This window comes from Brevibacterium spongiae, from assembly GCF_026168515.1.
In the GTDB taxonomy this organism is placed as follows: domain Bacteria; phylum Actinomycetota; class Actinomycetes; order Actinomycetales; family Brevibacteriaceae; genus Brevibacterium; species Brevibacterium spongiae.
This window is the reverse complement of sequence record NZ_CP093443.1, coordinates 1,152,769-1,380,905: the sequence shown is the minus strand read 5'-3', so window position 1 is coordinate 1,380,905 and position 228,137 is coordinate 1,152,769. Positions and strand designations below refer to the sequence as shown.

212 protein-coding genes, 6 tRNA genes, 1 pseudogene and 1 riboswitch (2 of these 220 only partly in view) are annotated in these 228,137 nt (G+C 65.0%); of the genes and pseudogenes, 59 read left to right on the top strand and 160 right to left on the bottom strand.

Features of this window, described 5'->3' with window-relative positions; genetic code table 11:
• A protein-coding gene (locus tag L1F31_RS06185; RefSeq protein ID WP_265419775.1) for an exodeoxyribonuclease III crosses the window boundary here: on the bottom strand, positions 1–375 show its start. It extends 441 nt beyond the left edge of the window; only the first 375 of its 816 coding nucleotides appear in the window; its start codon is at positions 373–375; its stop codon lies beyond the left edge, outside the window.
• Between the two features lie 86 nt (positions 376–461).
• Here L1F31_RS06185 and L1F31_RS06180 point away from each other — a divergent pair, with 86 nt between their 5' ends.
• Positions 462–950 carry a GNAT family N-acetyltransferase gene (locus tag L1F31_RS06180; protein ID WP_265419774.1) on the top strand — a complete coding sequence of 163 codons (489 nt, stop codon included), beginning with the start codon at positions 462–464 and terminating at the stop codon, positions 948–950.
• 95 nt (positions 951–1,045) lie between these two features.
• Here the strand turns inward: L1F31_RS06180 and L1F31_RS06175 are convergent, their stop codons facing one another.
• Positions 1,046–1,936, bottom strand: coding sequence for a bifunctional methylenetetrahydrofolate dehydrogenase/methenyltetrahydrofolate cyclohydrolase (locus tag L1F31_RS06175; RefSeq protein WP_265419772.1), 891 nt, complete (start codon positions 1,934–1,936; stop codon positions 1,046–1,048).
• Positions 1,936–3,210, bottom strand: coding sequence for a serine hydroxymethyltransferase (glyA, locus tag L1F31_RS06170; RefSeq protein WP_265419771.1), 1,275 nt, complete (start codon positions 3,208–3,210; stop codon positions 1,936–1,938). The genes L1F31_RS06175 and glyA overlap by 1 nt, the downstream gene beginning before the upstream one ends.
• Before the next feature lie 316 nt (positions 3,211–3,526).
• On the opposite strand from glyA, the gene purU reads away from it, so the two are divergent.
• From purU to putP, 6 genes are all read left to right on the top strand, one after another.
• Positions 3,527–4,378, top strand: coding sequence for a formyltetrahydrofolate deformylase (gene purU / locus L1F31_RS06165; protein ID WP_265419770.1), 852 nt, complete (start codon positions 3,527–3,529; stop codon positions 4,376–4,378).
• 167 nt (positions 4,379–4,545) lie between these two features.
• Positions 4,546–6,168: a phenylacetate--CoA ligase family protein gene (locus L1F31_RS06160; RefSeq protein ID WP_265419768.1), complete on the top strand. Its 1,623-nt coding sequence runs from the start codon at positions 4,546–4,548 to the stop codon at positions 6,166–6,168.
• The gene (locus L1F31_RS06155) at positions 6,155–6,577 is read left to right on the top strand and encodes a hypothetical protein (protein ID WP_265419767.1); all 423 of its coding nucleotides are present in this window, start codon (positions 6,155–6,157) and stop codon (positions 6,575–6,577) included. The genes L1F31_RS06160 and L1F31_RS06155 overlap by 14 nt, the downstream gene beginning before the upstream one ends.
• The gene (locus tag L1F31_RS06150; RefSeq protein WP_265419766.1) at positions 6,574–7,746 is read left to right on the top strand and encodes a hypothetical protein; all 1,173 of its coding nucleotides are present in this window, start codon (positions 6,574–6,576) and stop codon (positions 7,744–7,746) included. Before L1F31_RS06155 ends, L1F31_RS06150 begins: the two co-directional genes overlap by 4 nt.
• Positions 7,743–9,005 (top strand): hypothetical protein, encoded by a 1,263-nt coding sequence (locus L1F31_RS06145; RefSeq protein ID WP_265419765.1) that lies wholly within the window; start codon positions 7,743–7,745, stop codon positions 9,003–9,005. Before L1F31_RS06150 ends, L1F31_RS06145 begins: the two co-directional genes overlap by 4 nt.
• Positions 9,006–9,238: 233 nt before the next feature.
• Positions 9,239–10,759 (top strand): sodium/proline symporter PutP, encoded by a 1,521-nt coding sequence (gene putP, locus L1F31_RS06140; protein ID WP_265419764.1) that lies wholly within the window; start codon positions 9,239–9,241, stop codon positions 10,757–10,759.
• A 366-nt stretch (positions 10,760–11,125) separates the two neighbouring features.
• Here putP and rplQ read toward each other — a convergent pair whose 3' ends face one another.
• The 6 genes from rplQ to infA form a co-directional block, all read right to left on the bottom strand.
• Complete coding sequence (gene rplQ, locus L1F31_RS06135) at positions 11,126–11,662, bottom strand: 50S ribosomal protein L17 (protein WP_265419763.1); 537 nt, start codon at positions 11,660–11,662, stop codon at positions 11,126–11,128.
• A 23-nt stretch (positions 11,663–11,685) separates the two neighbouring features.
• Positions 11,686–12,684: a DNA-directed RNA polymerase subunit alpha gene (locus L1F31_RS06130; RefSeq protein ID WP_212127438.1), complete on the bottom strand. Its 999-nt coding sequence runs from the start codon at positions 12,682–12,684 to the stop codon at positions 11,686–11,688.
• A gap of 150 nt (positions 12,685–12,834) precedes the next feature.
• Positions 12,835–13,239 carry a 30S ribosomal protein S11 gene (gene rpsK / locus L1F31_RS06125; RefSeq protein ID WP_135537105.1) on the bottom strand — a complete coding sequence of 135 codons (405 nt, stop codon included), beginning with the start codon at positions 13,237–13,239 and terminating at the stop codon, positions 12,835–12,837.
• Between the two features lie 54 nt (positions 13,240–13,293).
• Positions 13,294–13,662 (bottom strand): 30S ribosomal protein S13, encoded by a 369-nt coding sequence (gene rpsM, locus L1F31_RS06120; protein ID WP_025777905.1) that lies wholly within the window; start codon positions 13,660–13,662, stop codon positions 13,294–13,296.
• A 211-nt stretch (positions 13,663–13,873) separates the two neighbouring features.
• Positions 13,874–13,987: a 50S ribosomal protein L36 gene (gene rpmJ, locus L1F31_RS06115; RefSeq protein ID WP_009884960.1), complete on the bottom strand. Its 114-nt coding sequence runs from the start codon at positions 13,985–13,987 to the stop codon at positions 13,874–13,876.
• 61 nt (positions 13,988–14,048) lie between these two features.
• A complete protein-coding gene (infA, locus tag L1F31_RS06110; protein ID WP_009379245.1) occupies positions 14,049–14,270 on the bottom strand; it encodes a translation initiation factor IF-1 in 222 nt (73 codons plus the stop codon).
• A 490-nt stretch (positions 14,271–14,760) separates the two neighbouring features.
• Between infA and L1F31_RS06105 the strand changes: the two genes are divergently transcribed.
• Positions 14,761–15,906 carry a MalY/PatB family protein gene (locus L1F31_RS06105; protein ID WP_265419762.1) on the top strand — a complete coding sequence of 382 codons (1,146 nt, stop codon included), beginning with the start codon at positions 14,761–14,763 and terminating at the stop codon, positions 15,904–15,906.
• 69 nt (positions 15,907–15,975) lie between these two features.
• On the opposite strand, the gene L1F31_RS06100 is transcribed toward L1F31_RS06105, so the two are convergent.
• Positions 15,976–16,860 carry a PaaX family transcriptional regulator gene (locus tag L1F31_RS06100; RefSeq protein ID WP_265419761.1) on the bottom strand — a complete coding sequence of 295 codons (885 nt, stop codon included), beginning with the start codon at positions 16,858–16,860 and terminating at the stop codon, positions 15,976–15,978.
• 78 nt (positions 16,861–16,938) lie between these two features.
• Between L1F31_RS06100 and L1F31_RS06095 the strand changes: the two genes are divergently transcribed.
• Entirely contained in the window at positions 16,939–17,178 is a 240-nt protein-coding gene (locus L1F31_RS06095; protein ID WP_265419760.1) for a hypothetical protein, read from the top strand.
• A 9-nt stretch (positions 17,179–17,187) separates the two neighbouring features.
• Here the strand turns inward: L1F31_RS06095 and map (L1F31_RS06090) are convergent, their stop codons facing one another.
• From map (L1F31_RS06090) to rpsL, 27 genes are all read right to left on the bottom strand, one after another.
• Entirely contained in the window at positions 17,188–18,024 is an 837-nt protein-coding gene (gene map, locus L1F31_RS06090; RefSeq protein WP_265419759.1) for a type I methionyl aminopeptidase, read from the bottom strand.
• The gene (locus L1F31_RS06085) at positions 18,021–18,587 is read right to left on the bottom strand and encodes an adenylate kinase (RefSeq protein WP_265419758.1); all 567 of its coding nucleotides are present in this window, start codon (positions 18,585–18,587) and stop codon (positions 18,021–18,023) included. The genes map (L1F31_RS06090) and L1F31_RS06085 overlap by 4 nt, the downstream gene beginning before the upstream one ends.
• A 48-nt stretch (positions 18,588–18,635) precedes the next feature.
• Positions 18,636–19,937, bottom strand: coding sequence for a preprotein translocase subunit SecY (gene secY / locus L1F31_RS06080; RefSeq protein WP_265419757.1), 1,302 nt, complete (start codon positions 19,935–19,937; stop codon positions 18,636–18,638).
• A 237-nt stretch (positions 19,938–20,174) separates the two neighbouring features.
• Positions 20,175–20,627 (bottom strand): 50S ribosomal protein L15, encoded by a 453-nt coding sequence (rplO, locus tag L1F31_RS06075; protein ID WP_265419756.1) that lies wholly within the window; start codon positions 20,625–20,627, stop codon positions 20,175–20,177.
• 1 nt (position 20,628) lies between these two features.
• Positions 20,629–20,811 carry a 50S ribosomal protein L30 gene (rpmD, locus tag L1F31_RS06070; RefSeq protein WP_025777914.1) on the bottom strand — a complete coding sequence of 61 codons (183 nt, stop codon included), beginning with the start codon at positions 20,809–20,811 and terminating at the stop codon, positions 20,629–20,631.
• A complete protein-coding gene (gene rpsE / locus L1F31_RS06065) occupies positions 20,811–21,503 on the bottom strand; it encodes a 30S ribosomal protein S5 (protein WP_265419755.1) in 693 nt (230 codons plus the stop codon). Before rpsE ends, rpmD begins: the two co-directional genes overlap by 1 nt.
• Positions 21,500–21,880: a 50S ribosomal protein L18 gene (rplR, locus tag L1F31_RS06060; protein ID WP_135537115.1), complete on the bottom strand. Its 381-nt coding sequence runs from the start codon at positions 21,878–21,880 to the stop codon at positions 21,500–21,502. The genes rpsE and rplR overlap by 4 nt, the downstream gene beginning before the upstream one ends.
• A 2-nt stretch (positions 21,881–21,882) precedes the next feature.
• Entirely contained in the window at positions 21,883–22,419 is a 537-nt protein-coding gene (gene rplF / locus L1F31_RS06055) for a 50S ribosomal protein L6 (protein ID WP_265419754.1), read from the bottom strand.
• 16 nt (positions 22,420–22,435) lie between these two features.
• Complete coding sequence (gene rpsH / locus L1F31_RS06050; protein WP_265419753.1) at positions 22,436–22,834, bottom strand: 30S ribosomal protein S8; 399 nt, start codon at positions 22,832–22,834, stop codon at positions 22,436–22,438.
• Positions 22,835–22,901: 67 nt separating this feature from the next.
• Positions 22,902–23,471, bottom strand: a complete 570-nt coding sequence (rplE, locus tag L1F31_RS06045; RefSeq protein WP_265419752.1) for a 50S ribosomal protein L5 — start codon at positions 23,469–23,471, stop codon at positions 22,902–22,904.
• Positions 23,471–23,839, bottom strand: coding sequence for a 50S ribosomal protein L24 (gene rplX / locus L1F31_RS06040; protein ID WP_166970657.1), 369 nt, complete (start codon positions 23,837–23,839; stop codon positions 23,471–23,473). Before rplX ends, rplE begins: the two co-directional genes overlap by 1 nt.
• Positions 23,840–23,841: 2 nt before the next feature.
• Positions 23,842–24,210 (bottom strand): 50S ribosomal protein L14, encoded by a 369-nt coding sequence (rplN, locus tag L1F31_RS06035; RefSeq protein ID WP_025777921.1) that lies wholly within the window; start codon positions 24,208–24,210, stop codon positions 23,842–23,844.
• Positions 24,211–24,354: 144 nt separating this feature from the next.
• Complete coding sequence (gene rpsQ / locus L1F31_RS06030) at positions 24,355–24,642, bottom strand: 30S ribosomal protein S17 (protein ID WP_265419751.1); 288 nt, start codon at positions 24,640–24,642, stop codon at positions 24,355–24,357.
• Complete coding sequence (rpmC, locus tag L1F31_RS06025) at positions 24,642–24,893, bottom strand: 50S ribosomal protein L29 (RefSeq protein WP_135537474.1); 252 nt, start codon at positions 24,891–24,893, stop codon at positions 24,642–24,644. Before rpmC ends, rpsQ begins: the two co-directional genes overlap by 1 nt.
• Before the next feature lie 2 nt (positions 24,894–24,895).
• Positions 24,896–25,312 carry a 50S ribosomal protein L16 gene (rplP, locus tag L1F31_RS06020; protein ID WP_135537122.1) on the bottom strand — a complete coding sequence of 139 codons (417 nt, stop codon included), beginning with the start codon at positions 25,310–25,312 and terminating at the stop codon, positions 24,896–24,898.
• A gap of 3 nt (positions 25,313–25,315) precedes the next feature.
• Positions 25,316–26,131 (bottom strand): 30S ribosomal protein S3, encoded by an 816-nt coding sequence (rpsC, locus tag L1F31_RS06015; protein ID WP_265419750.1) that lies wholly within the window; start codon positions 26,129–26,131, stop codon positions 25,316–25,318.
• Positions 26,131–26,517, bottom strand: coding sequence for a 50S ribosomal protein L22 (rplV, locus tag L1F31_RS06010; protein ID WP_025777926.1), 387 nt, complete (start codon positions 26,515–26,517; stop codon positions 26,131–26,133). The genes rpsC and rplV overlap by 1 nt, the downstream gene beginning before the upstream one ends.
• Before the next feature lie 42 nt (positions 26,518–26,559).
• A complete protein-coding gene (gene rpsS / locus L1F31_RS06005) occupies positions 26,560–26,841 on the bottom strand; it encodes a 30S ribosomal protein S19 (RefSeq protein ID WP_135537125.1) in 282 nt (93 codons plus the stop codon).
• Between the two features lie 15 nt (positions 26,842–26,856).
• Positions 26,857–27,693, bottom strand: coding sequence for a 50S ribosomal protein L2 (gene rplB, locus L1F31_RS06000; RefSeq protein ID WP_039206335.1), 837 nt, complete (start codon positions 27,691–27,693; stop codon positions 26,857–26,859).
• Positions 27,694–27,723: 30 nt separating this feature from the next.
• Positions 27,724–28,023, bottom strand: coding sequence for a 50S ribosomal protein L23 (gene rplW / locus L1F31_RS05995; RefSeq protein ID WP_209325769.1), 300 nt, complete (start codon positions 28,021–28,023; stop codon positions 27,724–27,726).
• On the bottom strand, positions 28,020–28,673 hold the full coding sequence (gene rplD / locus L1F31_RS05990; protein WP_265419749.1) for a 50S ribosomal protein L4: 654 nt from the start codon (positions 28,671–28,673) through the stop codon (positions 28,020–28,022). The genes rplW and rplD overlap by 4 nt, the downstream gene beginning before the upstream one ends.
• A gap of 5 nt (positions 28,674–28,678) precedes the next feature.
• On the bottom strand, positions 28,679–29,353 hold the full coding sequence (gene rplC, locus L1F31_RS05985) for a 50S ribosomal protein L3 (protein ID WP_265419748.1): 675 nt from the start codon (positions 29,351–29,353) through the stop codon (positions 28,679–28,681).
• Between the two features lie 11 nt (positions 29,354–29,364).
• Positions 29,365–29,673 carry a 30S ribosomal protein S10 gene (gene rpsJ / locus L1F31_RS05980; protein WP_009379191.1) on the bottom strand — a complete coding sequence of 103 codons (309 nt, stop codon included), beginning with the start codon at positions 29,671–29,673 and terminating at the stop codon, positions 29,365–29,367.
• A gap of 556 nt (positions 29,674–30,229) precedes the next feature.
• Entirely contained in the window at positions 30,230–31,423 is a 1,194-nt protein-coding gene (gene tuf, locus L1F31_RS05975; RefSeq protein WP_265419747.1) for an elongation factor Tu, read from the bottom strand.
• 116 nt (positions 31,424–31,539) lie between these two features.
• Positions 31,540–33,645, bottom strand: a complete 2,106-nt coding sequence (gene fusA, locus L1F31_RS05970) for an elongation factor G (RefSeq protein ID WP_265419746.1) — start codon at positions 33,643–33,645, stop codon at positions 31,540–31,542.
• Between the two features lie 99 nt (positions 33,646–33,744).
• Positions 33,745–34,215 (bottom strand): 30S ribosomal protein S7, encoded by a 471-nt coding sequence (rpsG, locus tag L1F31_RS05965; protein ID WP_209325774.1) that lies wholly within the window; start codon positions 34,213–34,215, stop codon positions 33,745–33,747.
• The gene (gene rpsL, locus L1F31_RS05960; RefSeq protein WP_025777935.1) at positions 34,215–34,589 is read right to left on the bottom strand and encodes a 30S ribosomal protein S12; all 375 of its coding nucleotides are present in this window, start codon (positions 34,587–34,589) and stop codon (positions 34,215–34,217) included. Before rpsL ends, rpsG begins: the two co-directional genes overlap by 1 nt.
• Before the next feature lie 443 nt (positions 34,590–35,032).
• Here rpsL and L1F31_RS05955 point away from each other — a divergent pair, with 443 nt between their 5' ends.
• Together L1F31_RS05955 and katG are read left to right on the top strand one after the other, a co-directional pair.
• Positions 35,033–35,500 (top strand): Fur family transcriptional regulator, encoded by a 468-nt coding sequence (locus tag L1F31_RS05955; RefSeq protein WP_265419745.1) that lies wholly within the window; start codon positions 35,033–35,035, stop codon positions 35,498–35,500.
• Between the two features lie 130 nt (positions 35,501–35,630).
• Positions 35,631–37,838 carry a catalase/peroxidase HPI gene (gene katG / locus L1F31_RS05950; RefSeq protein ID WP_265419744.1) on the top strand — a complete coding sequence of 736 codons (2,208 nt, stop codon included), beginning with the start codon at positions 35,631–35,633 and terminating at the stop codon, positions 37,836–37,838.
• A 135-nt stretch (positions 37,839–37,973) separates the two neighbouring features.
• Here the strand turns inward: katG and L1F31_RS05945 are convergent, their stop codons facing one another.
• The 5 genes from L1F31_RS05945 to L1F31_RS05925 form a co-directional block, all read right to left on the bottom strand.
• On the bottom strand, positions 37,974–38,636 hold the full coding sequence (locus tag L1F31_RS05945; RefSeq protein WP_265419742.1) for a hypothetical protein: 663 nt from the start codon (positions 38,634–38,636) through the stop codon (positions 37,974–37,976).
• Between the two features lie 119 nt (positions 38,637–38,755).
• On the bottom strand, positions 38,756–40,336 hold the full coding sequence (locus L1F31_RS05940) for a sensor histidine kinase (protein WP_265419741.1): 1,581 nt from the start codon (positions 40,334–40,336) through the stop codon (positions 38,756–38,758).
• Positions 40,333–41,049, bottom strand: coding sequence for a response regulator transcription factor (locus L1F31_RS05935; RefSeq protein ID WP_265419740.1), 717 nt, complete (start codon positions 41,047–41,049; stop codon positions 40,333–40,335). Before L1F31_RS05935 ends, L1F31_RS05940 begins: the two co-directional genes overlap by 4 nt.
• Before the next feature lie 16 nt (positions 41,050–41,065).
• The gene (locus L1F31_RS05930) at positions 41,066–43,240 is read right to left on the bottom strand and encodes an ArnT family glycosyltransferase (protein ID WP_265419739.1); all 2,175 of its coding nucleotides are present in this window, start codon (positions 43,238–43,240) and stop codon (positions 41,066–41,068) included.
• Positions 43,233–44,531, bottom strand: coding sequence for a glycosyltransferase (locus L1F31_RS05925; protein WP_265419738.1), 1,299 nt, complete (start codon positions 44,529–44,531; stop codon positions 43,233–43,235). Before L1F31_RS05925 ends, L1F31_RS05930 begins: the two co-directional genes overlap by 8 nt.
• 121 nt (positions 44,532–44,652) lie before the next feature.
• Between L1F31_RS05925 and L1F31_RS05920 the strand changes: the two genes are divergently transcribed.
• Both L1F31_RS05920 and L1F31_RS05915 read left to right on the top strand, forming a co-directional pair.
• Entirely contained in the window at positions 44,653–45,348 is a 696-nt protein-coding gene (locus L1F31_RS05920) for a DUF1707 SHOCT-like domain-containing protein (RefSeq protein WP_265419737.1), read from the top strand.
• The gene (locus L1F31_RS05915; protein ID WP_265419736.1) at positions 45,345–46,370 is read left to right on the top strand and encodes a 6-phosphofructokinase; all 1,026 of its coding nucleotides are present in this window, start codon (positions 45,345–45,347) and stop codon (positions 46,368–46,370) included. Before L1F31_RS05920 ends, L1F31_RS05915 begins: the two co-directional genes overlap by 4 nt.
• 95 nt (positions 46,371–46,465) lie before the next feature.
• Here the strand turns inward: L1F31_RS05915 and L1F31_RS05910 are convergent, their stop codons facing one another.
• The 3 genes from L1F31_RS05910 to L1F31_RS05900 form a co-directional block, all read right to left on the bottom strand.
• Positions 46,466–50,338, bottom strand: coding sequence for a DNA-directed RNA polymerase subunit beta' (locus L1F31_RS05910; RefSeq protein ID WP_283255788.1), 3,873 nt, complete (start codon positions 50,336–50,338; stop codon positions 46,466–46,468).
• A gap of 68 nt (positions 50,339–50,406) precedes the next feature.
• Positions 50,407–53,886, bottom strand: a complete 3,480-nt coding sequence (gene rpoB, locus L1F31_RS05905; RefSeq protein ID WP_265419735.1) for a DNA-directed RNA polymerase subunit beta — start codon at positions 53,884–53,886, stop codon at positions 50,407–50,409.
• A gap of 179 nt (positions 53,887–54,065) precedes the next feature.
• On the bottom strand, positions 54,066–55,157 hold the full coding sequence (locus L1F31_RS05900) for a GNAT family N-acetyltransferase (RefSeq protein WP_265419734.1): 1,092 nt from the start codon (positions 55,155–55,157) through the stop codon (positions 54,066–54,068).
• Positions 55,158–55,181: 24 nt separating this feature from the next.
• On the opposite strand from L1F31_RS05900, the gene L1F31_RS05895 reads away from it, so the two are divergent.
• Positions 55,182–55,979 (top strand): MBL fold metallo-hydrolase, encoded by a 798-nt coding sequence (locus tag L1F31_RS05895; protein WP_265419733.1) that lies wholly within the window; start codon positions 55,182–55,184, stop codon positions 55,977–55,979.
• 28 nt (positions 55,980–56,007) lie between these two features.
• On the opposite strand, the gene L1F31_RS05890 is transcribed toward L1F31_RS05895, so the two are convergent.
• The 17 genes from L1F31_RS05890 to L1F31_RS05810 form a co-directional block, all read right to left on the bottom strand.
• The gene (locus tag L1F31_RS05890) at positions 56,008–57,228 is read right to left on the bottom strand and encodes a hypothetical protein (RefSeq protein WP_265419732.1); all 1,221 of its coding nucleotides are present in this window, start codon (positions 57,226–57,228) and stop codon (positions 56,008–56,010) included.
• Positions 57,225–58,034, bottom strand: coding sequence for a hypothetical protein (locus tag L1F31_RS05885; protein WP_265419731.1), 810 nt, complete (start codon positions 58,032–58,034; stop codon positions 57,225–57,227). The genes L1F31_RS05890 and L1F31_RS05885 overlap by 4 nt, the downstream gene beginning before the upstream one ends.
• Positions 58,034–59,266, bottom strand: a complete 1,233-nt coding sequence (locus tag L1F31_RS05880) for a hypothetical protein (RefSeq protein WP_265419730.1) — start codon at positions 59,264–59,266, stop codon at positions 58,034–58,036. Before L1F31_RS05880 ends, L1F31_RS05885 begins: the two co-directional genes overlap by 1 nt.
• Positions 59,267–59,500: 234 nt before the next feature.
• Positions 59,501–59,887: a 50S ribosomal protein L7/L12 gene (gene rplL, locus L1F31_RS05875; RefSeq protein WP_039206363.1), complete on the bottom strand. Its 387-nt coding sequence runs from the start codon at positions 59,885–59,887 to the stop codon at positions 59,501–59,503.
• Between the two features lie 59 nt (positions 59,888–59,946).
• Complete coding sequence (gene rplJ, locus L1F31_RS05870) at positions 59,947–60,480, bottom strand: 50S ribosomal protein L10 (RefSeq protein ID WP_039206365.1); 534 nt, start codon at positions 60,478–60,480, stop codon at positions 59,947–59,949.
• Between the two features lie 351 nt (positions 60,481–60,831).
• On the bottom strand, positions 60,832–61,851 hold the full coding sequence (gene adhP, locus L1F31_RS05865) for an alcohol dehydrogenase AdhP (RefSeq protein ID WP_265420400.1): 1,020 nt from the start codon (positions 61,849–61,851) through the stop codon (positions 60,832–60,834).
• 126 nt (positions 61,852–61,977) lie between these two features.
• Positions 61,978–63,501 (bottom strand): acetaldehyde dehydrogenase ExaC, encoded by a 1,524-nt coding sequence (gene exaC / locus L1F31_RS05860; protein ID WP_265419729.1) that lies wholly within the window; start codon positions 63,499–63,501, stop codon positions 61,978–61,980.
• Between the two features lie 187 nt (positions 63,502–63,688).
• Positions 63,689–64,984, bottom strand: coding sequence for a helix-turn-helix domain-containing protein (locus L1F31_RS05855; RefSeq protein WP_265419728.1), 1,296 nt, complete (start codon positions 64,982–64,984; stop codon positions 63,689–63,691).
• A 230-nt stretch (positions 64,985–65,214) separates the two neighbouring features.
• Positions 65,215–65,910, bottom strand: a complete 696-nt coding sequence (gene rplA, locus L1F31_RS05850; RefSeq protein ID WP_265419727.1) for a 50S ribosomal protein L1 — start codon at positions 65,908–65,910, stop codon at positions 65,215–65,217.
• A gap of 64 nt (positions 65,911–65,974) precedes the next feature.
• Complete coding sequence (gene rplK / locus L1F31_RS05845; RefSeq protein ID WP_166970592.1) at positions 65,975–66,412, bottom strand: 50S ribosomal protein L11; 438 nt, start codon at positions 66,410–66,412, stop codon at positions 65,975–65,977.
• 327 nt (positions 66,413–66,739) lie between these two features.
• On the bottom strand, positions 66,740–67,630 hold the full coding sequence (gene nusG / locus L1F31_RS05840; RefSeq protein ID WP_265419726.1) for a transcription termination/antitermination protein NusG: 891 nt from the start codon (positions 67,628–67,630) through the stop codon (positions 66,740–66,742).
• Between the two features lie 82 nt (positions 67,631–67,712).
• The gene (gene secE, locus L1F31_RS05835; RefSeq protein ID WP_265419725.1) at positions 67,713–67,991 is read right to left on the bottom strand and encodes a preprotein translocase subunit SecE; all 279 of its coding nucleotides are present in this window, start codon (positions 67,989–67,991) and stop codon (positions 67,713–67,715) included.
• Between the two features lie 96 nt (positions 67,992–68,087).
• Positions 68,088–68,160, bottom strand: a tRNA-Trp gene (locus L1F31_RS05830).
• Positions 68,161–68,286: 126 nt separating this feature from the next.
• Positions 68,287–69,936, bottom strand: a complete 1,650-nt coding sequence (locus tag L1F31_RS05825) for a metallophosphoesterase family protein (protein ID WP_265419724.1) — start codon at positions 69,934–69,936, stop codon at positions 68,287–68,289.
• Positions 69,937–69,978: 42 nt separating this feature from the next.
• Positions 69,979–71,076 (bottom strand): UDP-N-acetylmuramate dehydrogenase, encoded by a 1,098-nt coding sequence (locus tag L1F31_RS05820; RefSeq protein ID WP_265419723.1) that lies wholly within the window; start codon positions 71,074–71,076, stop codon positions 69,979–69,981.
• Positions 71,073–71,516, bottom strand: a complete 444-nt coding sequence (locus tag L1F31_RS05815) for a MaoC/PaaZ C-terminal domain-containing protein (RefSeq protein ID WP_265419722.1) — start codon at positions 71,514–71,516, stop codon at positions 71,073–71,075. The genes L1F31_RS05820 and L1F31_RS05815 overlap by 4 nt, the downstream gene beginning before the upstream one ends.
• On the bottom strand, positions 71,513–71,962 hold the full coding sequence (locus L1F31_RS05810) for an FAS1-like dehydratase domain-containing protein (protein WP_265419721.1): 450 nt from the start codon (positions 71,960–71,962) through the stop codon (positions 71,513–71,515). The genes L1F31_RS05815 and L1F31_RS05810 overlap by 4 nt, the downstream gene beginning before the upstream one ends.
• A 184-nt stretch (positions 71,963–72,146) precedes the next feature.
• Here L1F31_RS05810 and L1F31_RS05805 point away from each other — a divergent pair, with 184 nt between their 5' ends.
• From L1F31_RS05805 to L1F31_RS05795, 3 genes are all read left to right on the top strand, one after another.
• Positions 72,147–73,898 (top strand): biotin carboxylase, encoded by a 1,752-nt coding sequence (locus tag L1F31_RS05805; RefSeq protein WP_265419720.1) that lies wholly within the window; start codon positions 72,147–72,149, stop codon positions 73,896–73,898.
• 97 nt (positions 73,899–73,995) lie between these two features.
• On the top strand, positions 73,996–75,258 hold the full coding sequence (locus L1F31_RS05800) for a serine hydrolase domain-containing protein (protein WP_346732498.1): 1,263 nt from the start codon (positions 73,996–73,998) through the stop codon (positions 75,256–75,258).
• A 421-nt stretch (positions 75,259–75,679) separates the two neighbouring features.
• Positions 75,680–76,282: a hypothetical protein gene (locus tag L1F31_RS05795; RefSeq protein WP_265419719.1), complete on the top strand. Its 603-nt coding sequence runs from the start codon at positions 75,680–75,682 to the stop codon at positions 76,280–76,282.
• Positions 76,283–76,351: 69 nt separating this feature from the next.
• On the opposite strand, the gene L1F31_RS05790 is transcribed toward L1F31_RS05795, so the two are convergent.
• The 5 genes from L1F31_RS05790 to L1F31_RS05770 all read right to left on the bottom strand — a co-directional run bounded on the left by L1F31_RS05790 (position 76,352) and on the right by L1F31_RS05770 (position 80,002).
• Entirely contained in the window at positions 76,352–76,735 is a 384-nt protein-coding gene (locus L1F31_RS05790; RefSeq protein WP_265419718.1) for a twin-arginine translocase TatA/TatE family subunit, read from the bottom strand.
• On the bottom strand, positions 76,723–77,550 hold the full coding sequence (gene tatC, locus L1F31_RS05785; protein WP_265419717.1) for a twin-arginine translocase subunit TatC: 828 nt from the start codon (positions 77,548–77,550) through the stop codon (positions 76,723–76,725). The genes L1F31_RS05790 and tatC overlap by 13 nt, the downstream gene beginning before the upstream one ends.
• Positions 77,547–77,834, bottom strand: coding sequence for a twin-arginine translocase TatA/TatE family subunit (locus L1F31_RS05780; protein ID WP_265419716.1), 288 nt, complete (start codon positions 77,832–77,834; stop codon positions 77,547–77,549). The genes tatC and L1F31_RS05780 overlap by 4 nt, the downstream gene beginning before the upstream one ends.
• Positions 77,835–77,954: 120 nt before the next feature.
• Positions 77,955–78,950 carry an intradiol ring-cleavage dioxygenase gene (locus tag L1F31_RS05775; protein WP_265419715.1) on the bottom strand — a complete coding sequence of 332 codons (996 nt, stop codon included), beginning with the start codon at positions 78,948–78,950 and terminating at the stop codon, positions 77,955–77,957.
• A 92-nt stretch (positions 78,951–79,042) separates the two neighbouring features.
• Positions 79,043–80,002: a squalene cyclase gene (locus L1F31_RS05770; protein ID WP_265419714.1), complete on the bottom strand. Its 960-nt coding sequence runs from the start codon at positions 80,000–80,002 to the stop codon at positions 79,043–79,045.
• Between the two features lie 179 nt (positions 80,003–80,181).
• On the opposite strand from L1F31_RS05770, the gene L1F31_RS05765 reads away from it, so the two are divergent.
• Positions 80,182–81,102, top strand: a complete 921-nt coding sequence (locus L1F31_RS05765; RefSeq protein WP_265419713.1) for a CPBP family intramembrane glutamic endopeptidase — start codon at positions 80,182–80,184, stop codon at positions 81,100–81,102.
• 85 nt (positions 81,103–81,187) lie between these two features.
• Here L1F31_RS05765 and L1F31_RS05760 read toward each other — a convergent pair.
• The 3 genes from L1F31_RS05760 to L1F31_RS05750 form a co-directional block, all read right to left on the bottom strand.
• Positions 81,188–81,261 (bottom strand) — tRNA-Met (locus L1F31_RS05760).
• A gap of 27 nt (positions 81,262–81,288) precedes the next feature.
• Positions 81,289–81,361 (bottom strand) — tRNA-Thr (locus L1F31_RS05755).
• A gap of 145 nt (positions 81,362–81,506) precedes the next feature.
• Complete coding sequence (locus tag L1F31_RS05750; protein ID WP_265419712.1) at positions 81,507–82,307, bottom strand: glycerophosphodiester phosphodiesterase; 801 nt, start codon at positions 82,305–82,307, stop codon at positions 81,507–81,509.
• A 133-nt stretch (positions 82,308–82,440) separates the two neighbouring features.
• Between L1F31_RS05750 and L1F31_RS05745 the strand changes: the two genes are divergently transcribed.
• The gene (locus L1F31_RS05745; RefSeq protein ID WP_265419711.1) at positions 82,441–83,781 is read left to right on the top strand and encodes an acyltransferase family protein; all 1,341 of its coding nucleotides are present in this window, start codon (positions 82,441–82,443) and stop codon (positions 83,779–83,781) included.
• On the opposite strand, the gene L1F31_RS05740 is transcribed toward L1F31_RS05745, so the two are convergent.
• Together L1F31_RS05740 and L1F31_RS05735 are read right to left on the bottom strand one after the other, a co-directional pair.
• Positions 83,767–84,303, bottom strand: coding sequence for a DnaJ family domain-containing protein (locus tag L1F31_RS05740; RefSeq protein ID WP_265419710.1), 537 nt, complete (start codon positions 84,301–84,303; stop codon positions 83,767–83,769). The two genes, L1F31_RS05745 and L1F31_RS05740, sit on opposite strands and share 15 nt — an antisense overlap.
• A gap of 351 nt (positions 84,304–84,654) precedes the next feature.
• Positions 84,655–84,736: transfer RNA gene (locus tag L1F31_RS05735), tRNA-Tyr, on the bottom strand.
• A 160-nt stretch (positions 84,737–84,896) separates the two neighbouring features.
• Here L1F31_RS05735 and L1F31_RS05730 point away from each other — a divergent pair.
• The 3 genes from L1F31_RS05730 to metE all read left to right on the top strand — a co-directional run bounded on the left by L1F31_RS05730 (position 84,897) and on the right by metE (position 88,934).
• Positions 84,897–85,388, top strand: a complete 492-nt coding sequence (locus tag L1F31_RS05730) for a YajQ family cyclic di-GMP-binding protein (RefSeq protein ID WP_265419709.1) — start codon at positions 84,897–84,899, stop codon at positions 85,386–85,388.
• Positions 85,389–85,578: 190 nt separating this feature from the next.
• Complete coding sequence (locus L1F31_RS05725; RefSeq protein WP_265419708.1) at positions 85,579–86,619, top strand: methylenetetrahydrofolate reductase; 1,041 nt, start codon at positions 85,579–85,581, stop codon at positions 86,617–86,619.
• Complete coding sequence (metE, locus tag L1F31_RS05720; RefSeq protein ID WP_265419707.1) at positions 86,616–88,934, top strand: 5-methyltetrahydropteroyltriglutamate--homocysteine S-methyltransferase; 2,319 nt, start codon at positions 86,616–86,618, stop codon at positions 88,932–88,934. The genes L1F31_RS05725 and metE overlap by 4 nt, the downstream gene beginning before the upstream one ends.
• 95 nt (positions 88,935–89,029) lie before the next feature.
• Here metE and L1F31_RS05715 read toward each other — a convergent pair whose 3' ends face one another.
• Positions 89,030–89,956, bottom strand: a complete 927-nt coding sequence (locus tag L1F31_RS05715) for a GTP pyrophosphokinase (RefSeq protein ID WP_265419706.1) — start codon at positions 89,954–89,956, stop codon at positions 89,030–89,032.
• Positions 89,957–90,228: 272 nt separating this feature from the next.
• Positions 90,229–91,647: an FAD-dependent oxidoreductase gene (locus L1F31_RS05710; protein WP_265419705.1), complete on the bottom strand. Its 1,419-nt coding sequence runs from the start codon at positions 91,645–91,647 to the stop codon at positions 90,229–90,231.
• Between the two features lie 200 nt (positions 91,648–91,847).
• Between L1F31_RS05710 and rarD the strand changes: the two genes are divergently transcribed.
• The 4 genes from rarD (at position 91,848) to L1F31_RS05690 (ending at position 95,014) form a co-directional block, all read left to right on the top strand.
• Positions 91,848–92,783 (top strand): EamA family transporter RarD, encoded by a 936-nt coding sequence (gene rarD / locus L1F31_RS05705; protein ID WP_265419704.1) that lies wholly within the window; start codon positions 91,848–91,850, stop codon positions 92,781–92,783.
• A 168-nt stretch (positions 92,784–92,951) separates the two neighbouring features.
• Complete coding sequence (locus L1F31_RS05700; RefSeq protein WP_265419703.1) at positions 92,952–93,353, top strand: GntR family transcriptional regulator; 402 nt, start codon at positions 92,952–92,954, stop codon at positions 93,351–93,353.
• Between the two features lie 3 nt (positions 93,354–93,356).
• On the top strand, positions 93,357–94,274 hold the full coding sequence (locus L1F31_RS05695; protein ID WP_265419702.1) for an ABC transporter ATP-binding protein: 918 nt from the start codon (positions 93,357–93,359) through the stop codon (positions 94,272–94,274).
• The gene (locus L1F31_RS05690; protein ID WP_265419701.1) at positions 94,271–95,014 is read left to right on the top strand and encodes a hypothetical protein; all 744 of its coding nucleotides are present in this window, start codon (positions 94,271–94,273) and stop codon (positions 95,012–95,014) included. The genes L1F31_RS05695 and L1F31_RS05690 overlap by 4 nt, the downstream gene beginning before the upstream one ends.
• A 42-nt stretch (positions 95,015–95,056) precedes the next feature.
• Here L1F31_RS05690 and L1F31_RS05685 read toward each other — a convergent pair whose 3' ends face one another.
• The 4 genes from L1F31_RS05685 to L1F31_RS05670 form a co-directional block, all read right to left on the bottom strand.
• Positions 95,057–96,124: a permease gene (locus tag L1F31_RS05685; protein WP_265419700.1), complete on the bottom strand. Its 1,068-nt coding sequence runs from the start codon at positions 96,122–96,124 to the stop codon at positions 95,057–95,059.
• A 69-nt stretch (positions 96,125–96,193) separates the two neighbouring features.
• On the bottom strand, positions 96,194–97,237 hold the full coding sequence (locus L1F31_RS05680; RefSeq protein ID WP_429860947.1) for a polyprenyl synthetase family protein: 1,044 nt from the start codon (positions 97,235–97,237) through the stop codon (positions 96,194–96,196).
• Positions 97,238–97,280: 43 nt separating this feature from the next.
• A complete protein-coding gene (locus L1F31_RS05675; protein WP_265419699.1) occupies positions 97,281–98,582 on the bottom strand; it encodes a geranylgeranyl reductase family protein in 1,302 nt (433 codons plus the stop codon).
• Between the two features lie 2 nt (positions 98,583–98,584).
• A complete protein-coding gene (locus L1F31_RS05670) occupies positions 98,585–99,343 on the bottom strand; it encodes a demethylmenaquinone methyltransferase (RefSeq protein ID WP_265419698.1) in 759 nt (252 codons plus the stop codon).
• Between the two features lie 82 nt (positions 99,344–99,425).
• On the opposite strand from L1F31_RS05670, the gene L1F31_RS05665 reads away from it, so the two are divergent.
• On the top strand, positions 99,426–100,790 hold the full coding sequence (locus L1F31_RS05665; RefSeq protein ID WP_265419697.1) for an isochorismate synthase: 1,365 nt from the start codon (positions 99,426–99,428) through the stop codon (positions 100,788–100,790).
• A gap of 35 nt (positions 100,791–100,825) precedes the next feature.
• Here the strand turns inward: L1F31_RS05665 and menD are convergent, their stop codons facing one another.
• Positions 100,826–102,580: a 2-succinyl-5-enolpyruvyl-6-hydroxy-3-cyclohexene-1-carboxylic-acid synthase gene (gene menD, locus L1F31_RS05660; protein WP_265419696.1), complete on the bottom strand. Its 1,755-nt coding sequence runs from the start codon at positions 102,578–102,580 to the stop codon at positions 100,826–100,828.
• 59 nt (positions 102,581–102,639) lie between these two features.
• Here menD and L1F31_RS05655 point away from each other — a divergent pair, with 59 nt between their 5' ends.
• Together L1F31_RS05655 and L1F31_RS05650 are read left to right on the top strand one after the other, a co-directional pair.
• Positions 102,640–104,217, top strand: a complete 1,578-nt coding sequence (locus L1F31_RS05655; RefSeq protein WP_265419695.1) for an alpha/beta hydrolase — start codon at positions 102,640–102,642, stop codon at positions 104,215–104,217.
• A 15-nt stretch (positions 104,218–104,232) separates the two neighbouring features.
• Complete coding sequence (locus tag L1F31_RS05650; RefSeq protein WP_265419694.1) at positions 104,233–104,940, top strand: hypothetical protein; 708 nt, start codon at positions 104,233–104,235, stop codon at positions 104,938–104,940.
• Here the strand turns inward: L1F31_RS05650 and L1F31_RS05645 are convergent.
• A complete protein-coding gene (locus tag L1F31_RS05645) occupies positions 104,933–106,108 on the bottom strand; it encodes an o-succinylbenzoate synthase (RefSeq protein ID WP_265419693.1) in 1,176 nt (391 codons plus the stop codon). The genes L1F31_RS05650 and L1F31_RS05645 overlap by 8 nt on opposite strands.
• 64 nt (positions 106,109–106,172) lie before the next feature.
• Between L1F31_RS05645 and L1F31_RS05640 the strand changes: the two genes are divergently transcribed.
• The 3 genes from L1F31_RS05640 (at position 106,173) to L1F31_RS05630 (ending at position 109,334) form a co-directional block, all read left to right on the top strand.
• Positions 106,173–107,093: a 1,4-dihydroxy-2-naphthoyl-CoA synthase gene (locus L1F31_RS05640; protein ID WP_265419692.1), complete on the top strand. Its 921-nt coding sequence runs from the start codon at positions 106,173–106,175 to the stop codon at positions 107,091–107,093.
• Positions 107,094–108,323, top strand: coding sequence for an AMP-binding protein (locus L1F31_RS05635; protein ID WP_265419691.1), 1,230 nt, complete (start codon positions 107,094–107,096; stop codon positions 108,321–108,323).
• A gap of 78 nt (positions 108,324–108,401) precedes the next feature.
• On the top strand, positions 108,402–109,334 hold the full coding sequence (locus L1F31_RS05630) for a 1,4-dihydroxy-2-naphthoate polyprenyltransferase (RefSeq protein WP_265419690.1): 933 nt from the start codon (positions 108,402–108,404) through the stop codon (positions 109,332–109,334).
• Positions 109,335–109,430: 96 nt separating this feature from the next.
• Here the strand turns inward: L1F31_RS05630 and L1F31_RS05625 are convergent, their stop codons facing one another.
• On the bottom strand, positions 109,431–109,739 hold the full coding sequence (locus L1F31_RS05625) for a DUF4229 domain-containing protein (protein ID WP_265419689.1): 309 nt from the start codon (positions 109,737–109,739) through the stop codon (positions 109,431–109,433).
• Positions 109,740–109,823: 84 nt separating this feature from the next.
• On the opposite strand from L1F31_RS05625, the gene L1F31_RS05620 reads away from it, so the two are divergent.
• A complete protein-coding gene (locus L1F31_RS05620; protein WP_265419688.1) occupies positions 109,824–110,279 on the top strand; it encodes a PLD nuclease N-terminal domain-containing protein in 456 nt (151 codons plus the stop codon).
• 310 nt (positions 110,280–110,589) lie between these two features.
• Here L1F31_RS05620 and ccsB read toward each other — a convergent pair whose 3' ends face one another.
• The 14 genes from ccsB to L1F31_RS05550 form a co-directional block, all read right to left on the bottom strand.
• Complete coding sequence (ccsB, locus tag L1F31_RS05615; protein ID WP_265419687.1) at positions 110,590–111,606, bottom strand: c-type cytochrome biogenesis protein CcsB; 1,017 nt, start codon at positions 111,604–111,606, stop codon at positions 110,590–110,592.
• Positions 111,607–111,712: 106 nt separating this feature from the next.
• Entirely contained in the window at positions 111,713–113,272 is a 1,560-nt protein-coding gene (gene resB / locus L1F31_RS05610) for a cytochrome c biogenesis protein ResB (RefSeq protein WP_265419686.1), read from the bottom strand.
• A 113-nt stretch (positions 113,273–113,385) separates the two neighbouring features.
• Complete coding sequence (locus tag L1F31_RS05605; protein WP_265419685.1) at positions 113,386–114,150, bottom strand: cytochrome c biogenesis CcdA family protein; 765 nt, start codon at positions 114,148–114,150, stop codon at positions 113,386–113,388.
• Positions 114,147–114,743 (bottom strand): TlpA family protein disulfide reductase, encoded by a 597-nt coding sequence (locus tag L1F31_RS05600; RefSeq protein WP_265419684.1) that lies wholly within the window; start codon positions 114,741–114,743, stop codon positions 114,147–114,149. Before L1F31_RS05600 ends, L1F31_RS05605 begins: the two co-directional genes overlap by 4 nt.
• The gene (locus L1F31_RS05595) at positions 114,740–115,381 is read right to left on the bottom strand and encodes a histidine phosphatase family protein (RefSeq protein WP_265419683.1); all 642 of its coding nucleotides are present in this window, start codon (positions 115,379–115,381) and stop codon (positions 114,740–114,742) included. Before L1F31_RS05595 ends, L1F31_RS05600 begins: the two co-directional genes overlap by 4 nt.
• Positions 115,378–116,739 (bottom strand): glutamate-1-semialdehyde 2,1-aminomutase, encoded by a 1,362-nt coding sequence (gene hemL / locus L1F31_RS05590; RefSeq protein WP_265419682.1) that lies wholly within the window; start codon positions 116,737–116,739, stop codon positions 115,378–115,380. The genes L1F31_RS05595 and hemL overlap by 4 nt, the downstream gene beginning before the upstream one ends.
• An 88-nt stretch (positions 116,740–116,827) precedes the next feature.
• The gene (locus tag L1F31_RS05585; RefSeq protein WP_265419681.1) at positions 116,828–117,292 is read right to left on the bottom strand and encodes a MarR family winged helix-turn-helix transcriptional regulator; all 465 of its coding nucleotides are present in this window, start codon (positions 117,290–117,292) and stop codon (positions 116,828–116,830) included.
• Positions 117,289–118,329, bottom strand: coding sequence for a porphobilinogen synthase (gene hemB / locus L1F31_RS05580; RefSeq protein WP_265419680.1), 1,041 nt, complete (start codon positions 118,327–118,329; stop codon positions 117,289–117,291). Before hemB ends, L1F31_RS05585 begins: the two co-directional genes overlap by 4 nt.
• 1 nt (position 118,330) lies before the next feature.
• Positions 118,331–119,935, bottom strand: coding sequence for a bifunctional uroporphyrinogen-III C-methyltransferase/uroporphyrinogen-III synthase (locus tag L1F31_RS05575; RefSeq protein ID WP_265419679.1), 1,605 nt, complete (start codon positions 119,933–119,935; stop codon positions 118,331–118,333).
• A complete protein-coding gene (gene hemA / locus L1F31_RS05570; protein WP_265419678.1) occupies positions 119,932–122,409 on the bottom strand; it encodes a glutamyl-tRNA reductase in 2,478 nt (825 codons plus the stop codon). Before hemA ends, L1F31_RS05575 begins: the two co-directional genes overlap by 4 nt.
• A complete protein-coding gene (locus tag L1F31_RS05565) occupies positions 122,406–123,101 on the bottom strand; it encodes a redox-sensing transcriptional repressor Rex (protein WP_265419677.1) in 696 nt (231 codons plus the stop codon). Before L1F31_RS05565 ends, hemA begins: the two co-directional genes overlap by 4 nt.
• Before the next feature lie 27 nt (positions 123,102–123,128).
• Positions 123,129–123,374 (bottom strand): glutaredoxin family protein, encoded by a 246-nt coding sequence (locus L1F31_RS05560; protein WP_265419676.1) that lies wholly within the window; start codon positions 123,372–123,374, stop codon positions 123,129–123,131.
• A gap of 72 nt (positions 123,375–123,446) precedes the next feature.
• The gene (locus tag L1F31_RS05555; protein ID WP_009882927.1) at positions 123,447–123,545 is read right to left on the bottom strand and encodes a 30S ribosomal protein bS22; all 99 of its coding nucleotides are present in this window, start codon (positions 123,543–123,545) and stop codon (positions 123,447–123,449) included.
• A gap of 253 nt (positions 123,546–123,798) precedes the next feature.
• Complete coding sequence (locus tag L1F31_RS05550) at positions 123,799–124,995, bottom strand: acetoin utilization protein AcuC (RefSeq protein ID WP_265419675.1); 1,197 nt, start codon at positions 124,993–124,995, stop codon at positions 123,799–123,801.
• 59 nt (positions 124,996–125,054) lie between these two features.
• Here L1F31_RS05550 and L1F31_RS05545 point away from each other — a divergent pair, with 59 nt between their 5' ends.
• Entirely contained in the window at positions 125,055–126,473 is a 1,419-nt protein-coding gene (locus tag L1F31_RS05545; protein ID WP_265419674.1) for a TrkH family potassium uptake protein, read from the top strand.
• On the top strand, positions 126,466–127,128 hold the full coding sequence (locus L1F31_RS05540; protein WP_265419673.1) for a potassium channel family protein: 663 nt from the start codon (positions 126,466–126,468) through the stop codon (positions 127,126–127,128). The genes L1F31_RS05545 and L1F31_RS05540 overlap by 8 nt, the downstream gene beginning before the upstream one ends.
• A 153-nt stretch (positions 127,129–127,281) precedes the next feature.
• Here the strand turns inward: L1F31_RS05540 and L1F31_RS05535 are convergent, their stop codons facing one another.
• The 5 genes from L1F31_RS05535 to L1F31_RS05515 form a co-directional block, all read right to left on the bottom strand.
• The gene (locus L1F31_RS05535; RefSeq protein ID WP_265419672.1) at positions 127,282–127,866 is read right to left on the bottom strand and encodes a hypothetical protein; all 585 of its coding nucleotides are present in this window, start codon (positions 127,864–127,866) and stop codon (positions 127,282–127,284) included.
• Between the two features lie 420 nt (positions 127,867–128,286).
• A tRNA-Gly gene (locus L1F31_RS05530) sits at positions 128,287–128,357 on the bottom strand.
• A 233-nt stretch (positions 128,358–128,590) separates the two neighbouring features.
• The gene (locus tag L1F31_RS05525; RefSeq protein WP_265419671.1) at positions 128,591–129,670 is read right to left on the bottom strand and encodes a PDDEXK family nuclease; all 1,080 of its coding nucleotides are present in this window, start codon (positions 129,668–129,670) and stop codon (positions 128,591–128,593) included.
• A 390-nt stretch (positions 129,671–130,060) separates the two neighbouring features.
• Positions 130,061–131,674, bottom strand: coding sequence for a solute symporter family protein (locus tag L1F31_RS05520; protein ID WP_265420397.1), 1,614 nt, complete (start codon positions 131,672–131,674; stop codon positions 130,061–130,063).
• A 35-nt stretch (positions 131,675–131,709) separates the two neighbouring features.
• Positions 131,710–132,051: a DUF485 domain-containing protein gene (locus tag L1F31_RS05515; protein WP_265419670.1), complete on the bottom strand. Its 342-nt coding sequence runs from the start codon at positions 132,049–132,051 to the stop codon at positions 131,710–131,712.
• A gap of 107 nt (positions 132,052–132,158) precedes the next feature.
• Between L1F31_RS05515 and L1F31_RS05510 the strand changes: the two genes are divergently transcribed.
• The gene (locus L1F31_RS05510) at positions 132,159–133,040 is read left to right on the top strand and encodes a helix-turn-helix transcriptional regulator (protein WP_265419669.1); all 882 of its coding nucleotides are present in this window, start codon (positions 132,159–132,161) and stop codon (positions 133,038–133,040) included.
• Between the two features lie 27 nt (positions 133,041–133,067).
• Here L1F31_RS05510 and proC read toward each other — a convergent pair whose 3' ends face one another.
• From proC to L1F31_RS05460, 10 genes are all read right to left on the bottom strand, one after another.
• Entirely contained in the window at positions 133,068–133,904 is an 837-nt protein-coding gene (gene proC / locus L1F31_RS05505; RefSeq protein ID WP_265419668.1) for a pyrroline-5-carboxylate reductase, read from the bottom strand.
• A 111-nt stretch (positions 133,905–134,015) separates the two neighbouring features.
• Positions 134,016–135,002 (bottom strand): sugar phosphate isomerase/epimerase family protein, encoded by a 987-nt coding sequence (locus tag L1F31_RS05500; RefSeq protein ID WP_265419667.1) that lies wholly within the window; start codon positions 135,000–135,002, stop codon positions 134,016–134,018.
• Between the two features lie 110 nt (positions 135,003–135,112).
• A complete protein-coding gene (gene glpK / locus L1F31_RS05495) occupies positions 135,113–136,645 on the bottom strand; it encodes a glycerol kinase GlpK (RefSeq protein ID WP_265419666.1) in 1,533 nt (510 codons plus the stop codon).
• A gap of 58 nt (positions 136,646–136,703) precedes the next feature.
• Complete coding sequence (locus tag L1F31_RS05490) at positions 136,704–137,426, bottom strand: MIP/aquaporin family protein (protein ID WP_265419665.1); 723 nt, start codon at positions 137,424–137,426, stop codon at positions 136,704–136,706.
• A 171-nt stretch (positions 137,427–137,597) separates the two neighbouring features.
• Entirely contained in the window at positions 137,598–139,316 is a 1,719-nt protein-coding gene (locus L1F31_RS05485) for a glycerol-3-phosphate dehydrogenase/oxidase (RefSeq protein ID WP_265419664.1), read from the bottom strand.
• A gap of 216 nt (positions 139,317–139,532) precedes the next feature.
• Positions 139,533–140,510 (bottom strand): Ppx/GppA phosphatase family protein, encoded by a 978-nt coding sequence (locus tag L1F31_RS05480; RefSeq protein WP_265419663.1) that lies wholly within the window; start codon positions 140,508–140,510, stop codon positions 139,533–139,535.
• Positions 140,511–140,527: 17 nt separating this feature from the next.
• Positions 140,528–141,334 (bottom strand): enoyl-CoA hydratase/isomerase family protein, encoded by an 807-nt coding sequence (locus L1F31_RS05475; RefSeq protein WP_265419662.1) that lies wholly within the window; start codon positions 141,332–141,334, stop codon positions 140,528–140,530.
• Between the two features lie 27 nt (positions 141,335–141,361).
• Positions 141,362–142,483 (bottom strand): bifunctional 2-methylcitrate synthase/citrate synthase, encoded by a 1,122-nt coding sequence (locus L1F31_RS05470; protein ID WP_265419661.1) that lies wholly within the window; start codon positions 142,481–142,483, stop codon positions 141,362–141,364.
• Positions 142,480–143,385: a methylisocitrate lyase gene (prpB, locus tag L1F31_RS05465; protein WP_265419660.1), complete on the bottom strand. Its 906-nt coding sequence runs from the start codon at positions 143,383–143,385 to the stop codon at positions 142,480–142,482. Before prpB ends, L1F31_RS05470 begins: the two co-directional genes overlap by 4 nt.
• Positions 143,385–144,881 (bottom strand): MmgE/PrpD family protein, encoded by a 1,497-nt coding sequence (locus tag L1F31_RS05460; RefSeq protein ID WP_265419659.1) that lies wholly within the window; start codon positions 144,879–144,881, stop codon positions 143,385–143,387. The genes prpB and L1F31_RS05460 overlap by 1 nt, the downstream gene beginning before the upstream one ends.
• 216 nt (positions 144,882–145,097) lie before the next feature.
• On the opposite strand from L1F31_RS05460, the gene L1F31_RS05455 reads away from it, so the two are divergent.
• Together L1F31_RS05455 and L1F31_RS05450 are read left to right on the top strand one after the other, a co-directional pair.
• Positions 145,098–145,637, top strand: coding sequence for a DUF4916 domain-containing protein (locus L1F31_RS05455; protein ID WP_265419658.1), 540 nt, complete (start codon positions 145,098–145,100; stop codon positions 145,635–145,637).
• A 137-nt stretch (positions 145,638–145,774) separates the two neighbouring features.
• Positions 145,775–146,734: a universal stress protein gene (locus L1F31_RS05450; RefSeq protein WP_265419657.1), complete on the top strand. Its 960-nt coding sequence runs from the start codon at positions 145,775–145,777 to the stop codon at positions 146,732–146,734.
• Positions 146,735–146,758: 24 nt separating this feature from the next.
• On the opposite strand, the gene L1F31_RS05445 is transcribed toward L1F31_RS05450, so the two are convergent.
• The gene (locus L1F31_RS05445) at positions 146,759–148,618 is read right to left on the bottom strand and encodes a purple acid phosphatase family protein (RefSeq protein WP_265419656.1); all 1,860 of its coding nucleotides are present in this window, start codon (positions 148,616–148,618) and stop codon (positions 146,759–146,761) included.
• 123 nt (positions 148,619–148,741) lie between these two features.
• Positions 148,742–148,849: riboswitch (TPP riboswitch) on the top strand.
• A gap of 23 nt (positions 148,850–148,872) precedes the next feature.
• On the opposite strand from L1F31_RS05445, the gene L1F31_RS05440 reads away from it, so the two are divergent.
• From L1F31_RS05440 to L1F31_RS05430, 3 genes are read left to right on the top strand one after another with little or no spacing between them, the layout of a single operon-like run.
• Positions 148,873–149,502 (top strand): ECF transporter S component, encoded by a 630-nt coding sequence (locus L1F31_RS05440; RefSeq protein WP_265419655.1) that lies wholly within the window; start codon positions 148,873–148,875, stop codon positions 149,500–149,502.
• Positions 149,502–151,049, top strand: coding sequence for an ABC transporter ATP-binding protein (locus L1F31_RS05435; protein ID WP_265419654.1), 1,548 nt, complete (start codon positions 149,502–149,504; stop codon positions 151,047–151,049). The genes L1F31_RS05440 and L1F31_RS05435 overlap by 1 nt, the downstream gene beginning before the upstream one ends.
• The gene (locus tag L1F31_RS05430; RefSeq protein ID WP_265419653.1) at positions 151,042–151,893 is read left to right on the top strand and encodes an energy-coupling factor transporter transmembrane component T family protein; all 852 of its coding nucleotides are present in this window, start codon (positions 151,042–151,044) and stop codon (positions 151,891–151,893) included. Before L1F31_RS05435 ends, L1F31_RS05430 begins: the two co-directional genes overlap by 8 nt.
• A gap of 49 nt (positions 151,894–151,942) precedes the next feature.
• Here L1F31_RS05430 and L1F31_RS05425 read toward each other — a convergent pair whose 3' ends face one another.
• The 4 genes from L1F31_RS05425 to L1F31_RS05410 all read right to left on the bottom strand — a co-directional run bounded on the left by L1F31_RS05425 (position 151,943) and on the right by L1F31_RS05410 (position 154,560).
• A complete protein-coding gene (locus L1F31_RS05425) occupies positions 151,943–152,485 on the bottom strand; it encodes a hypothetical protein (protein WP_265419652.1) in 543 nt (180 codons plus the stop codon).
• 48 nt (positions 152,486–152,533) lie between these two features.
• Positions 152,534–152,854, bottom strand: coding sequence for a putative quinol monooxygenase (locus L1F31_RS05420; protein ID WP_265419651.1), 321 nt, complete (start codon positions 152,852–152,854; stop codon positions 152,534–152,536).
• 88 nt (positions 152,855–152,942) lie between these two features.
• Positions 152,943–153,545, bottom strand: a complete 603-nt coding sequence (locus tag L1F31_RS05415; protein ID WP_265419650.1) for a class I SAM-dependent methyltransferase — start codon at positions 153,543–153,545, stop codon at positions 152,943–152,945.
• Positions 153,546–153,684: 139 nt separating this feature from the next.
• Positions 153,685–154,560, bottom strand: a complete 876-nt coding sequence (locus L1F31_RS05410) for a LysR family transcriptional regulator (RefSeq protein ID WP_265419649.1) — start codon at positions 154,558–154,560, stop codon at positions 153,685–153,687.
• A gap of 172 nt (positions 154,561–154,732) precedes the next feature.
• On the opposite strand from L1F31_RS05410, the gene L1F31_RS05405 reads away from it, so the two are divergent.
• From L1F31_RS05405 to L1F31_RS05380, 6 genes are all read left to right on the top strand, one after another.
• Positions 154,733–155,950 carry an NAD(P)/FAD-dependent oxidoreductase gene (locus tag L1F31_RS05405; RefSeq protein ID WP_265419648.1) on the top strand — a complete coding sequence of 406 codons (1,218 nt, stop codon included), beginning with the start codon at positions 154,733–154,735 and terminating at the stop codon, positions 155,948–155,950.
• A gap of 86 nt (positions 155,951–156,036) precedes the next feature.
• The gene (amaB, locus tag L1F31_RS05400) at positions 156,037–157,572 is read left to right on the top strand and encodes an L-piperidine-6-carboxylate dehydrogenase (RefSeq protein ID WP_265419647.1); all 1,536 of its coding nucleotides are present in this window, start codon (positions 156,037–156,039) and stop codon (positions 157,570–157,572) included.
• Positions 157,573–157,757: 185 nt separating this feature from the next.
• A complete protein-coding gene (locus tag L1F31_RS05395; RefSeq protein ID WP_265419646.1) occupies positions 157,758–157,982 on the top strand; it encodes a PLD nuclease N-terminal domain-containing protein in 225 nt (74 codons plus the stop codon).
• Positions 157,983–158,506: 524 nt separating this feature from the next.
• Complete coding sequence (gene map / locus L1F31_RS05390; RefSeq protein WP_265419645.1) at positions 158,507–159,274, top strand: type I methionyl aminopeptidase; 768 nt, start codon at positions 158,507–158,509, stop codon at positions 159,272–159,274.
• 123 nt (positions 159,275–159,397) lie between these two features.
• Positions 159,398–160,747, top strand: a complete 1,350-nt coding sequence (gene radA / locus L1F31_RS05385) for a DNA repair protein RadA (protein ID WP_265419644.1) — start codon at positions 159,398–159,400, stop codon at positions 160,745–160,747.
• A gap of 68 nt (positions 160,748–160,815) precedes the next feature.
• The gene (locus L1F31_RS05380) at positions 160,816–161,208 is read left to right on the top strand and encodes a VOC family protein (protein ID WP_265419643.1); all 393 of its coding nucleotides are present in this window, start codon (positions 160,816–160,818) and stop codon (positions 161,206–161,208) included.
• 75 nt (positions 161,209–161,283) lie between these two features.
• On the opposite strand, the gene L1F31_RS05375 is transcribed toward L1F31_RS05380, so the two are convergent.
• Positions 161,284–161,982 (bottom strand): hypothetical protein, encoded by a 699-nt coding sequence (locus tag L1F31_RS05375; RefSeq protein ID WP_265419642.1) that lies wholly within the window; start codon positions 161,980–161,982, stop codon positions 161,284–161,286.
• A gap of 117 nt (positions 161,983–162,099) precedes the next feature.
• Between L1F31_RS05375 and L1F31_RS05370 the strand changes: the two genes are divergently transcribed.
• Positions 162,100–163,119, top strand: coding sequence for an HhH-GPD family protein (locus tag L1F31_RS05370; RefSeq protein ID WP_265419641.1), 1,020 nt, complete (start codon positions 162,100–162,102; stop codon positions 163,117–163,119).
• A gap of 54 nt (positions 163,120–163,173) precedes the next feature.
• On the opposite strand, the gene L1F31_RS05365 is transcribed toward L1F31_RS05370, so the two are convergent.
• Complete coding sequence (locus L1F31_RS05365; protein WP_429860958.1) at positions 163,174–163,692, bottom strand: amino-acid N-acetyltransferase; 519 nt, start codon at positions 163,690–163,692, stop codon at positions 163,174–163,176.
• A 196-nt stretch (positions 163,693–163,888) separates the two neighbouring features.
• Positions 163,889–166,426 (bottom strand): ATP-dependent Clp protease ATP-binding subunit, encoded by a 2,538-nt coding sequence (locus L1F31_RS05360; RefSeq protein WP_265419639.1) that lies wholly within the window; start codon positions 166,424–166,426, stop codon positions 163,889–163,891.
• 149 nt (positions 166,427–166,575) lie between these two features.
• Here L1F31_RS05360 and L1F31_RS05355 point away from each other — a divergent pair, with 149 nt between their 5' ends.
• The gene (locus tag L1F31_RS05355) at positions 166,576–167,466 is read left to right on the top strand and encodes a macrolide 2'-phosphotransferase (protein ID WP_265419638.1); all 891 of its coding nucleotides are present in this window, start codon (positions 166,576–166,578) and stop codon (positions 167,464–167,466) included.
• Positions 167,467–167,760: 294 nt separating this feature from the next.
• Here L1F31_RS05355 and L1F31_RS05350 read toward each other — a convergent pair whose 3' ends face one another.
• The 13 genes from L1F31_RS05350 to L1F31_RS05290 all read right to left on the bottom strand — a co-directional run bounded on the left by L1F31_RS05350 (position 167,761) and on the right by L1F31_RS05290 (position 180,512).
• Positions 167,761–168,093, bottom strand: coding sequence for a histone-like nucleoid-structuring protein Lsr2 (locus tag L1F31_RS05350; protein WP_265419637.1), 333 nt, complete (start codon positions 168,091–168,093; stop codon positions 167,761–167,763).
• Complete coding sequence (locus L1F31_RS05345) at positions 168,059–168,304, bottom strand: hypothetical protein (protein WP_265419636.1); 246 nt, start codon at positions 168,302–168,304, stop codon at positions 168,059–168,061. Before L1F31_RS05345 ends, L1F31_RS05350 begins: the two co-directional genes overlap by 35 nt.
• Before the next feature lie 5 nt (positions 168,305–168,309).
• Positions 168,310–169,869, bottom strand: a complete 1,560-nt coding sequence (gene lysS / locus L1F31_RS05340; protein WP_265419635.1) for a lysine--tRNA ligase — start codon at positions 169,867–169,869, stop codon at positions 168,310–168,312.
• A gap of 44 nt (positions 169,870–169,913) precedes the next feature.
• A complete protein-coding gene (locus L1F31_RS05335) occupies positions 169,914–170,804 on the bottom strand; it encodes a Rossmann-like and DUF2520 domain-containing protein (protein WP_265419634.1) in 891 nt (296 codons plus the stop codon).
• A 2-nt stretch (positions 170,805–170,806) separates the two neighbouring features.
• Positions 170,807–172,663, bottom strand: a complete 1,857-nt coding sequence (locus L1F31_RS05330) for a PH domain-containing protein (RefSeq protein ID WP_265419633.1) — start codon at positions 172,661–172,663, stop codon at positions 170,807–170,809.
• 2 nt (positions 172,664–172,665) lie between these two features.
• The gene (locus tag L1F31_RS05325; RefSeq protein ID WP_265419632.1) at positions 172,666–173,166 is read right to left on the bottom strand and encodes a PH domain-containing protein; all 501 of its coding nucleotides are present in this window, start codon (positions 173,164–173,166) and stop codon (positions 172,666–172,668) included.
• Positions 173,163–173,624: a DUF3180 domain-containing protein gene (locus L1F31_RS05320; RefSeq protein ID WP_265419631.1), complete on the bottom strand. Its 462-nt coding sequence runs from the start codon at positions 173,622–173,624 to the stop codon at positions 173,163–173,165. The genes L1F31_RS05325 and L1F31_RS05320 overlap by 4 nt, the downstream gene beginning before the upstream one ends.
• Before the next feature lie 28 nt (positions 173,625–173,652).
• A complete protein-coding gene (gene folK, locus L1F31_RS05315) occupies positions 173,653–174,630 on the bottom strand; it encodes a 2-amino-4-hydroxy-6-hydroxymethyldihydropteridine diphosphokinase (RefSeq protein ID WP_265419630.1) in 978 nt (325 codons plus the stop codon).
• On the bottom strand, positions 174,627–175,490 hold the full coding sequence (gene folP / locus L1F31_RS05310; protein WP_265419629.1) for a dihydropteroate synthase: 864 nt from the start codon (positions 175,488–175,490) through the stop codon (positions 174,627–174,629). The genes folK and folP overlap by 4 nt, the downstream gene beginning before the upstream one ends.
• A gap of 26 nt (positions 175,491–175,516) precedes the next feature.
• Complete coding sequence (gene folE / locus L1F31_RS05305; protein WP_265419628.1) at positions 175,517–176,140, bottom strand: GTP cyclohydrolase I FolE; 624 nt, start codon at positions 176,138–176,140, stop codon at positions 175,517–175,519.
• On the bottom strand, positions 176,140–178,320 hold the full coding sequence (ftsH, locus tag L1F31_RS05300; protein WP_265419627.1) for an ATP-dependent zinc metalloprotease FtsH: 2,181 nt from the start codon (positions 178,318–178,320) through the stop codon (positions 176,140–176,142). Before ftsH ends, folE begins: the two co-directional genes overlap by 1 nt.
• Before the next feature lie 235 nt (positions 178,321–178,555).
• Positions 178,556–179,107 (bottom strand): hypoxanthine phosphoribosyltransferase, encoded by a 552-nt coding sequence (hpt, locus tag L1F31_RS05295; protein WP_025778026.1) that lies wholly within the window; start codon positions 179,105–179,107, stop codon positions 178,556–178,558.
• 46 nt (positions 179,108–179,153) lie between these two features.
• Complete coding sequence (locus L1F31_RS05290; RefSeq protein ID WP_265419626.1) at positions 179,154–180,512, bottom strand: MFS transporter; 1,359 nt, start codon at positions 180,510–180,512, stop codon at positions 179,154–179,156.
• A 74-nt stretch (positions 180,513–180,586) separates the two neighbouring features.
• Here L1F31_RS05290 and L1F31_RS05285 point away from each other — a divergent pair, with 74 nt between their 5' ends.
• Entirely contained in the window at positions 180,587–181,891 is a 1,305-nt protein-coding gene (locus tag L1F31_RS05285; protein WP_265419625.1) for an amidohydrolase family protein, read from the top strand.
• A 63-nt stretch (positions 181,892–181,954) separates the two neighbouring features.
• Here L1F31_RS05285 and tilS read toward each other — a convergent pair whose 3' ends face one another.
• The 3 genes from tilS to dacB are packed head-to-tail and all read right to left on the bottom strand — an operon-like array spanning position 181,955 to position 185,617.
• Positions 181,955–183,082, bottom strand: a complete 1,128-nt coding sequence (tilS, locus tag L1F31_RS05280) for a tRNA lysidine(34) synthetase TilS (RefSeq protein WP_265419624.1) — start codon at positions 183,080–183,082, stop codon at positions 181,955–181,957.
• Positions 183,075–184,091 carry a zinc-dependent metalloprotease gene (locus L1F31_RS05275; RefSeq protein ID WP_265419623.1) on the bottom strand — a complete coding sequence of 339 codons (1,017 nt, stop codon included), beginning with the start codon at positions 184,089–184,091 and terminating at the stop codon, positions 183,075–183,077. Before L1F31_RS05275 ends, tilS begins: the two co-directional genes overlap by 8 nt.
• Complete coding sequence (gene dacB, locus L1F31_RS05270; protein ID WP_265419622.1) at positions 184,088–185,617, bottom strand: D-alanyl-D-alanine carboxypeptidase/D-alanyl-D-alanine endopeptidase; 1,530 nt, start codon at positions 185,615–185,617, stop codon at positions 184,088–184,090. Before dacB ends, L1F31_RS05275 begins: the two co-directional genes overlap by 4 nt.
• Before the next feature lie 106 nt (positions 185,618–185,723).
• Here dacB and L1F31_RS05265 point away from each other — a divergent pair, with 106 nt between their 5' ends.
• Together L1F31_RS05265 and L1F31_RS05260 are read left to right on the top strand one after the other, a co-directional pair.
• Complete coding sequence (locus L1F31_RS05265; RefSeq protein WP_265419621.1) at positions 185,724–186,212, top strand: inorganic diphosphatase; 489 nt, start codon at positions 185,724–185,726, stop codon at positions 186,210–186,212.
• 163 nt (positions 186,213–186,375) lie between these two features.
• The gene (locus L1F31_RS05260; protein ID WP_265419620.1) at positions 186,376–187,017 is read left to right on the top strand and encodes a VOC family protein; all 642 of its coding nucleotides are present in this window, start codon (positions 186,376–186,378) and stop codon (positions 187,015–187,017) included.
• Positions 187,018–187,911: 894 nt separating this feature from the next.
• Here the strand turns inward: L1F31_RS05260 and L1F31_RS05255 are convergent.
• The 12 genes and pseudogenes from L1F31_RS05255 to L1F31_RS05200 all read right to left on the bottom strand — a co-directional run.
• Positions 187,912–189,927, bottom strand: a pseudogene (locus L1F31_RS05255) (PhoX family protein); the annotation flags it as partial.
• A gap of 165 nt (positions 189,928–190,092) precedes the next feature.
• The gene (locus L1F31_RS05250) at positions 190,093–190,854 is read right to left on the bottom strand and encodes a CPBP family intramembrane glutamic endopeptidase (protein WP_265419619.1); all 762 of its coding nucleotides are present in this window, start codon (positions 190,852–190,854) and stop codon (positions 190,093–190,095) included.
• Between the two features lie 25 nt (positions 190,855–190,879).
• Positions 190,880–194,863: an efflux RND transporter permease subunit gene (locus L1F31_RS05245; protein ID WP_265419618.1), complete on the bottom strand. Its 3,984-nt coding sequence runs from the start codon at positions 194,861–194,863 to the stop codon at positions 190,880–190,882.
• Between the two features lie 101 nt (positions 194,864–194,964).
• Positions 194,965–196,227, bottom strand: coding sequence for an MFS transporter (locus tag L1F31_RS05240; protein WP_265419617.1), 1,263 nt, complete (start codon positions 196,225–196,227; stop codon positions 194,965–194,967).
• Positions 196,224–197,126 carry a nitroreductase family protein gene (locus tag L1F31_RS05235; protein WP_265419616.1) on the bottom strand — a complete coding sequence of 301 codons (903 nt, stop codon included), beginning with the start codon at positions 197,124–197,126 and terminating at the stop codon, positions 196,224–196,226. Before L1F31_RS05235 ends, L1F31_RS05240 begins: the two co-directional genes overlap by 4 nt.
• Entirely contained in the window at positions 197,114–197,644 is a 531-nt protein-coding gene (gene msrA, locus L1F31_RS05230; protein ID WP_265419615.1) for a peptide-methionine (S)-S-oxide reductase MsrA, read from the bottom strand. Before msrA ends, L1F31_RS05235 begins: the two co-directional genes overlap by 13 nt.
• 52 nt (positions 197,645–197,696) lie before the next feature.
• Positions 197,697–198,833 carry a hypothetical protein gene (locus L1F31_RS05225; RefSeq protein ID WP_265419614.1) on the bottom strand — a complete coding sequence of 379 codons (1,137 nt, stop codon included), beginning with the start codon at positions 198,831–198,833 and terminating at the stop codon, positions 197,697–197,699.
• A gap of 4 nt (positions 198,834–198,837) precedes the next feature.
• Entirely contained in the window at positions 198,838–199,503 is a 666-nt protein-coding gene (locus L1F31_RS05220; RefSeq protein WP_265419613.1) for a peptide deformylase, read from the bottom strand.
• Between the two features lie 13 nt (positions 199,504–199,516).
• Positions 199,517–200,320 (bottom strand): HpcH/HpaI aldolase/citrate lyase family protein, encoded by an 804-nt coding sequence (locus tag L1F31_RS05215; RefSeq protein ID WP_265419612.1) that lies wholly within the window; start codon positions 200,318–200,320, stop codon positions 199,517–199,519.
• A gap of 8 nt (positions 200,321–200,328) precedes the next feature.
• Positions 200,329–200,859, bottom strand: coding sequence for a MaoC family dehydratase (locus L1F31_RS05210; protein ID WP_265419611.1), 531 nt, complete (start codon positions 200,857–200,859; stop codon positions 200,329–200,331).
• Between the two features lie 71 nt (positions 200,860–200,930).
• Entirely contained in the window at positions 200,931–201,437 is a 507-nt protein-coding gene (locus L1F31_RS05205) for an SRPBCC family protein (protein WP_265419610.1), read from the bottom strand.
• A 109-nt stretch (positions 201,438–201,546) separates the two neighbouring features.
• Entirely contained in the window at positions 201,547–201,879 is a 333-nt protein-coding gene (locus L1F31_RS05200; protein ID WP_265419609.1) for an ArsR/SmtB family transcription factor, read from the bottom strand.
• A gap of 173 nt (positions 201,880–202,052) precedes the next feature.
• Here L1F31_RS05200 and L1F31_RS05195 point away from each other — a divergent pair, with 173 nt between their 5' ends.
• Entirely contained in the window at positions 202,053–202,874 is an 822-nt protein-coding gene (locus L1F31_RS05195) for an HAD-IIA family hydrolase (RefSeq protein WP_265419608.1), read from the top strand.
• A gap of 192 nt (positions 202,875–203,066) precedes the next feature.
• Here the strand turns inward: L1F31_RS05195 and cls are convergent, their stop codons facing one another.
• From cls to L1F31_RS05175, 4 genes are all read right to left on the bottom strand, one after another.
• On the bottom strand, positions 203,067–204,557 hold the full coding sequence (gene cls / locus L1F31_RS05190) for a cardiolipin synthase (RefSeq protein ID WP_265419607.1): 1,491 nt from the start codon (positions 204,555–204,557) through the stop codon (positions 203,067–203,069).
• Between the two features lie 265 nt (positions 204,558–204,822).
• On the bottom strand, positions 204,823–205,995 hold the full coding sequence (locus L1F31_RS05185) for an acyl-CoA dehydrogenase family protein (protein WP_265419606.1): 1,173 nt from the start codon (positions 205,993–205,995) through the stop codon (positions 204,823–204,825).
• Between the two features lie 47 nt (positions 205,996–206,042).
• Complete coding sequence (locus L1F31_RS05180; protein WP_265419605.1) at positions 206,043–208,061, bottom strand: acetyl/propionyl/methylcrotonyl-CoA carboxylase subunit alpha; 2,019 nt, start codon at positions 208,059–208,061, stop codon at positions 206,043–206,045.
• A 23-nt stretch (positions 208,062–208,084) separates the two neighbouring features.
• Positions 208,085–209,698, bottom strand: a complete 1,614-nt coding sequence (locus L1F31_RS05175; RefSeq protein WP_265419604.1) for a carboxyl transferase domain-containing protein — start codon at positions 209,696–209,698, stop codon at positions 208,085–208,087.
• A 71-nt stretch (positions 209,699–209,769) separates the two neighbouring features.
• Here L1F31_RS05175 and L1F31_RS05170 point away from each other — a divergent pair, with 71 nt between their 5' ends.
• Positions 209,770–210,447, top strand: a complete 678-nt coding sequence (locus tag L1F31_RS05170; RefSeq protein ID WP_283255787.1) for a TetR/AcrR family transcriptional regulator — start codon at positions 209,770–209,772, stop codon at positions 210,445–210,447.
• Between the two features lie 33 nt (positions 210,448–210,480).
• On the opposite strand, the gene L1F31_RS05165 is transcribed toward L1F31_RS05170, so the two are convergent.
• The 3 genes from L1F31_RS05165 to L1F31_RS05155 form a co-directional block, all read right to left on the bottom strand.
• Positions 210,481–211,401: an NADP-dependent oxidoreductase gene (locus tag L1F31_RS05165; protein ID WP_265419603.1), complete on the bottom strand. Its 921-nt coding sequence runs from the start codon at positions 211,399–211,401 to the stop codon at positions 210,481–210,483.
• Positions 211,402–211,540: 139 nt separating this feature from the next.
• The gene (locus tag L1F31_RS05160) at positions 211,541–213,718 is read right to left on the bottom strand and encodes a 3-hydroxyacyl-CoA dehydrogenase NAD-binding domain-containing protein (RefSeq protein WP_265419602.1); all 2,178 of its coding nucleotides are present in this window, start codon (positions 213,716–213,718) and stop codon (positions 211,541–211,543) included.
• Between the two features lies 1 nt (position 213,719).
• The gene (locus L1F31_RS05155; RefSeq protein WP_265419601.1) at positions 213,720–214,928 is read right to left on the bottom strand and encodes an acetyl-CoA C-acetyltransferase; all 1,209 of its coding nucleotides are present in this window, start codon (positions 214,926–214,928) and stop codon (positions 213,720–213,722) included.
• Positions 214,929–215,217: 289 nt separating this feature from the next.
• Between L1F31_RS05155 and L1F31_RS05150 the strand changes: the two genes are divergently transcribed.
• Positions 215,218–215,979 (top strand): hypothetical protein, encoded by a 762-nt coding sequence (locus tag L1F31_RS05150; RefSeq protein ID WP_265419600.1) that lies wholly within the window; start codon positions 215,218–215,220, stop codon positions 215,977–215,979.
• 95 nt (positions 215,980–216,074) lie between these two features.
• On the top strand, positions 216,075–216,488 hold the full coding sequence (locus L1F31_RS05145; protein WP_265419599.1) for a hypothetical protein: 414 nt from the start codon (positions 216,075–216,077) through the stop codon (positions 216,486–216,488).
• A gap of 124 nt (positions 216,489–216,612) precedes the next feature.
• On the opposite strand, the gene L1F31_RS05140 is transcribed toward L1F31_RS05145, so the two are convergent.
• Together L1F31_RS05140 and L1F31_RS05135 are read right to left on the bottom strand one after the other, a co-directional pair.
• A complete protein-coding gene (locus L1F31_RS05140) occupies positions 216,613–216,933 on the bottom strand; it encodes a hypothetical protein (protein WP_265419598.1) in 321 nt (106 codons plus the stop codon).
• An 11-nt stretch (positions 216,934–216,944) separates the two neighbouring features.
• Complete coding sequence (locus L1F31_RS05135; protein WP_265419597.1) at positions 216,945–217,577, bottom strand: hypothetical protein; 633 nt, start codon at positions 217,575–217,577, stop codon at positions 216,945–216,947.
• Between the two features lie 182 nt (positions 217,578–217,759).
• Here L1F31_RS05135 and L1F31_RS05130 point away from each other — a divergent pair, with 182 nt between their 5' ends.
• A complete protein-coding gene (locus L1F31_RS05130) occupies positions 217,760–218,596 on the top strand; it encodes a tyrosine-type recombinase/integrase (RefSeq protein ID WP_429860946.1) in 837 nt (278 codons plus the stop codon).
• Positions 218,597–218,673: 77 nt separating this feature from the next.
• Here L1F31_RS05130 and L1F31_RS05125 read toward each other — a convergent pair.
• A tRNA-Thr gene (locus L1F31_RS05125) sits at positions 218,674–218,746 on the bottom strand.
• 242 nt (positions 218,747–218,988) lie between these two features.
• Here L1F31_RS05125 and L1F31_RS05120 point away from each other — a divergent pair.
• On the top strand, positions 218,989–220,107 hold the full coding sequence (locus L1F31_RS05120) for a M20/M25/M40 family metallo-hydrolase (protein ID WP_265419595.1): 1,119 nt from the start codon (positions 218,989–218,991) through the stop codon (positions 220,105–220,107).
• A gap of 6 nt (positions 220,108–220,113) precedes the next feature.
• Here L1F31_RS05120 and L1F31_RS05115 read toward each other — a convergent pair whose 3' ends face one another.
• A complete protein-coding gene (locus tag L1F31_RS05115; RefSeq protein WP_265419594.1) occupies positions 220,114–221,271 on the bottom strand; it encodes a DNA polymerase III subunit delta' in 1,158 nt (385 codons plus the stop codon).
• Position 221,272: 1 nt separating this feature from the next.
• Positions 221,273–224,236 (bottom strand): dTMP kinase, encoded by a 2,964-nt coding sequence (gene tmk / locus L1F31_RS05110; protein WP_265420395.1) that lies wholly within the window; start codon positions 224,234–224,236, stop codon positions 221,273–221,275.
• Between the two features lie 109 nt (positions 224,237–224,345).
• Here tmk and L1F31_RS05105 point away from each other — a divergent pair, with 109 nt between their 5' ends.
• Positions 224,346–225,101 carry a lipoate--protein ligase family protein gene (locus L1F31_RS05105; RefSeq protein ID WP_265419593.1) on the top strand — a complete coding sequence of 252 codons (756 nt, stop codon included), beginning with the start codon at positions 224,346–224,348 and terminating at the stop codon, positions 225,099–225,101.
• A gap of 31 nt (positions 225,102–225,132) precedes the next feature.
• Here L1F31_RS05105 and topA read toward each other — a convergent pair whose 3' ends face one another.
• Together topA and L1F31_RS05095 are read right to left on the bottom strand one after the other, a co-directional pair.
• Positions 225,133–227,967 (bottom strand): type I DNA topoisomerase, encoded by a 2,835-nt coding sequence (topA, locus tag L1F31_RS05100; RefSeq protein ID WP_265419592.1) that lies wholly within the window; start codon positions 227,965–227,967, stop codon positions 225,133–225,135.
• Between the two features lie 157 nt (positions 227,968–228,124).
• Positions 228,125–228,137 carry the 3' portion of a class I SAM-dependent methyltransferase gene (locus L1F31_RS05095; RefSeq protein WP_265419591.1) on the bottom strand. It continues 1,583 nt past the right edge of the window, so the window shows 13 of its 1,596 coding nt (coding positions 1,584–1,596); its start codon lies off the right edge, out of view; its stop codon occupies positions 228,125–228,127.

The following is a 228,137-nucleotide window of genomic DNA, read 5'->3' as shown; positions in this document are numbered from 1 at the left end:
CTGCTTCGGGGTGTCGACCTCCCCGGAATGGACATAGGCGGAGACCAGGGTGAGCAGCGAACCGTCGCCCAGTCGGTAGTCGGTCTCCACCCACCGTCCGGCACGGTCGAAGTAGCCGTCGTCGCCGAGTCCTTCGCGAACAGCTTCGGGCTGCGTACGGGCCATCACGGCCACTCCCGCACGGCCTTTGGCTTCGGCATCATGGCTGATCGTGGTGTATCCGGTGTCGGCCAGGACACCGTGGGCGATATCGTTTGCGGCCCGCACTTCCTGCAGGGTGATGAAGTCGGGTTTCGCTGTATCGACCCAGGTGGGCATCCCCTTTCGCCATGCTGCGCGGACTCCGTTGACGTTGACTGAAGCAATCCGAATCATGTGATCTATGATGACATGGAGCGCACTACTCTTCCGGGACAGGGCGTTATAGAGTGAGGGAAAGAACGAATACTTCAGGAGGCGCAATGGCCGTTGACGAAACCATCGAGACCGAGCAGCTGAGCATCAGTCCGCTCGACGAAGTCGACGCCCGTGAGATGCGAGAATTCCTCCTCGGCGCTCAGAAGAACTTCTGGGGAGACCGCGACCTCAGCGGTGACCATGACGCGTACTGGTTCCGCCAGTTCGTCACATCCGGCTTGGTGGCCCGCTACCGTTCGGAGATCGTCGGCTATCTGCTCGGCGTCATTCCGCACGACGGCCCGGCCTACATCCACCTGGTCGCTGCGCGCACCGACTTCCGCCATCAGGGCATCGGTCGTCACCTCTACCAGCACTTCATCGATCATGCCCGCAATCTCGGAGTGTCGTCGATCCAGGCGACGACGATGCCCGAGTCCTCGGGTGCGATCTCATTCCACTCGTCATTGGGCTTCAGCGGTGAGCTCATCGAAGACTATGCCGGTGCCGGCAACCCGCGGGTCTTCTTCGAACTCAAGCTCGGCGAGGACTGACCTCCTCCCCCCACACCCGCAAAAACTACCTGACGGCGCCCCAGCAACCTCTCGAGAGGTTGCTGGGGCGCCGTCAGGTAGTAATAGGGGGAATTTCAGTTGGGGGTTGCCGCGGCGCGCTGGGCGGTGTCGACGACGTTCTTGAGCAGCAGGGCCCTCGTCATCGGCCCCACACCTCCCGGATTCGGCGACACCCAAGACGCCACGTCGGCGACTCCCGGATCCACATCCCCGACGATCTTCGACTTCCCCGTCTCCGGGTCTTCCTCCCGTGAGACCCCGACGTCGAGGACGATCGCCCCGCGCTTGACCGCCTCGGCCTTGACGATGCGCGCGGCACCTGCGGCCGCGACGATGACATCGGCCTGAGCCAGCAGCTCGTCGAGGTTGCGTGTGCCGGTGTGCGTCAGCGTCACCGTCGCATTGTGCTCACGCCTGGTCAGCAGGGACCCGATCGAACGGCCGACGGTCACCCCACGGCCGATGACGACGACGTGTTTGCCGGCCAACTCGATGCCGTTGCGGCTGATCAGCTCGATGACACCGCGCGGAGTGCACGGCAGCGGGGTCGTGATCTCCGAGTTGACGTTGAGCATGAGCCGGCCGAGGTTCGTCGGATGCAGTCCGTCGGCATCCTTGGCCGGGTCGATCGCCTCGAGGATCGTATCGGTGTCGATATGTGCAGGAAGCGGCAGCTGGACGATGTAGCCGGTGCAGTCATCATCGTGGTTGAGCTCATCGATGACGGCCAGCAGCTCCTCCTGGCTCACGGTCTCGGGCAGGTCGCGACGGATCGAGTGGATTCCGACCTCGGCGCAGTCCCGGTGCTTACCGGCGACGTACCACTTCGAACCGGGGTCCTCCCCGACCAGTACGGTGCCGAGTCCGGGGACGATGCCGGACTTCGCCAGTTCTGCCACGGCTTCGGTGAGTTCGTCCTTGATCTGCTTCGCGCAGGCCCTGCCGTCGAGGATCTGAGCGCCCATCAGTACTGTTCCAGTCCTTCATAGAGGGGGAACTCATCGCTGAGCTTCTTCACGCGGGCGGCCAGCGTCTCGACGTCGGCTCCGGGCTTGAGCGCCTCGGCGATGACATCGGCGACCTCGGTGAATTCCTTGTCTCCGAATCCACGGGTAGCCAGGGCCGGGGTGCCGATGCGCAGACCCGAGGTCACCATCGGTGGGCGGGGGTCGAACGGCACGGCGTTGCGGTTGACGGTGATGCCGACCTCGTGGAGGACGTCTTCGGCCTGCTGCCCGTCGAGGGCGGAGTTGCGCAGGTCGACGAGCACCAGGTGCACATCGGTGCCGCCGGTGAGCACTGTCGCTCCGGCCTTCGCGACGTCATCGGCGAGCAGACGCTCGGCGAGGATCTGTGCTCCACGCACTGTGCGTTCCTGACGCTCCTTGAACTCGGCCGAGGCGGCGAGTTTGAAGGCCACTGCCTTTGCGGCGATGACGTGCATGAGCGGTCCGCCCTGCTGGCCGGGGAACACGGCGGAATTGAGCTTCTTGCCGAACTCCTCCTTGCCGAGGATGAAACCGGAACGGGGACCGCCGATCGTCTTGTGCACGGTCGAGGACACCACATCGGCGAACGGCACAGGGTTCGGATGCAGATCAGCGGCGACGAGTCCGGCGAAGTGCGCCATGTCGACCCACAGCTTCGCGTCGACTTCATCGGCGATCTCGCGGAAGGCCTGGAAGTCGAGCTGACGCGGGTAGGCGGACCAACCGGCGACGATGACCTGCGGCCGGTGCTCGAGGGCCTTCTCCCGCACCTTGTCCATATCGATGCGGTAGGTGTCGGGGTCGACCTCGTAGGAGGCGACATCGTAGAGCCGACCGGAGAAGTTGATCTTCATGCCGTGGGTGAGGTGACCGCCGTGGGCCAGAGACAGTCCGAGCATCTTGTCGCCCTGACGGGCCAGAGCGTGCATCACCGCAGCATTGGCCGAGGCTCCCGAGTGGGGCTGGACGTTGGCGTATTCCGCGCCGAAGAGGCTCTTGGCCCGATCGATGGCGAGGTTCTCGGCGACATCGACGAATTCGCAGCCGCCGTAGTAGCGCTTTCCGGGATACCCCTCAGCGTACTTGTTCGTCAGCACCGAACCCTGTGCTTCGAGCACAGCGCGGGGGACGAAATTCTCCGAGGCGATCATCTCGAGAGTCGAACGCTGGCGTCCCAGCTCGAGGTCGAGAACCTCAGCGATCTGCGGATCGATGTCTGCAAGCGAGGCCTGCATCGAGTTTTCGGTCATGAGTACTCTCCTGTGGCATCCGATATGAGGGGCAGAACAGGGCGAGGAGCCGCCGCAGTCCCCGCAGACCATGCTAACAGCGAGCCCCACGCCGCCACTTGCCGCGACCGACATCCGAACACCGGCCTCCGACAGTCGCGAACACCGAAACCTCACGGTCGCGAACGCCGAAGCCTGACGGTCCCTTTCGAGTGCCCCTGACGGTCCCGAACGCCGGCCCCGGACGGTCCCGAATCATCGCCGCGCACGCCCGCGCATTCACGCTCTGCCGACGCCGATTCCCTGCGCAGCCGTCCTGCAGTTTAGGATCGAGACCATGAACCGCGAATGGATCCTGAGAGTCACCTGCCCAGATGCGACCGGCGTCGTCCACGCCGTGACTGGAGTGCTCGCAGGGCGCGGGGGAAACATCACCGAATCGCAGCAGTTCTCCTCCCCCGATTCCCGGCAGTTCTTCCTGCGCCTGCAGTTCTCCACCTCCGCCGAGGTCACCGCCGGTGACCTCGAATCCGACCTCGCCGAGGTGGCCGACCGGTTCGCGATGACCGTGACCCTGCAGCCGGCGGAGAAGAGAACCAGAACCCTCATCCTCGTCTCGAAGGCCGCGCACTGCCTCAACACTCTGCTGTTCCAGCATTCGTCGGGACAGCTGCCGATCGACATCGCAGGAGTCGTCGGCAACCATGATGATCTGCGCTCCCTGGCGGAGTTCCATGGCCACACCTTCCATCATGTTCCGATCACCAAGGACACGAAGCCCGAAGCCGAGGCACGGCTGACCGCCCTCGTCGATGAGCTCGACGTCGAACTCATCGTGCTGGCTCGGTACATGCAGATCCTCTCCCCCGATCTCTGCGACCGCCTCGAAGGCCGCGTCATCAACATCCACCACTCGTTCCTGCCCAGTTTCAAGGGTGCGAAGCCCTATCACCAGGCGCATGCGCGCGGAGTGAAGATCATCGGTGCCACCGCCCACTACGTCACCAGCGATCTCGACGAGGGCCCGATCATCGAACAGGACGTCGCCCGCGTCGACCACTCTCGTGCGATCGCCGACTTCGTCCAGCGCGGGCAGGACGTCGAAGCCTCGGTGCTCGCTCGCGCGGTCGCCTGGCACGCCCAGGGACGGGTCCTCATGGACGGACACCGCACTGTCGTCTTCAACTGAAGACCCACCTCGGTGACGGTCTCATCGGTCCGTCGACGCCCCGCCTCGGCGGGATCCGGTCGGCCCCGGCGCGGGTCTGCGGTCATCTGCGTTCGCTGATGATGCGGTTCTGACACAACTGCCCTCGTTCCTCCCAACGGGTCGGACTGCTGAGTTAGTCTCGGAGCATGAGAGAGACCCCGCTCACACCTGAACCCGATCTCCGCCGCCTGCCCATCCCCCGCGGGTCGATCAATCTGGCCAGACAGGCCGTGCTGCGTCTGGCGAATTTCGGCCTCACCGCCGCATACGGCGCCTACCGGGCGCATCCGGCGATCTGGCGTTTCACCGCACGGCACTACAGCCCGGGCCTCGAACCCTTCGCGAAGCTCAACGCGTGGATGATCTGCCAGCAGGCCTCCCTCGACGTCCCCGCGTACCAGGACTACCTCGCACGGACCGGATTCGAATTCCGGTGGTGGGACCTCGAGGCCTACACACCGACGTCGAAGGACGATTTCGTCCGGCGCTACAGCGAAGAGCACCGGTGCTGGGGCGGACAGATCGAGCGGATCGGCACCGTCGTCGACGAATCCTCGGGATCGTCTGGCACCCCGTTCAACTGGATGCGGTCGAAGAAGGAACTCGACACCGTCCACCGCAACGTCGCCGGCTATGTGACGATGCTCTTCGACGACAGGGATCTGTTCTGCATCAACGCCTTCTCGATGGGGGCGTGGGCGACGGGGACGAACACCGGGCTGGCGATGGCCAAGGTCGCGATGGTGAAGAACACGGGCCCGGATCTCGAGAAGATCCTTGACACGATGCGTCACTTCGGTCCCGGGCACACCTACCTCATCAGCGCCTATCCGCCGTTCCTCAAACATCTCGTCGACCGCATGGACACCGAGCCCGAGGTCTGGGCCGACTACCGGATCAACGGCTTCGTCGGCGGGGAGGCGATGACCGAAGGGCTGCGCGACTACCTCGAAGCGCGGTTCGGCAAGGTGTACTCCGGCTACGGCGCCAGCGACCTGACGATCGGCATGGCAGGGGAATCCGACCTCTCCGTCGTCATTCGCCGAGCCCTGGCCCACGACCTCGACTTCCGGGCCGATGTGCTCGGCCCCGACGAGTCCCGGGTGCCGATGGTCTTCCAATACAACCCCTTGGAGACCTACCTTGAGACCACGTCGGAAGGGGAGCTGGTCGTCACGATCAATTCGGCCTCCGTGATGAGTCCCCGGCTGCGCTACAACATCGGCGACGAAGCCACCCTCATCGACTTCCCCACCATGGTCGAGCTCACCCGCGCCCACCCCGACCTCGCCCGAGCCTGCTCGGCGGCGTTCGCCGGGAACGGGATGAAGCTGCCGTTCGTGCTGCTGTTCGGGCGGTCGGATTCGACGATCTCGTACATGGGCGCCAACATCTACCCCCTCGACATCGAGAACGGGCTCTACCGCGACAACCCGCAGGCGCATCTCATCGAGTCCTTCCGCATCGAACTGCGCGAAGTCTCCGGTCACGAACAGCGTCCCGCACTGCACATCCAGCTGCGTGACCGGGCCCCGGATATGGGCGTCACCGCGCGGGCGGAGCTGGCGGCCACCATCCAGAAAGGCGTGCTGGAGCATCTGGCCTCGGTCTCCCGCGACTTCGCACAGAGCATGGAGGAGGACCCCACCACCGCCGAGATCCAGATCGAGATCCACGACTTCTCCACCGGTCCCTTCGCAGCGACGCATACGAAGATCAAGAACGTCTACGTCGAGAAGACTCAGGAGGACGACGATGCGATCGAATGATTTCTCACTGGCTCCGCCGCAGGGGCGCGCGGAGGTGTTCTTCCTCGGTGCGAACCGGTATCGCAATCCATTGGCCATGATCGGACAGCTGCGGCGGTGGCCGCGCGTGGCTGCCGGGCTCAAACGCTCCACCGGATATCTGTGGCACCGCAGCTATTATGAGTTCCCCGACCGGATCGGCCTCATCGTCGCCTTCGCCACCCGCGACGATCTCATGCGGTATGCGCGCACCCCCGAACACCGCGAGATCATGACATGGCTCGTCGGCTCCGGCGAGGACTCACCGGCCCGAGGAGGGTTCATCCGCATCCTCACTGCCGAAGAATGGGGATACACGAACGGTGAGTACCGGGCCGAGGACGGCAGGTTGGGAATGATCGACGCTTTCACGAAGCTCAGCACGGAATGAGGCCTCGTCGCGTCGGCAGCCGCGCCGAACTCACAGAGTTCATCGAGCTGGCACCCCGGCTGGCACGTCGGCGCGGGGAGGACGAGCACTACGTCCCGCTCTTCGCCTCGGACATCCGGCAGTGGTTCACCGGGCGCGGCTGGTTCGACCAACCAGTGGAGCTGTGGCTGTTCGACGATGCCGCCGGGCGCACCGCAGCCCGCGTCATGTGCCACCGCTCCCCTGCCCTTGCGAAGCGACTCGGTGACACCCGCGATGGTCCGCCGCCGCTGTTCTTCGGTGCGCTCGAAGCCTCTGACGCCACTGCGCTCGAGACCGTGATCGACTTCCTCATCGAGCGTGCCGAGCGGCTGGAGGCACCACGGATATTCGGACCGGTCTCACCCCTGCCCAATGTCACGGGCGGGCTGCTCACTGACGCCGACCCGTCGCCCGGTTTCTTCGACACCGCCTGGAATCCGGGGTTCCACTGGCCGGCATTCGCCGCTGCCGGCTTCGCCCCGTGGGGTCCTGCGCATACCTGGGAAGTGCCGGTCGGCACTATCCCCGCAGCGCGGGCAACGGCGGTCACCGACGCAGAGTGGCACCGGCATGGTCTGCGTCGACGACGCGTCTCCCGGTTCGGCCTGCGCGGATTCGCTGATCGGCTGCTGCCGACGCTCAATGCCGCGTTCGCCGACCTGCCCTACTACACACAGATCAGCGCTGAACAGCTGCGCGCCCAGATGCAGGGGCTCTCAGCCCTGATGGATCCCGACCTCATCATCGACATCGTGGGAGCCGACGATCCCGACGATGCGCCGCCTCGGTGCTTCGTCCTCGTCATCCCGGACCCCGCTCCGGTGCTGCGCCGCCACGGCGGGCGACTCGGACCGGCGGCGATCACCGAACTGCTGCTGACACGCCCCAGGCTCCGCGACGCCGTGCTCATCATCCAGGGCACCGACCCGGTCCACCAGGGCTCGGGCCTGCTGAGTCTGGCCATCCGCGCACTGAACTCAGCGCTCATCGCCGGCAGCTATCGTCGGCTGCGCGTGACCTTCATCGCTGAGGACAATCCCGCCTCGGCGGCCGTGTTCGAACGCTCCGGCGGAAGGCGACTGCACAGGCTGATCTTCGTCGACCGAGGAATGCCGATCGCGGCACAGCCCACGGAGGAGGCCCGATGAGCGTCGACCGTGCCCTCATCGAGTCCCTGATCGTGACCGCCGGATCCGCCCCGTCGGCACACAATGCGCAGCCCTGGCTGCCCGAGATCCTCAGCTGTGCTGCCACCGCCGCCGAGGTGCTCGTGGCCGTCGACCCTGCCCGCACCCTGCCGCACGGGGATCCGCGCAGCGAAGACCTCCACCTGAGCATGGGATGCTGGGTGGAGTCGCTGTCCATCGCCGCCGCCGAGGCGGGGGTGGCCGTCGAATCCCTCACCGTCCGCGGTCGTGGTCCGGCGTTGACGATCCGTCTGCGCCTGCGTCCGATCGACGCGGCGGCTGCTGGGTCCGGCTCGGAGACTGCGGAACCCGATTCGGAGGCGTCGGCGGCCCTTGGACGGAGCACGCCGGAACGCACGGGTGCTTGGCCCCGGTTCACCGTCGCCGACCTCCGTCACCGACAGGTCGACCGCGGTCGGCTGGATCCGGCGGACACGGAGTTCACCGAGGCGCTCACGTGCTGTCGCGAAGCACTGTCCGGGGCACCCGTGAGGCTGGTGGAGGTGCCCGATCAGCTGTGGCGAGGTTGGGCACGGCGAGCAGGTCTCCATTCCTACGGCGACTCGGCCGTCTTCGCTGAGACCCTGCACTGGCTGCGGTTCGACGAATCGGATCCGCGCTATCGCCGAGACGGCCTCAACGCCGAGTGCCTGCGGATACCACGGCTCGCAGCTCGCGCAGCAGCGCTTCTCGATCGGCCGAAGCTGCACCCGTGGATCACCGCCGCAACGGCCGCGGTCCTGGCACCGGCTGCGCTGCTGGGCCGATTGCGTGCCCCAGACGTGCCGGTCGGGGGCCGCAGCGGTGAGAGACCAGCAGGGCAGCAGTCGGCCGCACGTGAGGAAGCCTCCCCGCGACGCCGCCCTCACCATGTGCTCCTCGCTGTCGCCGGTGATCGAGGGCTCACACCCGCCGACGAAGTCACGCTCGGCAGGCTGCTCCTGCGGATCTGGCTGGTTCTCGACCGATTCGGTCTGCGCGTCGATGTGCATTCGGAGATCAAGGACAGCCCGGACACCCGCAGCAGGGCTCGAGCCTATCTGCGTGAGCGAACACCCCGTTCGGCAGAGGCCGGTGCAGAAGAGGCCGGTGCAGAAGACGGGACCGAGCCCGTCATCGATCGCCCGATCGCCGCGTTCACCGTCGGACGATCAGCGACCGCGGTGCCGCGCTCTGCGCGCCTGTCCCCCGATTCGGGTCCGCACACGCCCCTCCGCTGATCCCAGCGTTGGGGTTTGACGCTTCCCGGAGGTTGGTGCAGTGATTCCCTGCGATCGAATCCGACGATCACCCCGCCTCGGCGAGGGTCACCAAAGCATTGCGATTCGGCCGGATCGTATCGGTGCGCCGTACCGAGGGTGTAGTCTCGCGCCAAGCGGATCCCCAGCGAATTCACACCACGCACCACTTGTGTTGTAAGGTCGCTCCGGCCTATTAAAGGAGCTGAGCTCAAATGACGGAAACCACTTTCCGTACGATCGCAATCGTCCTCTACTTCGTCGGGATGCTGGCGATCGGGTGGTTCGCCTATCGCCGGACCAAGAACAACCTCGGTGACTACATGCTCGCCGGACGCGGGCTGCGCCCCAGTGTCGCGGCACTGAGCGCCGGCGCATCCGATATGTCCGGATGGCTGCTCATGGGACTGCCCGGGGCGATCTACGTCTCCGGTCTCATCGAAGCCTGGATCGCCATCGGTCTGACGATCGGTGCCTGGGTCAACTGGAAGCTCGTGGCCCCGCGCTTGCGCGCCTTCACCGAGAAGGCCGGCGATTCGATCACCATCCCCAGCTTCTTCGAACAGAGGCTGAAGGACCGCACCCGTCTGCTGCGGATCGTCTGCGGCGTCATCATCCTCGTGTTCTTCACCTTCTACGTCTCCTCGGGCATGGTCGCCGCCGGCAAGTTCTTCGAATCGAGCTTCGGTCTCAACTACCTCGGCGGGATGCTACTCGTCGCCGCGATAACCATGCTCTACACGCTCTTCGGCGGGTTCCTCGGCGCGACGCTGACGGACGTGGCTCAGGGCCTGCTCATGTTCGCGGCCCTCGTCGCCGTGCCGATCGTCGCAGTCATCAACGCGGGCGGGCCCGCGACGGTGATCCGCAACGTCTCGGAGATCGACCCGGGCCTGCTCAGCCTGCTGGGGTCGGATGGCTTCTGGACCTTCGCCACGATCACCTCCATCGTCTCCGCCCTCGCTTGGGGGTTGGGCTACTTCGGCCAGCCGCACATCATCGTGCGCTTCATGGCACTGCGCGCCCCCGCTGACGCCACCGTCGCACGCCGCATCGGAGTCGGCTGGATGGGCATCTCGGCGCTCGGTGCCGTGGCCACCGCCATCGTCGGCATCTCCTACTTCTCCCAGCACGCGGGAATGGAGCCGGCCGATCCCGAGACCGTGTTCCTCGATCTTGCGCAGATCCTCTTCCACCCCTTCATCGCCGGGCTCGTGCTGGCCGCAGTGTTGGCCGCGATCATGTCGACGATCTCCTCGCAGCTCGTCGTCACATCCTCGGCGCTCATCGAGGACCTGTTCAAGATCGTCGCTCTGCGCGCCGGGTCGACGCGCACGCTGCACGACAAGACCTATGTGCTCCTCGGCCGACTCGGCGTCCTCGTCGTCGCGATCATCGCCGTGGTGCTCGCGATCTCTCCGTCGAACAGCATCCTCGACCTGGTCGCCTTCGCGTGGGCGGGCTTCGGAGCCTCGTTCGGACCGATCGTGCTCCTCACCCTGTTCTGGAAGCGCCTGAGCAATTGGGGCGCCCTGTTCGGGCTGCTGTCCGGCGCGATCGTCGCCTTCGTATGGGGACAGGTGAGCACACCGCTGACCGACGCGATCTACGAGATCATCCCCGGCTTCGCCATCAACCTCATCGTCGCTGTCGTCGTCAGCAAGCTCACCTACAAGCACGATGAGGAATCCGACCGGGAGTTCGACGAGTCGGTGGAACTGTCGCGAGTGAAGTGAGCGCAGGCGCAGTGACCGCAATGCGCCGTTGTCCCTGCTGACGCCAGCAGTTGAACACGGTCTCGAAGGCCGGAGCACAATGATGCTCCGGCCTTCGCTGTGTCGGTCGGTGAATCGTCATCAGGTTTCGTCGTCCTCATCAGGTTTCGTCCGCGCAGACATCACTCTGCGTACTGATCATCGGGTTCGAAACCGATGAATAGTTCGCAATGCGATGATCGGCGCCGAGGCGGCCGGCTACGCCCGCGGACCAGCGTCGCATCGGCATGCCGTGAATACACTTCAGGCGGGCACCCATATCGGGTGCCCGCCTGAAATGTTCGACCGGGGCTCCGTCTGCACGGAGCCGCCGGACGGAAGAGGAGCTTACTTGTCCTCGGCAGCCTCGGCGTCAGCCTCGACAGCTGCTTCCTCGGAAGCCTCAGCCGGAGCTTCGTCGACGACCTCTTCAGTCTCGACGACCTCTGCCGGAGCCTCTTCCTCGGCAGGAGCAGCAGCGGCGGTCGCCTGTTCGGCTTCCTTCACTGTTGCCTGCTTCGGCGAGTAGGGCTCGAGGACCAGTTCGATGACGGCCATCGGGGCGTTGTCGCCGGGACGGGGACCGATCTTCGTGATGCGGGTGTAGCCACCGGGACGCTCGGCCATGGCCTCGGCGATCGAGGTGAAGAGCTCGTGCACGACCGACTTGTCGGTGATCTGGCCGAGCACGCGACGACGTGCGGCAAGGTCACCCTTCTTGGCGTTCGTGATCATCCGCTCGGCAACCGGACGCAGGCGCTTGGCCTTGGTCACGGTGGTGGTGATCTGCTTGTGCTCGAACAGCTGGGCGGCCATGTTGTTGAGCATCAGGCGCTCGTGTGTGGGCGATCCGCCGAGGCGGGGACCCTTGGTTGGGGTTGGCATTGTGAGTTACTCCTAGGTCTTAATCAGTACTGTTCGTCTTCGACGTAGGACTGGTCCTCATCAACGAGACCGGAATCGAATCCGGCAGGACTGTCCTTGAGGCTCAGGCCGAGCTCGTTGAGCTTCGCCTTGACCTCGTCGATCGACTTCGAACCAAAGTTGCGGATATCCATGAGGTCGGCTTCGCTGCGTGCAACGAGCTCACCGACGGTGTGGATGCCTTCGCGCTTGAGGCAGTTGTAGGAGCGCACGGTCAGGTCGAGGTCTTCGATGGCCAGCGCCAGGTCAGCAGCCAGTGCTGCGTCCACAGGCGAGGGTCCGATCTCGATGCCTTCGGCTTCGACGTTGAGCTCTCGAGCGAGGCCGAAGAGTTCGACCAGCGTCTTGCCCGCAGACGCGATTGCGTCGCGCGGGGTCATCGAGGGCTTGGTTTCGACGTCGAGGACCAGACGGTCGAAGTCAGTGCGCTGTTCGACACGCGTGGCTTCGACCTTGTAGGTGACCTTGAGAACCGGGGAGTAGATCGAATCGACCGGGATCCGGCCGATCTCTGCATCCGCGTTCTTGTTCTGAGCGCTCGAAACGTATCCGCGTCCGCGTTCGATGGTCAGTTCCATATCCAGACGACCCTCACCATTCAGCGTGGCGATGTGCAGGTCCGGATTGTGGATCTCGACCCCGGCAGGAGCAGAGACATCGGCAGCGGTCACAGTGCCAGGGCCCTGCTTGCGCAGGTAGGCGACGACCGGTTCGTCGAATTCCGACGACACGACCAGGGACTTCAAGTTGAGGATGAACTCAGTGACATCCTCCTTGACTCCCGGAACGGTGCTGAACTCGTGGAGAACTCCGTCGATCCGGATGGAGGTGACGGCGGCACCGGGAATCGACGACAGCAGGGTCCGACGAAGCGAGTTGCCGAGGGTGTAGCCGAATCCGGGCTCGAGCGGTTCGATGGCGAACCGTGAGCGGTTATCGGAGACGACTTCTTCCGTGAGCGTTGGGCGCTGTGCAATGAGCACGTGGGCTTCCTTTCAGCGAACATCCGCTATATGACGTTCGCACTGCACGTCATGGCATGAGCCATGAAGAACGGTTCGGGTTATCTGGGAATCCGTTCTGCGACCGATGGCGGGCTCTCACCCGTCATCCGTTGCAGTTCCACGGAAGGATCAGCCGCGGCGGCGCTTCGGGGGACGGCAGCCATTGAACGGAACCGGGGTGACATCCTGAATGGTGCCCAGTTCCAGGCCTGCAGCCTGCAGCGAACGGATCGCGGTCTCGCGGCCCGAGCCGGGTCCCTTGACGAACACGTCGACCTTCTTCAGGCCGTGTTCCTGCGCGCGACGAGCAGCCGATTCGGCAGCCATCTGTGCGGCGTACGGGGTCGACTTGCGCGAACCCTTGAAGCCGACCTCACCTGAGGAGGCCCAGGAGATGACAGCACCGCTCGGATCGGTGATCGAGACGATGGTGTTGTTGAAGGTTGATTTGATGTGAGCCTGGCCGGCAACGATATTCTTCTTCAGCTTGCGGCGAGGCTTGCGCACTGTAGCGGCGCGTGACTTGGGAGGCATAGATTCCTACTCCTGATCGAGGTGGTCGGCTAGAGCCGACCGGAGGTGAGCGAGTTACTTCTTCTTACCGGCCACGGTGCGCTTGGGGCCCTTGCGGGTACGCGCATTCGTCTTGGTCCGCTGTCCGCGAACCGGGAGACCGCGGCGGTGACGCAGGCCTTCATAGCTTCCGATTTCGACCTTGCGGCGGATATCGGCGGCCACCTCACGACGGAGGTCACCCTCAACCTGGAATGTGCCCTCGATGTAGTCACGCAGCTGGACGAGCTCCGCGTCGCTCAAGTCCTTCACACGGGTATCAGGGCTGATTCCCGTTTCGGTCAGGGTCTGGCGCGCACGGGTGCGGCCCACACCATAGATGTAAGTCAAGGCGACTTCCACGCGCTTTTCACGCGGGATGTCGACTCCGGCAAGTCGTGCCATAGGTACTGTCTCCTGTTGTTGTTTCGGAGGTGCTGATGCAAACCTGTCCCTGGTTCCCCAGGGTCTCCGGCCCCCGACCGGAGGTATCGTCCTGCGCCTCGTCCCTCGAGAAGCTCTCACTTCCGGGTCCGGGCGCAGATGGCGAGGTTTGCGCGGGTGTGGTGCTGCTGAAGCTCCTCAGCGGAGCTTCGATCTGCTCAGAACGAGCTGCTCAACCCTGGCGCTGCTTGTGGCGCGGGTTGGAGCAGATGACGATGACCCGGCCGTGACGGCGGGTAATCTGGCAGTTCTCGCAGATCTTCTTGACGCTGGGCTTAACCTTCATCGTTATTCCTTCTTTCGGTCCTTGCTCTGCTCGAGGGCAAGACGCGAATGATCGAAGATCCTTACTTGTAGCGGTAAACGATTCGTCCGCGCGAGAGATCGTATGGAGACAGCTCCACGATGACCCGGTCCTCGGGAAGAATGCGGATATAGTGCTGACGCATCTTTCCGGAGATGTGTGCCAGCACCTTGTGGCCATTGCTCAGCTCAACCCGAAACGATGCGTTCGGCAGAGCCTCGACAACAGTCCCTTCGATCTCAATGACCCCTTCTTTTTTGGCCATATCGCTCGCTAACCTCGTATTCCCGCGAAACCATCGCGTTCGACGTAATCGTGTATCACCGACTCAATGCCGATGACCCCTCGGTCCGTCGCTCTCATCGCCACAGAAAAGACGTGGATGGCAGAAGCCGTCCACATCTGAAAATGGGTGAGTTGAGTGAGAACAGACCAATCCACAACCCTACACTACGAGCGAAGATTCTTCCACATGGTGTTCGCTTCTGCGCGTGAAGTCCCTTACAATTCCGTTCGCGATCCAGGAATCCGCGCTTCGATCGGTCGCCTCGGTCGCATCTGTGTCGTGCTGCGCGGGCCGCAGGACCCTCTGAAGTCCGGCTGTTCCTGCTGGGAGGACGCCTTATGACCGTCCGCGTCGGGCCGCTCCCCGCATATCTGATGCTCCTGCTAGCGTGAGAAGCCCAGCCGAGGCGAGCACCTGCAGGTGCTCGCCTGTCCGGCACCACCGAATCGTCCAGCAGAGGAGAACGACGTTGACCGAGTTCGACGCCATCACGCAGGAATCCCTCATCACGAAGGGCGGACGCAAATGGTCGTCCTTCCCCGGTTCGATCGGCGCCTTCATCGCTGAGATGGACTTCGGCGTGGCCCCCGCGGTGCGCCAGGCCCTGCAGACGATCGACGAGCGCGACCTCTATGGCTACGCCCCTGCCGATCTCGTCTCCGACCTCAAGACGGCGACCTCCGAATTCTGCGCTGACCGCTACGGATGGCAGATCCCCGTCGACCACATCGAACCGGCCAGCGACGTCCTCGCCGCCTTTCTCGGGGTGCTCACCCATCTCACCCCCGCCGACACTCCGATCGTGCTGCCGACTCCGGCGTACATGCCGTTCTTCGACGTCGCACGGGTGACCGGCCGCCGGCTCATCGAGGTGCCGATGCTGCGGTCGGAGACCGGCTGGTCCCTCGACCTCGACGCCGTCGCCGCCGCCCTCACTCCCGGCGCGACCTTCGTCCTGTGCAATCCGCACAACCCCATCGGCAAGGTCTACACCGAAGACGAACTGCTGGCACTCGCCGAGGTGGTCGAGGCGGCAGGTGCGCGCGTGTTCTCCGATGAGATCCACGCCCCGGTCGTCTACGACCCCGCCCGGCACGTTCCCTACGCCACCCTCACCGAGGCGACCGCCGCCCACACCGCGACAGCGACCGCCGCATCGAAGGCCTTCAACATCCCCGGGCTCAAGTGCGCTCAGCTGCTGCTGACCTCCCCCGCAGACCGAAAAGTGTGGAAGCAGAAGGGCCAGTTCGTATCCGGCGCGGCATCGAACCCGGGGATTCTGGCGACCACCGCCGCATATTCCCAGTCCCGCGATTGGCTCGACGAGGTCAACGGCTACCTCAAAGGCAACCGCGACCAGTTCACCGATCTCGTCACCTCCCTGCTGCCCAATGCCGCTTACCTCCAACCGGAGGGCACCTACCTGGCATGGCTGGATCTGCGCGGATACGGCCTCGAGTCAGGGCTGGCCGACACGATCAATTCCCGCGCCGAGGTGGCCGTCACCGAGGGCCGGCTGTGCGGTGAGGTCGGGGCTGGGCACATCCGGTTCAACTTCGCCCTCCCCCGCCCGCTCCTCATCGAGGCGGTTGAGAGGATCGCTCGGATACTCTGAGGCTCTCAAGCTCTGCGGCCGGTGACTCCTCGGGACGGGGACCACTTCAGCGTGGGACCCTGGCACAGGTCACCGCTGCGGCAGCCATTCGATGAGGTCGTAGGACGAGCTCGATCCCGCGCATTCGAGGATCAGCTGATCGAACCTGAGGTAGTACTCGAGGTTGCACTGATTCATGAGCTCTCGAAACCGCACTGCCGGCTGTGTGCCCTCGACGAGGACTTCGGGCAGCAGTGGGTGGGCCATCACTTCCCGGGCGACGTCGAAGTACAGATCGAAGAAGCTGCTCAGGCTCAGTCCCACGCATCCGGTGCCCGGTGCCGATCCGTTCGCGCTCAGTGCATTCATCCGCTCGTCCAACGGCGGCAGCTGTGCCAGCGCGGTGCCAAGCTCGAAGGCCCGGAATGTCATCCTGCGCGCCGCCTCGACCGATGCTGGGGTCAGGGCGGCAGTCTCATACCAGCTGGGATCGGCGACCTCGGGCAGACGCGCATTCAGCTGCGCTGTATGGTCGGCGAAGCCCACGAGGATTCCCGGGCGCAGCTGCCCGTAGCCGAGACTCCGCGCGATGTACTGCAGGCGGTCCCGCAGTCCCCGTGAGGCCTCAGGCACCGAATAGACGATCGTATGGAGGCGACCTTCGTAGTCGGGGAAGACGTGATCGCCCGCGATGTCGGTGAAGCCTGCGAGGATGTGTTCGCTCAGCCGGTACATGGACACACGACCGACCCGCTCGCTGCGCAGGATCCCTCGGTGGACCATCCGCACGAGCTGGTTGTGCACGCTCGAGGGCGAATAGCCGTGTTCGCTCAAGATGCTGACGATGACCGGGCCGGGAAGCCCGCTGGCCTGCAGACAGCCGAACGCGGAGATCACGTCGAAGGAGACCCGTGTCATCCTATAGCGATCGCCCACATCTGTGCGACGTTTCGGGACATCGTAGACACTCGTCATGGCCAGATCCTACCGTGAAGGCACAAGGATCGGTGCCGACAGGACCGAGATCGCAACGATGCGTCTAGGAGCCACGACATGGATGACGAAAAGTTCACACTCGAACAGCGCGCCTACCAGATGTCCCGCACATCGGGTCTGCTGGCCGGCGCCATCACCGCCTTCATCGCGTTCTGCGCATTCCAATTGGCCGGGTTCACCATCGCCGAGACGGCGACGTGGATGTTCGCTCTCGCACTCATGGCGACGTCGGGAACCTTTGCCGCCGTCTACTTCGTCGGGAAGGCCGCATTGAAGAAGCAGACGCTGATGGCCTGACCTCTCCCCTCAGGCGCCTTTCGGTGGCACGGGAGTGATTCCGAAGGGCGCCAACCCGGTCGCTCCCCCATCCTCGGCGGTCAGCACCCAGACGCCGTCGTCGTGGCGGGCCACGCTGTGCTCCCAGTGGCTCGCGCGAGAGCCGTCCGCTGTCACGACGGTCCAGTCATCGGCGAGGGTGCGGGTGTCCGCACCGCCGGTGGTGAGCATCGGTTCGATCGCCAGGCACATCCCCGGTTTGATCTTCGGACCGTTCGAGCGTGCCCGGTAGTTGAGCACCTCGGGCGCCATGTGCATGGACGTGCCGATGCCGTGGCCGGTGAATTCTTCGACCAGGCCCAGCTGCGGGTAGTTCTCGGTGACGAAGTCATCGATGGCGTCGCCGATGTCACTGACCTTCGTGCCCGTGGCGAATGCTGCGATGCCTGCCCACATGGCCGCCTCGGTGCCGGTCGACAGTGTGCGATCCGCCTCGGTGCCGGCTTCGTCACCGCCGACGATCATCGTCAGCGCGGAATCTCCGTGGAAGCCCTCGACGATCGCCCCGCCGTCGATCGAGACGATATCGCCGGACTCGAGGACGCGGCTGCCGGGGATGCCGTGGACGATCTCCTCGTTCACGGAGATGCACACGACCGCGGGGAATCCTTGGTAGCCCTTGAAATTCGAGCGGGCGCCCGCGGAGTCGATGACGGCTTCGGCGGCGGCGTCCACCTCGGCGGTGGTGGCTCCGGGAACTGCCGCGGACCGGGCCGCTGAGAGCACTCGGCGTGTCAGCTGCCCGGCCCGGTGCATGAGCTGAAGCTCGGCGGGAGTCTTCAGCTCGATCCGAGGTCCGAAGATCATCGAATGGCTGAGAGGATGCGGTCGGTGATTTCGGTGACCTCGCCGAGACCATCGACCTGGCGCAGCAGTCCGCGGCTGCGGTAGATGTCGGTCAGCGGCTGGGTCTGCTCTTCGTAGACGTCGAGACGGTGGCGGATGACGTCTTCGCTGTCATCGCTGCGGCCTTCGGTCTGTGCACGAGCCAGCAGGCGGGCAACGACTTCGTCGGTGTCGGCTGTGAGCTCGACGACGTGCTCGATCGCCTTGTCCTCGGCAGCGAGCATCCGGTCGAGTTCGTCCACCTGGGCGCTGGTGCGCGGGTAGCCGTCGAGCAGGAAGCCGTCCGAGGCATCGGCCTGAGACAGTCGGTCGGAGACCATGGAGTTCGTGACTTCGTCGGGAACATATTCGCCGGCGTCCATATAGCGTTTGGCGAGCTTCCCGAGTTCGGTCTCACCCTTCACGTTCGCCCGGAAGATGTCTCCGGTGGAGATGGCCGGGACACCGAGTGCCTCGGACAGACGTGCGGCCTGGGTGCCTTTGCCGGCGCCGGGAGGGCCGATCAGGATGATGCGTGAACTCATAAGGTGTCCTTCCAATGGTAGTCCGCTGAGGATCAGCGTCAGGTCAAATCAGCGCAGCAGACCCTCGTAATGGCGCTGCTGCATTTGTGCGTCGATCTGCTTGACCGTCTCGAGGCCGACGCCCACGACGATGAGCAGCGAGGTTCCGCCGAACGGGAAGTTCTGGTTCGCATTGATGAGCACCAGCGCAATGAGCGGGATCAGTGCGACGAAGGCCAGGTAGAGCGAGCCGGGGAAGTTGATCCGGCTGAGCACGTAGCTCAGGTAGTCGGCGGTCGGTCGACCTGCGCGGATGCCGGGGATGAAGCCGCCGTACTTCTTCATATTGTCTGCGACCTCTTCGGGGTTGAAGGTGATCGCGACGTAGAAGTAGGCGAAGAAGATCGTCAGCAGCGCATACACGGTGATGTAGATCGGGTGATCGCCGCGGGTGAGGTAGGTGTTGATCCATTCGACCGTCTTGGACTCGGGATCGAAGAACTGCGAGATCAGGCTCGGGAGGTAGAGCACCGAGGAGGCGAAGATGACGGGGATGACGCCTGCCATGTTCACCTTGATCGGAATGTAGGTCGAGGTGCCTCCGAACATCCGCCGGCCCACCATCCGCTTGGCGTACTGCACGGGGATGCGTCGCTGCGACTGTTCGACGAAGACGACGAGTGCCACGAGGACGAGACCGACGGCGAGGACGATGAGGAAGATGTCGACGCCCTGCTCGCGGAAGATCGCACCGAGCGATGAGGGGAACGCCGAGGCGACGGACGTGAAGATCAGCAGCGACATGCCGTTGCCGACGCCGTGCTCGGTGATCTGTTCGCCCAGCCACATGATGAGGCCGGTGCCGGCGGTGAGCGTGATCACGAGAACCGCGATCCCCCACCAGGTGTCGTTGGCGATGAGGTCGGTGCATCCCTCGACGCTGCCGAAGAGAGCTCCCGAGCGCACAGTCGCCACGAGTGTGGTCGCGTTGAGGACGGCGAGGCCGATGGTGAGGTAACGGGTGTACTGGGTCAGCTTGGCCTGACCGGAGGCACCTTCCTTATGCAGCGATTCGAAGCGCGGAATGACCACGCGCAGCAGCTGGACGATGATGCTCGCGGTGATATAGGGCATGATGCCCAGCGCGAAGATCGACAACTGCAGCAGGGCGCCGCCGCTGAAGAGGTTGATCATCGCAAAGCCGCCCTCGTTGAGCTGGGGCGAAGCCACACATTCCTGCACCTTCGTGTAGTCGATGCCTGGTGAGGGAATGAACGAGCCGAGTCGGAAGATGACAAGAATGCCCAGGGTGAAGAGGAGTTTGTTCCTCAAGTCGGGCGTTCTGAAAGCCCTCCGGATTGCGCCGATCAAGCGTCCTCCTCGTTGGGGGATGAAAAAGTCAGAGTCGTAGTCGCGACCTGGCGAATGAGACAAATACCTGCAAAAGACTATCAGGGTATGGCCTTGAGGCCGAAACCGGTGAGTGCTGATGGAGGCGGGTTTCCATCCGAGTGCGGGTATGCGTTCGGGCACGCAGAAGGGGCGGCCACCGAAGTGACCGCCCCTCCTTTCAGCATTGAAGCCTCAGATCCGGATGACCGGATCCGATCAGGCCTCGCTGGTGCTTCCGCCTGCAGCCTTGATCTTCTCGGCCGCGGAGCCGGAGAACTTCTCTGCAGTGATGTTCAGGGCCACGGTGATCTCACCGGTGCCGAGAACCTTGACGGGCTGATTCGGACGCACAGCACCCTTTGCCACGAGATCGGCGACGGTGACGTCTCCTCCCTCGGGGAACAGAGCGGACAGCTTGTCGAGGTTGACAACCTGGAACGTCACCTTCGCGGGGTTCTTGAACCCACGCAGCTTCGGCAGACGCATGTGCATCGGTGTCTGGCCGCCCTCGAAGCCGTGCGGAACCTGGTAACGGGCCTTTGTGCCCTTGGTTCCGCGACCGGCGGTCTTGCCCTTCGAAGCCTCACCACGACCGACACGGGTCTTGGAGGTCTTGGCTCCCGGGGCCGGGCGCAGATCGTGCAGCTTCAGCGAGTCGTTGTTTGCCATATCAATCGACCTCTTCCACAGTCACGATGTGGCGGACAGCGTTGATCATTCCCCGGATCTCGGGGCGATCTTCCTGCACCACAACGTCGTTGGTCCGCTTGAGACCGAGCGAACGCAGCGTGTCACGCTGGCTCTGACGGTAACCGATTGCGGACTTGCGCTGAGTAATCTTGAGCTTTGCCATCAGGACTTCGCCCCACTTTCAGCAGCGGCTCGCAGCAATGCGTGCGGAGCAACCTCGTCGACGGGAAGGCCACGGCGAGCCGCAACCTCTTCCGGACGCTCGAGGCCCTTCAGCGCGGTGATCGCAGCGTGCACGATGTTGATCGCGTTCGACGAACCCAGCGACTTCGACAGTACGTCCTGGACACCAGCGGCGTCGAGGACGGCGCGAACGGGTCCGCCGGCGATGACACCGGTACCGGGAGCGGCCGGACGCAGCAGGACGACGCCTGCGGCTTCCTCACCCTGGATCGGGTGCGGAATGGTCTTCTGGATGCGGGGAACGCGGAAGAAGTTCTTCTTCGCTTCCTCGACACCCTTGGCGATGGCGGCAGGAACTTCCTTCGCCTTGCCGTAGCCCATGCCGACCATGCCGTCGCCGTCTCCGACCACGACGAGAGCCGTGAAGGAGAACCGACGTCCACCCTTGACGACCTTCGACACGCGGTTGATCGTGATGACGTGCTCGATGAACTGGTTCTTGTCGTCACGGTCGTTGCGACCGCCGCGTCCACGGCCTTCGCCGCGTCCACGACCCTGGCCGCCCTGACCGCCCTGTCCACCCTGGCCGCGGCCACGGGAGGAACGGTCACCGCTGTTGTCGGTGCGGGTCTCAGCAGATGCCTGCTGTTCCTTGTTCTCTTCAGTGCTCATAGGGCCAATCCTCCTTCACGGGCACCTTCGGCGATTGCCTGCACACGGCCGTGGTAGGCATTGCCTCCACGGTCGAATACGACGGCTTCGATACCGGCGTCCTTGGCGCGCTGGGCAACCAGTTCGCCCACCTTGCGGGCCTTGCCGGTCTTGTCGCCTTCGAATGTCCGCAGATCGGCTTCCATGGTGGAGGCCGAGACCAGGGTCTTGCCGACGGTGTCGTCGATGACCTGGACGAAGACATGGCGCGTGGAACGAGTCACTGAGAGACGCGGGCGTTCGGCCGTACCGCTCACGTGCTTGCGCAGACGAGCGTGACGACGCTTGCGAGCAGCTGCCCTGCCCTTGCCGTAGCTTTCCTTCTTGCCAAAGGCCATCTTTACTTACCAGCCTTTCCGACCTTGCGACGGACGATTTCGCCGGCGTAGCGCACGCCCTTGCCCTTATAGGGTTCAGGCTTGCGCAGCTTCCGGATGTTCGCAGCGGTCTCACCGACCAGCTGCTTGTCGATTCCGTGAACGGCGACCTTCGTCTGACCGTCGACGCTGAAGGAGATTCCCTCAGGCGGCTCGACGACGATGGGGTGGCTGTAGCCAAGGGCGAACTCGAGGTTCGATCCCTTGGCCAGGACACGGTAACCGGTTCCGACGATCTCGAGGCCCTTGGAGTAGCCCTCGGTCACACCGACGATCATGTTGTTGATGAGCGTGCGGGACAGTCCGTGGAGCGAACGCGATTCGCGCTCCTCGTCCGGACGGGCCACTGTGATGACACCCTCTTCGAGCGATACGGTGATCGGCTCGGCGATGGTGACGGACAGTTCGCCCTTGGGTCCCTTGACGGCGACATCCTGGCCGTCGACCTTGACCTCGACGCCGCTGGGAACGGAGATCGGGTTCTTGCCAATACGTGACATTGTCTTCTCTCCTTCCTTACCAGACGTAGGCGAGGACTTCCCCACCCACACCCTTCTTGGCGGCCTGACGGTCTGTCAGGAGTCCTGACGAGGTCGACAGGATGGCGATGCCGAGTCCGCCGAGAACCTTGGGCAGGTTCGTTGACTTCGCGTAGACGCGCAGTCCCGGCTTCGACACACGACGCAGTCCGGCGATGGAACGTTCCCGGTTGGGTCCGAACTTGAGGTCCAGGAGCAGGGTCTTTCCGACCTCGGCGTCTTCGACGCTCCAGTCGGTGATGTAGCCCTCGCTCTTGAGGATCTCGGCGATATTCGACTTGAGCTTCGAGAACGGCATGCTGACGTCCTCGTGGTAAGCCGAGTTGGCGTTGCGCAGACGCGTAAGCATGTCTGCGACTGGATCAGTCATTGTCATTTGGGCACTTGCCCTTCCTCGTTACGGTTTCCGCCCACATGTTGTGCTTGGACCTGCAACGTAGCGATTATTTGGTCTTGAACGGGAACCCGAGGTGACGCAGAAGTGCACGTCCCTCATCGTCCGTCGTGGCAGTGGTCACGACGGTGATATCCATACCGCGGACACGGTCGATCCGGTCCTGGTCGATCTCGTGGAACATCGACTGCTCCGTGAGACCGAAGGTGTAGTTTCCGTTTCCGTCGAACTGACGATCCGAGAGTCCGCGGAAGTCGCGGATACGCGGCAGTGCCAGAGTGATGACGCGGTCGATGAACTCCCACATCCGTGCTCCACGCATGGTGACGTGGACACCGATGGGCTGGCCCTCGCGCAGCTTGAACTGTGCGATGGACTTGCGAGCCCGAGTGACGACCGGCTTCTGACCGGTGATCAGAGTCAGATCGTTGATGGCGCCTTCGATCAGCTTGGAATCGCGTGCTGCGTCACCCACACCCATGTTCACGACGACCTTGGTCAGACCGGGAACCTGCATGGGGTTGGCGTAGCTGAACTCTTCCTGCATCTTCGCCACGATCTCATTGCGGTAAATCTGCTTGAGACGCGGTGCGGGACGGCTGGTGGTTGTTTCCGTCATCAGATCTCCTCCCCGGTGCGACGCGAGTAGCGAACCCGAACGGTCTTGGTGCGACCGTCGCGCTCGACGCTCTCTTCGCGGTATCCGACGCGGGTGGGCTTGTTGTCCTTGGGATCAACGAGCGCCACGTTGGACACGTGGATGGGGGCTTCGTGAGTCTCACGGCCACCAGCGGTGCCGCCGGCCTGAGTCTGCGTAGCCTTCTTGTGCTTGATCACGCGGTTGACGCCCTCGACGAGGACGCGGTTGCGTTCGGGGTAGACGGCAAGAACCTTGCCCTGCTTCCCGCGATCTCCGCCGCGTGAGGCGCGTGCGCCTGCGATCACCTGGACGAGGTCGCCCTTCTTGATCTTGAGCTTGTTCGCCATGCTCACAACACCTCCGGTGCCAGGGAGACGATCTTCATGAACTTCTTGTCGCGGAGTTCGCGTCCCACGGGTCCGAAGATACGGGTTCCGCGCGGCTCCTCATCGTTCTTGAGGATGACTGCTGCATTCTCGTCGAACTTGATGTACGAGCCGTCGGGACGACGGCGTTCCTTGGCGGTGCGAACGATGACGGCCTTGACGACGTCACCCTTCTTCACGTTTCCGCCGGGGATTGCGTCCTTGACGGTTGCCACGATGGTGTCACCGATCGAGGCGTAGCGCCGACCCGAGCCACCCAGGATCCTGATGGCCAGGATCTGCTTGGCGCCAGTGTTGTCGGCGACTTTGAGTCGCGACTCTTGCTGAATCACTATTTTCTCCTGTCGTCGCGCTGGTTCTCACGCATACACATGAGCCTTGCGGAACGGATTCATTGACATTTCACCCCGTTCCCGGTAGCCGCCCGCAGTCTGCAGGAGACCGCGGGCGGGACCAGGTGGGTGGGGTGGCGTTGGTTACTTGGCGCGTTCGATGATCTCGACGAGCCGCCAACGCTTCGCGGCCGAAAGCGGCCGCGTCTCGGCCACGAGGACGAAGTCGCCGATACCGGCGGTGTTTTCCTCATCGTGAACCTTGTACTTGACCGACTTGCGCAGGACCTTGCCGTAGAGGCGGTGCTTCATGCGCTCCTCGACCTCAACGACGATGGTCTTGTCCATCTTGTCGGATACGACATAGCCACGTACTGACTTGCGGGAGTTCCGCTCCGCAGCATTGGCCTCAGTGTTCGCGGTCTCCGCCATCACTTGCCCTCTTCCTTAGCATCAGCGGGGTTCGGACGGATGTCCAGCTCCCGTTCGTTGAGCACGGTGTAGATACGAGCGATGTCGCGACGCACGGCCTTGAGGCGACCGTGGCTCTCCAGCTGGCCGGTGGCCGACTGGAAACGCAGGTTGAACAGCTCGGCCTTGGCCTTCTTGAGCTCCTCGAGCAGACGCTCGTTGTCGAAACCGTCCAGTGCGTCGATGGAAAGGTTCTTCGAACCGATTGCCATTCTCACTCACCACCTTCGCGGGCCACGATACGGGCCTTCAGCGGAAGCTTGTGGATCGCGAGGCGCAGGGCCTCACGAGCAACTTCCTCGGACACACCGGCGAGTTCGAACATGACCCGACCCGGCTTGACATTGGCGATCCACCATTCAGGCGATCCCTTACCGGAACCCATGCGGGTCTCGGCAGGCTTCTTCGTCAGCGGGTGGTCGGGGTAGATGTTGATCCACACCTTGCCGCCGCGCTTGATGTAGCGCGTCATGGCAATACGTGCGGCCTCGATCTGCCGGTTGGTGACGTAGGCGGGCTCGAGAGCCTGGATGCCGTAGTCACCGAAGGACACCGTCGTGCCTCCCTTGGCGGCGCCGCCCCGACGGGGGTGGTGCTGCTTGCGGAATTTCACTCGACGAGGGATCAACATATCTCAGCCCTCCGATCCGGCCTCAGCCGCGGGGGCTTCGGCGCTGTTCTCAGTGTTACGGGCCTGGTCGCCTCGGCGCGGTGCGCCTTCCTGACCACGTCCGCGGCCTCCACGACCACGCCCACGGCCACGCGGACCACGAGCTGCAGGAGCCTTGGCCTGCTCGGCGGCAAGCTCCTTGTCGGTCATGTCGCCCTTGTAGATCCACACCTTGACGCCGATGCGTCCGAATGTGGTGTGTGCTTCGTGGAGACCGAAATCGATGTTCGCGCGCAGGGTGTGCAGCGGCACACGGCCTTCGCGGTAGAACTCGGAACGGCTCATCTCAGCACCGCCGAGGCGGCCGGAGCACTGCACGCGGATGCCCTTGGCACCGGCACGCTGTGCGCTCTGGATCGCCTTGCGCATCGCGCGGCGGAAGGCCACGCGGCTGGCGAGCTGTTCGGCAACGCCCTGCGCGACGAGCTGAGCGTCGATCTCAGGGTTCTTCACCTCAAGGATGTTGAGCTGAATCTGCTTGCCGGTGAGCTTTTCGAGCTGACCGCGGATGCGGTCTGCTTCGGCTCCACGACGTCCGATGACGATGCCCGGACGTGCAGTGTGGATATCGACGCGGACACGGTCACGCGTGCGTTCGATGTTGACCTTCGAGATGCCGGCTCGTTCGAGTCCGGTGTTCATCATCTCGCGGATCTTGACATCTTCGAGCACGTAGTCCTTGTAGCGCTGCCCCGGCTTGGTCGAGTCAGCGAACCACTTCGACTTGTGATCCGTGGTGATTCCGAGTCGGAATCCGTTCGGATTGATCTTCTGGCCCATTAGCGGTTCCCCTTCCGGCTCTTGCGCTGAGGCAGGTCGTCGCCGCTGGCCAGAACCACGGTCACGTGGCTGGTGCGCTTCTCAATGCGAAAAGCGCGACCCTGGGCACGCGGACGGAACCGCTTCATGGTCGGTCCCTCGTCCACGAATGCTTCGGAGATGACCAGTTCGTTCTCGTCGAACGCAACGCCTTCCTCGTCGGCCCGGACACGCGCATTGGCGATGCCGGAGGCCACGAGCTTGTAAATCGGATCTGATGCCGACTGTTCTGCAAACTTCAACACTGCAAGTGCTTCGGTCGCCTGCTGACCACGAATGAGGTCGATGACGCGCCGAGCCTTGCGAGGCGTGACGCGCAGGTAACGCGCCTTAGCCTTGGCTTCCATCGCTTCCTTCTCTCTTATCTAGGATCGAAAGAGTGCCCCGCCTCAGCGGCGGCGACCCTTGCGATCGTCCTTTTCGTGGCCACGGAACGTCCGTGTCGGTGCGAACTCGCCGAGCTTGTGTCCGACCATCGACTCAGTGATGAAGACGGGGACATGCTTGCGTCCGTCATGTACCGCGATGGTGTGTCCCAGGAAGTCCGGGATGATCATCGAGCGACGAGACCATGTTTTGATGACATTTTTGGTGTTCTTCTCGTTCTGGCGAGCAACCTTCTGGTAGAGGTGCTCGTCGACGAAAGGACCCTTTTTGAGGCTACGAGGCATAAGTCAGTACTCCAATCAGCGCTTCTTGCCGGTCCGGCGACGGCGCACGATGTACTTGTCGCTCTCTTTGTTCGGCCGGCGTGTGCGGCCCTCCAACTGACCCCACGGGCTGACTGGGTGACGACCACCCGAAGTACGGCCCTCGCCACCACCATGCGGGTGATCGATCGGGTTCATCACGACACCGCGGACGGATGGGCGCTTGCCCTTCCAACGCATGCGGCCTGCCTTGCCCCAGCTGATGTTCGACTGCTCGGCATTGCCGACCTCGCCGACGGTGGCACGGCAGCGCGCATCGACGTTGCGGATTTCGCCCGAAGGCATCCGCAGCTGTGCGAAACGGCCGTACTTCGCCACGAGCTGCACGGATGAACCGGCAGAACGGGCGATCTTGGCACCGCCACCGGGACGCATTTCAACTGCGTGCACCACGGTGCCGACTGGGATGTTGCGCAGGGCAAGGTTGTTGCCCGGCTTGATGTCTGCACCCGGACCGGCTTCCACCTGTGCACCCTGCTTGAGGTTCTGCGGGGCGATGATGTAGCGCTTCTCTCCGTCTGCGTAGTGCAGCAGAGCGATGCGAGCCGTACGGTTCGGGTCATATTCGATGTGTGCGACCTTCGCCGGAACGCCATCTTTGTCATGGCGGCGGAAGTCGATGACACGGTACTGACGCTTGTGACCGCCGCCCTGATGGCGAGTGGTCACGCGTCCCTGGCTGTTGCGTCCGCCGCGCTTGGGCAGCGGGCGCAGAAGCGACTTCTCCGGTGTAGACCGGGTCACTTCGACGAAGTCGGCGACCGACGAGCCACGGCGGCCCGGGGTCGTCGGCTTGTGCTTACGGATTCCCATGAGTCTTGTCCTTCTTTGACGAAGGATCGCTTAGAGCGATCCACCGAAGATGTCGATCGATCCGTCCTTGAGGGCGACAATGGCACGCTTGGTGTCCTTGCGCTTTCCCCAACCGGTGCGAGTGCGGCGGCGCTTGCCCTGACGATTCAGGGTGTTCACCTTGGCGACCTGCACATCGAAGATCGATTCAATGGCTTGCTTGATCTCGGTCTTGTTCGAGTCCTGGTCGACGAGGAAGGTGTACTTTCCCTCGTCCATCAGGCTGTACGTCTTCTCCGAGACGACCGGTGCGACGATGATGTCGCGCGGGTCCTTGAAGTTCAGACTCATGATGCGTCCTCCGATTTGCGGTTGCCGCTCAGGAACGACTGCAGCGCTGCCTCGGTGAACACGATGTCATCGGAGATCAGCACATCGTAGGTGTTGAGCTGATCGAAGGTGAGCACGTGGACATGCGGCAGGTTGCGCACGCTCAGGTAGGTGAGCTCGTCGTCGCGATCGAGCACCACGAGGGTGTTCTTACGGTCGGACAGGCCGGCCAGTGCGGCCTTCGCCTGCTTGGTCGACGGTGCGTCGCCGGTGACCAGATTCTTCATCACGAAGACCTGATCGAGGCGTGCACGGTCAGACAGGGCACCGCGCAGAGCGGCGGCCTTCATCTTCTTGGGCGTCCGCTGCGAGTAGTCGCGCGGAACCGGTCCGTGCACGATGCCGCCGCCGTTGTACTGAGGAGCACGGATCGAACCCTGGCGGGCGTTACCGGTTCCCTTCTGACGGTACGGCTTGCGACCGCCGCCGCGGACCTCGGAGCGGGTCTTCGTCTTGTGCGTACCCTGACGGGCCGCAGCAAGCTGCGCCACGACGACCTGGTGGATCAGCGGCACGTTGGCGTCCACGCCGAAGACCTCGGCGGGCAGTTCAACGGAACCGGACTTGGCACCAGCGGCATCGATGACGTCGACTGTCTTGACATCAGTCATTACGTTCAGGCCTCCTTCACGGCCGAGCGAACGAGGACGACTCCACCCTTGGGGCCGGGGACGGCACCCTTGATGAGCAGGAAGTTGTTCTCGCTGTCCACGGCGTGGATCGTGAGGTTCTGGGTGGTGTGCTTGACAGCGCCCATACGGCCGGCCATGCGCATACCCTTGAACACGCGACCAGGTGTAGCGGCTCCGCCGATCGAACCTGGCTTGCGGTGGTTGCGGTGCTGACCGTGGGAGGCACCGACACCGGCGAAGCCGTGACGCTTCATGACACCGGCGGTTCCCTTGCCCTTGGTCTTCGCGGTCACATCGACCTTGACTCCGGCTTCGAACGAATCGACGCCGAGTTCCTGGCCGAGTGCGTAGTCAGCAGCGTCTGCAGTGCGCAGCTCGACGAGGTGACGACGTGGGGTCACGCCGGCCTTCTCGAAGTGGCCTGCAGTCGGCTTGTTGACCTTGCGAGGATCGATCTCGCCGAACGCGATCTGCAATGCGGGGTAACCATCGGTTTCCTCATTGCGGATCTGGGTCACGACGTTGTTTCCGGTGGCCACGACGGTCACCGGAACGAGGTTGTTCTGCTCATCCCAGACCTGGGTCATACCCAGCTTGGTTCCCAGAAGGCCCTTGACCTTGCGGGTAGTCGGGAGAGCCGATGAACGAGTGTTCGCCATTGCTGCCTCCCTTAGAGCTTGATCTCGATGTTGACGTCGTCAGCGAGGTCGAGTCGCATGAGCGAATCGACGGCCTTCGGCGTCGGGTCGACGATGTCGATCAGACGCTTGTGCGTGCGCATTTCGAAATGCTCACGGCTGTCCTTGTACTTGTGCGGCGAACGGATGACGCAGTACACGTTCTTCTCCGTCGGCAACGGCACGGGGCCCACAACAGTCGCACCTGCGCGAGTGACGGTGTCCACGATCTTGCGTGCGGCACTGTCAATCACAGCGTGGTCGTACGACTTGAGCCGAATGCGGATCTTCTGTCCCGCCATGGCGTCGTCTCTTTCTTTAGTTGCTTCCGGCCATCAACTCGCAGCACCCGAAGGCGACTGCCGTCTGTGCCGGCTGACCATGACCGACCCCCGAGGTCGGGCGTGTCGGCTGTTCCTGACGGAGAAAATCTCACAACTCCGACCCGGACGCCGACGGCGCTTCTACTCATTGGCTGCTCGGTCCGAACCCGCATGGTGCAGATTCATCGATCCGATAGTGTTTCAGGCTGTTCGCGGTATCTCTACCGCAGTGCAGGGGTCAACGCCCAAAACGCAACCTCACTATCTTGTCATATAGCACTTCACGCGCGCAATTCCCGGAACGGTGCCTGTGAGGGATCTCTCAAGGACACGACGGACTTCGAACTGAATCTCCGAGCCGCGGTCGTGCCCTCACCAACTCCCCCGCCTGCACTGCCGCTGGGGTGACGACCTTCTCCAGAGGCATACCGAAATCAAAACACCATGCGATTCACGTGACGCTGGCTGGTGAATGAGGAAAGGGCCGCAGTCCCGAAGGACTGCGACCCCAACCTGTGGTGCTCAGTGAGTCAGATCAGGCGGTGATCTTGGTGACTCGACCGGCGCCGACGGTGCGGCCGCCTTCGCGGATTGCGAAGCGGAGGCCGTCCTCCATGGCGATCGGCTGGATGAGCTCGACCGACATATCGGTGTTGTCGCCGGGCATGACCATCTCGGTGCCCTCGGGCAGCGTGATGACGCCGGTGACGTCCGTGGTCCGGAAGTAGAACTGCGGACGGTAGTTCGAGTAGAACGGGTTGTGACGTCCGCCCTCGTCCTTGCTCAGGATGTAGACCTGAGCCTCGAACTTGGTGTGCGGAGTGATCGAACCCGGCTTCACGATGACCTGACCGCGCTCAACATCCTCGCGCTTGGTGCCGCGGAGGAGCAGACCGACGTTCTCACCTGCGCGGGCATCCGGCAGAGTCTTGCGGAACATCTCGATAGCGGTGACGGTCGTCTTGGACGACTTCTCCTTGATGCCGACGATTTCGATTTCGTCGTTCGGCAGGAGCACGCCGCGCTCGACACGACCGGTGACGACGGTTCCACGACCGGTGATCGTGAAGACGTCCTCGACGGGCATGAGGAACGGCTTGTCGACATCGCGCTCCGGCTCCGGAACGTTGTCATCGACGGCAGCCATGAGATCCTGAACGCTCTTGACCCACTTCTCGTCGCCTTCCAGCGCCTTGAGAGCGGACACCTGGATGACAGGAGCGTTGTCTCCGTCGAATTCCTGGCTGGAGAGCAGATCGCGAACCTCGAATTCGACGAGCTCGAGGAGCTCTTCGTCTTCGACCATGTCCGACTTGTTCAGCGCCACGACGATGTAGGGGACGCCGACCTGACGAGCGAGCAGGACGTGCTCACGGGTCTGGGGCATCGGACCGTCGGTAGCGGCGACAACGAGGATCGCACCGTCCATCTGGGCAGCACCGGTGATCATGTTCTTCACGTAGTCAGCGTGACCCGGGGCATCGACGTGAGCGTAGTGACGCTTCTCCGTCTGGTACTCAACGTGCGAGACGTTGATGGTGATGCCGCGCTCCTTCTCCTCAGGTGCGTTGTCGACCTGGTCGAAGGCGCGTGCCTCATTGAGATCCGGGTACTGATCCGCCAGGACCTTGGTGATCGCGGCGGTCAGGGTGGTCTTTCCGTGGTCAACGTGGCCGATGGTGCCGATGTTGACGTGCGGCTTAGTCCGTTCGAAACTAGCCTTTGCCACTGGGTTCCTCCTCGTGGTTGTCATAAGATATGCGGTTCATATCTTAGACCTTTTGTTGGTTATCTTTCATTCCGATGATCATGTTCTTGATCACCGGGGCGACCGGATTCCGGAGATTACTCTCCGCCGCGCACCTTCTGGATGATCTCCTCGGCAACAGCCTTCGGGACCTCCGCATAGCTGGAGAAAGTCATCGAGTACACCGCACGGCCCTGGGTCTTCGACCGCAGATCACCGATGTAACCGAACATCTCCGACAGCGGGACCACAGCCTTGACGACCTTCACGCCGGAAGCGTCGTCCATCGACTGAATCTGTCCACGCCGGGAATTCAGGTCGCCGATGACGTCACCCATGTATTCCTCAGGGGTACGCACCTCGACGTCCATGACCGGCTCGAGAAGAACCGGGTTCGCCCGCTGGACGGCCTCCTTGAAGACCATCGAACCGGCGATCTTGAATGCCATCTCCGAAGAGTCGACATCGTGGTAGGCGCCGTCGACCAGAGTGGCCTTGACGCCGACCATCGGGTAACCGGCGAGGGCACCGAGCTGCATGGCGTCCTGGATGCCGGCGTCGACGCTCGGAATGTACTCGCGCGGAACGCGTCCGCCCGTGATGGCATTCTCGAACTCGTAAATCGTATCGCCTTCGACCTCGAGAGGCTCGAAGGTGACCTGGACCTTCGCGAACTGTCCCGATCCACCCGTCTGCTTCTTGTGGGTGTAATCGTACTTTTCGACAGTGCGGCGGATGGTCTCACGGTAGGCGACCTGCGGCTTGCCGACGTTCGCCTCGACCTTGAACTCACGACGCATACGGTCGACGAGGATGTCGAGGTGGAGTTCGCCCATTCCGCGGATGACCGTCTGACCGGTCTCCTCGTCGAGCTCGACCTGGTAGGTCGGGTCTTCCTTGACGAACTTCTGGATCGCCGACGACAGCTTCTCCTGGTCGCTCTTCGTCTTCGGCTCGATGGCCACGGAGATCACAGGCTCCGGGAAAGTCATCGACTCGAGGGCGATCGGGTTCGCCGGATCGCTGAGAGTGTCACCCGTCGTGGTCTCCTTGAGACCGATGAAGGCGTAGATATGGCCGGCGAAGGCCTCTTCCACAGGGTTCTCCTTGTTGGAGTGCATCTGGAAGAGCTTGCCGACGCGTTCCTTCTTGCCCGAGGTGGTGTTGAGCACCTGCTCGCCGGACTTCACGTGACCGGAGTACACGCGGACATAGGTCAGCGAACCGAAGAACGGGTGCGAAGCCACCTTGAAGGCCAGAGCCGAGAAGGGCTCGTCCTGCGAAGGCTTGCGGGTGAGTTCCTCTTCGTCGTTGCTCGGGTTGTGCCCGATCATCGGGGGCACATCGAGCGGCGAAGGCAGGTAGTCGATGACCGCGTCGAGCATGGGCTGGACGCCCTTGTTCTTGTACGCGGAACCGCACATGACCGGGAAGGCCTCGGACTTGATGACGAGTTCGCGGATACCGGCCTTGACGTCGGCAGTCGTGAGCTCTTCGCCCTCGAGGTACTTGTCCATGAGCTCTTCCGAGCTCTCGGCGACGTCCTCGACGAGCTGCGCGCGGTACTCGACGGCCTTTTCCTTGAGATCCTCGGGGATCTCGATCTCGGTCATGTCCTGACCCATCTTGGACTCGTCCGGCCAGGTGTAGGCCTTCATCTCAAGCAGGTCGACGACACCGGCGAATTCACTCTCAGCACCGATCGGCAGCTGGATGACCAGCGGCTTGGCACCGAGGCGATCCTTGATCGTCTGCACTGTGAAGTAGAAGTCGGCACCGAGCTTGTCCATCTTGTTGACGAAGCAGACGCGCGGGACATCGTACTTGTCAGCCTGACGCCACACGGTCTCCGACTGCGGCTCGACACCTTCCTTGCCGTCGAACACTGCGACGGCACCGTCGAGGACGCGAAGTGAGCGCTCAACCTCGACCGTGAAGTCGACGTGGCCCGGCGTATCGATGATGTTGATCTGGTTTTCGTCCCAGTAGCAGGTCGTCGCGGCCGACGTGATCGTGATGCCGCGTTCCTTCTCCTGGTCCATCCAGTCCATCGTGCCGGCGCCGTCGTGGGTCTCGCCCATCTTGTAGTTCACGCCGGTGTAGAAGAGGATGCGTTCGGTCGTAGTTGTCTTACCGGCATCGATGTGCGCCATGATGCCGATATTGCGGACCTTGTTCAGGTCGGTGAGCACGTCAAGTGCCACGGTATCTCTCTCTCAATCGATGATTTGCTCGACTCCCCCTGCTGCCCGGTCGACAGCTCTCGCGGACGAGGTCCGCCGACCAGGCAGCCGGAAAGGCGATTACCAGCGGTAGTGGGCGAAGGCCTTGTTGGACTCGGCCATCTTGTGAGTGTCCTCGCGGCGCTTGACTGCAGCACCGAGGCCGTTGGCGGCATCGAGGATCTCGTTCATGAGTCGTTCGGTCATGGTCTTCTCACGACGCTGGCGGGCGTAGCCCACCAGCCACCGCAGAGCCAGGGTGGTCGAACGAGTCGGGCGAACATCCACCGGCACCTGGTAGGTCGCACCGCCGACGCGGCGGGAGCGGACCTCGAGGGACGGACGGATGTTGTCGAGAGCCTTCTTCAGGTTGACAACGGGATCGTTGCCGTTCTTCTCGCGGGTGCCTTCGAGGGCACCGTAGACGATGCGTTCCGCGGTCGAACGCTTGCCGTCGAGCAGGATCTTGTTGATCAGCTGCGTGACGAGCGGTGAGCTGAAGACCGGGTCAACGACGATCGGTCGCTTGGGTGCAGGACCTTTACGTGGCATTACTTCTTCTCCCTCTTCGCACCGTACTTGCTGCGGGCCTGCTGGCGGCCCTTGACGCCCTGGGTGTCGAGCGAACCGCGGACGATCCGGTAGCGAACACCGGGCAGATCCTTGACGCGGCCACCGCGCACGAGCACGATCGAGTGCTCCTGCAGGTTGTGTCCCTCGCCCGGGATGTAGGCGGTCACTTCGATCTGGCTCGAAAGCTTGACACGAGCGACCTTGCGAAGAGCCGAGTTCGGCTTCTTGGGGGTAGTGGTGTACACACGGGTGCACACTCCACGACGCTGCGGGCTGCCCTTGAGGGCAGGAGCGTCGGATCCTGCTGTATTGACATGCCGTCCCTTGCGGACGAGCTGCTGGATTGTCGGCACTAAGCGTTCTCCATTTGCTTCTCGATAGACCTAATTCCCAATACCGGCCATGAGCGCACTCATGTCTGTGAACCGTGGGACATATCCGACTGAACACCGGGTGAAGCTTGGCTCCCGATGCCAGTAACCACGCGAGCTGTCGACCCCTGCACTCGGGTGTGTCGCAAGGACGCTGCGGCGCAGATTCGACATCTCGGCGGCCTGCATCGACGAATTCTCACATGGGATCCGAGGCTCACAGAATGCCCGGCAGGAGCGTTCGACGACGCAGATAACACAATCAGTCACGTACCAGAATATCTCGCACCTCGGTATCTGGTCAAAATCGCGGTCCCCCAGCCTAACGCGCGACCGCACGGAATTCCTCAAGGCGCGCCCGCCGCCTCGGTGCCGGCGCTCCGCCTTTCCTTGACTCGTTCAAAAGAAGAGGGCATTCTGGTCATGTGAACGGAACGAATCATGGGCACGTCGAAGAGGCGACCGCAGCACTGCGGCAGTCGTCTCTGCGCGTGACGAAACAGCGGGTCGCAGTGCTCGAGGCCGTGCGGGATCATCCGCATGCGGACACCGACACCGTCATCCGCTCCGTACGTGAGTCGTTGCCCGCGGTCTCTCACCAGGCCGTCTACGACTCGCTCCACACCCTCACCGAGGTCGGACTCGTCCGGTGCATCCAGCCTTCCGGGTCGGTTGCACGGTACGAACGGCGAATCGGGGATAACCACCATCACTTGGTATGTCGATCATGCAGCCTCATCGTCGATGTCGACTGCACGATCGGTCAGGCTCCGTGCCTGACCCCCTCCCACGATGCGGGGTTCCTCATCGAACAGGCCGAAGTCACCTTCTGGGGCCTGTGCCCCGACTGCGCGGTTTCTGGTGCTGCAGAGATCGAGGCCAGCCGCCTCTGAGGCCGTGTGAGTCCACGATCCGTTCATTTCCATCCGTCTTCTTCCGAGGACACACCTATGCCCTCTTTCCGAGGTCAGCCTTTATCGTCAACCGAGTCGCCCGAGTCGACTCGACTGTGAAAGGAACACGATGACCCAGACGACCACCGGCGGCTGCCCGGTCGCCCACACTTCCACGGAGCCGGCGACGGCGCCGGATTCCGATCAGCTGGTCAACCCCGTCCAGGGCGACGCCAACGCACAGTGGTGGCCCAACCGCCTCAACCTCAAGATCCTGGCAAAGGGACAGCCGGCACGCGACCCGATGGATCCCGACTTCGACTACGAGGCCGAGTTCAACAGCCTCGACTACTTCGCGCTCAAGGCCGATATCGAAGCGCTGCAGAAGTCGAATGAAGCCTGGTGGTCCGCCGACTTCGGCCACTACGGTCCGTTCATGATCCGCATGGCCTGGCACTCGGCAGGCACGTACCGTGTCCAGGACGGTCGCGGCGGCGGCGGCGAGGGCCAGCAGCGCTTCGCTCCCCTGAACTCCTGGCCGGACAATGTCTCGCTCGACAAGGCCCGCCGACTGCTCTGGCCGATCAAGAAGAAGTACGGCAAGAAGATCTCCTGGGCCGACCTCTTCATCCTCGCCGGAAACGTCGCACTCGAGTCGATGGGCTTCAAGCCCTTCGGATTCGCAGGCGGACGCGAAGACGTCTGGGAACCCGACAACGATGTGTACTGGGGCTCGGAGTCGGAGTGGCTGGGCACCGACAAGCGCTACGTCGGCAACCGCGAGCTGCAGAAGCCGCTGGCCGCGACCACCATGGGCCTCATCTACGTCAACCCCGAAGGCCCCGAGGGCAAGCCAGATCCCATCGCCGCAGCTCACGACATCCGTGAGACCTTCGCACGGATGGCGATGAACGACGAGGAGACCGTCGCTCTCATCGCAGGCGGACACACCTTCGGCAAGACCCACGGCGCCGGCCCCGAATCGCATAAGGCCGCCGACCCCGAGGCTGCTCCGCTCGAGGAGCAGGGCCTGGGCTGGAAGTCGGACTTCGGCTCCGGCCAGGGCAACGACTCGATCGGCTCCGGAATCGAGGTCACCTGGACCTACCACCCGACCCGCTGGGACAACGAGTTCTTCCACATCCTCTTCGCCTACGAATGGGAGGTCTTCGAGAACGAAGGCGGTCACCTGCAGTGGCGGCCCATCGACGGCGGCGGAGACGACATGGTTCCGATGGCACAGGGTGACGGTCGCCGTGAGCCCCGCATGCTGACCACCGACCTGTCGCTGCGCTTCGATCCTGCTTACGAGAAGATCTCGCGTCGCTTCAAAGACGATCAGAAGGCCTTCGAAGACGCCTTCGCCCGCGCCTGGTTCAAGCTCACTCACCGTGACATGGGGCCGGCCACCCGCTACCTCGGCCCTGAAGTCCCCACCGAGGAGCTCATCTGGCAGGACCCGGTTCCCGCCGGCACCCCGCTCGACGAGGCGCAGCTGGAGGCGGTCAAGACCGCCGTCCGCAACTCCGGGCTCACCGTCTCCCAGCTCGTCTCGGCGACCTGGGCCGCGGCATCGTCGCATCGTGTCTCGGACATGCGCGGCGGCATCAACGGCGGACGTCTCCGCCTCGAACCGCAGCGCAGCTGGGAGGCCAACGAACCGACCAAGCTCGCCGAGGTGCTGCCGGTCCTCGAAGGCATCTCCGCCGAGACCGGTGCCTCTTTCGCCGACGTCGTGGCCATCGCCGGAGCCGTGGGCATCGAGACTGCGGCCGAGGCCGCCGGAATCGAGGTCACTGTTCCCGTGTCCACCGGTCGTGGGGATGCCAGCCAGGAGCAGACCGATGTCGATTCCTTCGGGTACCTCGAGCCGACCCACGACGGGTTCCGCAACTACCTCACTGACGGTCTGCCGCTCAAGGCCGAGTACCTGCTGCTCGATAAGGCGAGCCTGCTCGGACTGACTCCGCCGGAGCTCACCGTGCTCATCGGCGGACTGCGAGTCCTCGGTGCCAATTTCGAAGGCTCCGAGCTCGGCGTCTTCACCGACCGCCCCGGCGAGCTGACGAATGACTTCTTCGTCAACCTGCTCGAACTCGGCAACGTGTGGAAGCCGATCGGTCCGTCCGAATCTGCCAACGTCTACGAGTGCTACTCCCCCGAAGGCGAGAAGCTGTGGACCGGCAGCCGGGTCGATCTGCTCTTCGGTGCGAACTCGGAGCTCCGGGCCATCGCCGAGGTCTACGGCTCCGATGATGCGCAGGAGAAGTTCGTGGCCGACTTCGTCGCCGCCTGGACCAAGCTCGTCGAGGCTGATCGCTACGACCTCAAGCGCTGATCCGGTTGGTCATCTCGCCGAGCTGACGCTCGGATGAGGTGCTGACGACGATGCCCCCATCGAATTCGATGGGGGCATCGTCGTACCCGGGCGCTCAGACTCCGCTCGTCCTCGGTGATCACTCGTCCTTGGTGATCACTCGTCCTTGGTGAGAACGGCGAAACCGGTGAAGATCCGGTCGAAGTGAGTCACCGCCGCGTTCTCGATCGCGCCGTCAGCCGAGGTCGCCGAGGTGGTGCCGTCGCTCGTATCCGCACTGCCGGAGCCGTCAGTTCCGGAAGCCGATCCGTCCTGAGCGCTGCCGCCCTGTCCGCCTGGCGCCCCGTTCGATTGCCCTGCGCCGTTCGACTGTCCGGTCCCGTTCGACTGTCCGCCGGGCATCCCACCGCCGTTCGACTGCGCGCCGTTCTGTCCACCGGGCATCCCATCGCCGTCCTGCCCGCCGTTCTGTCCGCCTCCCATTCCTCCTGGACCGTTCTGTCCGCCCGGTCCTTGGCTCGTACCGGAGTCATTCGAGACCATGACGGCAGATGCCCCGACAGCTCCGCCGGCCAGTCCTCCGACGACGAACAGTGCCGTACCGGCGAGGACAGCGGGGACCAGCGGCACTCGTCGCTTCGGCTTTCGCTGCCCCGCCGCCTTCGCCGTCTGAGTGCTCTGCATCGTCTCGGCGTTCTGTGCGGATTGTGCAGCACGTGCGGGCGGCGCGGGCTGTGCAGCTTGTGCACCCTGTGCGGGCTGTGACTGTGCGGGCTGTGACTGGGCGGGGTTCTGGTTGGGGTCGCGGTTCTCGGTCATGGAATCTCCTCTGGTTGTCAGTGATTCCACTCTCGGGCCCGGGACTGTAGCCCGTCCCAGCCGAGGCTGTGTCCAGGCTGTGCCTTGTGCAGTACCCTGCCACGGACCCGCAGCCTGTGTCAGGCGGCGGGCAGACGCAGCTCGAAGACCGTTCCCTCATCCGAACTCGACATCGTGATGCTCCCGTGCATGAGCTCGACGAGGCCCGCGGCGATCGCGAGTCCCAGACCCGAGGAACCGCCTTGGGCGCCGTCCTGCCGTGTTCGCGAAGGGTCGCCGCGGACGAACCGGTCGAAGGCCCTGTCCCGGATCTTCTCCGGGATTCCCGGACCGTCGTCGCTGATGCGCACCGCCACGACGTCGCTGGGCATCTGTCCTGCCACAGGCTTCCGCACTGCAGCTGCGTCGACGTGCACCCGTGTCCCCGGCGGTGTGTGCACGCAGGCATTCGTGAGCACGATCGACATCGCACGTCGCACATGCTCGACGGCCCCTCGCACCTCGAGCGCCTGTGGCGGAACGTCGAGGACGATCGAATGGTCAGGATTGACCACATGGGCGTCGTCGACAAGCTCGATCAGCAGCGAGGAGACGTCGACGGTGTCCTCCATCGTCGGCTGACGCCCGGCCTCGAGCCTGGCCAGGAGGAGGAGATCGTCGACCAAGGATGACATCCGCATCGCCCCGGAATCGATCTTCGACAGGGAGGTGGTCACCTCGGCGGGCAGATCGTCGCGGTACGGGCGGGTGAGATCGGCCCAACCGCGGATCGTCGCGATCGGTGTGCGCAGCTCATGGGAGGCATCGGCGACGAAGCGTCGCATCTGCTCCGTGCCCCGATAGCGCTCTTCGAGGGCGGATCCGACATGGTCGAGCATCCTGTTGACCGAGGCGCCGACGTCGCCGACCTCCGTGCCCGGCACTGCGAGCTCGGCGGGGACTCTGAGCGCGAGCTCGGGTTCGCCGGCGCTGAGCTCGAGGTCGGTGACTTCCCTCGCGGTGCGGGCAACCTCCCGCAGGTCACGCAGCTGACGGTGGATGATCACGGCCATGAGCGCGGCCGTGGCGATGACGCCGATGAGGACGACGAACGCGGTCGTCCACGCGGTGCGTTCGAGAGCACCGTCGACGCTGCCCTGCGGAACCCCGTACACGGTGGTCGTTCCACCGTCGTCGAAGGCTACGACACGGTAGGCACCGAACCCGGGTACACGCACGGACTCGTGGGCGGCGGCACGGCCGCCGGATTCGTCGGCGCCGGGCCTGCCGGTGCCGGGCTCACCCCCGCCCGGTTCGACGTCGAGGAGCACATCGATCGCTGCAGCGGACAGTGCCCGCGGTCGGGACAGCCCCGCCTCGGCGATGAGCCCCTCTCCCCCGTCGCCGGAGTCGACGACGACGAGAGCCCCATCACCGACCCCCGGCTGGAAGAGATAGCGCAGAGCCGAATCGACCGCCGCCGACGATTCGTCACCCCCACCCGAGGTACCCGGATTCCCAGTCGACCCGGGACCCGCGCCGGGTCCGTCGCCCGAACGCGCATGCGACGTCATCGACGTCAGCTGCGCATCGAGGTCTGACATCAGCGAGCCGCGCACGCTCAGCCAGGAGGCGGTTCCGATTCCCGCGCCGACGAGCAGAAGGACGAGGCCGGCGAGGACGATGAGCCTCGTCTGCAGCCTCCACCGTCGCAGTCTCACTGCGGCGCCCGCATGATGTAGCCGGCTCCGCGCTTGGTGTGGAAGAGGTTCGGCAGGTCCGGGAACGGGGTGTCGATCTTCTTCCGCAGGTAGGACACGTAGAGTTCGACGATGTTGCCGTTGCCGCCGAAGTCGTAGTCCCACACTCGATCGAGGATCTGCGCCTTCGACAGGACCACCCGCGGATTGCGCATGAACAGCAGCAGCACCTCATATTCTCGGGCCGTGAGTTCGATCGGGTGACCGGCACGGGTGACCTCGTGGGAGCGTTCGTCGAGTTCGAGGTCGCCCACCCGCAGCACATCCTCGTCATCGACCGGACCGGCCGGTGCGCTGCGACGCAGGCGCGCCTCGATCCTGGCGATGACCTCGTCGAGGTTGAACGGCTTCGTCACATAGTCATCCCCGCCGAGGCGCAGCCCCGTGAGCCTGTCATCGACCTCGTCGCGGGCGGAGAGGAAGACGACCGGAGTGTCGATGCTCTCACCCCTGATCTTCTCGATCACAGCGAATCCGTCGAGGTCGGGCAGCATGACGTCGAGGACGATGGCGTCGAAGTGCTCGCTCCGGGCAAGTGCCACCGCCTCACGGCCGGTGCCGACGCCCACGGCTTCCCAGCCCCGCACGTGGCAGGCCATGACGAGGAGTTCGGAGAGATTGGCCTCGTCGTCGACGATGAGGATGCGTGCCGGCGGAGTATCGGTCGGTGTCATACGACGATTATCCCCCTCAACCGGCGCTGAGATCATAGAGTGCGACGGAGTCGACGGAGTCGACGGTGGTCGCTTCGAAGTTCGCCTCGACCCAGGCCGCGATCTGTGCCGAGGAGGAGCCCGAGTCCGCACCGCCGGGACTCTGTCCGCTGGAGCCCGATCCGATGTAATAGTGGATCTTGCCCTCAGCTACGAGCTGTTTGAACTGCGCGAGCGTCGGTGACGGATCGGTGCCGTTGAACCCGCCGATCGCCATCACCGGCTCGTCGAGCGCAAGCTGGTATCCGGCAGCCTGGTTCGCTCCGGTGGCTGCGGCCGCCCACGTGTAGTCCGAGGCGTCCTGTTCGAGCAGCTGAGTGAGCTCGGCGGAGGGCTCGGATCCGTTGAGCAGGCCTCCCATACCCCCTCCGCCGGCGGGCCGACCGGTGCTGTTCTCCGAGTTCCCTGTCCCGGCTGAGTTGCTTGCCCCACCGGGCATGCCGTCGGGACCGCCGGTGCCGCCGGGACCGCCTCCCTGGCCGGGCATTCCCCCACCGCGACCGCCGCCCATACCTGAGCTCGTACCGGCGATCGTGACGATCGATCCCTGCGTCGTACCGGCGATCGTGCGCACAGCCAGCTGCGCCGGAATCGCGGCACTGGCGAGGATGGCGAGAGCCACAAGCACCGAGGCGAGCGCCTTTCCCGGTCTCCGGTGCGCCGTGGCGATGAGGGTCAGCGCACCGAGGATCGAGACGATGAGCACGCTCCATCGCAGGACGCCCGGGACCCCGGTCATCGTGGAGCTGAGAATGAACTGCCATGCCCCTGTCAGGGCCCAGGCCACCGCCAGCAGAAGTCGCTGGAGGAATCCCGGGCGAGCGAGCAGAACGGCGCTGCCGAGCCCGATGACGACGGCGATCGCTGGAGTGAGCGCGACCGTGTAGTACTCGTGGACGATTCCGTTCATATTCGACAGCACGAGCCAGGTGACGAGGAGCCAGGCACCCCACATGAGCAGTCCCGCGCCGAGGCTGCCCGTGCCGGAGGATCCGTGACCGCGGACCGCACGGCCGCCGTCCGTGACGGCGTCCGTCGTCCGACCATCCGCCGCGACGGACCTCGTGGTGACGATCTCGTCCGGGACGGCGGGGACACGGCGACGACGGGCCGCCTCGGCGAGGATGAGGAGGACGATCGTGACGATGAGGAGGAACAGGGCGGTGGGCAGGAACCACGACACCTGCTGGCCGAAGCTGCCGGTGAACAGGCGGGTGATGCCCGTGTCACCCCATCCGCCGCCCTGGCCGCCGCCTCCCCCGCCGACGGATCCGGTCTCGTTGCCGGTGAGGCGACCGAACCCGTTGTAGCCGAAGGTGAGTTCGAGGAACGAGTTCGATTGGGAACCGCCGATGTAGGGCCTCGAGCCGGCGGGGGTGAGTTCGACGAGGGCGATCCACCACCCGGCGCTGACGATCATCGAGACGAGCGGAACGAGCAGCCACAGCAGACGACGCGGCCAGGAGGTGCGGGCGAAGAGCACCCAGGCCAGGGCGAGGCCGGGGACGATGAGGAGGACCTGGAACTGTTTGGTCAGGAACCCCAGGCCGAGGCAGACACCCGCGAGGGCGAGCCAGCCGGCGAGGCGGAGTGCGGCCCGCCGCCGCGGCCCGGAGAGGACGCGCAGGGCGTGTTGGGTCGCGACGACTGCCGCGATCATCAGGGTCACGAGCAGCGCATCCGGATTGTTGAACCGGAACATCAGCGCCACGACCGGAGACACGGCGAAGATCGCGCCGGCCCCCAACGCGGCAGCCTTCTCGAGGCCCGTTCCGACGTGGGAACGCAGACTCAACCGAACCGAATGGACGATGAGCAGCACACTCACCCCGGCCAGGAGGACCTCCGGCAGGAGCATCGAGAATGAGGAGAACCCGAAGACGCGGGCGCTCAGTGCCATCAGCCACAGAGCGGCCGGGGGTTTGTCGACGGTGATCGCGTTCGCCGAGTCGAGAGAGCCGAAGAGGAAGGCCTCCCAATTCTCCGAACCGGCTTGCACGGCCGCCGCATAGAAGGAGTTCGCCCAGCTGTTGGCGCTGAGATTGATGAGGAAGGCCGCGACCGTGCCGAGGGTGAGCACTGTCAGCGCTGCGGGATACCAGTGCCGCAGCAGGCCGCGGGTGCGTGTGGGTGCGGTGCGGGTCTCAGACATGGTCGATGCCCTTCTCGTCGATATGCGCCGATTCGACTGCTGTCGTGGAGATGCTGTGGGTGCCGCGGTGCGCGGCACGATGGGTGGCGCGGTCGGCGGCATTCTGGGTACCGCGGGCGAAGACCCAGGTGCGCATGAGCACGAATCGGACCACGGTGGCGGCGAGGTTCGCGACGGTGAGCACGGCGAGCGTGCCGGCGGTCGCCCAGGGGCCGGTGAACCCGTCGGCGATGGCCAGTCCCGCCGAGGTGAAGGCCAGGCACAGCCCGAATGCCGCGAGACCTTTCACCTGGGCCGTCAGCCGACGGTGCGGGGACCGCACCCCGAAGGTGTGGCTGCGGTTGAGCGCCGTGTTCGCGATCGTGGACAAGAGCAGCGCGATGATGTTCGCCGCGGTGTCCGAGACGAACTGGAGGCCGAGGAGGAACAGCACCGCGTAGAGCACGGTGCTGATGATTCCCACGTCGATGAAGTGAAGGATCTGCGCCCCGGTGTTCGGCGCCGGCACGTCCCTGCCGAGCCATGACCGTGCGCCGGTGCGCAGCCGGACGATGCCTCTGAGGTCCTTCCATGCGGTGCTGATCACGTCGACGGAGGATTCCGGGTCGTCCGTCCAATCCGTGCCGAACTCGTGGATCCGGTACCCAGCCCACTCTGCGCGGGCGAGCAGCTCCGTGTCGAAGAACCATTCGCTGTCCTCGACCTGCGGCAGCAGTTCCTTCGCCGCCTGTGCCGACAGGGCTTTGAACCCGCACTGGGCGTCGCTGAACCCGACGCCGAGGCTGACCTTGAGCAGACGGTTGTAGCAGCGGGAGATGATCTCGCGTCTGATGCCCCTCTCGACCGCGAGTCCGGGCTGCAGGCGTGAGGCGATGGCGACGTCGGCCAGTCCCGAACGGATGACCTCGACCATCGGTTCGAGGACGCGGATGTCCGTGGCCAGATCCACATCCGTATAGGCCACCACGTCGGCCGACGAGGCCCGCCACACCTGGCTCAGCGCGCGACCACGCCCCTTCTGCTCGAGGCGGACGTATTCGACCTGCGGATGCGTCGCCGCGAGAGCAGCAGCGATGTCGGGGGTCGCATCGGTGCTCGCATTGTCGGCGATGATGATCGTGACCTCGGTGCCGTGGGCTGGCCCCGCGGAGAGGAGGGTCTCGATCGAGGCGGTCAGCGACGCCTCCTCGTTGTAGACCGGGACGACGAGGTCGACGGTGGTGGTCGGTCGGGTGGCCGTGTCTGCTGTCTGCGTCTCCGGCTGCTGCCAGGCGCTGCTCTCATGTCTCATGCCCTCCACATTCGCGGCGCCGGATAGGCCCAGCATTGGTCGAACCTGTGGCCCTGCTGTGGAGTCCTCATCACGGCAGTCCACCCAGCTCTCAGGTGTGAAGACCGCTACACTGGGCACCATGGCCGACGACGACTCCCCGCCTCCTCAGCGGCGCATCCGCGCCTCCGACCAGGACCGCGACGATGTGCTCTCCGTGATCACCGAGGCGGTCACGCACGGACGACTCGACCCCGAGGAGACAGCGGAGCGCCAAGACGATGCGATCGGTGCGAAGTTCATCGACGAACTCATCCCGCTCCTCGAAGACCTGCCCGAGGGCGAACAGCTGCACCGGCGGTTCGCCCGCCAGACCGGACACGGTTCTCCTGCCGGTTCGACAGGCCCGGGTTCGGCCCTCCAGCATCGCGGGGCAGCCGAACTCTCACCCGCTGCCGAACCGGGTTCGGCACCACCGGCGAACTCCGTGGCCATCATGTCCGGCCGCGAGATCGATGTTCCGGCCGGTACCGCACAGGTCACCACGTATGCACTTATGGGCGGTGACAGCATTGATCTGTGCGCCGTCATGGGTCCCGGTGTGACGGTCGAATTGGTCTCCTATGCGATGTGGGCGGGCAACGACATCTACGTTCCGCCGGGCGTGCACGTCCGCGACGAAACCATCAACATCATGGCGGGCAATGAGGTCCGTCAGTCCGCGCGAGGCGACGGGTCGAACGGCACCGTCGTGCTCAAGGGCGTCTCACTCATGGCCGGACACGATGTCCGGCTCGCCAAAGGCTACCGAACAAAGGATCAGGGTCAGCTGGAATGAAGATCGGTGTACTCACCTCGGGCGGCGACTGCCCGGGCCTCAACGCTGTCATCCGCGGCATCGTCCGCAAGGGCATCCGCACTCATGGAGCATCGTTCGTCGGAATCCGCGACGGGTGGCGGGGCCTGCTCGAAGACGACATGTTCGATATGACGATGCTCGATGTGCGCGGCCTGTCCGGTCGCGGCGGAACGATCCTCGGCACCTCCCGCACCCACCCGTACGAGAGCGGTGGACCTGAGCGCATGCGTGAGGTCATGTCCGCTCACGGCATCGATTCGCTCATCGCCATCGGCGGTGAAGGAACCCTGGCCGGCGCCTCCCGTCTCGTCCGCGAAGAGGGACTCCACATCGTCGGGGTCCCGAAGACCATTGACAACGACCTCGGCAACACCGACTACACCTTCGGCTTCGACACGGCCCAGTCCATCGCCACCGAGGCGATCGATCGGCTGCGCACCACAGCAGAGTCCCACCACCGCTGCATGGTCATCGAGGTCATGGGCCGCAACGTCGGATGGATCGCTCTGCACGCCGGCATGGCCGGTGGCGCACATGCGATCCTCATGCCCGAATTCCCTGTCTCCTTCGATCAGATCGCCGAATGGGTGACATCGGCGAGGAACCGCGGCCGCGCCCCCATCGTCGTCGTCGCCGAAGGCTTCATCCCCGAGGGCTTCGACTCCCAGGTCGCCGATCAGGGCCGGGACAACAAGGGACGGGTCCGCCTCGGCGGGATTGCGAACTATCTGGCGCCGAAGATCGAAGAGATCACCGGCATCGAATCCCGGGCCACGATCTTAGGACACCTGCAGCGAGGCGGCTCCCCCACCGCGTACGACCGTGTGCTGTCCACGCGGTTGGGAATGGCGGCCGCTGATCTCGCTCAACACGGTCACTGGGGCAAGATGGCCAGCCTCAAGGGCACCGACATCGTCTCGGTCGAGATGTCCTCGGCCGTCGACAGTCTCAAGTCGGTGCCTCTGCACCGCTGGGAGGAGGCTCAAGTCCTCTTCGGCTGAATCTGCCGACGCGACTGGAGCGTCGCAACATGACAGAAGGGGCACCCACCGATCGGTAGGTGCCCCTCTGCTGTCAGCTCTTCAGCTCTTCAGCCTCAGCTGAACGCGCCGTAGTCGTAGTCCTCCAGCGGAATGGCGGATCCGGAGTCGGATCCAATGCCCGCGTAGAAGTCTCCGTAGCTGTTGGTGAACATCTCGGCCTTGGCCTCTTCGGTCGGCTCCACCACGAGGTTGCGGTGCTTCTGCAGGCCGGTGCCTGCAGGGATGAGCTTACCGAGGATGACGTTCTCCTTCAGACCCATGAGCGTATCGGACTTGCCTTCCATGGCCGCCTCGGTGAGGACGCGGGTGGTCTCCTGGAAGGACGCGGCCGACAGCCACGATTCGGTGGCCAGCGAAGCCTTCGTGATGCCCATCAGCTCGTCACGAGCCGATGCGGGCTGGCCGCCTTCGGCGACGACACGACGGTTCTCCGCCTGGTAGCGTCCACGGTCCACGAGCTCGCCGGGCAGCAGGTTGGTGTCGCCCGATTCGATCACGGTCACACGACGCAGCATCTGCCGCACGATGACCTCGATGTGCTTGTCGTGGATGCCCACACCCTGCGAACGGTAGACCTTCTGGACCTCCTCGACGAGGAAGCGCTCGGCCTCGCGACGACCGCGGATGCGCAGCACCTGCTTCGGATCGACTGCACCGACGATGAGCTGCTCGCCGGCCTTGACGTGCTGTCCGTCCTCAACGAGGAGGCGGGCACGCTTGGACACTGCATGCTCGATCTCTTCGCTGCCGTCATCGGGGGTGATGATGACGAAGCGGGTCTTGCGGCTGTCGTCGATCTTCGCCCGTCCGGTCGCCTCGGCGATGGGGGCGAAGCCCTTCGGCGTACGAGCTTCGAAGAGCTCGGTCACACGCGGCAGACCCTGGGTGATGTCACCCGTCGACGCTGCGGCACCACCGGTGTGGAAGGTACGCATCGTCAGCTGGGTGCCGGGCTCACCGATCGACTGAGCCGCGACGGTGCCGATGGCCTCGCCGATGTCGACGAGCTTGCCGGTCGCCATCGAGCGACCGTAGTGCTCGGCGGAGATCTGCGTATCGGAATCCGCAGTGAGCACCGAGTGGACCTTGAGCTCCTCGATGCCGGCAGCCACGAGGGTATCGACGGTTGCCGCGGTGACATCGGACTTCGCCGGGACGATGACATTGCCATCGGCGTCGGTGACGTCGTTGACGGTGAGTCGGCCGTAGACACTGGTCTCGGCGTATTCGTGGGCAACGAGGTTGCCTTCGTGATCGCGTTCGGCCACCGGCAGGGTGATGCCCTTGTTCGAATCAGCTTCCGCAGTGCGGATGATGACATCCTGCGACACGTCGACGAGACGACGGGTCAGGTAACCGGAGTCAGCGGTACGCAGAGCGGTATCGGCCAGACCCTTACGAGCACCGTGCGAGGCGATGAAGTACTCGAGCACCGCCAGGCCCTCACGGTAGTTCGACACGATCGGACGCGGGATGATCTCACCCTTCGGGTTCGTCACCAGGCCGCGCATACCGGCCAGCTGACGCACCTGCATCCAGTTACCGGAGGCACCGGACTCGACCAGACGCAGCACCGAGTTCTCCTCGGGGAAGTTCGTGCGCATGACCTGGTCGACCTTCTCGGTCGTCTCGGTCCACAGCTTGACGAGCTCATTGCGACGCTCGTCGTCGGTGAGTGCACCGAGTTCGTACTGCTGCTGCACCTTCGTGTCGATGGCCTCGGCCTCGTCGAGGATCTCGGCCTTCGCCTCGGGCGAGACGACATCCGACATCGCGATGGTGATGCCCGAACGGGTGGCCCAGTGGAAGCCGCCGGCCTTGAAGTTGTCCAGCGTGTGGGCAACCTCGACCTTCGGGTACTCCTCGGCCAGGTGGTTGACGATCCGGCTCAGTGCCTTCTTGTCGATCGTCGAGTTGACGAAGGAGTAGTCGGCAGGCAGGTACTCGTTGAACGTCGCGCGACCCAGGGTCGTCTGCACGTCCAGCGGGTCCCCGACCTCCCAGCCTTCGGGCACCTCGATGTCCGCACCGGGAACGACGTCCTCCAGGCGGATGGTGATCGGCGAACCGAGGTCGAGCTCTCCGCGGTCGAAGGCCATGATCGCTTCGCCCATGCCGGAGAACGACCGTCCCTCGCCGGCCAGTCCCTTGCGCTCTGAGGTGAGGTGGAACAGGCCGATGATCATATCCTGCGAAGGCATCGTCACGGGCTTGCCGTCCGAAGGCTTGAGGATGTTGTTGGCCGAGAGCATGAGGATGCGGGCCTCGGCCTGCGCCTCGGGGCTCAGCGGCAGGTGCACAGCCATCTGGTCACCGTCGAAGTCAGCGTTGAACGCCGAGCACACGAGCGGGTGCAGCTGGATCGCCTTACCCTCGATGAGCTGGGGTTCGAACGCCTGGATGCCCAGACGGTGCAGGGTCGGTGCGCGGTTGAGCAGCACCGGGTGTTCGGTGATGACCTCTTCGAGGACGTCCCACACCTGCGGGTGCTGACGCTCGACCATGCGCTTGGCCGACTTGATGTTCTGTGCGTGGTTGAGGTCGACCAGGCGCTTCATCACGAACGGCTTGAACAGTTCGAGCGCCATGGTCTTCGGCAGACCGCACTGGTGCAGGTGCAGCTGCGGACCGACGACGATGACCGAACGGCCCGAGTAGTCCACACGCTTACCGAGCAGGTTCTGACGGAAACGTCCCTGCTTGCCCTTGAGCATGTCCGACAGCGACTTCAGCGGACGGTTGCCCGGTCCGGTCACCGGACGTCCGCGACGACCGTTGTCGAACAGCGAGTCCACGGCTTCCTGCAGCATCCGCTTCTCGTTGTTGACGATGATCTCGGGAGCACCGAGATCGAGCAGACGCTTGAGGCGGTTGTTGCGGTTGATGACACGACGGTAGAGGTCGTTGAGGTCCGAGGTCGCGAACCGACCGCCGTCGAGCTGCACCATCGGGCGCAGCTCCGGCGGGATCACCGGCACGACATCGAGGACCATGCCCTCGGGGTTGTTGTCGGTGGTCAGGAACGCGTTGACGACCTTGAGGCGCTTGAGCGCACGGGTCTTGCGCTGTCCCTTGCCGGTGGCGATGAGCTCACGCAGCTTCTCGGCTTCGGCGTCGAGGTCGAAGTCGATGAGACGCTTCTGGATCGCCTCGGCGCCCATGGCACCGGAGAAGTACAGGCCGAAGCGGTGGAACATCTCGCGGTACAGGCTCTCGTCGCCTTCGAGGTCATTGACCTTGAGGTTCTTGAACCGGTCCCACACCTGCTCGATACGGTCGACCTCACGGTCGGCGTTCTTGCGCAGCTTGTCCATTTCCTTCTCGGCGGTGTCGCGCAGCTTCTTCTTGGCTGCGGCAGTGCCGCCGTCTGCCTCGAGCGCTGCGAGATCCTCTTCGAGCTTCTTGGCACGACGGTCGATGTCCGCGTCACGGCGGGTGCCGATCTGCTGCTTCTCGACGTCGATCTTGTTCTGCAGGCTGGGCAGATCACGGTGACGGGAATCCTCGTCGACGGAGGTGATCATGTAGGCAGCGAAGTAGATGACCTTCTCGAGGTCCTTCGGAGCCAGGTCCAGCAGGTATCCCAGACGGGAGGGAACACCCTTGAAGTACCAGATGTGGGTCACGGGAGCAGCGAGCTCGATGTGGCCCATGCGCTCACGGCGCACCTTGGCACGGGTCACCTCGACGCCGCAGCGTTCGCAGATGATGCCCTTGAAGCGGACGCGCTTGTACTTTCCGCAGGCGCACTCCCAGTCGCGGGTGGGTCCGAAGATCTTCTCGCAGAAGAGTCCGTCCTTCTCCGGCTTCAGGGTGCGGTAGTTGATGGTCTCAGGCTTTTTCACCTCACCGTGTGACCAGCCGCGGATGTTTTCCGCGGTGGCAAGACCGATGCGCAGTTCATCAAAGAAATTGACGTCAGGCACGTAAATCCTCTTTCCTGGCGATGAACGAGTCGTTCATCAAAAAGTTGTGTCGGTTGAAGTGGAAGTCCTCAGACTTCTTCTACGGTCTGTGCTTCGCGGCGGGAGAGGTCGATGCCGAGCTCTTCGGCTGCACGGTAGACCTCGTCCTCCGATTCGCCCATCTCGACATGTCCTCCGTCGGAAGAGAGAACTTCGACGTTGAGGCACAGGGACTGCATCTCCTTGATGAGGACCTTGAACGACTCGGGGATTCCCGGGTCGGGCAGGTTCTCACCCTTGACGATGGCTTCGTAGACCTTCACACGGCCTGGGATGTCATCGGACTTGATCGTCAGAAGCTCCTGCAGGGTGTAAGCGGCGCCGTAGGCCTCGAGGGCCCAGACTTCCATCTCACCGAAGCGCTGACCACCGAACTGCGCCTTACCACCGAGCGGCTGCTGGGTGATCATCGAGTACGGTCCGGTCGAACGCGCGTGGATCTTGTCGTCGACGAGGTGGTGGAGCTTGAGCATGTACATGTAGCCGACCGAGATCGGGTACGGGAACGGCTCGCCGGAGCGGCCGTCGAACAGCTGTGCCTTGCCCGAAGAATCGATGAGGCGGTCCCCATCGCGGTTCGGGGTGGTCGAATCCAGCAGTCCGCGCAGCTCCTGCTCGTGCGCACCGTCGAAGACGGGAGTGGCCAGGTTCGTGCCGGCCTCGGCCTCGCGGGCTGCGTCCGGCAGTTCGGCTGCCCACTCGGGGTTGCCCTCGATCTTCCAACCCTGCTTCGAAATCCATCCGAGGTGGACTTCGAAGACCTGTCCGATGTTCATACGACGGGGAACACCGTGGGGGTTGAGGATGACGTCGACGGGGGTGCCGTCGGCGAGGAACGGCATGTCCTCGACCGGCAGGATCGTCGAGATGACGCCCTTGTTGCCGTGACGGCCGGCCATCTTGTCACCGATGGTGATCTTGCGGCGCTGGGCGACATAGACGCGAACCATCTGGTTGACACCCGGCGAGAGCTCGTCGTCGTCCTCGCGATCGAAGACGCGGACACCGATGACGGTGCCGATCTCGCCGTGGGGAACGCGCAGCGAGGTGTCGCGGACCTCACGGGACTTCTCACCGAAGATCGCACGCAGCAGACGCTCTTCCGGAGTCAGCTCGGTCTCACCCTTCGGGGTGACCTTGCCGACGAGGATGTCGCCGTCGGTGACCTCGGCGCCGATGCGGATGATGCCGCGATCGTCGAGGTCGGCCAGAGCATCGGGCGAGATGTTCGGGATGTCCCGGGTGATCTCCTCGGCACCGAGCTTGGTGTCACGAGCATCGACCTCGTGCTCCTCGATGTGGATCGAGGACAGCACATCGTCCTGGACGAGGCGCTGGGAGAGGATGATCGCATCCTCGTAGTTGTAGCCTTCCCAGGACATGAACGCCACGAGGAGGTTCTTGCCCAGAGCCATCTCACCGTTCTCGGTGGACGGTCCGTCGGCGAGGACGGTGCCGGCCTCGACACGGTCGCCTTCGTCGACGAGGATGCGCTGGTTGTACGAGGTGCCGTGGTTCGAGCGCTTGAACTTCGAGGCCTTGTAGGTCAGCTGGGTTCCGTCGTCGGCGAGCACCGTGACGTAGTCGGCCGAGACCTCGGTGATGACACCGGACTTCTCAGCGGTGATGACGTCGCCGGCGTCGACGGCGGCACGGTATTCCATCCCGGTGCCCACGACAGGCGATTCGGCCATCACCAGCGGCACGGCCTGACGCTGCATGTTCGCACCCATGAGGGCGCGGTTGGCGTCGTCGTGCTCGAGGAACGGGATCAGGGCCGAAGCCACGGACACCATCTGGCGTGCGGAGACGTCCATGAAGTCGATCTGGTCGTACTGGACCAGCTCGGCCTCACCGCCGCCGCCCTTCGGACGGGCCAGGACCTCGACCTCGGCGAAGCGGTGCTCTTCGGTCAGCGGCGCGTTGGCCTGCGCGATGTTGAACTCGAGCTCGTCATCAGCGGTAAGGTACTGCGTCTCATCGGTGACGACACCGTCGATGACCTTGCGGTACGGGGTCTCGATGAAGCCGAACGGATTGATGCGGGCGTAGGACGCCAGCGAACCGATGAGGCCGATGTTCGGACCTTCGGGAGTCTCGATCGGGCACATGCGGCCGTAGTGCGAGGGGTGCACGTCACGGACTTCCATGGCGGCGCGGTCACGGGAGAGACCGCCGGGTCCCAGCGCGGAGAGGCGACGCTTGTGGGTCAGACCCGCGAGCGGGTTGTTCTGATCCATGAACTGCGAGAGCTGCGAAGTGCCGAAGAACTCCTTGATCGCAGCCACCACGGGGCGGATGTTGATCAGGGTCTGCGGGGTGATCGCCTCGACGTCCTGGGTCGTCATGCGCTCACGCACGACGCGCTCCATACGGGACAGACCGGTGCGGATCTGGTTCTCGATGAGCTCACCGACGGCGCGGATGCGGCGGTTGCCGAAGTGGTCGATGTCGTCGAGCTTGACGCTCAGCTCGACCTCTTCGCCGTCGCGGGTGCCCTTGGCGGTGTCCACTCCGGCGTGCAGGGACACGAGGTAGCGGATGGTGGCCACGATGTCGTCGGTCGACAGGACCGAGTCGGACAGCGGTGCTTCGACGCCGAGCTTGCGGTTGACCTTGTAGCGGCCGACCTTGGCCAGGTCGTAGCGCTTCGGGTTGAAGTACAGGTTGTTGAGCAGGTTGCGGGCGGCTTCAGCCGTCGCGGGCTCAGCGGGGCGCAGCTTCTTGTAGATGTCGAGCAGCGCTTCGTCCTGCGTGTTGACGGTGTCCTTGGCCATCGTCTCGCGGATGGACTCGAACTCGCCGAACTCTTCGAGGATCTTCGCCTCGGTCCAGCCGAGGGCCTTGAGCAGAACGGTCACCGACTGCTTGCGCTTGCGGTCGAGGCGCACACCGACCTGGTCGCGCTTGTCGACCTCGAACTCCAACCAGGCACCGCGGGAGGGGATGATCTTCGCGGTGAAGATGTCCTTGTCCGTGGTCTTGTCGACGCTGGATTCGAAGTACGCACCGGGCGAACGGACGAGCTGCGAGACGACGACGCGCTCGGTGCCGTTGACGATGAACGTGCCTTTGTCGGTCATGAGGGGGAAGTCACCCATGAACACGGTCTGGCTCTTGATCTCGCCCGTGTTGTTGTTCATGAACTCGGCGGTGACGTACAGCGGCGCCGAGTAGGTCATGTCGCGTTCCTTGCACTCGTCGATCGAGTACTTGGGCGCCTCGAACCGGTGCTCGCGGAACGACAGCGACATGGATCCGCCGAAGTCTTCGATCGGCGAGATCTCTTCGAAGATGTCCTCGAGGCCCGAGGTGGTTGCGACGGAGTCATCTCCGATCTCAATGGCCTCGGCGACGCGGTCCTGCCACGCCTCCGATCCGATCAGCCAGTCGAAGCTGTCCGTCTGCAGACCGAGCAGATCGGGAACCTCGAGAGGTTCGCGAATCTTCGCGAAGGAAATTCTCTTGGGGGGATTAGCGGTCCTGGTGTTGTCGTTGGCGGCGGCCAATTGGTTCCTTCCGAGTGCTTCACCATCTGATACGTCGTCTGCCCACTCGACTTCCCTGCGCAAGCCTCCGGGTGTGTCAGATTTCGACTCCCGGCGCCGACGTGGTTCACTTGAGTGGAAATGAGGTGCCCACCGCTATATGAAGGCACACCACAGGCAGAACGATGCAAATATCAAGCTTATAGCATTCGGTCAAGTCTGGCAAGACGTTCCCAGTGCAGAGATTTCGTCCACAGGCCGACCCACGCCCAGGTGGCGAATCCCGCCCGATCGTTGATCGCCAGCATCCATCTGTTCTCCACCGCATTCCACGTGTAGACGCGCTCCACTCCCGAGCTCTCGGTCAATGACCGGTGATTGGCGATCTTCAGAGCCGCTCCGAGTCCGTGTCCGCGATGGTCGGCCGCGACGAGGGTTGCGCCCTGCCAGCCGATCTCCGGGCGATCGTCGAAGTGGGCGATCTCGGTGAATCCGGCGGCGGACTCACCCCGCAGGGCCAGCGCCGTGTGCATCCGTTCGCCCTTCGCCGCCCGCTGCTCGTCGAGTGCTCGCACTCTTGCCGCATCCCACGCCTCCTCCGTCCCGAACTCTGCGGAGCCGGGAGCATCGGTCGACATCCTCTGGTGCAGCAGTGCGATCTGCTTCCGGCGGTCGGACGGAGTGGGACCGTGCCAGGTCTCGATCGAATAGCCCGGGGCGAGCTCGCCCGCGATCATTGAGGCGGCGGTTCCGGTCTGTGCGACCGAGCAGCGTTCGAGCTGTTTGAAGGCGAATCCGTGGGAAGTCAGGAACGACACTTCCGGCAGATCGGTCGGCAGGCTCCCGGATCCGGAGTCAGCGGCGATGTGCCCACCGCGCGGCTCGGCGTCGCGCGCAGAGGGCGGAATGTCGCAGAAGCTCGTCAGTCGCGTGCGTCCTCGGTCACGCAGACTGTCCTCCATGTGCTCGAGCAGTCTGCTCCCCAGTCCGCGGCGCCGGTGCCGCGGGTCGACGGCGCACCAGATCTCAGCGACGTCGAGGTTGTCGCGCAGGCTGAGCCAGGCGATTCCTTTGGCCACAATCGTCCCGCCGCGGCGAGCGATCCAGGTCTCGGTGGTCGTGTACTCCCCTGGGTCCAGCAGCTGCCCGCGCACCTCGGCCGGCAGCGGGTCGAAATCCGAGCCCAGCCCTGAGGCTCGGTTGATGAGCGCATCGAAGTCGATCACCTCGGCGAGGATCTCATCGATGTCGGCGGCGCCGCGAGATCCGGCCGGGATGTGTGTGATCTCCATGGGTCGACATTCTAGACTGCACGCATGGTGAAAGTGAGTGTTCTCAGTCAGAATCCGGCCGCGGTGAACAGCGGAATCGTCGTGGGCGACGAGCGTGTCCTCATCATCGACTCGGGTCCCGGTCCGAGTGCCGCCGCCCACCTCCTCGACCGGGCGAAGACGCTGAGCGTCGAGGTCGGGGGCGGCCCGGTTCCGATCGAGGTCGCCATCACCCACGACCATTGGGATCATTTCTTCGGCAACGGCACGCTCGCGGCCGCGGGGGTCGACGTCTTCCACGCCTCATCGTCGTTCGCCGCCGATCAGGAGGCCACCTCGTGGATCGCCCTCGACGGAGTCCGGACTGCGCCCGAGACCAGCGGGTTCGCCGAGGAGCTGCCCGAGGATCCGAGCGCGCTCGTCGTCGAGGTCTCCCCCGTCGACGCCTCACCGGGTGACGTGGGCGAGATCGACCTGGGCGGATGCCGGGTCGAATTCCACGTTCTGGGCGGGCATTCGACGGCCGACCTCGTCGTGCGGCTGCCGGAACTGGGCGTCGTCTTCACCGGCGACCTCGTCGAAGAGGGAGCACCGCCTCAGGCCGGCAGCGACGCGTCGCTGAGTGAGTGGGTGTCCAGTCTGCGCACGATCCTGTCGTTCCCGGAGGCCAGGATCTTCGTCCCCGGCCATGGGGTGCCGGTGGATCATGAGTTCGTCGAATGTCAGCTCGCCGACATCGACGGCCTGCGGATGGATCAGTCCGACGCCGAGGTGGCTCTGCCGTCCCGTGCCATGCCCGGTGACCACGACCGGAGTCTTCCTCGGGAGCTCCGCCTGGTCTGAGCGGGTGCGGCGGGAAGCCTGCCCAGGGCTAGGATCTCTGCCGGTGCAGGGCGGTGACGAGGTCGCCGCCGATGGCACCGAACAGCGTCTGCGCCCAGGCGCTGCGCCCCTCGACGTAGGGGCGGTCACCGTCGTAGATCCACTGCAGTTCGTGACCGGAGTGCAGGTCCGACAGGCAGCTGCCGCAGACGGGGACGCGGACGCTCCTGCCCGCCAGGTGGCCCTTGCGCTCGGTGCTCACCAGCTGGTTGGATCGTGCTTCCCCGTGCAGAGGGTTGACCGTGCACAGACTCTGCGGGAGTCCTTGAGTCCTTGCTGACCGCGTCGAGCCGGAGGTCCGTGCGGCACCGGACTTCCGTGCCTTCGCCCCGCGCTTGGCCGATCGGTGCAGCTTCACCTCGGCGATCTCACGTCCGGCCTGCCGCAGCAGCACCATGGCCCCGGCCAGGTCGATCCGCTCGGCCTCGGAATCATCGACGATGGTTCTGGCCATCTGGTAGGCGTCGAGCGCCCGTTCCACTCCCTCGGCGTCAGAGGTGCTGAGGTTCTGGGTCTGCAGCTGTGTGATCTCGTCTGCCAGCTCCGTTGTGTCCTCGCTCAGCCCTTCCCGCAGAGTCTTCCGCTGCAGGTCATCGACCCGGTCGAGCAGGCGTGCGGGCAGTTCGAACTGGCGGCGAGTGCGGGCAGCTTGCTTCCGTTCCCGCCGAGACCGAGCGAACCAGATAATGGCGATGACCAGCGCCAGAACCAGAACCGCTCCCCCGAGGAACAGGGTGGCCGTCGAGCCCGCACCTTCGACAGTCTGCACTTCGCTGCCCGGCGCTTCTTCCTGCCCGGTCTCCCATTCGGGGGCCTCCTGCGGGTCGGCGTAGAGGTCGAGGAGCATGTTCAGCTTCGTCACCGACGGAGTGCTGTAGCTCCATTGGTCGCGTCCGACGGAAAGCTGGTCCATCACCTGCATCTGCAGGTCGTGCTGGTCGTCGAAGGCGTAGTCGACGGCGAGGTCGGTGTTCGTGTCGATCATGATGAACACACCCTCGCCTCCGTTGAAGACCTTGACCTGCTCGAGCAGGTTCCGGTCGACTCCTTCGCCTCCGGTGACGATGACAAAGGCGTCGAAGTCGAGGCCGTCGATCTTCGTCTCCGCTTTCTGCAGCAGGGTTTCATTCATCTCGCCCTGCGCGGCATTCGTCACGTAGACGGGGTCCGTATTGAGCGCCTCGGCGATCGTCTGGGCCTGTTGAGTCACTGCTTCGCTGTCCGTTTCTTCAGTGCGCGGCGGATGAAGTGGATTCCGATTCCGGCTCCCCCGCCGCCGAGGATGCCGAAGACCGCTCCGGCCACGGCGCCGCCGGTGCTGTACTCGAGGTCGTGGGGGTCGGTCGCGGTATCCCGCTCGACCAGCAGCGGGTTGCCGTGATCATCGTGCTTGTAGGAATGACTCGAGGCGAGGTCTTCGGTGTCCTCGGAGCTGAGCACTTCGACGCCCTTCAGTGCGCTGCGGGAATCGGAGTCCTTGAAATCACCGCTCAGGTAGGCCATCCGGGGTCGGTACACCCCTTTCTCGCCAACGCCCATGAGCCCGGAGGCATCGACGGTCAGCACAGCCGCCTCGGCGTCGTCCATCTCATTGACGATTCGGGCCGCGAGCAGATCGAGGTCGCCATCGGCATCGTCGAGGTCGGAGGCATTGAGGAACGCAACGTAGATGGGGCTGTCGGCATCGGCGATGGCGGCTCTGATCGCCGCAATCTCTTTGTTCTTGATCTCGAATTCCGGGTAGCCGTCGAAGTAGACAGGGTCAGCGGTGAAGGACTTCGCGATCGCCCGGTAGCGGGACGGGTCGTAGTCGGGATCGAGGCTGCCCTTGATGCGGTCGGTGAAGATCGATTCGACGTCGATTCGGCCGCTGTCGGCAGTCTCTATGCGTTCGGCCTTCGTCTGGTCGAAGAAGTGTCCGCTGAGCAGGGTGGCGCCGATCGACACTGCAACGACAGCGGCAACAGCGATGATCCAGTCGAGTGGGTTGAGCGGATGCCCCGTTCCCGCGGTCATCAGCGGCCCCTTCCGACGGCGGAGCGCTGTGGACTCATCTCGTCCAGCACCGCCTCGTCGAGAGGTTGGAAACTTCCGAATCCGGAGAGTGCGTAGGCATCGGAGCGCTGGAAGTACGGGACTGCTTTCGTCGAGGCCGGACGTTTGGGCACCATCAGTCGTTTCGGTTCGTGACCGGCCGCCAGCTCCTCGCCGCAGTCGGCGCACAGACCCACGGTGAGGCTGCGGCCGGACTGTTTGAGCACATGGTCGTCGACGCCTCGGCGATGGTGCGGGAAGAGGAAGCAGAAGCGCGGTTCATCTTCGACTCTGTCGGAGCGTCTGCGCAGCTGTCGGCGCACCCAGCGGTCGAGGGTGACGAGGACGAACACACCGTTGCGGTGGGCGAAGTCGACGGATTCGGCCCAGTCGGGGTGCTCTGCGGTCAGGGCGGCCAGGGAATCCTGGATTCGTCTGGCTCGGTCATACAGGGCCCACGTTTCGTCATCGGGATGCTCGGGTTCGCGGACCGGGGCGGCCGCCTCGGTGACGGCCTTCTTCAGGTTGTGTGACTTGACCAGTTCCGGTGTCGTGGTCAGCTCCGCCCGCCAGGAATAGCGGTGGCGGCGGCCAAGCAGCCACAGGGTCGCGCCGAGGGCGGCGACGGTCGTGGCACCGAAGACGAGTGCGTCCGGGTCGGAGTTCGCGAGACCGAAGCGTTCGATGTAGTCCTCGCTGCGGGTGCCGACCTCGCGGGTGTCGAAATCGGGCGCCTGGGGAGGTTCGGTGCCGTTCGCGGCGGCGACGAGGACCTGCAGATAGTAGGGGACGGCGAGTTCGACAGGGATGAAGTCATCGCTGCGGGATTTCATCAGCTCGGGTGCGTCGGCGGGGACGATGGGCCCGTTGTCCGTGACGAGGTAGGCGAACGAGCGGGCGGAGGTCTCGCCCTCGGTGAAGAGGACAAGCGTCTGCTTCTCTCCTGACTCCTCGTGCATGTCGAATGCGAAGTCGGAGGTGAACTTCGCCCAGTCTCCGTAGCCCATGGTCTGGAGGCCGGGGGTGACCGCGAGGTAATGGGTGAAACCGGTGTCCTCGGTCTGCTTCGAGGCGTGTCGGATGGCGTTGAGCTGATTTTCGGTCAGGCCGGGCCTGATGATCTCATCGACATAGAGGGAATGCTGCGCCCAGGCGCCGCGGATGCGGTCTCGCAACCGCTGCTGTGCGCGGGCGTAGCTCGTCGTCTCAGTCACCAGTCAAGGATAATTCAGGGTTCGCGCAGACTCCGCCTTCTCGTGTTCCGGATCGGGCACACTGCGGCGGGACGGGTCACCTTGGTGACGGGGTGAGTGGGGACCGCCTCGGTGACGGGGTGAGTGGGGACCGCCTCGGTGACGGGGTGAGGATCGAACTGGGATGCAAAGAACCCCCACGGCGGACCGTGGGGGTTCGAAGCCTATGCAGCAGTCAGGCTGCTGCGCAGAAGATCACTTGAGGGTGACGGTGGCGCCGGCAGCCTCGAGGGTCTCCTTGGCCTTCTCGGCGTCTTCCTTCGAAGCGCCTTCGAGGACGGCCTTGGGGGCTCCGTCGACGAGGTCCTTGGCTTCCTTGAGTCCGAGGGAGGTGAGTCCACGAACTTCCTTGATGACGGGAACCTTCTTCTCGCCGGCCGATTCGAGGATGACGTCGAATTCGGTCTGCTCTTCAGCAGCAGCGGCCTCTCCGCCACCGGCGGCAGGGGCAGCGGCGACGGCGGCCGGAGCGGCAGCCTCGACGTCGAACTCTTCTTCGAACTTCTTGACGAACTCGGACAGTTCGACGAGGGTGAGCTCCTTGAAAGCTTCGAGGAGCTCGTCGGTGGTGAGCTTAGCCATGGTGGCTAGTCCTTCCTGTTTTGGTCACGATCAGCGACCGGTTCGGTTTGGGGTGATGCTCAGGCGTCGGAAGCAGGCGCGTCGTCCTGCTTCTCGCGGAGGGCATCGACAGTGCGCACGGCCTTGACCAGCGGAGCGGTGAAGAGGTAAGCCGCCTGGTGGAGGCTTGCCTTCATGGCACCGGCTGCCTTTGCAAGCAGCACTTCGCGGGATTCGAGGTCGGCGAGCTGGTTGACCTGCTCGGAGCTGAGTGCGGTTCCATCGAAGTAACCGCCCTTCACCACGAGCTTGTCGTTCGCCTTGGCAAAGTTACGCAGAGCCTTGGCAGCCTCAGGGGGTTCGCCGGTGACGAACGCGATCGCGGTGGGCCCATTGAGGTGCTCATCGAGACCGGTGATCCCGGCTTCCTTGGCTGCAATCTTGGTCAGCGTGTTCTTTACCACGGCGTAGCTGACGTTCTCACCGAGAGAGACGCGCAGTTCTTTCATCTGCGCGACGGTGAGACCGCGGTACTCGGTCAGCAACACAGCGTCGGAGTTCTCAAACTGCTGTTTGAGCTCCTCAACTGCGGCTGCCTTGTCTGGCCTCGCCATGGTGTTCCTTTCATAAGTCGTCCGGCCTGTCCCGACAACAGAAAAAGCGCTCCACGCAGGAAGGCGTGAAACGCTTGGACGCAGAATTCCATGCGGAATCGAACGCTAAGTATCTCGAGCTCACCTGCGTGGGTCACTCTCTGGGAGTCTTCGTCTGCGGGCACCGAGATTCGATGGCGAATCCTGATGGTTCCACAGAGACCGACGGTCTTGGGTGCATTCAGTCTAACGAAGACTCTCCCGACAAGTCCAATCGCCCCTCAGAGATCCCCCTCACACTACCTGACGGCGCCCCAGCAACCTGGCGCGAGGTTGCTGGGGCGCCGTCACGTAGCTCTGGGCGCGGACTCGTCAGTATTCGATGACGACTCGTCCGTCGATCTTGCCGTGGATCATCTCGTCGAAGATCGCATTGATGTCACCCAACGGGCGCTTCGTGAACGTCGGATGGATCTTTCCGGCGGCGTAGAACTCGAGAGCTTCGACCATGTCCTGGCGCGTGCCGACGATCGATCCGCGAATCGTCAGACCCTTGAGCACGATGTCGAAGATCGGTGCGGGGAAGTCTCCGGGCGGCAGACCGTTGAAGACGATGGTGCCGCCTCGGCGGGTCATTCCGATCGCCTGACCGAACGCAGCGGGATGGACCGCGGTGACGAGGACTCCGTGGGACCCTCCGATCTTCTCTTGAATGATCTCGGCCGGATCCTCGGCGAAGGCATTGACGGTGATCTCGGCTCCGTGCTTCTTCGCCAGCGCCAGTTTGTCGTCGGCGACGTCGACTGCGACGACGCGCATACCCATGGCCACGGCGTACTGGACGGCGATGTGGCCGAGTCCGCCGATGCCGGAGATGACGACCCATTGTCCGGGTTTGACCTCGGTGCGCTTGAGTCCCTTGTACACGGTGACTCCGGCGCACAGGACAGGGGCGATCTCATAAGGATCGGCACCATCGGGAATGGTCGCGGCGAACTTCGTGTCGACGAGCATGTACTCGCCGAAGGATCCGTCGATGCCGTATCCGCCGTTGACCTGAGACTCGCAGAGCGTCTCCCATCCCTGACGGCAGTGCTCGCAGGTTCCGCAGGCTGACCACAGCCAGGCGTTGCCGATCATCTGGCCGACCTCGACATCGGTGACGCCTTCGCCGATTTTTTCGACGATGCCGACACCTTCGTGACCGGGAATGAGTGGAACCTTCGGCTTGACCGGCCAATCGCCATGTGCGGCGTGCAGGTCGGTGTGGCAGACGCCTGAGGCGATGAGCTTGACCAATGCCTGACCGGGACCGGGCTCGGGAATAGGGTTGTCACCGACGACCAGTTCCTGGCCGAAGCCCTCTACGACTGCTGCTTTCATTGCGGACATCATTCGCTCCTTTGTGATGATGAGGATTCACTTGGCAAACGGGGCTTGAGTCTGTGGTGGAACTACCCGACGGCGCCCCAGCACCGTGGCGCCAGGTTGCTGGGGCGCCGTCGGGTAGCAAATGGGTCAGAAGAAGCCTTGGGCGTTCTCTGAGTAGCTGACGAGCAGGTTCTTCGTCTGCTGGTAGTGGTCGAGCATCATCTTGTGGTTCTCGCGTCCGATGCCCGATGCCTTGTAGCCGCCGAAGGCCGCGTGTGCCGGGTACGCATGGTAGTTGTTCACCCATACACGGCCGGCCTGGATGTCCCGACCGGCCCGGTACGCGGTGTTTCCATCACGGGACCACACTCCGGCGCCGAGGCCGTAGAGGGTGTCGTTGGCCGTGGCCAGCGCATCGTCGTAGCCGGAGAAGGTCGCGACCGAGACGACGGGTCCGAAGATCTCCTCCTGGAAGATGCGCATCTTGTTCGTGCCCTTGAAGATCGTCGGCTGCACGTAGAAGCCGCCCGCCAGATCTCCATCGAGCTCGGCCTTGGCACCGCCGGTGAGCACCTCGGCACCTTCCTGCCGACCGATGTCCAGGTACGACATGATCTTTTCGAACTGGTCGTTCGAGGCCTGCGCACCCATCATCGTGTCCGTGTCGAGCGGGTTGCCCTGAACGATCTTCTTCGTCCGAGCCACGACGGCCTCGAGGAAGGGATCGGCGATCGATTCCTGGATCAGTGCGCGCGACGGGCAGGTGCAGACCTCGCCCTGGTTGAGCGCGAACATGGTGAAGCCCTCTTGGGCCTTGTCCGCGAACGCGTCGTCCTTGGCCAGGACGTCCTCGAAGAAGATGTTCGGCGACTTGCCGCCGAGTTCCAGAGTCACCGGGATGATGTTCTGCGAGGCATACTGCATGATCAGGCGACCGGTGGTCGTCTCACCGGTGAAGGCGATCTTCGAGATCCGCTTGTTCGAGGCCAAGGGCTTTCCGGCCTCGAGGCCGAATCCGTTGACCACGTTGAGCACACCCTCGGGCAGCAGATCGGCAATGAGTTCGACGAGCACGAGGATTGACGCCGGGGTCTGCTCGGCCGGTTTGAGGACGATGGCGTTGCCGGCAGCCAGCGCCGGGGCGATCTTCCACACCCCCATGAGGATCGGGAAGTTCCAGGGGATGATCTGCCCGACGACGCCGAGCGGCTCATGGAAGTGATAGGCGACGGTGTCGTCGTCGATCTGCGAGAGCCCGCCTTCTTGAGCGCGGATGGCCCCGGCGAAGTAGCGGAAGTGGTCGACGGCCAGCGGCAGGTCGGCATTGAGGCATTCGCGGATGGCCTTGCCGTTGTCCCAGGTCTCTGCCACGGCGATCTTCTCGAGATTCTCCTCGATCCGGTCGGCGATCTTGTTGAGGATGTTCGCGCGCTCGGCCACAGAGGTCTTCCCCCAGGCCGGAGCCGCTTTGTGCGCGGCGTCGAGTGCGACTTCGATGTCTTCGGCGGTGCTGGCCGGAACCTCGCAGAAGGTCTTGCCGTTGACCGGGCTGGGATTCTCGAAGTAGTTTCCGTTGACCGGCGGCACCCACTGGCCACCGATGAAGTTCTCGTAGCGAGACTTGAACGTGACGAGCGATCCGTCCTGACCGGGCTGTGCATAGACAGTCATTGCAACTCCTTTGATGCGTCTGCTTTCACCGGAAGTTCTCCGTGTGAACACGACGCTACTGAAGGCAACGTTGCACGTGGGTTGCATCACATTCCGCAGAGAGAAGAAAGGACCGCCGGCTCCCCCGTACCCTGCGGCAGCACACTGATCGGCCCGCGCATCGTAAGAGCCGGAGCCCCGAAGGCTCTCAGCGCCCGAGTGCCTCCAAACGCACGACAGCCATATTGCGTTCGACGGCATCGGGAGGCGCGAGTCTGAGAACGGCCATGAGGATCTCGCTGTCATCACGGAAGTCCGGGAGTTCGGCATAGCGCCACAGCTGCTGCCAGGTGCCGTCCTGCAGGAGGGACTCGCGCATCAGCGCATCCACCTCGGCTCCGATCTCCCTCACACCCGGAGCGTCCGAGTCCGGTAGCACACGCCCCCGATACAGCTCGAGCGCGGAGTCGATGTCGCCCTGCGCCAGTGCCTGGAGGGTCCGATCCAGATCAGAGTGCAGATGCCCACGGAGACGATAGGGGCGAGCTTCGATGCTCAGGTCCTCGAAACCGCCGATGGCTCTGCGCAGCCGGGTGATCTCCGCGCGCACGGTGACTTCGCTGCCGCCGATCGGCCACAGTCGTTCGACGAGACCGGAACCGGTGATTCCGTCGGGACTGCGGTGAAGCAGAAGCAGAATCTCGGCGTGTCGCCTGGTCAGCGATATGGTCGGCCGGTCGGGAGAGCTCAGGGCGGGACCGGAGCCGAGCACGGTGAGTTCCGTTTCGGCCACCTCGGCGCCGTCCCATCGTCCCTGGTGCGGCGTATAGAGCTCGGACAAGCGGGCACCGGCGGCCTTCGCCGTCGACGAGAGCAGCGGCAAAACGATTGAGGACACCGCGTCGTCGCCGCCGGTGATGTCCATGATGCCGATGACCTGCCCGGTCAGCGGGTGCGTCACGGGCACTGCGCTGCAGCTCCACGAGTGGACGTCGGGGGCGAAATGCTCGGCCCGGCTGATCTGCACGGCAGATCCCGACTGCAGGGCCAGGCCGGGCGCCGAGGTGCCCATGATCTCCTCTGACCAGTCGGCTCCGGGCACGAAGCCCATGGACTCTGCCCGATTGCGCACGCTCCGCTCGCCTTCCACCCACAAAAGGCGTCCGTGCTCATCACCGAGCGCCGCCAACAGGCCGGCATCCTTCGCGGGTTCGATCAGATGCGATCGCAGCAGCGGCATGATCGTGTGAAAAGGGTGTCGACGTCTCACCTCGGACAGCTGCTGGGATTCATACGCCACATGCACCCGAGCACCCGCAGGGTCCCGCAGACGATCGAGCGATCGATTCCAGGATTCCAGCACCGAGGCGCGCACACCGTGAAGATGAGTATGTTCCCGGGCCGCTTCGATCGATGACAGACCAGGCGACTGCGGATGCAGGTTCTCATGCGCCCGGCGCACGGCGCGCTGATAAGCGTCTTCAAGCAGCAGCGTCGAATCCATGGCCGACGAGTCACCTCCATTGGCGAGTATCTGAGAAGAGCCTCGAACTCTCCCAAGCTTACCGTCGTCCCGCGTTCGGGCAAGACCTCACCCGACCACAGGAGCAGCCCTCCGCACTACCTGACGGGTCCCCAGCACCCTGGCGCCAGGGTGCTGGGGACCCGTCAGGTAGCAAGAGGGCGGGAAGCGAATGTTCGCTTCCCGCCCTCTCGTCTGGCCTGATCAGTCGATCAGATGCGCAGACCCGAGTGGTCGACCGGAACGGCGGGGCCGTTCGAGGTCGTGATCGTGGCCTTGCTGATGTAGCGGCCCTTCGAGGAGGACGGCTTCAGACGCAGGATCTCGTCGATGGCGGCCTCGAAGTTCGCCTGCAGAGCTTCCTCGGAGAAGGAGACCTTTCCGATGATGAAGTGCAGGTTCGAGTGCTTGTCGACGCGGAATTCGATCTTTCCGCCCTTGATGTCGGTGACGGCCTTGGCGACATCCATGGTCACGGTACCGGTCTTCGGGTTCGGCATCAGGCCGCGGGGACCGAGCACCTTACCGAGACGACCGACCTTGCCCATCATGTCCGGGGTCGCAACAGCGGCATCGAAGTCGGTGAACCCTCCGGCCACCTTCTCCAGCAGGTCATCGGAGCCGACGTAGTCAGCACCTGCTTCACGGGCAGCTTCTGCACGGTCGCCGGCAGCGAACACCAGGACCCGGGCGGTCTTACCGGTACCATGCGGAAGGTTGACGGTGCCGCGCACCATCTGATCCGCCTTGCGGGGGTCAACACCCAGGCGGAGGGCGACCTCGACAGTGGCGTCGTACTTTGCCACCGTGGTCTCTTTGGCCAGGGCGATTGCCTGAGCCGGTTCGTAGTTCACATCTGCGGCGATCTTCTCAGCCGCGGCCTGGTAGGCCTTAGAACGCTTTGCCATCTGCTTTGCTCCTTGCAGTCGTGGTGTGGGCTGCGTGGGCCCTGCCACTGTGTGGGGTAAGGTCTCAGACCTCGATGTCGGTGGTGATGCCCATGGAACGCGCGGTTCCGGCAACGATGCGGTCGGCCTGATCCAGGGTGTTGGCGTTCAGGTCGGGCATCTTCGTGGTGGCGATCTCACGCACCTGGTCGGCGCTCAGGTGAGCGACCTTGACGGTGTGAGGAGTAGCCGAACCCGACTTCACTCCAGCGGCCTTCTTGATGAGTTCAGCGGCCGGCGGGGTCTTGAGAACGAAGGTGAACGAACGATCTTCGTACACGGTGATCTCGACGGGGACGATGTTTCCACGCTGGGATTCTGTGGCGGCGTTGTAGGCCTTGCAGAATTCCATGATGTTGACGCCGTGCTGGGCAAGCGCCGGACCGATCGGCGGAGCCGGGTTAGCGGCACCTGCCTGAATCTGGAGCTTGACGAGGCCGGCTACCTTTTTCTTGGGAGGCATGTACGGTCCTTAATCTTGAAGTTTCGATGTGCCAGACATATACAGCACATCGTTCGATGGCGGCCTCCGATAAGGGCCGCAATCAAACCACACCAGTATTCCATGCGCGCGGGCCCGGGAGCAAATGTCCGTGAGGCGGATCACCGGATCCCCCATCGCCGAGGCGGCCGCCCCTCCCCCGCGGATCCGACGCAGCCGTTCTCGCCTCCGCCCACGTGAATCCGACGCGGTCGATGTGGCCCCGCACATGACGAGGGGCCCGGAATGATCCGGGCCCCTCGTCTTGGAGAGCCGCCGCAGCGCGGCGGCGTGCTCATCAGTGCGGTGTCAGAGCTTGCTGACCTGGTCGAAGCCGAGCTCGACGGGCACATCGCGTTCGAAGATCGACAGGAGCACGGTGAGCTTCTGCGATTCGGGACGGATCTCCTGGATGGTGGCGGGGTGGCCCTCGAAGGAGCCTTCCTTGACGAGCACGGACTCGCCGACCTCGAACTCCACCTCGGTGATCGGGGCGGACTTCGCAGCAGCCTCGGCGGCCGGGCCTTCGGCAGCGGCGGCTTCGGCTTGGCGCTCTTCGAAGACCGGGGCGAGCATCGAGAAGACCTCGTCGATCGACAGCGGGGTCGGGTCGTAGGCGTTGCCGACGAATCCGGTGACGCCCGGTGTGTGGCGCACGGCGCCCCACGATTCGTCGGTCAGTTCCATGCGGACGAGCACGTAGCCGGGGATGCGGACGCGACGAACCTGCTTGCGCTGGCCGTTCTTGATCTCGACGACGTCTTCCATCGGCACCTGCGATTCGAAGATGTACTCTTCGAGGTTGAGGCTGATGGTGCGGTTCTCGAGATTCTGCTTCACGCGGTTCTCGTAGCCGGCGTAGGAGTGGATGACGTACCAGTCACCCTCCTGCATGCGCAGCTCGGACTTGAACTCCTCGGCCGGGTCGACTTCGTCGGCACCGGCTTCCTCGGCATCGCCGTCTGCAGAGTCGCCGTCGCCGGCATCCGCGGCAGCATCTGAATCATCGGACTCAGCAACGTCCGCATCAGCGGTGGGCTCGGCCGCCTCGGTGTCGGCCTCTTCGGCGGTCACGTCGTCGGCATCGACTGCGTCGACGTCCGCGGCTTCGGTTTCGGGCACCACAGCGGCACCCGACTCCTCGGGAGTGACGTCCTGGGTCTCAGGGGTCTCCTGCTCAGGTGAGTTGGTATCCGACACCGATCAATTCCTCGCTTCGCGTGTTGTGATTCCCGGATGGGAGTGAAGATTCAGCATAAGGTGCATCGCTGGATTCAGCGTGTCACCACAAAGGCCACAGCGGCGTTCCGCCGAAGACGAATCCGACGAGTTTGCCGAACACCAGGTCGAGGCCGGTGACGAGAAGCATCATGAACAGAATGAAGCCCAGCACGACCAGCGTGTAATTGACCAGCTGCTTCCGCGTCGGGGTGACGACCTTCTCGAGTTCTGCCACAACCTCGCGGAAGAACTGCAGGATTCGTCCGAAGAACCCGAGCTTCTTGGGACCGGAGGCACTGCTGGGTGCGCTGCCAGTCTTCTTTGCCGGTGTGTCGCTCACACATCCTCAATCGGTCGGTTTCGTTGGGGCTTCACAATTGTTCTTGCCGGTCGAGGACGGCGCCTGGCCGATGGGACTTCGGCAGAGTCAACTGCGCAGGGGTGACAGGACTCGAACCTGCAACCTACGGTTTTGGAGACCGTTGCGCTACCAATTGCGCCACACCCCTTCGGTCGGACGGTGAGAGCCTTGCGGATCTCCGTGGTGCCCGACCACGAAAAACGAGCATACCGTGCCCGACCGCAGTTCGTCGAACCGACGTCCCGAAGGGCTGTCTGAGCGTGTCGACGCTCACTCATCCGCTCGTCTCCTCGGTGGGCGGCTGGGCTGCGAGCGGCAGGGGCCGCGGGAACCTCACCCATGGGTCGATTCGGACTTCCCGCTCGGGGTTGACCGTGATCAGCTGCATGTCGATGGGGCGCTTCGTCCGGTTGTCCACGCGGATGATGCTCAGCTCCGCATCCATCCGCAGCGGTCCCGGGGTGAGCGCATTCGGCAGCGCCCCGCCCGTCGTCGAACTCACGTAGCGAACTCCCGATCCGAACGTCTCCGGCCCCACGCGCCGGTGCCAGTGTCCGCTGAGAGCGTAGTCGGCACACCCCGAGCGCAGCGCAGGGGCGCCGACCGCCGGATCGTGGATGAGCATGATGTCGAAGTCGGCTGCGCAGGCTTCGTCGCGCAGTCGCTGCGCGTATTGGTCGGCGGTGAGTTCCGTCTCCAGCTGCGGTCCGGAGCCGAAGACGGTGCGTCGGGGGTCTGCGGCACCGAAGAACGTGACTCCGCCGAGTTCGGCCGTCGAATCCTCGAGCACCTTCCATCCCGCGCTCTTCGCGTGCCGGGTCGTCTCCATGGAGTCGTGATTGCCCTTGACGATCATCCGCGGCAGCGTGTCCGGCAGCTCATCGTCGAGCACGTCGAGGCAGTAGTTCTCCGCCGAGGTGCCGGTCATGGAGATGTCGCCGCCGTCGATGTACGCATCGGCGCGGCTCATCGCCGCGACCTCTCCGACGACGCGGGCCATTCCGACGTTGCAGTGGATATCGGAGGCGAAGACGAATGTCGTGACTCCCCTGTCCTCCCCCGAGGCGGCCCCGCCGTCTCCCCCGGAGTCTCCCGCACCGGCGGGCGGGACCAGGCCCTGATCGGTCCAGTTCCCGGAGATCGGCCGGTCGTTCCATTCAGCGCGCAGCGTGTGAAGCACCTGGTCGTAGAACGCATCGTTGTCGTCGGCGAAGTCCTGCACCGCGGTGAACGCGGTGTCGATGATCCCGCCGAGGCGGCCCGTGACCTGGGATCCGGCCAGGGGCGTTCCGTCGAAGGCCGGATCGGCTGAGATCGGCTTCGGCCGGTTGAGTACGACGGTGCCGAGGCCGGTGAGGACGAACACGACGACCAGTCCGATGCCGAGGAGCTCCTTGCCGACGAAGGCACGGGATACGGCGCTCATGCGCTGCGGGCCGAGAAACACGGCGAATCCGACCAGGCCCCCGGTGATCACGCAGATCGCGAGCGCCCAACGGGTGAGGATCTCCTGGCTCAGCCCCTGGATGACCTGGTCGATCTGAGCCTGCGGGGCCGAGAACAGCGTCGCATACGAGGCGATGTCTCCCCCGAGGGTGTCGACGGCTCCCCCGCCGGGGTCCTCGACGTCGCCGGGATCAGCCGCGGGCCGCTGCTCATCACTGGCATCCCCGGAGACCGGGATCTCACCGATGGAGACCTGCAGCCCGAGGCCGAGCGGAATGAAGTCCTCAGCGGGAACCAGCAGCTTTCCCAGCGGACCGAAGTCGACGGTCAGCCGGGAGTCCGCTGTGATCTGGTACTGCGCTTCGTGCGGACCGAAGGTGAGATCGGCTCGCGAGGTGAACAGCGCCCACGGCAGGGTCAGGAGACCGACCACTGCCAGGGTGATGATCAGGGTGATGGTTCTGCGACGTGGAGACACGCCCACCAGTCTAAAGAAGACCCTGCTTCGCCACGGCGGTCCTCACCGGTTCAGTGCGCAGCCGATGAACGTCGGTTCCGGTTCGAGGGTGATGCCGAAGGCGTCCTCGACGCCGTCGACGACGGCGCGTGCGAGTTCGACCACATCGGCCGTCTTCGCGTGTCCGCGATTCGTCAGCGCCAGAGTGTGTCGGTTCGACAGGGCCGCACGCCCCTCACCGATGCTGAACCCCTTGGCGAACCCGGCGTGCTCGATCAGCCAGGCCGCTGAGGTCTTCGTCTTCCCTTCGATCTTCGCCCCGCTGAGCGGATCGGTCACCGGATACCTCGGGGCCTCCGCCGGCAGCTTCTCGGGATCGTCGACGATGGGGTTGGTGAAGAACGACCCGGCCGACCAGGAATCATAGTCGGTCGCATCGAGGACCATGCCCTTGGAGCGACGCAGAGCGATGACGTTGTCCCGCACGAGTGCCGCCGGGACTCGGGTGCCGATCTCGACGTCCAGGGTCGATGCCAGCTGGGCGTAGCGCACAGGCAGGGAGAGTTCGCTGCGCTGGAGGTCGAAGGTCACCGACAACACGACGAACTGCGGGGTGCCGGCCGCGATCTGCGCCCGTTTGAGCGCCGAGGTGCGGTAGCCGAATTCGAGTTCGACGGCGCTGAGGTGGCGGATCTGCCCGGCAACACGGTCGAAGACCTCGACGGAGGTGATGAGCTCACCGACCTCGGTGCCGTAGGCGCCCACATTCTGGATCGGGGTCGCCCCGACCGAGCCGGGAATGCCGGAGAGCGCTTCGAGCCCGGACAGACCGAGGTCGAGGGTGTGGGCGACGAACGCATCCCAGTCCTCCCCCGCCTCGGCGGTGACCTGTGTGTCGACCGTGCTGGTCTCGGTCGTGTTCACGCCCGTCGTGCGTACGACGCACACCGCACCGTCGAAGCCGTCATCGGAGATGAGCAGGTTCGAACCGCCCCCGATGAAGAGGACGTCCGAGCGGTCTGCACCGCTCAGCTCCATCGGGTGAGCGCGGCAGAAGTCCAGCAGCTCCTCGCGGGTCTCGGCGATGGTCACGTGCCGTGCCGGACCGCCGAGGCGGAAGGTGGTGAATGTCGAGAGATCCTCATTCACGGCTGTGGTCACCGTGAGATCCGAACCTGGGTGCGGCTGAGGACGTCGGCCGCACCGGACTTCACGGCGATGTCGATGCGCGCGGTGCCCACTGCGGCGTCGACCGCGCCGACGGTGGCCGTCATCGTCAGCGAGGTCGTCGGGGTCGCCGGAGACCCCGACTCGGCATCGGGCACGGGCACGGGTGCGGAGAAGCGGGTCCGGTAGTCCACGATCGCGCCGGGGTCGCCGAGCCATTCGACGAGCGGGGCGATGACGACGGCCATGGAGAGCATTCCGTGGGCGATGACGCCGTCGAGACCCACCTCGCGGGCGAAGCGTTCGTTCCAGTGGATCGGGTTGTGATCGCCCGAGGCCGCGGCGTAGTCGACGAGCGAGGCCCGCGACAGCGGAATCTCGGACTCCACGACGGTGTCTCCGATGGTCAGCGCGGAGAAGTCGATGGGGTTCATTCTCCGTCTCCTCTCACGACGATGGTCGAGGTCACGGTGACGACGGGCTGCTCGGCGGCATCGGTGATCTCGGTGCGGGTGGTGATCATGGCGTTGTCGCCTGCGGCGCGGACTCCGTCGACGTGGGTGACGGCCGAGAGCACGTCACCGGCGACGATGGGGCGGGTGAACGAGAACTGCTCGGAACCGTGGACGACCTTTGAGAAGTCGATGCCCGAATCGGGATCGGAGATGTACGCGGCCTCGGACTTCTGCGCGATGATCACGGCGAAGGTCGTCGGGGCGACGACGTCACGGTAGCCCAGCGCGGCGGCCGCCTCGGCGTCGAAATGGTAATCGGCCTTGGCTCCGGTGGCGAGCGCGAATTCCGCGACCGCCTCCCGTGAGACCTCATAGGGCTGCGGCAGGGTGAACGAGGCCCCCTGCTTCTCGGTATTCACCGGCATATGCGCTCTCTTTTCCACTGTGGACAGTATCGGCACCAGCCTAAAGCACGGCCGTGGCTCGATGCCCACCGGCGAAGATTTGACCGCCCGTTCGTGTCTCATTCACACATTTGATGCACCATCGGGCCCATGACTGTGAAACTGGTATATGTTGTCCACATCACGTTTGCAAAGGAGTAGAGCGATGACAGACGAATCCCCTGACGCTGGCCCTGCGGGACCCGACGTGCAGACAGCGAAACCCGGTGCTCGAGTCAAAGACGCAGTCGCCGTTCCCTCTCCGCACTCGCCTGGACCGAGCGCGCCTGCCGTCTCCGCTCCGACCGCAGCGAAGTCGACCGCCGCACCCGCCGTCGCGCAGACCCCTGCGGCGGGGGCCGTGCGCGATGATTCCGAACCGCAGGTCGAGGTCGCCGTCGCCACCGACGCCGCCTATGCGGGCAAGGAGGCCGACCGCGTCCAGATCCGTCGGCCGCTGCGCAACATCTCCGAGGTGCGGCACTTCTTCCGGACGAATCAGACTCCGATCTACTTCGTCGGCGCCACCCCGTTCAATCTCCTCGGCCTGGATCGCTGGGTGCGCAACTTCTCCTATGTCACCTACTACGACGGGTGGGACGGGGCGCACCCCCGGGTGTTCTCACCGCGCTACAAGCCCTATGTCGAGTTCGAATCGGGTGAGGCGATCAACAACTGGCTGCTGCTCAACGCCGAGGTGCGTGCGCACATGACGCGCAACGTCCCCCACGGCGAGCGGGTCAAGGTGGCGATGGTCTTCTTCGACGAGGAGACCGAGCGGATCTGCCGGGAACTCGGCTACGACCTCATCCTGCCTTCGGCGACTCTGCGCAATCAGCTCGATTCGAAGATCGAGACGACGAAGCTCGGCAATGAAGCCGGTGCGTATTCGGTCCCGAACGTCCTCACCACTGCCGACACCTACGAAGAGCTCAATGAGAAGGCCGCCGAGGCGGAGCTGGGCACGGATCTGGTCGTGCAGACCCCCTACGGCGATTCGGGGAAGACGACGTTCTTCATCTCCAAGGCCGCCGATTGGGAGACGCACAAGGATGACATCATCGGCGAGCAGCTGAAGGTGATGAAGCGGATCAACAACACCCCGGTCGCCGTCGAGGCGGTCATCACTTCCAGCGGTGTGGTCGTCGGCCCGTATCTGACCGAGCTCGCAGGCTTCGCGGAGCTCACCCCGTACAAGGGCGGCTGGTGCGGAAATGAGATGAAACCCGACGTCCTCAACGCCGAGCAGCGGGCGCAGACTCGCGACCTCGTGCGCCGGATGGGTGAGGGTCTGCGCAAGCGCGGCTACCGCGGGTTCTTCGAGGTCGATGTCCTCGTCGATCTCGACAACGACGTGTGCTACCTCGGTGAGCTCAATCCGCGCATCTCCGGCGCCTCAGCGATCACGAACGTCACGGCCGGCGCGTATGCTGATGTGCCGCTGTTCCTGTTCCATCTCCTCGAGTACCTCGAGGTCGAATTCGACCTCGACGTCGACGAGATCAATGAGCGGTGGGAGGAGCTGTCCGGCGCGGACGAGTGGAGTCAGATGATCATCAAGGAGACGGCTCCGATCACCGAGTACATCACCCATTCGCCCCTGACGGGTCAGTACTACCTCGACCAGTACGGGACCCTGACCTATAAGCGGGCGGCACTGGACTGGCACCCGCTGCAGAACGGCAATGAGGTGTTCTTCCTGCGCATCTTCGGCGCCGGCGACTACCGGTGGAAGGGCGCCGACCTCGGGGTGCTGGTGACGAAGAACCCGCTGCAGACGAACGTCGGCGGACCCGATGCGCTGAGCATCAGGGCCAAGCACTTCATCGATTCGATCCGTGCCATGTATGCCGGCGTCCCGGTCGCCCCGGAGGATCCGTCACCGGCCCTCGGCGGACCCGGAGCGAAGGGCGACTGAGCCTCAGATCCCCGGTGGTAGCCTCGTCACAGATGCTGTGGCGGGGCTGCACCCGCCGCGGAAGTGCACAATTCCCGACCCGATCGAAAGGGACGCCGTGACCGAACCGTCACCGGACAATGCCATGCCCACCCCCACCTCGGCGGGGGTCGATGATCCGCTCGTCGCCGATCCTGCGGTGGGCGTCGATCGGGACAACTGGCAGGACCCCGACATTGTCCGGTGGTCGTTCCAGAACGTCGAACGGGTGCTGCCGACGACGCCGATCTCGCGTGGCACCGGACCGGTGGCCGAGCTTCCGGCCGATCTGCAGGACCTCGGCGAGGTGGAGGTCCCTGCCACCGAATTCTCCGCAACACGCACCGTTCGCAGCGTCATCGAGGACTCGGACACGGACGCGTGGATGCTCATGCACAACGGCACGGTGCTCACCGAGGAGTACTTCGGTGAGATGACACCCGGGACCGAACATCTGCTCATGTCGGTGTCGAAGTCGCTGGTCGGAACGGTCGCCGGCGTGCTCGTCGGTGCAGGGGACCTCGATCCGAACCGTCTCATCACCGACTATGTTCCCGAGCTCGCCGAGTCCGGCTATGCCGGGGCCACGGTGCGACACGTCCTCGACATGCGCTCGGGCATCCGCTTCTCCGAGAACTACCTCGACCCGAAGTCCGAAGTCAGGCAGATCGAGGAGCAGATCGGCTGGTCCGAGGCCAAACGGGAGAACCCGGGCATCGGAATGTACGAGTTCCTCGCCACTCTGGAGGCCAAGTCCGAGCACGGCGGGGTCTTCGAATACCGGTCGTGCGAGACCGATGTGCTCGGCTGGGTGTGCGAGAAGATCGCCGGCGAGTCCATGCAGACGCTGATGTCGCGGGTGCTGTGGTCACGCATCGGTGCGGAGCAGGATGCGCTCATCGCCACCGACCAGTACGGGGTCGGGATGTTCGACGGCGGCATCAACACCACTCTGCGTGACCTCGCCCGCTTCGGCTACGTCTACGCCAACCGCGGCCAGTCGCTGACCGACCAGCAGGTCGCACCGACGACATGGATCGGCGACACCCTGACGACGTCGGAAGATGTGCGGCAGGCCTTCGCCGAGGGCCCTGGCGACAATCGGATGCCCGGCGGGGCCTATCACAATCAGTTCTGGTTCCCCTTCCCCGATTCCCACGCCTTCCTGGCCCTGGGCATCCACGGGCAGATGATCTACATGAACCCGGGCGCGAACGTCGTCGGCGTCAAGCTCTCCAGCTGGGGGCTGCCGCAGGACGCGGGGAAGCTGTTCCCGACGATCCGCGCCTTCGAAGCACTGGCCAAGGCCGTCAACACCACAGCCCCCGCCGCCGCGAAGTAGTCCCGGCGGGGGTGGGGCCGGCATACCCTCCTGTTGCCGCGCACGTGCCGCTGCAGCATCCCTCACCGTCAGCGGCACCTCCTCCTGTTGCCGAGCACGTGCCGCCGCCGCATCCCTCACCGTGCCCGGCATACCCTCCTGTTGCCGCGCACGTCCCGCCGCAGCATCCCTCACCGGCAGCGGCACCTCCTCCCGGTACCTCGGCATCCCTCACCGGCAGCGGCATATCCACCTGGTGCACCGGGTGGTTGTGCTGCCAACGGTGCGGGGTGGCCCTGCCGCCGATCCTGAGCGTGTGTCCGAATCGCCACATCTGTCGCCGGATTCGCACACGATGCGACGCCTGACGGCATATGGCCATGGCAGAATCGATCACGTATTGACAACTTCTGTGATCGCGAATGTGCGAGGGAGAGAGACTATGACATCGATTCGCCGGTCCACCTGGATGCCCCGCCTGCTGACCGCCGCCGCAGGAACGGCTCTCGCGCTGTCCTTGGCCGCCTGCGGAGGTTCCGGTGGCGACAAGCCAGCCGACGACCAGAAGTCCGAGGCTGCGCAGTCCACCGAGGACGAATCCTCATCAGGTGGCGGTTTCGGCGGAGGCGCTGCGACCACACCGGCAGCTTCCGAACCCGCCGAGTCGGAGCCGACCGATACGAAGTCGACCGACCCGTACGCCGATGCTGCGAAGACGACGAACTGGGCAAGTGACGACGGGATGAAGATCGACAAGAAGGGCAACGGCACAGTGCCCGCTTCCTCGATCGAAGCCGACCTCGTCGACCTGTTCGAGAACAAACTCGAGATGAAGGTCAAAAAGGCCGAATGCGCCGGTGACATGGAACTGCAGGAATGGTACGGGTTCAAAACCTGCAACGTCACGGTCGAAGACAAAGACCGCACCAAGGGCGAATGGACCTACTACGGGACGGTGAAGATCGTCGACCACAAGGAGAAGATGGTCAAGTACGAACTCAAGTTCCCCGGCATCGACAAGGAAGACTTCGACTTCAAGGACTGATCACCGAGGCGGCGTCCTGGCTACCGACGTCACCGAGGTGGCCATCTGATCACCGAGGCGGCCCTCGCGTCACCGCTCGGTCGCTGAGTTCCCGCCAGCATTCCCCTCGTCGCCCGCACGGCCTTCGCCCGTGCGGGCGACGAACCGTTTCCGGGGATGCCCGGACGAACCGGTGACGACGTAACGTCCGGCCGCCTCGGCGGGAGCTGGACTCGGTTCGTCCAGGGCCTCGCGGATGATCCGCCGCGGATCGTACTGTCGGGGGTCGAGCGTCTGCCAATCCTCGGTGCCCATCGATTCGGCAGCCCGGTTCCGCGCCGAGTCGACCTGGGCACGGAACAGGCTGGCGAACTCGCGAAGCTTCTGCGCGTAGTGCGGCAGCCTCTGCGGTCCGATGACGATCGCGGCGATGATGCCGACGATGATCAGCTTCTCGAAACTCAGGCCGAACATGGTCGATTCCTTTCCGTGGACGCCGCCTGCGGACGGCCGGTCGGCCACTCATCGGCGTCTGATTCGACGGTGGCGCCCCCGTACCCGCGGGCCCGGTCGTGGATCGACGCGATGGCGAGCGCTGTGAGGAAGAGCAGCGCCATAGGGGCGGCGACGAAGAGCATGGAGAGCACATCGGCGGCCGGGGTGACCAGGGCGGCGAAGACGACGATTCCGACGATGCTCACCCGCCAGGCCTTCGCGATCGTTCGCGCCGAGAGGAGGCCGATGACGTTGAGGACGACGAGGAAGACCGGGAGGACGAAGGCGATGCCGGTGGCGATGACGATCTTGAACACGAAGTCGAAGTAGTAGGAGGCCTGCAGGATGGTGCTGTCCTCGCTCGAAGCGAAGGAGGTGAGCACTTCGACCATCCGTGGGAAGACGTAGAGCCCGGTGAGGCAGCCGGTGATGAAGAGGGGAAGTGCGGCACCGAGGAAGCCGAACGTCACCTTCTTCTCCTTCGTCGTCAGTCCCGGCGTGAGGAATCCGAAGATCTCGCTCAGCCACACCGGACTGGAGAGGATGATTCCCGAGTACACGGCGATGCGCAGGCGAAGATCGAATGCGCCGGTCACGCTGTCGTAGTTGAGCGAGGCGCTGCGGGATGCGGCGAGCTCGGTGATCGGGGCACGGAGGACGTCCATGACGAGGTCCGAGGTGAGATAGCCGATGACCGTGCCGATGAGCAGCGCCACCGCCGCGCGCACCGCCCGTGTCCGCGCCTCCCGCAGGTGCGCGGACAGCGGCATCTTCTCCGCGGCGGCAGTGCTCATGATCGCGGGCGCGTGTCGTCGGCTGTGGAGTTCACGGAGGTGTAATCGACTCTCGCCGAGGCGGTGGTGGAGTTCGGGTCAGTGACGATCGGGTCGGTCGCCGCTTCGTGGTGGTGCGGCGCGGGCGCCGAATCATCCGACCGCTTGTCGGTCGTTTCGTCCTTGAGGATGCGGACGGACTGTCCGAGGCTCTTAGCGAGCGCGGGCAGCTTCGCCGCGCCGAAGACGAGGATGATGATGGCGAGGATGACGAGGGCGTGCCAGCCCGTGAGGTTGTGCAGCATGATCATGGCCTTTCGAATGTGTGGTCTGTTAGTGCGCGATCCCCGGCTTGACGAGGTCGCTGGGTGGTCTGATGTGATGGTCGGCTTTCGGGGTGATCAGCTGTCGTCGTCTGCCGACGATCAGCTTTCCGTCCCGCTTCCGCCCTCAGGCTCGGCCCCGCCCTCAGGCGGAGTTCCGCCCTCGGGAGGCGTTCCGCCCTGACCGCCGCCCTGGCCACCGCCGGGAGCTGCGCCCCCGGTCGGTTCGGTGTCGGTGTCGACGGGGACGTCGAGGGAGGCGGTGTACCCGGAGTCGGTGTCGCCGCTGATTGTGGCGAGCTGGTGCTCTCCGCCGTCGTCGCCGAAGACGTTGTCGTCATCGAGGCTGATGGCCGAGAGGTTCTTCGCTGATCCGTCATAGGCGTCGAGGGCGAACACTGCGTTGCAGGCGTCTTCGGGCAGAGCCATCTGCGAGGTGGCGATGGCGTTTTCGGCATCGGTGATGGAGTCGACATCGGGGTAGACCTCGAAGTGGATGTGTGTCCACCGGCCCGTGTAGCAGCCGGGGAAGACCGAGGTGAAGGTGACTTCGCCGGCGGCATCGGCGACCTGCACACCGCGCAGCCAGGTCGCATCCTCGACGCCGTCGGAGTACATCGAATAGCGGCCCTGAGCGTCGCAGTGCCAGGCGTAGACGGCGACGCCTTCGAACGGAGCGTTATCACCGGCCATATCGGTGACCTTGAGGGTGAAGGTCAGGGGCACACCGTCGACGGTATCGGTGCCGTCGATGTTCGACCGGATGTCTGAGCGCACGATGCCGGATTCTTCGAGGATGTCCGGGCCGTTCGATCCGTCTGCGGGATACGGTCCGGCCGTCTCATCGGGGATCTCGGTGACCGATCCGCTGCTGCTCGAGGCGGAGTCCGTCGAGCCGGAGGCCCCGGAGGTGCAGGCGGCCAGGGCCATGGTGCCGACGCCGGCGCCGACGAGGCCGAGGACTCCGCGGCGGCTGAAGAGGGTGCGGATGTCGAAGGAGGCGCCTTGGTCGACGACCTCCTCGTCGGGGCGGTCGAGGAGCCGTCCTTCGTATGCGGGTCCGTTCGGGGTCTGGTCCGGTTCGGGTACGCGAGCCATGAGCTGTCCTTCCTTCGATGATGTGATGACACCATCGTGGTGACCGGCTCTGGCGTGGGACTGTGGCGTTCCTGGGCCGCAGCTGAGGATACTCAGGCGGGCTGTGTTTCGTCCCACCAATCGAGGACGCGTTGGGCCTGCAGCGTCACCCATTTCGTGGGTTCGCCGACAGGAACGTCGACGTGGAACCAGACGTCGCCGTCGAGGCGGTGATCTTGATTCCAGCGTCCGTCCGCGGTTCTGCGCGAACGGATCATCTCGACCGCCCCTTCCATTCGCGGATCCGGATCGGCTCCGTCAAGAGTCCGCGCCTCGCGGAAGTAGTCAAGAGCCGGCAAGACTCCGTAGAACCACCGCCTGGGGTGGAACAATGCGAGGGCACGATCGTCGAAGGGCTCACCGGTGCCTCGGCGACGGAACAGATCCCTGGAGAGGAGGTATTCCTCCCCCCTGGCCCTGGCCAGCTGCACGCGTGTTCCGTCACCGGTGGCTATCTGATAGTCGAGCAGCGCGACGAGTGCGTTGAGGGTGGAGTGGTAGGACGAAACCCTTGAGCCTTCGACCCATTCGCAGTTCCACCCGCCGTCGGGCAGCTGGTGGTCGAGGAACCAATCGACGAGGCCTTCGACGTCGGCTCCCAGCCACAGGCCGTTCGACACCGTCCATGAATTGATGCACACGTCGACCTCACCGCCCCAATAGGGCAGATCCTCGTATTCCCATCGTGCGGACGTGAGCTTTTCCGCTGTCCCCTCCAGCGCCGAGGCGGGCGCTCCCCATTCGCGCAGGTCCTTTAGCGCCCATGTCGTCGCCGTCCACGGTTGGGGTCGATCATCATCGAAGGTGAAATCGGACGGGAAGTAGGCTCCACCGGCCCATTGCCCGTCCGCATCCTGGCGGCTCAGCAGATCGGCGCCGAACCCCTCATGGACGACCTTCGCTCGGGTTGCCTGCCAGGTCGCCTCCTCGGCGCCGAGCAGGTCGCGTTCGACCTGCCAACGCAGCGCCGGATCGGAATCGAGCAGCCAGTCGGACAGTTGTGTGCTGATCATCGTTGATCTCCCACCTCGGTCGAACAGTCTCTTCGAGAGTAAGCGCCCAACCGTGCGATGACCATACCCCCGCAGCGGAAAACGAGGATGATTCATCGCCGAGGCGGCACTTGACCCTGTTCCGAGCACAGGGTCTTTCATGGCAAGCAGACAGAGACCAGCTGCGAAAGGAAAAGACAATGACTGCTGCGATTCGTCCCGACACCGCTGCCCGCCCGTTCGGCGCACATCTTTCGATGCGCTGGTGGGTGCCCGTTCTGCTCACCGTCGTCGTGGTCGGAGCCACGTATGCACTGCAGAGGCTGTTCCTGGCTGCCGCGGCGATCGTCGAGGTCGGCCTGTGGGACAAGGATCCCCATGATCTCACTCTGACTCCACTGACCTACCTGGCAACGAATCTCGCGATCATCCTCTTGGCTCCGCTGACACTCGTGGTCCTGCGACTGGTGGCGAAGACCCCGTGGCGCAGCGTCATAACGCCGGTGCTCCGGTTCTCCTGGCGCCGCCTGGGCAGCTATACGGTGCTGTTCGCGGGGCTGATGATCGTTCTCAATCTCGTCCTCGCCGTCGTGCAGCCATCACCCGGTTCGGCCTTCCAGATCACGGGAACGACGATCGCGCTGCTCGCCGTGGTCCTGCTGACCACTCCCCTTCAAGCTGCCGCCGAGGAGGTCGTCTTCCGCGGAGCGCTCACTGCGGCGTACGCGTCGTGGATCCGTGCCGCGCGCCCGGCGCTCATCATCGGAATCAGCCTCTCGACCCTGCTGTTCGCGTTCCTGCACTCGAGTTCGGATCCGTGGATGTTGCTCAATTACCTCGGTCTCGGTGCGAGCACGGCACTCATGGCCATGCTCGGACGCGGGTTGGAAGCCTCCATTGCGTTCCACGCGATGAACAACGTCTTCGCCATGGTGATCGGTTCGCTCTTCGCCTTCGGCGGAGGAATCAGTCAGGATCGTTCAGCCGGAGCCGCCGGCCCGTACATGCTGCTGTCCATCCTTGCCCAGGCGGTCGCCGTGGTGTTGGTCTGGAGGATCGAGCGCAAGCGGAATCGTGCCGATGATTCGGAGAAGCCGGTCCTCCGCTCAACCGCGCAGTGACCGCTCCCAGGCTCACTCCTATCGGAGTCCGTGCGGACAAAAACTCCCCCATCGGACTCTTCGTCGCGATGAGGGAGTTGAACGGTAGCGGGAGGGGGACTCGATCCCCCGACCTCACGATTATGAGTCGTGCGCTCTAACCAGCTGAGCTACCCCGCCCCAGCGCCGCATTCCAGGCGGCACGAGAGCCCCGAAAGGGAATCGAACCCTTGACCTTCTCCTTACCATGGAGATGCTCTGCCGACTGAGCTATCGGGGCAACAGGTAAGAATTTACACGGGTTCGCATTGCCAGGGCAAATCGGGGCGAAGTGACGTCACTCACAAGCGATTGTCTCGCTGCCGAAACACTCAGCACACCTCGCTGAACCAGCGCCGCAGCCTGCGGAGGCTCCTAGAAGCTCCCTATTTCACGGGATCGAATCGCCCCGCCAGGAAGCCCTGCAGACGACCGGGATGGTTGGTGATGATCCCGTCGACCTCCGCGTTGAGGAGCTCCCGCCATTCGTTCATCTCATTCGCGGTCCAGACGAACACCCCGAGATCGTTGTCCCTGATCTCGGTGACGACGGACTTCCGCATGGAGAAGCCCTTATAGGACGGGTTGATGGCCACCGCCCCGAGGTCGCGGGCGATCTCGATGTCCTCCGGCTTGGGCACCATGCGCAGCAGGAACCGCGCGACCATGGGCAGGAGGTCTCTGCAGGTCTCGAGCGTCTCGAGGTTGAAGGACTGGACGATCATGCGGTCGGCGATGCCGGTCTCGACGACGAGTTCGGAGATCCGCGCCACCGCACCGGAGGACCACTCCCCCTTGAGCTCGAGCAGGAGTTCACCGCCTCGGTGCTGGATGTCGCGCATCACGGCGGCCAGGGTGGGGATCCGCACTCCGTGGAATCCCGGCCCCATCCAGGACCCGGCGTCGACGAACGACAGCTCTTCGGCCGTGAGGTTGGCGACAGGCCCCTTCCGGTTCGTGGTCCGGTCCAGATCAGGGTCATGAAGGATCACGGGCACGCCGTCGGCACTCGTCGAGGTGTCGACCTCGATGAAGTCCACCCCGAGCGCGCGCGCCGCGTCGACCGCGGCCAGACTGTTCTCGGGCACGACTGCCGAATACCCTCGATGCGCGATGACCAGCGGTCGGCTTCCGGACCCGGGGCGCTCAATGATGCCCCGTTCGTTGAGGAACTGCAGAAAGCTCATGGGTTCACCCTATGCCCTGACAGCGCGAAGTCGCATGACGGATACCCTTCCTACCCTGGGCGTCTCCGGCCTGCAACGAATCTGGAACAACTTCTCGCACTCTTCGACGCAGTCCCTGCCTACGCTGACTGCTGTGACCACTTCGATACCGCGCCATCGCGACCTCACCCTCGACCTCGCCCGCGTCGTCTGTGTCCTCGTCGTCGTCTTCGTCCACCTCGTCCTCGTGGGAGCCGGACGCAATCCTGACGGCTCGCCCTTCATCATCAACCCGGTCTCCGGGCAGCGCTGGTTCGCTCCGGCGACCTGGATCGCCGAGATCATGCCGATGTTCTTCGTCGTCGGCGGCTTCGCGGCCCGGGTCGGCTGGGACTCGGCGCAGCGCCGCGGCGAATCGGCCTCGACCTTCGTGCGCACTCGTCTGCGTCGACTCGCGCTGCCGGCCCTGCCGCTGTTCGTCGTCCTCACACTCGCCCTCGTCTCAATCCGCTTCCTCGGAGTCGATCCCGAATTGGCCGACGCGGTGGCCGTCCCTGTCGGGTCCGTGCTGTGGTTCCTCGCCGCGTATGCCCTCGTCCAGTCGCTGGCACCATGGATGATCCGCTGGCATGAGCACAACCCATGGTTGGCTCTCGTCGTCCTCTTCGCCGGCGCGTTCTTCGTCGACGTGGTCCGACTCGTCGTCGGCATCCAAGGGCTCGGACTCGACCGCATCTCCGCCGATGGCTACGGCATCGGGGATGAACTCTTCGGTCTGCCCAATGTCGCCTTCGTCTGGCTCTTCGCCCAGCAGATCGGCTTCTGCCTGCGCGATGGCTGGTTCTCCCGTGTCCGATGGTGGAATCTGGTCCTCATCGTCGCCGGCTTCGCCTGCCTGGGACTGCTGGTCATCCTCGGCGAATATTCGGCGAGCATGCTCACCAACCAGTGGCCGCCAACCCTCCCCTTGGCCGTTCTCGCGATCATCCAGGCCGCACTGCTGGCACTGCTCCACCGCCCGCTGACAGCGATCATGGACCGCCGCTGGGCGCAGGGCATCGTATTCTTCCTCGGCTCTCGACTGATGTCGATGTACCTGTGGCATGTGCCGGCGATCGTCGTCCTCACCGGGATCCAGCTGCTGTGGCTGCCGATGCCCGACCCCGGCACCGCAGCGTGGTGGCTGAGCCGCCCGCTCTTCGTCATCGCCGTGCTGCTCGTCGTGTGGGCGATCTCGACGGGCACGAAGCGCTGGGAGAGCCCGCCGCCGGTTCTCTCACCGAGGCTGCCCTCCGCCGCCGCGACGTTCGCTGCGGTCTGCGTATTCATCGTCCAATCGCTGGCGATCTCCACGTACGGACTCGACCTTCCGCTGGCCGTTCTCGGCCTTGTATGCACCGCGGTCGCGGTTTGGCTCACCGGCCCATCGGCGACCACTTCGAGACGGTCCGCTCCTGTGCCACCTGCGGAGGCGATGCCATCATCGCCGAGGTGAGCGTGCCGGTTCCCGATCGCTGCCCGGTCCCGTGTCATTGCTCAGTTCCGAACCGTCGCCCGGTTCCGCCTCGGTGCTGGTGGCTGCCTTCCTCTGCACTCGTCGTTCGCGCCATGCTGCGACCTCGTCGTCGACATTGCGCGGCGGGGTGAAGACCGGAGGACCCTCCCGCAAGTCCATGACGGCTTCTCGCACGCGGGCATTGAACCCGGACAGGTAGTCGCGGACCTCGGCTTCGGTGGTGAATGCATCGACCGTGTCCTCGAGGACGGCGTTCTCCTTCTTCAGCTGGAACGCGGCAGGAGCAACGCCGCCGATGCCTTCGGAATCCATCTTCTGTTTGATCCACCAGTCGGGATCAGAGGAGCTGTGCAGGCCGCTCAGCGGTTTGCCCAACCCGGGCAGGTCGTCGAAATCCCCGCGACTGATGGCCTTGTCGAGGGCAGATTCGACCACAGCGTTGCGGTCCTCAAGGGAATTCAGGCGCCGAGACGGCCCGCCTTCGGTCGGATCATCGCTCATCGTATCGCCTCTCCTGGGGCGCATCTGGTCGGGCGCGTCTCTTCGTCACTTTAGATGTGACGTCATCACCACTGATGCGGCGCTTCTGCCCGATGTCCTCCTACGGTAGGTGCGGCGGATAGGTGCACGCAAGGCTTCACGGACCCAATCGGCGGCGTGCATGAGCGGCTTCGAGATTCATATGTGGTGATCTTGATCAGTGCGTATGAATTTCGAGGCCGCGAGTGCCGACAGGCCGTACCCATACACACATTTTGATCATTAACCCCATAATCCCTGGTTGCATCGGGGATCATGAAAACGACCCCGCGTCCTGTGTTTCCACAAGTCGCGGGGCCGTTCACTTCTGCGTGGCAGATGAAGGATTCGAACCTTCGAAGGCAATGCCGGCTGATTTACAGTCAGCTCCCTTTGGCCGCTCGGGCAATCTGCCGCAGTCGGCGCTCGATGAGCACCTGAAAAGAATACAAGGCCCGGGGCCGATTCACCAACTCGATTGACGCAGGTCACAATTTCCGTCCTCGACTAGACTCGGAGGCAGAATCCACGCCCGCTGCCGGCGGGCACGAACCCACGCATACGAAGGAGCATCCATGGCCAGCGAATCCTCATTCGACATCGTCAGCAAGGTCGACCGCCAGGAAGCGGACAACGCCCTCAACCAGGCTGCGAAGGAGATCAACTCCCGCTACGACTTCCGCGGCACCGACGCCTCCATCGCCTGGAGCGGGGAAGCCGTGCAGATGAAAGCCACCAGCGAAGACCGCGTCAAGGCCATCCTCGACGTCTTCCAGTCGAAGTTGGTCAAGCGCGGAATCTCGCTGAAGTCCCTCGAGGACGGTGAGCCCTACCCCTCCGGCAAGGAGTACCGCATCGATGCCTCGATCAAGGAGGGCATCGACAAGGACAATGCGAAGAAGATCTCGAAGATCATCCGCGACGAGGGCCCCAAGGGCGTCAAGGCCCAGATCCAGGGCGATGAGCTGCGGGTCAGCTCGAAGAAGCGCGATGACCTCCAGGAGGTCATCGCCCTGCTCAAGAGCCAGGACCTCGAGGTCGACCTGCAATTCACCAACTACCGCTGATCCCACCCGACGTTCGCAGCACTCCCCCACTCATCCCCACATACCCCACTCAGCCGGCGGCCGCGAGACCATGACGAACTGCGTCCTCATCTGACGAAACCGGACGTTCCTTGACCCGCACGTGACGGCAGATGACCCCGATGTGCGCCGCCGTCGCTGTGAAAAGCTGACTGTCTGCCACTCTGACAGCATGTCCACCACCCTCACCACACCGCGGTTCTCAGCCTCGGCACCGGCCACCGCTGTCGAACCGCAGCCGACCGCCCGGCACCGACTGCGCCGAGCACTGTCCTTCGAGGTCATCCCTCCCCGGTCCGAGAAGCAGGCCGCACGGCTGCCCGGACTGCTGAAGTTCCTTGACTCGCTGAGCCCCGATTACCTCGCCGTGACATCCTCGGCGAACAGCGGCTGGCTGCAGGGCACCGCCGACTTCATCGCCGACATCACCGCCACCACTTCCCTGCGACCGCTGGCGCACCTGACGTGCACAGCCGGCACCGAGGCGGAGCTGCTGCCCTGGATCGACCACCTCCTCGGCGTCGGGGTGCGTGGGTTCCTCGCCGTCCGCGGCGACTTTCCCGCCGGAGAATCGAACCTGCCACCCGAGCACCTCCGCCACGCCGATGCGCTCGTGCAGCTGCTGCGCCGCGTCGAGACCGACAACGTCGCCTGCCTGGCTGCCGGACGCCTGGGCATCGGCGTCGCCGCCTACCCCTCGGGACATCCCGAGTCCACGGGACCCGAAGAGGACCTCGACGTGCTCGCTGCCAAACAGCGCAACGGCGCCGACTTCGCGATCACGCAGCTCTTCTTCGACCCGAACGCCTATGCGCGGCTGCGCCGTCGCGCCGAACACGCAGGCATCACGATTCCGCTCATCCCCGGTATCCTGCCGATCACCGACGTCAGACGCCTGCACACGATGGGCCGCCTCTCCGGACTGGCCGTCCCCGACCACCTCATCGCACGTTTCGACCATGCCGGCGATGCCGCCGCCGCTCGACGCATCGGGCTCGAGATCACTGCCGAACACACAGCCGCGATCCTCGACCAAGGAGCCGACGGCCTCCACTTCTATACGTTCAACGACCTGTCCACCACCGAAGAGCTGCTCACCGCACTCGATGACAAAGGAGTATCCGTGTCCTCATTCCCACCCCCACCACCACCTCGGCGGTGGCCGCCATCGACCGACAACACATCCACAACACAGAAGGAAGCACGTTCATGACCAGCTCATTCCCCCAGGCCACGATCACCGGCTACCCGCGCATCGGGCCCCGACGCGAGCAGAAGAAGGCCCTCGAATCCTATTGGGCCGGGCGCATCGACGCCGATGAGTTCGCCCAGGCCGTGCACACCCTGCGCATCGACACCTACCACCGGCTGCGCGAGCTCGGGCTCACCGAGGACTACGCGATCCCCGCGTCGTACAGCCACTACGACCACGTCCTCGACACCGCACTGAGCGTCGGTCTCATCCCCTCAGCGACAACGGGCACCGACTTCGACCTCGACGAATACTTCGCCCTCGCCCGCGGGACCGCGCAGCGCTCTCCGCTCGAGATGACGAAGTGGTTCGACACGAACTACCACTACCTCGTGCCCGAACTCGAGGACTCGACGCACTTCAAAGCTCACCCGCAGCATCTGCTCTCCCTCGTCTCCGAAGCCCGCGCCGCCGGCCACCTCGTCCGCCCCGTCCTCGTCGGACCGGTCACCCTGCTGACCCTGGCCAAAACCGCACCGGGCACCACCACCTCGCCGCTGGATCGCCTCGAGGAGCTCACCGCCGTCTACCTCGACGTCATCTCCATCCTCGCCGCCGCCGGCGTCGACTGGGTCCAGCTCGACGAACCGGCGCTCGTCACCGACGTCCCCGGCTTCACCGATGAGCAGCTCGCCGAGGCGGCCGGACGCGCCTATGCGACGCTTGCCGGGGCGAGCACGCACCCGAAGATCTTCGTCACCGCCCCTTATGGGACCCTGCGGTCCGGCCTCTCGGCACTGTCGAGCTCGGGTATCGACGCTCTCGGCGTCGACATCTCCGCCGCCACCCGCGCCATCGACCCCGGCTACCTCGATCGTCTGGCTGCCGAGGTGCCCGAGTCGACACACCTCGTCGCCGGCATCATCGACGGACGCAATGTGTGGGCCGCTGACCTGCAAGAGAGCCTCGATGTACTCACCGGACTGGGCCGCGAAGCGCTGAGCGTCTCGACCTCGACCTCCCTGCTCCATGTGCCTTATACAGTGGCCAACGAGTCCGCGCTCCCGGTTGATGTCGCCTCGTGGCTGTCCTTCGCCGAGGAGAAGGTGACCGAGGTCGAGGCCCTGACGACCGCCCTGACCGCCGGTCCTGATGCCCGCGCCGAGGCGTTCAACCGTTCGGATCGTGCCCGCCGCACCCGTGCCGAGTCCGCGCGGGTCCACAGCGCCGAGGTGGCCGCCCGGACCGCCTCCCTGGCCGATGACGACGGCTTCCGCACTGACTATGCGACGAGGCGGCAGGCTCAGTCTGCCCTCGAGATTCCGTCTCTGCCGACGACGACCATCGGGTCGTTCCCGCAGACGGCCGAGGTCCGCCGGGCCCGTGCCGACCATCGGGCCTCTCGCATCGATGATGCCGCGTACGAGTCGGCGATGAAGGCGGAGATCGATCGGGTCGTGTCCCTGCAGGAGGACCTCGGGCTCGACGTCATCGTCCACGGCGAACCCGAACGCAATGACATGGTCCAGTACTTCGCGGAGAACCTCGACGGGTTTGCGACCACGGACAACGGCTGGGTCCAGTCCTATGGTTCGCGCTGCACCCGTCCGCCGATCCTCTTCGGCGACGTCTCCCGACCGGCACCGATCACCGTCGAGTGGTCGACCTACACGGCGACTCGGACCCAACGGCTCGTCAAGGGCATGCTCACCGGTCCGGTGACGATTCTCGCGTGGTCGTTCGTCCGTGATGACGTTGCCCTGGCCGAATCGGCTGATCAGATCGCTCTGGCCCTCTCGGACGAAGTCGCCGACCTCGAGGCGGCCGGCATCGGCATCGTCCAGGTCGATGAGCCGGCCCTGCGAGAGCTGCTGCCGCTGCGGGAGACCGACCGTCAGGCCTACCTCGACTGGTCGGTGCGCTCCTTCCGGCTCGTCAATTCCCGTGTCGCGCCCGGAACGCAGATCCACACTCATCTGTGCTATTCGGAGTTCGGGGAGATCATCGATGCGATCAACGCCCTCGACGCCGATGTCACGAGCATCGAGGCGGCCCGATCACGGATGGAGGTGCTCGACGACATCGCCGACTTCGACTTCGTGCGCGGGATCGGGCCCGGCGTCTACGACATCCATTCGCCGCGGGTGCCCTCGGTGCCCGAGCTCACCGAGCTCATCGATGCCGCGTTGGCGAAGGTCCCGGCCGAGCGACTGTGGATCAACCCGGACTGCGGGCTGAAGACCCGCGGCTATTCCGAGGTCCGTGCCTCGCTTGCCAACCTCGTCGCCGCCCGTGATGCCGTTCTCGCCAGAGACGCGGAAACTGTGACGGTCTGACCCGGAACGGTCTGATCCGGCACGGTCTGATCAGTTCGGGAGGGAGGGCGCGCCTCGGTGCTGGGCCGAGGCGCGCCTCCCACCTGTCTGTCGCCTCAGCCCCGGGGCAGTTCGAGGGGAATGTAGTACAGGCCCTTGGAGTCCTCCTCCACGCTGACCCGCAGCCTGTCGTCGACGGCGATGAAGTCGCTGACCTTGATGGTGCCCTTCGTCTCGCTGAGTTTGCGCACGGCGAAGGCCGGGATGAGACCCTGGCGTCCCGAACCGTCGACGGCCAGGGCGTATTTCGGCCCGGTGGCCCGCACCCGAACGTCGATGGCGGACCTCTGTTCGCGCATCGCCACCGGATCGAGTTCATGCTCGGGATCGGTCAGCGCGGTGAGCTCGACCGCCAGAGTGTCGGCCATGTCATCGACCGTGGCGAGCATGTTCGCCATGGCACGGGCGAACTCGCCATGCAGCTTGCTCGGCTTCATCGCCGCACCCGGCTTGTACATGTCCTCATGGGTCAGCTCGCTCCAGGCGTCCTGAAGGCGGGTCTTGACCTGAATTTCTGCGAATACCGGTTTCCCCTGGTCAGAGGGGATGCGGAGGATGACGTGACAGGCTCGGTAGCCGCTGGCCTTCGGTGGATTCGTATAGTCCCTCGACTCGATGAGTTCGAAGGAGCCGAGCTGTTCGGGGTCGCGCAGTGCTGCGAACATCATGCTCTGGTCACGCGGTGACTTGCACAGCACCTTGATGCCGACGATATCGCGGATCTGATCCTCGACATCGTCGGTGTCGCGGACCTCGAGCTGCGGATCCTCATCGAACTTCTCGGTCAGCTTGGCCAGAGTCCTCGCGGCGTCCTTGATCCGATGCCCGTCGACGTCGAGGCGGGAGATGTCCTTGTCCTTGAGCAGGCCCTTCTGCTGCTCTTTGAGCCAGTGCTTGATCCGCACGGCCGCAGTCTGCCAGGCATCGAGCCGTTCGACGTAGGCTCGCTCGACGATCGTTCTCAGCAGCGATTCGTTGCTCACGAGACCTCCCTGCCAGCTGGTGGCGCGCAATCCGACTCATTGAGTGCGGTCGGGTGTGATCTGGACGTCTCCGACTCTACGCGCCGGAACCATCCCACACCGTCAGCGACTCGTCACCCCGGTGCACCGGGTGGAAATGAAGCTGCCGGTGCGGGATGGCGTGCGGAGTGGAGGAGGTGCCGCCAACGGGAGGGTGTGTCGCCAAGGGTGCGGGATGCCGCGGCAGGCTCAGTGCCCCTGAGCTGCCGGAAGCCCCGGCAGCTCCGGTGGCCTCAGTGACCGCCGGAAGGCTGTCCCACGGATTCGGCAGTGACGTGGCCGCGCGCCTCGGAGAGCATCGCCTCACGGGTGGCGAGCTTGACCCGCTCACGCCCTTCGGCCTCACCGGCGGCCTTCTCTGCCGATTCGACCCGGTGGTAGCCCTCCCAGTCGACGAAGTCGGTGCCCTTGGACTCGAGGAGTTCGACGATCGCCGTTTCGTCCGGGTAGACGGGGTCGGTGAGGACGCCTGCGGCCCGGTCGTCGAGGATATGCCCGATGGTCTCGAGCGCATCGCCCTTCGTATGCCCGATGAGTCCGACGGGACCGCGCTTGATCCAACCGGTCGTGTAGACGCCCTGAACGACGTCGGCCTCGGCGGCCTTCGACTGATCATCGGCGTCGACGACGCGACCCTCATGGTTGGGGATCACACGCTTGCGCTCATCGAAGGGCAGCTGCGGCAGCTGCGTGCCGGCGTAGCCGACCGCGCGGTAGACGGCGTCGAACTCCCAATCGTGGAAGCTCCCGGTTCCGTTGACGCCTCCGGAGCCGTCGAGTTCCATCCGTTCGGTCCGCAGCCCGCTCACCCGATCCTCGCCGAGGATGGCGACCGGTGCGTGGAGGAAGTGCAGGTGGAGACGACGCTTCGCTCCCGTGGGTTCACGCATCGTGAAGTCCGTGAGCGTCTTCGCAACCTGTTTGGTCTGATTGCTCGATTCGATGGCAGCCATGGAGCCGTCATCGAATTCGAAGTCTTCGGGATAGACGATGACGTCGACGTCCTTGACCTGACCGAGTTCGCGCAGCTCCAGCGGAGTGAACTTCGCCTGTGCCGGTCCGCGACGGCCGAAGATATGGACGTCGGTGACCTGCGAGGCTTTGAGCCCCTCGTAGACGTGGTCGGGAATCTCCGTGGTGTGCAGATCGTCGGCCTGCTTGGCCAGAACGCGAGCGACGTCGAGGGCGACGTTGCCGTTGCCGATGACGGCGACGCGCTGCGCATCAAGCGGCCAGGACTGCGAGACGTCGGGATGGGAGTCGTACCAGTTGACGAAGTCCGCGGCCCCGTACGATCCGGGCAGATCGATGCCGGGCAGATCGAGGGCGGCATCGACGAAGCAGCCGGTGGAGAAGATCACGGCATCGTAGCGATCGGTGAGCTCCTCGAGGTGGAGGTCGACACCGTATTCGACGTTGGAGAACAGGCGGATGTCACCGCGATCGAGGACCTTGATCAGCGCATTGATGATGCCCTTGATCCGTGGGTGGTCGGGAGCGACACCGTAGCGGACGAGCCCGAACGGGGTCGGCAGGCGGTCGAAGAGATCGATGCTCAGATCGAAATCGCGTTCCGCCTTCGTCATGAGATCGGCCGCGTAGATCCCAGCAGGACCGGCGCCGACGATGGCCACCCGGAAGGGTCGAGTCATTCTCACACCTCTCTTTTCAGTCTCATCGAGTCTATCGTCAATGTAGGTGATCCTTACAATGACGTGAGCAAACTCGCACGTCTGCCCATCGCTCAGCCTCGACGAATCGGACCGCCTCGGCGAACGGCACCCCCCGCAGCACACGCGACTGCCGTGGACACCGTCCGCCTCGGCACCCCCTCATCATTAGACTGAAGTCCGTGAGTACGAACCCTGCCCCCGATGAGAGCGCCATCCGGCGCGCCGGCCTGATCAACGGATTCTCCGCCTACCTGCTGTGGGGCGTCATGCCGCTGCTCTTCGCGGCCGCCGCTCCCACCGGCGCCCTCGAACTCGTCTCACACCGCGTCATCTGGTCGTTGGGCTTCTGCGCGATCCTCCTCGTCTTCACCGGCGGGTTCATCCGGACCTGGCGGGTTCTGCGCTCACCGCGCCTCTTCGGCCTCCTGCTCCTGGCCTCGGTGCTCATCGCGATCAACTGGACGACGTTCATCTACGGGGTCGAGACCAACCAGCTCGTCGAGATATCCCTCGGCTACTACCTCAATCCGCTCATCTCCATCGGATTGGGCGTGATCTTCCTCGGTGAGAAGCTGCGGCCTCTGCAGTGGACCGCGGTGGGCTTCGGCCTGCTGGCCGTCATCATCGTCGGCATCGGTCTCGGTCGGGTCCCCTACCTGGCGTTCACGGTCGCACTGTCGTTCGGTCTCTACGGACTCGTGAAGAACAAGGTCGGCAGCCGTGTGGGCGCGCTCGAGGGCATGGCGGTCGAAAGCCTCGTCCTCTCAGTGCCGTCGGCGATCTACCTCTTCGTCCTCGGATCGATGGGGCTGCAGACCTTCACTGGGTTCGGCGGCTGGCACGTCTTCGTCATCATCATCACCGGCCCGGCCACCGCCATCCCGCTCATCCTCTTCAGCGCCGCCGCCCGCCGCATTCCCCTGTCCTGGGTGGGCATGCTCCAATACCTCACCCCGACGATCCAGTTCATCCTCGGCGTCACGGTCCTCGGCGAGATGATGTCGACGACCCGGTGGATCGGCTTCTTCATCATCTGGATCGCCGTCGTCCTACTCTGCACCGACCTCGTGCGCACGAGCCGGCGCCGCCGCCCAGGACCAACGGCTCAGGCTTAGACCCTGCCCGAGCGCGGAACCATCCGGTTCCGCATACAGTCACCCTCGCCGAGGCGGCCGAACCGTGCCGCACGCATCAAACCAGAAATCTTCGCACGATCTCTTGACACCCTCCCTGGCACCATGGTTCATTAGTTAGGTAACTAACCGATACACGTGGAGCAGCAGATGATCGACGATGCCAAACCCCTCTTCACCCAGATCGCCGAGAAGGTCGAGGACTCGATCCTCAACGGAACCCTGCCCGAGCTCTCCCGGGCACCGTCGACGAACGAACTCGCCGGCTTCTACTCCATCAACCCGGCCACCGCGGCCAAGGGCATCAACCAGCTCGTGAGCAAAGGGGTGCTGGAGAAGCGGCGCGGGATCGGCATGTTCGTCACAGAAGGCGCCCGTGCACTGCTCATCAACGAACACCGCACCACCTTCTCCGACAACTTCATCACTCCCCTGCTGGCCGAGGCCAACCGGCTCGGCCTGGGCTCGAGGGACGTGATCGCGCTCATCGAAGAGCGCTCCCAAGAACTCCACCTGACCACAGCACTCGATCCGACCGCAGCGAAGGGATGACCCATGAACTCCGTCGTCGAGGTCCGCCACCTCACCAAGATGTACAAGAACACCACCGCACTCAACGACGTCAGTCTGACCATCGACGAGGATTCGATCTACGGCCTGCTCGGTCGCAACGGCGCCGGCAAGACGACGCTCATGTCGATCCTCACGGCCCAGAACTTCGCCACCAGCGGCGACGTCGAAGTCTTCGGAGAAGACCCGTACGAGAACGCCCGCGTGCTCAACCGCATGTGCTTCGTCCGCGAGAGCCAGAAGTATCCGGACGACTCGAATGCCCGACATGCCCTGGCCAACTCCCGCCTCTTCTTCCCGCACTGGGATCAGGAGTTCGCCGACCAACTCGTCGACGACTTTGACCTGCCGCTGAAGACACCGATCAAGAAGCTCTCCCGCGGCCAGCAGTCGGCCGTCGGGGTCATCATCGGACTCGCGTCCAGGGCCGAGATCACCTTCTTCGATGAGCCTTATCTCGGCTTCGACGCCGTTGCCCGGCAGACCTTCTACGACCGCCTCATCGCCGACTACGCCGAATTTCCGCGCACCATCGTGCTCTCGAGCCACCTCATCGACGAGGTCGCCGATCTCATCGAGAAGGTCATCGTCATCGACCGCGGCCGGATCATCATGGATGAGACCACCGAGGAGGTCCGCGGTCGTGCCGCCAACGTCGTCGGGGATGCCGATGCGATCAATCGGCTCGTCGCCGGTCGGGAAGTCATCCACCGCGAATCACTCGGCCGAGTCGCCTCGGTGACGATGCTCGGTCACCTCAGCCGCACCGACCGCGAGTTCATCAACGACGCCAACCTCGACCTCACTCCCGTCTCCCTGCAGCAGCTCGTCGTCCGCAGCACTCAGGCGGACCTCGCCGAGACATCGGCAGCGGAGACCGACTCAAGGAGCCTGCAATCATGACTGCCGTCATCGACCACCCGTCCGGAACCCACACGTCGCGACCGAAGAACCGGATCCTCGGTGTCGTCCGCCTGCAGTTCACGAACACGCAGACCTTCGTCTGGATGCCCCTGCTCATCCTTGTCGCCGCCTGGCTCATCACGCTCATCATCCACTGGATCATCGCCTCCGCAGGCGTGGACTCCCCGAAGTACAGCGGAGGCTCACAAGCGCCGCTGTGGTACTTCGCCGTCGTCGGTGCACAGGCGGTCAATCGCACGTTTTATTTCTCCCAGGCGATGAGCCTCACCCGGCGGGAGTTCTGCCTCGGCTCCCTCACCGCCGCGACGATCAGCGCCGCGGGCATCTCCGCCGTATTCGTCGTCCTGGGACTCATCGAGCAGGCCACCGACGGCTATGGCATCAACGGCTACTTCGCCTACCTGTCATGGGTGTGGGAACACGGACCGCTCGGCGCAGGATTCGTCTACTTCGTGCTCACGATGCTGTGCTTCGTCCTTGGCTTCTGGTTTGCGATCGTCTATAAACGCGTCGGCGCCCTCATCCTCACGATCTCCCTCACCGGCCTCGCCTTGGCACTGTTGGCCGGAGCCGCGTGGTTCAACGTCAATCGGGCGTGGTCCGAAGTGTGGGCGGCGCTCGTGGGCGCACAGGCGGTCGGCCTGGCGCTGTGGGCGCTGGGGCTGACAGTGGTCTTCGCGCTCGGCTCGTACCTCACCCTGCGTCGCCTGACGACGTGATCTGCTGACACCATCGCCGAGGCGGCCGGACCGTGCCGGTGATCAGCTGAGCACCGCAAGCGCTCCCCCGGCGAGCACCGCTGAGGCGGCGACGGCCGCACCCATGGCTGCGGTCGTCTTCCACCCTATCGCCTTGCCGACCATGACCATCGACGGGATGCTCAGCGCCGGCAGCGCGATGAGCAGCGCACCGGTGACGCCGGCTCCGACGCCGAGGGGCACGAGTGTGAGGATGATCGGGATCTCACCGCCGGTGGGGATGACGAGCAGGGTGGCGATGATCGCGACGACGATGACAGCGCCGACACCCAGCTGCGCTTCGAGTCCGTAGACCCCGGTCAGCCAGGGCGCGACGAGCCCGATGACGAAGACGAGCGCGAGGTGTTCGGGCACGAGGATGAGCGTGAACCGGCTCAAGGAGCGCAGGTAGCGCACGGGCAGGGATGACATCGTCGCCGAGGCGGGGCTCGGGTCGGGCACCGTATCGCTGCGTCCCGACACCCACCGCCCGATCAGGGCGCTGGCACCCACAGCGATGAGGACTGCGAAGACGATGCGCACGGCCGTGTACTGCCACGGCAGGACCAAGGCGAGGAAGATGAGCACCGCAGGGTTGAGCAGCGGATTGCCCACCCAGTACGCCAATGCCGCGGAGCGTCTCACCCCCGAATCACGCAGACTCGCGGCCACCGGAGCGGCGCAGCAGGTGCACATCATCGACGGCATCGACAGTGCTGCGCCGACGAGTGACTGGCCCGCATGGCTGCGGCGATTGAGCAGCCGCAGAAGCCAGTCGCGAGGCACCAGAGCGTCGATGGCGGCAGCGACGAGCAGCGCGACGAGCAGGGCCTTCCACACAGCGGTGAAGTACACCAGTGTGAAGTCCCACGCCCCGGACAGTGACACCGTCTGCCCCGCGGCGTCGAAGAGAGGAGCACCATCCCACAGGGAGGTCTCGCTCAGCGTCCACGCCTTGTCCCAGTACGGCAGCCATTTCGACCAGCTCAGACCCACCACGAGCAGCAGTGCGAGCACAGCCAACCCGATCCAATCGGCGGCGCCGAGCCTCCGCGGAGTCCTCATCGGCGCCGAAGCCTGGGTATGCGTCATCGCGGTATGTCCTTTGCGCTCATGCCGAAACGGCGGTGATTCAGGAGAGAGAAGGAAGAGGGAACGAAATCAGGAGCTGCGGGAGACGACGGAATCGGCGAAGCCGAACAGCGCTTCCTTCACCCGCCCGTCGGGCAGCGGTGCCAAAGCAGCTTTGGCCTCCTCGGCCCAGCGGGCCGCCTCGGTGCGGGCCCGCTCGGTCACAGGATGGGCGGCCAATGCTGCACGCGCAGCTTCCAGAGCCTCATCGGAATCGAGGTCGGCGTCGAGGAGTCGGACCACCTCGGCGGCGGACTCATCACCCTCAGCCGCAGCGGCACGCACATAGAGCACGGGCAGGGTCGGGACGCGTTCGCGCAGATCCGTGCCCGGGGTCTTACCCGACTCCGAGGATGTCGTGGTCAGATCGATGATGTCGTCGGCGAGCTGGAAGGCCACACCGACGCGTTCGCCGAAGACCCGCACGGGTTCGGCCAGGTTCGCATCGGCCCCGGAGAACATGATCCCGAACCGTGCCGAGGTGGCGATGAGCGATCCGGTCTTGTCAGCGAGCACCTGAATGTAGTGCTCGATCTCGTCGGCACCCTCGGGCGGGCCGGCGAATTCGTTGAGCTGCCCGAGGACGAGGCGCTCGAAGGTCTCGGCCTGGATGCGCACGGCCTCGGGGCCGAGCTTCGCGGTGACCCCTGAGGCCTTGGAGAAGAGCAGGTCGCCGGTGAGGATCGCCACCGAATTGCCCCACACCTCGTGGGCGGCCTTCGCACCGCGTCGCACGGGGGCGTCGTCCATGACGTCATCGTGGTACAGCGATGCCAGGTGGATGAGTTCGACGGCGACGGCAGCGTCGACGATGTCCTCATTCTCCGCATCGCCGAGGCGGGCGGTGAGCAGGACGAGATTCGGACGTGCCCGCTTTCCACCGGCGGCCAGCAGGTGCTTCGAGGTTTCGTCGGGCAGTCGACGGGTCTGCTCGGTGACTTCGTAGAGACGAGCCTCCACGGTTTCCAACTGAGTCGAGATCTCCGCCGCAAGCTGGGCGTCGTCACCGGTGAAGGTGGCCGGAGAGGCTAGGTGGCTCATGTCCTCGTCATTCGTCGTAGTCGTTCTCGGCATGCCGTTGTCCTCGCCCTGGTACTCAGAGTCTTCGCCCATATGCTCAGACATTGCTGGTGGCCGGGACGATTCGGGTCAGGGCGGAGATCACCCTGTCGATGAGATCGGCCTCGGAGACCTGCGGGTCGCGGTAGAGGTTCGCCAACAATTTGACGACGAACTCCATCACAACGTCAACACCCATACCGTACTTGATTCCGAACTGCATGAGCGCCGGATGGCCGATGATCGAGGCGAAAACCCGGCCGAGGGTGAAATATCCGCCCAGGGAGTCCCCGAGCAGTGCGGGGTATTCCTCGAGTCGGCGGCGCATCACAGTCTGCGGGTAGCGGGAGTAGGTGGAGATCACCTCGGCGGCGATGCGCGCGGATTCGAGCGCATAGTCGATGCCTTCTCCGTTGAATGGGTTGACCATGCCCCCGGAGTCGCCGACGAGCAGCAGCCCGCGGTGAAAGTGCGGTGTCCGGTTGAACGCCATGGGCAGTGCGGCGGACTTGATCGGGCCCAGAGACGTCGATTCGTCGATGCCCCATTCGTGGCCCATGTCTGCGATCCACTGGCCCATCACCTTCCGCAGGTCGACGGACTTGAACTGCGGTGAGGAGTCGAGGAGGCCGGCGCCGATGTTCACGGTGCCGTCGCCGAGAGGAAAGATCCACCCGTATCCGGGCAGGGTCTCGGAGTCCCCTGCCGCATTCGTCGAGCGCATCTCCACCCAGGATTCGATGTAGTCATCGGCATGCCGCGGCGTCGTGTGGTAGGCGCGGGCGGCGATGCCCATCGGTCGGTCGTCGCGCTTCTCCAAGCCCATGGACACGGCGAGGCGGGAGGACACGCCGTCAGCGGCGATGACGATGGGTGCACGGAAGTGGGCTTCGGGTCCGACGCGGCGCCCCCGATGGTCGGTGCCGGAGGCGTGCACGCCTCTGATCCACCCGTCGTCGCCGATGTCCGGGGACATGGCCCTGACCTGTTCGAAGAGGCGGGCTCCGCTGCGCTGAGCATGCCGGGCGAAGGCCTCGTCCATGCTCATCCGCGGGCGCGTGAGCCCGTAATTCGGGGTGCCGTCGATGTCCGGCCAGTCGAGTTCGAGGCGGTGGCCGCCGCCGATGAGGCGCAGGCCCTTGTTCGGGTGCCAGCCGTCGGAGGCCGGCAGCTCCATCCCTAGGAACCCGGCTTCCTTGACCGCACGCGGGGTCAGGGCATCGCCGCAGATCTTGTCGCGGGGGAAGCCGGACTTCTCGAGGATGATGACCTCGTGGCCGGCCTGGGCGAGGTAGGCGCCGATCGCCGATCCGGCCGGGCCGGCTCCGACGACGACGACCTCGGCATCGAACTCATTCATCGTCAAGGCAGGTGAGTCTCCGGTGCGCTGCCCTGCTCGGCAACGTCAGCCTGGCTGCCGGCCGCCTCGGCGGGTTTGAGGGCATGGTGGACGGCGACGATTCCGCCGGTGAGGTTGCGGTACTTCACCTGGTCGAAACCGGCGTCGAGGATCTGGTGGGCGAAGGCGTCCTGGTTCGGCCAGGCGCGGATCGACTCGGCCAGGTAGACATAGGCGTCCGGGTTCGACGACACGGCACGGGCGATCGCCGGCAGGGCCTTCATGAGGTATTCCTTGTACACGAGGCTGAAGGCATCGAGAGTCGGAGTGGAGAATTCGCAGATGACGAGGCGGCCGCCGGGCTTGAGCACCCGCAGCATCTCGTGAAGGGCCCGGTCGACGTCGTTGACGTTGCGGATGCCGAACGAGATCGTGACGACGTCGAAGCTGGAGTCGGCGAAAGGCAGATCCATCGCGTCGGCATAGATGAAGTCGATTCTCGGATGCCGACGACGCCCCTCGGCGAGCATCCCGGTGGAGATGTCTCCGGCGATGACCTCGGCCCCATGGTGGGTGAACGTCATCGATGAGGTGCCGGTTCCGGCAGCCAGATCAAGCACGCGCTCGCCGGGTCCGGCGGCCACGGAATAGGCGACGGTGCGTCGCCATGAGCGGGCGAGTCCGAAGGTGAGTACGTCGTTGGTGAGGTCGTAGCGGGAGGCGACATCATCGAACATCGACGCGACGTCGGCGGGCTGCTTATCCAGCTGGGCACGGTTCATGGACTCATTGTCTCAACACCGGCAGGGGCAGGGCGAATCCGGATCCCTGTCGGCCGGAAACCTCGTCTAGAATCGAGGCGACATGACTACGACTTTCGGCACCTCCGACATCCTCACCGCACCCCCACGACTGCATGTGCGGTCCCGTTTCGTCGACGACGTCGATCCCGGACCCGGTTTCCCCTTCGAATCCGGTCTGCCCACGACTGTGGAGCAGACCCTCGAACTGCTGCCGACCGACGGCTTCTCCTGCTGGGTGCGTGACACCTCCGGGCTCATCGGCTTCGGTCGCACCCTGCGCATCAGTGCCCGCGGGCCGCACAGATTCACCGAGCTCTCCGATGCGTGGAAGGCCATCACCGAGGTGGCTGAGGTCGAAGATGAGGTCGACCTCCTCGGTTCCGGACTCATGTGCTTCGCCACGGTCGCGTACTCGGGTGAGTCCGAGGTCGATTCGATCATCCACGTCCCCGAGTTCGTTCTCGGCCGCCGCGGCGGCCGTGTGTGGCTGACCTCGATCTCAACGGCCGAGGTCCCGCCGCTGTCTCCGGTCCTCCACGCCGAACCGCTCCGACGAGTGCGCTCTGCTCAGTCCGAGGCCGGGGAACTCGATCCCGACCGGTGGGCGGAACTCGTCGAGCAGGTCGCGGCGATGCTCACCCCGATCGACACCTCGGCGGAAGTGGATGCGTTCTCCGATGATCCGACGCTGCGCAAGATCGTCCTCGCCCGCGACGAGGTGGTCACCACGGACGATGACATCGATGTCCGTGCGGTTCTCGGAGCACTCAATCGCAGCTATCCGAGCTGCTGGACCTTCGACGTCGCCGGCCTCATCGGTTCGACTCCGGAACTGCTCATCGGAGTGGAGAACGATCGCGTGACCTCTCGTGTGCTGGCCGGCACCTACCGGGTGGAGAAGAACCCGATGGAGGAGATGCCGGCGGCCCGGAAGCTCCTGAGTGCGCACAAGGACAGCACCGAGCACGCTTTCGCCATCGCCTCTCTGCAGCGCAGCCTGGGATCGGTCGCCGAGAATGTCAGCGTCGATGAACGTCCCCACCTCCTGCCCTTGGCCAATGTCATCCATTCGGCCTCGGACGCGCAGGCGAATCTCTCCCCTGATTCCGGGCTCAATGCCCTCGACGTCGCTGCTGCGGTCCATCCGACCGCAGCTGTCGGCGGGTATCCGCAGGCGAGCGCGGTGACGCATGTCGATGACCTCGAACCGCTGGACCGTGGCCGTTACTCCGGTCCCGTCGGGTGGATGGACGGACGCGGCAATGGTCAGTTCGGCATCGCCCTGCGCTGCGGTCAGCTCGAGGACCGCAATCGGATCCGCCTGTACGCCGGGGCCGGGATCATGCCCGATTCGGATCCTGACGCCGAGGTGGCCGAGACGAACGCGAAGCTCAAGCCGATGCGCCGGGCCCTGGGACTCGACTGAGCTGCGGACCTGGTCACCGCAGCGACGGGCGGTGCTCAGCGGGCCGGTGTCACCTCGATGATGCGACGCACGCCCCCTGCGGCGTCACCGTCGGAAGGGTCTGTTCCGGAAGGGTCTGTTCCGGACACGTCAGCGCCATGAACGTCAGTGTTGACGCTGCCGGACAAGGCTCGTTCGAACTCCGCTGACCTGCTCACCTGGGTGTACTCCCAGCCGTAGGCGGCGGCGAGTTCGGCGAAACCGCGCCCGTGCGGGACAGTGAAGTAGCGTTCCAGATATCCGGCGAGGTGGGGCTGCGAGTGTTCGAGTCCGGAGAAGATCGCCCCACCATCGTCGTTGAGCACCACGATCGTCACCTCACCGGCTTCCTCGGCGCTCGGGGTGAGCAGTCCGCCGATGTCGTGGAGCATGGCGATATCGCCGATGAGCAGGACGACAGGCTCCCCCAGCCCCAGGGACAGTCCTGTGGCGGTGGAGACGAGCCCGTCGATGCCGGCCAGTCCCCGCGAGGCGTGGATGCGGGCACGGATGTCGGTGGCCTCGCTGAGGTAGCGCACCGAGTTCGAGCTCGCGACGAAGAGAGTGATGTCCTGTGCCGCGAGGTGCTCGGTGACCGCTCGTGCCGTCGACTGGAAATCGCTCGCCGAGGCGGTCGAGACGAACCCCTCCCCCGCAGCGATCCACTCACGCACCCACGCCGGCCCCGAGCTCGCCGCATCTTCGGACTCATCCGCGAGCCTAAGATCGAGCGCGTCGACGTCATCGGGCACCCGCTGGACCCGCACGGATTCGTCGGCGAGCAGCGCAGCAACAGGCCTGGTCAGAGTCGGTTTGCCATGGACGATGACGGTGCGGACCGCCTCACGCAGCTCGGGGTGTTCGCCGAGCACGCGGGCATGAGCGGGCACAATCGTCGAAAGTTCGGCTGTTCCGGAAGCCGAGGAGTTCGACGGATCAGCAGCGGTGCGGGCCAGTGGGCTCGAAGGCTCGGCAAGCACCGGCAGATGGTGGTCAGAAGCGAGCACGCGCAGAGATTCGGCCGAATGCCCGCCGGCGTCTCCGGCCACGATGACCGTTCCCTCGGTGATGGTGACTTCGGCGGATGTCTGCGGACCGTTCCCTGCACCGTCGCGCTCCACTTCTGAGAAGTGGGTCTCAGTGCTCGCAGCGCCGCTCTCTGCGAGCCCCGCGATCTCGTCCGTCCACGCGCTCAGCTCCTCCGGGGTGGGAACGAGCGGGGTGTCGAACTGCACGTTGAACTGGACCGGTCCGGCCGCCTCGGTGCCGGTGCCGCCGATGCGACCCATCGACGTCGTGACAGCGTCGACGACCGCGCGATCGACTGTTTCTGCGGTCTCACCGGCGGGAATATCGAAACGGGCACGGACGTCGCTGAGCACCTGTGATTGGTCGTCGATGGTCTGGTTCGCACCGGTCGCCCGCAGCCTGGCCGGCCGGTCGGCGGTCAGCGCCAGCAGCGGCAGATGCCCGTAGGAGGCTTCGAGGACGGCCGGGTGGAGATTGGCCACGGCCGAACCGGACGTCGTCACGACCGCGACCGCAGATTCCTGTCCCCGCGCACGCAGACCTCGCGCCAGACCGAGGGCGAGGAACCCGGCATCACGCTCATCGACGCGCACATGGGTGCGGATGAGGCCCGCCTCGGCGAGAGGTGCGAGCGCGTACACCAAGGGAGCGGACCGGGACCCGGGGGCGATGACCACGTCTGTGACCCCGGACCGGATCAGGCTCCGGGCTATCTGCTGCGCCGCTGCGCTCGAATTCGACATCACCTGATATTCAACCACTTGCCCACCTGAGGTTCATCTCCGCCCTCTAGCCTCAACGCATGCGCCGCTCATTGATCATCGCGATGGGAGCTCGTGCCATCCGCACTCTGACCGCGGCCAGATCCCATCGCGGACGGTACCCCGCCCTCGAACAGAACAGCGCGTTCCTCGGCCCCGAACCACGCGGCAAGGACGCCCGCTCCTGGCACATCCGGGACAAGCGGAAGCTCTCGCCGAGGCTGCGCGAATTCTTCCTCTACTCCCCCGCCCTCGGCCGCACCGTCGGGGTGCGCGTGCTGTTGCCGGGGATCCCCGCAGAGGTCAGCCCCGTCATCCACCTGTACCACGGCGGCGGCGATGACTTCCGGTCCTGGACCGACTTCGGGTCGGCTGAGGAGCTCACCCTCGATTCCCCTTATCTTGTCGTCATGCCCGACGGCGGGGCAGGCTCGTATTCGCGGCTGGCGGTCGGCAGCGAGGTCCACGACTGGCCGCGGTTCCACACCGAAGAGATCCCGGCCTTCCTCGACGCGACCTACTCCGTCGACTTCGCGCCGCAGAATCAGCTGCTCGCGGGGCTGTCGATGGGCGGGTACGGGGCGATGAAATACGCGGCCTGGCACCCTGATCGGTACGGCGCGGCGGCCGCGTTCTCGTCACCACTGGACCCCTTGGCCACCGTCCCGGCCTTCGACATCATCGCCATGCGCGAGGGGGCACGATCGATGACGCTCTTCGGCGATCCCGTCGCGGATCGCAGCGAATGGATGGCGAACTCACCGTATGCGCTGGCCGAGAACCTCGCCGGCCTCGACCTGTGGTTCAGTGCCGGCTCCGGCAGTGTGGAGGGCGCAAAGGATCGGGATCTGCTCGAATCGATGGTCAACAGCCAGGGCGAGCGCTTCGCCGCCCGCCTCAATGCACTCGGCATCCGCCATTCCTGGTATCCGCGCACCAGCGGACTGCACAACTGGAACAGCTGGGAACGTGAGCTCGGCGCCTGGCTGAAGACGCTGGAGAGACGACGGGACTATTCGAGTTCGGATCGGTCGGTCAACAGGGTCGCCGATGGTGGGACGTTCACCCACCTCACCGGTCATGCCCTCTTCGACATCCACGGGTGGAGGGTGGAGATCTCCCGTCGCCGCGCGCAGATCGTGCGCTTCGACGCGGTCAGCGGCGCCGGGTTCTCACTGACAGGGACCGGCAGCTTCCGCGTCCGCACACCGGGACTGTTCGAACCCAGACGGCGCTACGACATTGCCGTCACCGGCCCCAGAGGCGACAACGCCTACCAGCAGCGAGCCGACAAGAAGGGACGTCTGACGATCACCGGACGCCTGGCCGCGGCGATGCATGACCCGATCATCCCCGGAAAGCGCACTCAGCACTTCACCACGCTGGGACAGGACGAGGTGACGACAGTGCGGATCACCTCGGCGCCGGAGGACGCGGCCATCGACGGCGGGCGGGCCCCGGACGAAGCCCACGACCGGCGGATCGCGAACACGAGCTCCGGACAGAGCACTGCCGGCGATGTGTCAGATCCGGCACAGTCAGAGACGACGGAATCGCCCGCTGGCGCATATATTGAGAGCGGCCGGGATTCCGCGGCCGCAGATTCTTCTGAACGCTGACTCGAGAGGTCCATCATGAAACGCATACTCCCAGCCATCGCTCTCTGCGCAGGCCTGTCCCTGGTCGGGTGCACCGGTGGCGGCGACTCCGCACCGAAGGACGGCGGCGACGATGCGTCGAAGGCCGCCGTCGAGGAGGCTCCGAAAGCTGAGAAGCTCGACGAGGCGAAGCTCAAGGAGATCCTCGAATCGACGAAGGCCGAGGGCCAGTCGTTCAAGGCCGTCGACGGTGCCGGCAACGCCAGCGGTGAGGCGGCCAAGGCCCTGGAAGCTTCGGAGTTCGAGCCGGCCAAGTGCAAGGACATCACTCTCAACATGCTCAACGCGAACCTCGCTTCGGGGGGCACGACGGTCGCCGGAACCTCGACCGACAACATCGTGTCCGCGGGCCTGTCGAGCTTCGATGACGAGGACGGGGCGAAGACCCAGCTCGAGGGCTCCTCGACCATTGCGAAGGAATGCAGCGATGTGAAGGTCAAGACCGCGGGCGTCGAAATGCAGATGAAGTACAAGACCTTCGACGTCGAAGTGGCCGGGGCCGATGAGACCAGTGGGGTCGTCGCGAACGTCGAAGCCGGCGGACAGACCGCCATGGAACTGCGCATCGTCACCGCCCGCGTCGGCAACAACATCGTCGCCGTGTCCAATATCGCCGATGTCGAAGAGGCGACGGTGACGAAGACCGCCGACGCCTTCGTCAAGGCCGTGAAGAACGCTAGCTGAACCGGTTCGCAGACCGCAGGTGCGCCCAGCAGTCCTCGAACCGCTTCACCCACCATTCGAAACGCCCCGGATCCACCGCCAGCGACTGCACGCGGTCAGGGTCCGGGGTGATTCGTCTGACCGGGATGGCGCCGTCGACCGGCTTCAGGGCGTCTTCGTCGTCCACGAGGTCGGTGGTGAAGAGTCGTGCCGTGCCCAGTCCGCATGCCACACGCTCACCGAGGAGGTCCCGGCTCGAGTCAGTGCGCGGCAGCCGGGCGGCCAGTTCGGCACCGGCGGCCAACCCGACTGAGGACTCGAGGGCCGAGGACACGACCGCGGGCAGTCCCGAGGCGGTGATGACATCGAGGGCCGGACCGATCCCACCCAGCGGCTGGACCTTGACGATGATGACCTCGGCGGCACCGAGTTCGGCGACCCGCAGCGGATCCTCGGCCTTGCGGATCGACTCATCAGCGGCGAGCACGATCGGCAGATCCCGCCGCTCCAGTTCACGGCGCAGCTCGGCCAGCTGTTCGACCCCGGGCACGGGCTGCTCGAAGTATTGGAGGTCGAAGGCCGCGAACTCCTCGCAGGCCGTCAGCGCGTCATCGGGGCCGTAGCCGGCGTTGGCATCCAGACGCAGAGTCGTATCCGGGAACAGTCTGCGGAATTCGCGCAGCCGTGCAAGGTCGTCGTCCAACGAGTCGATTCCGCGCTCGGCGACCTTCGCCTTGACCGTGCCCACGTGCCCGTACCGGGCGAGGATCGTCTCGACCTCCGATGGCGGGCACGCCGGAAGAGTGCCGTTGACGTCCACGGTTTCGGTCACGGTGCGAGCCTGCGACGATGAGGCGGGAGCCGCCTCGGTGCCGCCTGCCGCCTCGGTGCCAGAGTTCTGTGCCGCACCCGATCTCCCGCCTGTGAGGGGAGGGGTCAGACCGGAGAATTCGAGGGCCGCACGCAGCCAGCGGCTGGCCTCGGCGGTGTCGTATTCGACGAACGGAGAGAACTCCGCCCACCCGGCGGGCCCGGCGAAGACCGCGACCTCACGTTCGGTGATGCCGCGGAATCGCGTCACCATCGGCAGCCTGAGCACATGCAGGTCCTCGATGACATCACTGAACCTCTCAGGCAGATCGAGCGGTTCGGAGGCTGAAGCGGGAAGTCGTCGCGCGGTCTCGGACATAAGCCCAGACTAGCGCGGACGGCGTTTCTCGTGACCATATCCGGCACGGGTTAGGCTTGGGATCATGACGGTTTCAGAAATCTTCGACCCTTCTGCCTGGCGTGAGGTCTCCGGCTTCGACTTCACCGACATCACCTACCACCGGGCCATCGACCCGGCCACCGGCGCCGACATCGGCTGCGTGCGCATCGCCTTCGACCGCCCTGAAGTGCGCAACGCCTTCCGCCCGCACACCGTCGACGAGCTCTACCGTGCTCTCGATCATGCCCGCCAGACCTCCGATGTCGGAGCGGTTCTGCTCACCGGAAACGGTCCGAGCGAGAAGGACGGCGGCTGGGCGTTCTGCTCCGGCGGCGACCAGCGCATCCGCGGCCGCTCCGGGTACCAATACGCCTCCGGTGAGACCCGCGAGAGCGTCGACCCGGCCCAGGCCGGACGCCTCCACATCCTCGAGGTCCAGCGACTCATCCGCACCATGCCGAAGATCGTCATCGCCGTCGTCCCCGGCTGGGCCGCCGGCGGCGGCCACAGCCTCCACGTCGTCTGCGATATGACGATCGCCTCGGCTCAGCACGCGAAGTTCAAGCAGACCGACGCCGATGTCGGTTCCTACGACGCCGGCTACGGCTCCGCGTATCTCGCGAAGATGGTCGGGCAGAAGAAGGCACGGGAGATCTTCTTCCTCGGCCGCACCTACTCTGCGCAGGAGATGGCCGATATGGGAGCAGTCAACGAGGTCGTCGAGCATGCCGACCTCGAAACTGCAGCCCTGGCCATGGCGCGTGAGATCCTCGGCAAGTCCCCGAACGCGCAGCGGATGCTCAAGTTCGCCTTCAACCTCGTCGACGACGGGCTCGTCGGCCAGCAGGTTTTCGCCGGTGAGGCCACCCGCTTGGGCTATATGACCGATGAAGCCGTCGAAGGCCGCGATGCCTTCGTCGAGAAACGCGACCCCGACTGGTCGCCCTTCCCCTGGTACTACTGAGTGTCCGATCCGACCGTGATCGGCCGCGAACTCGGCACCGCAGAGCTGCCCGAGGCCATCGACCGGGCACTCGCTGGTGCGTCGATCCTCGTCCTCCCGGCGACCAGGTCAGGCGCCGTCACCGAGGCGGATCCCCGGCTGTGGACGGGCGCGGGCCGAAGCCCGGCGCTCATCCTCTTCACCTCCGGATCGACCGGGAAACCGAAGGCCGTGGCGCTCTCGGCCGAGGCGCTCACCGCCTCGGAGCGGGCGACCGAACGGTTCCTGTCCGGGCCCGGCGACTGGCACCTGTGTCTGCCGGTCAATCACATCGCCGGCTTCCAGGTGGAGCTGCGCGCCCGCCTGGCGGGGCGGGCACCGGTGCGGGCCGCCTCGGCGAAATTCACCGCGGACTCCTTTGCTGCCGAGGTCGAAACGCTCGTGGAAAGGGCGGGCGCCCGCCCCACGTACACCTCCCTCGTGCCCACTCAGCTCCACCGGATCCTCGAGGACGCACGCTCCACCCGGGCGGCGGCACAGATCACGCACATCCTCCTCGGCGGGGCGGCGATCTCTCCCGCACTGCTCGACCGTGCCGATGAGGCGGGGCTCAATATCGTGCGCACCTACGGGATGAGCGAAACAGCGGGCGGGTGCGTCTACGACGGCGTCCCCTTCGACGAAGTCGACATCACCATCACCGAGGCGGGCACCATCGATCTGCGCGGACCCGTCGTCGCCGACACCTACGTCGAGATCTCGGCCGACGGACGAGCCATCACACCGGTGGCATCAACCGCATTGACCGTCGATGCCCGAGGGCGCAGAGTTATGCACACGAGCGATCTGGGCCGCCTCGATGACGGTGTGCTCTCGGTGCTCGGCCGGGCCGATGACATCATCGTCTCCGGCGGAACGAACGTCTCCCCGCATGCCTTGGAGACCGGCCTGCTGCCGAGTTGGCAGCGGGAGGGCGTCGCTGAGATGCTCGTGACCTGGGTGCCCGACGACGAATGGGGGAAGAAGATCGTCGCTCTCGTCCGTCCCACCGACGGTCGGGAGCTCGCCGCGGATGAGACTCCGCGGGAGTTCGCACGGCGCTTGGGCGGCCTCGATCATGGAATGCGCGGGCAGCTGCTGCCGCAGCTCGTCTTCACAGTCGACGAGATTCCGAGCCGGTCGATCGGCAAACCTGACCGGAAAGCGGCAGCGGAGCTCGCTGCGAAGCTCGCCGGAGGGAGCGGTGTCTGAGACGCCGAATACCTTTGCAAGTGAACAATCGGTAATATGAGACGGTTCGCGGTCTCAACAGGAAGGTGAGCGAGGACTATGGCTGACGCCGCCCAGTGGATTTCGGGAGCTCGTCTGAGAACCCTCCCCCTGGCTCTCTCACCCGTTCTCATCGGCACCGGTGCCGCGATCGGATCGCTCGGCGGCTTCACCGCCTTCATCCTCGACGACCTGACCGGCAAAGACGACCACGTCAGCATGACGCAGATCCTGCTGCGCGGACTTCTCGCTCTCATCGTCTCGCTGTGCCTGCAGATCGGGTCGAACTTCGCCAACGACTATTCCGACGGCATCCGCGGCACCGATGATGAACGTGTCGGACCGGTCCGACTGACAGCCACCGGACTGGCACAGCCTCATGCGGTCAAAAGAGCGGCTTTCCTCTTCTTCGGAATCGCCGGAATCGCCGGAATCGTGCTCATTCTCGTCTCGCAGGCCTGGTGGTTCTTCTTCGTCGGCGCCGCCGCAGTCGCCGCAGCCTGGTACTACACGGGCGGGAAGAAGCCCTACGGATACATGGGGCTGGGCGAAGTGTTCGTGTTCGTCTTCTTCGGCCTCGTCGCGACCTTGGGCACGATGTGGATGCAGGTCGGCCACCTCAGCCTCAGCGGCTGGGCCGGTGCCGTGGCGATCGGTTCGCTCGCCTCGGCGGTGCTCATGGTCAACAACCTCCGCGACATCCCCACCGACATCGAGTCCGGCAAGATCACTCTGGCCGTGCGGCTGGGCGACAATGCCGCCCGCATCGCCTACGCGGTGCTCGTTCTGCTTCCGTTCGCACTGCTGGCGCTGGCGATCCTCGACGGGCATCCCGCAGTGGCGTTGGCGATCCTCGCACTCGTGCCGGCGCTCAACCCGCTGAAGACGGTGCTGGGCGGCACCACGGGGCCCGGACTCATCCCGCCGATCAAGTCCACAGGACTGACCGCCCTGGCGTTCTCGGCACTGATGGGACTCGGCATGGCGCTCTGAGGCAGCCGACTCTGATGCGGTCGCTGCTGCTCGGCGCGTCGACCTTGGACGGTCACTGTTGCCTGAAGTCGACGTAGATTCTCGGGCTTGTCGCTGCTACTTGGACGTGTCTTCGTCCTTGCCGACGCTGTCGTTCTCGCCGACGCGGTCCGCGATGATCTGATCCTCGGCTTCCTCATCGGCCCCCTTGCGCTCGGGCTTGGCTGCCCGTTTCGCCACCCGCTCTTCGATATCGGTGGCCACCTGGGCACGCATCCGCCCCAGGAACAGGTAGCTGAGCAAGGCGCCGATAATGATCGCGGCCAGCGCCATGACCATGTTGAAGCCGAGAAAAGGGAACAGAATGAGGCCCACGGCGATGATGATGCCGAGGCGAGCAAAAGTGTAAAGCCAGAAGGTGCGCATTCAATCCATTCTAGCCACCCATTGTGGGCGTCTCGTCACCGCATGCTTGAGACCGTGCTCAGGTTCGTGGACTATCCTTGTTGCATGGCTCGAATTCTCATTGCCGCGATCGTCTTGGCGGCAGCGGTGACATTGTACGGACTCTTCGATTGCCTGTTGCGGGATCGGGGTCTGATTCGAGTCCTGCCCAAACCCGCATGGGCACTCATCATCCTCTTCATTCCAGTTCTCGGTTTCGTCCTCTGGTACCTCTTCGGGCGCGGCTCCGAAGCCAAGCCGGCGAGAACCGGCCGTCCGCGCGGTCAGGCCGCTCCCGACGACGACGTCGAATACCTGCGCCAGGTCGACCGTGAGGTCAAGCTCGGCAAGCACGCGCCGATGACCGACGACCACGACACTCCGACTGAGCCGAAGAAGGACTCCGGCCGGCCCACCGGCGAGGATGATTCTTCTGATTCCTCTGCGGACGGTCCGACCGACGATTCGGCCGAGACCGATGAACACGGCACCAAGGGCGAGGGCCGCGGCCGCTCGAACTGACGCTTCTCCTCCCCACAGGCGAAGCCTCCCTGGGAAGTTCCCCTGTGCATGCAGCCTCCTTGTGCACGAAGCCTCGTCAGTTCTCAACGGTGAGCACCCAGATCAGTCCTCACCGCAAGCACCCTGAGTTCCGCCGCGCGGACATCACGCCAAGGGCCCAGTTGAGAGGGAGCAGCCCAGTCCACAACTGTGGTCACTCCGCCGAGGCCGGAACCTCGAAATGGGCCGATCGCCTCGGTGGAGCGACCACAAACGGACGGGTCCGGGACCAAATACCAGGCAGCCGAACGCCGGCAACCGGTCCGGAACCTCAGCCGAGGCCGGAGTACGAGTGCAAGCCGTTGAAGTACATGTTGACGACAGTGAAGTTGAAGATGACCGACGCGATGCCGATGAGGTTGAGCACAGCCACCTTCGTCGGACCCCAACCACGGGTTGCACGAGCGTGTAGGTACGCTGCGTAGATCACCCACACGACGAACGTCCAGATCTCTTTCGAGTCCCAACCCCAGTAACGGCTCCAGGCGACCTCAGCCCAGATCGCACCGGCGATGAGGGTGAACGTCCAGGTGATGAAGCCTACGGCCGCGATGGTATAGGAACTCCGTTCGAGGTCGGTGCTCGAGGGCAGACGGTGCAGGAACCGCAGCCACTTCGGGTCCCTCGTCTCGCTGACGGTCTTGAGGACCTGGAAGACCGCGAGGATCGCGGAGATCGATAGCAACGCGGTCGAGAGGATCGCGATTGGCACGTGGATGGCGATCCAATATGAGTCGAGCGCGGGGATGAGCTGGGCGGCGGGAGTGTAGAACACCGTGATGGCCAGTCCAAGGGACAGCAGCACGGCACCGGAAACGAAAGTGCCGAGGTAGCGGACGTCCTTACGGATGAGCACGACGAGGTAGACAAGCACCGTGATCGCCGTGGCCGTCATGACGTACTCCATCATATTGCCCCACGGCACCCGCATGACCGAGAGAGTGCGAGTGAGCACGGCTGCGACGTGGAGGATGATGGCGAGGACCAGCAATGAGGTGCCGATGCGTGCGCCGCGGCGCGCGCGGTCCTTGAGCCTGTACTCCCCTGTGTCCGAGCCTGAGCTGGAGCCTTCGCCGGATTCAGGTCGGTCGAGCAGAGCCGTGGCGGTCTTCCGATTCGTCCGTCGCACGGTGCTAGACTTCGCGGACGCTGTCGCGGTCTCCGACCGCTTCAGCTCGCGTCCGCCGAAGAGGTCGAAGGCGTAGAAGAGCATTGCGACGGCGTAGACAACCATCGCAGAGACGATGAGCTGGTTCGACCACATCGCCAGATCGGTATTGACGTCCATGATTCCTCCGCACCGCTACGGTGCTCAATTCTCTGGGTTGTCGGACTGCCACAGCGCTTCCACGAAGCCGCGCCACGACGATTCTACTCCCTGTAGCAGGTCCGACTCATCTTTCGTTGTCGCCATCGTCGCGGTCATCGCCGCCCAGGTCCTTCGCGATTTCCTGCGCGGCGCGTTCGACCATGGGATCTTCGCCGCGGGCCAAGGCCGCCACCTCTACGACATCGCCCTTGATCCGCACCCACACACGGCGGCGGGGAATGAAGAGGGAGAGTCCAAGACCGATGAGGACGAGCGCAGAGCTGATGAACATGAGCGCCTGTGTCGGATCCTGTGAAATGTCGACTGCTATGAAGCGCCTCACACCGTCGAAGGTCACCGAACCGCCGTTTGGCAACTGCTGGGTCTCGCCGGGCACGAGCTGGATGACGAGCGGGTTCCCCGAATCATCCTTCATCTGCGTCATCTGTGATGCGTCGAGCGTGTAGACCGACTGCGGGACGCCAGCATCCAGGCCTAGGTCGCCGGTGTAGCCGCTCATGACGAGGTACGGGTTGCGCAATTCCGCGAAATTCGACACGAGATCCCCCTGCTCGTTCTGTGTCGCTGTGGGCAGGAGCACTCCGACGAAGCCCATTTGCTCCCCTGCCGCGTCGGGCACCTTGATCGCACCTTCCGAGGTATATCCTGGATCCCCGTTTGCAGGAATGAAAACCTGAGGACCGGAGCGGACGACCTTGCCCGTGGCGTCGCGCACCGTCACTTCGGGTGCGTAGCCGTTGCCGGTGAGGTAGATACCGGTCTCGGCTACACGGATCGGCTCGTTGACTTTGAGCGTCTGCGTCTTCGACTTCCCTTCGACGATCGAGGTCACCTCGGCGACGAAGCTACGGGGCTGACCGAACTGGCTACCCGCAGCCTTATCGTCGAAAGTCGCTGAGAAATCGTCGAGCCTGAGCCGGAACTGCGGCAGGTTGTCCGGAGTATAATATGTACCCGGGTCGAAGGAGTCGTAGGCGACGAGCGAATTCGTGAACGTCTCACCTTCAACGAGGATGCGTTGGCCTTCATAGCCGAAGAGCGATCCGATCGCCATCGTCAGGGTCGCCATGAGCAGGGCGATGTGGAAGACGAGGTTGCCGGTCTCACGGAGGTAGCCGCGCTCGGCGGCGACATGGTCCGCATGCCGATTGACCCGGTACCCGGACTTCTTCAACCTGGTCTCGGCGGCATCGAGGAACTTCTCATCGGCCTCATCACGCGATTCGGCGACGCTCTGAGCCTTTGTGAAGGCAACGTACCCGGGCATCCGGGTCAGCCGCCTCGGCGCCTTGGGCGGAGCCGAACGCATCGCCTTCCAATGCTGTTTGGCGCGCGGAACGACACAGCCGACGAGGGAGATCATCAACAGCAGGTAGATCGCGGAGAACCAGACCGAGGAGTAGACGTCGAACATCTGGATTGTGTCGAGAAATCTACCCCACGCCCCGTTGTTCTCGAGGAAGGTGTTCACCCGCCCGGGATCCTGGGTGCGCTGCGGCAACAGCGAACCGGGGATCGCTGCGAGAGCAAGGACGAGCAGCAGGATGAGTGCCACGCGCATCGTTGTCAGCTGTGTCCAGGCCCACCGACACATGCCGAGGAAACCCAGCTGCGGCTGCGTCACGGTCGATTTTCCAGCCGACTTCGCTCCCTGCTTAGCAGTCGGTCCGGCACTTGACTGTGGGGTCGCACTCGAACCCGCTTCCGTGTTTTTCGCGCCTTCGGTTGTGCCCGCCACTAGATCACCACTTCGAATCCATTGATCAGACCTTGTAGAGAGGTCATCCACATATTCCATACACCGCTGACCATGAGCACACCGAGGATGATGAGCATGATGCCGCCGGTGCGCACGATCGCGGTCTGGTGCCTGCGCACCCATTCGAGCCGTCCTGCTCCCTTATGAATCGCCATCGCCACAAGGATAAATGGCACGCCGAGACCCAGGCAGTAGACGAAGGCGAGGAAAGCTCCGCGCCAGATCATCCCGTCACCACCGAAGCTCACCGACATGCTCAGCACCGCAGACAGCGTCGGGCCCACGCACGGTGCCCAGCCGAGGGCGAAGGTCGCACCGAGGACCGGCGCGCCCCAGAGTCCCGCCCGTGGCCGGGCCCTGATCCGGTGCTCGTTCTGCAGCAGACCGAATCCGCCCATGAACACGAAACCGGCGACAATGACGATGACGCCGAGGATCCGGATGATGATCGACTGCCATTGGGAGAACAGTGCTCCGAGTGCGGCAAAGCTGGTTCCCAGCAGAACGAAGACAACCGTGAAGCCGAGTACGAATAGGCAGATGCCTACTGCTACCCGCCATGTCTCTTTGTCTCTCAGCGAAGATCCGGACAGCCCGGTGACGTAGCCGACGTAGCCGGGTACGAGCGGCAGCACACATGGCGACACGAACGAGACGAGCCCCGCCAGAGCCGCCGCACCGGCGGCCAGCAGCAGCGGGCCCGAGAGGACGGCCTGAGCGAATTCCGCGCCGAGCCCACTCACTCGTTTCGCACGTCCTCGATGAGTCCCCTGAGCGTCGAGGCGTCGATTTCGCCGACGACGCGGGCCGCTGCACGCCCCTCGGCGTCAAGCACTACCGTCGATGGGGTCGCCTGCGGAGGCAGCACCCCGGAGAGCAGTGAGACCATGTCTCCGTTGCTGTCGAGCATGTTCGGGTACGGGACCTGGTAGTTCTGTATGAATGCGTTCGCCGCGGCCGCCTGGTCACGGACGTTGACGCCGATGAACTGCGCCCTGTCGCCGAAGCTCTCGGCCACGGACTTCAGATCCGGGGCTTCCTTCCGGCATGGCGGGCAGGCGGCGTACCAGAGGTTGATGACCACCGGTGTCGGCCGCAGTTCGGCCAGGGACATCGTCTTCCCGTCCAGCGTCTCGAACTCGATGTCGAGCGGCTCACCGCGGTCGTTGACGGCCACCTGCGACACGACTCCCGATCCTGACACATAGCCCTTGTCGGAGCCGGCCTGATCGGCGAGCTCGTCCTTCTCGGCGCAAGCGCTGAGCACCAGGGCCGAGCCTGCGGCAAGAGCCGTGGTGAATAGTGCGCGGCGGTTCAGTGGGCTGCCGAAACTCATGCTCCAGCCACCGCGGTGCCGGGCTGCAGATCGGCGCAGATGCTCTCGTAACTCACGGACACCAGTGTGGACGAATCGAATGTGAAACTCGTGATAGAAGCCAAGTCGCATTCGCGCCTGCGGGGGTCGTGGACGAGGGAGCGGCCCTCCCCAGACAGCCGGGTCACCCAGATCGGCAGCTGGTGAGAGACGATGACGCCCTCGGCGCCTGGGCCGTAGTTGGTCAGCTTCGCTCGCAGACTGGCCATCGCGGCGCGCATCCGCAGCACGATCTGCCTGTACGGCTCACCCCAGGACGGGGTCAGCGGGTTGTACAACCTGATCAGATTCTTCGGCTCGGCCAGGCGCCTGGCGTTGAGCCTCTGCCCTTCGAAGGAATTCGCGGCTTCGATGACTCTGTCGTCATCGAATACCGGCAGGTCGAGGGCCTTCGCCAAGGGAGCCATGGTCTGCTGAGTCCGCAGCAGCGGGGAGGCGACGAGTTCGACGGGGATGGTAGTCGCCTCGTCGAAGTGCTTGGCCACCCGCGCCGCCATTTCGTGGCCGCGGTCGGTCAATCCGAAATTCGGCAGACGCCCGTAGAGGATCCCCTCCGGGTTGTCGACCTCTCCGTGTCGGACCAAGTGGATGGTGTTCATGACTGTGCCTTCCAGTCCTCGGGCACCGCGGCCGCCGCCTTTGCTGCTGTGGGAAGGGCGGAGATGATGCGGTCGAGGATCTCATCGGTGTGGGCGTAGGACAGGAACCAGGCCTCGAATGCCGACGGCGGCATGTGGATTCCCTGGTCGAGCATGGCGTTGAAGAACGCCGAGTAGCGGTCGACGTTCTGGCTGCGCGCATCGTCGTAGTTCGTCACCTCGGCATCGGTGAAGAACACGGAGAACATCGAGTTCGCGGACTGGATGACGTGGGCGACGCCTTCGGCCTCGAGTGCCGACGCCACGGCCGGGTGCAGCAGATCGGCGGCCCGTTCGATGTGGGAGTACACATCGAGTTCTGTGGTGAGCTTGAGTGTGGCCAGACCGGCGGCGGTCGCGACCGGGTTGCCCGACAGAGTGCCCGCCTGGTAGACGGGACCGGCAGGAGCGAGATGGGCCATGATCTCGGCACGTCCGCCGAAGGCCGCTGCGGGGAAGCCGCCGCCCATGACCTTGCCGAAGGTGAACAGATCGGCCGGGCCCTCCGGGTAGCCGAGCGTCTCCGCCTCATAGCCGTACCAGCCGGCTGCGGACACGCGGAACCCGGTCATCACCTCATCGCTGATCATCAGCGCACCGTGCGCCTTCGTCAGGCGGCGGATGGTATTGGTGAACCCGTCGCGCGGGGGCACGACGCCCATGTTGCCGGGGCTGGCTTCGGTGATGACGCAGGCGATGTCCTCACCGTGCTCGGCGAAGACGGCCTCGAGTCCGGCGGCGTCGTTGTAGTCGACGACGATGGTGTCCTGCGCCTGCGCTCCGGTGACCCCGGGAGTGTCGGGCAGGGAGAACGTGGCCAGACCGGAACCGGCCTGGGCCAGCAGCGAATCGACGTGGCCGTGGTAGCAGCCAGCGAACTTCACGACCTTGGACCGTCCCGTGTACCCGCGGGCGAGTCGGATCGCGGACATGGTCGCCTCGGTGCCCGAGGACACGAGACGGACCTGGTCGACGGGGTCGATGCGGGAGACGATCTCCTCGGCGAGTTCGACCTCTCCGGTCGAGGGGGTGCCGAAGGAGAAGCCCTTGACCGCGGCCTCCTGCACTGCGGCGACGACCTCGGGGCGGGAATGGCCCATGATCATCGGACCCCAGGATCCGATGAGGTCGATGTAGTCGTTGCCGTCCACGTCACGCAGCCAGGCTCCGGTCGCCTCGGTGATGAAGCGGGGGGTGCCGCCGACGGCCTTGAACGCGCGGACCGGGGAGTTGACTCCGCCGGGGATGACGGCTTCGGCGCGGGTGAACAGGGCGGCCGACTCGTCGGTGGGGTGAGAGTTCGTCGGTGCTGTCGTCATGAGATCTCCTCTGCTTCTGCCCGGGTCGGTGCATTCGGCCGGGTCGTTGTCGTCACGGGATCGTACTCGGTTGCGCGGTGTCGGCGTCTCAGGCGCCGGTGTCGCTCAGGTGGTCGAAGACTTTGGTGAAGATGCGGCCCAGCGTCGCCATCTCCTCAGGGTCGAGGAGATCGACGAGGTGGTCGCGGACTCCTGCGACATGGTCGGGCGCGGCGGTGCTCAGCAGCTGCCATCCGGCCTCGGTCATCACGCAGTTGACTCCGCGTCCGTCCTCGGGGATGGTCGAGCGTTCGAGCAGACCGCGCTTCTCCATCCGGGCCACGCTGTGGGTCAGCCGGGACCGGGACATCGTCGTGTCCGCGGCCAGCAGGGCCATGCGCATCGTCCGGTCCTCGTGCTCGGACAGACGCACGAGGATCTCGTACTCGGGCAGCCCGATGCCGTGCTTCTCCCGCAGCTCCTTGTCCAGCTGCCCGCTCAGCAGCTGGGAGCCGTTGAGGTAGCTGCGCCATGCCTTCTGGTCCGCGGGATTGAGCCAGCGGGTATCGGTCATCGCCGTGCTCCGGACGCGGCGGCGGCTCCCCCGGCGGCGGTGGTGCCGGCGGCTTCGGCCTGGAGGCGTTGGGCGACTTCGGTGGCCCAATAGGTGAGGATCGCATCGGTGCCTGCGCGTTTGAAGGACAGGAGGGACTCCTCGATCGCGTTCTCACGGTCGATGGCTCCGGCCGCGGCAGCGAATTCGATCATCGCGTATTCGCCCGAGACCTGGTACGTCCACACGGGAACGATGGATTCGCGGGCGACTTCGGCGAGCACGTCGAGGTAGGGCAGCCCGGGCTTGACCATGACCACGTCGGCGCCTTCGGCGAGGTCGAGGCCGAGTTCGCGCATCGCCTCGCGGCCGTTCGCGGGATCCTGCTGGTAGGTCTTCCGGTCGCCTTGGAGTTCGGAGTCCACGGCTTCCCGGAAGGGACCGTAGAACGCGGAGGCGTACTTGGCGGTGTAGCCCATGATGACGGTGTCGGTGAAACCTGCGGCATCGAGTGCTTCGCGGCAGTAGGCGACCTGACCGTCCATCATGCCGGACAGGCCGAGCACGTGGGCGCCGGCGCGGGCCTGCGCCACAGCCATCGACGCGTAGCGTTCGAGGGTCGCGTCGTTGTCGACGGCTCCCGCCGAGTCGAGGACTCCGCAGTGGCCGTGGGAGGTGAATTCGTCGAGGCACAGATCGGACATGATCACAGTGTCCTCGCCGAGGTGGTCGTGCAGCAGTGCGAGAGCGCGGTTGAGGATGCCCTGCGGATCGTCGGCCTGGGAGCCGATCGGGTCCTTGTGCTCGGGGATGCCGAAGAGCATGAGCCCGCCGACTCCGGCCGCGACGGCTTCCCGCGCGGCCTCGAGGAGGGAGTCGAGCGTGTGCTGGACGACTCCCGGCATTCCGCTCAGCGGCAGGGGTTCGCTCAGGCCCTCCTTGACGAACATCGGCAGGACGAGGTCGGCGGGGTGCAGGCGCACCTCGGAGACGAGCCGGCGCAGCGCCGGGGTGGTGCGCAGTCGTCGGGGACGAACGGAACCGGGAACCAATGACATGTCAGGCCTTCCTTCTGCGGCGCATCTGGCTCGGACGCTTCGGGGAGATCCCGGCGTCCACGTCTTCAGCCCGCTTGTTCAGAGCGAATTCGACGAGTCCGTCGATGAGCGAAGTGAGGTTGGCTTCCTCGGCGAGCACATCCACACGCAGTCCGTGCTCCTCCGCGGTGTTCGCGGTCGCCGGACCGATGCAGCAGATCACCGAGGTGGGGGCGGGTTTGCCGGCGATGCCGACGAGGTTGCGCACCGTTGAGGACGAGGTGAAGAGGAAGGCGTCGAAGTCGCCGGCCTTGATCGATTCGCGGATCGGCGCCGGCGGCGGTGAGGCGCGAACCGTGCGGTAGGCGGTGACGTCGTCAGGGTCCCAGCCCTTCTCCAGCAGTCCGGCGACGAGCACCTCGGTGGCGATGTCGGCACGCGGCAGCAGCACGGTGTTCATCGGGTCGATGTCATCGACGAAGTCGGGCCAGGCTGCGGCGAGGCCGCGGGCGGAGTGCTCACCGTCGGGCACGAGGTCGGGGGTGATTCCCCAGTCGATGAGCGCCGCGGCGGTGCGTCCGCCCACGGCCGCGACCTTGACCCCGGCCATCGATCGGGAGTCGAGTCCGAAGTCCTCGAACCACATGCGCACGGCGCGCACAGCATTCACCGAGGTGAAGCCGACCCATTCGTAGGATCCGTCGACGAGTCCGCGGATCGCCTTCTCCATCTGAGTCGGAGTGCGCGGGGGCTGAACGGCGATGGTGGGTACGACGGTGCCGACGGCGCCGAGCTCGGCCAGCGCCTCGGCGGTGGAGGTTCCCTGTTCCTTCGTGCGCGGAATGAGCACCTGCCAGCCGAAGAGGGGTTTGGATTCGAACCAGCTGAGTTCTCCTCTGGATTCCACTCCCTGTCCCATGATCACCACCATACGATCCGAACCTGTCTGCGCCATGGACAGCGCCTGCTTCAGGGTGGTCTCCACGCTCGTCTGCTCGATGGTGGAGATCCCCCAGCCGAGGAGGACCTTCGTGTCCTCGTCCCAGCCGTCGGACAGCAGCGCTTCGATGGCCTGTTCGTGAGCGGCGGCGGTGCCGGTGAGCACATGGGTGGTGTTGCGGTGACGGGAGACGTCGACGTGGGTCTGCGGTCCGGCTTCGATGAAGCGCACCGAACGCACTCGGTTCGTCGTCAGGGCTGTGCCGGTGTAGGCCGCCGTCGATGCCGACAGTCCGACTCCGGGCACGATCTCGACCTCGACCTGCTCCTTGCGGCACACGGCCGCCTCGGAGGTCGTGGTGGTGAAGATGATTCCGTCATCGGAGCTCAGCCGCACAACTGTATTGTCGGGCCGGGCGAGCTCGGCCAGTCGGCGGCCGCGGGTCGATGCGGCCACACCGAGGTCTGCGGCGTCGATGAGCTTCGCCGCCTGCGGCACGTAGGCGGTGACGATCTCCGAGTGCACCCCGGCATCGTAGACGACGGTCTCGGCGGTGGCGAGGATGTCTGCGCCCCGCATCGTCATGAGTCCCGATTCGCCGGGACCGCTGCCGATGAACACGACGCGCGGTGCGGCCGGCAGGAGTCGGCGCGGCTGCACCTGGCCCGTGGTCGGTGTGTTGGTCATCCCTGCTCCTGTGCCTTGACGGGGGTAAGGTGATCGGCGCTTGCCGCCGGGTCGATGCCGAGCCGTCCGAGCAGGTCCTCTGCGGCTGCGGTGCCGAGTTCATCGGCGACGCGGGCGAGTTCCTTCGCGGTCACGGTCAGCTGCTGCTCTGCCTCATTGGACCAGTCGACGTCCGGGACCGACGGCAGTTCGGCGCTCTGGCGGGTGCGGGCGAGCTTCCCGTCGTCGTCGGCCATCACGGCGTCGACGATGAAGGTGGTGCCCTCGATCTTCGCGAGCGCACCGATCGGTGCCGAGCATCCGGCCTCGGCGCGGGAGAGGATCGCACGTTCGCAGGTCACGGCCAGGTCTGTGGTCTGGTCGTGGATGCGGCGCAGCGCTGCACGCACTTCGGCATCGGACTTGAGGATGTCCTCGGTGGTCGCGAAGGCGCTGTCGGCGCTGCGGGTCTCGACCGCCAGCGCACCCTGTCCCGGTGCGGGGAGCATGACATCGAAGTTCAGGGAGTCCGTGGCTTCGGCCAGTCGGCCGATGCGGCGGACTCCGGCCGCGGCGAGCACCACGGCGTCGAGACGTCCGTCGCGGACGTGGGCGATACGGGTGTCGACGTTGCCGCGGACTCCGCGGACCTCGATATCGGGGCGGGCGGCGCGCAGCTGCACTGCGCGGCGCGGCGAACCGGTGCCGATGACCGAGCCGGCGGGCAGGTCGGCGAGGCTCAGTCCGTCCCGTCCGATGAGCACGTCGGCAGGGTCGACGCGCGGTGGGATGGCGGCCATCTGGATGCCCGCCTCGGGGGTGGTGGGCAGGTCCTTGAGCGAGTGCACGGCCAGGTCGATCTTGCCCTGGTGCAGGGCCTGCCGGACGGCGGAGACGAAGACTCCGGTGCCGCCGAAGCCGGCCAGGGGCGACATGTTGACATCGCCTTCGGTGACGACCTCGACGATCTCGACGCGCCAGCCGGTCAGGGCGGCGATCTGGTGGGCGATCGCGGTGGACTGGGAACGGGCGAGCTGGGACCGGCGGGTGCCCAGTCGCACGGTGCGGCCGCTGAAGTGTTCGGGTTCGACGATGTCGAGGGTGTGGTCGGCGACCGGGCGGATGCCGTCGGCCTCGACATGGTGGACGCTGGCGGCCTTCGCGACCTTCGTCTCCGGCGGGGTCTTGGCGTGGGCGACCTTGTTCACGGGCAGGTCGAACAGCTGCATGAGCGCCTGGGCATAGTCGACCTCGGATTCAGTGACAGCCAGTTCCTTGACCTTCACCGTCGGGGTGTGGATGAGCTTCTCGGCCACCCGGTGCAGGGACTTCCGGATCTCTGCGAAGGCCTTCGCATCCACGGCCTCGCCGAGCTTCTTCTCCAGTCGCTTGGTCTCGGCGGCGAGCACGTCCTTGGCGTGGCTGCGCAGAGCGGTGACCGTCGGGGCCACGGAGCGTTCCTTGTTGCCGGTGGCGATGTTCTCCAGCTCCGAGGCGATGATGGCTCGGACCTCTTCGACGGTGCCGGCCACGGACGCATCGCGTTCCTTGTCGGAGCTCTTCAGCAGGTCCCGGATCTCACCGAGCCCGAACAGGGCGACGTGCTCGAATTCGCGGACGCTGGGGTCGATGTCATGCGGCAGGGCGAGGTCGATGAACGCCTTGTTCGCCGCGCCTTTGGGGTTCTGGGACAGGCCTGCGACGATATCGTCACGGGTGACGACGACGCCGCGGGCACCGGTGCAGGAGACGATGAGGTCGGCATCGGCGATCTCCTCGGCCATCACCCGCGGGGTGAGTTCGCGAGCGCGTCCGCCCACCTCGGCGACGAGGCGTTCGGCCTTCTCCATGGTGCGGTTGAGCACGGTGATGCGTCCGACGCCCTCCCGATGCAGCCCGGACACGACGAGACCGGACATCGCACCGGCGCCGATGACCAGGGCGTTGGCGGCGCGCAGCGAACCGATGTGTCCGGCCGAAGCTTCGAGCGCCGCACCGAAGAGCGACCTGGCGACCTCACCGAGGGCGGTCTCCGAGTGTGCGCGCTTGCCCACACGCAGCGCCTGCTGGAGGGCCTGGGAGAGTTCTGAGGTCAGTGCCGCATCGGACTGCGAGTCGGTGAACGATGAGCGCAGCTGGCCGAGGATCTGCGCCTCGCCGATGGCCATCGAGTCGAGTCCGCAGGCGACCTTGAGCAGATGTTCCATGGCCTGGTGGTCGTAGTGGGCGTAGAAGTGCCCGGCGATGTCCGACCACTCCTTGTCGATCGAGGACACGAGCGCATTGCCGAGATCGGCCAGTCCCCCGTGGAAGGCGGTGACGTCGGCGATGAGTTCGAGTCGATTGCACGTCGAGAGCACAGCGAGGCCTTCGATGTTCTCACCGGCCAGGGCGTCCCTGCGCAGGGTGCCGACCTCGCCGGCGCTGAAGGCCAGCTTGTCGAGCATGTCGATCGGTGCCGACTGATGGGAAATGCCGAGAACCAAGAGAGTCAATTCCTGTGCTCCTCAAAACCAGGGTTGAGCGGTGCCGTATCCAGCGCCGAATAGTATGCGAGTACTTGCAGCTCACTGGCCAGATCGACTTGGTGGACACGAACGGTGTCCGGGGCGTCGAGCACGGTGGGTGAGAAATTGAGAATGCCGCGCACACCCGCGTCGACGGCCGCACGGGCCGCCGCGGGTGCCGCGGCTGCGGGGACGGCCATGACCACCAGGTCGATGTGCTCGGACCAAGTGGGAAGGTCGTCCAGGGAGGAGACGGTCAACGTGCCGATGGTGGTGCCGATCTTCTCCTCATCGATGTCGAAGATCGCGGTCAGGCGCAGGCCCCGACGGCGGAATCCGGCGTAGTCGGCCAGGGCGGAGCCGAGGCGACCGGCGCCGATGATGGCGACGCTGCGGTCCCGGTCGAGTCCGAGGAAGGTTCGCAGGGTCGAGGCCAGCTCCGGGCAGGAGTAGCCGACACCGCGGGTTCCGGAGCGTCCCAGCTGGGACAGGTCCTTGCGCAGAATCGACGGGGATACGCCGCTGCGAGCGGCAAGGTCCTCCGAAGACACTGTCTCCTGGCCTGTTGCGGCGATGGTCTCGACGGTCTGCAGGTAGATCGGGAGTCGGGAGATCACGCGTTCGGGTACGTCCTTGCGAACCGCACCTTCAATCCTGTTGGCGGACAGAATCTCGCCCACGAATCCGTCTCACTCCTTCAATCGATCTCATGCGCCCAAGGCCGCAATGGCCTTGGACAGCCGATCCTTCTCGACTCGATGGAAACTGTGTTGTCGCCCGTTGAGGAGCACGACCGGGACATCCCAGCCGTACTGCGCGGCCAGGTCGTCATCGGTGTCGATATCGATCTCGGTCACGTTCACATCTCTGCCCGCGGCCACCTCGGTGACGGTCTGCAGCGCTTGCGCGCACAGATGGCAGTCGACGCGCGTGAGGAAGGTCAGCTCGACCATGGCCCACTCCTCATCGGGTGCAACAAACCCCGCCGAGCAATCACTCGAGCGGGGGCGTAGGACCGTCGGGTCTTACTTCTTGTTGCGACGCTGGTGACGTGTCTTGCGAAGCTGCTTGCGGTGCTTCTTCTTCGACATACGCTTGCGGCGCTTCTTGATGACTGAGCCCACGCGGGTACCCCTTGTGCTTGTCGGCGGAGGGTGAACATCAGGTGCCCACCCATTGAACTAACCGTGCAATTCTATCGCTTGGCAGCCTGCTTTCCCAAAACTGTGGTGAGTTCCACAGCGACCGGCGGACTCGACCGCGTCACGGCGGGGCACGAACGTCTGCGGGCTAACTGTCTCGGACCGGTGTGGGTCACCCTCGGACCGGCGCGGGTCCGGCTCGGACCGGTGCGGGTCACCCTCGGACCGGTGAGGGTCAGTCGAAGTACGGGTCGAGGCCGAAGAAGGGGAAGATGTTCTTGCGCGTGCCCATCACCGCCCGGTCGAGTTCGGCTTCGGGGTCGAATCCCTTCGACCACGGTTCGAAGGTCCCGTCGAATCCGTCGGTCATCGACAGCGGTGCCTCACGACCGGTCTTCGTCTGCGCGTAGTCCGCCCACCGTCCCGGGATGCGCGCGCCGGGGTCGATGCCTCGATCGGCGGCGATGGCGACGAGGTTCGTCCATGCCCGGGGCACGACGTCGATGATCGCGTAGCCGCCGCCGCCCACGGACAGCCACCTGCCGTCCGCATGGTCGACCGCGAGGTCCCGCACCCGTTCAGCGGCGATGCGCATCGCATCCACGCTCAGCCGCATATGCGTCAGCGGATCGGCGCGATGACCGTCGCACCCGTGCTGGGAGACGATGACCTGAGGTTCGAAGGCGGCGACGACCTGTGGGACCGTGGCGTCGAAGGCTCGCAGCCAGTCCGCGTCGCCGGCGCGTGGAGGCAGAGCGATATTCATCGCCGAGGCGGCCGCCTTGAGTCCCCCGATATCCGCAGGGAATCCTGTGCCCGGGAAGAGGTACTTCCCGGATTCGTGGATCGAGATCGTCAGCACCCGCGGATCGTCCCAGAAGAACGTCTCGACACCGTCGCCGTGGTGGGCGTCGAGGTCGAGATAGACGATGCGCTCAAAGCCGGCGTCGAGGAATTCGGTGATTCCGGCGGCGGCATCGTTGTACACGCAGAATCCGCTGGCCTTGCCGGGCATCGCGTGGTGCATCCCGCCGCAGAAGTTCACGGCACGGCGGTAGCCGCCGGAGATGATGGCGTCCGCGGCATCGATGCTGCCTTGGAACAGCAGCGCCGAGGCGGTGTGCATGTTCTCGAAGCCGGGCACATCCTCGGTGCCGATTCCGTACTTCTGTGCATCCGCCTCGGCGAGGCCCTCTTCGGTTCCGGCCTGTTTCACTGCGGCGATGAAATCGGCGTCGTGGAGGCGGGCGAGTTTGGCCTCGTCGATGTCGTTGATCGGGTGCACGTGGACGTTCTCGGCGTCGAAGAGTCCGAATTCGAGCGCAAGCTTCGCCGTCAGGTCGAGTCTGAGGGGGTGCATGGGATGGCTGGGACCGAAGTTATAACCGGTCACCGCGTCGTCCCAGACGACATACACATCATTTTCGGCCATGCTCACCATGCTATATGGCACGGGTCACTTGCGCCGATTCGGAGGCTCACGGATCTACCATGGTGCTTGTGTCCAAGAATTCCGCGCCGCGCTTCGACCGGCTGCTGCGGCCAGGACGGTGGGTCCGCGACTTCGTCGACGACCTCGCCGTCGCCTCGCCCGCCCGACTGGCGATCGGGTCGTTCGTCGCCGTCGTCGCGCTGTTCGCGATCCTGCTCATGCTGCCGGCGAGCGTGCGCCATCCGGGTGCGGTGGATCAGGCCACGCACATCGCGAACTCCGTGTTCGTGGCGGTCTCAGCCGTCTGCGTGACGGGGCTGACCCCCGTCGTCACGGAGGACTACTGGTCGGACTTCGGGATCTCGGTGATCACCGCCGGCATCCAGGTCGGCGGTCTCGGAATCCTCACCCTCGCCTCGGTGCTGGGCATGGCCGTCTCACGCCGGCTGGGAGTCCGGCAGCGTCTCATCGCCCAGCAGGCCACCTCGGCGCTCAATCTGGGTCAGGTCGGCACCCTGCTCAAGACCGTGGTCATCACGATCTTCACTGCCGAATCGATTCTTGCGGTGCTGCTGTTCCCGCGGTTCCTCATGCGCGGGGATTCTCTGGGCGACTCGATCTGGTATTCGGTGTTCTATTCGATCTCTGCGTTCAACAACGCGGGATTCACCATCCACGAGGGCGGGGCGGCCTACTTCGCCTCCGATCCGTGGATCCTGTCTCTGCTCATGGCCGGTGTCTTCGTCGGATCCTTGGGCTTTCCCGTCGTGCTCATGGTCGCGATGTTCTGGAACCGGCCCAGCCGCTGGGACCTGCACACGAAGCTGACGCTGACGACCACGACGGCAGTGCTGGCGGTGGGCCTGCTGCTCCTGGCTCTGTTCGAGTCGGCCAACCCGGCCACGCTCGGAGACAAGAGCGCCGGACACACATTCGTCGAGGTCCTGTTCATGGCCGTCATGCCGCGGTCGGGCGGCTTCGCGACGATGGAGGTCGCGGACATGAGCCAGGCCTCACATCTGCTCATGGACCTCATGATGTTCATCGGCGGCGGCTCGTCCTCGACGGCAGGCGGCATCAAGGTCACGACCGTCGCTGTGCTCATCCTCGCCGCATACGCAGAGGCCAGGGGCTTACAGGATGTGCACGTGTTCGGTCGCAGGCTGACCTCCTCGACGATCAAACTCTCGATCTCGATCCTGCTCACCGGTGCGACGATCGTCTTCATCGGCACCCTGACGATGCTCCAGATCAGCGCAGAGCCGCTCGACCGCGTGCTGTTCGAGGTGATCTCCGCCTTCGGCACCGTCGGATTGAGCTCCGGGGTCTCTGCATCGTCGCCGAACTCAGGCCTCTATGTTCTGTCGGTGATCATGCTCATCGGCCGACTCGGTACGATTACACTTGCGGCGGCGCTGTCCATGCAGGACTCCGCCCGCCTGTACCGCTATCCCGAAGAAAGGCCCGTCGTTGGCTAACGAACACACCTCCATCCTGGTCATCGGACTGGGACGCTTCGGGTCCTCGACGGCGGCCACGCTGGCCAAACTGGGCCGTGAGGTCATGGCCATCGAGCACAACCCAGAACTGGTCAAGGACTGGAGCGGCAAGCTCACCCACGTCGTCGAGGCCGATTCGACGAACATCGATGCGCTGCGGCAGGTCGGGGCCGGGGACTTCTCGACAGCGGTCGTCGGCATCGGCACCTCGATCGAAGACAGCGTGCTCACCACCGCGAACCTCGTCGACCTCGGCGTCGGGCAGGTGTGGGCGAAGGCGATCTCCCCGTCCCACGGCAAGATCCTCCACCGCATCGGCGCCCACCACGTGCTCTACCCCGAATCGGACGCAGGACGCCGAGTCGCCCACCTCGTCAGCTCCCGGATGATGGAGTACATCGAGTTCGACGAAGGCCACTTCGCTGTGGTCAAGATGCGGCCGCCGCGTGAGATCCAGGGCTTCACGCTCAGCGAATCCGGCGTCCGCGACAAATACGGCGTCACGATCGTCGGCATCAAGAGCCCGGGCCGCGACTTCACCTACGCCGACCCGACGACCCGCGTCGGCAAACAGGATCTGCTCATCGTCGCTGGGCACGTGGAGCTGCTGGGACGATTCGCCGGACGCCCGTAGGAGCGGGGCGGCGCTTCGCCGGCGGCCGCCGCCGGACACCCGCGCCGCTCGCGCCACTCGCGGCAATCGCGGCAATCGCGGGTTCAAAGTGTGTACGCAGGGATCTTCATCAGCGCATCTGCACTTCGAAGCAGCCGGCGCACCGCATTCGCGTCACGACTCTCGCCAGATGCGATGCGACGGGGAGGGATCGAGAACTACCTCGGTGGAGCAGTCGGAGCCTGAGAGCAGGCCTTTTCTGGCTTCGGCCAGAATCTCCCGCATCCCTGACTCGAGCGCAGTGAGGAATTCGTCGATGGTCTCGTGGCGACTGACCATCTCGATCTCCCGTCCGTTCACCTCGATCCCCGTATATCCGCCCGAGGCGGTCGGTCCGAGCCGCTTGATCACCGGACCAGCTGACTCGGCGGGTGGGCCGGACGAGTCGGTCGAGTTCGGTTCCATATCTTGTGCCGCATCATGTATTTCCGTGTCATGTCCCGGCAGCCCATGCGACATGTCGAGCAGCGCCTCCGCGACGTGGTTCCATTGATCGATCGCCCGCTGGAGTCGGTGTGCGTAGGCCTGAGCCACCGTTTCCATGGCATCCAGGCATTTCTCTGCGGTGTCGCCCCACTCCTTCGTGTCGAACTCCTCATCCAAGCGGCCGAATTCGAGTGCGGCGAGATTGAGGAAGGCCGGGAGGAGTCGCCGCACGGCGTCTTCCCTGGACTCGAGGAGTTCGGCCTCCCGTTCCACATGGATTTCCCACTGACCGACCACGGACGCTACATCATCCTGCCGGAGGTGAAGATGTGGATCGAGATTCGCGATCGCCTCACGCTCCGCACGACGTCGTGATAACTCTGTCAGTTGGGAGTCGATCCCCCTGAGCTCCGTGCTCAGCCTCGCCACACGGAAGAATTCGTCATCGTTGTCCACTTTCACCACTCCCCTCGCTCGACCGGATACCACTGTGGCAGCCCCTGTCGATCGGAGAATACGATGAGGCCCTGACACGGCTGGGAAGGGAGCCTGCAGACCAGCAGTGTGAACGGAAGTCGGCAGACCAGTACCTGCACAGGGAGCCGAAGAAGATTGGGACTCTATGGTCAGGAAGCGGTGTCGAAGTCATCGTCTCGGTGTGTGAGGGCTGTGACCTCATCACGATGCAAAGAGAGCGGGCGACGGGAATCGAACCCGCGTCATCGGCTTGGGAAGCCGAAGCTTTACCATTAAGCTACGCCCGCATGTCACCGCGGATCAGCAGGTGTCCGCCCAGGTGAAGCCTGGTGCAGGCACGTCGTGATCGGTGACTCGTCCCAGTCTACAGCCTTGTGACTTTCGTGCATCTCGCAGCCAACGACAACCGCGGGTTCAAAATGTGCATGCAGTGACTTCGATCGGGGCAAACACACTTTGAAGCCGTTGGAGCACCGGGCACGTCGAACAGTATCCTCTCGGCACCGCGTCAAGTCCGGCACTACCGGACACCGGACCGCTTTCGTGGGGCGATGAATGCCCTCAGGTGTGGGGCCTGCGCGAAGAGTTTGGTGGCGCACTCTTCAAGGTTGGCGACCTCGGTGAAGTTCAGACGGATGATACGGTACCCCATTTCCAACAGCCGGTTGTATTGACGAACCTCCTTCCGCATCAGCCCAACTCCGTTGTCGGCATATTTGGAGAAGCCGTCGACGAGGACGATCGTCCTTGACTCCCTGTGCAGAAAGTCCACACGAGCAACCACCTCGCGGCCATCCCGGATCCTGGCCTGCTGACTGAACCCGGTCAGTCTCAGTTGCATGAGGTTGTACACGAAGCGACTCTCAGCATAGCTCTCGGACAGCGGGCCGATCGCTGACAGGAGACACTGCGCTCTCGATTGACCTTTGGACAGCCGCCTGAGCACGGGCATGAAGTCCTCTGCGATTCGGCGCTCACCCAGTGCGAGAGTGTCCGGCGGGTAACCGAATCTAGCTGCTTCTGCTGCCCCGGCGTCGGAGCCGAAAGTTGATCTGCGCAGACACCTTTCGAGCGCGGCGAAACCTTCCGGTTCACCCAGTTGGCCGATGAGATCGAATGCGGTGCGAACAGGCGACGTCAGCGACATCTTGCCGATCTGAACGACATCCTCTTCAGGGACGGACCTCGTAGTCCTGACCACATCGGAACTGCAGTGCCGCCTCGTCGGATGAGCGATGAAGACCGTCCCCCGAGGCGGACGATACAGCGGAAAGTCGTGAACGAACCCGGCGGAGACTCCCCAGATCACGTCGTCGACCCCATAATGCGGATACGAAGCCACCCGCAGCGTTTCGAACATGTCGAGGAGTTCGAAGCGAGGTTTCCCTGTCTTCTGATCTGTCTGCTCGATGACTCGCGTGATCCACGCTTCGTCCGTGACGAACTCCGCTATCGCCGAATGTCGGGGGTTCGAGCAGCGGGCGACGATCGAATACATTCCTTGCGTGAGCGCCAGCAGGCAGCAGCCGATGGCGTCGCGGATGCACCTACTCTGCACACCGCACGCTCTGAGTTCACTGGTCCGGACCACGTTGTACATGCGGCAACACTGTCGATGTGCATGGGACTCTGGCAAGGGCTCCTCACCGGCCTGTGGACTCGCTCTCGGCGTCCACACCCATGCGGTGTTCGAGTCCGCGGACTGTCAACATTGCACGACGTTCGAGTCGTCGACGCTTCCCCACCTGCCTGGTGCTCGAATGAAGCCGAGTCTTAGCGCAATGGCACGTGCACCGCGGCGGCCGCGTCGCGCTGGAAGAACGGGCGCGATGACACCAGCGCAAGGGCCGCCGCGGCGCCCGAACGGCAGAGTCTGCACGGACGTCGACGCGGCCACAACACAGTGTCATCCACAACCGCGTGTCCAAAGTGGAATTGCGCCGATCAGGATCAGGACGTTCACACTTTGAACACGCGGTTGGGTGGTGGATCAGTGCTCGACAGCCTCCTCGGCGCCGAACCCGGTATGGGCGCGGACAGCCATCTCGGCGGCGAGTTCCGGGCTCTCCACCGTCTTGTCGGTGACCGAGGCGATCCACCCGAGGAGGAACCCGAGCGGAATCGAGATGATTCCCGGGTTCGACAGCGGGAAGATCGCGAAGTCGGCTCCGGGGATCATCGCGGTCTCGGAACCGGAGACGACCGGCGAGAACGCGATGAGCACCATCGCCGAGATCAGCCCGCCGTAGATCGACCACACCGCACCGCGAGTGGTGAAGCGCTTCCAGAACAGCGAGTAGATGATCGTCGGCAGGTTCGCACTCGCCGCAACGGCGAAGGCGAGTGCGACGAGGAAGGCAATGTTCTGACCCTGCACACCGATTCCGCCGATGATGGCCACGATGCCGATGACGACGACCGTGCGACGCGCGATCTTGACCTCGGCCTCGGAGTCTTCGACCTTGCCCTTCTTGATGACATTGGCGTAGATATCATGGGCGAAGGACGCGGCTGCGGTGATCGCGAGCCCGGCGACCACCGCGAGGATCGTCGCGAAGGCCACCGCGGAGATGAAGCCCATGAGGATGGGCCCGCCGAGGTGGAGCGCCAGCAGCGGTGCCGCAGAATTCACTCCGCCGGGGGCGTTCTCGATCGCGTCGGCGCCGACAAGTGCCGCGGCACCGTAGCCGAGGACCAGGGTGAAGAGGTAGAAGGCGCCGATGAGCCAGATCGCCCAGACGACCGACCGGCGCGCCTCCTTCGCCGTGGGCACCGTGTAGAAGCGCATCAGCACGTGCGGCAGACCCGCGGTGCCGAGCACCAGAGCCAGCGCCAGGGAGATGAAGTCGAGCGGGTTCTCCCCGTACTTCTGACCGGGCGCCAGGATCGCTTCACCGACCCCGGAACCGGCATTCTCCACCGCCGAGGCCAGCAGCGTCGAAAGGTTGAAGCCGTTGAGCGCGAGGACCCAGATGGTCATGGCGAAGGCTCCGGCGATGAGCAGGATCGCCTTGACGATCTGCACCCAGGTGGTGCCCTTCATTCCGCCGACGAGGACGTAGATGATCATCAGTGCGCCGACGACGGCGATGACCAGAGACTGCCCGACCTTGCCATCGATGCCCATGAGCAGGGAGACGAGTCCGCCGGCTCCGGCCATCTGTGCGAGCAGGTAGAAGAAGCACACGGCCAGGGTCGACAGGGCCGCTGCCATGCGCACCGGACGCTGCTTGAGGCGGAACGAGAGCACATCGGCCATGGTGAACTTGCCTGTGTTGCGCATGAGTTCGGCGACGAGGAGCAGTGCGACGAGCCACGCGACGAGGAAGCCGATCGAGTAGAGGAACCCGTCGTAGCCGTTGACGGCGATCGCGCCGCAGATGCCGAGGAACGATGCTGCCGAGAGGTAGTCTCCGGAGATCGCGAACCCGTTCTGCGGCCCGGTGAATGACCGCCCGCCGGCGTAGTAGTCGGAGGCTGACTTGTTGTTGCGGCTGGCCCGCAGGACGATGAACATCGTCACCGCGACGAAGGCGGCGAAGATCGTGATGTTGAGGATCGGGTTGTTTTCGACTTCGGTGGTCGCTGCGCTGAGGAGGTCCATTCCCGAGGCGACGAGGTCTCCGATTACCAGAGTGCTCATGAGCGGCGTCCTTCCGTTTCGGCCTGCAGTCGTTCACGAATCGCTTGAGCGGGAGGGTCGAGCTTCTTGTTGGCAAACGAGACGTAGAACATCGTGATCGCGAAGGTCGTCACGAACTGCAGCAGCCCGAAGACGAGGCCGATGTTGATCTCCCCCACGACCTTCGTGGACATGAAGTCGTGCGCGTACGTGCTGAGGATGACGTAGAGGAAGTACCAGACGAGGAAGGCGATCGACAGCGGGATCACCACTGAGAATCGCTTGCGCTTGAGCGCCTTGAACTCCGTGCTCTCCTCCTCCGCGAGGAAGTCGACACCGGTGCTGACAGGGTCAGTCATGCTTTCTCCTTTGAATAGACAGAACATCAGTGTCCTGAATCACATGACCCTAAAGTAACGTTCAGCATGCGCTAGGGAATACCACCGAAAGTTGGTAGCTTGTTCACATGAATGCCCACGCGAAGGAAACGCGAGCTCTCAAGGCCGAGACCCGTCGCCTGTTCGTCGAAGCCGTCGATTCGCTGCATCGAACCGGCACGGGCGACGTCGTCTTCGGAGGAACTGTCGATGAGGGATCGGTCGCCGTCGAGGCCGTCGCCGGTGCTGACCAGGATCTGCTCTCCTCACTCATCGTCTCGACCGGACGGGGGCTCGGAGGCCGGGCCATGACCGAAGGCACCCCGCAGCTGACCCGCGACTACGAGATCGACCCCTATATCACTCACCACTACGACGAGGAGGTGCTCGGCGAGGGCATCCGCGTCCTCGTCGCCGTCCCGACCCTGCGCGGAGGTGAGGTGACCGGAATGGTCTACTGCGGGCACCGCTCGGACTACGACGCCGCCGCACCGCAGACGGGAGATCTCGTCAGACGGGTCCGACAGCTGTCGGTCGACCTCGCCCGGCTCAGCCGCCGCAGCGTCCATGAGCCGACAGCTCGCACCGAACAGCTCTATCCCGATCTCGATCCCTCGGGCAGGGAGGCGCTGCGCCATACCTATGCGGAGCTGCGGGCCATCCGGTCGAGCATCGTCGACGACGAGACCCGGGAGAGGCTCAGCGGTGTCGAGGCCCGGCTGGCCGACATCCTCTCGGGGCACAACCCGGAGAACTACGCGTCACCGGTGCCGGCAGTTCGTCTGTCCCCGCGGGAGACGGACATCCTCTCCCATGTGGCGCTGGGATGGTCGAATGCGCGCATCGCCGAGGAACTGAGCCTGCGTGAGTCGACGGTGAAGTCCTACCTCAACACCGCAATGGTCAAACTCTCGGCACGGACCCGCCACGAGGCGGTCTCCATCGCCAGGTCCTCGAACGTCCTCCCCTGAACAGGGGCCCGTCGCCGTCGACGGCACTCAGCCGTTGATGGCCTCGGAATTCTCCCGCTCCATCTCCAGGGAACGGTCCGCAGCTGCCTGCGCGGCCGCCTCGGCGATATCGAAGATCCCGGCGTCGATGAACTGCTGCAGCCCGGCCAGGGTCGTGCCTCCCTTGCTGCTCACGGCCTGCCGCTGAGCGGACGGGTCGGGCTTCGCGGTCAGGAGTCGGCCGGCCCCGTCGGCTGTGGCGACGACCATCCGGCGGGCGGTGTCCTCGTCGAGTCCCTGCTTGACTCCGGCGGCGATCATCGCCTCGGCGAGGAGGAAGAAGTACGCGACTCCGGACCCGGAGATCCCGGTCATCGCGGGGATCTGGGTTTCGTCGAGGTCGACGACGAGTCCGGCGCCGGAGAGCAGCTGACGGAGAGTGTCGACGCTGTCGGCGGGCACCTCGGCGTCGGGAGCGAGCGCGATGACGCCGTGGCCGATGGAGCTCGGCGTGTTCGGCATGATCCGCACGATCGGGTGCTTCGGCGCGAGTTTCTTGAGGTCGGCGGACGCGACTCCGGCGGCCATGGACACGAGCACCGTGTTCGCTTCCAGGGCGGGAGCGAGTTCGGCCAGGGTGTCGGTCATCATCCAGGGTTTGACGCCGAGGAAGACGAAATCGGCTCCGGCCGCGGCCGTTCGGTTCGCCTCCGGATCGTCTTCCAGAGCTGTCACCGTGGCTGTGGGAAGATCGCTGCTCAGGCGCTGCGCCGAGGCGGTCGAGTTCGTCGTCGCACGAACGGTGATGCCCGCGTCGGCGCTGAGGATTCCCTGGATCAGCGCGGTGCCCATATTGCCGGTTCCGATGGAGGCGATGGTGGTCAAATCGAGCCAGCCTTTCGATGCTGTCGTCTGTGTTCTGTGGTCTCCTGCGCACGGGGCGGCAGGCGGTCTCCGCGGTTGTCGGCGGTCAGTCGCCGGTGGGTCCTCCGGCGGTCAGTCGCCGGTGGGCGGCGAACCGTGCTCAGAGGTGCGGGTGTGGCTGTGGGAGTTGCGTCGTGGGGCGGTCTCGGCCAGGCCGAGGTGCTCGCGGGCGAAGGCGATGGAGTCGGCGAGCATCTTCTCACGGGTGGACTGCTTCCGGACGAATCGCGTATTGACCTCGACGACGACGTCGCCGGCCCAATTGTATTTGGCAAGGTACTGCAGGGTCTCTGCCACCGGCATGGTGCCTGCCCCGGGAACGAGGTGTTCGTCTTTGAGTGAGCCCGCCCCGTCGGTGAGATGGACGTGACGGAGTCTGTCGAAGATCTCGCCCACGGTCTCCAGGGCGTTCATCCCGGCCGTCGAGGCGTGGGAGAAGTCGAAGGTGAGATCGTCGTAGTCTTCGTCCAGCGGGTTCCAGTCGGGATAGTAGACCTGGACTTCGCGCAGGCCCGCACGCCACGGATACATGTTCTCCACGGCCAGTCTCACTCCGGTCTCCCGGGAGACCTCGCGGACGCCGTCGACGAAGCCGAGGGCGTACTCCCCCTGCCATCTGAAGGGCGGGTGGAGGACGACTGTCTCGGCGTTGACGGCCTTGGCGAGGTTCGCGGTGATCCGCAGCTTCTCCCAATGGTCCTTGTGCAGCACCCGGGGCAGGAAGAGGAGCGTCGGGGCGTGGAGGGAGATGACGTCGAGGCCGGTGTCGCGGGCGAGCCCGTTGATGAGATCGACATCGCGGGTCTCAGCGTTGTGCGTGACCATGATCTCGACACCGTCGTAGCCGTGTTTGGCGGCCTGGGTGAACGTCTCCTCGACGGTCATCGGAGACACTGAGGAGCTGGAGAGGCCGAGGCGGATCCGATGGTCGGAGACGTGGTGGGCGTCGTGTTCGTAGACCTCGTGGCTGTCGAAGAACTCCTTGTTGCGCCGCGAATTCGAGCGCGCGGAGTTCTTGGTGGTCAACACCTTCCGCTGGGACTTCGACTTCTTGCTCATCGCTTCCAGTTTAGCGCGGACTTCGGCTGCCACGCCCCCTCCCCCAGAACTACCCGACGGGTCCCCAGCACCCTGGCGCCAGGGTGCTGGGGACCCGTCGGGTAGCAATATTAGGAGTAGAGGGCTTCGGTGTCCTCGTCCACCCATCCCTTGGAGCGTTCGACTGCCTTGTTCCACAGACGGTAGACGCGCTCGACCTTCTCCTCGTCCATCGACGGGTTCCACCGCTTGTCCTCGCGCCAGTTGGCCTTCACGTCCTCTTCGCCGTTCCAGAACTTCACCGCGATGCCGGCCGCGTAGGCCGCGCCCAGCGCCGTGGTCTCGACGACCTCGGGACGGATGACGGGCACACCGAGGAGGTCGGCCTGGAACTGCATGAGCGTCTCGTTGGCGACCATGCCGCCATCGACCTTGAGCTCGGTGAGTTCGACACCGGAGTCGAGGTCCATTGCGTCGAGGACCTCCCGGGACTGGAAGGCCACGGACTCGAGAGTTGCGCGAGCGATGTGGTTCTTGTTCACGTACCGGGTCAGTCCCACGATGGTGCCGCGGGCGTCGGACTCCCAATGCGGGGCGAAGAGACCCGAGAACGCCGGCACGATGTAGCAGCCGCCGTTGTCCTCGACCTGCTTGGCCAGAGTCTCGACCTCCGGGGCGTCCTTGATCAGACCGAGGTTGTCGCGGATCCACTGCACGAGCGAACCGGTCACCGCCACCGATCCTTCGAGGGCGTAGACGGTCTCCGCGTCGCCGATCTTGTACGCCACGGTCGTGAGCAGGCCGTTCTTGCTGGCCACCGGCTCGTTGCCGGTGTTGATGAGCATGAAGTTGCCGGTGCCGTAGGTGTTCTTCGCCTGCCCCTTCTCGAAGCAGGCCTGACCGAAGGTCGCTGCCTGCTGATCGCCGAGGATGCCGCAGATCGGGGTGTCGATGATCAGCCCGTTCTTCGCTCCGTAGCCGTAGATCTCCGAGCAGGACTTGATCTCCGGCAGCATCTCGACGGGGATGCCCATGTCCGCAGCGATCTCGGCGTTCCAGTCGAGGGTGTCGATGTTCATCAGCATCGTCCGCGAGGCGTTCGTGACATCGGTGACGTGGATTCCGCCGTTGGTCCCGCCGGTGAGGTTCCAGATCACCCACGTGTCCATGGTGCCGAAGAGGAGGTCCCCGGCCGCTGCGGCTTCCTTGACCCCGTCGACATTGTCGAAGACCCATTTCGCCTTCGGCCCGGCGAAGTATGTTGCCAGCGGCAGGCCCACCCGGTCTTTGTACTTGTCAGCGCCCTCGTCTCCTGCAAGCTCATCGCAGATCTTCTGGGTGCGGGTGTCCTGCCACACGATCGCGTTGTAGACGGGTTCACCGGTCTTCTTGTTCCAGATCACCGTGGTCTCACGCTGATTCGTGATGCCCACGCCCTCGAGCTGGTGGCGGTTGATGTTCGCTCGCGTCAGAGCCTGGCCGATGGCTTCGTTCGTGTTCTTGATGATCTCGACCGGGTCGTGTTCGACCCAGCCCGCGCGGGGGAAGATCTGCTCGTGTTCGAGCTGACCGGACGAGACGATCTGGCCGTCATGGTTGAAGACGATCGCCCGCGACGAGGTGGTTCCCTGGTCGATGGCGAGGATGTACTTTTCCTGACTCATTCTGACTCCTGTGTCGAAGTGGTTGTCTGTGATCGTACTCAGTTGTCTTTGATCGTGCTCAGATCAGTGCCCGGGAGAGCAGGCCGGCGAGCACGGCGCCGACCAGAGGCCCGGCGATCGGCACCCACGAATAGGCCCAGTCCGAGCCGCCCTTGTGCGGGATCGGCAGCAGAGCGTGGACGATGCGGGGTCCGAGGTCACGGGCCGGGTTGATGGCATAGCCGGTGGGACCGCCCAGCGAGGCGCCGATGGCGACGACGATGAGCGCCACGGCCAATGGTCCGAGCTTGTCCGGGGTGCCTCCGAACAGGAGGATCACGATGACGAGCACGAAGGTCGCCACGACCTCGGTGATGAAGTTCCACCCATAGGAGCGGATCTCCGGCCCGGTGGAGAAGGTGCCGAGGATGCTGCCGGGATCCTTCTCCTCGTCGTAGTGCTTCTTGTAGACGGCCCAGGCGAGGAATGCGCCGAGCATCGCGCCGATGAGTTCGGCGGCGAGGTAGGCGACGGTGTTGACGAAGTTGACGGGGATCCCGTCCGCGTATTCCGCGGCCCCGCTGGAGAGGATGCCGAAGGTCACGGCGGGGTTGAGGTGTGCGCCGGTCTTGTAGGCGACGTAGACGCCGGCGAAGACGGCAAGTCCCCAGCCGAAGGAGATCAGCAGCCAGCCGCCTCCGTTGCCTTTGGTCTTGCCGAGCACGACGTTGGCGACGACGCCGACGCCGAGCAGCATGAGCATCGCCGTACCCGCGATCTCATAGAGAAAAATAGTGCCCATATCTCACAAACTCCTATTGTTTGTCGGCCCGGTGGGTGTCCCGGTCCGTGGTCGACCCGGAGGGTGCTCCGGTTCGGTGACTATTCGATTGTCGGTATTCGGTTGTGATCGCACTTCCTTGTGCGCGACCCGGGGCAGTCTCTCTGCGGTGGAACCGATCCGCGTGCCGACTCAGCGCAGGGTCTGCCCCACGAGAGCCGCCGCCGAGGCGTCGTCCTCCGTGCCCTCGGCCGCGACCTGGGCATCGACGTGGGCATGGAATTCCGCGACTTCGGCCGCCTCACGATCGGCGTCCCATCCGAGGACGGGGGCGACGATGGCGGCGACCGCCTCGGCGGCGCTCTTGCCGCGATCGCGGCTCTCGTAGTTCAGCCGCATGCGGCGTTCGAGGATATCGCCGAGGTGGACGGCCCCCTCGGCGGCGGCCGCGTAGTGGGCTTCGACGCGCAGGTAGCGGTCGGCGCCGTCCAACGGCCGGCCGAGATCCGGATCCTCATCGACGAGGTCGAGCAGGTTCTCGATGAGGGTTCCGTAGCGGCGGATGAGGCGTTTGACGCGGTCCTCGTCCCATCCGTACTTCTCCGCGATCCCGGCCTGCCCGCGGCGCAGGGCACCCACACCCTGTGCGCCGAGCAGCGGCACGGATTCGGTCAGCGACCGGCGGTCCTTCGCATCGTCGCCGAGGACGAAGTCGACGGCGTCTTCGGCCATCACCCGGTAGGTGGTGAACTTGCCGCCGGCGATCGCGGCCAGTGCCGGTTCGACCTCCATCACGGTGTGTTCGCGGGAGACCTTCGTCGAGGCCTGGCCTTCCTTGGCCACCGGCTGCAGCAGCGGGCGCAGCCCGGAGTAGACGCCGATGACGTCCTCGCGGGTGAGTTTGTCGGCGAGGATGGCATTGGCGTGTTCGAGCAGGTACTCGATGTCCGGCGAGGTCGCCACCGGTGCATCGACGTCTTCGTTCCATGGGGTGTCGGTGGTGCCGATGACCCAGTAGCCCTCCCAGGGGATGACGAAGAGGACGGACTTCTCCGTCTTCGAGATGATTCCGGTATTGGGTGCGGCCTTGATCTTGTCCTGCGCCACGGTGATGTGCACGCCCTTGGAGGCGAGCACCTTGAGCCCGGCATCGGCCTTCGCCAGATCCTGCTGTTCCTCGGTCCACACGCCTCCGGCGAGGATGGTGCGGCGGGCGTGGATGTCGAATTCCTCGCCGGTGATCTCGTCTCGGGCGTGCACACCGGTGACGTGGTCGCCGTCGTGGAGGTAGCCGATGACGGAGACGTGGTTGGCGGCGGCGGCTCCGTAGCTGACCGCCGAGCGCACGAGCGTCATCACGAACCGGGCGTCGTCGACCTTCGCATCGTAGTATTCGAGCGCACCGACGGCCGCTTCATCGGCCAGGCCCGGGAAATGGGCGCTCAGCGCCTTCTTGCTCAGGTGACGGTGCATCGGCACGGCGCGTTTGCGGCCCGGGCGGGTGGCCATCGTGTCGTAGAGGAGGACACCGGAGCCGATGAAGGCACGGTCGATGAGCCGGTGTTCGAAGGGGAAGACGAAGGCGACGGGCTCGACGAGGTGGGGCGCGGTGTGCTGCAGCAGCAGGTCGCGTTCCTTCAGGGCCTCGGCGACGAGTTTGAAGTCGAGCATCTCGAGGTAGCGCAGACCGCCGTGCATGAGCTTCGAGGACCGGGATGAGGTTCCTGCAGCCCAGTCCTTCGCGTCGACGACACCGACCTTGAGCCCGCGGGTGGCCGCGTCGAAGGCCGATCCTGCTCCGGTCACTCCCCCGCCGACGACGAAGACATCGAGCGGATCGGCCGCGCTCGTCTTCTTCAGCGTCTCCAGCGCCTGGTCACGGAAGTTCGGGGACAGCTCACCATTTCGCATCAGCAGGTTCGTGCTTTCTGTCGGAGGTTTCAGTTTTCGACCGATGTCGGCACCCCAGCTGAGACGCAGTGTGGGTGCCGCCTCGGCGACTAATCAAAAACTAGCAGGCGAACCTGAATTCCGACAGCAATCGGACTGCGCGCGAAGCAGTCTGTCGTGTCCGGGACGTGCCGGACACGACAGGCCGGAACGTGCCGGACCGAGACCAGCGGAGACTCAGTCGAGTGCGGCGACGGGTTCGACGCGCATCGTCGAGGACTGCTCGGCCGAGTCCAGCAGATCGAGCTTGCGCATGATGATGCCCTCACGCAGCGCCCACGGGGAGATGTTCATGACGCCGATGTCGAAGATCGTGAAGGCCGCCTCGGCGACGATCGCACCGGCGAGCACCTGACCGGCGCGGGCTTCGGAGACGCCGGGCAGCGTCGCCCGCTCCTCCGGGGTGCGTGAGACCAAGGTGTCGATGATGCCTGCGAGATCGCGGCGGAAGAGTTTCCGGGGAGCGTAGATCCCGTCTCCGCTCGGAGCCGCCCCGGCGATGCGGGCAAGTGACCGGAAGGTCTTCGAGGAGCCGACCACCTGATCGGGCACACCGACCCTGTTGATGTCACCGGCGATGCGCCCGATCTGTGCCCGGGCGTGCTTGCGCAGTCTGTGGAGGTCCTCTTCCGAGGGGATCGGGTCCGGCAGGAACTCCGAATAGGTGCGGCCGGCACCGAGCGGAACCGACACTGCCGCCTGCGGGTACTCGTCCTGACCGGCCGCGATCTCCAGGGAGCCGCCGCCGATGTCGAGCAGCAGGATCTTTCCGGCCGACCATCCGAACCAGCGGCGGGCGGCGAGGAATGTCACCCGGGCTTCGTCCCTGCCCGACATCACGTTGAGCGTGACGCCGAGCTGGGAATTGATCGATTGGATGAGTGCGGCACCGTTCGGGGCATCGCGAACCGCCGAGGTCGCGAAGGCCAGAATCTGCTCGGCCCCCTGGTCCTCGGCGATCTCGACGGCGTCGGTGATGAAGGAGTGGAGACGATCCTGCCCCTCCTCGTCGATCCGCCCGTCTTCGCCGAGGTACTCCGCGAGGCGCAGCACCTCCTTGTGGGAGGTGGCCGGCAGGGGCGGTGCTCCGACATGAGCGTCGACGACGAGGAGGTGGACGCTGTTGGAGCCGATATCGAGGACTGCTAGACGCATTCGCTCAGTTTATCCCCTCAGGACGGCTCGACGTCGCCAGAGCGCCAGTCCGTCTTGGCGAAGGAGAATTCCGGTGGCCGTTTGGCGAAGAACGCCTCCTGACCGCGGGCGATCTCCTCCCGGTACGCTTCATCCAACCACCGAGGCGGCGCGCCGTCTGCGGGCAGGTGCCCGTCGAGGATCGCCTTGGCTCCGGCCTGGCTCAGACGTGAGAGACCGACAATCCGCTCCCCCAGCGACTGCGCAGCATCGAGCGGGGTGTCGGAGACGTCATGGAAGAAGCCGAGTTCGGCCATCTTCTCGAATTTCACGATCGACGCGGTGATGAGCAGGTACCTCGCCCAGGAATCGCCGAGGATCTGCGCCAGACGCCGGGTGGGTCCGGCCGGGTAGACGAGCCCGAGCTTCGCTGCGGTGACGCCGAAGATCGAGCCTTCGGCGGCGATGCGGATATCGCAGGCGGCGGCGATCTCGGTGCCCCCGCCGACGCAGTTTCCTTCGATGGCAGCGATCGTCGGCGTCCTCGAATTCGCCAGGGCCGCCTCGGCGGAGGAGTTGAGCTCCCAGAAATCGGCCAGTGGAACGTTGAGGTCGGCGATGTCCGAACCGGCGGAGAAATGCCCGCCGGCACCGGTGATGATGAGCGCTCCGATCGTATCGTCGGCGTCGACGTTCGCGATGATCTCCGGCAGCGACCGCCACATCGCACGGGAGATCGCATTGCGTTTGTCGGTCCGATCAATGACGAGGGTTCCGACCCCACCGGTGACGGTGAAGTCGAAACCCTCGAGATCGACCGGACGGTACGTACCGTCAGGTCCCATGATTCCTAATCTGCCTTTCGCTGCGCTTCAGCCCCGGTTGTCGGGAACCTCGCGCTGGTCCTCACCGTCGTAGGCGCTCAGAGGACGGATGAGGGCGTTGTTCGCCTGCTGTTCGAAGATGTGAGCGGTCCACCCGGTGATGCGGGCTATCACGAAGATCGGGGTGAACTGTTCGGTGTCGAAGCCCATCAGGTGGTAGGCCGGACCCGAGGGGTAGTCGAGGTTCGGGTAGATGCCCTTGCGCCCGACGAAGTCCTCTTCGAAGGCGTTGTACAGGTCGAGCAGATCGTTCGCGCCCTTGGCCTCCACCATGTCCTCGAAGGCCTTGCGCATGGTCGGAACGCGCGAATCGCCGTTCTTGTACACACGGTGGCCGAAGCCCATGATCTTCGCCTTCTTGGCCAGGGCGTCATCGATCCAGGCCGAGGCCTTGTCGGCGGTGCCGACCTCTTCGAGCATCGCCATGACGGCTTCGTTCGCACCGCCGTGCAGCGGTCCCTTGAGGGCACCGACGGCACCGGCGACGGCCGAGTACAGATCAGACGTCGTCGAGGTGATGACACGACCGGTGAAGGTCGAGGCGTTGAACGAGTGCTCGGCGTAGAGGATCATCGACACATCGAAGCAGCGCACGACCTCCTCGGCGGGAACCTCATCGAAGACCATCTTGAAGAAGTTCGCGGCGTAGCCGAGATCCTTCGTCGGGGCGACGGGATCGAGGCCGTGGCGGCGGCGGTGGTCGATGGCCACGATCGTCGGCAGCTGGGCGTAGAGACGCTCGGCCTTGGCCAGGTTCTCTGCTTCGCCTTCCTTGTCCGCATCGGGATCCACAGCACCGAGGTAGGCCACGGCCGTCTGCACGACGTGCATCGGGTGGCAGTCCGTGGGCAGGTCGAGGATGAGCTGGACGAGCTTGTCGTCGATGGCACGCTGGGAGCGTTCGCGCTCCTGGAATTCCTTCAGCTGCACCTCGGTGGGCAGTTCGCCGTTCCAGATGAGGTAGGCGACGTCTTCGAAGCTGCGCTTGGCGGCGAGTTCCTGCACGGGGTAGCCGCGATAGGTCAGGGAGTTGGTCTCCTGGACCACTTTGGACACTGCGGTGGTGTCGACCACGACACCGGCGAGGCCCTTCTTGATTTCTTCGGTCACTGGTGACCCTCCTGTGAGAAGTTGAAGACTGCCGCGTCGAACTCGTTGTACGCCGCGTAGTCGATCGTGTCATACAGGTCCGCACGGGTCTGCATGCCCTCGAGCAGGTCCACCTGAGTGCCCTTGTCCCGAATGGTCTGCAGGCCCGATTTGATCGCACCCATGGCGATGCGCAGAGTCGTGACCGGGTAGATCACGAGTTTGACTCCCACATTGCCCAGCTGTTCGGTGGTGAACAGCTCGCTCTTTCCGAATTCCGTCATGTTCGCCAGGATCGGCACATCGACGGCCGAGGCGAATTTCTCGAATTCGCCCAAGTCTCGCATCGCTTCGGGGAAGATCATGTCCGCACCGGCATCGGCGTAGGCCTTGGCCCGGTCGATGGCGGCGTCGAGGCCCTCACCGGCGCGGGAGTCCGTGCGGGCGCAGATGACGAAGTTCTCATCGCGGCGGCCCTTGACAGCGGCCTTGATGCGCTTGGACATCTCGACCGCGGTCACGACCTCCTTGCCGTCGAGGTGGCCGCAGCGCTTCGGGTTGACCTGGTCCTCCAGGTGCATGCCCGAGATCCCTGCGTCCTCGAATTCCTGGACGGTGCGGGCCACGTTCATGGCCTCGCCCCATCCGGTGTCGGCATCGATGAACGTCGGCAGGTTCGTCACCCGCGCGATATTGCGTCCATGGTCGGCCACCTCGGTGAGCGTGGTCAGCCCGATATCGGGCAGACCCATGGCCGCGGAGAACGCGCCGCCGGAGATGTAGACGCCTTCGAATCCGGTCTGCTCGATGATCTGAGCGTTGATCGGGTTGATGGCGCCGGGGAACTGGACGATTCCATCGCCGGCCAGCAGCTCACGGAACTTCGCGCGGCGCTCGGCGGGAGTTGCCTGTGCGCCGAGCATCAGAAGATGCCCTTCGATCCGCTGTGCTCGAGTCCGTCCACGGCGAAGCTGAGCTCGCCCACGCCCTTGGCGTCGAGGTTCTCGAGGTTCTCGGCGAGGTCGAGGAAACGGCTCTGCTCCGAGTCGGAGAGGATGCCCTCGGCCAGGGTCTTGAACTTATCGATGTAGTTCGCCCGAGCGAAGGGACGTGCACCGAACGGGTGGGCATCGGCGACGGCGATTTCGTCGACGAGCGTCGATCCGTCCTCGAATTCGATCTCCACGCGTCCGCCGAAGGCCTTCTCGTTCGGGTCGGTCGAGTGGTAGCGACGGGTCCACTCCGGATCCTCAGTGGTTTCGATCTTGTGCCACAGCTCGACGGTGTCGGGTCGACCGGCACGTTCGGGAGCGTAGGAGTGCTCGTGGTGCCAGCCCTGGTCCTGCATGGCCACGGCGAAGATGTACATGATCGAGTGGTCGAGCGTCTCACGGCTGGCCTTCGGATCCATCTTCTGCGGATCGTTGGCACCGGTGCCGATGACGTAGTGGGTGTGGTGCGAGGTGTGGATGACGACGCGCTTGATCTTCGTCAGGTCCTCGATCTGTCCGCCGAGCTTGCGGGCGAGGTCGATGAGAGCCTGCGCCTGGTATTCGGCCGAGTGCTCCTTGGTGTAGGTGTCGAGGATCGCGCGCTTGGATTCGCCCTTGCCCGGCAGCGGGATGGTGTAGCGGGCTTCGGGGCCGGAGAGGATCCAGGCGATGAAGCCGTCTTCACCTTCGTAGATCGGGTTCGGGGCACCCTCGCCGCGCATGGCGCGGTCGACGGACTCGACGGCCATCTTGCCGGCGAACGCGGGAGCGTGCGCCTTCCAGGACGAGATCTCGCCCTTGCGCGATTGGCGGGTCGCGGTCGTCACGTGCAGGGCCTGCTGGACCGCTTGGAAGGTGATCTCCGTGGGCAGGTGGAGCAGGGCGCCGATGCCGGCCGCTGCTGAGGGGCCGAGGTGGGCGACGTGGTCGATCTTGTGCTCGTGCAGGCACATTCCCTTGACGAGGTCGACCTGGATCTCGTAGCCGGTGGCGATGCCGTTGATGAGGTCCTTGCCTCCGATGCCCTTGTGCTGGGCGACGGCGAGAACGGCCGGGATGTTGTCTCCGGGGTGTGAGTATTCGGCGGCGAGGAAGGTGTCGTGGAAGTCGAGTTCGCGGACTGCCACGCCGTTGGCCCAAGCGGCCCATTCCGGGGAGAAGCGGTCGGTCACCGGCAGGCCGAAGATGTTGGCCCCCGGGTTGAATGGGTGGGTCTGCGCCTGTTCGCGGGCGTGTGTCGGTGCGGAACGGCTCACCGAGGCGGCCGCGACGGCGGCGTTGTCGATGACGCGGTTGATGACCATCTCGGTGACGTCTGCGTCGACCGGCGTGGGGTCGGATGCGACCTCGGCGATCTTCCAGGCGAGCTGATCTTCGCGAGCCAGGTTCTCTGAGCTCTTATGAGTGCGGACTTCATGATTGATCATGGATACCCCTTCATAGTCCTCGACCGGATCGGTCAGCGAGTGCTGACACAACTGTAGGTCACGTCACCTCAGCGCGTCGCGACCGGTCGAAAATTTATCTCGATATCAAGATACTTTACCCGATGTGTGTGCTGGTTCACCACACGGCATGTGCGGGTTACTCACACGGGAGGTGAGCCTCTTCTGCCGATGCTCGCGATATGGGACGATTGCTCCATGACTCGCACCGCCCTGGATTATGACGAGAACTGGTTCGACGACGACGAGTTCGCCCGTCTGCGCAGACGCATGCCGATCCCCTATGTCAATGCGATTCCCGTGCGGGTCGGCGAATCGGGCAACGTCGAGCGCATCGGACTGCTGCTGCGCAGCCTCGAGGACGGCACCCTGGGTCGTGAGGTCGTGGGCGGGCGCATCCGCTTCCACGAATCGATCCGCTCAGCACTCATGCGTCACGCCGAGAACGATCTCGGACCGATGGCGCTGCCGGTCATCCCACCGGCGATCTCCCCGTTCCACATCGCCGAGTACTTCCCCACCGAAGGCTCCGCCCTGCTGCACGATCCCCGGCAGCACGCGATCTCGATGTGCTTCATCCTCGAGGTCCGCGGCGAATGCACCCCGCGCGCCGATGCCCTCAGCCTCGACTGGCTGACCCCGGAGGAGACCCTGCGCCCCGATATCACCAGCGAGCTCTGCCATGGTCAGGACTTCATCCTCAAGGCCGCACTCACGCACCTGGGCTTCCCGATCTGAGACCGCAGCTCTCACCGACGCACTTTTTCTACACTCCGTAGAATTGCCTTGGTAGACTGGTGGTGACGCGGACGATACCGCTGGTCGGGGCCGTCGTCAGCGTCTGGGTTGGCCAGGCCCCGAGGGAGAGGTTTGAGATGTCTGCCCAGTCCCCTATGCCCGAGTCCGATACCCCCGAATCACGTGCGGCCGGTGCGCAGCCGTCCGAGTCCGGCCTCAACCGGGAACTCGGCGTGCTCGTCGGCTTCGACGGTTCCGAACTCGCAGCTCTCGCCGTGCGCTTCGGCGCGCTGGAAGCAGCGCGGCGGAAGACCACGCTGACCGTCGTGACCGCGTATCCGCTGCCGACGATGATCTATCCGAATATGGCCTCGATTCCCAATGAGCCCGAGGACACGAAAGCGGAGAAGGAAGCGGAGAAGACCCTCGCCGAGGCGGTCGAACTCCTCCGCGATCACCCCGGTGAGAAGAGCTTCCGCACAGCGCCGGGCGATGCCGCGGGCTCGCTCATCACGCTGAGTGCCGACGCCGAGGTGATCGTCCTCGGTGCGCGCGGGCGCGGCGGCTTCATGGGCCGCGTCCTCGGTTCGGTGTCCACCGCCGTGCCGGCCCACGCCCACTGTCCGACCATCGTCGTCCCGCATCATGCGACGAAGGCCGACGCCGACGGACCGGTCGTCGTGGCCGTCGACGGTTCGGATACCGGTCGGGTCGCCATGGTCACGGCGGCTGCCGAGGCCGCCGTGCGTGAGGCCCCTCTCGAAGTCGTGGCGGTGCTGCCGGCGGGGGAGGAATGGCTCTACTGGTATCCCGAGCTCGAACTGAGCTCCGAGGTCACAGGGCGGCGGCAGAAGCAGATCGCCACCGGTCTGGAGGGTGAGGTCGCGCAGCTGTCGGCGCAGTTCCCGGACCTCGAGGTCTCATCCTCGGTGCCGGTCGGCGAACCCACACATACGCTGGTCGAGATCAGCGCCCGGGCACAGCTGACGGTGATGGGCACGCGCGGGCGCGGGCGCATCAGGAGCGCACTGCTCGGCTCCGTCTCACGCGGCGTACTCAACCATGCCGAAGGCCCGGTGATGATCGTCCCGAGCTGACGGAATTCGCCCGATTCGGGACGGTCAGGCTCGTCCCGCACCTCGGCGTCGTCGTGCCGCTGCGACCAACACGGCGCCGAGGATGACCGCCACCGCACCGACGGCCACAGGCAGACCGAGGTCGCCGCCGGTGCGGGGCAGGTCGCCTCCCGCCTCGGCTCCGGCGTCGGCTTGAGCTCCGGTGCCCGCATCGGCCGAGGCGGAGTCTCCTTCGGCTCCGGCGTCGGCCTGACTCCCGGTTCCTTGTGCTCCGCTGGCATCTGCGCCATCGGCACCTGTGCCTGCGTCTGCGCCGTCCGCGCCGCCGGCATCTGCGCCTGCCCCGTCAGCGTCACCACCTGCCCCAGCGTCAGCATCCGTACCGTCGGCCTCGGCATCCGAGCCGCCAACTCCGCCGTCCGACCCGTCCGCGCTGGTATCGGCTTCCGCGTCCTCACCGGGCCCCGGTTCGCCTGATCCTGCGCGGGTGAGTTCCACATCGTCGACCTGTTCCGAGGCAGCCTGGCTCTCCGCTTGGCCCTCCGACTGTCCCCCGCCGCCTGCCGGCACTTCGTAGGTCGTGGCCTGCAGCGCGTCGTCACTGACTCGGACGCGGGTGAAGGCGGGAACGTCGTTGTAGACGCTCTTGCCTTCCCACTCGAGCCCGGGGACGTGGCTGTAGAACTTCGATCCCGTCGACGAGGTGAGAGTGAGATAGAGCGTCTGCCCCTCCGCCTTCTCCTGTTCACGTCCCGCATCTGCTCCGGGAATCGGCTTGCCTTCACCGTCCATGAGGAACGTGCGGTTGTAGATGTGGTCGTGCCCGGAGACCACGAGATCGATGTCGTTGCGGGCCGCGACCGGCGGAATCGCCTTCCGCAGCCGTTTCACATCGGCGTCGTCCCAGTGGGTGGCCGTCGAGTAGATCGAGTGGTGGAAGCCCAGCACCGTCCAGCGCGCCTGGTCACCGTGTTCGGCGACGACGTCGTCGATGAACTCTGCGTGGGCGTCCATATCCGAGCTGTTCGAGTTGATGTTGATGAACAGAACGTCGGATTCGGTGAACCAATAGTCCCCACCCGAAGTGAGGGGCCCACCGCCGCCATGGTCGGCGCTGACATTGGGCCGGTTGAAGTGCTGTTCGTATGCCTTGGACGATACGTCGTGATTGCCGATCGTCGTCGCCTGCGGCAGTGTGCGGGTCGGGTCCGGGGCCAGGTACTGCCCGTACTCGTCCTGACTGATGGCACTGTTGACCTGATCTCCGAGCGAGTAGAAGAAGTCCGGATTCTTCGCTGTGGCCACCGCCGAGGTGAGCGTGCGGTCCCACGCCGATGCGTCGTCGGGGGTTCCACCTCCCGCACCGATCTGCGGGTCACCGAAGACGAGGAATTCGTCGTCACCGCCGTCGTCTCCCGTCGTGAACCGTGCCACCTCGGTGAAGCCGTCCTCCTCGCTGCCGACTTGATAGGCGTATTCGGTGCCGGGTTCCAGGTCGGTCATCGTCGCATGGTTGAAGTGGCGGGAGAGATCGGCTCCGATCCCGGAATCTGTGGTCTCGGCTGTCTGCGCATCGTCGGGCAGCTCGTTGCCTGCGAGTTCGCTCGCCGGCGCCCACCGGACCTCTCCCCCGCCCGAACTCTCACTCATCCAGGAGACATTGCGTGCGGTCGAATCGGCTCCGACCTGCAGCACGGCATCGGTGATCGCCTCAGTACCGGTCTCCGTCCGCTGCTGCGGACCCGTCTCATCGCTGGTGCGCGGCTGCGACTCCGTCGGTCCGGGACTCGGCGTACCGGAGCCCAGGCCTTGAGCATCGGCGGGAAGCGGAGCGGCCACCAGCCCGGTGAGCAGAACACCGGCGGACAGGGCGGAGAACCGGCGTCGGAGGCGATGAGTCGTCATTCGCCCATTTCTACTCACCAGTAGTGAAGTAGTGTTCGAAGGCTGTCGACGTCCAGCGGAACGGGAAGTGAACCCTCGATGACCGAGGCGGAGCGGTCGCGGGTCTCCCCTGTTGTACAGTGGTGGCTACGACAGGGGAGCGCCGTCAGGGGCGCTGAGAGTGCAGACGAGCTGCAGACCCTCGAACCTGATGCGGTTAGCACCGCCGAAGGAAGTCGAGACTCTTCACCCCTCCTTGTGACTGAGGAGGCATCATGCCGAAAACCACCACGCCCGATTCCACGACGCCTGCCAAGCCGGTCCACACGCTGGCGCCCAAGACGAAATCGTGGCGGGTCGTCGACTATGTCACCACCGCAGTGCTCGGCATCGCCGTCGGGCTCGTCTTCTGGGTGCTGGCGCTGAGTTGGAAGGTCCTCGAGCTCGCGTTCCAGGCCTTCCCACCCTCGATCGGCCTCATCGCCGGGCTGTGGGTGCTGGCCGGGCCTCTGGCCGGTGCGATCATCCGCAAGCCCGGCGCCGCACTGCTGTGCGAGCTCATCGCCGCCATCGTCGAAGCGGTCCTCGGGTCTCATTTCGGGGCGACGGTGCTGCTGTCCGGATTCCTGCAGGGCCTCGGCGCCGAACTCGTCTTCGCGGCCTTCGGGTACAGGCGATTCACGCTGTGGGTCACGGCTCTGTCCGGGGTGCTGGCGGCGGCGTTCATGGCCGTGAGCGAGAACATCATGTACAACGCCGAATGGCAGTTCTCCTTCCAGGCCGCCTACGCGGTGTGCGCGATCATCTCCGGTCTCGTCATCTCCGGCATCGGCGCCTGGTTCGCCTACCGGGCGATCGCGAAGACCGGGGCGCTGAGTTCGTTCGCCTCCGGCCGTCTGCGCTGATGGCGCTGCCGATCACGGCGCGCGGGTATTCGTGGACGCATGCCGACCGTGACGCTCCGGCCGTCGGCCCCCTCGACCTCGACATCGCCGCCGGTGAGAAGGTGCTCGTCCTCGGGTCCTCCGGGGTGGGCAAGTCGACGCTGCTTCACGCGATCGCTGGCGTCCTCTCCGACGAATCCGGTGAGGCGACCGGTGAGCTCCTCATCGGCGGAGACGCCCCGGACCCTCGCCGAGGCGGCACCGGGCTGGTCCTCCAAGATCCCGATTCGCAGGTGATCTTCTCCCGCATCGGCGACGATGTCGCCTTCGGAATGGAGAACCTCGGCCTGCCTGCCGAGGTCATCGCGGCCCGGATTCCCGCCTCGCTGCGTGCGTTGGGACTCAACCTGCCGCAGGATCATCCGAGTGCCGCCCTGTCCGGTGGGCAGAAGCAGCGGTTGGCGCTGGCGGGCATCCATGCGATGGCACCGGAGGTCATCGTCCTCGACGAGCCGACGGCCAATATCGATCCTGGTTCTGCCGAGGATGTCCGTGATGCCGTGCTTGCTGTGCAGGCCGAGACCGCGGCGACGATGATCGTCGTCGAACACCGGGTCGGCCTGTGGCTCGACCACGTCGACCGAGTCATCGTGCTCGGTCGGGCGGGGATCGTCGCCCAAGGTTCACCGACGCAGGTCTTCCGTGACCCCGAGCTTCGTGAGACGCTCATCGACTGCGGAATCTGGATGCCGGAGAGTTCCCGCTTTCTCACCTCACCCCGGGGTGCCGCTCCTGATCCCGGACCCGAACCGGTGAGATCCTCTCCGCTGGCCACCGACGGTGGGCAGCGTTCGGAGGGCCGCCTCGGCGAGGTTCTGCTGCGGACGAATCAGCTGAGCGTGGCCCGCCCGCGGATGGCGATACCTGCGGCCACGGACCTTGATCTGAGCATTCGCGCCGGGCAGGCCCTCGGCCTCGTCGGCCCCAACGGGGCCGGGAAGTCGACGACGGCGCTGACGCTGGCCGGGCTCATCCCGGAATTCTCCGGACGGGTCCTCGCCGAGGATGTGCTGCGCGAGGGTGCGAAGCGGGCCCGACCGTACGCGTGGCCCTCGGCCCAGCTGGCCGCGCGCATCGGCATGGTCTTCCAGGAGCCTGCCCACCAGTTCCTCACGGCCAGCGTGACCTCCGAACTCGAACTGGGACCGCGCTTGGCCGGGTGGTCACAGCCGGAGGTCGAGTCCCGGGCGGCCGAGCTGCTCGAGTCCCTCGGTCTGACCGGGGTGGCCGAGGCACACCCGCAGAGTCTCTCCGGTGGGGAGAAGCGTCGCCTGTCGGTGGCGGCGATGCTCGCACCACGGCCGCGGGTGATCGTCGTCGACGAACCGACCTTCGGCCAAGACGCTCTGACCTGGGCAGGTCTGGTCGAAATGTTCCTCGACGTGCTCGCTCGGGGGTCTGCTGTCGTCGCCGTCAGCCATGATCAGGCGTTCCTCGCCGCGATCGGTGCCCGAACGATCGACCTCGGCCGACCGACCATGGTCAGGGCCGGTGATCGTGGTGAGTGAACAGCTCGAACGTCGACACCGGACCACCGCCGAGGCGGGAGTCGAGGATCCGGGTCAGCTCATTCCCGTTGTGCGCAGAACCGCCCTGGTCAGGTGCAATCCGCTGACGAAGATCGCCCTGGCACTCATCCTCATGGTGGGAGCGCTGCTGAGCATCGACCTCGCCTCGGCCGGGGTGGTGCTCGCCTTCTGCCTGCTGGCGCTGCCGGTCACGGGTCTCGATCTCGCAGCCGCTGCCAAGCGACTGTGGTTCCTGCCGGCCGGCGCGCTGGTGGCGGCGTGGGGAACGGCGCTGCTGGCGGAGAAGACGGGCTCGGTCGTCCTCGATGCCGGGCCCATCGTGTTCACCACCGGTTCCCTGGATGCGGCCGCGGCGATCTTCGTCCGTGCCCTGGCTTTGGCGATCCCGCTCATCGTCTTGGCGTCGACGATCGATCCGCGCGATCTGGCCGATGCCCTCATCCAGCATCTGCGTCTGCCCGAAGTGGTCGTGGTCTCCGTGCTCGGCTCCACCCGGCTGCTCGGTCTGCTCGTCAGCGAGTGGCAGGTGCTGGCGATGGCCAGGCGCGCCCGTGGAGTGGCCGGAGGCTCGCTGGTGCGACGCACACGCAGCCTGTTCAGCGGGATCTTCGTGCTGCTCGTGGTCTCGATCAGGAAGGCGACGACCCTGGCAATAGCGATGGAGGGTCGGGCGTTCGGTCGGCCGGGTCGCACGTGGCGCAGACGTTCGACGTTCGCCGGCCGCGACCTCGTGGCGGTTGTGCTCGGGGTGGTCGTCTGTGTCGCGGCGATCGGTGCCGCTCACCTGTTGGGGACGTGGAACCCGATCATCGGCGGGGATTGATCGGCGATGACTGGTCGCGGCGACGGCTGTCGGCCGGGCCTTGACGCCGTCAGAGCTGGGTGAGGAATTCCTTGCCGAAGGCTCTCCATTCTTCGACGGCCTCGGCGCTCGGCAGTTTGGAGATGGTGAGGACGACGAGGGACTTGTCTTCGTTCTTCGTCTCTGCGGCGGCTTCGACCTTGATTCCGCCGTCGAGGTTCGCTCGCCAGAAGGAGCGCTTCGCTGTCTCCGAGGTGCGGGGATCACCGTCGAGGGCCACCTCGTTGAGGGTGGAGTCGATCAGGGAGGCGAACTTCGCGATGAGTTCGCTGCGGCGGCCGGGAATCGTCCGGGACACGGCCACGTCGAAGGTGCCGTCCGCACGCTGTCCCGGCACTCGGCGTCCGATCTCCTGTTCATAGGCGACGACGGCACCCTGGACCCACCAGCCGTGGCTGTCGACCTTGCCCTCGAACTGGGGATAGAGAGCGTCGGCGAGCTCTTTGTGACTCGCCGACGCTCCCCCGGCCGCTTCGAGGCGAGCGCGGGTGTCTTCCCACTTCTCGCCGAGGGCCTTCTCGATCGCCGCAATGTTCGTCGCCTTGGTCGCCATGGCAGAAGTCTATTCGGTCAGGCGACAGGGATGAAGGCGCTCACAGGATCAGTCGATTTTGAGCTCGCCCATCTCGTCCCAGCCTTCACCGTCGATCTTGCGGGAGATGATCTTCGGGGTCGAGACCAGGTGCGGGCGCATCGCTTCGAGTCCAGCAGCGAAGTGATCGCTCTTGACATGCGGTTCGGCGCCTCCGTCGGTGAACGCTTCGACGAGAACGAACTCGTTCGGGTTTTCCAGGCTCTTCGACCATTCGAAGAAGAGGTTGCCGGGCTCTGCGCGGGTCGCCTCGGTGAAGGTGCGAACCGCCTCGGGGAACTTCTCGACGCTTTCGGGCTTGACGTCGTACTTCACAACGATGAAGATCATGGGATTCTCCTTCAGCACAATGGTGGATGGTTCGACTTCAGCCTAGTCTGAGCCGCCGTGCGATTCGACCGCCCGCCATCTGCGCGGCTCACAGACGTTGGGCGATGAGGACGAGGAAGTCGCTGCTCGGCTCGAAGGGGTGCAGCTCCCAGGTGGAGAACTTCTGGTCGATGACCATCCCGGTGGCTCTGATGTCTTCGTCGAATTCGTCGAAATCGTATCCGCGGCCAGCCCCGAAACCGGAGACGAGTCGGCCTCCGTGCTTGAGCGTGGATTTGAGGTTGCCCAGGGTCTGCCGGCGGGAGGCGGGGTCGAGGAACGAGAGCACGTTTCCGGCGCAGAAGGCCACATCGATCTCGGTGATCCCGGCCGTCGCGAAATCGAAGTCGGCGAGGTCGCCGGTGTGCCATTCGCCGCTCGGGAAGTCCTCCTCGGCGACGGAGATGAGGAATTCGTCGAGATCGACACCGTACACGGTGTGCCCTTCGCCGATGAGCAGGCCGCCGGCACGACCGGTCCCGCACCCGGCGTCGAGGATGCGCGCCCCACGAGGGGCCATCGCGTTGACGAACCGGGCCTCTCCCCCGAGATCGTGCCCGTCCGCGGCGAGCGTGCGCCAGCGCTGCGCATAGTTCGCCGAATGATCGGGGTTCGCCCTGCGTACCTTGTCCCACTGATGATCGAAGCTCATGACCTCATCCTAGGCCGGATTCCAGGCCTCGGCTCCCCTGCCCGACGGCCGCACAGACAGCCGCACAGACAGCCGCGCAGACATCCGCGCAGGTCCCCGCTGCCTGAGCACAGCCACACAGTTCAGGTGGGCAGAGCCGTCACGCGAACACCTCGGCGATGACCGCGGCGACGGCACGGACCGGATCGCTCGGTTCCGGGGAGGTGAGCACGATGATCTCGCGTCCTCCCGCCTCGGTGACCGGATGCAGGTCGACGCCGGACCCGCCCAGCGACATCATGATCGGCGTCGCCAAGGTCAGCCCTAGCCCGGTCCCGGCGAGCGCGAGGGCGACCGCGGTGTCCGTGACGATGTGCGTCTCCTTCGCGTTGATTCCCAGCGCCGAGGTGGCCAATCGCATCGCTCGACCGAACAGCTCCTCAGCCGGTGGGAGGATCCAATCGGCCTCCGTCAGCTCCGCATCGCTGAGTCGGGGCGACCCGGCCGGGACGACGATGCCGAAGTCCTCCCGCGCGACCGCTTCCCAACTGAGCCCGCGCATCGGCGGCAGCGGCGCCGCCGGATAGTTGATCCCGATACCCAGATCGATGACTCCGTCGATGACGGCCGCCGACATCGTCTCCACGTTGATCTCCCTCGCCCGGACCTCGATGTTCGGGTGCCGCTGCGCCAACCGGGTGACCACCTGCGGCAGCGCCGTCATCGATGCGGACCCGAAGACGCCCAAGGTCACGATCGCCTCGCTGCGGAAATCACGCCCGAGCATCGCCATCTCCGCCTGCTTCTGGGCGGCGAGGATGTTCCGGGCACGGGGCAGCAGAGTGCGGCCCGCCTCGGCGAGGACCAGGCCGCGACCTCGGCGCATGAACAGGTCGGAGGCCACGACCCTGCGCAGCGCGGTCACGTGCTGGGACACCGCGCCCACGCTGTAGCCGAGGTGTTCGGCCGCCCGCGTCATCGATCCGAGTTCGGCGACTGCGACGAAGGTCCGCAGCTGCCCCAATGTCCACGTCATGGGGGCATCGTAGTCGTTTTTAGGATCCCTCAACAGTGTGTTCAGAAACTCGATCTTGTCCTTAACAGTGAGGGCGACCACAATGGTGGCAAGTCACAGTCGCCGACATCGACGTCGGCTCTTTCAGTGCCGCGGTGGCCAAAGACGGTCACCGCACGACAGGGAGGTCACAGTGGAGATCCCGACAACAGAGCACACGAATCCGACCGCGCCCGGGCAGGTGCCGGCGAGCGCTTCGGTGGTCATCATCGGCGCCGGGGTGATGGGGGCGGCCACCGCCTACCACCTGGCAGAACGCGGAGTCGAAGACATCGTCATCGTCGAACGCGACACCCCCGGCTCGGGGTCGACATCGAAGGCGGCCGGCGGGGTGCGGTGCCAGTTCTCCGACGAGGTGAATATCGCCCTGGCCGCGCGAGGGCTCGAGGTGCTGCGGAACTTCGAGGCGGATTTCGGAGTCGACATCGACCTCGTGAGCAATGGCTACCTGTTCCTCCTCGACTCCGAGGAGTCCGCGCAGGCGTTTGCTGAGAACGTGGCCCTGCAGCAGCGGATGGGACTCGAATCGCGGATGCTCACCATCGCCGAGGTGGCCGAACTGGCCCCGTACGTGAACACCGATGGACTCGTCGCCGGGGCGTTCAACCCCGGTGACGGCCACTGCACCCCCGAGGCGGTCGTTGCAGGCTACATCCGCGCCGCCCGCGAACGCGGAGTCCGCGTGCTCAAGAACTGCGAGGTGACAGGGTTCGAAAGCGCAGGCAGCGGCACCGCAGGCGATGCGGGACGCACGATCACCGCGGTGGTGACGAACCGGGGCACCATCGCCTGCAGCCAAGTCGTCTGCGCGGCCGGGGCATGGTCCAGGCTCATCGGAGACATGGCCGGAGTCGACCTTCCGGTCAAGCCCCTGCGCCGGGAGATCATGGTCTCCGAACCCGTCGACTTCGACACGACCGAGATGCCCTTCACCATCGACTTCACCACCAGCTACTACGTCCACCCGGAAGGTCCCGGCCTGCTCTTCGGCTGCCCGGATGAGGTCGATGACTGGTCATTCAACGACAAACGCCACCCGGACTGGCTGACCACTCTGGCCGGACACATCGAAGCACGCACCCCCTCCCTCATCGATGTCGAAGCCGGACGCGGGTGGGCCGGCCTGTATGAGATGACCCCCGACCACAATGCCCTCATCGGTGAGGCCGAGGAGATGTCCGGGTTCTTCTATGCCTGCGGGTTCTCCGGCCACGGCTTCCTCATGGGACCGGCCGTGGGCGAAGTCGTCGCCGACCTCATGACCGGCCACGACCCCTTCGTCGATGTCACCCCGATGGACAAACGCCGCTTCACCACCACCGGGCTGCGCAAGGAGCTCAACGTGGTCTGAACAATGCCCTCCGACCGCTCCAGCGAAACGATCGTCACCCGAACTCACGAACCGAAGACCGCACCACCGTCATCGAAAGGACAGAAATGACTGCACTGCCCACCGACCAGACCATCACCGATCTCCTCACCTCTGGACTCAGCGCCTGCGGGGTGGATCGATCCGTGCTCGACGGGTCGGCCGCCTCGGCGCACATGCCTGCCCGCTCCCCCATCACCGGCCAGAACCTCGGCACGGTCGCCGCGGACACCCCTGAATCGGCAGCGGAGAAGATCGCCGCAGCTCAGACCGCCTTCGAATCCTGGCGGGACGTGCCCGCCCCTGTGCGCGGTCAGCTCGTGCAGCGGTGGGGTCAGCTGTTGACCGAGCACAAAGAGGATCTGGCGAAGATCATCACCGTCGAGGCCGGCAAGACCCCGTCGGAGGCGGCCGGCGAAGTGCAGGAGATGATCGATGTCTGCGAGTTCGCGCTCGGTCAGTCCCGGCAGCTGTGGGGCAAGACGATGCCCAGCGAACGCCCCGGTCACCGCCTGATGGAGACGTGGCACCCCCTCGGTGTCGTCGGCGTCATCTCCGCCTTCAACTTCCCTGTGGCCGTGTACTCGTGGAATACCGCGCTGGCGCTGGTCGCCGGTGACGCCGTCGTATGGAAGCCCTCGGAGAACGCGGTGCTCGCAGCCCTCGGTGCCCAGGCGCTGCTGACCCGGGCCGCCGCCGAGGTGGGGGCACCGGAGAACCTCGCACCCGTCCTCGTCGGTGGGCGTGACATCGGGGATGTCATGGTCAGGGACAAGCGCGTGGCTTTGGTCTCTGCGACCGGTTCGGTGCGGATGGGACGCGAGGTCGGCCCCGTTGTGGCCGAACGCTTCGGCAAGATCCTGCTCGAGCTCGGCGGCAACAATGCCGCGATCGTCGCGCCCAGCGCCGACATCGACCTGGCGCTGCGCGGAGTGGTCTTCGCCGCCGCCGGGACCGCGGGACAGAGGTGCACAACGCTGCGGCGGCTGATCGTCCACGAATCGATCGCCGATGACTTCGTCGACAAGATCGTCGCAGCGTACAAGACTCTGAGCATCGGATCGCCGACCGATGACGGAGTGCTCGTGGGACCGCTCATCAATGCCGCGGCGTTCGAGGCGATGCAGTCGGCGCTCAAGCAGGCCGAAGCCGAAGGCGGCGAGGTTCTCTGCGGAGGGTCGCGGGTATTGGATGATGAGCGCCCGGATGCGCACTACGTCGAACCGGCCGTGGTGCGCATGCCCGAACAGTCCGCGGTGATGAAGGATGAGACCTTCGCCCCGATCCTCTACGTCGTGACGTATTCGGACCTCGACGAGGCGCTCGAGATCCACAACGATGTGCCGCAGGGACTCTCCTCGGCGATCTTCACCTCAGAACTCGCCGAGTCCGAGAGGTTCCTCTCCCGCTCCGACTGCGGAATCGCCAACGTCAACATCGGCACCTCGGGTGCGGAGATCGGCGGTGCTTTCGGCGGTGAGAAGGAGACCGGAGGCGGCCGTGAGTCGGGATCGGACTCGTGGAAGGCCTACATGCGGCCGGCCACGAACACGATCAACTACTCCGGTGAGCTGCCGCTGGCGCAGGGCGTCGAGTTCCTCTGATCATCGTGCGCCATGGGTTGCGGGCGTCGGTTGTCGTCCGCCTGTGTCGTCCGCCTGCCCTCGACCGCACAGCGACCCTCAAGTCACGCGAAGCTCGAAAAAGTCGTCGCCGGCGGCGACTTTTTCGAGTTTCGCGTTGACTGAGCGAACCGGACGGCCAACACAAGGCAAGATATCCTGATGGTATGAGTGAGAACCCGCTGTTGCCCGCCACCTATGACATTCTCTGGTCGGTCGGCATACTCGTAGCCCTCGCCCTACTCGTCTGGGCCCTTGTGGGGATCGCGAAGTCCGCTCTCGATTCGAACACAAAGCTCGTGTGGGTGATCATCGCATTCCTGCTCCCTCTCATCGGGCCGATCTGCTGGCTGGTGATCCGCCCCCGGAAGGAAGATAACCGCCTCAGCTGAGGCGCCCTGCGCTCTCCCTGGAAGTCCCTGCGCTCACGTCCGCATCCGCTTGGCTCAATCGGGCTTGAGAACCAGATGCCGAGGAATCAGGGCCGCGGTGATTGGTCGACGCCCGTTTCCTGTGGTCACGCAGAAGCACGCCCACACAGATCCGGGAGCAAACCGGAAATGCGATCAGCGTCAGAATCCAGGGGCCACCCGCTCGGAGGTCTTCAACTCCTGTGGGCACTATGGTGGCGAAAACCATCCCCATACTGAACGCCATGATGATGTTCCTCATGCCGCGCACCCTACTTGCCGAGACACCCCGACACAAGCCTCCTTACTCGAATCCCAAGTCTCCTCTCAAACAGCGCGGCACAGACGTCAGACAGCATTCAACGTCCTCAAGTCACGCAATACAGACCGTCACCCGACTCGCAATGCGGCGGCCGGAAGGTCCCCGAAACTGATGCGCCTGCAGGTGCGCGACATCCAAGGACTAAAATCGGAGTCGAACCCCGTGCATTGCCGAAGGAGACCCCGTGATTGAGCTGAAGACACCCGCCGAGATCGACAAGATGGCGGTGACCGGCCGCTTCGTCGCGAAGACTCTGGCCGAACTGTCTGAGATCGCGGAACCCGGCATGGACATCATGCACCTGGAGAAGCGCGCCCGGAAGCTCATCGAGGAGGCCGGCGCGAAGTCCTGCTATTGGGACTACGCCCCGTCATTCGGCTCCGGCCCCTTCCGCAATGTCATCTGCCTGTCCGTCAACGACGGCGTCCTCCACGGCAAACCGCACAGCTATGTGATGAAGGACGGCGATCTGCTCACCCTCGACTTCGCCGTATCCATCGACGGCTGGGTCGCCGATGCCGCACGTTCCGTCGTCGTCGGCGACGGCAGCGAAGAGGACCAGCGCCTCATCGACTCCACCTGGGCCGGTCTCGAAGCCGGCATCGGTGCCGCGCAGGCAGGCAACCGCCTCGGCGATATCTCGAAGGCGATCGGCGACGTCGCCGATGCTCAGCGCATCCCGGTCAACCTCGACTTCGGCGGCCACGGACTCGGCCACACGATGCACGAAGATCCGCACGTGCCCAACCGCGGCAAGGGCGGTCGCGGTCTCGTTCTCAAGCCCGGGCTGACGCTGGCGATCGAACCCTGGTGGTCGTTCACCTCGAAGAAGCTCACGGTGGACAAGGACGGGTGGACCCTGCGCTTGGCCGACGGGTCGAACGGTGCGCATTCGGAGAATACGATCGCCATCACCGAGGATGGCCCCCGGGTCCTCACCACGCTCGACTGATCAGGCTGCCGCACTTGTCCTGACCAAGCTTCCGCGCTCCGAAAGGGCGCCCGACGATCAGTTCGTCGGGCGCCCTTTCGCATGCCGGCGTCCTGTGTCAGCACCTCGTGCCAGAATTGCGGTATGTCTTTCACATGCACCGAATGCGGCTACTCGACGGTCAAATGGCTCGGGCGCTGCCCCGAATGCCAGGCCTGGGGCACCCTCGAGGAAAAGGGTGCGAGCACGTCGAAGGTGAAGACCAAGGTCAAGAAGTCCAGCGGCGCGAAGCCGATCAATCAGATCGACTCGACGCTGGCGCAGGCGAAGGAGACTTATGTCCCCGAGCTCGACCGCGTGCTCGGCGGCGGAATCGTCCCGGGTGCAGTCGTCCTGCTCTCCGGCGAGCCGGGCGTGGGCAAGTCGACACTGCTGCTCGATGTCGCGGCCAAGGCGGCGATGTTCGGCGAAAAGGTCCTCTACGTCACGGGTGAGGAATCAGCCGGCCAGGTCAGGCTGCGAGCCGAGAGGATCAACGCTCTGGCGGACTCCCTCCTGCTGGCGGCGGAGACCGATCTCGGTTCGGTGCTGGGCATGATCGAGGCCGAGGAACCCGATATGCTCATCGTCGATTCCATCCAGACTCTGGCCTCGTCCGAGGTCGACGGCGTCCCGGGCGGAGTCACCCAGGTCCGAGAGGTCGCCGCGGCACTCATCAGAGAAGCGAAGGCGAGGTCTCTGCCCACGGTGCTCGTCGGCCACATCACGAAGGACGGCACGATCGCCGGGCCGCGGCTGCTCGAACACCTCGTCGATGTCGTGTGCACCTTCGAAGGAGAGAAGCACTCGCGTCTGCGCATGCTGCGGGCTGTGAAGAACCGGTTCGGCCCCACCGATGATGTGGGCTGCTTCGACATGGCAGAAAACGGCATTCACAGCCTCGAAGACCCCTCAGGTCTCTTCCTCTCACGCAGCGGCAGCAATCCCCCGGGCACTTGCCTGACCGTGACGCAGGAGGGCAAGCGCCCCCTGCTCGTCGAGGTGCAGTCGCTGATCACCGAGTCCGCCGGTGGTCAGTCGCGCCGCTCGGTCTCCGGTGTCGACTCTTCGCGAGTGGCGATGATGTTGGCCGTGCTCAGTCAGAACATTCCCGGCGTCCAACTGGCCAAGTCCGATGTCTTCGCCGCCACTGTCGGCGGCGCGAAGCTGTCCGAGCCTGCCAGCGACTTGGCCATCTGCCTGTCTCTGGCCTCGGCCGCAATGGGACGCCCGATGTGGACGAAGTTCGTCGGCATCGGTGAGATCAGCCTGTCCGGAGAGATCCGCAATGTCCCCAACCTCGGGCAGCGTCTCAACGAAGCCAAACGCTTGGGCATCACGCATGCCATCGTGGCCAAGGAGGCCATGCGCAATGTGCCGACACCGGACAACATGAAGATCAAGGAGTGCGAGCACATTGCCGAGGCGGTGCAGGTCCTGCTCAAGACCTCGTAACTCAAGCGCTGAAGCCCGGGTCAGAGAAAGTTCGGGACTTTCGCACGGTTTTGGAGCATCCTGATTATATGACCACAACAGTTTTTCCAGCGCTGAGGACCACGGATGCCGCGGCAACGATCGCACTGCTGGTCACTCTCGGCTTCACCGAGCGCCTGATGGTTCGCAATGAGCACGACCCCGAACTCGTCGACCATGCCGAGTACGCATTGGGTGATACCGGCGGGATCATGATCGGCTCCGTCCGCAACGACGGGTCCGCGCTCGACGCCGTCGGTGGAAGCTCCATCTACGTCGTCGTCAGCACAGAACGCGAAGTCGATCGTCTCTACGAGGAGATCGTCGACATGGGGCATGCCATCGTCAGACCTGTGGCGACGCAGTCCTACGGCGGTCGGGAGTTCGACTTCCGTGATCATGACGGCAATTCCTGGGGCGTGGGCTCCTACCGCGGGGCCTGAACTCACTCAGGCGCTGCGGCCGAACACCGATGTCCGGATCTTATGGCTCGGCCTTGCCGAACCTGCCTTGCCGGTTCAGTCCTGCGGCTCCTGGGACTGCTCGTCCTGCGGCTCGTCTGACTTCTTGTCCTCGTCAGACTTCTTCTTCTCTTCCTCGGCCTTCTTCTCTTTCGCCTTGTCGGCAGCGGACTTCTCGAGCTCGAACTGTGTCGGCTTGCTCTCTTTGTCGTCGAGTTTGACGATGAGGTCGTATTCGCCGGGTGCGAAGTCGTCCTTCGCCCGGTTGCAGTTCTTGTCGACCTTTATCCGGTTCCATTTCAGCTTCGCGGTCTTCTCGGACTGCGGGGCGAACTCCGTGGAGACTTCGGAGTTCTCATCTTTCGGTGCCGCGCAGTACTTCGATGACCACACGACATCGCCGTCCTTCTCGACGATGAACTCCTGCTGTTTGGTGCCGACCTCGATGAGGCAGGTCGCATTGTGGCCGTTGCCGATGACCATGCCGAATTCGGGTTCCTGTCCGTCCTTGACCGACTTCGGGTCGACCTTCGCCTTGAGTGAGACCTTGTCCTCGGGGCATCTGCCGCTCGCGGCCTTCTCATCAGGTACGGGTGCCGCAGTCGTCGTCTCGCTCGTCTCCTCGGGCTCGGCGGCGGTCTTGTCTTCGTCCGAGCTGCTGCCCAAGGCGTTGACGATGGCGACGATTCCCACCACGAACAGCACAATGACGATGAGGGTGAGCACACCCAAGGTGATGCGGCGTCTGCGGTACACGTGAGCAGGCAGCTTCCCGCTAGACTGGCGAGGCTGTCCGGCAGCTCTGTTCGGCTGCGAACCACGATTGGAAGGAGTCATCGCTTTGAGCCTAGGCCGAAGCGAATGAGCATCCAAATGACACACCGAGCCAGCCCCGAAACGAATCCGACTGCCTTCCCCGAGGTGGCCGAACCGCTGGTCTCCCGGGTGCAGGAGACGATCATCTCCTGGTTCGAGGCAGAGGCGCGCGAGCTGCCGTGGCGAGACCCGAACACCACCGCCTGGGCCGTGCTCGTGAGCGAAATCATGTCCCAACAGACACCTGTCTCCCGAGTCGAACCGCGATGGCGGGAATGGATGGAGGCGTGGCCGACCCCGGCCGACCTCGCACTCGCGCCGACCGCCGAGGTGCTTCACCGCTGGGACCGTCTCGGCTACCCGCGCCGTGCCCTGCGCCTGCAGGAAGCCGCTCGAGTCATCGCCGACGACCTCGGCAACGAGGTGCCGGAAACAGTGGAGGAGCTGCTCGAGCTGCCCGGCATCGGTTCGTATACTGCCGCCGCAGTCGCATCATTCGCCCACGGACAGCGGACAACGGTGCTCGATACCAACGTGCGCAGGGTCCTCATCCGCGTCTTCGCCGGACGGGAGCGACCTGCGACGTCTCCGGGCCGCCGCGAAACCGAATGGGCGACCGGGTTCGTTCCCGAACAGCACCATGTGGAGTGGAACGCCGGCGTGATGGAATTCGGTGCGCTCGTGTGCACCGCCCGAAATCCTGGCTGCGCAGACTGCCCGCTGCGGGACGTCTGCACGTGGAATCGCCTCGGCAGACCCGCCTCGGCGACGAAGCCGAAGACTCAGAAATGGGCGGGCACAGACCGTCAGCTGCGCGGGGCGATCATGGATGCCCTCAAGACCGCCCACTCCGCCGAAGCCGAACCTGCAGGCATCAGCATCGACCTCTTCACCACCTCGGTGACGGTGCTCGATCCCGATACGCTCGGCTCCCTCGACGAATCGACGGCCGCTGCTGTAGCCCGCGTCCGCGAACTCAGCGCCGACGATCAGCGGATCTCCCGACTCATCTCCGATCTCGTCGCTGATGGCCTGGCGCAGGAGCACGCGGGCCGACTAGACCTGCCGAGAACCTGAAGCACGGTCCCAGGAGGCAGAGGAGCCGGAGAGCGACTCCGGATCTGCGCGGCTTCAGAGGTACTTGATCATCCGGGAGTTGCCCAAGGTGTTGGGTTTGACCCGGGCCAGGTCGAGGAACTCCGCCACACCTTCATCGGTGGAGTGCAGGAGCTCGACGTAAACCTCTGGGGAGACCGGGATGCCCTTGATCGGTTCGAATCCCAGCGAGCCGAAGAACCCGGTTTCGAAGGTCAGACAGAACACGCGGTTAACGCCGATCTCCTGCGCATCGGCGAGCAGCTGACGGATGATCGCCTTGCCCACTCCCCTGCCCCGGTAGTCCGGAGAGGTCGCAACCGTGCGCGCCTCAGCGAGGTCGGCCCAGATGATGTGCAGGGCACCGCACCCGGCCAGGATCTCCGAACCGTCAGGCTGCGGATCGACGACGAGCCAGAACTCCTGGAGCGACTCGAAATAGGTCACAGTGTCCTTGGCCAGCAGGATCCGCTCTCCCGCCAGAGGCGCCACCAGCGCTTCAATGCCTTTGACGTCGGAGGTCCTGGCGCGTCGCAGATAGAGTCCGCCGGGCATTTCGTGTTTGTGGTGGTGGTCCCCGGAGACCCGCCCGTGATCGAAATCGCCAGTGTGTGAGCTCATGGCTTCATTCAACACCATCCCCGACGGCAGATATGAATGAGTCCGGGGAGCCGGCCTCAGCCGACTCCCCGGTCTCGTCAGTCTCGCCCTTGCGGGCGCTGATCGATCAGCCCCTGCGGGCGCTGTTCGATCAGACGGAGCTCTCCGAACCGTTCGACCCGGAGGATCCCGCACCGGCGAGTTCGCCGTGCTCGTCATCCGCGGGCTTCAGAGACTCGGTCTCGGTGCCCGCGAAGGTGAATTCTGCGTCCTTTCCTTCACCTTCGACGTCGACCTTGATGGTCTGGCCCCGTCCGATCTCCTTGAACAGGATCTTCTCCGACAGCGTGTCCTCGATCTCGAGCTGGATGGTCCGACGCAGCGGTCGGGCACCCAGAACCGGATCGTAACCGCGATCGGCGAGCAGGTTCTTCGCCTCGTCCGAGACCTCGACCTTCATGCCCTGATCGGCAAGACGGACGTTGAGACGATCGAGGAAGAGGTCGACGATCTTGATGATCTCGTCCTTGCCCAGCTGCGGGAACACGATCGTGTCGTCGACGCGGTTGAGGAACTCGGGGCGGAAGTGCTGCTTGAGCTCTTCGTTGACCCGCTGCTTCATCCGGTCGTAGTTCGTCTTCGTGTCACCCTCGACCTGGAATCCGAGTTGGAGTCCGCTCGAGACATCACGCGTACCGAGGTTGGTCGTCATGATGATGATGGTGTTCTTGAAGTCGACCTCACGACCCTGCGAGTCAGTGAGTCGACCGTCCTCGAGGATCTGCAGCAGCGAGTTGAAGATGTCCGAGTGGGCCTTCTCCACCTCATCGAAGAGGACGACGGAGAACGGCTTGCGACGGACCTTCTCGGTGAGCTGACCGCCCTCTTCGTAGCCGACGTATCCCGGAGGCGAACCGAACAGACGCGATACGGTGTGTTTCTCCGAGTACTCCGACATGTCGAGGCTGATGAGCGAATCCTCGTCGCCGAAGATGAACTCCGACAGCGCCTTGGCCAGCTCGGTCTTGCCGACACCGGTTGGGCCGGCGAAGATGAACGAACCGGAGGGACGCTTGGGATCCTTCAGACCCGCACGGGTACGACGGATCGCCCGCGAGATCGCCTTGACCGCGTCGTCCTGACCGATGACGCGCTTGTGCAGCTCGTCTTCCATCCGCAGCAGACGCGAGGACTCCTCCTCGGTGAGCTTGAAGACCGGAATGCCGGTGGCAGAAGCCAGGACTTCGGCGATGAGATCGGCGTCGACGACCTTGGAGGTGTCGGTGCCGGACTTCCGCCAGGCCTCGGTCTGCTCTTCCTTCTCCTTGACCAGCTTCATCTCGGAGTCACGCTCCGAAGCGGCCAGCTCGAAGTCCTGAGCGTCGATCGCAGCTTCCTTGCGGTGGCGGGCCTCGAGGATCTTCTCCTCCAGGTCGCGCACCTCCTGCGGAACGGACAGCCGCGAGATGCGCAGCTTCGCTCCGGCTTCGTCGATGAGGTCGATCGCCTTGTCCGGCAGGTACCGGTCGTTGATGTAGCGATCGGACATGTTCACCGCCGCAGCAAGGGCACCGTCGGTGATGGTGACCTTGTGGTGGGCTTCGTACTTGTCGCGCAGACCCTTGAGGATCTCGATCGAATGCGCCAGCGACGGTTCGGGAACCTGGATCGGCTGGAACCGGCGCTCGAGTGCTGCATCCTTCTCGATGTGCTTGCGGTACTCGTCGAGGGTGGTCGCACCGATGGTCTGCAGCTCTCCGCGCGCCAGCATGGGCTTGAGGATCGAAGCAGCGTCGATGGCACCTTCGGCGGCACCGGCACCCACGAGCGTGTGGATCTCGTCGATGAAGAGGATGATGTCGCCGCGGGTCCGGATCTCCTTGAGCACCTTCTTCAGGCGCTCTTCGAAGTCACCGCGGTAGCGGGAGCCGGCGACCAGCGAACCGAGGTCGAGCGTGTACAGCTGCTTGTCGGTGAGGATCTCGGGGACATCGCCGTTGACGATGGCCTGTGCGAGTCCTTCGACCACGGCTGTCTTGCCGACGCCGGGTTCGCCGATGAGCACCGGGTTGTTCTTCGTCCGGCGCGAGAGGATCTGCATGACGCGCTGCATCTGCTCGTGACGGCCGATGACCGGATCGAGGTCGGCTTCACGGGCTGCGGCGGTGAGGTTGGTGCCGAACTGGTCGAGCACGAGCGAACCCGAGGGAGTTCCCTCTTCACGGCCGCCGGCCGACACCGGTTCCTTGCCCTGGTAGCCCGAGAGCAGCTTGATGACTTCCTGACGGACCCGGCCGAGGTCGGCGCCGAGCTTGACGAGCACCTGAGCGGCGACGCCCTCGCCCTCACGGATGAGGCCGAGCAGGATGTGCTCGGTGCCGATGTAGCTGTGGCCCAGCTGGAGTGCCTCACGGAGGCTGAGCTCGAGGACCTTCTTCGCCCGCGGCGTGAAGGGAATGTGTCCGCTCGGCGCCTGCTGGCCCTGTCCGATGATCTCCTGGACCTGGTCGCGCACCTGCTCGAGGGAGATGTCCATGCCCTCGAGAGCCTTGGCTGCCAGGCCTTCACCCTCGTGGATGAGGCCGAGCAGGATGTGCTCGGTGCCGATGTAGTTGTGTTTGAGAAGTTTCGCTTCTTCCTGCGCGAGCACCACGACGCGTCGTGCTCGGTCGGTGAACCGCTCGAACATATTCATCCTCCTCGGTTTCTTAGTCTTCTGAGCCTAACGACCATGAGCGCGGTTCTATTGCACGTTTCGCCATGAGCCGAAAGCGTTTGGCTGTGGGCGAAATTCTCTAGACTCGAGACCCACACAGCAACGTCAGAGAGGCTGCAGTCATGTCCACCGATCGTTCTGCCATCCACGAGCTGGCCCGCGCCCATGGGCTCGACGTCATCGCCGATTCCATCGCCGTCAACGAACTCGGCCTCGACTTCCAGGTTGCCATCGCCGAGGCGGTCGACGGTCGATCGTGGGTGCTGCGGATACCTCGACGCCCGGATGTCGCCGAGCGTGCCGCCGTCGAGGGCCGCTTCCTGACCGCCATCGCACCGCACCTGAGCGTCGCGGTCCCGGATTGGCAGGTTCATACAGAGGACCTCATCGCCTACCCGCTGCTGCCGGGAGCCCCCGGGCTGACGATCGACGCCGATGGAGCGCCGCAGTGGCATTTCGATGTCGAGTCCCCCGACTACGCGAAGTCACTCGGTTCCGTCCTCGCCGAACTGCACACCGTCGATCCGGCCGCCGTTCGCGACTCTGGCATTCCCGAGTTCTCCCCCGCCGAGGTCCGGCAGCGCAAGCGTGACGACATCGAACTGGTCGCCGCCGAATTCGAAGTGGCGGCCAGCCTGCGGCAGCGGTGGACTGCGTGGCTCGACGACGACAGCTATTGGCCGACATTCACCACCGTGACTCACGGTGAGGTGTATCCGGCGCACCAGCTCATGGACGGGCCGATCAATCTGGGAATTCTCGACTGGACGACCGCATCGATAGGCGATCCGGCCAGGGACTTCATGTTCCACCACGCCAGCGTCTCAGCCTCCGCATTCGAAGCGACGACGAAGCGATACGTCGAAGAAGGCGGGCGAGTCTGGCCCCGGTTCGCCGAACACTGCGGTGTGCTCTTCTCCACATCCCCCGTTGAGCTGGGACTGTTCGCCCTGCAGACGGGCGATCCGGGCCACATGAAAGCAGCAGGAGCTCAACTCAATCCGGTCGCATAGACCGACTCCGTTATCCGACGGATGACCAGAAGGCTTTCCTTGCTCACAGTTCAGGCTCCCTTGCCTTGTCCTGGCTATTCCGCTACGTTTGTCCGCTGATCGTCACCAGGATACGTCGCCCATCAAATTCCTGGCAGATTCCTGTGACTTATCGCATTCTCGTCCCTCGTGCTGCGCTTGCCGAGCCTTTCGCCAAATCGCTGTTGTTTCAATACGAAAAGACTTGAGGGGCCAGCGATGGTATTCGCTGACCCCTCAGGTCCGATTGGCTGATTTCCGCTTTCGAATGGCCTCCTACTTTTCGGCGGCTTCGTAGGCTTCGACGATCTCCAGCGGAATCCGGCCGCGGTCTCCGAGCTGGTATCCGTTGTTCTGAGCCCATTCGCGGATCTTCGCGGTGTCCCGCTTGGGACCGGCGCTCGAACCAGCGCGGCGGCCACGGCCGCCGGCATTGGCCACACGACGTGCTTTGGCGATGAATGGGGCGAACGTCTCACGGAGCTTTTCAGCATTCTCTGTTGAGAGCTCGAGTTCGTAGGTAGCCTGGTCGAGGCTGAAGCGAACAGTTTCTGCCGCCTCGGTTCCGTCGAAATCATCCGTGAGAACGAGGCGCATTTCCCTTGCCATGTTCACTCTTTTCGTAATCAGAAGTATTTGTCGCAGTCATCTTAACATCCGATTCCGGAATATCGTCGACTTCGCTAACTTCAATCTCTGAATGGTATTTACCAACCTGTTCGCGTTCATTCCGATCTGCTCTGACGATATTCTTGAATACATACCAGAACAGCAGTCCCACGCAGATCGAGGGAAGAAGTGCTTTGAGGATATCGAGCATGATAATCAGCCTTCCTGAGCCTTGTCCTCCTGTGAAGCCGCCAGAGGCTTCGTGAATGGGAACAGAATGGTTTCGCGGATTCCCAATCCGGTCAATGCCATCAGCAGCCTGTCCAGCCCCATTCCCATTCCGCCGGTCGGCGGCATTCCGTGTTCCATCGCCATGAGGAAGTCTTCGTCAAGGCCCATGGCCTCGTCATCGCCGCGGGCGGCGTCGGCTGCCTGCGACTCGAAGCGCTGGCGCTGGATGATCGGGTCGACGAGCTCAGAATAGCCCGTGGCAAGTTCGAAGCCGCGCACATAGAGATCCCATTTCTCCACGACGCCCTTCTTCGTCCGGTGTTCGCGCACCAGCGGTGAGGTGTCCACGGGAAAATCGGTGACGAAGGTCGGAGCCCACAGCTTGTCCTGGTAGAAGTGCTCCCACAGCTCTTCGACGTACTTGCCGTGGGACCGGAAGACTCCCGTCAGGTCGACGTCGTTGTCCGCGGCGATCTTATCCAGCACGTCAAGGCCGGTCTCCGGGGTGACTTCGACGCCGGATTCCTCCGACAGCGACTCGTACATGCTCACCACGGTCCAGTCGCCGCCGAAGTCGTAGTCGGTGCCGTCTTCGAGGGTGACGACGAGCGACCCGGTGGCATCCTGCGCGGCGTTCTGGATGAGTGACTTCGTCAGGTCCGCGATCGAATGGTAGTCCCCGAACGACTGGTAGGCCTCGAGCATGGCGAATTCCGGCGAGTGGGTGGAGTCGGCGCCTTCATTGCGGAAGTTGCGGTTGATCTCGAAGACGTTCTCGATGCCGCCGACGATCGCCCTCTTGAGGAACAGCTCGGGGGCGATGCGCAGATACATATCGATGTCGTAGGCGTTCATGTGCGTCTTGAACGGTCGCGCCGAGGCGCCGCCGTGCATGGTCTGCAGCATCGGGGTCTCGATCTCGACGAAGTCCTGCCCGGCGAAGGTCTTCCGCAGCGAGGACATCACTTTGGCACGGGTGAGCATCGTCTCCCGGGCCTGTTCGCGGGTGATGAGGTCGAGATAGCGCTGGCGGACTCGAGTGTCCTCGGCCAGTTCGGTGTGCAGTCCCGGCAGAGGGCGGATGGCCTTCGAGGCCATGTCCCAGGAGTCCGCGAGCACGGACAGTTCGCCGCGCTTGGACTTGATGACCTTGCCGTGCAGAAACAGGAAGTCACCGAGGTCGACATCGGTCTTGAAGTCGTCGAGGCGCTCCTGGCCGACCTCGCGCAGGGACAGCATGCCCTGCAGTCGGGTGCCGTCGCCTGATTGGAGGGTCACGAAGCAGAGTTTGCCGGTGGTGCGGACGAAGACGACGCGGCCGATGACGCCGACGATGTCCTCGGTCTCCTCCCCGGCTTCGAGTCCGTCGTGGGCGGCGTGGACTTCGGCGAGACTGTGTGTGCGAGGCACTGATACGGGGTAGGCCTCGGTACCGCCGTCGAGGAGACGCTGGCGCTTTTCCTTTCGGATCCGGATCTGCTCCGGATCGAGATGTTCGGGTGAAAGGTCTGCGTTCTCAGGTGTCTTCGAGTCGGTGTTCGCCATGCCTCAAGGCTACCGTGGACGGGCCGCGCGGGGGAATTCGGCGGTCAGTCGAGGACGCCCAGAATCTCCTGTGCCTGCACGGGTGTGATCCGTCCCATCGCCAGCGCCGTCGAGGTCGTCGATCGGGCCAGGGAGATGTAGCTGTTGCGGGCCGACGGGTTCGACCGGCTGAGGCTGAATTCGCTCAGCGCGGCCAGGTGCGCGGCGACGGTTCCCACGTCGCCGCGGCTGACCGGCCCGGTCAGCGCCTTCCGCCCGTTCTGCAGAGTGTTGGCCACGCTCGCATCCACCAGGGCGTGGAGGACGTGGGCGGGATCGTCCACTCCCGCCTCGGTGAGTATCTCCATGGCTTCGGCGAGGATCGTGATCGTGTGATTCGACGCATGAGTGATGGCAGCGTGGTAGAGGGGCCGGTCGGCTTCGGCGATGTCGACGGGTTCGGCGCCGAGTTCGACCACGAGGGCCTCACCGACCGGCCGGATCGGCGCCGGAGCGGTGACCGCGATCGTGGCCTGCCGCAGCCGGGTGAGGTCGACTTCAGTGCCGGTGAACGTCAGCGACGGATGCAGGGCGATAGGCAGCGCGCCGAGGCGGGTCCCGGCTTCGAGGACGTCCGTTCCGTACCGTCCCGAACAGTGCACGAGGATCTGCCCCGTCTGAATGCATCCGAGTTGGGCGAGCCCTGCCACCAACGGCGCGATCTCGTCATCGGGAACGGCAACGAGGAGGAGCTCTGCGCGTTCGGCGATCTCATCGGGGTCGAGGACGGGCACACCGGGAAGCATGTCCGCGGCCCGGTCGCGGCTGGCCTCCGAAGTGGCGCTGACACCGACGATCGCGTGACCGGACTGCCGCCACGCCGCTGCGATGGTCGCTCCGACCCGACCGCAGCCGATGACGCCGATGCCCAGCCGTGGGGCGTCGTCCTGACTCATATTCAGTTCTCCTCGAACGGATTCGGGTTGTGCTCGGCTGCAGCCGAATGCCCGGCTTTCGCTTCTTCGGTCGCGGCGTCGAAGCGCTGGCGGGCCAGCCGGGTGCGTTCGGCGTGCTCGGTGAAGAAGGCCTTGGCCTCCTCGGTGCCCTGATGTTTGACCTGCGGGGCGACGGGACCGGCGGTCGAATGCACGGACACTGACCCCAGACCCAGGGCCCGCATCAGCGGACCCTGGTGGTAGCGCAGGGACTGCACCCGCACATGCGGGACGAAGTCGACGCGGCGGCTGAACGCGCCGAGGCGGAGCACGAGCAGCGATTCGGTCAGCGCATACGCGCGTCGCTTCCACACGAGAGGATCGAGGATCCGCGAGGACCGCGGCTGCGGATGGAACAGCGCCTCGGCAGCGGCGGCGTTCGGAGCGGTGGATTTCCGGTCGTACATCGCCGAGCGCACCAGCGTATCGGCGCCCAGACCATCGCCCAGCTGCGGGTCCGGCAGCGCCAGCCCGACCATGAGCAGCGCCTGATCGACATCGCCGACCGGCAGCAGCAGGTTCGAATCGCCGCTGCCGCCGTCGCTTGCGATGTTGTATTCCGCCTGCCACCAGCCGGCCCACCGCCACAGCAGCGGCTGAGACAGGCACACCGCTTGGATGCGGTCGAGCGGGATGACCTTGCGCGAGGTGGAGAAGAGTCCGTGGTTGACAGCCAGACCGGATTCGCCGAGGCGGACGACGAAGTTCGCGTTGTCGAGGTTCTTCCGGAACACGGAGAAGGTGGCGAAGAGGCCGGGCAGGGCACCGACGAGGATCGGGATGAACGCTTCTTCGATCCCGAAGGCCAGCAGCACGATGGCGGTGATGACGACGAGGACGACGACGGCCACGGACACGAGGGTCTCGGTCTTGAGCAGGGAGGCGACGACGACCCGGTGGACGGGGACACGGATGATCTCGCCTTCGTCACCGACGTTCGGGCGCAGGTTGTAGGGGGCGAGCAGATCGCCGAGACTCGATTCGGCCTCGCCGGAGACATCATCGGCCAAGACGCCGAGGCGTTTGCTCAGACGCACACCGAGGCTCTCGTCGCGGTTCTCTGGAGCCGACAGATCGACGCTTCGATCCCCGTCCGCCTCTGGGGTTCCGCTGAGCTGAGTTGAGCCGGAGACTCCGACTGCCGCTTCCGGCCCGCCCGCCGGAGCTGACTCGTCGGCAGGTCCGGCAGACGTATCGGCGGAGCCGGCAGACCTATCGGCGGGTCCGCCGCTCTCGCGCTTCCGGGAGCGGACTGCGGCGAGGAGTTCGTCGCGGAGCTCTTCCGCGCGCTTCTTCGACAGGTACTTCAGCGAGATGTTCGAGTCAGTGCCGCCGGCGACGTCGAAGACGAGTTCGGCCATGCCCAGCATCCGCGGCAGCAGCTTCTGCTGCAGATCGATGGACTGCACCCGGTCGAGGCGGGCCTTGCGCAGCTTCTTCGACAGCAGGCCGCGGCGATAGTAGATCGCCTCGGCATCGACCCGGTACCCCATGACCCGCCACGCCAACCAGCTGAACAGGGCGGTGAGCAGGAGGATGAGGATGATGCCGCCGATGACGGCGAGGATCACCAGCGGATGGCTGCGCAGCCAATCGGCGAAGGTGAGATTGACGGAACGGCCGGAGGCGAGGTCTTCGACGGCACTTTGAAAGAAGTTCTGCAGACCATAGGCAGCAGCGATGAAGATGCCGACGAGGACGCCGAGGCTCTCAAGAATCGGGGTGAGCGGATGGACGCGGTGCCAGATTTCGGGAACGGCCACCTCGGGGACTGTCGTCTCCGTTCCGGCCGCCTCGGCGGGGGTGGGGTCCTCGCTCATGCTCACAGTCCGGCCAGATTGGCTTGTCCGAGCCCGGCGAGGCTGTCGCGCAGGCGGTCGGCCTCGGCGCGGGGCAGGCCCGGAATGGTGGCGTCCGTGGCGGCCGATGCGGTGTGGAGTTTGACCGTCGCGAGGCCGAACATGCGGTCGATCGGACCCGCGTCGACGTCGACGAACTGCAGGCGTCCGTAGGGCACGACGGTCGCCTTGTGGAACATGATGCCACGGCGGATGAGCAGGTCGTCCTCACGTTCGGCATAGCCGATCGCCCGCGCCTGGCGGAGGACGATGATCGTCGAGATGACGCCGTAGGCGAGAATGGCGATCCAGATCAGGTGCAGCCACGGCACATCGGCGGTGAAGATGATCGCGAAGACCACGGCGACGATGAGCATCGGAACCAGCAGGGTCATCGAGGCGAGGACCTCTTTGAGTCCGTACTTCGGGCTCACCCTGTTGAAGGGCACATCGGCCCCGATGGAGAATGAGAGGTCACGGTTCATGCTGTTTCAGCTCCCGGCGGGTCTTGGGGCGGGATCTCGCAGAATCCCTCGACGATGATGCCCACGATCATGAGTGCCGCGGCAGCGATCACGGCGACAAGCATACCTGCTGCCAGATCGTTGCGGATCCCGGGGGCCGACAGGAAGTAGTAGCCGGCGTTGCCCAGGTACCATCCGGCCAGTCCGGCCCCGGTGAGTGCGCTGGCTTTGGCCATGACGGCGACACGGGCCGCCTGGATGGGGTCGATCTCTTTGGTCCGGTCGCCGTCGTTCCATTTCTTGATCGGCCAGCCGAGCACCAGGAGGACGGCTGAGAGGACGATCATGCCGATGATCGCGAACCACGGCAGACCCGGCAGAGCGAATCCCTGGCTTTCGAGCACCACGTCGACCACGACCGCGAGAACCGTGCCGATCACGGCCCAGACGGCGAGGGTGGACGTGGAGGTTCTCTGCATGGTTCCCAGTCTCTCAGATGACGGTCGATTATCCAGAGGTGATGCGCGCGATCTCCTGGTCATCGAGTTCGGCGAGGATCGTGCTGAGCGGACGCGATCCGGTCGGGGTGTTCAGCATCGTCTCACCGACGAGCTCGGCCCAGGGTGCCAGCACGAACGCCCGCTCGTGGGCACGCGGGTGCGGCAGCGTCAGACGAGGTGTGGAGGAGACGAGTTCGTCGGCTTCGGGTCCGAAGCGGATCAGATCGATGTCGAGGGTCCGCGGCCCCCACCGCAGCTCGCGGGTGCGCCCGCAGGCGACTTCGATGCCCTGCGCCACGGACAGGAGTTCGAGTGCCGACAGGGTGGTGGTGACGATGAGCCCGAGATTGAGGAAGTAGTTCTGTTCGACTCCGCCCCACGGCGCGGTGCGGTAGAGGGATGAGCGCCGCTCCACGGTGATGTCCGGGTGCCGGTCGAGGGCTTCGACGGCTTGATCGAGGGTATCGCGGGCATCGCCCAGGTTGGCGCCGAGGTTGAGGTATGCCTCGGTGCGGTCCGTGCCGCCCGCGCGGTCCGTGCCGTCTGCGTCGGAGCTCGCCGAGGCGGGAGCGAGGGTCGCCGGTTCTGCGGGGTCCGCGGCATGCGGGGCCGCCGTGCGGCGGCGCTCGACCCGGATGCGCACATCGTCGAAGGCGCGTTGGATCGGGGCCGAGGGTTTGTGGACGACGACCTCGACGTGCTCACACAGGCTCAGGCAGTGGTCGGCGATGCGGTCGGCCAGGGTTTCGATGAGATCGAAGGTGTTGTTCTCGACGATCCCGGCGACATCCTCGGCGAGTTCGCCGTAGTGGATGGTCTCGGCGAGGTCATCGGTGGCGGCGGCAGCGGCGATCGAGGTGTGCAGGGTGACGTCGATGACGAAGTCCTGACCATCGCGCTTTTCGAAGTCGAAGACGCCGTGGTTGCCGCGGACGGTGAGTCCGCGCAGTTCGATGCGGTCGGGTGCCGCCTCGGTGCCGGTCAAGATCGCCTCTCCCCCGCTGCTGCGGAGACGGCGGCCACGACCTTGCAGGCGATCGCCGAGGTGGCCGGGTCGTGGACGCGGACCGCCCAGGCTCCGGCCTGCGCCGAGATCGCCGAGATCGTCGCGGTTGCCTGGTCCTTCGCCGCCTGCTCGGCCTGCTTCGGATCGTCGGGGCTGATGAGCGAGGCGATGAAGCGCTTCCGGCTGGCCGCGACGAGCAGTCGGTGGTCAAGCGCTGCGAATTCGTCGAGGGCCGACAGCAGCTGCCAATTGTGTTCGGCGTTCTTCGAGAAGCCCAGGCCCGGGTCGACGATGATGTTCTCCGGCTTCACACCCACCGCGATGGCTTCGTCGATCCGGGTGCGCAGCTCGGTGACCACCTCGGCGACGACATCGTCGTAGGAGAAGGTCGCTGACGCCTGGTCGAGGTAGCCGCGCCAGTGCATGAGCACGATCGGGGCACCGGTCTCGGCGGCGACGCTGAGCATCGTCGGGTCGGACTGTCCGGCGGAGACGTCGTTGATGATGTGGGCACCGGCAGCCAGCGACTCCCGGGCCACACGGGCACGCATGGTGTCGACGCTGATCACGGCACCGGCGGCGGCGAGATCACGGACGACGGGCACGACGCGACGCAGCTCTTCGGCCTCGTCGACGCGGGCGGATCCGGGTCGTGTCGATTCGCCGCCGACGTCGATGATGTCGGCACCGGCGGCCATGAGTTCGCGTCCGTGGGCGACGGCTCGGTCGTGGTCGAAGTAGCGGCCGCCGTCGGAGAACGAGTCGGGCGTGACATTGAGCACGCCCATGATCTTCGTGCCCTGACGCTCTGTGGTCTGCGCCTCCGTGGTCTGCTGCATCGCTGCTCTGTCCCTCGTGCCGATTCTCAGCGTCCGAGGATCAGGCTCATCGCTTCGGATCGGGAGGCGCTGTCGCGCAGCTGACCGCGCACGGCCGAGGTGATCGTCGAGGCGCCGGGTTTGCGGACCCCGCGCATGGTCATGCACAGGTGTTCGGCTTCGACGACGACGATGACGCCTTGGGGGTCGAGGTGTTCGACGAGGGCGTCGGCGATCTGCGCGGTCAGCCGTTCCTGCACCTGCGGGCGGCGGGCGTAGATCTCGACGAGGCGCGCAAGCTTCGATAGGCCTGTGACCTTGCCGTTCTTGCTCGGAATGTATCCGATGTGAGCGACTCCGTGGAACGGCACGAGGTGGTGTTCGCAGGTGGAGTAGAGGTCGATGTCGCGGACGAGGACGAGCTCCTCGTGGCTGATGTCGAAGGTCACGCCGAGGACTTCGGACGGGTCCCGGTGCAGGCCCGCGAAGATCTCCTCGTACGCCCTGGCCACTCGCGACGGGGTTTCGACGAGACCCTCACGATCAGGGTCTTCGCCCACGGCGATGAGGATCTCACGCACTGCCGCGGCGATCCGGTCCTGATCGACTTTGTTCTCATGCCCGGCGGGCGCAGGCCCGAGGCCCGCGGTGACCTCTTCGGTATCGGCCATCAGTCGTCGTTTCCTCTGTTGTCATTCGTCTCGTTCGTCGACGGTCCGGTGCTGCCGGGTCCGTCGGTCGGGCCACCCGTCGGCCCGGTCGGGCCACCTGTCGGACCAGTGGGTCCGTTCGGGTTCTGCGGGCCCGGCGGGTTGTGCGGAACGTGCGGGCCGCTCACTCCCGAGGGTCCTGCACCGGGGATGTCGGTCGTGTCGACCTCGGTCCCGGTGGATCCGTCTCCGGGATTCCGATCGGCCTGCGGTGCCGGCGGTTCGATGGGTCCGCGTTCGGACACCGGACGGTCGTCGTGGGCCAGCCAGACATCGCGGATCGGCCGTTTGACGATCGGGGCGAAGATCGCTTCGAGTGCCGCCTGGTCGAGGGTCTCCCGATCGAGCAGCTGGTAGGCGAGGTCATCGAGGACATCACGGTTGTGCGTCAGCGCCCAGTACGCGTCGGCGTGGGCGGAGTCGATGAGCTCGCGCACCTCACGGTCGATCGAGGACAGGGTGGAGTCGCCGTATTCGTCGCCGCCGCCGTAGCCGCGTCCGGCGAAGGGCTCGGACTGGTCGTCGCCGATCTTGACCATGCCCAGCTTCTCGGACATGCCGTACTGGGTGACCATCTTCCGCGCGATGTTCGTCGCCTTCTCGATGTCGTTGCTGGCCCCGGTGGTCGGATCGTGGAAGACGATCTCCTCGGCCACCCGACCGCCCATCGCGTAGGCGAGCTGGTCGAGCAGCTCGTTGCGCGTCGTCGAGTACTTGTCTTCGCTGGGCAGCACCATTGTGTAGCCGAGTGCGCGACCGCGCGGCAGGATAGTCACCTTCGTGACCGGGTCGGTCTGGTTCATCGCAGCCGCCACCAGTGCGTGCCCGCCCTCGTGGTAGGCGGTGACGAGCCGTTCCTTGTCGTTCATCAGTCGGGTCCGCTTCTGCGGGCCGGCGATGACTCGGTCGATCGCCTCGTCGAGGATCCGGTTGTCGATGACCTTCGCGTTCTCACGGGCAGTGAGCAGGGCCGCCTCGTTGAGGACGTTGGCCAGATCCGCTCCCGAGAATCCGGGGGTGCGCTTGGCGATCTGTCCGAGGTCGACCTCATCGGCAAGCGGCTTGTCGGCGGCATGGACTTCGAGGATGTGCTTGCGGCCCTTCATATCCGGTGCTTCGACAGGGATCTGCCGGTCGAAGCGGCCGGGGCGCAGCAGCGCTGGGTCGAGGACGTCGGGACGGTTCGTTGCGGCGATGAGGATGACGTTGGTCTTGACGTCGAAGCCGTCCATCTCGACGAGCAGCTGGTTGAGCGTCTGCTCGCGTTCATCGTGTCCACCGCCCATGCCGGCGCCGCGCTGGCGTCCGACGGCGTCGATCTCGTCGATGAAGATGATGCACGGAGCGTTGGACTTCGCCTGTTCGAAGAGGTCGCGGACGCGGGAGGCGCCGACGCCGACGTACATTTCGACGAAGTCGGAACCGGAGATCGAGTAGAACGGGACTCCGGCCTCACCGGCGACGGCCTTGGCCAGGAGGGTCTTACCGGTGCCGGGCTGACCGTAGAGGAGCACACCCTTGGGGATCTTCGCCCCCACGGCCTTGAACTTCTCGGGCTCGGCGAGGAATTCCTTGATCTCTTCGAGCTCTTCGAGGGCCTCGTCGACTCCGGCGACGTCCTTGAACGTGACGTCCGGGTTCTCCTTGTTGACGAGCTTGGCCTTCGACTTGCCGAAGTTCATCATCTTTCCGCCCGACATCTGGGAGATGAGGAACCAGAAGACGATGAAGATGATGACGAACGGGATGAGCGTGCCCAGCAGCGACATCAGCCACGACTGTTTGGGCACCTCATCGGTGAAGCCCTTATCGGGTTCGGCGGAGTCGACGGCCTTGACGATCTGCTCGCCGCGCTGTTCGACGTAGAAGAACTGGACCTTCTTGCCGAAGTCCTTGCCGTCGACTTTGTAATCGTCCTTGAGAGTGAGATCGACGCGCTGGTCCTTGTCGACGATCTTGGCCTGTTCGACCTTGTCGTCCTTGAGCAGCTGCAGACCCTGTTCGGTGTCGATCTGGCTGAAGCCGGACTGGCTGAACAGCAGCGCACCGATCGACACAACGAGCAGCGCCATGACGATCCAGACCAATGGGCCCTTCGTCGCCTTGTTGAGCAGTGGGCGACGTTTGTTCGACTCGGCCATAAGTCCTCTCAGGAAAAAGATGTGGGCAACCGTTTCAGGCTACCGAGGCTGCCTGGGAACATCCCCCACAGCCTAGTACTTCGCACCGGCACAGCCCGAATCGGTGTGCACGCCCGATGACGAACCGTGATCGCAGTGCACCGGCATAGCCCGAATCCGGGCGGAACTATTCCGCGCCCGGTGTCGGATGGACCGCCGGTTCGACGCGAGCGTAAAACTGCGGCGGTGTCTCGGCTCAGCTGTAGACGTGCTGGGCCAGGGTCGCGACGAACGGCACGTTGCGGTACTTCTCCGCATAGTCGAGGCCGTAGCCGATGACGAATTCGTTGGGCACGTCGAAGCCGACGTACTTGACGTCGATGTCGACCTTCACGGCTTCGGGCTTGCGCAGCATCGTGCAGATCTCGACGGTCGCGGCTCCGCGGGTGCGCAGGTTCTGGACCAGCCAGGACAGGGTCAGTCCGGAGTCGATGATGTCTTCGACGATGAGGACGTGACGGTCGGTCAGGTCGGTGTCGAGGTCCTTGAGGATGCGCACGACGCCGGAGGATTTGGTGCCGGAGCCGTAGGAGGACACGGCCATCCAGTCCATCGTCACCGGTGAGTGCAGCGCGCGGGCGAGGTCGGCCATGACCATGACCGCTCCCTTGAGGACGCCGACGAGGAGGATGTCCTTGTCCTTGTAGTCTTCATCGATGGCGGCTGCCAGTTCAACGAGTCGTGCGGCTATCTGCTCTTCCGAGACGAGTACTTTTTCGATGTCATTGCCGAGATCGTTGATGTCCACGAGCGTCGCTTCTCCTCAGATGGGGTCCTGGAGATTCCATTATGGGTCACGTTGCCTCACCGGTGCCACTGTCGGCCTCCTCGGTGCCTCTGTCGGTCTCACGGGTGCCAGCCTCACCGGTGCCGCCGTGCGGTCGGTCCGGAGCCAACTCGTCATCGACGGTTCCGGGTCCGGCCGAGAGCCAACCGGTGACCGCCATGAGTGCGGAGATGCCGACCATGAACCACAGCGGCACCTGCCATCCGCCGCTGAGGCCGAGCAGACCGCCCAGGGCCAGGGGCCCGATCGCGGCGAGCACGTAGCCCGAGGACTGCACGAACGCCGACGTCGAGGCTGTCACGGACACGTCTCGGGTGCGGGAGGTGATGAGAGCCAGCGCGGCGGGGAACGCGAAGCCGCCGTAGCCGAGCAGAATCGCCCAGATCCACGGAGTGGTGGCGGGGATGAGCAGCAGTCCCGTGTAGCCTGCGACGGCGCTGACGCCGAAGGAGACGAGGAATGCGCGTGGGGCGATGTTGCGGACGATGATCTGCGGGGCGAGGAATCCTCCGGGCAGTCCGCCGAAGGTCACGATCGTGAGCATGATTCCGGCGAGGAACGGGTCGAGCCCGGCATCGCGGTAGATCTGCGGCACCCACCCGAACTGGACGTAGGCGTTGGCCGATTGGAGGCCGAAGAACATCGCCATGTACCGCGCCTTCGGTGAGAAGAACACCGGTCGCCGAGGCGGTTCTTCCACCCGTTGTGCGCCGGGTTCCGTGCCCGGACCGGAGGTGACCGGCCCTGACGTGCCCCGCCCGGAGAGGATGGGCACTGACTTCAGCGTCCGCAGCACCGCCCAGGTGATGAGTGCGGACAGAGGCAGGAGGAGCCAGAACCCGAGCCCCACACGCCAGCCGCCGAAGCTGTCGGCCAGAGGCGCGGTGAGCAGCGACGGCAGCATCGACCCGAGGCCCAGCGAGACGGTGAATGTCGTGGAGCCCAGCGTCGGCCGGTGCGGGAAGCGAGCCTTGACGTAGACGGGCAGGATGACGTTGCCGATCGACATTCCGGCCAGGGCGAGGATGGTGAGCAGGCCGAAGGTCGTCCATTCGGTGACGACCGCGCGCAGCCCGACGCCTGCGACGATGGCCACGCAGCTCAGCGCCAAGGCGGTGAATAGGCCGAGACGTTTGAGCAGGGGCACAGCGATGATGCCGCAGATCGCGAAGACGAGGCCGGGGAGGGCGGTGAGCAGACCGGTCTGCCATTCGGCGAGTGAGAAGCCGTCCTTGACTTCGGAGAGCACGGGACCCAGCGAGGACGCCGCGGGCCGCAGCGATGCTGCGATGAGCACGAGGCAGGCCAGAGCGAGGATGTCCAGGCCCCGGGTGCGGCGGAACCCGAGCTCGGTCGAAGTCGTCATGTGCTCATCCTTTCAGACAGCTGTCGTTGCCGTGCTGCGGGGCCGGGCTCCGGTTCCGGCCGTAGTGTTGGACCATGACGATCGTGAAGAATGTGCGCCTCTTCCCGCGCACCCCCGATGCTCCTGCCGTCGACGTCGAGATCGGAGAAGGGCTCATCACCCGCGTCTCCCCCGCGGCAGACCGCGGTGCCGGGGAGTCTGGTCGCGGCACCGGCGCTGCTGTGGAATCGGATGCTGGGAACACCGGCCCGGATTCCGGGGACGAGGTCATCGACGGTGCGGGACGGATTCTGCTGCCCAGCCTCGGCGATGTCCATGCCCACCTGGATTCGAATCGGATGGGGCAGACATTCCGACCGCACACTGCCGACGGCACCCTGCACGGGTACATCATGAATGACCGTGAGAACTGGCGCCATGGTGAGCGTTCGGTGTCCGACCAGGCGTCCTATGCCATTGCTGAGATCATCGCCTCGGGCGGGACCCGCATCCGCACACATGCCCAAGTCGACGCGGACTGCGGACTCGAACGCTTCCACGGAGTCAAGGCGGCTCTCGAGGCTCATGCCGATGTCCTCGACTTCCAGATCGTCGCGTTCCCGCAGGCCGGCATCGTCCGCGAACAGGGTGTGCGTGAACTCCTCGACGCGGCACTGGCCGACGGCGCCGATCTCGTCGGCGGCCTCGACCCGCTGCTCTATGACCGGGATCCCGTGACTCACCTCGACACCGTCTTCGCCCTGGCGCAGAAGCACGGCAAGGGCATCGACATCCATCTCCACGAGGCGGGCACCGCCGGCCTGTTCTCACTCGAGGAGATCGCGACCCGCACCCGGGCGGCGGGAATGGACGGACAGGTCACTGTCTCCCATGCCTTCGCCCTCAACACGAACCCGGAGGCCCAGGTCGCTCGCGTCCTCGACGCCCTCGCCGAGGCGGGGGTGTCCCTGACGACGGTCGCCCCGGCCAAGGGAGTGCTGCCGCAGGCGATGATCGCGAAGCGTGGTCTGGCCCTGGGCCTCGGTGAGGACGGGCAGCGTGATTACTGGAGTCCCTATGGTGATGGCGATCTGCTGCGCCGAACCTGGCAGCTGGCGTTCACGAACGGCTTCCGGGCTGATGCCGACATCGAGGGCTGCCTCGATATCGCCTCGCGTGGGGGTGCCCAGGTGTTGGCCGGGGCACGTCCCGATGGTTCGCCGCTTGTCGAGGATGCCCGGTTCGGGCTCGGGATGGGAGCGCCCGCCGATTTCGTGCTGCTTCCAGCCGATACTGTCACCTCGGCGATCATGGACTGTCCGGTCGAGCGGGACGTGTTCAAGTCGGGTCGGCTCATCGCCTCGGGCGGTCGGCTGCTCGGAGGAACCCGTTCGAGCTGAGCGGCGGCCCGCCGACCGCGGGTGTCGCCCCGTCGGTCGCGGGTGCGCCGGCCATTGCGTCGGCTACTGCCGCCGGCTCTCGTGCGCCTTGGCAGCCACCTGGAACACGACGTGGCCACGGTCGATGACGACTTCGGTGTCGCCGGGCAGCGACAGGCGGCCGCGTCGGCGGCTGCGGATGAGACTGCACAGTTCGGACACGCGGGTTCCCCCGAAGTTCTGGGCGGGTACGCCGAGTGAGATCGCCCAGTCTCGGACGACCCGGCCGAGCACCGCATCGTCGAGGACGGTGAAGGCTTCGACCGGCACCGAGGCGGCCCCTCGCAGCCCGTGCACCACCGCGTTCGCGCGGTCATCGAGATAGTCGGCGTCGGCGCGGCACAGGTCGGCGGTGCGGGCGAGATTCGCCACCAGCGGCTGACCGAGTTCGGTTTCCAAGACGGCGAGAAGCTGCCGGGCCCGCACCCGGGTGAAGGCGGGGTCTACATTCATCGGATCGTTCCAGACCTCGATGCCCTGCGCCCGACAGGACTCTTCCGTCTGGTCCCGGTCGAGGCCGAGCAGGGGGCGCAGCAGCCGCCCTGTCTGCGGACTCATTCCGGCCAGGGACCGGGTGCCCGAACCGCGCATGAGCCCGAGCAGAACGGTCTCGGCCTGGTCGCTGCGGGTGTGGGCGGTGAGAATCCAGTCGGCACAGGATTCTCTCCGCGCGGTCTCGAGTGCTGCGTAGCGGGCGGTACGCGCCGCGGCTTCGACCCCTTCCTCACCCGCGGTGATGTCGACGGGTGCCCTTCCGGCGGGCATGCCCCAGGACTCGGCGGTGGCGACGACACGGCGGGCCACCTCGGTGCTTCCGGATTGAAGGCCGTGGTCGACGGTGACGGCGCGGGCGCGGACCTCTCCGCGACGATGGAGGAAGGCCGTCGCGTGGAGCAGCGCCATCGAATCCGCTCCCCCGGACACGGCGACGATGAGCCCCGGCACGGTCGGATCCGACTCGGCTGAACCCGATTCAGCCGGATTCGGCACTGCGGGTCTCGGCACGGTCGGATTCGACTCTGCCGATCTCGACTCAGTCGGATTCGGTTCGGCCACCGAAGCCGCGGCGGCGAGGCCGGCACGCACTGCGGTGCGGATGGCTGCGCTGGCGGGGTCAAGGGTGGGCCGCCTCGGTGACGGACTCTCAGCCATGGACCCGGTCGAGCCAGAGGTGCGGGTCGTGGATCTCGGCGGTGCGCGGCAGGTTGGCGGGAGCTTCGTAGATGCGGGAGAACCCCTTCTGCCCGACCTCCCGACGCACTGCACGGACGAACTTCGCCCCGTCGCGATACTGGGCGAGCTTGAGGTCCATGCCCAGCAGGTTGGACAGGAATCCGCCCTGCCCGGCGTCCCGGCGGGCCTCGAACTTCCGGCGCAGCTTCCGCACGCTCGGGATCACCCCGGCCCCGACCTCGTCCATGACGACATCTGCATGGCCTTCGAGCAGGGACAGGATCGCGGTCGCCTCGTCGAGTGCGGAACGCATCTGTTCGTCGCGGATGAGATCGACGAGGCTGGCATCACCCTTGACGATGCGGCCGAGCGTGGCGAAGAGATCGACGATCCCGCCGACCCCGGGCATTGACACTCGCGTGGACACGACCCCGGACAGCAGCGAACGCATATGCTCGCGCAACCACGGGGCGGTCGCGAACTGGACTTGGTGGGTCGCTTCGTGCAGGGCCACCCACATGCGGAAGTCCCGCGGATCCACACCCATCGCCTCCTCGGCGATGAGCACGGCGGGCGCGACGAACATCAGCCTTCCGCACTCGACAGCGAAGGGGTCGAACTGACCGAGCACCCGGGTCGACAGCAGCGACAGGACACCGGCGACCTCGACGGCCGCGCCCTTCGCGGTCGCCGGTGTCACGGGTGCCGGCAGGGCCGCCTCGTCGACCATTCCGTTGACGGACTGCGCATTGGCCTTCACCCAGCCGACCTGGTCGAGGACGAGCACGGTTCCGGCGGCCAGCCGGGTGCGCACCGCATCGGCATGGGCGGGCTCGAGCAGGAACGAGTCGAGGACGAGGTCCTGGGCGGTGAGCGCGTTGTCCTTCATCCCGGTCACAAGCGCATCGAGCTCTCCCGGGTCCGGGGCCTTCTTCGCTGCGACGAGCTCACGGGCGGTGCGGGCGGCGAATTTCTCATCGACGATCATCGGCAGCCGCAATTCGCGAGTGCGGTGACGATGTCGTCCACGGTCTGTCTGGCTTCCAAGATCTTGTCCTTGTCCACGTCGTCGATCTGGATGGAGAACACGAGGTAGCGGCCTTCCGCGTCCAGCACACCTCCGGCCAGGGAGGTCACGGTAGAGAGGGTACCGGTCTTCGCGTGCACGACCCCGGAGGCGTTCTTCTCATCGACCATTCTGTCGTGCAGGGTTCCGGTGAGGCCGCCCACCGGGAAGTAGCTGATGAGACCGGCCAGGGAGTCGTCGGCGACGACGGAGGCTTGGAGGACGGTCGTGAGATCGTGCGGGGCGATCCTGTTGTCATACGACAGACCCGAGGTGTCCACGAGGTCGGTGCGCCCGAGATCGATCGAATCACCGAGGGCTTCGAGGACGGCCTGCGGGGCGGCTTCAAGGCTGCCCTCGTCGCCCCGGGCGAGGGCGACCTCGTTGCCGAGCACCTCGGCGACGACATTGTCACTGTGCACGAGCGCGTATTCGACGATCTCGGAGATCGTCGCCGACTCCACCCGAGCGAGCTCCTTGCCGGCCTCACCCGATCCGGCTCCGTCCTGCGCCGAGTCCGAACCGGCCTCACCCGATTCGGCTTCACCCTTCGCCTCGGTCGTGGTGATTCCGGCCCGCTTGAGCTCCTTGGCGAAGATCGTCAGCGCATCGGCGGCCGGGTGTTCGCTGCGGGCCCGCCATTCCCTGTCCTTCGACCCGATATAGGCGGTGTCGACCATGATCGGCTGGATCGGGGCGATCACTCCCTTGGCGATGTCGACGCGATCCCAGCCGGAGTCGAAGTCCGCGCCGGTGTACCGGTGCGTATCCAAGCCGAGCGCCACCTCGGTGATTCCGTCGTCCTTGAGCGCCTCTGCGGTGTCTTCGGCCAAGGTCCGCAGCCCGCCGTGGCCGTTGACGGATCCGGGATCGGAGTCCCCGGCACCCAGCAGCACGTCCCCTCCCCCGGTCAGGGTCAGGGTGTTCGCTTCGGCATCGAAGTCCGCGGTCGTCGCCAACCGCGTCTGCCCGCCGATGGCCTTGAGAGCCGCAGCCGCGGTGAGGACCTTCGTCACCGAGGCGGGGGTGCGCGGCTTCGTCTCGTTCTTCGCATAGAGGACATCGTCGGTCAGCCCGTCACGGACCTCGAGGCCGAAGCCCTTGACCTTCGAATCCTTGAGGATGGGGTCGATCTCGTCCGGAATCGTCGACGGCACGGGAGCAGAATCCTCCACCGCCGAGGCGGGGGCGGGAACATCTTTTCCCTGTGCTTGGGGATCGGGCACGGTTTGGACGTCGATCTGAGGTGCCGTGGTCAGCACGCTGGGAAGTCCGGGCACGAGGTCGAAGGCGTCGACGGCGGCGTAGGCGCCGAGCGCGAGCACCAGGACTCCCGCGGTGATCGCCCCGCCCTTACCCCTGCGACGTCGCTGCTTCTTCGCGTCGCTGCGCGGGGTTTCGGAGTCCGCCTTGTCCGCTGGCTTCGGCTCATCGGGGATGTCGTTCAAACGCGCTTCTCATTCCTCGACGACCTGTGCAGGCCGCCGTCGGTGGACGATGACGGGGACTTGTACCATCTATTCTAGTGATGCACCCCTAACGTGAAGGAGCACTATGGAACTGTTGGCCACAATCGAGATCCCCCGCGGATCCCGCATCAAGTACGAAGTCGATCATGAGACCGGTCGCGTCAAGCTCGACCGCTACCTCTACACCTCGATGCAGTACCCCGCCGATTACGGCTTCATCGAGGACACCCTCGGCAATGACGGTGACCCGCTCGACGTGCTCGTGCTGCTGCCCGAACCGCTGTTCCCCGGTGTGCTCATCGACATCCGCCCCATCGGCATGTTCCAGATGGAAGACGAGGCCGGAGGCGACGACAAGGTCCTCGCCGTGCCCGCCGGAGATCCCCGCTGGGACTCCTACACCGACATCTCGGATGTGGACAAGTTCATGCTCGACTCGATCGAGCACTTCTTCTCCCGGTACAAGGACCTCGAGCCCGGCAAGTACGTCAAGGGCTCGAGCTGGGCCGGCCGTGAAGCCGCCGAGGCCGAGATCAACGCTTCGATCGAGCGTTTCAAGGCCGAGGGCCACTGAGTCCCTGCCCTCTGCGCACCAGATGATCGACCGCCCGGATGATGACATCCGGGCGGTCGAGTCGTATCAGCGGCAGTGCGATCCTCCGGGACCGTGATGATCGTCACGATTTCTTAGGTGACCCTAAGGGGCAGTGTGAGCCAGGTTATGCCATCGTCGAGTCATGAAACTCGATCATGTGTCATTCGCCAGTGAACCAGATGGATATCGCGCGACGGCCGAGCGGATCTCAGAGAAGCTCGGAGTGGTTCCCTATGACGGCGGTGTGCATCCTCGATTCGGCACCAGAAACCTCATCTTCCCTCTCGCGAACGGCCATTACCTCGAAGTCGTAGAAGCCTTGGAGCACCCGGCCGCTCTCTCGACCCCATTCGGTCAGGCGGTGCGGGCTCGTTCCGAGCTCGGCGGCGGCTGGATGGGCTGGTGCGTCTCGGTCGATGATCTCGCCGCGGTCGAATCCCGCCTCGAACGCAAGGCCGTCGACGGCAACCGCACACCGGAGTCCGGTTTGGAGCTCAGATGGCTGCAGATCGGCATCAAGGGGCTCATCGCCGATCCCCAGCTGCCGTTCTTCATCAAGTGGTCAGCCGACTCCTCGCAGCATCCGTCGACCTACAAGACCAATTCCGCAGTCGCCATCGACACCCTGCAGATCGCCGGCGACCGTGATCGTCTGCGTGATTGGCTGGGAACTCAGGATGCCAAGCCGATCCCGGAGATCAACATCGACTGGTCCGCACCCCATGGGACACCGGGCATCATGTCGGTGAGCTTCGAGACGCAGAACGGCCCCGTCGTCATCTGAGACCGGCCTCGGGGTGTAAGCCCGGCAGTGTCAGAGCTGCACCTCTGCCACTGCCGTTATGGGTGTCAGCGTGACGCCACTGTCAGGGTCGCACCCGGGTCGCAGTCGGTTCGCACCCGGTTCGCAGTCGGTTCGCACCCGGTTCGCAGTCGGTTCGCAGTCGAGCCGGCTGAAGATGCCGTCGTCTCTGCGCTGCTCCGACTGACAGCCATTCAGAACAGCCGCCAGACAGAGTTCAGGACGATCCGTGCCGATTTCTTGGAATCTCAGCACGGATCGTCCTGAACTTGTTTTCAGCGGCTTGCTGCCGCCGGCAGTCAGCGCCCGTCGGTCATCTGTCGGACGCGGTTCCGGTCACTGGCCGGATGAATCGTCGACCGGCTCGCCACCGTCGTCGCCTTCTGCGGCGTTCTTCCGACGCATATGAGCGGCTGTGGCCATCGCTCCGCCCACGGCGAGCAGTCCGGCGCCGCCGCCGAGCAGCGGCAGTGTGCTGTCCGTACCGGTCCACGGCAGGTCACCGCCGTCCGAGCCGGACCCGCCGGAACCGGATCCGCCCGAACCCGAGCCGCCGGAACCGGAGCCGCCGTTCGAACCAGATCCACCCGAGCCGGAACCTCCCGAGCCGCCGTTCGAGGAGCCGCCGTCGCTTCCGGCGGCCGAAGCCGCCCCGGCTGCCGCAGCATCCTTCGCACCATCCTGCGACCCAGCGGTCGAGCCGGAGCTGTCGGCGTCCGTTCCGGTCTTATCGCCCTTGGCATCGGCGTTCTCATCCGATCCGGCGCCATCGGCGTTGCCGTTCGCGTCCGAGTTCTCCGAACCCTCATCTGAGCCGTCTGCATCGGCGTCCTGGTCCTTCGGCGGTTCCGTCGGATCCGGTGCCGAGCCGCCGTCGCCCTTGATCACCTGCACGACCGTGGGTCGTGGTATCGCGGCCACACCCTTGTCGACGTCGGTCTCGTCGACGTAGTCGGGGAACTGCGAATGCTGGTCGGACCACGATCCGTCTTCGCCGGGGTGCTGGACGGCGACGAACGCCGACTCGTACTCATCGTGCACCAGCGGTCCGCAGACCTCGCCCTCTCGCGGGACGGAGAGGAACTGTTCGACGCGGCCGCGCTGGTCCCCTTCGATCGTGACCTTGAACAGGCCGTCGCAGTACCCGATGCCGTCGGGAGCGCCGTCGGTGGAGATCCACAGATTTCCGGCCGAATCGAAGGCCACGTTGTCCGGGCACGAGATCGGTGAGACCTGGTCAGCGGGGAAGCCGGAGAAATAGGTGGCGTCTCCCTGCTTCGGGTCACCGCAGACGATCAGCAGCGTCCAATCGAACTGGGTTCCCGTGTGGTCGCCGGAGCGCTCGGTGATCTCCACGATGTGCCCGTCACGGTTCTCCGTGCGCGGGTTCGCCTCATCGGCGGCGGCCTTCCCATCGGTGCCGCGATCGGAGTTGTTCGTGCACGCCACGTAGATGCGGCCGTTGATCGGATTCGGCTCGACGTCTTCGCAGCGGTCCATCTTCGTCGGTCCGACCTTATCGGCGGCCAGACGTGTGTGGACGAGGACCTCTTCGGCAGAGAATCCCGAAACCTGGGACTTGCCGTCCTTGAGCAGCGGCAGCCACTGTCCGCTGCCGTCGAATTCTCCGTCTGCGGGCACTTCGCCGCTGCCGTCGATCTCGGACTTCGGCGAGTTGCCGGTGAACTTCGCGACATAGAGGTCGCCTTCGCTCAGCAGGGTCTTGTTGTGTTCGCGATCGCCCTCGACATAGGTGCCCTTCGAGACGAACTTGTAGAGGTAGTCGAACTTCTCGTCATCACCCATATAGGCCACGGCGTGACCCGATTCGGAGATCGTGATGTTCGCCCCTTCGTGCTTGAAGCGGCCCATGTTCGTGTGCTTGTGCGGGGTGGAGTTCGGGTCCCAGGGGTCGACCTCGACGATCCAGCCGAATCGGTTCGCTTCGTTCGCGTAGCCGGAGTTGTTCGTGTCGAAACGGTCGACATCGGCTTCCCAGCCGTTGGCCGAGTCTTCGCTGCTCAGGCCGTAGCGCTTGTCCGCCGCCGAGGTTCCCGGAGTCTTGAAGTACGAGTTGAAGTTCTCCTCACCGGAGACCAGGGTTCCCCACGGGGTGAGCCCACCCGAGCAGTTGCCGAGGGTGCCCTGCACCTTGTCACCGTTCGGGTAGTCCTTCGTCCGCAGCAGGTCGGAGCCGGCAGCGGGTCCGGTGAATTCGTATTCCGTGTCGATGAGGAACCGCCGGTTCTTCTTCCCGTTGACGTCGACCGTCCACGTCGACTTCTCGTCTTTGCGGACGAGTTCGGCCACAGTCAGTCCGTGCGCCTCGCGGCTGATCGCGCGCTGGTCGGCTCCGTCCATGTCCTCGGGGTACATGATGGCGTCGTTCGTGTACTCCTGATTGGAGAACAGCACCGCCCGGTTCGAATCGCTGTCGTCGACCTGGATGGAGAGGAAGTCGTTGTTGTAGCCGAACTGGCGACGCTGCGCCTCGGGTGTCTGGTTCTCGGGGTCGAATTTCGGGGAGTCAGGGAACAGGGGGTCGCCCCAGCGGACGATCGGATGCCAAGAATAGCCTTCAGGGACGACGAACTCGTCGACCTCATGATGGACAGGATCGATGGCGGTGAAGGCGAGGCTGCCGGCGGTGGCAGCCGCTGCAGTGCGCGCGGTCGGGCTCGGTGCGGTGGTCACAGCGATTGCCAGGGCACCGGCGGCCGAGGCGCCGAGGACTGCACGACGGCTGATCTTCGCGTTGACGATATCGCGGAAGTACCCATTCGCCGATGTGTTGCAGGTGGCTTTGAGACAGGCGTTGTCGCACTTGAGTGCACAAGTGACGGGGCTGCGCTTGCCACGCACATGGTCGGCCATCGGCAGAAAGGTTCGCATCGATAATCTCCTCGCATCGGGACGTTTCTCCTCTCCGCTGTCCGCGCCGCGCACGATGCGCACCGGAGAGGCTCACCCGATCGAGACTCCCACCGGCAGGAGGCCCTGCGACTACCCGTCGGTGAACTGAGAATGAACCCGCAGGAACGAGTGCATGTCCCGGTCTCAGCCGAAGTCGACGAGGCTGAGCACGCCCGGGGCCAGGAATCCGACCGCGTCGATGATGAGATGTGCCCACACCAACGGCATCAGACGACCCTTGCGGAGGAAGTACCAGCCGAAGATGAGACCCATCGCGACGTTGCCGATGAACGGGCCGATGCCCTGATAGAGGTGATAGCTGGCGCGGAAGACTGCCAGCGAGATGATGATCGTCCAGGGCCCGTATCCCAACTGCCGCAGGCGGACCGCACCGAACCCGAAGATGAGGACCTCCTCGAGGATGCCGTTCTTCGCCGCGGCGAGGATGAGCACCGGGATCGTCCACCAATGATCGCCGAGGTTGGCCGGCTGGAGTTCGGCAGTGATCCCCAGCGCCCTGCCGCCCGCATACACCCCGAGGGTGCCGATGCCGATGATGAGGAAGATGAGGCTGCCGTGCCCGAGGTCGCGGAGTCGGTGTCCATCGACGCCGAGGCGGCTGCTCAGTTTCGTGTGCCCGTTGTCGCGAGTGAGGAGGTAGAGGGCGAGGACGACGGGGACGAGAGTGAAGCTGATATCGAGCAGCTGGTAGATGAGGTCGAATCCGGGTCGGGGCGACTGTGAGGTGTTGAGTTTGGCCTGGGCATCGCTGATGGGTCCCCGGGTGGCGATATCGGTCAGCCGCACGATCGCGTAGACGGCCGATTGGCCCAGGGACAGGGCCGCAATGAGACCGAGCTCGAACCACAGGCGCTTTCTCTCCTGTGGTTCGAGCTCGGTCGTCATGCACCCAACTCTAGCCGGGGTCGGCTCAGTGCTTGGGTTCGCTGCCCCCATCGTCGTGGCGCGGGTGCTGGCTGCGCAGGGTGAAGTCGGTTCCCGAGGAGTCGGCTCCCCCTGCACCGGTCTCGCCCGCGGCCGGGTCGCCCTTGTCGGTGTCGCCGACGCCGTAGTCACCGGAACTGGACTGACCCGGGTCAGCCTGGCCTGGATCTGCCTGACCCGGGCCTGCCTGGCCGGGGTCTGCCTGGCCTGGATCGGTCTGCCCTGAGCCGAACTGACCTGAATCGGATTGACCTGGGTCAGTCTGACTTGGACCTTCCGAACCTGGGGAAGACTCACGTGAGCCGGTCTCACCGGAGCCAGCCACAGCTGACTCGGACGGGGCGGTCGAAGCTCCTGCCCTCGAGGCTGTCGCGGTTGCGAACGAGCGGTCCTCCGCACGCGCCTCGGCGGTGTCGAGGACTTCGCCACGGGCCATGTTCTTCACGTACCGCTTCTCCGCACGCCGTTCCTTCACTCCTTCGAGGAGCAGGTAGAGCACGGGCACGAGGATGAGCGTGAGCAGCGTCGAACTGACCAGACCGCCGATTACGACGATCGCCAGGGGCTTCGAGATGAACACTCCCCCGCCGGTGAGTCCCAGCGCCATCGGCAGCAGGGCGAAGATCGTCGCTGCCGCGGTCATGAGGATCGGGCGGAAACGCAGCCGGGCGCCATGCACGACAGCCGTGCGCAGTTCCACCCCGCGCAGGCGGAAGTGGTTGATGAGGTCGATGAGCACGATCGCGTTCGTGACCACGATGCCGATGAGCATGAGCAGTCCGATCATCGACGTCAGCCCCAGCGGGGTGTCGGTGATGAGCGAGAGTGCCACCGAACCTGTCGCGGCGAACGGGATCGAGACCAGCAGGATCAGCGGCTGCAGCAGCGACTTGAACGTGGCGACCATGATGACGAACACAATGAGGATCGCGGCGAGCATCGCCAGTCCCAACTGAGCGAACGCATCATTCTGCTCCTGCGTGGCACCACCGGTGTCGACGCTGACCGAATCGGGCACGTCCACCTCGTCGAGCGCGGACTGCACTTCGGTCGACACAGCACCGAGGTCGTCGCCTTCCGGGGTCACTGACACTGTGGTCGAGCGCTGCGAGTCCGTGTGGCGGATCGTCGGGGCGGTCTTGATCTCCTTGACCTCAGCCACATCGTCGAGCGTGATGAACCGCGGTTCCCCGGTCACCGCGGGAGCACCCGCGTTGGGGTCACCGGCACCGGCCGCTCCGGCACCGCCAGCTGGGCCGGCTCCGCCAGCGCCACCTGCACCACCAGCGCCGCCAGCATCACCGGCAGCGCCAGCGCCGGCTCCACCTGCTCCGCCAGCACCGCCGGCATCACCTGCACCGCCAGCACCGCCGGCTCCACCTGCTCCGCCGGCAGCGCCGGGCGCGGGAGTCGCCTCCTTCGGCTTGCCGGGGATCTTCAGATCGCGCAGCTTCTCCACGGTATCGGCGTTGCGGTCGAAGAGCAGCACCGAATGGGAGACATCGTCGATGACGACCTCCCCGATCTGCTGGCCGTGCATGGCGCGCTGGACATACTGTCCGATGGCCGCCTCGGTGAGGTTCTCCTCTGCTGCCTTCTTATGATCGACCTTGACCTCGATGACGGGCTGAACCGACTCGATGTCGCTGGTCACCGACTGGGCGCCGGAGACGCCGTCGAGTTTGTCCGTGACCGTCTTCGTGGCGTCCTCGAGGACCTCCGGGTCCGAGGCCGTGAGCGTGACGTCGATCGTCTGCGCTCCGGGCGCCGAGGTCTGACTGGCCACCTCGACGTCGCCGACGTCCTTGAGGTCGTCGAACTTCTTCTGCAGATCGGTCGAGATCGACTGCGCCGAGACACCGGACTTCGTGTTGACGATATAGGTGCCCGTCAGAGACGAGTCGTCGGTGAATCCGAACGTCGATCCGCCCAGCGACAGCTGGTAGTTGTCGACATCGGAGTCGTCGGCGAGGATGTCCTCGACCTTCTCCGCCTGCTTCGATGCCTCGTCGAGGTCGGTGCCCGGGGCGAAGGTCTGCGACACCTGCAGGGAGTCCTGACCGGTGTCGCCGAACAGTTCGGTCTTCAGCTGCGGGATCATCGCCCCGGTGCCAGCCAGCACGAGCACGGCGATGAGGATCATCACGATCGGGTGCTTCGTCGAGAACGCGATGGCCGGCATATACGTCTTCTGCAGACGTGTCACCGGCGAATGCATTCCGGCGAGCTCGTCGACCTCTTGGGTGCCGTCCTCGGATTCGCCGTAGCGCGGTCCGCCCCCGGCAACGCCGGCACCGGCACCGGCAGTGGTACCGGCAGCTGGTGCGGCAGTGTCGTCGCGTGGACCTTTGTCCTCGGCTTCGGCACCGGCGGCGACGATATCGCGTTTCTTGTCGGCCTTCTTCGTGGCCTTCTTCTCGGTCCGCCACTGCGAGAGCATCGACTTGCGATTCCGGCGGATCTCCGCCTTCTCCGCCCGGGTCAGCTTGACCTTCGACTCACGTTGGCGCAGGAACCAGTACGCGAGCACCGGCACGATCGTCAGCGCCACGAACAGCGATGACAGCAGGGCGATCGTCGCGGTCAGCGCGAAGGGACGGAACATCTCACCGGTCTGTCCGGACACGAACGCCAGCGGCAGGAACACCGCCACCGTGGTCAGCGTCGATGCCGTGATCGCGCCCGCCACCTCGGAGACCGCGGCAAGAATGTTCGAGAACTTGTCACCGCCGGAGGCATGCCGTCGTCGGATCGATTCGATGACGACGATGGAGTCGTCGACGACACGGCCGACGGAGATCGTCAGCGCGCCGAGGGTGAGCATATTCAGCGTCTCCCCGCCCATCCACAGGCCGACGATCGCGATGAGCAGCGATAGCGGAATCGAGATCGCGGTGATGATCGTCGCGCGGACCGACAGCAGGAAGACGAGGATGACGAGGACGGCGAAGATGAGGCCGAGCCCACCCTCGTTGAGCAGATCGTGGATCGACTGTTCGATGAAGGGCGCCTGATCGAAGGCGGAGACGAACTCGGTGTTGTCCCCCACCATCTTCTCGAGCTCGGGCAGCTTATCGGCCACCGCATGAGAGACATCGACGGTGTTCGCATCGGATTCCTTCATCACGGACACGGACAGCGACGGCTGGCCGTTCGTGCGGGAGATCGATTCGACAGGTTCGTCGACGAGCTTGACGTCGGCGACGTCCGAAATCTTGATCGGACCATCTTTCCCGGAGATGACGAGATCCTTGATCGCGTCGATCGACCGGATCCGGGTACCGACCTCGACAGGTGCCGTGCCGTCGTCGCCCTTGAGCTCACCCGCCGAGGCGGGCACACCGTTGGACTGGAGGATTCCGGCCACCTCGTCGAGGTTTGCTCCTTCGTCCTCGAGGTCGTCACGACGGATGCTGATCTCAACCTGTTTGGTCTTCGCACCGGCGATCTGGACCTGGGAGACCCCGTCGATCTTCTTCAGCTCCGGTTCGACGATGTCTTCGAGGTTCGCGGCGAGTTTGTCCTCATCCGCATCCGAGGTCACAGACAGCGCGAGCACCGGAATGTCATCGGTGCCCATCATCATGACGTTCGGTTCGACCCCTTCGGGCAGGCTCGGCTGCACTTGGGACACGGCTCGCTGCAGGGCTCTGACGACATCATCGGAGTCGTCGCCGTACTTCGTGCTCACAGTGATCTGCGCACTGCCGGCAGACGATGTCGAGGTCATGTCTTCGACCTCGGGCAGGGCGGTCAGCGCCCCTTCCAGGGGGTCGGTGACTTCGGATTCGACGGCTTCGGGGGTGGCGCCGTCATAGGTGGCGGTGATCGTGGCCTGCGGATTGTCGAGGGACGGGAAGAGCTCTTGCTTGAGAGCACCGGCTCCGATGACGCCGAAGATGATGGCGACGACGGAGATGAGCGCGATGAGCGCCCGGTTCTTCAAGCTCAGCCGGGTCAGGAAACTCACGGAGGGGACTTTCTGGTCGTTGGCAGGACGACGACGCAGAACGCCGCCACGCCCATCCTAGTGAGTGTCCGCTCAGAGGCACATGAGGAAAACCTGACTCCTCAGGATTCCTTGGCCCTTTCGCGCGCCTGGCGGGGGCGGGTCTCACGGCCGAAGAACCACAGTCCCGCGGCGATGACGCCGAGGAGCCCGGTGAGCAGGAACGCCCACGAGTAGTCGAAGCGGTCGACGATCGCACCGGCGATGATCGGTCCGACGATCGCACCGCCGTCGAGGGCCATCTGGTAGCGCGCGAGCACCCGGCCGCCCTTGCGTTCGCGGCCGATGACATCGGCCACCGTCGCCTGCTGGGCGGGGTTGGCCAGCCCGGAGCCGACTCCGGCGATGACGGAGAAGACGAAGAACACCCAGATCGAATCGGTGAACGCCAGCGCCGCAGTGGTCACGCCGAGGACGAAGAGTCCCCATTGGATGAAGGGTTTGCGGCCGATCGTATCGGCGAAGCGTCCTACGACGGTCACGGCCGAGGCGTTGCCGATGGCGAACATCGTCAGGGCCAGTCCGGCCACTGCGGTGTCGGCCTTGAGCGCCTGAATGGCGAACAGCGGGTAGATGGCCACGCGGATGCCCATCGCCGACCACCCTTGGACGAAAGCGGAGATCAGGGCCGAACGGTAGGCCGAGTCACTCCAGGCCTGACGGAAGGTCATGACCTCCTGCTGCTTCTCGTTCTTCTCCGCCTCCAGGCGGGCACGTCCTGATTTCGTCGAGGACCCGAAGGCAGCCGTCGACCCGAGGAAGAGGCGCACGACGATCGCGGCGATGAGCAGCCCGACGGCGTAGATGATGAAGGGCACGCGCATCCCCCAGCCGGCCATGGCTCCACCGAGGACGGGGCCAGCGATATTGCCGACGAGGAACGCGGTCGCATAGGTCGAGGAGGCCTTCGCCCTGGCATCGATCGGTGCGAGGCGGACGATGAGCGCCATCGCGGAGACGCTGAACATCGTCGATCCGATGCCGCCGAGCCCGCGGAAGACCAGCAGCTGCCAGTAGTTCTGGGCGAAGGCCACGGCCGCGGTGGAGGCGGCGACGATGAGGAGGCCGGTGATGTAGATGCGGCGTTCACCGAAGGCATCGACGAGGCGGCCCGATGACGGGGAGAAGACGAATCGGAAGAACGCGAACGAGGAGACGACGATGGTGGCGGCGGTGACGCCGAAGTCGAAGCTCGCCGCGAACTGGGGCAGCACCGGGGCGATGATGCCGTAGCCGAGGGCGACGATGAAGGCCGCTGCTACGAGGACGTAGATCTCCTTGGGCAGGCGGCGCGTTTCCGGTGTCTCGGTGTCGGGTGTGCTCACAGGGTATCGAGGAACTGTTCGGGGGCGGGCAGCGGACGAGTGCTCGTGGTCAGGCGCTGACGGTACCGTTCGGGAACGGCGCCGATGTAGAACCAGCCCATGAGCAGTTCGTTCTCCTTGAGTCGGTGGAGCCTGCGGACCGGTTCGCTGTTGGTCAGGGTGCCCGAGCGCCACATCACGCCCCACCCGGCTTGCCACAGAGCGAGTTCGAGCAGGTGCCCGGCCCCGGCGGCGGTGGCGTGCTGCTCCCATTCGGGAACCTTGTCATGCTTCTGCGCTGAGGCGACGAGAGCGAGGAGGAGTTCGGCACGCAGCGGCTTCTCATTGACCTCGCCGGGCTTGCGGCTCACCCCGGCTGCTTCATCGAGGGCCTCGCCGAGGCGGTGCCGATCGTCACCGCGGATGATGAGGAACCGCCAGGGGCGCAGTCCTTTGTGGTCGGCGACCGAGGAAACCGAACGGATGAGTTCGAGCAGGTCGGAGTCGTTCGGGGTCTCCGGGTCGACCTTGGAGATGGATCGGCGAGTCGACAGGGCGTGCAGGACGGGGTCGGCGACGAGGTCGATCGATGACGGCACCGAGTAGTCCGGTCCACGGCGGGTGGGCGTACCGGAAGCAGCGCGCTCATGCGCAGCGGAGGCGGCCGCCTCGGCGCGTTGTGCCGACGAGTCCTCGACGGATTGCGTCGTCGCTTGCGCGGCCGCTCGGGTGTTCTTCACGTCCTCGGCGGCCAGATTCTTCGCCCATGGACCGGTGTTGCCGTCGAGGAAATGGGCGCGCACACGGTCCTTCGTCACTTCGCAGGCGTCGTCGCCGCGGGAACGTTTCGCATCCTTACCGGAGGATTTTCGGCACTTCTTGGACTTGTACTTCTTGTCGCCGCCCATCAGCTCACCCATTCAGCGAATGCGGTACGGGCACGGTGGAGCTTCGGGTCGATGATGACACGGCAGTAGCCGTTATCGGAGTTCGCGGTGTAGAAGTCCTGGTGGACCTCCTCGGCGGGGTAGAACGTGCCCAGCGGTTCAAGCGTGGTCACGATCGGTGAGTCGAAGAGGGCTTGCGCGGATTCGATGGCCTGCGCGAAATGCTGCTTCTCGGTCTCGTCGCGGTAGAACATGGCCGAGCGGTATTGGGTGCCGACGTCGTAGCCCTGGCGGTTGAGGCTTGTGGGGTCGTGACCGGTGAAGAAGAGTCCGAGGATGACCTCTTCGGGAACGATGTCGGCGTCGAAGGTCACCTGCAGCGCTTCGGCATGGCCGGTCGTGCCCGAGCACACCTCACGGTATCCGGGATTGTCAGTGTGCCCGCCCGTGTAGCCGGAGAGCACTTCGGTGACACCGGTGGTCCGCTGGTAAACGGCGTCGAGGCACCAGAAGCAGCCGGCGCCGAGGGTCAGGGTACGAAGATCGCTCATAACCGGTATAACGATGACAGGCGCAGGTTATTCCCGCAACGAGGCGGTTCGATCAGCTGCCCTCGGCGCGAAAGCTCAGCTGATCGGGCCCGGGCCACGTCGCCAGCACAGTCGTGTAGTCGTCCTCGTCGAAGACCTCGAAGCTGCTCGAGTATCCCGCGTCCTCGGACTCCTGCACGAGTCCCTCGGGGTGGAGAGTTCCCGGCACCGAGGCGTCAGGCAGATCGTCGGAGACGCTGACCTCGGAGTCGGGTGCGCTGAACCAGATGGCGTCAACATAGCCGTTGACGATGCTCAGGCTCAGTTCCGTCGCAGCACTCACCCCCGGATCCTGGTCTGCACTGTCTCTGATGCCGACGACCGGATAGGTCTGCGTTCCCGGGACCACCCGCGGGGATGAAGCCGCGGGGTAGACGTCGATGCGCTCGATGTCCTCGTCCCGGAGGACCTCGGCCAGCTGGTCGGCATCCAGCACAATCCGCTCGTTTCCCGGATACTCTGCTCTCGGGTAGTCGACCCAGACGAAGAAGCGGGCGGTCTCAAGCTGCTCGGCCACGGCCTCGGCGGTGTCCTGCGTGACGGGATGCGGCTGTGACAGCAGCAGGTTCACTGACTCCCGGATGTGGGAGGGCAGTTCAATCTCGACCGGCGCGTAGTCGAGGTCCTGGAGACCCGTGGCGTCGAGGTCCTGGAGCCTGTCGATGAGGATCGGTGCCACAGCGACGAAGCCGCCGCTTGCCCCAGCACCCAACCAGCGTCCGAGACCGGCGGGCAGCTTCGCGTCGATGGCCTCGGCGATGTTCTCGGCAGGAGTCCACGCCGCCCAGCTGACCAGGCCGGACGCAGCCGCCACACACGCATTGCGGAATGCCTTGGCCCTCGCGTCCTCTGCTTCGAATGGCGACAGTTCGTCCTCGGACGTGGGCTCCCAGGTCTGATAGCGCGCCGGCGCTCCCGCGTCGCGTCGGCCACCACCGAGGTCGAGCTCACCGAAATCAGAGTCGGCGAAGGCTCGGGTCCCCGCAAACCATGTCAGTCCGGCATTTGCCAGTGATGTGGCGAATCGGAGTGCGGTTTCGTGTTCGGCAGCGACGTCACGCCGGCGCACAAGCGCCAATGCAGCAGTGCCGACAGCGGTGACGGTACGGACGAGTCGGCGATGACGTGGTGGGATATCGGGAAAGCGCATGCTTTCACATCACCATGCCGCTGGGCAGAGCGAAGCCGAGTTCGGCTGCGGCCTTCTGCGTCGAGGGCTGGTGCCAGAATTTCGACACCGAGGCGTTCGTCGCCAGCGAGCGCATTTCGGCCCTGTCGAGGAAGAGGATGCCTGCGAGGTGATCGGTCTCATGGGCGACGATGCGGGCGGACCAGCCGGAGACCACCTCGGCGATGGGATCCCCGTTGAGGGCGGTGCCGCGCAGTTCGATCTCCCGCGGGCGGGCGACGACGGCCTGGTAGCCGGGGATCGACAGGCATCCCTCATAGAAGGCGACGTCCTCTGAGGTCGCGCGCTCGTATTCGGCGTTGAGGACCACCCGCAGCGGCATCGGTTCCCGCTGCCGCACCTCGGCGACCTCGGGGTCTCTGGCGCCGGGGTCCTCGGCGACGAACATCGACAGGCTCACCCCCACCTGTGGGGCGGCGAGGCCGACGCCGGGAGCGGCGAGCATGGTCGCTCGCATCACCTCGGCGAACCTCTTGAGCTCCGCATCGTCGACCTGCCCGTCGAAGGGCCGGGTCTCGGACCGGAGGACCGGGTCGCCGGCCTCGACGATGGGAGCGAGTCCATCCCCCGCCTCGGCGGCGGTGAGGACGGCACGGATCTGGGCGGCGATCATCGCATCGGTGCTGTTCACGGTCGGTCGATCCTCAGACGTCGCGGGCGACGATGAGTTCGGCGTGCTTGAGCAGTGGGGCGTCGATCATCTTGCCTTCGTAGGCGAAGGCACCCTTCTCGGTCTTCGCGAGGTCGAGGACGGCGCGAGCCCAGGTCAGCTGTTCGTCACTGGGGCGGAAGGCGTCGCGGACGACGGGCACGTGGTTGGGGTGGATCGAGACCTTGCCGGAGAAGCCGGACTGCACGGCATCCTCGGCCTCGAGGGCGAGTCCTTCGAGGTTCGGGATATCGGCCCAAATGGAGTCGAGGGCGTACTTGCCGTACGCGCGGGCAGCGAGCAGTGTCTGGCTGCGCACGTGCTTGGCGATGTCGCGGTAGTCGCCGTCGGCCTTGCGCGATGAACCCCCGCCGAGGTCGGCGATGAGGTCCTCGGAGCCCCACATGAGGGCATAGGCGTTGGGGGCGGCGGCGATCTCGGCCGCGTTGACGGCGCCGAGTGCCGTTTCGATGAGCGCGATGACCTGGTAGCCGGAGAGGATCGTGAGGTCGTTGGCGTGCTGCGACTTCGGCAGCATCACGGCCGTGTACTCGGTCTGCGTGAGCATTGCCAGATCCTCGCCGAGGTGGTCCGAATCCCTGGCATTGACGCGCACGACCGTGCGTGTGGGGTCGAGCGGATAGTCGATGATCGCCTCGCGGGCGGCGGCTTTGTCCGCGTCGTTGACGGCATCCTCGAGGTCGAGGATGACGATGTCGGAGCGTTCGGCGGCCTTCGTGTAGCGGTCGGGGCGATCGCCGGGGACGAAGAGCCAGGCGGGTTTGAATTCCAGTGCCATGGACGTGCTCACTTTCCGGATTCGGTCTGGTCGGCGGTCTCGGCCGCGGACGTCGTGGTTGCGGTGTCGTGGCTGGAGTCGAACATCATCGCCTGCCGCACGGCCTTGGCCACGAGCTTGCCGTCCTGGTTGTAGCCGCGGTGTTCGAAAGTGACGATGCCCTGGCCGGGACGCGACTTCGAGTTGCGTTTGTCGACGATCGTCGTTTCTGCGTAGAGGGTGTCGCCGTGGAACATCGGGGCGGGGAAGCTGACCTCGGAGAAGCCGAGATTTCCTACGGTCGTGCCTTGCGTCAGCTGGGACACGGACAGGCCGATGAGGGTGGCGAGGGTGAACATCGAGTTGACGAGCCGTTCGCCGAAGGGCTCCGTTGCCGACCAGGCCGCGTCGAGATGAAGGGCCTGGGTGTTCATGGTCACGGCCGTGAACCAGGTGTTGTCTGCCTCGGTGATGGTGCGGCCGGGCGCATGTTTGTACGTCGCGCCGACTTCCATCTCGTCCAGCCACAGACCTCGTTGTGCAATGACCTTCTCGCTCATGTAACGCTCCTCACTAGTCGTGATTTGAGTTTATCGTCCTTCACTGGACAGCCGGTAGTCGGCCCCGGGCGTCAATCCCGTGGGTCTGAGCTGATTTCGGTGTCGAGTTCATTGAACGCCGAGGACCAGCCGTCATAGGCACTCGCATCTTCGCCGGAGTCGTTCGGCAGACCGGTGAGGGTGAAGGTCATGCGAGTGGAGGCCGTGCCGACCTCGTCGAGTTCGATGCTCACTGTCGGGGCATCGTCGACCTGACCGGGACTCCCCCAGGTGAAGTCGAGGCGGACAGGTTCGTCGATGTGCAGGTAGCGGCCGGCAGTCGGGAATTCTTGGCCGGTATCGGGAATGCGCATGGTGTAGGTGTATTCGCCGCCGACGCGCAGGTCCACGGTCACTGATTCGCGCGGAGTGACCAGCGTTTCCGGGTGGAACCAGCGGGCCATGGTGTCGGGATTCGTCCAGGCCTCCCACACCCGGGAACGGGGTGCTGCGAACTCGCGGACGATGGTGAATCCGGGCTGGCCTGTCGCGTCCTGGTCAGTCAGATCGGTGCCTGTGGAGGTGTTGTCGGTGTTCATGGCGGTTCTCCTCGTTGAGTCGTTCATGTCGTTGAGTCATTCATGATGACGCGGCGATTGCGGTCATCGATGGTGGGCGTCTGCGGGCGTCAGGCCCGCGGCGCAAGGGTCAAGGCTGTGGCGGATCGGTGGGCACCTCCTCGGCGAGGATGCGGTCAAGGTTGTCGAAGCGTCGCTGCCATTCGTCGTGGGCCGATTGCAGCCAGTCGGCCGCCTCGGTGAGGGCGTCGGCGTTGAGCGCGACGATGCGCTTCTGTGCGGATTTCGATCGGGTGATGAGTCCCGCGGTCTCCAACACTTTGAGGTGCTGGGAGACTGCAGACCGGCTGACCGGGAGGGGCTCAGCCAGATCACCCGAACTCATTTCGCCTTCGCGGAGTCGATCGATGATCGCACGCCTGGTCGGGTCGGCGAGCGCCGCGAAGACGAGATCCATACTCATTTAAGCATCTCCTTAATTAAGTGTTTACTACAATACCCTTCACTCTTGCACTGTCAAGGGTCTGCCCGCATCCGCAGCCAGCATCCCAGCGTCGAAGATCTCACCGCATTCGCTGCCGAACCCGACTAGGCTGGAAGCAGCCGCTTCGGCCCACCCCGAGTTCGAGGAGAGACATGGATCGCGATTCGATCGAATGCTGGTTGACCGATATGGACGGTGTCCTGGTCAAGGAGAACAATCCCCTGCCCGGTGCGGCCGAGCTGCTCGCGCAATGGCGGCAGGCCGATATCCCCTACCTCGTGCTCACGAACAATTCGATCTACACCGCCCGCGATCTCTCGGCGCGACTGCGCTCGAACGGCCTCGATGTCCCCGAGGAGAACATCTGGACCTCGGCGATGGCCACGGCCGACTTCCTCGCCAATCAGGTCGAGCACGGCACCGCCTACGTCGTCGGCGAAGCGGGGCTGACCACCGCCATCCACGAAACCGGATTCGTCATGACGGAGAAGGACCCGGACTTCGTCGTCGTCGGCGAGACCCATTCGTACTCCTTCGAGGCGATCACGAAGGCGATCCGCCTCATCGACGCCGGCTCCCGCTTCATCGTCACGAACCCTGACGCCACCGGCCCCAGCCCCGAGGGAGTCCTGCCGGCCACCGGAGCGATCGCCGCGCTCATCACGAAGGCGACGAACCGCGAACCCTACGTCGTCGGCAAACCGAACCCGATGATGTTCCGCTCGGCCCTGAACAAGATCGGCGCACACTCGATGAGCACCGCGATGATCGGCGACCGCATGGACACCGACATCATCGCGGGAATGGAAGCAGGCATGCACACAGTGCTCGTGCTCTCCGGAATCTCCAGCGCCGAGGATGTCCGCCGCTTCCCGTTCCGCCCGAACGAGATCGTTGACGGAGTCCACAACCTGCTCGATGTGCCGCTGGAGGCCCGCGGGGAACTCGGCCCCGACCCCACAGGCTCCGCCTGACGGCAACGCGCTGCGCCCAAAATGTAGGGCGCTATCGGATACTTCTGAGCGCGGAAATTATCCGATAGCGACCTACGTTTTGGCCAAAGCATCCGATTGCGACCACAAGTTCGCCCCGCGAAGTGCCGCCCACTCACCCGCTCGACCACCGAGCCGGAAATCGCCCCACTGGAGGCACTCGCCACCGCCCCGTCACTGCAGCGCGGAGGTCAGCCTCATGGCGGATTCCATGTACCGGCGACTCCACGGCCGCTTCTCCCATTCCTCCAAGGTCAGCTCCCGGCTGGTGTCCTTGTAGTCCGCGACGACGTCGATGATGTCGTCGACCAGGTCGCCGCCGGTGGCCAGCAGGCTGATCTCGTAGTTGAGGCCGAAGGAGCGCATGTCCATGTTCGACGAGCCCATCACCGCGTAGATGTCGTCGACGATGAAGCACTTCGTGTGCAGCACAGCGGGTTTCGGGAACAGGAAGATCCGCACTCCGGCCTCGAGCAGCGACCGATAGTAGGACGATTGTGCCCTGTCGACCATGTACTGGTCGGCCTGTTCGCTGACGTAGAGTTCGACAGCGACACCGCGTCTGGCAGCGGTGCCGACCGCGGCCAGCAGCGACTCATCCGGAACGAAGTAGGGGCTGACGATGGCCAGGCGCTCCTGCGCGAGGTACATCATCGAGGTGAACACCTTGAGGTTCGGTTCGGTGGTGAAGCCGGGACCCGATGGGATGAGCTGCATAGCGCTCGTCGCCCCGCCCACCGTCGGTTCGACCTCGTCCCCTTCATAGGGTCTGATGCCCAGCGATTCCCCGCATTCGGTGTACCAGTCGGTGGCGAAGACGGCTTCGAGACCGGCGACGATGGGGCCGGAGAGCTCGACCATGATGTCGTGCCAGTGGCGGCCGATGCGCTCGTTCTTCTTCTGCAGGTAGGTCGAGTCGATCATGTTCTGCGAGCCCATCATCGCGCGCTTGCCGTCGACGACGATGAGCTTGCGGTGATTGCGCAGGTCGATGCGCCGGGCCTTGCCCCGCCACGGAATGAACGGAAGCATGAGATGCCAGTCGATGCCGACCGCGGACAGGCGCTTGCCCAGACGGTGGAATCCCGGGTACTTCCGTGACCCGAGGTGGTCGAAGAGCACCTTGACCTGGACTCCGCGCGCACTCGCCCGCTCGAGGGCCGCGAAGAAGACATCGGTCGTCTGGTCCCAGGCCATGATGTAGATCTCGACGTGGACGTACTCTCGCGCGCCGCCGACGAGCTCGGCCATGCGCGCGATTGAGGCTTCGTAGTCCGAGATCACCCCGTGGCTGTCGCCGGTGACCATCGGCAGCGCCGTGAGCGCCCGCCCGAGCTGAGCCACCGAGACGAATTCCCTGGGGGCGACGAGCGACGGCGGCACGTCGGGTAGGTCATCGGCTCCCTCGTGCATGAGTTCGTTCGCCTCGGCCTGAATGCGTGCTCGACGCTGATTGATGTACGGGCTGCCGAGCATGAGGAAGAGCGGAATGCCGACGATCGGCACGAACAGAATGAGCAGCAGCCACGCCGATGACGAGGAGGGCCGACGGTTCTCGGGCACCACGCCGATCGCAATGATCTTTGCGATGTATTCGAGCACGATCCAGCTCACGGACAGCACGGTGGGCAACGTGCCCAGGCCGAAATTGAGATCCGGCAGCATATCCCCCGCTTCCGTTCGGTCCGATTGCCTCAGCGGCATCCGCTGAGTCTGTCGTCCCACCTTATCGGCTCACCTGCCCGGACGCCCCGTCGTGGCGATCGCGGCCGTTCCCTCCGCCCCGGTTCGACCGCCCCATGAACGACCCCGCCGAGGCGTCCCTGCGCTTCCGTGCGGAAGTGCAGGGCCGCCTCGGCGGGCGGGATTCGGGTCCGAACCCGAACCGACTCAGCGTGCGACACTGAGTCTCAACTCGCGAACCCGATGCTCAGAGTCCGAGTTCGCGGGCGATGAGCATGAGCTGGACCTCGGTGGTGCCTTCGCCGACCTCGAGGATCTTCGAGTCGCGGTAGTGCCGGGCCACGAGGTATTCGTTCATGAAGCCGTAGCCGCCGTGGATCTGTGTGGCGTCGCGGGCGTTGTCCATGGCCGCCTCGCCGGCGATCATCTTCGCGATGGCCGCTTCCTTCTTGAACGGCAGGCCGGCGAGCATCCGGGAGGCCGCGAGGTAGTAGGCCGAACGGGCGGCGACGACGCGGGCCTCCATGCGGGCGATCTTGAAGGAGATGCCCTGGAAGTCGGCGATCGGCTTGCCGAAGGCCTGGCGTTCCTTCGCATACTTCACGGATTCGTCGACGCATCCCTGTGCGGCGCCGACGGACAGTGCGCCCACGGCGATGCGGCCTTCGTCGAGGATGCGCAGGAAGTTCGCGTAGCCGCGTCCGCGTTCGCCGAGCAGGTTCTCTTCGGGCACCTGCACATTGTCGAAGGTCAGCGGGTGCGTGTCCGAGGAGTTCCAGCCGACCTTGTCATAGGCCGGTTCGGCGGTGAAGCCCGGTGTGCCGGTGGGGATCATGATCGTCGAGATCTCCGGGACTTCGCGTCCCGACTTCGACGTCCGGGTCCCGGTCACGGCGGTGGCGGTGACGAGGCGGGTGATGTCGGTGCCGGAGTTCGTGATGAAGCACTTGCTGCCATTGATGGTCCAGGTGCCGCCCTCCAACGTGGCCTTGGTCCGGGTGCCGCCGGCATCGGATCCGGCTTCGGGTTCGGTCAGACCGAAGGCGGCCAGGCCCGAGGCGTCGGTGAGCTTGGGCAGCCATTCCTTCTTCTGCTCCTCGGTGCCGAAGCGGTAGATCGGCATCGCGCCGAGCGAGACACCGGCTTCGAGGGTGATGGCCAGGGACTGGTTGACCCGGCCGAGTTCCTCGATGGCCAGGCACAGGGCGAAGTAGTCCCCGCCCATTCCGCCGTACTCTTCGTCGAAGGGCAGACCGAACAGGCCCATCTGCCCCATCTTCGCGACGAGGTCGTAGGGGAACTCGTGCTTGGCGTCGAGTTCGGCCGAGACGGGTGCGACCTCTTCGTCGGCGAACTTCGCGACGCCGGCCCGCAGGTCTTCGTATTCTTCGGGCAGCATGCCCGGAACAAAGGTTTCCATTGTTTCCTCCCCGCTTGTGGCGTGGTTGTGGTTGAGCTGACTGGTGATCATTCGGCGGCGGTTTCGCCGATGCCTGCCTCTTCTGCGGTGTCCTCGTCGACGACGGTGGCCAGCACTTCGTCGAGTCCGACCTGGGCGCCTTCGACGGCGGTGACGGAGACGATGCCTGCGGCGGGTGCCGTGAGCACGTGCTCCATCTTCATCGCCTCGATGACGACGATCGGATCTCCCTGTTCCACTGCGTCCCCGGTCTCGACCTTGATATCGACGACGGAGCCGGGCATCGGGGCGAGCACCTCTGCGCCTTCGAGTCCCGGAGTCAGCGACGAGTCTGCCAGCGGTCGGCTGAAGACGTGGATCCCTTCGGCGCTGCTCACCCAGATGGTGCGGTCGCGGGCATCGGAGAAGATCCGTCCGGTGTGCTGGATGCCGTCGAGTTCGACGTGCCAGACACCGTCGGCGTCGACCTCGACGGCCGCTGCGCGGGCGTCGACTTCAAGCGTCTTGCCCCCGGTCGCCAGGGCGAGCGTGGGACGGAAGTCCGGCCGTGAGGTCCGCCAGGCACTCGGACCTGCCCACGCTGAGGCGGCCGGCCGGTTCGCTGAGAGCTCAGTTGCCGTGATCGGCCCGGTGAGACTCGTTCCGGCCGCTCCCCCGGTGACGGTGACGGCGGCTGCCGCCAGCTGCGCGTGGGTCTCACCGGCGGTGTGCGCCAGCTGCTCCTCGCTGAGGTTGTCGATGAGTGAGGTGTCGAGGTTACCGGCGACCACCTCGGGCAGGGCGAGCAGCGTGCGCAGGAAGTCGATGTTCGTCACGATCCCCGGCACCGCCGCGGCGGCGAGCGCGGAATCGAGGCGGGCGATGGCCTGAGCGCGGTCGTCGGCGCGGACGATGAGCTTGGCGATCATCGGGTCGTAGTCCGAGACGATGGTCTGCCCGGCGTCGAGTCCGGCGTCGACGCGGATGCCCTCCCCTGCGGGGAAGACGACGTCGAGGGCGCGACCACCGGTGGGCAGGAATCCTCGCGAGGGATCCTCGGCGTAGATGCGGGCCTCGATCGAGTGCCCGGTCATCGTGATGTCGTCCTGGGTCAGCGGCAGCGGTGCCCCGGTGCCGACGAGCAGCTGGAGTTCGACGAGGTCGACTCCGGTGACCTCCTCGGTGACGGGGTGCTCGACCTGGAGTCGGGTGTTCATCTCCATGAAGAAGAACTCGTCGGGTCGGTCGGCTCCGACGATGAATTCGACGGTGCCGGCGCCGACGTAGCCGACGGACTTCGCGGTCTCGCAGGCGGCCTGGCCGATCCGGGCGCGGGTCGCTTCGTCGAGCAGTGCCGACGGCGCCTCCTCGATGACCTTCTGGTGGCGGCGCTGCAGGGAGCATTCGCGTTCGCCGAGGTGGATGACGTTGCCGTGCGAATCGGCCATGATCTGGACTTCGATGTGGCGTGGGGTGGCGACGAGGCGTTCGAGGAACAGGGTGTCATCGCCGAAGGAGCTCGCAGCTTCACGGCGAGCGGTCTTCAGCGCCTCGGGCAGCTTCTCGGCCTCGAACACCGCGTGCATGCCCTTGCCGCCGCCACCGGCGGAGGGCTTGATGAGCACGGGGAAGCCGATGTCGGACGAGGCGGCGATGAGGGCCTCGTCGCTCATGGCGGCGTCCTTCGTGCCGGGCACGAGCGGGACGCCGCGGGAGGATACGGCCTGCTTCGCGGTGATCTTGTCGCCCATGGTCCGGATCGCCTCGGCGCCGGGACCGAGGAAGACGATTCCGGCGGATTCGCAGGCGGCGGAGAATTCGGCGTTCTCGGACAGGAACCCGTAGCCGGGATGGATGGCCTGCGCGCCGGTGGCCTGAGCGGCGGCGATGACCTTGTCGATGCGCAGGTAGGACTCGGAGGCGGCGGCCGGGCCGAGGTGGACGGCGGTGTCGGCGGCCTTGACGTGGGCGGCGTGGGCGTCGGCGTCCGAGTAGACGGCGACGGTGCGGATGCCCAGGCGGCGGCAGGTGCGGATGACGCGCAGGGCGATCTCGCCGCGGTTGGCGATGAGGACTGTGGTGAACATAGAAGGGGTCGACATAGAGGGGCTCACATTCTGAAGACGCCGTAGCCGCTGGCGTTCAGCGGGCGTTCCATCGGTCCGAAGCGGGCGAGTTCGAGGGCCAGCGCCAGGACCTGACGGGTGTCACCGGGTTCGATGATGCCGTCGTCCCACAGGCGTGCCGTCGAGTAGTACGGATTGCCTTGGGCTTCGTACTGGTCGCGGATGGGCTGCTTGAAGGTGTCTTCATCCTCGGCGCTCCACTCTTCTCCGCGGCCTTCGATCTGGTCGCGCTTGACAGTGGAGAGCACGCTGGCGGCCTGCTCGCCGCCCATCACGGAGATGCGGGCGTTGGGCCACATCCACAGGAAGCGCGGAGAGTAGGCGCGGCCGCACATCGAGTAGTTGCCGGCGCCGAAGGAGCCGCCGATGACGACGGTGAACTTCGGGACGCGGGCTGTGGCGACGGCGTTGACCATCTTCGCTCCGTGCTTGGCGATGCCGCCGGCTTCGTAGTCGCGGCCGACCATGAAGCCGGAGATGTTCTGCAGGAAGATCAGCGGCACGCTGCGCTGATCGCAGAGTTCGATGAAGTGGGCGCCCTTCTGTGCGGATTCGCCGAAGAGGATGCCGTTGTTCGCGACGATACCCACCGGGTGGCCGTCGAGATGGGCGAAGCCGGTGACGAGGCTCGTGCCGTATTCGGCCTTGAACTCGTGGAACTCGGAGCCGTCGACGAGGCGGGCGATGACTTCGTGAACGTCGTACGGTGTGCGCGAATCGACAGGCACGACCGAGGTCAGTTCTTCAGGAGAGTGAGCAGGCTCGCGCGGTTCGGTGACGTCCCAGTTCGGCTGCGCTTTGGGGCCGAGCGTCGAGACGATGTCGCGCATGATCTCCAGGGCGTGAGGGTCATTGGCCGCGAGATGGTCGGTCACACCCGAGACACGGGAGTGCAGGGCTCCTCCGCCGAGTTCTTCGGCAGTGACTTCCTCGCCTGTGGCGGCCTTGACCAGGGGTGGGCCGCCGAGGAAGATCGTGCCCTGTTCGGAGACGATGATCGATTCATCGGCCATGGCGGGCACGTAGGCACCGCCTGCGGTGCAGGATCCCAGGACGGCGGCCAGCTGCGGGATGCCCGCGGCCGAGAGCGTCGCCTGGTTGTAGAAGATGCGGCCGAAGTGCTCGCGGTCGGGGAACACGTCGTCCTGGTTCGGCAGGTTCGCACCGCCCGAGTCGACGAGGTAGATGCAGGGCAGGTTGTTGTCCTTGGCGACTTCCTGAGCCCGCAGGTGCTTCTTCACCGTCACCGGGTAGTAGGTGCCGCCCTTGACGGTGGCGTCGTTGGCGACGATCACGCATTCGCGACCTGCCACTCGACCGATGCCGGTGATGATTCCCGCGCCCGGGCTCGCATCGTCGTACATGCCGTTCGCGGCTAGCGGCGAGAGCTCGAGGAAAGGTGTGCCGGGGTCGAGCAGGTGCTCGACGCGGTCGCGCGGCAGCAGTTTGCCTCGATCGATGTGACGCTGCCGGGATTTCTCCGATCCGCCTCGGGCGGTGGTCCGGACGCGCTCACGGAGTTCAGCGATGAGTTCGGCGTGGGCGTCGGCATTGACCTGCCCCGCTGCCGGACTGACCGCAGTTCCCACTGCTCTCATTCCATCCTCATTTCAGTTAATATCAGTTAACTGACTGCTATGATACTGCTCACAGACGAAAGTGACAATGCGTGAGCACGGAGCGTGTGAAGGGAGGCGAGGTCATGGGCACGACCGATGAGAGCGCGGCGCAGACGGGTTCGACCGGCCTGCCGAAGGCGCCCACCCGGGCAGAGGCGAAGGCGGCGCGACGCGAGCAGCTGCTGGCCGTGGCCAAGACGCTCTACGCCCGCCACGGCTTCCACGGGGTGAGGCTCGATGACTTGGGCAAGGGGGCCGGGATCTCGGCCCCGGCCGTCTACCGGCATTTCTCGTCGAAGGAGGCCGTGCTCGAGGAGCTCCTCGTCGGCATCTCGGAATACCTGCAGTCGGGTGGGGAGAGGATCGTCGCCGAGGCGGCCGCCCCCGATTCCGCGGAAGCAGCTGAGACGCTGCGCCGCCTCATCGACTTCCATGTCGGGTTCGCGATGAGCGAGCCCGAGCTCATCCGGATCCAGGACCGCGACCTCGCGGCTCTGCCGGAGGAGTCTCGCCGGACGGTGCGCCGCCTGCAGCGTGCTTATGTCAGCCGCTGGGCCGAGGTCGTCCGGGCAGCACACCCGGGCTGGACGCTTGAGACGTCGACGGTCCGGGTCCACGCGGTGTTCGGGATGATGAATTCGACCCCGCACCAGGCCCGGCGCTCCAGCGCCGAGGTGGTCGGGGTCGAACTGCGTGCAGCAGCGGCGGCCGCACTGGAGATCAGCTGAGTTCTCAGCTCAGGAACTCACCCGACGTGAGCCTCAGGGGACGATGACGAGCTTGCCGCGCACGTGCCCGGTGGCGCTGTCCTTGAACGCCTGCGGAACCTCGTCGAGGCCGTAGGTCTGCGCGATGTCGACGGACAGTTTGCCTTCATCGACGAGGAGGCCGAGTCGGGCGGTCTCGTCCCCGTCGGGACGCACCCAGATGTAGCGACCGCCGTGTTCGGCGACCGTCGGATCGGCCACGGAGGCATGGCTGCCGTCCTCGGCGAGCACGGCCAGCGTGTCATCGAGGACTCCCCCAACGAAGTCGGCAACTCCGTCGACCTTCCCGCCGGCTGCGGCGAGCACGCGTTCGGCCAGCCCTTCGCCGTAGGTGACGGGTTCGGCGCCGAGTCCGCGCAGATAGTCGTGGTTGGCCTCCGAGGCGGTGCCGATGACGCGGGCGCCCGCTGCGCGAGCGATCTGCACCGCGAAGCCGCCCACTCCTCCGGCTGCGCCGTGGATGAGCACCGTGCGACCCTCGAGAGCCCCGAGGGAATTGAGGGTGCGCAGCGCCGTGCCGCCGGCGAGCGGAAGCGCTCCGGCCTGCTCCCAGCTGAGGCTCTTCGGCTTCGCCGCGACCGCCCGAACCGGCACGGCGACCTTCTCTGCGAAAGTTCCTGTGCTCAGAACGTCCTTGCGTGCGTAGGCGATGACCTCATCGCCGATGGAGAATTCCGGGGTGTCGAAGCCGAGTCCGACGACCACCCCGGCGACGTCCCACCCCGGGGTGACGGGGAACTGAGTGGGCATGAACGCGTCGAGGTGACCGCCGACGAGCTTCCAATCGACCGGGTTGACCCCGGCGGCCTTGACCTCGATGAGCACCGAGGCGGGCGGCAGTTTCGGATCGGGCAGATCACGGACGGTGATGTCGTCGAAGTTCTCGGTGTAGGCGTCGTAGACGGCTGCGCGCATAGCAATGGCCTTCCGGTTGGTGTCAGTCGCACTGAGGTGACAGTGTGACTGGACAACACCGGAAGGCCATCGGGCTATTCCTGCGGGGCCGACCGCCTCGGCGATTGCCCTGGCAGTCCGCCCTCACAAGACCTGCGAATCATTCGTAGGTCTGACCGGTCTTCGCCCGCTCGACCAGGGAGGCCGGCGGAGTGAAGTGCTCGCCGTACTTCGCGGCGAGATCATTCGCGCGCTCGACGAAGCCGGCAAGTCCGCCCTCGTACTGGTTGACGTACTGGAGGACGCCGCCGGTCCAGGCGGGGAATCCGATGCCGAAGATCGATCCGATGTTCGCATCCGGCACCGAGGTCAGCACACCCTCGTCGAGGCATTTGATCGTTTCGATCGCCTCGGCGAAGAGCATGCGCTCCTGCAGGTCGGCGAAGGGCTGATCGTTCGACCCGGACTCGTACTTCTCACGCACACCCTGCCACAGCGCGGTGCGCTTGCCGGACTCGTCGTAGTCGTAGAAGCCGGCGCCGTCCTTGCGTCCGGTGCGCCCCTGCTCGACCATCCAGTTGAAGACCGCCTCTGAGGGGTGCTCGACCCAGGTGCCGCCGGCGGCCTCGACCGCATCGCGGGTCTCCTGGTTGATCTTCTGCGACAGCGTGAGCGTCAGCTCGTCGAGCAGCTGCAGGGCACCGGTGGGGTATCCGGCCTGCAGCGCTGCCTGTTCGACGCTCGCCGGCTCCACGCCTTCGCCGACGGCGGCGACCGCCTCGGCGATGAAGGTGCCGATGACGCGGGAGGTGAAGAATCCGCGTGAGTCGTTGACGACGATCGGTGTCTTCTTGATCTGCTGCACGAGGTCGAAGGTGCGGGCGAGGACCTCATCGGAGGTGTTCTCACCGCAGATGATCTCGACCAGCGGCATCTTGTCGGCGGGTGAGAAGAAGTGGACGCCGATGAAGTCCTTGTCCCGGTTCACTCCCTTGGCCAGCTCAGTGATCGGCAGGGTCGAGGTGTTCGAACCGAGAACTGCATCGGGTTCGACGATGTCCTGGATCTCGCCGAAGACCTTCTGCTTGAGGTCGACGGATTCGAAGACCGCTTCGATGACGAAGTCGACGTCGGCGAAGTCCTCGGCCGACGCACTCGGGGTGATCCGATCGAGGACAGCCTTGGACTTCTCCTCGGTGGTCTTGCCCTTGGCCAGGGCCGATTCCTCACGCTTGGCGGCGTAGGCCTTGCCCTTCTCGGCGTTGACGAGTTCGACGTCCTTGAGCACGACGTCGATGCCCGACTTCGCGGCGCTGTAGGCGATCGCGGCACCCATCATTCCGGCGCCGATCACGCCGAGCTTCTTCACGGGTCGAGGCGTGAAGCCGTCGGGGCGGGAGCCTCCGGAGTTGATGTGGCCGAGGTCGAAGAAGAACGCCTTGATCATGTTCTTCGCCACCGGGGTGTGGGTGAGATTGACGAAGTAGCGGGATTCGACCGTCATTGCTGTGTCGATGTCGACCTGCGCGCCTTCGACGGCTGCGGCGACCACGGCGCGCGGAGCCGGCATCGGCGCACCCTTGCCCTGCTTGCGCAGCAGGGACGGCAGCGCGGGAAGCATGGCGCCGATCTTCGGCGAGGAGGGGGATCCGCCGGGGATCTTGAAGCCCTTGACGTCCCAGGGCTGCACGGCCTCCGGGTTCTCCTTGATCCAGGCTTTCGCCCGCGCTTCGAGTTCGGCCGCTGGAGCGAGTTCGTCGATGAGTCCCAGCGCCTGAGCGTCGGCGGCCTTGAACTTCGTCGAAGGCAGGATCGCCTTCTGCAGTGCGTCCTGGATGCCGAGCATGCGCACCGAGCGGGCGACGCCGCCGCCTCCGGGCAGCAGTCCGAGGGAGACTTCGGGGAAGCCGAAGCGGGCGCTCGGGTTGTCGTCGGCCGCGATCCGATGGTGGGCGGCCAGGGCGAGTTCGAGTCCGCCGCCCAGGGCCGCGCCGCCGAGGGCGGCGACAACGGGTTTGCCGAAGGTCTCGAGGCGGCGCAGCACCTTCTTGAGGTGCTCAACGGTCGCGAACTCCTCTGCGGCATTGGCCGGGTCGGCTTCACGCAGCTTGTTGAGGTTGCCACCGGCGAAGAAGGTCTTCTTCGGAGAGGTGAGGACGACACCGGTGATGTCATCGACGTTGGCCTCGAGCCATTCCACGGTCGCCTCGAGGGCGGCGGCGAAATAGTCGTTCATGGTGTTGACCTTGGCACCCGGCTCGTCGATGACGACGGTGACGATGCCATCGGCATCGGTTGTGCGCTGGTAGTCGGCAGCATTCGTTTCAGTGTTCGTCATGTCAGACCCTTTCGATGATCGTCGCGATGCCCATGCCTGCGCCGATGCACAGGGTGACGAGTCCACGCTTGAGGTCGCGGCGCTCGAGTTCGTCGAGCACGGTGCCCAGAATCATGGCCCCGGTCGCACCCAGCGGGTGGCCCATGGCGATGGCTCCGCCGTTGACGTTGACCTTGTCGTGGGGGATGTTGAGGTCCTTCATCCACTTGAGGACGACGGCGGCGAATGCCTCGTTGAGCTCGAACAGGTCGATGTCGTCGACGGTCATTCCGGCCTTGTCGAGGGCCTTCTTCGTTGCCGGGGTTGGCCCGGTGAGCATGATGGTGGGTTCGGAGCCGGTGACTGCGGTGGAGACGATGCGGGCGCGGGGCTTCATTCCCATCGTCTGGCCCACTGCTTCGTCGCCGAGGATGACGAGCGAGGCTCCGTCGACGATTCCCGAGGAGTTCGCTGCGGTGTGGACGTGGTCGATGGCTTCGATCCAGTGGTACTTCTGCAGAGCCACCTCGTCGAATCCGGTCTGCGCGGCGAGCTTGGCGAAGGCCGGGTTCAACGTCGACAGCGATTCCACAGTCGAGCCGGGGCGCATGTGTTCGTCGGTGTCGAGCAGGGTCACACCGTTGATGTCCTTGACAGGGATGATCGAACGGTCGAAATAGCCGTTGTCCCAGGCGTTGGCCGCACGCTTCTGCGACTCAGCGGCGAATTCATCGACGTCGGTGCGGCTGAATCCCTCGGTGGTCGCGATGAGGTCGGCGCCGATTCCCTGTGGGACGAAGTAGGTGTCGTAGTTCGTCGTCGGATCCTGCGCCCAGGCACCACCGTCGGATCCGAGGGGAACGCGCGACATGGACTCGACACCACCGGCGAGGACGAGGTTCTCGAATCCGCTGCCCACCTTCTGCGCGGCGAGGTTGACGGCTTCGAGGCCGGAGCCGCAGAAGCGGTTGACCTGGACGCCGGCGACGGACTCGTCGAGTCCTGCGACGATGGCGGCGACGCGGGCGATGTCGGAGCCCTGTTCGCCGACCGGGGACACAACGCCGAGCACCATGTCGTCGATGGCCTTGTCGTCCAGGTCCGGGTTGCGCTCGCGCAGGGCGTCGATGAGCCCGGTCACGAGATCGATGGGTTTGACGCTGTGCAGCGCTCCGCCGCGGTTCTTTCCGCGCGGCGTGCGCACCGCATCATAGATGTACGCTTCGCTCATGTGGTCCCCACAATGCTGATCGATCGTTCAGTAACTTCTGCCATCACCATTCAATACCAGATTGCTGTGAGGGTCAACACAGACGGACGGCAGGTCTCGGCCGCGTCAGGAGCCTTTGACAGACGGTCGAGTTTCAGTCCAGAAGGGCATGCGACGGCCCGGGGCGACGCCGCGAGATTCTGCACAGACAGCTTCAGCACAACCGGACGTCTCCAGAACAACCGGATACCTTCGGAACAAGTAGAGTCGACGCCTGAGAGCATTCATCATTGCGAAAACGAGGACTCACTTGATCTCATCACGTCGCTCCCGGGCATATACAGCGGTGGCGGCGGGGGCTGCCCTCATCGGTCTATCGGCCTGCGGCGGGGGTTCATCGAACTCGGCCGACGGCGGCGGGGACGCGGATCCGATCGAAGTCGTTTCGCAGCCCGACTATGAGGGCAAGCCGATCGATCTGGACCTGCCGACCCACTCCTCGGGCGCTTTCGAGTTCGACAAGTGGCCCTCGGCCTGCGCACTGACCGACGAGGAGTCTGTCAAGGCGGTACTCCCCGGCGTGGTCGAAATCGGGCAGAAGCCCACCCCAACGAAGATGACGATCATCTCCATCGGATCCGGCGGCGGCAATGAGGAGAACACCATCCCGGAAGGCATGTGCCTGACGAGCACCGGCTTTGACCTCGACGGGCTGAGACTGGACGACGGCAATGTGGTCGTCAACCTCACCACCCGAATCCTGCAAGCCGGCGATGCCGACTACATCAAGAAGAATGGCGAGCTGCCGCAAGGTGAGGAGAAGTTCGACCTCGGCGAGGCCAAGTGCGTGCAGGCACCGCAGAACATTACGTGCGGGCTGGAGAACATCGTGTTCGAGATGAACATCGACGCACGACTTTACGAACAGTACGGTCACCCCGAGGGCAGCCTCTACTCGGTCAACGGCGAAGAGATCGATTACTCCAGCGACACCGAGGGCTTCATGACGATGAGCGAAGAGAAGATCCTCAAACCCATCGCCGAGATCGCGGTCGGACGACTCTCCTCCTGACTTCCTTCTTCGGGAGCATGTGGCTCTAACTTTATAAATCACGCCCGCAGTCATTATCATTGAGCCACCTAACACTCTTAGCCTCCTGGAGAATCATGACCGCGATCATTCCTGCCCGATTCCTGTCCGCCCGATGGGGCGCGAAGTTCCTGGCGCTGTTCCTGGCCATGGGTCTGCTCGCCAGCCCCATCGTGCTCGACGCGCCGCCGGCCGATGCCGCCACGAAGAAGTGCGCCGTGAAGATGTCGAATTCGAAGCCGCGCCAGTACTCGAATACCTGGGTCAACGTCTCGAAGGTCGGGTCGAAGGCCAAGGTCGAGACGCTCGCTCACTACAAGACGACGAAGAAGAAGAAGAAGGCCACCGCCTCATCCAAGGGCAAGGCCTCGCTGAAGTATTACATTTCGGGAGCTACGCCCGGCAAGTCGGTCAAGGTGACGGTGACGGCGAAGAAGGGCAAGACGACATGGAAGTGCTCCACGTCATTCAAGCCTGTGAAGAAGCGCTGACCCCGGCGAATAGTCTCACTGCACTAAACGCGGAAACACGAACGGCCCGCGCTAACGAGCGCGGGCCGCTTAGACGCTCATTCTGAGCGAAATGGGGCCGCGATTAGTGCGATAAAGGGCACTGCTATTCAGGGACAACCGCGAACGCGGATTCAGCTTCGTCCTCGTTCGGGTCAATGCCTTGCAGGCGGACTAGATCAGACTTCCTCGGCGTGCCGAATGAGGTAAACGGTTCGTCGTCGAGTTCAACAAACAACTCTACTCGGCGGCCGTTCTCGTTACTTTCTATCCAGTTGAGGACTTCCTGTAGGTCCCTGGCCCCTGAAAGTACGAACGCTTCGAGATTCCAGGATTCTCTTCCACTGCTCTCCCAGAAGTTGACTCGGTAAGTTGGCGAGTCATCAACGCACGACCCTTCAGAATGAACTGTTTCGTCCGCTCTCATCTCAATCCGTCTCACTCGGCTGGCGCGAAGGTCGCTGTGATCTCTTCGCTTACATCATTCGTAGCAGATTTCGGGTTGCCCTTCTTTCCGCAGGCCACCCAGGCCGATTTGCCATACTTCGCCTTCGTTGGAGCCGTTGCCAGTTTGTAGCCTTTCGGCGGCCGCATGACAGCCTGAGCCCAACCCTGGAACCTACCCGCTCCCGCGCTGCAAGAGACAACTCGGTTGTTCGAGATTGAGGTCTTGTTCGAGTTGTTCTTCATGCCAGCGGCCCACTGCTTGTTCTTCGGGCTAACTCGGATCAGAGAGTAGCTCAAGCCGAGCGCCGACACCTTCGCTTTACCGCCATTAAGGTATTTGCAGTTCACGCTAGCTGTTCCATTGATCGTTCCCTTCACGTGGTGGGAACCGTGCACATTGTGGACGCCGAGTTTACATTCAATGTAGCGGCCCGCGGCTTGCGGCTCAACGGACTCGGCTGTCGGACTTTCCGAGTCGAGAATTTTGACTGAAGACAGGTCAGCACTGTAGACCACCGCATCTTCGGATTTCTCTTCAGAGAGTTCGGACGTTGAGTCCGGTAAGGAGAGCTCTGCCTGGTCATCATCCGCGGATGCGGCTCCGATTCCAGTGAACGCGATCACACATACAAGTGGAATTGCGAAAAGCGCCCTGGATTTGGCACTAGGAAAGGCCATGTTCGAATCCTTCAGTCTCGTATCAAAATGCAGCCGTCGGGTGAGGCATTTTGAGCGTACTTAGGGCTGGTCCTTTTTCGCATCCTCTAAAAGTATGAAATTTCACCCGTTGTGCCACACTGGCGTCTATGGTTCCTGGCACTGTGCATGAGCCCTCCGAGCATGATCGGTTGATCCTCGATCCGGAGAAGACCACGCACACCGTGGCTGCGCGTGACGCGTTGTGCCGGCGCATCAACGTACCGGTCGAGAAGTACACTGTCGTGCTCGATGGGCTGGTGGATACGGACGCGGCCTACTGTTACGCCCCGGACGTTGTGGAACGGGTCAGGCGGCTACGAGCGGAACGGTTCGCGTTCGAACGCCGGCAAGGCCGGTGGAAGTCGTTCGTGTGCGACACCGCATATCACCCCGGTCTCGGTTTTTGCGGTGCCGGCTTGCTCGGCACCGGTGTTCGCATCGGTGAACTCCTCGCCATTCGTTGGGACGACGTCGACCTCGAAGCCACTCCCCCGACGATCTCAGTCATGGGCACCGTCACTCTGGGAGCGGATGGTGGTGGGATGCAGTATCAGTTGGCACCGAAGTCGGAGACCTCGAAACGGATCCTGTACCTGCCGACTATCGCGGCTGAAATCTTGCGGCGACAGTTTGAGGACCGGGAGTTCAGGTCGGAATCGGAGGCGGTGTTCGCGTCCGAGACCGGTACTTGGCGGGATCCGTCGAACTATCGGGCGCATTTCCGGCAAGTGCGGAAGATCGCGAAGCTTGATTGGGAGACGTCGAAGACGATCCACAAGACTGTCGTCACGACGATCTACACCGCGGACGGCATGGACGATGCGTCCCAGCAGCTTGGGCACTCTGAGGTTGGGGCGACGGCGAAGCACTACGTGCAACGGCTCATTATCGACCCGGCCTGTGTGATTGGGGCGCTCGACGAGTGGTTGCAAAGCGCATCGTAACCGCATTATTCGGTGTTCCGGGAAACGAGAAAGCCCCTCCCGAACCAGAGTAGTCCTGGTGGGAGGGGCTGTTGCCGAGCCGCCTGCGGGAATCGAACCCGCGACCTATTCATTACGAGTGAATCGCTCTGCCGACTGAGCTAAGGCGGCAACCGACCTAACCTTAGCCAACTTCTCCGGCGACGGTCAAAACGAGAGGGGCGCCTCGCCCCAGCTGCTGCAGAGATGTTCGTCACCCTCCTCCGCCGCCGCGCACGCCTCTTCCTCCCCGGGCCGCGAAAGCCATCGACCGGGCTCATGACCACGGCGAATCGGTCGGGCGCTCCCGGGCCCCGTCATGGAACCAGTTAACCTTGTAGACACAGCAGATCTACGACGAGAGGGAGACACCCGTGGCAGAGTTCGACTCCGACGATTTCATGAGCGACTTCCAAGCGCTCATCGAATGCGAGTCGTTCTCCAACGACCCCTCCTCGCTGGCTCGCAGCGCCCGGCTCGTCTCACGCATCGGCACCGGTCTGCTCGGCGCAGCCCCGCACATCATCGAAACGGATGACCACCCGCACGTGCTCTGGCGCTTCGGCTCCGGCCCGCGCAAGGTCGTCCTCATCGGCCACCACGACACCGTCTGGCCGACGGGAACGCTCAAGGATTTCCCTTACTCCGTCAAGGACGGTGTCGTCCGCGGTCCCGGCGCCGACGATATGAAGGGCGGTTTACTCATCGCCCTCTACGCGCTGGCGAAGGTCCGCGCCGAACTCGGCAGCCTCGACGGGGTCAGCCTCCTCATCACCGCCGACGAAGAGCTCGGCTCCCCCGGCTCCCGCCAGATCATCGAGGATGAAGCACGCGGAGCTAAAGCCGCTCTCGTCTTCGAAAGCGGAGCCGCCGACGGTGCTGTGAAGATCGCCCGCAAGGGTGTGGCGATCTATCAGCTCGAAGTCACCGGTCTGGCGTCCCACGCAGGTGTCGAGCCCGAGAAGGGCATCAACGCCACCATCGAGGTGGCCAACCAGGTCATCTCCGTCGCCGCACTGCACAAACCCTCAGTCGGCACCTCTGTCGTACCGACGGTGATGAAGAGCGGGTCGACGACGAACACCGTCCCTGCCAAGGCCGTCGTCGGCATCGACTCACGGGCCGCCTCGGCGAGTGAGCAGGTGCGCATCGATGACGCGCTGCGTGCACTGACTCCCACCGTCGCGGGCGCGAAGATCGAGCTCAAGGGCGGAATCAACCGTGCCCCGCTCGAAGAGGACATGGCCATGGGCCTCTACGCTCGCGCTCAGCGGCTGGCGGGTCGGCTCGGCCATCCTCCGCTGCGTTCGGTCGCCGTCGGCGGAGGTTCGGACGGCAACTTCACCGCTGGGGTAGGCACCCCGACCTTGGACGGTCTCGGCACCGTCGGCGGAGGCTCCCATGCCCGCACCGAACATGCCCTGCAGATCTGGATCCCCCGCCGCATCGAGCTCACCGCAGCGCTCGTCGCAGAACTCCTCAGCGACGACTGAAGCGCATCAGATCGCTCCCGTGCGGTCGGCCTGCAGCCACGGATTCGACAGCAGCACGAACGCCGCTTCGACGATGAGCACCGGGGACATGTTCGTCTGCAGACGATTCCTGGCCTCCGCGATCGCGTCGATGCGCAGCAGGGTCGTATCGGGTCCGTCCCTGTTTGCCTGCTCGGCGATGAGGTCGACCTCGCCGGCGTTGATCCACCCGTCGCGGATGCCCAACTGGTACATGAGGATGTCACGGTAGAGGCTCATCAGTTCGAGGAAGATCCTGTCGAGCTCATCGTTGCGAGCCCGCACCGACCGCCGCTTCTGCTCTTCTTCGAGCTTCCTGATCTGCGCCCTGGCAGAAGGCGGAATCGTCTTCTCCCCCTCGACACCCAATGTCGCGAGAAGCTGAGTGCGTTCGGCGGCGTTTCGCTCCTCCACCTTGGACTTTGCTGTTTCCGCCGCAGCGTCGACAATGCGTCCCGCCAAGCGGATCGTCGCCCCCACCGAGGTGAGTTTGCCGGGGATCGCCAGGACCTGTCTGCGCTCGGCATCGGCCGATTCGTTGAGAGCCAGATACTTCGCCCGCCCAATATGGTTCTGGGCCACGGCCGCCGCCCACTTCGCGCGTTCCTCGCTGACGTGGTCACGCTGCATGAGCAGCTGAGCCACGGCATCACGGGACGGGATCCGCAGTCGCACCGGGCGGCACCGTGAGCGGATGGTGGTGAGCACATCGATCGGGCTCGGCGCGCACAGCAGCCAGACTGTGCCGGGCGGCGGTTCCTCGATGGCCTTGAGCAGCACGTTCGCCGTCCGCTCCATCATGCGGTCGGCGTCCTCGATGATGACGGCCCGCCACTTCGAGTTCACCGGAGCAGACTGCGCCTTGGAGACGAGTTCACGCACCTCTTCGATCGAGATGACCGACTTCTGTGTCGACATGATCGTCAGGGACTCGTGATGGCCCGACAGCACTCTGGTGGTGACATCGTTCGACTCGGTGCCGCCGGAGATCAGTGCTGCGGCGAAAGCCCGCGCGGCATTCGACCGACCTGATCCGGGCGGGCCGGTGAACAGCCACGCATGGGTCATCGCCGCAGGATCGTCCAGGGCGTAGCTGAGCTGAGTGATGACATCGTCCTGGCCGACGAGTTCGTCGAAGACGCTCACCTCAGGATCCCTCCGGATTGTTGAAGCGACGGTTGTTGCGTTCGCGCTGCCTGCGCAGCCGCTCCCGAGCCTGCCGTTCGATCTCGGCTTGGGCCTGCAGCCTCTCACGGCTCGTCTCGCGAGCGGTGCGTGCCGGCAGCACCGTCGTCTCCGCATCATCGGAGACGACCTCGTCCTCAGGTCTCGGCTCATCGGCGGGCTCGACCCGGTCGACGACACGAGTCTCGGCTTCGTCGGGGTCGACCTGTCTCACGACTCGAGTCTCCGCCTCTTCAGCCGACTCGGTGTCGATCCGGTTCGTCGGGACGCCCTCAGCCTCGTCGCTGTCATCGATGAGTGCTTCGGGAACGAATCCGCGCGCCGGCAGAACTGTGGTCGCCGCGTCTTCATCGCTGTGTGGGCCCCGATCCGAGTCGCCCACATTCGGAACGTCATCATCGGCTGAGTCGTCCGAGCGGTGGTCGGAATCGTTGCCCAAGTCGTCGTCGGCCGATGTGGATTCGGGTCGTGTTTCCTGCACGTCCGCAGAGTTATCATCATCCGCCGAGGATGCCGGGTAGTCACGCAGGTCAGCACCGAGGTCGACGCGTTCGGTGGGGACGGCCCCGGAGGTCTCGACATCCTCATCGCTGACTGCGCTCGGGATGAATCGTCCGTCGGCCACCGGGACGAAACGCGGTCCGCGCTCATGCCGATCGTCTGCGCCTCCGGAAGCGATATCCGCTCCGTCGAAGGTGTCATCCGCGCCTTCGGAGGCAGTGTCGCCGACCGCGGCGGCGTCTGCGTCAGCGGCGGTGTCATCGGACGCTGCGGCGGCGCTCCCTGCGGCCGCGGCACCGCTCGCAGCGAATGCTGAGGACCTGTCCGATCCGTTCGCTGTCGCCGGCTGCGTGGTTTCGGCTTTCTCGGTCGCCGGCTTCGCTGACTCAGCGTTCGGGGTCTCACCGGTCTCAGCGTTGGGGGTCTCAGCCTTCGCCGGCGAGGCGGCGGCCGCCTCGGCGCTGGTGCTGGTGCTTGTGCTGGTGCGACCGACCAGAGCCTTGGGCAGCCGAGCGCGGATGGCGTCGAGGATCTGACCGGTGAGCTCATCAGCGGCAACGGACGCGTCGAGAATCACGTAGCGGTCCGGTTGCTGATGTGCCCGGGACAGGTACGTCTGCCGCACGCGCTGGTGGAACTGCTGGTTCTCCTCGTCGAGGTAGTTGCTCTCCCCGCGCTGCCCCATCCGCTCGGCGGCGACCTCGGGTTCGATGTCAAGCACGATCGTCAGGTGCGGGATCAGTCCCTGCGTTGCCCACCGGCTCAGCGCCAGGATCGTCTTCTCATCGAAGCTGCGGCCGGCAGCCTGGTAGGCGACCGTCGAATCGATGTACCGGTCGGTGATGACGATATTGCCCTCGTCCAGGTTGGGGTCGACCAGGGACGCAACATGGTGGGCACGGTCGGCGGCGAAGAGCAGTGCCTCGGTGCGGGGGCTCGGCGGGTCGGCGTCGAAGAGAACGGAACGGATCTTCGTCCCCAGCTCCGTGCCGCCGGGTTCGCGAGTGGCTTCCACGTGATAGCCGTCGTCGGCCAGGGCGCGGGAGATCCGTTTGATCTGGGTGGACTTGCCCGATCCGTCGCCGCCTTCGATGGCGATGAAGAAACCGGCGCCGAGGCGCTCGGTCGAATTTCCGAGCCCGCCAGCCGAGGCCTCCGTCTGGTTCGGTGGGCGGAACCCGTGGACGATGTCGACCGACAGGCCCTGCAGCTTGTGCGGGTCGAAGGTGAAGAGCCCGATGATCCCGGCGACGAGAGCGGCGATGCCGAAGACGAGGAACGCCACGTCGCTGGGCTCGAGCACCCAGTCGGGGCTCGACCCGACTTCGACTCGCCCTCCGAGGTCGAGGGCATTGATGATCAGTGCCACGCCGGCTCCGGCCACGGCGCCGTACCGGCGTGAGAAATCGTAGGGCTGGGCGCGCACGCCGATGCCGACAAGGAATGCGATCGCAGCCGAGAGCACGACCTTGCCGGAGAGTTCGTTGATGCTGCCGGTCGCCAGCAGCAGCACACCGGAGACGAGCAGGGCGAAGGTGGACACGCGCGGACGGGACATCCCGGGAGCGAAGGTCGGCCCCATCTCGAAGCCGATCGCCCATCCGACGAGGCAGCAGGCGATGATGAGCGCGAAACCGGCCTGGCCGTATCCGTGGCTGATCGCCGTCGGCTGGGCGAGCATGAACGTGGCTCCGAGCACGGCGAAGAGGCCGATGCACACCCAGGGGTTGGCGATCGCCTCGGCGGGTCGGGCCACCCGGGCCTTGAGTTCGGGGAACGATCCGGTCGTCGCGGTCTCCGCGTGCAGAACGCGTTCGGGGGTGAGGAAGATGATCACCGAACCGGCGGCCATGCCGACGCCCACCAGCAGGGACACCCATCCGAGGGCCTGAGTTCCGGCGGCGGATCCGCCGAGGATCTGAAAGGCACACGAGACGAAGACGAGGACTGCGGCGGGAATGCCCACACGTCGCCACGGCTTCTCGTTTCTGAACGGGTTGATGCTCATGAGCAGACCCACCACGGCACCGAGGAACAGGGCCGCGACCCAGGTCAGCCAGGCACTGGGGGCCAGGCTGAGAACGATGAGGAGGGCCGCCTCGACGATGGCGGAGACGCTCAGTGCGGTTTTGCGCACCGCCGGCGACCGGGTAGCGAAGATCTTGGTGGGAATGAAGAGACCCGCGCAGGAGAGCACGAAGACGATGAGCAGCGACAACGTGCCCATCTGATTGTCGAAGCCCCCGGCGCTGATGGATTCGCCCATCGCGGTGAAGGCGCGTCCGCCCACCGTGGCGAGGAGTCCGCTGGTCCCTGCCACCACGTAGCTGATCGCGACAAGTACGATCAGGGCTCCCCAGGCGGCGGTCTCGGTGACCAATCGGCCGGGGGCTCCGGGCAGTCGGTGTCCTGTAGTCGTCAACATGCTCACGGATCTAGACTATCGGTCCGAACTGACATATCTCTTGGAACCCGATGCGATCTGGGACAACCCGAGCCGTTCCGCACCGGTTCGATCCTCTACTCTTGTTCTCGTGCACACAGACATTCCTGCCATGACGACGGTGGCGGCAGAAGGACTGGAGCCCGTCGCCGAGCTCGCCTTCGCCCGCGTCCTCCTCAACTCGGTCAAGGCCGGCCGCCGGGGCGCGACGCTGCGGATGTACCGCCCGGCGCCGACCTTGGCGTTCGGAGCCCGCGACCGTTTTCTGCCCGGTTTCACCACGGCCATCGAGGCGGCTCGGGACCACGGTTTCACGCCTGCCCTGCGCAGCCTCGGCGGCAGGGCTGCGGCCTATCATCCGGGGTCGCTCGTCATCGATCACATCGAACCCAGCGATTCCTTCATCACGAACACCAATGCTCGGTTCACCGGTTTCGGACTCGACTACGTCGAGGTTCTGCGCGGTATCGGAGTCGATGCCCGCCTCGGCGAGATCCCCGGCGAATACTGCCCCGGCGAGCACAGCGTGAATGTGGCCGGACGGATCAAAGGCATCGGGACCGCGCAGCGGGTCGTGTCGGGAGCCTGGCTGTTCTCCTCTTCCGTTGTCGTCGAGGACCCGGATCCGATCCGTGCCGTCCTCACCGATGTCGAAGCCGCCCTCGGCGTGGAGTGGGACCCGTCCACGGGCGGGTCGATCAGTGAGATCCATCCCGAGATCACTGTCGAGGCCGTCACCGAGGCGTTCGCCGCCTACTACGCATCGGCAGATCCGGATACGCCGGACTCCCCCACCGCCGAGGAGCTGGCGGAGCTGGACGACTTCACGACCGCCCACCGCCTCTGAGACCAGCGGCGCAGGCGCGGCGGCCGTCGGCTCAGGGAGTCTTCGGCTTCGCCGTGCTCGTCTTCTTCGCCGCCGTGGTCTTGGTGGCTGTGGACTTGGACGCGGTCGTCTTCTTCGCAGCGGTGGTCTTCGACGCCGTCGACTTCGCAGCGGTCGTCTTCTTCGCGGCTGTGGTCTTCGCCGCGGTCGACTTCTTCGCAGGAGCCTTCTTGGCCGGGGCCTTCTTCGCCGGTGCCTTCTTCTTCGCCGGTCCCTTCGCCCGCTTCTCGGCCAGGAGCTCGGAAGCGCGGGTGAGGGTCATCGACTCGACGGCATCGTCCTTGCGCAGTGTCGCGTTGAACTCGCCGTCGGTGACATAGGGGCCGAAGCGACCGTCCTTGACGACGACGGGCTTCTTCGAGATCGGGTCCTCGCCGAGTTCCTTCAGCGGTGCCGCGGCACGACGGCCGCCGCGCTGCTTCGGCTCGGCGTAGATCTTCAGCGCCTCGTCGAGGGTGATGTTGAAGATCTGCTCCTCATCGGTCAGCGACCGGGAGTCAGTGCCCTTCTTCAGGTACGGTCCGTAGCGGCCGTTCTGCGCGGTGATGTCCGTGCCCTCTTCGTCCTGACCGACCACACGCGGCAGGCTGAGCAGCTTGAGCGCAGTCTCGAGGTCGATCGAATTCAGGTCCATCGACTTGAACAGCGAACCGGTGCGCGGCTTCGGCTTCTTGGCCCCGCGCTTCGGCTTCTCCTCCGGCTCGGGCAGCACCTCGGAGACGTAGGGGCCGAAACGACCGTTCTTCGCCACGATGGTGTGCCCGGTCTCCGGGTCGACGCCGAGCTCACGGTCGCCGTCGCCCTGGGATTCGATGAGTTCGGCCGCCTTGGCTGCGGTGAGCTCATCGGGTGCCAGATCGTCGGGCACCGAAACCCGCTTCGGGTCCTCGCCGTCCTTCTCCGAGGCCACTTCGAGGTAGGGACCATAGCGGCCTACGCGCAAGTTCACGCCCTCGCTGATGGCCACGGTGTTGACCTCGCGGGCGTCGATGTCGCCGAGGTCGTCGACGATCGCCTTGAGACCCTCGCGGTCCTGACCTTTGTCGCCGAAGTAGAATCCGGCCAGCCAGTCGTTGCGGTCCTCTTCGCCCATCGCGATCCGGTCGAGTTCGGATTCGAGGTCAGCGGTGAATGCATAGTCGACGAGCCCCGCGAAGTGCTCCTCGAGCAGCCGGACGACGGAGAATGCCAACCAGCTGGGCACGAGCGCATTGCCGCGGGTGGTGACATAGCCGCGGTCCTGGATGACCGAGATCGTCGCCGCGTAGGTCGAGGGTCGGCCGATGCCGAGCTCCTCGAGCTGCTTGACGAGGCTGGCTTCCGTGAAGCGCGGCGGCGGAGCGGTGGTGTGCCCATCGGCTTCGGCCTTGATGACCGACAGCGCCTGGCCCTCTTCGACCTGCGGCAGACGGGACTCGCCGGACTTCGTGTCGTACCGTGACGCGTCCTGGCCCTCCTCATAGGCGGCGAGGAACCCGCGGAAGGTGATGACGGTGCCGCTGGCGCTGAATCCGGCTTCGTGGCCGTCGGCGAGTGCTGCACTGACCTTGATGGTCGCGGTCTTGCCCTTCGCGTCGGCCATCTGGCTGGCCACGGTGCGCTTCCAGATGAGGTCGTAGAGACGGAATTCGTCACCGTTGAGCTGCTTGGACACCTGTGCCGGGGTGCGGAACGAGTCACCGGCGGGACGGATCGCCTCGTGGGCTTCCTGCGCCGATTTCTGCTTGCTCGCGTACTGGCGCGGCTTGTCCGGCACGAACTCGGGACCGTAGAGCTCGGTCACCTGTTTGCGGGCGGCGGCGATGGCCTGACCCGACAGCGCCGAGGAGTCGGTACGCATATAGGTGATGTAGCCGTGCTCGTACAGCGACTGGGCGGTGCGCATGGCCTGGCGGGCGCTCATGCGCAGCTTGCGGCCCGCTTCCTGCTGCAGCGTCGAAGTGGTGAACGGGGCGGCCGGGCGGCGGGAGTACGGCTTCGACTCCACCGCGCTCACGGTCAGCGCATCCTTGGCGCTGCCGTTGAGTTCCTTGGCGAGCGCTTCGGCCCGCGCCTGGTCGACGACCGTCGCCGAGGCGGTCTTCAGTTGGCCCTTATCGTTGAAATCACGTCCGGTGGCGACACGGGACCCGTCGAGAGTGGTGAGGTTCGCGGCGAACGGGTTCGTCCCGTCGGGCAGCCCGAGGTCGATGTCGAGGTCCCAATAGTCGGCGGACACGAAGGCCATGCGTTCGCGTTCGCGTTCGACGACGAGGCGGGTGGCCACGGATTGGACGCGGCCGGCGGAGAGTCCGGCACGGATCTTGCGCCACAGCACGGGTGAGATCTCGTAGCCGTAGAGACGGTCGAGGATGCGGCGGGTCTCCTGCGCGTCGACGAGTGAGGTGTCGATGTCGCGGGTGTTCTCCAGGGCACGTTCGATCGCTTCGGGGGTGATCTCGTGGAAGACCATGCGTTTGACGGGGATCTTCGGCTTGAGTACCTCGAGCAGATGCCAGGCGATGGCCTCTCCTTCGCGGTCCTCATCCGTTGCGAGATAGAGTTCGTCGGCGTCCTTGAGCAGTCGTTTGAGCTCGGTGACCTTCTTCTTCTTGCCCGGGTCGACCCGGTAGTAGGGGTCGAAGCCGTTGTCGACGTCGACGGCGAACTTTCCGTACGGCCCCTTCTTCATATCGGCAGGCAGCTCCGAGGGCGTGGGCAGGTCGCGGATGTGGCCGACGGAGGCCTCGACGTCATAACCGTCGCCGAGGTATCCCACAATCGTTCGCGCCTTCGTCGGAGACTCGACGATGACGAGGCGACGGGGCTTCTTCTCGGTTGTGGTCACGCTTTCACATTCCTCTCACGGCATCTGCTGCTCGCTGCAACGGACGATCCGGCCCAATGTAACACTCTTGTTCGGACATGATCGTCATCGGCTGGTTCGGCTCTGACACTGCCCGGAGCTTGCCTGGACACGGCGTCAACGGTTTTCGATCCTATCCCTATTCCCGGTTC

What these genes read in the sequence shown, in the direction of transcription:
- L1F31_RS06180 (WP_265419774.1), top strand. Translation starts at nt 462, where the DNA reads ATGGCCGTTGACGAAACCATCGAGACCGAGCAGCTGAGCATCAGTCCG.
- L1F31_RS06175 (WP_265419772.1), bottom strand. Translation starts at nt 1,936, where the DNA reads ATGGGCGCTCAGATCCTCGACGGCAGGGCCTGCGCGAAGCAGATCAAG.
- glyA (WP_265419771.1), bottom strand. Translation starts at nt 3,210, where the DNA reads ATGACCGAAAACTCGATGCAGGCCTCGCTTGCAGACATCGATCCGCAG.
- purU (WP_265419770.1), top strand. Translation starts at nt 3,527, where the DNA reads ATGAACCGCGAATGGATCCTGAGAGTCACCTGCCCAGATGCGACCGGC.
- L1F31_RS06160 (WP_265419768.1), top strand. Translation starts at nt 4,546, where the DNA reads ATGAGAGAGACCCCGCTCACACCTGAACCCGATCTCCGCCGCCTGCCC.
- L1F31_RS06155 (WP_265419767.1), top strand. Translation starts at nt 6,155, where the DNA reads ATGCGATCGAATGATTTCTCACTGGCTCCGCCGCAGGGGCGCGCGGAG.
- L1F31_RS06150 (WP_265419766.1), top strand. Translation starts at nt 6,574, where the DNA reads ATGAGGCCTCGTCGCGTCGGCAGCCGCGCCGAACTCACAGAGTTCATC.
- L1F31_RS06145 (WP_265419765.1), top strand. Translation starts at nt 7,743, where the DNA reads ATGAGCGTCGACCGTGCCCTCATCGAGTCCCTGATCGTGACCGCCGGA.
- putP (WP_265419764.1), top strand. Translation starts at nt 9,239, where the DNA reads ATGACGGAAACCACTTTCCGTACGATCGCAATCGTCCTCTACTTCGTC.
- rplQ (WP_265419763.1), bottom strand. Translation starts at nt 11,662, where the DNA reads ATGCCAACCCCAACCAAGGGTCCCCGCCTCGGCGGATCGCCCACACAC.
- rpsK (WP_135537105.1), bottom strand. Translation starts at nt 13,239, where the DNA reads ATGCCTCCCAAGTCACGCGCCGCTACAGTGCGCAAGCCTCGCCGCAAG.
- rpsM (WP_025777905.1), bottom strand. Translation starts at nt 13,662, where the DNA reads ATGGCACGACTTGCCGGAGTCGACATCCCGCGTGAAAAGCGCGTGGAA.
- rpmJ (WP_009884960.1), bottom strand. Translation starts at nt 13,987, where the DNA reads ATGAAGGTTAAGCCCAGCGTCAAGAAGATCTGCGAGAACTGCCAGATT.
- infA (WP_009379245.1), bottom strand. Translation starts at nt 14,270, where the DNA reads ATGGCCAAAAAAGAAGGGGTCATTGAGATCGAAGGGACTGTTGTCGAG.
- L1F31_RS06100 (WP_265419761.1), bottom strand. Translation starts at nt 16,860, where the DNA reads ATGACGAGTGTCTACGATGTCCCGAAACGTCGCACAGATGTGGGCGAT.
- L1F31_RS06095 (WP_265419760.1), top strand. Translation starts at nt 16,939, where the DNA reads ATGGATGACGAAAAGTTCACACTCGAACAGCGCGCCTACCAGATGTCC.
- map (WP_265419759.1), bottom strand. Translation starts at nt 18,024, where the DNA reads ATGATCTTCGGACCTCGGATCGAGCTGAAGACTCCCGCCGAGCTTCAG.
- L1F31_RS06085 (WP_265419758.1), bottom strand. Translation starts at nt 18,587, where the DNA reads ATGAGTTCACGCATCATCCTGATCGGCCCTCCCGGCGCCGGCAAAGGC.
- rplO (WP_265419756.1), bottom strand. Translation starts at nt 20,627, where the DNA reads ATGGCAAACAACGACTCGCTGAAGCTGCACGATCTGCGCCCGGCCCCG.
- rpmD (WP_025777914.1), bottom strand. Translation starts at nt 20,811, where the DNA reads ATGGCAAAGCTCAAGATTACTCAGCGCAAGTCCGCAATCGGTTACCGT.
- rpsE (WP_265419755.1), bottom strand. Translation starts at nt 21,503, where the DNA reads ATGAGCACTGAAGAGAACAAGGAACAGCAGGCATCTGCTGAGACCCGC.
- rplR (WP_135537115.1), bottom strand. Translation starts at nt 21,880, where the DNA reads ATGGCCTTTGGCAAGAAGGAAAGCTACGGCAAGGGCAGGGCAGCTGCT.
- rplF (WP_265419754.1), bottom strand. Translation starts at nt 22,419, where the DNA reads ATGTCACGTATTGGCAAGAACCCGATCTCCGTTCCCAGCGGCGTCGAG.
- rpsH (WP_265419753.1), bottom strand. Translation starts at nt 22,834, where the DNA reads ATGACAATGACTGATCCAGTCGCAGACATGCTTACGCGTCTGCGCAAC.
- rplE (WP_265419752.1), bottom strand. Translation starts at nt 23,471, where the DNA reads ATGACGGAAACAACCACCAGCCGTCCCGCACCGCGTCTCAAGCAGATT.
- rplX (WP_166970657.1), bottom strand. Translation starts at nt 23,839, where the DNA reads ATGGCGAACAAGCTCAAGATCAAGAAGGGCGACCTCGTCCAGGTGATC.
- rpsQ (WP_265419751.1), bottom strand. Translation starts at nt 24,642, where the DNA reads ATGGCGGAGACCGCGAACACTGAGGCCAATGCTGCGGAGCGGAACTCC.
- rpmC (WP_135537474.1), bottom strand. Translation starts at nt 24,893, where the DNA reads ATGGCAATCGGTTCGAAGAACCTTTCCATCGACGCACTGGACGGTTTC.
- rplP (WP_135537122.1), bottom strand. Translation starts at nt 25,312, where the DNA reads ATGTTGATCCCTCGTCGAGTGAAATTCCGCAAGCAGCACCACCCCCGT.
- rpsC (WP_265419750.1), bottom strand. Translation starts at nt 26,131, where the DNA reads ATGGGCCAGAAGATCAATCCGAACGGATTCCGACTCGGAATCACCACG.
- rplV (WP_025777926.1), bottom strand. Translation starts at nt 26,517, where the DNA reads ATGGAAGCCAAGGCTAAGGCGCGTTACCTGCGCGTCACGCCTCGCAAG.
- rpsS (WP_135537125.1), bottom strand. Translation starts at nt 26,841, where the DNA reads ATGCCTCGTAGCCTCAAAAAGGGTCCTTTCGTCGACGAGCACCTCTAC.
- rplB (WP_039206335.1), bottom strand. Translation starts at nt 27,693, where the DNA reads ATGGGAATCCGTAAGCACAAGCCGACGACCCCGGGCCGCCGTGGCTCG.
- rplW (WP_209325769.1), bottom strand. Translation starts at nt 28,023, where the DNA reads ATGAGTCTGAACTTCAAGGACCCGCGCGACATCATCGTCGCACCGGTC.
- rplD (WP_265419749.1), bottom strand. Translation starts at nt 28,673, where the DNA reads ATGACTGATGTCAAGACAGTCGACGTCATCGATGCCGCTGGTGCCAAG.
- rplC (WP_265419748.1), bottom strand. Translation starts at nt 29,353, where the DNA reads ATGGCGAACACTCGTTCATCGGCTCTCCCGACTACCCGCAAGGTCAAG.
- rpsJ (WP_009379191.1), bottom strand. Translation starts at nt 29,673, where the DNA reads ATGGCGGGACAGAAGATCCGCATTCGGCTCAAGTCGTACGACCACGCT.
- rpsG (WP_209325774.1), bottom strand. Translation starts at nt 34,215, where the DNA reads ATGCCACGTAAAGGTCCTGCACCCAAGCGACCGATCGTCGTTGACCCG.
- katG (WP_265419744.1), top strand. Translation starts at nt 35,631, where the DNA reads ATGACCCAGACGACCACCGGCGGCTGCCCGGTCGCCCACACTTCCACG.
- L1F31_RS05945 (WP_265419742.1), bottom strand. Translation starts at nt 38,636, where the DNA reads ATGACCGAGAACCGCGACCCCAACCAGAACCCCGCCCAGTCACAGCCC.
- L1F31_RS05935 (WP_265419740.1), bottom strand. Translation starts at nt 41,049, where the DNA reads ATGACACCGACCGATACTCCGCCGGCACGCATCCTCATCGTCGACGAC.
- L1F31_RS05930 (WP_265419739.1), bottom strand. Translation starts at nt 43,240, where the DNA reads ATGTCTGAGACCCGCACCGCACCCACACGCACCCGCGGCCTGCTGCGG.
- L1F31_RS05925 (WP_265419738.1), bottom strand. Translation starts at nt 44,531, where the DNA reads ATGAGACATGAGAGCAGCGCCTGGCAGCAGCCGGAGACGCAGACAGCA.
- L1F31_RS05920 (WP_265419737.1), top strand. Translation starts at nt 44,653, where the DNA reads ATGGCCGACGACGACTCCCCGCCTCCTCAGCGGCGCATCCGCGCCTCC.
- L1F31_RS05915 (WP_265419736.1), top strand. Translation starts at nt 45,345, where the DNA reads ATGAAGATCGGTGTACTCACCTCGGGCGGCGACTGCCCGGGCCTCAAC.
- L1F31_RS05900 (WP_265419734.1), bottom strand. Translation starts at nt 55,157, where the DNA reads ATGGAGATCACACACATCCCGGCCGGATCTCGCGGCGCCGCCGACATC.
- L1F31_RS05895 (WP_265419733.1), top strand. Translation starts at nt 55,182, where the DNA reads ATGGTGAAAGTGAGTGTTCTCAGTCAGAATCCGGCCGCGGTGAACAGC.
- L1F31_RS05885 (WP_265419731.1), bottom strand. Translation starts at nt 58,034, where the DNA reads ATGACCGCGGGAACGGGGCATCCGCTCAACCCACTCGACTGGATCATC.
- rplL (WP_039206363.1), bottom strand. Translation starts at nt 59,887, where the DNA reads ATGGCTAAGCTCACCACCGACGAGCTCCTCGAAGCTTTCAAGGAGCTC.
- rplJ (WP_039206365.1), bottom strand. Translation starts at nt 60,480, where the DNA reads ATGGCGAGGCCAGACAAGGCAGCCGCAGTTGAGGAGCTCAAACAGCAG.
- adhP (WP_265420400.1), bottom strand. Translation starts at nt 61,851, where the DNA reads ATGTCCGCAATGAAAGCAGCAGTCGTAGAGGGCTTCGGCCAGGAACTG.
- exaC (WP_265419729.1), bottom strand. Translation starts at nt 63,501, where the DNA reads ATGACTGTCTATGCACAGCCCGGTCAGGACGGATCGCTCGTCACGTTC.
- L1F31_RS05855 (WP_265419728.1), bottom strand. Translation starts at nt 64,984, where the DNA reads ATGGATTCGACGCTGCTGCTTGAAGACGCTTATCAGCGCGCCGTGCGC.
- rplA (WP_265419727.1), bottom strand. Translation starts at nt 65,910, where the DNA reads ATGGCAAAGCGTTCTAAGGCCTACCAGGCCGCGGCTGAGAAGATCGCC.
- rplK (WP_166970592.1), bottom strand. Translation starts at nt 66,412, where the DNA reads ATGCCTCCCAAGAAAAAGGTAGCCGGCCTCGTCAAGCTCCAGATTCAG.
- L1F31_RS05815 (WP_265419722.1), bottom strand. Translation starts at nt 71,516, where the DNA reads ATGAACCCCATCGACTTCTCCGCGCTGACCATCGGAGACACCGTCGTG.
- L1F31_RS05810 (WP_265419721.1), bottom strand. Translation starts at nt 71,962, where the DNA reads ATGCCGGTGAATACCGAGAAGCAGGGGGCCTCGTTCACCCTGCCGCAG.
- L1F31_RS05805 (WP_265419720.1), top strand. Translation starts at nt 72,147, where the DNA reads ATGACAGACGAATCCCCTGACGCTGGCCCTGCGGGACCCGACGTGCAG.
- L1F31_RS05795 (WP_265419719.1), top strand. Translation starts at nt 75,680, where the DNA reads ATGACATCGATTCGCCGGTCCACCTGGATGCCCCGCCTGCTGACCGCC.
- L1F31_RS05790 (WP_265419718.1), bottom strand. Translation starts at nt 76,735, where the DNA reads ATGTTCGGCCTGAGTTTCGAGAAGCTGATCATCGTCGGCATCATCGCC.
- tatC (WP_265419717.1), bottom strand. Translation starts at nt 77,550, where the DNA reads ATGAGCACTGCCGCCGCGGAGAAGATGCCGCTGTCCGCGCACCTGCGG.
- L1F31_RS05780 (WP_265419716.1), bottom strand. Translation starts at nt 77,834, where the DNA reads ATGCTGCACAACCTCACGGGCTGGCACGCCCTCGTCATCCTCGCCATC.
- L1F31_RS05775 (WP_265419715.1), bottom strand. Translation starts at nt 78,950, where the DNA reads ATGGCTCGCGTACCCGAACCGGACCAGACCCCGAACGGACCCGCATAC.
- L1F31_RS05770 (WP_265419714.1), bottom strand. Translation starts at nt 80,002, where the DNA reads ATGATCAGCACACAACTGTCCGACTGGCTGCTCGATTCCGATCCGGCG.
- L1F31_RS05765 (WP_265419713.1), top strand. Translation starts at nt 80,182, where the DNA reads ATGACTGCTGCGATTCGTCCCGACACCGCTGCCCGCCCGTTCGGCGCA.
- L1F31_RS05750 (WP_265419712.1), bottom strand. Translation starts at nt 82,307, where the DNA reads ATGAGCTTTCTGCAGTTCCTCAACGAACGGGGCATCATTGAGCGCCCC.
- L1F31_RS05740 (WP_265419710.1), bottom strand. Translation starts at nt 84,303, where the DNA reads ATGAGCGATGATCCGACCGAAGGCGGGCCGTCTCGGCGCCTGAATTCC.
- L1F31_RS05730 (WP_265419709.1), top strand. Translation starts at nt 84,897, where the DNA reads ATGGCCAGCGAATCCTCATTCGACATCGTCAGCAAGGTCGACCGCCAG.
- L1F31_RS05725 (WP_265419708.1), top strand. Translation starts at nt 85,579, where the DNA reads ATGTCCACCACCCTCACCACACCGCGGTTCTCAGCCTCGGCACCGGCC.
- metE (WP_265419707.1), top strand. Translation starts at nt 86,616, where the DNA reads ATGACCAGCTCATTCCCCCAGGCCACGATCACCGGCTACCCGCGCATC.
- L1F31_RS05710 (WP_265419705.1), bottom strand. Translation starts at nt 91,647, where the DNA reads ATGACTCGACCCTTCCGGGTGGCCATCGTCGGCGCCGGTCCTGCTGGG.
- L1F31_RS05700 (WP_265419703.1), top strand. Translation starts at nt 92,952, where the DNA reads ATGATCGACGATGCCAAACCCCTCTTCACCCAGATCGCCGAGAAGGTC.
- L1F31_RS05695 (WP_265419702.1), top strand. Translation starts at nt 93,357, where the DNA reads ATGAACTCCGTCGTCGAGGTCCGCCACCTCACCAAGATGTACAAGAAC.
- L1F31_RS05690 (WP_265419701.1), top strand. Translation starts at nt 94,271, where the DNA reads ATGACTGCCGTCATCGACCACCCGTCCGGAACCCACACGTCGCGACCG.
- L1F31_RS05685 (WP_265419700.1), bottom strand. Translation starts at nt 96,124, where the DNA reads ATGACGCATACCCAGGCTTCGGCGCCGATGAGGACTCCGCGGAGGCTC.
- L1F31_RS05680 (WP_429860947.1), bottom strand. Translation starts at nt 97,237, where the DNA reads ATGCCGAGAACGACTACGACGAATGACGAGGACATGAGCCACCTAGCC.
- L1F31_RS05675 (WP_265419699.1), bottom strand. Translation starts at nt 98,582, where the DNA reads ATGAATGAGTTCGATGCCGAGGTCGTCGTCGTCGGAGCCGGCCCGGCC.
- L1F31_RS05670 (WP_265419698.1), bottom strand. Translation starts at nt 99,343, where the DNA reads ATGAACCGTGCCCAGCTGGATAAGCAGCCCGCCGACGTCGCGTCGATG.
- L1F31_RS05665 (WP_265419697.1), top strand. Translation starts at nt 99,426, where the DNA reads ATGACTACGACTTTCGGCACCTCCGACATCCTCACCGCACCCCCACGA.
- menD (WP_265419696.1), bottom strand. Translation starts at nt 102,580, where the DNA reads ATGTCGAATTCGAGCGCAGCGGCGCAGCAGATAGCCCGGAGCCTGATC.
- L1F31_RS05655 (WP_265419695.1), top strand. Translation starts at nt 102,640, where the DNA reads ATGCGCCGCTCATTGATCATCGCGATGGGAGCTCGTGCCATCCGCACT.
- L1F31_RS05650 (WP_265419694.1), top strand. Translation starts at nt 104,233, where the DNA reads ATGAAACGCATACTCCCAGCCATCGCTCTCTGCGCAGGCCTGTCCCTG.
- L1F31_RS05645 (WP_265419693.1), bottom strand. Translation starts at nt 106,108, where the DNA reads ATGTCCGAGACCGCGCGACGACTTCCCGCTTCAGCCTCCGAACCGCTC.
- L1F31_RS05640 (WP_265419692.1), top strand. Translation starts at nt 106,173, where the DNA reads ATGACGGTTTCAGAAATCTTCGACCCTTCTGCCTGGCGTGAGGTCTCC.
- L1F31_RS05630 (WP_265419690.1), top strand. Translation starts at nt 108,402, where the DNA reads ATGGCTGACGCCGCCCAGTGGATTTCGGGAGCTCGTCTGAGAACCCTC.
- L1F31_RS05625 (WP_265419689.1), bottom strand. Translation starts at nt 109,739, where the DNA reads ATGCGCACCTTCTGGCTTTACACTTTTGCTCGCCTCGGCATCATCATC.
- L1F31_RS05620 (WP_265419688.1), top strand. Translation starts at nt 109,824, where the DNA reads ATGGCTCGAATTCTCATTGCCGCGATCGTCTTGGCGGCAGCGGTGACA.
- ccsB (WP_265419687.1), bottom strand. Translation starts at nt 111,606, where the DNA reads ATGGACGTCAATACCGATCTGGCGATGTGGTCGAACCAGCTCATCGTC.
- L1F31_RS05600 (WP_265419684.1), bottom strand. Translation starts at nt 114,743, where the DNA reads ATGAGTTTCGGCAGCCCACTGAACCGCCGCGCACTATTCACCACGGCT.
- L1F31_RS05595 (WP_265419683.1), bottom strand. Translation starts at nt 115,381, where the DNA reads ATGAACACCATCCACTTGGTCCGACACGGAGAGGTCGACAACCCGGAG.
- hemL (WP_265419682.1), bottom strand. Translation starts at nt 116,739, where the DNA reads ATGACGACAGCACCGACGAACTCTCACCCCACCGACGAGTCGGCCGCC.
- L1F31_RS05585 (WP_265419681.1), bottom strand. Translation starts at nt 117,292, where the DNA reads ATGACCGATACCCGCTGGCTCAATCCCGCGGACCAGAAGGCATGGCGC.
- hemB (WP_265419680.1), bottom strand. Translation starts at nt 118,329, where the DNA reads ATGTCATTGGTTCCCGGTTCCGTTCGTCCCCGACGACTGCGCACCACC.
- L1F31_RS05575 (WP_265419679.1), bottom strand. Translation starts at nt 119,935, where the DNA reads ATGACCAACACACCGACCACGGGCCAGGTGCAGCCGCGCCGACTCCTG.
- L1F31_RS05560 (WP_265419676.1), bottom strand. Translation starts at nt 123,374, where the DNA reads ATGGTCGAGCTGACCTTCCTCACGCGCGTCGACTGCCATCTGTGCGCG.
- L1F31_RS05550 (WP_265419675.1), bottom strand. Translation starts at nt 124,995, where the DNA reads ATGGCCGAAAATGATGTGTATGTCGTCTGGGACGACGCGGTGACCGGT.
- L1F31_RS05545 (WP_265419674.1), top strand. Translation starts at nt 125,055, where the DNA reads ATGGTGCTTGTGTCCAAGAATTCCGCGCCGCGCTTCGACCGGCTGCTG.
- L1F31_RS05525 (WP_265419671.1), bottom strand. Translation starts at nt 129,670, where the DNA reads ATGTACAACGTGGTCCGGACCAGTGAACTCAGAGCGTGCGGTGTGCAG.
- L1F31_RS05520 (WP_265420397.1), bottom strand. Translation starts at nt 131,674, where the DNA reads ATGGACCTCCTCAGCGCAGCGACCACCGAAGTCGAAAACAACCCGATC.
- L1F31_RS05515 (WP_265419670.1), bottom strand. Translation starts at nt 132,051, where the DNA reads ATGACTGACCCTGTCAGCACCGGTGTCGACTTCCTCGCGGAGGAGGAG.
- L1F31_RS05510 (WP_265419669.1), top strand. Translation starts at nt 132,159, where the DNA reads ATGAATGCCCACGCGAAGGAAACGCGAGCTCTCAAGGCCGAGACCCGT.
- L1F31_RS05500 (WP_265419667.1), bottom strand. Translation starts at nt 135,002, where the DNA reads ATGAGCAAGAAGTCGAAGTCCCAGCGGAAGGTGTTGACCACCAAGAAC.
- glpK (WP_265419666.1), bottom strand. Translation starts at nt 136,645, where the DNA reads ATGAGTCAGGAAAAGTACATCCTCGCCATCGACCAGGGAACCACCTCG.
- L1F31_RS05490 (WP_265419665.1), bottom strand. Translation starts at nt 137,426, where the DNA reads ATGGGCACTATTTTTCTCTATGAGATCGCGGGTACGGCGATGCTCATG.
- L1F31_RS05485 (WP_265419664.1), bottom strand. Translation starts at nt 139,316, where the DNA reads ATGCGAAATGGTGAGCTGTCCCCGAACTTCCGTGACCAGGCGCTGGAG.
- L1F31_RS05480 (WP_265419663.1), bottom strand. Translation starts at nt 140,510, where the DNA reads ATGCGTCTAGCAGTCCTCGATATCGGCTCCAACAGCGTCCACCTCCTC.
- L1F31_RS05475 (WP_265419662.1), bottom strand. Translation starts at nt 141,334, where the DNA reads ATGGGACCTGACGGTACGTACCGTCCGGTCGATCTCGAGGGTTTCGAC.
- prpB (WP_265419660.1), bottom strand. Translation starts at nt 143,385, where the DNA reads ATGCTCGGCGCACAGGCAACTCCCGCCGAGCGCCGCGCGAAGTTCCGT.
- L1F31_RS05460 (WP_265419659.1), bottom strand. Translation starts at nt 144,881, where the DNA reads ATGATCAATCATGAAGTCCGCACTCATAAGAGCTCAGAGAACCTGGCT.
- L1F31_RS05455 (WP_265419658.1), top strand. Translation starts at nt 145,098, where the DNA reads ATGACTCGCACCGCCCTGGATTATGACGAGAACTGGTTCGACGACGAC.
- L1F31_RS05450 (WP_265419657.1), top strand. Translation starts at nt 145,775, where the DNA reads ATGTCTGCCCAGTCCCCTATGCCCGAGTCCGATACCCCCGAATCACGT.
- L1F31_RS05445 (WP_265419656.1), bottom strand. Translation starts at nt 148,618, where the DNA reads ATGACGACTCATCGCCTCCGACGCCGGTTCTCCGCCCTGTCCGCCGGT.
- L1F31_RS05440 (WP_265419655.1), top strand. Translation starts at nt 148,873, where the DNA reads ATGCCGAAAACCACCACGCCCGATTCCACGACGCCTGCCAAGCCGGTC.
- L1F31_RS05435 (WP_265419654.1), top strand. Translation starts at nt 149,502, where the DNA reads ATGGCGCTGCCGATCACGGCGCGCGGGTATTCGTGGACGCATGCCGAC.
- L1F31_RS05425 (WP_265419652.1), bottom strand. Translation starts at nt 152,485, where the DNA reads ATGGCGACCAAGGCGACGAACATTGCGGCGATCGAGAAGGCCCTCGGC.
- L1F31_RS05420 (WP_265419651.1), bottom strand. Translation starts at nt 152,854, where the DNA reads ATGATCTTCATCGTTGTGAAGTACGACGTCAAGCCCGAAAGCGTCGAG.
- L1F31_RS05415 (WP_265419650.1), bottom strand. Translation starts at nt 153,545, where the DNA reads ATGAGCTTCGATCATCAGTGGGACAAGGTACGCAGGGCGAACCCCGAT.
- L1F31_RS05410 (WP_265419649.1), bottom strand. Translation starts at nt 154,560, where the DNA reads ATGACGTGGACATTGGGGCAGCTGCGGACCTTCGTCGCAGTCGCCGAA.
- amaB (WP_265419647.1), top strand. Translation starts at nt 156,037, where the DNA reads ATGACTGCACTGCCCACCGACCAGACCATCACCGATCTCCTCACCTCT.
- L1F31_RS05395 (WP_265419646.1), top strand. Translation starts at nt 157,758, where the DNA reads ATGAGTGAGAACCCGCTGTTGCCCGCCACCTATGACATTCTCTGGTCG.
- radA (WP_265419644.1), top strand. Translation starts at nt 159,398, where the DNA reads ATGTCTTTCACATGCACCGAATGCGGCTACTCGACGGTCAAATGGCTC.
- L1F31_RS05380 (WP_265419643.1), top strand. Translation starts at nt 160,816, where the DNA reads ATGACCACAACAGTTTTTCCAGCGCTGAGGACCACGGATGCCGCGGCA.
- L1F31_RS05370 (WP_265419641.1), top strand. Translation starts at nt 162,100, where the DNA reads ATGACACACCGAGCCAGCCCCGAAACGAATCCGACTGCCTTCCCCGAG.
- L1F31_RS05365 (WP_429860958.1), bottom strand. Translation starts at nt 163,692, where the DNA reads ATGCCCGGCGGACTCTATCTGCGACGCGCCAGGACCTCCGACGTCAAA.
- L1F31_RS05360 (WP_265419639.1), bottom strand. Translation starts at nt 166,426, where the DNA reads ATGTTCGAGCGGTTCACCGACCGAGCACGACGCGTCGTGGTGCTCGCG.
- L1F31_RS05355 (WP_265419638.1), top strand. Translation starts at nt 166,576, where the DNA reads ATGTCCACCGATCGTTCTGCCATCCACGAGCTGGCCCGCGCCCATGGG.
- L1F31_RS05350 (WP_265419637.1), bottom strand. Translation starts at nt 168,093, where the DNA reads ATGGCAAGGGAAATGCGCCTCGTTCTCACGGATGATTTCGACGGAACC.
- L1F31_RS05345 (WP_265419636.1), bottom strand. Translation starts at nt 168,304, where the DNA reads ATGCTCGATATCCTCAAAGCACTTCTTCCCTCGATCTGCGTGGGACTG.
- lysS (WP_265419635.1), bottom strand. Translation starts at nt 169,869, where the DNA reads ATGGCGAACACCGACTCGAAGACACCTGAGAACGCAGACCTTTCACCC.
- L1F31_RS05335 (WP_265419634.1), bottom strand. Translation starts at nt 170,804, where the DNA reads ATGAGTCAGGACGACGCCCCACGGCTGGGCATCGGCGTCATCGGCTGC.
- L1F31_RS05330 (WP_265419633.1), bottom strand. Translation starts at nt 172,663, where the DNA reads ATGAGCGAGGACCCCACCCCCGCCGAGGCGGCCGGAACGGAGACGACA.
- L1F31_RS05325 (WP_265419632.1), bottom strand. Translation starts at nt 173,166, where the DNA reads ATGAACCGTGACCTCTCATTCTCCATCGGGGCCGATGTGCCCTTCAAC.
- L1F31_RS05320 (WP_265419631.1), bottom strand. Translation starts at nt 173,624, where the DNA reads ATGCAGAGAACCTCCACGTCCACCCTCGCCGTCTGGGCCGTGATCGGC.
- folP (WP_265419629.1), bottom strand. Translation starts at nt 175,490, where the DNA reads ATGCAGCAGACCACGGAGGCGCAGACCACAGAGCGTCAGGGCACGAAG.
- folE (WP_265419628.1), bottom strand. Translation starts at nt 176,140, where the DNA reads ATGGCCGATACCGAAGAGGTCACCGCGGGCCTCGGGCCTGCGCCCGCC.
- ftsH (WP_265419627.1), bottom strand. Translation starts at nt 178,320, where the DNA reads ATGGCCGAGTCGAACAAACGTCGCCCACTGCTCAACAAGGCGACGAAG.
- L1F31_RS05290 (WP_265419626.1), bottom strand. Translation starts at nt 180,512, where the DNA reads ATGACGACTTCGACCGAGCTCGGGTTCCGCCGCACCCGGGGCCTGGAC.
- L1F31_RS05285 (WP_265419625.1), top strand. Translation starts at nt 180,587, where the DNA reads ATGACGATCGTGAAGAATGTGCGCCTCTTCCCGCGCACCCCCGATGCT.
- tilS (WP_265419624.1), bottom strand. Translation starts at nt 183,082, where the DNA reads ATGGCTGAGAGTCCGTCACCGAGGCGGCCCACCCTTGACCCCGCCAGC.
- L1F31_RS05275 (WP_265419623.1), bottom strand. Translation starts at nt 184,091, where the DNA reads ATGATCGTCGATGAGAAATTCGCCGCCCGCACCGCCCGTGAGCTCGTC.
- L1F31_RS05265 (WP_265419621.1), top strand. Translation starts at nt 185,724, where the DNA reads ATGGAACTGTTGGCCACAATCGAGATCCCCCGCGGATCCCGCATCAAG.
- L1F31_RS05260 (WP_265419620.1), top strand. Translation starts at nt 186,376, where the DNA reads ATGAAACTCGATCATGTGTCATTCGCCAGTGAACCAGATGGATATCGC.
- L1F31_RS05250 (WP_265419619.1), bottom strand. Translation starts at nt 190,854, where the DNA reads ATGACGACCGAGCTCGAACCACAGGAGAGAAAGCGCCTGTGGTTCGAG.
- L1F31_RS05235 (WP_265419616.1), bottom strand. Translation starts at nt 197,126, where the DNA reads ATGGGTGAGCTGATGGGCGGCGACAAGAAGTACAAGTCCAAGAAGTGC.
- msrA (WP_265419615.1), bottom strand. Translation starts at nt 197,644, where the DNA reads ATGAGCGATCTTCGTACCCTGACCCTCGGCGCCGGCTGCTTCTGGTGC.
- L1F31_RS05225 (WP_265419614.1), bottom strand. Translation starts at nt 198,833, where the DNA reads ATGCGCTTTCCCGATATCCCACCACGTCATCGCCGACTCGTCCGTACC.
- L1F31_RS05215 (WP_265419612.1), bottom strand. Translation starts at nt 200,320, where the DNA reads ATGGCACTGGAATTCAAACCCGCCTGGCTCTTCGTCCCCGGCGATCGC.
- L1F31_RS05210 (WP_265419611.1), bottom strand. Translation starts at nt 200,859, where the DNA reads ATGAGCGAGAAGGTCATTGCACAACGAGGTCTGTGGCTGGACGAGATG.
- L1F31_RS05205 (WP_265419610.1), bottom strand. Translation starts at nt 201,437, where the DNA reads ATGAACACCGACAACACCTCCACAGGCACCGATCTGACTGACCAGGAC.
- L1F31_RS05200 (WP_265419609.1), bottom strand. Translation starts at nt 201,879, where the DNA reads ATGAGTATGGATCTCGTCTTCGCGGCGCTCGCCGACCCGACCAGGCGT.
- L1F31_RS05195 (WP_265419608.1), top strand. Translation starts at nt 202,053, where the DNA reads ATGGATCGCGATTCGATCGAATGCTGGTTGACCGATATGGACGGTGTC.
- cls (WP_265419607.1), bottom strand. Translation starts at nt 204,557, where the DNA reads ATGCTGCCGGATCTCAATTTCGGCCTGGGCACGTTGCCCACCGTGCTG.
- L1F31_RS05185 (WP_265419606.1), bottom strand. Translation starts at nt 205,995, where the DNA reads ATGGAAACCTTTGTTCCGGGCATGCTGCCCGAAGAATACGAAGACCTG.
- L1F31_RS05180 (WP_265419605.1), bottom strand. Translation starts at nt 208,061, where the DNA reads ATGTTCACCACAGTCCTCATCGCCAACCGCGGCGAGATCGCCCTGCGC.
- L1F31_RS05175 (WP_265419604.1), bottom strand. Translation starts at nt 209,698, where the DNA reads ATGAGAGCAGTGGGAACTGCGGTCAGTCCGGCAGCGGGGCAGGTCAAT.
- L1F31_RS05165 (WP_265419603.1), bottom strand. Translation starts at nt 211,401, where the DNA reads ATGCGCGCAGCCGTCTACGACGCCTACACCGAGAACTTCGACGACATC.
- L1F31_RS05160 (WP_265419602.1), bottom strand. Translation starts at nt 213,718, where the DNA reads ATGACGAACACTGAAACGAATGCTGCCGACTACCAGCGCACAACCGAT.
- L1F31_RS05155 (WP_265419601.1), bottom strand. Translation starts at nt 214,928, where the DNA reads ATGAGCGAAGCGTACATCTATGATGCGGTGCGCACGCCGCGCGGAAAG.
- L1F31_RS05145 (WP_265419599.1), top strand. Translation starts at nt 216,075, where the DNA reads ATGACCGCGATCATTCCTGCCCGATTCCTGTCCGCCCGATGGGGCGCG.
- L1F31_RS05140 (WP_265419598.1), bottom strand. Translation starts at nt 216,933, where the DNA reads ATGAGAGCGGACGAAACAGTTCATTCTGAAGGGTCGTGCGTTGATGAC.
- L1F31_RS05130 (WP_429860946.1), top strand. Translation starts at nt 217,760, where the DNA reads ATGGTTCCTGGCACTGTGCATGAGCCCTCCGAGCATGATCGGTTGATC.
- tmk (WP_265420395.1), bottom strand. Translation starts at nt 224,236, where the DNA reads ATGTTGACGACTACAGGACACCGACTGCCCGGAGCCCCCGGCCGATTG.